Source organism: Alistipes dispar (genome assembly GCF_006542685.1).
Lineage (GTDB): Bacteria > Bacteroidota > Bacteroidia > Bacteroidales > Rikenellaceae > Alistipes > Alistipes dispar.
Window position 1 is genome coordinate 2,425,495 of the sequence record NZ_AP019736.1, and the last position, 230,686, is coordinate 2,656,180.

The following is a 230,686-nucleotide window of genomic DNA, read 5'->3' on the forward strand; positions in this document are numbered from 1 at the left end:
CCGGCCCGCATCGCGTTCCGCGTGATGCAGATGATCGACTCGCGCACGATTCTGGACCGTCCGGGTGCCGACCAGTTGATCGGCCGCGGCGACATGCTCATCTCGAAGGACGGCGAGCTGACCCGTATCCAGTGCGCGCTGGTCGAGACCAAGGAGGTGGAGCGCATCGTGGACTACATTTCGAAGCAGCAGGGCTATACGTCGGCCTACACGCTGCCCGATTACACGCCCGAGAGCGGCGAAGGGGGCGGTCTGGGCAGCGAGGAGTCCTCGGCGCCGGTGAAGTACGACTCGCTTTTCGCCGAGATCGCCCGCGACGCCGTGTCGGGCGGACAGATTTCGACCTCGATGATCCAGCGCAACTACGAGGTGGGTTTCAACCGCGCGGGACGCATCATGATGCAGCTCGAGCGGGCGGGCATCGTGGGCCGTCAGCAGGGCGCCAAGCCGCGCGACATCCTCTATCACGACCTGCCGTCGCTCGAGGCCAGACTGCAGGAGCTCGGGCTGTTCTGACGGGGCGGGATACCTCGGCGGGCCGGCAGGTCGGCGCGGCGCGGAAATAAGGGAACTGAAAAAACGGAGACAAACGATGATACGACGGATATTGTATGTGGCGGCCCTCCTCGCGGGGGTGTGCGAGGCTTCGGCCGCAGGACGCGCGGAGGAGATTCTGGGCCGTGTGGCCGAGGGGTTTCGCGCGATGAAGGACTACACGGTGCGCTTCGAGGTCGCGGCGGACGAATACCGGACCCCGGGAAGCTATGCCGTGCGCGGCGGAAGCTATTACCTCCGTCTGGGCGACGATGCCGAGGTCTATTCCGACGGACGGCTCCGCTACGAGGTGGACAACCGTCGCCGCGAGGTGACCGTGACGGAGGTGAACCGCGCGAGCCGCAATATCCTCGACAACCCCGTGCGGGCGTTCGACTTCCTCGGCAGCGAGTACGATTTCTCGCTCGAAGGGGAGAGCGGCGGCCGCGCCACGGTGCGGCTTGTGCCGACGGCGGAGAACGACACTTCGGCGGGCGTGGTGACGCTCGTGGTCGATACCTCCTCGATGCGGCCCGTGTCGCTGGCCTACGATTACGACGGGGAGCGGGTCGGGATCCGAGTGACGGGAATCGAGCCGCAGGCCGGACATTTCAGGACCTTCGACCGGCAGGCCTACGGCGGCTACGAGTTCATCGACTTCCGGTAAGGGTCCGGATGCGGATCGCCGGGACATTCCGCCCTGGTGCGGTCCCGGGAGTCCGCTTATGAGCTGAGTGCGGAAAAGAGTGGAAGCCTTCAAGATTCGTGATTATGGATGGATTGGATTTTTCGCTGCGGGGATTCGTCGTCTGCTACCTGCTGACCTATGCGGCAGGGATTCTGTTTGCCGTGCTCGAGGGCCGGAGGTGGAACGCTGCCGCGCGGACGGTTCCGCCGGCGGTCGTGCTGATCGTCTTCGCGCCTTTGATCTTTCCGGTCGTGGCGCATCTGGTGCGGCCCCGCCTGCGGGCGCGCGGGGTCGATGCCCGGATCGTCCGGCTGAAGCTGGCGATCGCATGGTTCGTGCCGGTGCTGGCCGCCGCGGGACTGTGGCTTTGCGGCTTTTTCTGCAATGCGGTCGTGGATGCGGCGTTCTCCGAAGAGCTGGCGGCCTGCTGCGGGCTTTCGTGCGTGTTCCTCAGCATGATTTCCACGATCTGGGTCAGCGCGCGCCTCGATGCGCTCGCGGACGCGGCGCAGCGCGGCAGATGACCGGTGTATGAGACGGAATTTCCGTCGGCACGGGGCGCAGGACCTTCGGACCCGTGCCCCGGATGCGGCGTTTCTCCCGACAGGAAGGCGGGAGAATTTTTTTGTGCCGTCAGATCGGCGGAAAAGGGCCGAAAACGGCCTCTCCGGGGGAAATATCGTGCGGGCGCGCGCTATTTTCGTGCGCAAAGTTGCTCAGATCGCAAGAAATTACTATTTTTGTTCGTTAAAAAGTACGTCCGGACGCTCCCTTCGTCCGGACGAAGGCGCGGCGTCGGAGACGGCCGGAAATAAGGAATTTGGTTTTAAGAGATTATAGATGCTAACAGAAGAAGAAAAGAATGCCGGTCTGATGGGGCGGATCATCCCCATCAATATCGAAGAGCAGATGAAGTCGGCCTATATCGACTACTCGATGTCGGTCATCGTCTCGCGTGCGCTGCCCGACGTGCGCGACGGCCTGAAACCCGTGCACCGACGCATCCTCTACGATATGAGCGCGGAGCTCAACCTCTATTCGGACAAGCCCACCCGTAAGTCGGCGCGTATCGTCGGCGACGTGCTGGGTAAGTTCCATCCCCACGGCGACTCGTCGGTTTACGACGCGATGGTGCGTCTGGCGCAGGAGTGGTCGATGCGCTACCCGCTCGTGGACGGGCAGGGTAACTTCGGCTCGATGGACGGCGACTCGCCGGCCGCGATGCGTTACACCGAGGCGCGCATGAAGAAGATCACCGACGAGGTGATGGCCGACATCGACAAGGAGACGGTGGACTGGACGCTCAACTTCGACGATACGATCCCCGAACCCACGGTGCTGCCGACGAAGATTCCGCTGCTGATCGTGAACGGCGCGAGCGGCATCGCCGTCGGCATGGCGACGAACATGGCCCCGCACAACCTCTCGGAGGTGGTGGACGCCTGCTGCGCCTATGTCGATAACCCGGAGATCACGGGCGAGGAGCTGCTGCACTACGTCAAGGGCCCCGACTTCCCCACGGGCGGTATCATCTACGGCTACGAGGGCGTCAGGGAGGCGATGCTCACCGGCCGCGGCCGCGTGGTCATGCGCGCCAAGACCGAAATCGAGCACACCCCGTCGGGCCGCGAGTGCATCGTGATAACGGAGATTCCCTACATGATCAACAAGGCCGAAATGATTCGGAAAATCGCCGACATGATCAACGACAAGAAGATCGACGGCATCTCCTACATCAACGACGAGTCGGACCGCAACGGCCTGCGGATCATCATCATCCTCAAGCACGATGCCGTGGCGAGCGTGGTGCTCAACACGCTGTTCAAGAATACGCCCCTGCAGACGTCGTTCGCCGTGAACAACATCGCGCTGGTGAACGGGCGGCCGCAGTTGCTGTCGATGCGCGACCTGATCCGGTATTTCATCGAACACCGCCACGACGTGGTGGTGCGCCGCACGCGTTTCGACAAGCGCAAGGCCGAGGAGCGGCTGCACATCGTGCTGGGCCTGCTCATCGCGCAGGACAACATCGACGAGATCGTGCGGATCATCCGCTCGTCGAAGACGCCCGACGAGGCGAAGCAGACGATGATGGCGCGTTTCGAACTGGACGACATCCAGGCTTCGGCCATTATCGAGATGCGTCTGCGCGCCCTCACGGGGCTGGAGCACGGCAAGCTCGTGGCCGAGCGGGACGAGCTGATGAAGCTCATCGCCCACCTCACGGAGGTGCTCGAGAACGTTCCGATGCAGATGCAGATCATCAAGGACGAACTGCTCGAGATGAAGGAGAAGTACGGCGACGAACGCCGCTCGGAGATCGTCTATGCTTCGGAGGAGTTCAATCCCGAGGATTTCTACGCCGACGACGACATGGTGATAACCATTTCGCACATGGGCTACATCAAGCGCACGCCGCTGGCCGAATACCGCACGCAGAACCGCGGCGGCGTGGGGGCCAAGGGCAGCGCCACGCGCGACGAGGACTTTATCGAGCATATCTACGTGGCGTCGATGCACAACACGATGCTCTTCTTCACCGAGAAGGGCCGCTGCTACTGGCTCAAGGTCTATGAAATTCCGGAGGGCGCCCGCTCGTCGAAGGGCCGTGCCATCCAGAACGTCATCCAGATCGAGCCGGACGACAAGGTGCGCGCCTATATCAACGTGAAGAACCTGAACGATGCCGAGTACGTGAACAGCAACTACATCATCATGTGCACAAAGGACGGCACGATCAAGAAGACGAAGCTCGAAGCCTACTCGCGGCCGCGTCAGAACGGCGTGAACGCCATCGTGATCCGCGAGGGCGACCAGCTCATCGAGGCCAAGCTCACCAGCGGCGAGGCCGAGGTGATGATCGCCGCGCGCGAAGGCAAGGCCATCCGCTTCAACGAGAACACGGTGCGTCCGATCGGGCGCGTCGGCGCCGGCGTGCGCGGCATCTCGATCGAGGAGGCGGACGAGGTGATCGGCATGATCTGTGTGGAACCATCGTCGAAGCAGGACGTGCTCGTGCTGAGCGAGAACGGCTACGGCAAGCGCACCGACCTGGACGAGTACCGCATCACCAACCGCGGCGGAAAGGGCGTGAAGACCATCAACATTACGGAAAAGACAGGCAAACTCATTTCGATACAGGCCGTGACGGACGAGAACGACCTGATGATCATCAACCGTTCGGGACTCACCATACGCACGGCCGTGTCGCAGATCCGTCTGGCGGGCCGCGCCACGCAGGGCGTGCGTATCATCAACCTCCGCGAAGGCGATGCCATTGCTTCGGTGATGGCCGTGCCGGCCGCCGGGGTCGAGGAAGATGCGGAGAGCGCGGAGGGGACGACCGCCGGGGGTGAAAACCCGGAGGCGGGGACCGCTCCGGCGGAACAGTAGCGCCGCGGCCGGCGAAGAGGCGGCGTCCCGGGATGCGGGGCGCGGTTTCCGGAGGTGCGGAGGAAATGTGAAACGAATTCGGACAAACTGAAAAACTAAATTTCAAACACGTATGAAAAGAACGATTTTGACGGCTGCCGCCGCGCTGCTTCTGGCGATTCCGGCGGTGCAGGCCCAGAAAGTGAACAAGGACGCGCTCCTGTCGAAGATCGAGAAGAGCGACGAGGCCGTGGCCGACGCCAAGAAGGGCGCCAAGGCCGCCACGTGGATCAGCCGCGGCAAGGCCTACTACGACGCTGCCGTGGCTCCGACGAAGAGCCTCTTCGTCGGCCTGGAGTCGATGATGCTCAAGCTGGCGGACGGCGATCCTACCTCCGTGGGCAAGGAGACGGTGAACGGCGTGGAGTACGACGCCTGGGTGTATCCCTACTACACGGCCTATCTGCAGGACGACAAGGTGAAGACCTGGAAGCAGACGCAGACGGTTTACGACGGCGCGATCGAGAAGGCGCTGGAGTCCTATGACAAAGCCTGCGAGATCGACCCCAAGAGCGCCTCGAAGGTGAAGGACGGGTTGCAGCAGATCAGCGACTTCTGCTCGCAGGTGGGTAATGCGGGCCTCGACACGGGCGACTTCATCGGCGCCGCCGATGCCTATGTACTGGCTTTCGCCGCACAGTCCAAGCCCGCCTACGAGGGCAAGCCCGATCCCGCGCTGCTCTACTATGCCGGTTATCTGCGCACGGTGGACGGTTCGAACAATCCCGCATCGTTCGTGCAGGGCGGCGAGTACCTCTCGAAGGCGCTCGACATGGGCTATGCCGACGAGGAGGGCAATATCTACTACTACCTCTTCCACTGCTACTACGGACAGAAGGCGCAGGACAAGGCTTTCCTCGAGAAGGCCAAGCAGGCCCTGCTGACGGGTATCGAGAAGTTCCCGAAGAACGACCGCATCATCGACGGTCTGGTGCAGCTCTATACTTCGCCCGAGGATAACGTGGGCGACCCGGCCGACCTGATCGGTCTGATCGACAAGGCTATCGAAAACAATCCTTCGAGCGTGGACCTGTGGTTCGGCCGCGGCCGTATCTTCTATGCGCTGAAGGATTACGACCAGAGCATCGACTCGTTCAAGAAGGTCGTGGAGCTCAAGCCCGACCTCTACGAGGGCAACTACTATCTCGGCGTATTCTACACGATCAAGGGCGACGAGGTGAACAAGGAGATCAATGCGAAACAGTACAGCAGCCAGGCTGCCTACGACGCCGATCTGGAGAAGGTGAACGTGATCTATATGGAGGCCATTCCCTATCTGGAGAAGGCGCTCGAGCTGAAGGAGAACGATCCCAGCTCGCTGGAGCTGCTCAAGTCGATCTGCTTCCGTCTGCGCGACGAGGAGGGCATGATGGACAAGTACAACAAGTACAACGAACTTTACAAGCAGGTGCAGGGCGGGGAGTGATCCCCTGCTCCCGCATCGGGCGACCGACCCCCGGAGGCTCCCGGCCTTCGGGGGTCGTCGTTTCCGGAGCGGCGGGAACGGATGAGGCGGGGAACCCGGCGGGAGGGCCGGGCATTTCTCAGGCGCGGTCCGTCGCTTTGGCGAGGATGGCGCTCAGACGGCGGGTCATGAAGTATTGCAGCACACCGCGCAGGAACATGTAGAGCGTGAAGGCGAGCCAGAGGGCGTTGTTGCCGATCAGCGGATGGAGTGCGTAGTAGATGCCGAAATAGGCGGCCGTGGCGAAGAACATGGAGTTGCGCATGACACGCGTCTCGGTGGCGCCGACCATGATGCCGTCCATGATGAAGGGCATGGCGCTGGCGATCGGGATGATGATGATCCAGACGATGTACTCCCCGGCCGTTGCGACGAGCGCCTCGGCATTGGCGGCCGTGGAGCTGACGAACAGCCCCACCAGATCGCGCCACCAGATGATGTAGATGACGACGAACAGCGCCGAGATGAGTGTCCCCCACGCGAGACAGCCTTTCAGGCAGCGGCGCAGCGCCCCTCCGTCGCGGGCGCCGATGAAGCGGCCCGTGAGCGCTTCGGCGGCGTAGGCGAAGCCGTCGTTCATGTAGGAGAACAGCGTGAAGAGTTCGAGCAGCAGGGCGTTCACGGCCAGCAGTTCCTGGTTGCCCAGCCGTGCCGACGAGCCGGTGAAGAAGGTATAGACCGCCACGATGCAGAACGTGCGCAGGATGATGTCGCGGTTGATCGAGAAATAGGTCTTCAGCGGCCGCAGATCGAGCACCTGCGACCAGTCGATCAGCCGGAGAACGGGGCGGTATTTCGCCACGAGCAATACCGAGGCGAGCGCCACGCCCGTCCATTGGGCGACGACCGAGGCGTAGGCGATGCCCACGATGCCCAGATCCATGCCGAAGGCGAACCAGAGGCTGCAAAGGGTGTGGACGACGTTCACGGTGATGGCCGTGCACATGGGGAACACGGCGTTCTGCATTCCCGTGTACCAGCCGTTGAAGCCGAAGAGCAGGATGCCCGCCGGCACGGCCCAGATACGCGCATAGAAGTAGTCGCGGGTCATTTCGCCGCCGTGCATGGCCCAGAGCGCCAGCTCGCCCACGGGGTACTGGAGGGCGACCATCAGCAGTCCCATCGCGCCCGCCGCGGCCAGCGCGCGGGCCAGCATGTTGGCGCACTCGCCGAAACGGCCCGCACCGAACGCCTGCGCCGTGAGGCCGCTCGTGCCCATCCGCACGAACGAACAGTTCCAGTAGATGAAGTTGAAGATCGAAACCCCGATGGCCAGCGCGCCGATGGCCGCCGCCGAGTCGTCGCCCCAGTGTCCCGCGATGGCTGTCGAGACGATGCCCATGAGCGGCACGGTGATGTTCGAGACGATGTTCGGCAGCGCGATGCGCAGTATTTCGCGGTTCATGTTCATATCCGGATGCAAAGATAAGGCAAAAGAGCGGATATTGCGGCCTTGCGGGGTTTTTATCTTAAATGAGGCACGCGATGTGCCGCAATCCGGAAAAATTGGATTACCTTTGCCTCCTGACAGACCGAAGGTCGCGGCGGAGGCCGCTCCGGTCGTCCGGGCTGGGCCCGGGACGGCCGGGGTGCGGTTTCGCAGGCCGGAGGTTCCAACTAATCGAATGGAAAGATGAAAGATCAGAAAAACGACTCGACCCCGGTGCTCGCGCGATTCGGACGCGACAAGCGCGTGCGCACGGTGAAGGCTACGGCGGAACGCGTCGAGCGTCGCCCGCGTTCGCAGCGTGACGCTGCCGATTCGGAGCAGCCGTACCGGGAGCAGCCCGCCGGACGGGCCTCCTACAACCCCCACTTCACGGCGGACAACCGTCCGGCGTTCGACAGGCCGCGCGGCGAGCGTCCGCAGCGCGATTCCGGCGAACGGCCCCGCCGGGTATTCGACGACGACCGGGCCCGTTCGGGAGAGGAGCGTCCGCGCTGTGCGTTCGGCGCGAAGCCGCATGCCTTCGGCGAGCGTTCCCGGCAGGACGGGGAGCACCCGCACCGTTCGTTCGGCGACAAGCCGCGCACGCCGGGCGGGAAACCCGCATTCGGTGCGAAGCGTTTCGGCGGGAAACCCGGCGATCGCACCTTCGGCGACAGACCGCACGGGGAGCATCCGTCCGGTGACCGGTTCCGCGGGAAATCCGGCGACCGGAAGTCCGGCGGCAGACCCGCCGGCGATCGCAGGCCGGGTTTCGGCAAACCGGCCGCCCGCCGGGAAGGGGCGCCTGCCTCCTATCCGAAATACGACCCTGCGAAACAGACGGGCGAGATGCGCCTGAACCGTTTCCTCGCCCAGTCGGGCATCTGCTCGCGCCGCGAGGCCGACGACTTCATCACGGCGGGGCTCGTCTCGGTGAACGGCAAAATCGTCACGGAGCTGGGTACGAAGGTGATGCCCACGGACGAGGTGCGTTTCAACGACAGCCGCGTGCAGGGCGAGAAGAAGGTCTATCTGGTGCTGAACAAGCCCAAGGGCTATGTCACCTCGCTCGACGACCCCCATGCCGCGAAGACGGTGATGGACCTGGTCCGCGGAGCCTGCACGGAGCGTATCTACCCTGTGGGGCGTCTGGACAAGAACAGCCTCGGGCTGCTGCTCTTCACCAACGACGGCGACATGACCAAGCAGCTCACGCACCCGTCGTACCGCAAGAAGAAGATCTATCAGGTGTCGCTCGACAAGCCCCTGACGCGCGCCGACATGGACCGGATCGCCGAGGGCGTGACGCTCGAGGACGGCGAGATCCACGCCGACGAAATCTCCTATGTGAAGGAGAACAAGCAGGAGGTGGGAATCGAGATTCACTCGGGCCGCAACCGCATCGTGCGCCGTATCTTCGAGTCGCTGGGCTATACGGTCACCAAACTCGACCGCGTCTATTATGCGGGTCTGACGAAGAAAAACCTCAAGCGCGGCGCATGGCGTTTCCTGACGCGCGAGGAGGTCGAGCGCCTCAAGTCCGGACAGTACGAATAGCGCGCACGTGCGTGCATGTTACGATAACGAGCGGCCTTTCCGTCGGGAAGGGCCGCTCGTCGTGTATCCGGGTGCCGCCGCCTCAGTGCGTGGCGCGCCACCAGGCGGTCTGCTGCCGGTCGATCGCCGCTTCGGGATCTGCACTCGGATCGGAGGTCGTGATGCCCGAGAAGGTCCGGATCGGATTGACGCCGTTGGCCATCGAGTAGTACTCCTCCGTATGGCGGTGCCAGGGGACGGTCGCGTCCAGTTGCTTCTCGAACTCCGCGAGCAGGGCGTCGTCGTCGGAGCAGAGGCGGCGCACGTAGTCCCCCAGATCGAAGAAGAGCGTCGGGGTGTAGCCGTCGAGCCGCTGGAGGTCGCCGAGCCTGCCGGGATCGAATGCGTGCGCGGCGTTGATGCGCCGCATGATGTCGGCGAGCTTCTCCAGCCCGGCGCAGCGCGTGACGCCGATCGTGCCGTAGGGATAGGTATAGGTGCTGTAAAAGGCGTGGAAGGCGTCGCAGATGCCCTCGTAGTCCACCTCGCCGAGCATGTGGCGGCCCGCCGAGGCGTAGGGGAATCCGTAGGCCATGATCTCCGACGTGGAACCGATGAGGTAGTCCGTGACCCCGAGCAGCTCGTAGGCCACCTCGACCGACGACATGTAGCAGTCGTCGAAGAGGATGTACTCCATGTGCAGCCCCGTCCGGGCGAGGGCTTCGGCCAGCGTGGCGATTTCGGTCCGGTGATCGGGGGAGGTTCCGCCGAACCAGCGGGTCAGCGGGCGGTCCGGAGCGGCGTGCTCCCAGTATTCCCGGCGGGCCGGGGCGGCGGCGCGCGCCGGGACGGAGGAGACGGCCGGAAGCCATGCCATGCCGTGCGATCCGATGCTCATGGAGTAGCGGAGGGCGGGGGCCTCGCGTTTCACGTCGCCGAGGACCGAGGCGATGCCCTCGGCCGCGGTGAAGTCGGGCGCGGGGTCGTAGGTGCGGAGCGTGAGGCGTTCGCACCGGCCGCCCCTGCGGTAGAGTTCGAACAGCGACGCTTCGTCGGGAGACTCCATGAAGTAAACCAGCACACGCACGTCGGCGGGAATGCCTTCGGCCACGACACGTGCCATGTCCTCGATGTTGGTGCGGAAGTAGGAGGTGAGGTTGCCCGACCAAGGCATATACATCAGGTGGGTCTGCGCGGCCGTCTCGGGCGGCGTGTAGCCCGGTTCCTCCTTGTCGGAGCAGGCGGGCGTCAGGGCCGCGACGGCAAGCAGGACGCAGAACCGGCGGAGCGTGCGGGTCATTTGTAGGTGCGGGGTTTGAGGTTGTTGAACTGCCACGTGCGGTCGCGCTTGTAGGTGTAGCCCTCGGGTTTGTTACGGTAGATGCGGCTGAAGTCGAAGTAGAAGCCGCGGCGCTTTTTGCCCTCCACGACGTAGGGCGACGTGAGGGGCACGAACTCCACCGTGCGGCTGATGACGCGCGACTTGTCGTAGGAGAACCCTTCGACGGTCAGCACGTCGAGCGCGTGGTCGAACATGAGGATGTGGCGCGGGGTCTTCTGCGTGAAACCGTCGCCCGACGAGAGGATCGTGCGGACGATGCCGTTCATACGGTTCGAGTAGGCCCGTTCGCGCTCCTTGTCTCCCAGCGCGCCGTAGGCGTAGGACATCAGGTTGAGCAGCTTGGGGCTGAACGGGTCGCGCGCGAGGGCGTCGGTCCCGGCCGAGATGATCGCCTCGAGCGTCCCGACGTCGGGCGTGTCGGGGTCCAGCCCCGAGGCCAGGAGCAGCACCCGGTCCAGATCGGGATTGGTGTTGAGCGGCTTGTAGGCGTCCTGATAGGCGTAGCCGTAGTAGAGGTAATGGTAGTCCTCGTCGGTGAGGGTCTCGTCGCCCGCGTTGTAGCGCATCATCAGCCCCGTGTAGTAGTACGGGGACGAGGTGTCCGTGATCCGGTCGAGGATGTCCTCCTCGACGGGGACTTTGGCCACGGCCAGTGCCGGCAGCAGCAGGGCGAATGACAGGAGTCGTTTCATCGTATGCGTCGTATTGGTTCCCGGTACGAACGTATTTTTCAGCACAAATCGTACCTGCGGATCAGATTCCGGAATTTTTCGCGCAGCGCGGGGGAGCCTTCGACCAGCGGCAGGCGCATCGTGGGACCGATTTTCCCCATTTCGGCCAGGGCGCATTTCACCCCCACGGGGTTGCCCTCCTCGAAGAGTGCCTTCACCGCCTCGTCCAGCGCGGCGTATTCGCTGCGGGCCGCGTCGAAATCGCCCGTCTTGGCCAGGTTCACGCACCGCATGAACCGGTGCGGGAAGGCGTTGGCCGCCACCGAAATCACGCCGTCGCCGCCGCGCTGCATCACGTCGAGGGTCATGCCGTCGTCGCCCGAGAGCACGAGGAACCCCTCGGGGCGTTCGCGGAGGATCTGCTCGATCTGGTCGATCCGCCCCGACGCCTCCTTGATGCCGATGACGTTCGGAAAGTCGCGGGCGATGCGCAGCGTCGTTCCGGCGGTCATGTTCACCCCCGAGCGGCCCGGGATGTTGTAGAGGATCACGGGCAGCGGCGAGTGCTCCGAGACGGTGCGGAAGTGCTGGTACAGCCCCTCCTGCGAGGGCTTGTTGTAGTAGGGCGTGACGCTGAGGATGGCGTCGGCTCCCCGCAGGTCGAACTCGCGCAACTGGTCGAGCACTTCGGAGGTGGAGTTGCCGCCGCAGCCCATCACCAGCGGCACGCGGCCGGCGATCTGGTTGGTGATGAACATGGCGATCACGGCCCGTTCGGGCATGTATAGGGTGGGGGTTTCGGCCGTCGTGCCCAGCGCCACGATGTAGTCCACGCCGCCGTCGATCACGTAGTCGATCATGCGGGCCAGCGCTTCGTAGTCCACGCGGCCGTCGGGGGTGAAGGGGGTGATCATCGCGGCCCCCACGCCGGAGAGTTTGGATTCTTGCATGGTATTCTCGTTTTTTCGGTTTCTAAAACAGTTCGCCCTGCCGGGTCGCGGCCGGGGTCTTTCCGGCATTGTCCTTCGTGGCGGCGGTTTCGCCGCTATCCGCCGGGACGGTTCCGGGGCGGGTCGCGTCCTTCCCGTCCTCCGGTGCGGGGCCGGCTGCCGGAGAACTTCCGGGTGCGGATTCGCCGCTCGTGTCCGGGGCCGTTCCTCCGCCGTCTTCCGGCGCGGAGCCGGCTGCATTGCCGTCCGCCGGGCGGGGCATGTCGTCGTCCGCGGCCGAGGGGCCTTCGGCGACGAGGCGCAGGAACTCCTCCTCGGAGAGGATGCGGATGCCCAGCTTCTCGGCCTTCTTGAGCTTCGCGGGGCCCGTCTTCTCCCCGGCGACGAGGTAATCGACGCTGCCCGACACGGCCGCGAGATTGCGCCCGCCGTGCCGTTCGATCAGCTCCTTCATCTCGTCGCGGCTGCGCGAGAAGCGTCCCGAGATCACGAGGCTCTTTCCGGCGAGCGACTCCGAGGCCAGCTCGCGCGCCGCGGCCTCGAACTGCACGCCGGCGCGGCGCAGGCGGTCGATGATCCGCAGGTTCCCGGCGTCGGCGAAGTATTCGAGAATGGCGTCGGCGATCTTCCCGCCCACCTCGTCCGCCTCGACCAGCTCCTCGCGCGAGGCGTGCATCACGGCCTCCAGCGAGCGGAAGTGCTCGGCGAGGTATTTGGCCGTGGTTTCGCCCACGAAGCGGATGCCCAGTCCGAACAGCACGCGCCGGAACGGGACTTCGGCCGAGCGGCGGATCGACCGGATGATGTTGTCGGCCGACTTCTCGCCCAGCCGCGGCAGCGGCGCGAGCTGCTCGGCACGCAGGTCGTACAGGTCGGCGATGTCGTGCAGCAGGGCGTTGTCGTACAGCAGTTCGACGGTCTCCTCGCCCAAGCCCTCGATGTCCATGGCCTTGCGGCGGATGAAGTGGAGGATGCGTCCGATGATCTGGGGGCGGCAGCCGCTCTGGTTGGGGCAGTAGTGTTTCGCCTCGCCTTCGTAGCGCACCAGCGGCGTGCCGCACTCGGGGCAGCGGTCGATGTAGCTGAACGGCCGGCTGCCGGCCGGACGCTCCGAAAGCTCCACGCCCGTGATCTTGGGGATGATCTCGCCGCCCTTCTCCACGTAGACCATGTCGCCCGGGCGGATGTCCAGCAGGGCCATCTGTTCGGCGTTGTGCAGCGTCGCGCGGCGCACGGTGGTTCCGGCCAGCAGCACCGGATCGAGGTTCGCCACGGGGGTGACGGCGCCCGTGCGGCCCACCTGGAAGGAGACGCTTTCGAGGCGTGTCAGGGCCTGCTCGGCCTTGAACTTGTAGGCCACGGCCCATTTCGGAGCCTTGGCCGTGAAGCCCAGTTGCCGCCGCACGGCGAAGTCGTTCACCTTGACGACCACGCCGTCGGTGGGGAAGGGCAGTTGCCGCCGCGCCTCGTCCCAATGGGCGATGAAGGCGTCGATCTCGGCGACGCTGCGGCAGATGCGCGCCTCGCCGGAGACCTTGAAGCCCCATTCGCGGGCCTTTTCGAGGCTCTCCCAATGGGTCGCGAAGGGCAGGTCGTCGCCCGTGAGCTGGTAGAGCGTGCAGTCCAGCCCGCGGCGCGCCACGACGGCCGACTGCTGCTGCTTGAGCGTTCCGGCGGCGGCGTTGCGCGGGTTGGCGAAGAGCTGTTCGCCGTTGGCCTCGCGCTCGGCGTTGAGGCGGTCGAACGAGGCGTAGGGCATCAGCACCTCGCCGCGGATCTCGAACAGTTCGGGCCACCCTTCGCCGCGCAGCCGCAGCGGCACGGAGCGCACCGTGCGGACGTTGGCCGTCACGTCGTCGCCCTCGACGCCGTCGCCGCGCGTGAGGGCCTGCACGAGCCGCCCGTGTTCGTAGGTGAGCGAAATGGCCGTGCCGTCGAACTTCAGCTCGCATACGTAGTCCGTCGCGCCTGCCTCGCGTTCGATGCGTCCGAGGAACTCGTGCAGCTCGTCGAGCGAGTAGGTGTTGCCCAGCGAGAGCATGGGGTAGCGGTGACGCACGGTGCGGAACTCGGCTCCGAGGTCGCTGCCCACGCGCAGCGTGGGCGACGCGGGGTCGGCGTATTCGGGATGTTCGCGTTCGAGCTCCTGGAGTTCGCGCATCATCGCGTCGAAGTCGAAATCGGAGATTTCGGGCGCGTTTTCGACATAGTATTTATGGTTGTGGTAGTCGAGCTGCCGGCGCAGCTCCTCGATCCGTTGGCGTATCATCGAAATCATTGTATAGGGACGGTCGCATTCCCGGACGTACCCTCTGCTCCCTTTCCCGGAGGTCCGGGCCTGCCGAAACGGCCGCCGGTACGGGCGCGGCGTTGCGATCGTGCGAATATAACCTGCGTAAAGGTACGCAATTTGTCCGTAAGATGGGGCGAAAACAAAAAAAATGCAATAAAAAAATTGCGGATGCGGTGCGATATGCAAATTTTGCTTATAATTGCAGAAAATTTCGAAGCACTATCAGTATGGCTAAACAGAATACGGCGAAGAAACATATCGTAACGAGTTTTCACAATTTGAGTGCTGAACTGCAGGATGCGGTCAAGGAGAAGTATCCCCTGGGATTCACCGACGCGATGATGCGGGTGGACAAACCCAACGGAGACTTTTTTTATGCCGTTCCGTTCGAAACGGACGAGGTGTCCTATCTGGTGAAGATCGACGTGAAGATCGACGACCACTCGCAGGACGACGACGACAAGGACTTCTACGACGACGACATCAAGGGGGCGGACGACCTCCAGGGCGAGGACGACGGGGCCGAAAGCGCCGACCGCTCCGACGACGACGTGGACATCTGACGACGGCCATGAAACGCCTGCTCCCCGCACTCGTCCTGGTGTCGGTCACGGCCTGCGGCCTGGCCGACGACGAGCGCGACGAGGAGAACAAATACATCTATCCGACTTTTTCCGACAAGACCTTCGAGGCCTACTGCCTCGGGGAGTTCGATCTCGACGGCAACGGGCGCATCTCGCGTTACGAGGCGCAGCGCGTCGTGCGGATCGACTGCTCCGGGCGGGGCATCGCGTCGCTGGCGGACGTGGCCGAATTCGCCAATCTGCGGGAGCTGGACTGCCGCGGCAACGACCTCGTGCGGCTGGACGTGAGCGCCCTCGCGCGGCTCGAACGGCTCGACTGTTCGGAGAACCGCCTCGCGTCGCTCGACGTCGAGGGGCTGCGCGCGCTCGTATCGCTCGACTGCGGAGGCAACCCGCTGCGGCAGCTGAACCTCTCGACCAACGCCTCGCTCACGCGTTTCGGCGGTCGCGGCTGCGGCTTCGGAACGCTCGACCTCTCGCAGTGCGCCCGCTGGATGGAGCTGGCCGACGTGCGCGGCTGTCCGTCGCTCGCGCTCCTGTACGTGGCGTCCGGGCAGCGGTTCGGCGCGCTGCGGTTCGACGGGCCGACGAAGGTGGTCGAACGGTAGGGCCGTGCGGCGGTATGCGCACGGCGGCTTTCCCGCAGGACGCTGCTTTAACATTTTGTTGAAAAGTCCCCGTGTCCGATGCGGCTTTTCGGAGAATATTTCGTACCTTTGGATGCAAAAAATGTCTTTTGCACTAAACTTTTACCGGTTACAATGAAAAAAGTAGACGTAATCCTCGGCCTGCAATGGGGGGACGAGGGCAAGGGAAAGGTCGTGGATGTGCTGACGCCCCGTTACGAGGTGGTGGCCCGGTTCCAGGGCGGTCCCAATGCCGGTCACACGTTGGAGTTCGGCGGTGAGAAATATGTTCTGCGTTCGATCCCTTCCGGCATTTTTCAGGGCGGAAAGACCAATGTCATCGGCAACGGCGTGGTGATCGACGCCATCCTGTTCCGCGAGGAGGCCGAGGCGCTCGCAGCCAGCGGGCACGACCTGACGCGGCAGCTGGCCATCTCGAAGAAGGCCCATCTGATCCTGCCCACGCACCGGATGCTCGATGCGGCCTACGAAGCCGCGAAGGGCAGCGCGCGGATCGGTACGACGGGCAAGGGCATCGGCCCGACCTATACGGACAAGGTGAGCCGCAACGGCATGCGCGTCGGCGACCTGCTGAGCCCCGATTTCCGGGAGATCTACGCGAAGGCCAAGGCCCGCCACGAGCGGATTCTCCGCGATCTGGATTACCGGTACGACATCGCGGAGCTGGAGGCCCGGTGGTTCGAGGCCGTGGAATACCTCAGGCGGTTCCGCATCATCGACAGCGAATATTTCATCAACGGCTGCCTCGCGCAGGAGAAGTCGGTGCTGGCCGAAGGGGCGCAGGGCACGCTGCTCGACGTGGACTTCGGGTCGTATCCCTTCGTCACGTCGTCGAACACCGTGACGGCGGGCGTCTGCACCGGTCTGGGCGTGGCCCCGAACCGCATCGGCGAGGTGTACGGCATCTTCAAGGCCTACTGCACGCGCGTCGGCAGCGGTCCGTTCCCCACGGAGCTCTTCGACGAGACGGGCGAGCGGCTGTGCCGGCTCGGCCACGAGTTCGGCGCCGTCACGGGACGCAAGCGCCGCTGCGGGTGGCTGGACCTGGTGGCGCTCAGGTACGCCATCATGGTCGATGGCGTGACGCAGCTCATCATGATGAAGTCGGACGTGATGAATGACTTCGAGACGATCCGCGTGGCCACGGCCTACGAAATCGACGGACGGTGTACGACGGAGTTCCCCTATACGATTTCGGAGGGCGTGAAGCCCATCTACACCGACTTCGAGGGGTGGCGGTGCGATCTGCGGGCCTGCCGCCGTTACGAGGATTTCCCCGAGGCGTTCCGCCGCTACGTGGAGTTCATCGAACGCGAGACGGGCGTGCCCGTGAAAATCATCTCCGTGGGTCCCGACCGCGGCGAGACGATCGAAAGATAGTTCAATACCTAAATAACTGCTATGAAAAAACCGTTGAAAATTGTCGTATTGGCCAAGCAGGTGCCCGACACCCGCAATGTGGGCAAGGATGCGATGACGCCCGAAGGGACGGTCAATCGCGCGGCGCTGCCGGCCATCTTCAATCCCGAGGACCTCAATGCGCTGGAGGCCGCTCTGCGGCTCAAGGACGCCGTCGAGGGGGCCACGGTACATATTCTGACGATGGGGCCGCAGCGCGCCGCCGACATCATCCGCGACGCGATGTTCCGCGGCGCCGACGGAGGCTATCTGCTCTCGGACCGCAAGTTCGCCGGTTCGGACACGCTGGCCACCTCCTACGCCCTCTCGTGCGCGCTGCGCCGGATCGCCCCCGACCTGATCGTTGCGGGCCGTCAGGCCATCGACGGCGACACGGCGCAGGTGGGTCCGCAGGTGGCCGAGAAGCTCGGCCTTCCGCAGGTGACCTATGCCGAGGAGGTGCTCGAGATCCGCGAAGGGTCGCTGGTCGTGAAACGCCGGCTGGAGCACGGCGTCGAGACGGTCGAGTGTCCGCTGCCCGCCGTGGTGACGGTCAATGCCTCGGCCGCCGAGTGCCGTCCGCGCAACGCCAAACGTGTGATGAAGTACAAGTATGCGCTGGCCGGATCGGAGATCGCCGCGGCCGCCGGATCGCCCGCTGCGGAGCGCGCCGCCGCGACGCCCTACCTGCAGATCGTGGAGTGGGCGGCCGCCGACGTCGATCCCGACGAGACGCAGCTCGGCCTGCAGGGTTCGCCCACGAAGGTCAAGAAGATCGAAAACGTGGTGTTCGCCGCCAAGGAGGCCAAGCGCCTCACGGCCGCCGACGCCGAGATCGAATCACTGATGGTTGAACTTATCGCGAGCCACACGCTCGGTTAAAGCGCTTTAGAGATGAACAACGTATTCGTATATATCGAGATGGAGGGCGGCCGGATCGCCGACGTGAGTCTCGAACTGCTGACCAAAGGCCGCGAGCTGGCCGCCGCGCTCGGCGTGAAGACCGAAGCCGTGGCGCTGGGCGAGTCGCTCGACGGTATCGAAAAGGAGCTGGCCCGCTACGGCGCCGACACGGTGTGGGTGGCCGACGACAAGATTTTCAATCCCTTCCGCACGCTGCCCCACACGGCCGTGATGTGCGGGCTGATCGAGCAGGAAAAGCCCCAGATCGCGCTGTTCGGTGCGACACCCGTGGGCCGCGACTTCGCGCCGCGCGTTTCGTCGGCGCTGCACAGCGGCCTCACGGCCGACTGCACGCAGCTCGAGATCGGCGACCACAAGGACGCCAAGACGGGCCGGGAGTACAAGGACCTGCTGTATCAGATCCGTCCGGCGTTCGGCGGCAACATCATCGCCACGATCGTCAATCCCGACCACCGGCCGCAGATGGCCACCGTCCGCGAGGGCGTGATGCGCAAGGAGTACGCCGCCGTGCCTGCCGCCGGGGAGGTGAAGCGGATCGACTGGCAGCGCTTCGTGAAGGATACGGACCTGGCGGTGCGGATCATCGACCGCCAGATCGAGGAGCGCCGGATCGACATCAAGGGCGCCCCGATCATCGTGGCCGGAGGCTACGGCATGGGATCGAAGGAGAACTTCCGCCTCGTGCACGAACTGGCTGACGTGCTGGGCGCCGAGGTGGGCGCCAGCCGTGCGGCGGTCGATGCGGGTTTCACGGAGCACGCGCGCCAGGTCGGCCAGACGGGCGTCACGGTGCGTCCGAAACTCTACATCGCCTGCGGCATTTCGGGCCAGATTCAGCACACGGCCGGCATGGACCAGTCGTCGATGATCATTTCGATCAACACCGATCCCGACGCGCCGATCGCCAGGATCGCCGACTACGCCATCACGGGCGACGTGAACGAGGTGATTCCCAAGATGATCAAGTACTACAAGCAAAACTCGAAGTAATGGCTAATTTCTTTTCAGATAACAAGGATTTGCAGTTCCACCTGGGGCATCCGATGATGCGCAGGATCGTGGAGCTGAAGGAGCGCGGCTTCGTGGAGAAGGACCTCTACGACTACGCGCCGCAGGATTTCGACGACGCGATGGACAGCTACCGCCGCGTGCTGGAGATCGCCGGAGAGGTGTGCGGCGACGTGATCGCCCCGAATGCCGAGGAGGTGGATCACGAAGGCCCGCGCGTGGTGAACGACCACGTGGAGTACGCCTCGGGCACGGTGCGCAACATGAAGGCGATCGTCGATGCCGGACTGAGCGGTCTGACGCTTCCGCGCAAGTACGACGGTCTGAATTTCCCGCTCGTCTGCTTCGTCATGGCCAACGAGATGGTGGCCCGGGCCGATGCCGGCTTCGAGAATATCTGGGGCTTGCAGGACTGTGCCGAGACGCTCAACGAGTTCGCCTCGGAGGAGATCAAGCAGAAGTTCCTGCCGTGGGTGTCGGCCGGCGCGACGTGCGCCATGGACCTCACGGAGCCGGACGCCGGTTCGGACCTGGGGGCCGTGATGCTCAAGGCCACGTGGTCCGAGGAGCGGCAGACGTGGCTGCTCAACGGCGTGAAGCGTTTCATCACCAACGGCGACGGCGACGTGTCGCTCGTGCTGGCGCGCACCGAGGAGGGTACGACCGACGCGCGCGGCCTGTCGATGCTCGTTTACGACAAGCGCGACGGCGGGGTGAAGGTGCGCCGTATCGAGAACAAGCTGGGCATCAAGGGATCGCCGACGTGCGAGCTGGTCTTCACGAACGCCCCCGCGCAACTCGTGGGCGACCGCAAGATGGGGCTTATCAAATACGTGATGTCGCTGATGAACGCCGCCCGTCTGGGCATCGGCGCGCAGTCGGTGGGCTTGTGCGAGGCCGCCTACCGCGAGGCGCTCAAGTATGCGCAGGAGCGCGAGCAGTTCGGCAAGCCGATCATCCGCTTCGCCGCCGTTTCGGAGATGCTCTCGAACATGAAGGCCAAGTTGCAGGGCGCCCGTGCGCTGCTGTACGAGACGACGCGCTTCGTGGAGATCTACAAGCAGTACACGCACATTTCGCACGAGCGTTCGCTGGAGCCGGAGGAGCGTCAGGAGATGAAGTTCTACAACCGGCTGGCGGACGGTTTCACGCCCCTCGTGAAACTCTTTTCGTCGGAATACGCCAACCAGCTGGCCTACGACGCCGTTCAGATTCACGGCGGTTCGGGCTTCATGAAGGATTACCCCTGCGAGCGGCTCTACCGCGACGCCCGCATCATGAATATCTACGAGGGAACCTCGCAGTTGCAGGTCGTGGCGGCCATCAACGCCGTGACGAAGGGGACGTTCATGGAGCAGATCGAGCGCTACGCCGCCGGGGAGTATGCGGAGACGATGCGGCCGGTCGTGGCCAAGCTCAGGGAGCTGACGGTGAAATTTTCGGAGATGGTGGCCCGCGTCGAGGCCGGCGACAAGGAGTGCGCCGGGTTCAAGGACTTCCATGCCCGCCGTCTGGTGGAGACCGCCGGACATATCATCATCTCTTATCTGCTGGCACGTCAGGCCGGGGAGTCGGAGGAGTACGCCCCGTCGGCACGCATCTTCTCGAAGCTGGCCGAGGGCAAGATCGCCGAAGCCTATACCTATGTGATGAACTCCCCGACGGAGGACGTCGGGCTGTTCCGCGACGTGGAGCGGCAGGAGTAGCGCGCAGCGCTCGTGTCCCGCATCGAAAGGAGCGTTCGGGGGTTGTTTCCCGGACGCTCCTTTTTTTCGCGCGGCGGGGCCCGGCCGGAACGGAGGATTTGACGCCGTATGGATTTTTGCTATATTTGTCTCCGGATAACCCCCTGCCGGGCCGGCGGCGGGCGTGCGGACCGGGCGAATCCGGCGCGGCGTCGGGCCTGCACGGCCTTTGCAGGGGAACGTATTGACAATAAATGGATTGGTATGAAGAGAATTTTGCTTCTGGCAGCCGTCGCGCTGCTTTCCGCACCGCTTTGCGTGCAGGCGCAACGCAGTGAAATCACCGTATCGTACGGCTATGCGCCCACGTCGAACTGGAGCGATTCGTTCAGTGCGATCAAGGATCTGGTATCGGACGCGAAGACCGACATCTCGGGCTGGGGAGCCGTGACCGTGGGGTACAACCTCCGCCTGCTGGGGCCGCTGAGCATCGGCGCGCAGGTGGTCTGCTCGACCAACGAGCAGAAGATCAAGGGCACGAACACCGAGATCAGGAACCGCTACTGGGCCGTCATGCCCAATGTGAAGTGGACGTGGCTCAACCTGAAGATCGTGTCGCTCTACTCCCGGGCGGCCGTCGGAGCCGTCTTCTCCGAGGCGGAATCCGGCGGCGAGAGCGAGCATGCGACCCGCTTCGCCTATCAGGTGTCGCCCGTGGGCGTCACTGTCGGCGGGCGCCTCGCGGCCTATGCCGAAGCGGGCGTCGGTGCCTCGGGTTCGCTCCTCGTCGGTCTGCGTTACAGTTTCTGACGACGGCCGCGGCCGGGGGTATCGGCGGACGGATTCCGCCTACGGAGAGGACGGGCGGATCGTTCCGGAGCATGCCGGCGGCTTTTCCCGGGAAGCGCGTCCGGAGGCCGGTGCGCGGAGTTATCGCCCCGGCGGATGCCGGGAGATTCCGGCGAACCTCCGGAGATAAGATCACCCCTGTCGGAACTTGTTCCGGCAGGGGTGAAGTCGTAAGAAAGCGGGGTTGCCGGGCGGCTTTTCGGGGACATGCCGACCGTTCCGCCGTCTTTTGGACGGCTGCTCGGTGTCCAGTCCGCACGAAAGAGTCGCGTCTTTTGGGCGGCCGTTCCGGTGTCCCGTCTGTCCGGAGGAGCTACGCCTGCGGGGCGGGTTCCGGTTCGGCCATGACGCAGCGCGTCGTACCGAAGACGCCGAGGTTGAGGCGTCCGGCGATGTAGGCCAGCGCCCGCTGCGCCTTGACCGAATTGCCGGCTTCGTCGAGCGGCGGGGCGAAGGCCGCGAGGCCCATCACGCCGGGCACGACTCCCATGATGCCGCCGCCGACCCCCGTTTTGGCCGGAAGGCCCGTCGTGAAGAGCCAGTCGCCCGTGTGTTCGTAAAATCCGACCGTGGCCATCATCGACGTGATCTTCGGCGCCAGCCCGGGTTTGAAGACCTCCTTGCGGGTCAGGGGATTCACGCCCCCGGAGGCGATCGTGGCGGCCATGACGGCCAGTTGGCGGGCCGTCACGCCGAGCGAGCATTGCCGCGTGTAGAGGTCGAGCGACAGCTCCGGATCGTCGTAGATGCGGGCATAGTTTTTCAGCAGCCAGGCGATCGACTTGTTGTTGAAGTTGGTCGCCGTCTCCGACCGGTAGAGTTCGTCTATCACTTCGACCTCCGAGCCCGTCAGATCGGCGATGAACGAGACGATGGCCCGCCACTTGCCGTCGGCGTCGCCCGTGGGGCGGATCATCGAGCAGGCCGAGATGGCTCCGGCGTTCACGAGCGGGGTTGAGGGATGCTCCTTTTCGAGCAGCAGCGCCATGATCGAGTTGAAGGGCAGCCCCGTGGCGTCGGCGCCGATCCGGTCGAGGATCTCCTTCGCTCCGTACTGGTCCATGGCGAGAATCGCCGTGGGGACCTTCGACACCGATTCGATGCCGAAGACGTAGTCCGTGTCGCCGACCGCCACGACGTCGCCGTCGGGCAGACAGGCCGCGATGCCGAAGAGCGTCGAAGGCACGCCGGCCAGGTAGGGGATGTAGTCGGCGTTCTTGCCGCCCTGCTCCTCCTTGCAGCGGTCGTAGGCGGCTTCGACGGCCGCCCGGACCGTTTGTTTGTCGATTTTCTGAATCATGATGGTAAGGTTTTGCGGATGTCTGATGTTATTCGCCTTCGTTCGATTTTCGCGCGGATTTTGCCGCTGCCGCGGGTTTCGCCGCTGCCGCGGGTTTCGCCGCTGCATCTGCTGCGGTTTCGGTCCGTTCCCAATGGAAGGGGGCGAAGTCGGCGGCGGCCTGCGGGTCGCGCCACGAAGGCTTGCGCAGGGCGTAGATCACGAAGGGGGCGCCCACGACCGCCAGACAGCCGATGACGAGCACCGAATACCAGACCGTGTTGCTGCCTGTGGCGATCTGTCCGGGAGGCACGAAGCTCAGAACGAAGGCCAGCAGCGCCCCGCAGAAGCCCAGGCAGCCGAGCAGCCACATGAGGCCGTTGCCTTTGCCGAGCCGGAAGGGGCGGGGCGCGGACTTCATCTTGTAGCGCAGCACGATCGCTGCCGAGAACATGAGCATATACATGATAAGGTAGAGCAGTACGGTGAGCTGCGAGAGAATCTGATAGAACGACTGCACGGAGGGCATCACCACGAAGAGCAGTGCGAGCAGCGTCACGACACCTCCCTGCACGAGGAGAATGTTGCGCTGCACGCCGTTGCGGTTGGTCTTCTGGAAGAACGGAGGCAGGTAGCCCGCCTTGCCGACGGTGAAGATGCCCTTCGAGGGGCCCGAGACCCAGGTCAGCACACCGGCCAGCACGCCGAACATGAGCGCCACGGCGATCACGGGCGAAGCCCACGAAAGATGCAGGTAGCTGAAGTAGTTGTCGAAGCCGATGAGCAGCGATTGCGTGAGGCTGATGTCCCCCGCCGGGATGATGAACCCCAGCGCGAAGGTTCCCAGAACGAAGATGCAGACCGTGACGAGCGAGCCGATGATGATGGCCCGGGGGTAGTTGCGGCCCGGGTTTTTGACGTCCATGACGTGTATGCCCATCATCTCCATGCCGGCGTAGAAGAGGAAGATGCTGCTGGCGAGCACCAGGTTGTCGAATTTCGAGAGATCGGGGAAGAAACCCTGCGAAAGGTCCATGTGGTTGTGGCCTCCGGTGGCCAGGTAGATCGCGCCCAGTACGATGAGCAGTCCGGCGGGGATGATCGTGCCGATCATGCCGCCCCATTTGCTGATCTTGCCGACCCAGTCCAGTCCCTTGAGCGCAATGAAGGTGGCGACCCAGTAGATGACCAGCACCACGACGAGCGTGAAGGCCTTGTTCGAGGCCAGCGTCATGTCATGCGCCTCGTTCATGCCGATGAAGGCGATCGACACGGCTCCGAAGGTCAGGACGGTGGGATACCAGATCGTCGATTCGATCCATTGCAGCCAGATGGCCAGAAAACCCGTGCGCGCTCCGTAGGCCTCGCCGACCCAGCGGAACACGCCGCCCTGCTTGTCGGAGAACATGGCGGCCAGCTCGGCGGCGACCATGGCCGTCGGAATGAGGAACACGATGGCTGCGAACAGGTAATAGAAGGCCGAGGATAGGCCATAGACCGCCTCGGCGGGCAGACCGCGCAGACTGACGACGGCCGTGACGTTCATGATCGCCAGGGTCATGACGCTCAGTTTGAACCCCGTGCTTGTGGTAGTTTTTTTTGCATCCATAATCTGTTGATTGGTTTTGAACGATGCGACGGCTGCAAGGACCGTGCAAAACGGTTCTGCCGTCTTTCCGCGCCGGGACGGAGGATTTGTCGCCGGATTTTCGTATCTTTGTTTCCGACACCCGAATACCGATTCGCTATGCGACGCATTGTGTTGATTCTCGCCGCGGCGTGCTGTCTGGCCGCATGCGGCTCCCGTCCGGTGCGGACGGCCGATGCCGGGACGGAGGCCGCGGACCTGCCGCGCGTTTACCTGCCGCCCGAGCCTCCGGTGCAGCTCACGCCCGAAGGACGGCGCGACTACCTCCGTCTGCACTATTGGGACGGCTTCGACTTCGCCGACACGCTCTTCCTCGCCCGGGCCGATACGTCCGGCATGTTCGAGACCTTCGCGCGGTACGTCATGGTGCTGTCGGACCGTCCGGCGGACCCTGCGCCGATGGACTCGCTCATGCGCCGCGCCGCCGTGTCGCGCCCGATGCTCGACTACTTCTCGATGCTGGCCGACGGGGTGCTGCACGATCCCAATTCGCCGCTGCGCAACGACGAGTTCTACATTCCCGTCCTTCGGGCGCAACTGGCCGCGCCCTGGTACGACGAGTACGAGCGCATCGCGCCGGAGTACGACCTGAGGATGGCGATGCAGAACCGTGTCGGGCAGCGTGCCAACGATTTCCGCTATACGCTCGCTTCGGGAGCCGGAGGAACGCTGTACGGGCTGGAGGCCGAGTACGTGCTGCTCTTCGTCAATAATCCCGGCTGCCCGATGTGCCGCCGGCTGCGCGAGGAGATCGCCTCGTCGCCGATGCTCTCGGAGATGATCGAGCGCGGCCGGCTCCGCGTGCTGGCGCTCTATCCGGACGAGGACCTCGCGGCGTGGCGCGAGTACCGCGAGCGGATGCCGGCCGCGTGGATCAATGCCTACGACCGCGGGTGCGTGATCCGCGAGCAGGGGCTTTACGATTTCCACGCCATCCCGGCGCTCTACCTCTTCGATCGGGACAAGCGCGTGCTGGTGAAGGATTCGACGGACGTGCCCGCGATCGAGGAGGCGATCGACCGCAGGGGATAGCGTCTGCGGCGGATTCAGGGTGCGGAGCGTCTGGGCCGGGGCGGGAAATACGTGCCGCTGCGACGGGGCGGACGGTCCGGGCAGCGGCGGGTATAGGTTCGCCTTATCGGGCCATAAAAAAAGCCGATCGGTTTTGTGCCTCCACTTCGCGGCGAATCGTTACCTTTGCAGTGCGAACACACGCTACACACAAATAGTAACACACAAACATTCTGAAATTATGGCAAAGAAATGGCGTTGTACCGTATGCGGGTACATTCATGAAGGTCCGGAGGCTCCCGAGCAGTGCCCGATGTGCAAGGTCGGCAAGGAGAAATTCGTCGAAGTGGTGGAGCAGGAGGGCGACCTCGACTTCGTGACCGTCCACAAGCTCGGCGACGGCAAGGGCGCGAGCAAGGAGCTGTGGGAAGGATTGCAGAATCACTTCATGGGCGAGTGCACCGAGGTGGGCATGTACCTGGCGATGAGCCGTCAGGCCGACCGCGAGGGCTATCCCGAGATCGCCGAGGCCTACAAGCGTTACGCATGGGAGGAGGCCGAGCACGCTTCGAAGTTCGCCGAGCTGATTGGCGAAGTGGTATGGGACACGAAGACCAACCTCTTCAAGCGCATGAACGCCGAGTGCGGCGCCTGCGAGGACAAGATGCGTCTGGCACGTCTGGCCAAGGAGGAGAACCTCGACGCCGTACACGACACGGTGCACGAGATGGCCAAGGACGAGGCCCGTCACGGCAAGGGTTTCGAGGGGTTGTACAAGCGCTACTTCGGCAAATAATCCGAACCGTAACCGGTTCAGGCAGGAGCGGCTCCCGCAAGGGCGCCGCTCTTTTTTCGTGCCGGAACGGTATGGGTGCGCGATTTTTTCCTATCTTTGGCTCCGGTTACACGAATCCGTAAAAAACGAACGATATGAAACGCTTTCTTTTGCCGCTCGTCTGTGCGGCGCTGGCCTTCGGGATCGCCTCCTGTTCCGACGACGATACGCCGGGCGATCCCGCCGGAACCGTCATGCTCAACATGCTCGACGAGCACAACGGCAGGACGCTGCTGGACGATTCGGACATCTATATCAACGATGCCGGAAACTTCGTCAGCGGGGGCGATTGCTCGCTCTTCATGCTGGGCGAGGCATCGGGGCTGGGGGCAGTCCGGATCGCGTCGCTGAGGAATCCGGTTCCGGAAGCCGCCGTATCGCCGGGACAGGGTTATGCGGCAGTCTGTTCCGCCGCCGCGATGCAGTTCCCGTCGCAGTGCGTGGCGTTGCCGTTGGACGGCAGCGGTGCGAACCTGCTCAAGTTCTACGTTGTTTCGTCCCTGCCCGACGGGGAGAACGGCTCCAAGGGGGTCGTCGTCAAGTTCGTCACGGCGCAGCCGCAGCGGCACGGGCTTCCCGAGTGGGGCGATACGGTGCTGACGATCGAAAATTACGACCACCTCGGGCAGGAGGTGGTCTATACGTTGCCGACCGAGGATTTCGAGTTCGTTCTCGACGGGGAGGGACAGATCGGATGCGAGAAGCGGGGCCGGAAACTGGTCTTCGCGCTGACCGACTGGCCCTATCCGGGGCAGAGATTCGGACTGACGCTGCGCATCGGCGAGAGCTATACGAACGTGTTCGTGGAGTTTCTGAGCTGATGCGGGCCGTCCTTTCGGGACCGGGACGCATGGAAAATCCGGATGCCTGCTGGCATCCGGATTTTTCCGTATCACTCCTTGCGCAGCTCCTCGCGCACGGCGAGAAAGAGTTGCAGCTTTCCGGAGAGCCATTCGTAACCCGTTTTGGCGGCGTGGGCCACGTCGTAGATCGTCTCGACCTGATCCTGTATGCGGTCGATCGGCGCACGCAGCGCCAGCGCATAGATCGCGGCGGCGAGGAGGAAGCAGAGGCCGCTGACGATCAGCGTCGCCGTGACGAGCGACCCGGTGAGCGCCGAGAGCCAGACAACCAGCGTCGTGAGCAGCAGCACGATCCCCGTGGCTGCCGTCAGCGCGAAGGCGAGCAGCGCCACGAGGAACCGTCCTCCGGAGGGTTTGTTTTCCATGAGCGTATGTGCGGCTATTTGCCTTCGGCCTTGCCGCGCACCTCCTCGATCTTTTCTTCCGCCTTTCCCTGGGCTTTCCGGGCGGCGGCTTTCGCCTTGTCGAGTTCGTCGTTGGCGAAGTCCTTGATCTGTCGGCGCAGTTCGGGTCCCGACTGAGGCGTGAGCAGCATGGCCAGCGTGGCTCCGATGACCATGCCGCCCAGCATGGATGCGATGATAGTGGCTGTGTTTTTCATGATGATTGAGTTTTGATACGCCCTTATCGCTTGCAAAGTCCGGGCCAAAGCCCTATCTTTGGGATATGATCGCAGACTCCGGCAGATCGGTCGCCTTCACGGGGCACCGTACGTACGACGGGACTGCGGCGGAGAGCCTCTCCGCCGCAGTGGAGCGGTTGTACGGACGCGGGTTCCGCACGTTTCTTTCGGGAATGGCCGTGGGGTTCGACCTCGCGGCGGCCGAGGCCGTGCTGACGCTGCGTGCGGCGCATCCCGACGTGCGGCTGGTCGCCGTCGTCCCTTTCCGCGGGCAGGAGGAGCGCTTCTCTCCGGCCGACCGGGTGCGTTTCCTCCGTGCGGTCGCCGCGGCCGACGAGGTGGAGGTGCTCGCCGGAGGGTATCGCCGGGGATGTTACGCCGTGCGCAACGATTTCCTGGTCGATCGGGCCGCGCTCGTCGTGGCATGGTACGACGGTTCGCCGGGCGGCACGCGCTACACCCTGCGCCGGGCCCTGGCCCGCGGCCGCGAGGTGTGGAATCTCCACCCTTCGGGCGGCGGCCTTGCGATCCGCCCCGTGCAGCCGGCGCTGTTCTGAGCGTGCGGGGCGGTTCGGGTGCGGGCAAAAAAACACCCGGCAGGTCTCGGAAAGACCCGCCGGGCGTTCGGTGAAATCCGTCGCCGGATTATTTCCAGTTGAGGATCTTGTGGAAGTCGTACTCCTCGGGGTTGGCCACATACTGCTTGGCGGCCTCGTAGTCGGCCGGCGTGACGGCGTTGAGGATGTTCTCCACCACCGAGGTGAACTTGTCCGAGTTGATGTCCACCAGACGGGGCGGAATCTTGCCCGTCGCGGGGTCTTGCAGGTCCTTGAGGTAGAGCGGCGAGACGTTGCCCTCCGAATCCACGTAAACCATGCAGCCCGTCTTGCCCTCGGCGAAGAGCTTGTGCACGCCGATACCCAGCTCCGAGCAGTACGTGAGGTCGTAGGCGATCGGGGTCTGGCAGCGGATTTCGTAGCCCAGCTCCACGGGGCGGCTCTTGACCTTGATGCCCAGCTCCTTGAGCTTCTTCTCGATCATCTCGTTGAAGATGTGCGCCTTCGACACCTTGCCCAGCTCGGGATGTCCGTGCTCGTCGTAGGTGAAGTGCACGCCGCTCTTGCGGATCTCCTCGTCCGACAGCGCGTGGAACACGCCCTCCGAAATGACGGCGGCGCCGTAGTCCATGCCCATGATCTTACGCTTGATGATCGACGAGATGACCAGGTTCACGATCTTCTCGACGGTGATCTCCGTCTTGTCGAACATTTCGGGAATGACGATCATCGGATAGTGGCACGCCTCGCCGATGCCGAATGCCAGGTGGCCGGCCGAACGTCCCATGGCTGCCAGCACGAACCAGTTGCCGCTCGTGCGTGCATCTACATAGACGGCGCGGGCGATGACCGCACCCTTGTCCTTGGCCGACTCGTAGCCGAACGTCGGCGTGCCTTTCGGCAGCGGCAGGTCGTTGTCGATGGTCTTCGGCACGTGGATGTTGGCGATGGGGTATTTCTTCGCCTCGAGGAACTTGGCGATGCGGTTGGCCGTCGAGGCCGTGTCGTCGCCGCCGACCGTCACGAGCAGTTTCACGTTGTTGTCGGTGAAGAACTTGAGGTTGAAGTTGTTCTCGAAATCGGCGTCCGTCGGTTTGAAACGGCTCATCTGCAGGAACGAACCGCCCTGGTTGAAGATGCCGTCGGCCATCGGGTAGTCGATGTCCACGGTGCGGGGCGAGGGGTTGAACAGGCCCGTATAGCCCTCGTGCAGGCCGATTACGCGGTAACCTTTGCGCAGGAACGTCTTGGCGACGCTGCCCACCACGGTATTCATGCCGGGGGCCGGTCCGCCGCCGGTCAGGATTGCGATTGCTTCTTTCATGATTCTGTTCGGTTTATGGTATTTTGTTGAACCTTCCGTTTCGGATTTTGGCCGCCCAAAAATACGACATATTTTTCAAACGGGCAAGAAAAAAGGGGGCTTCCGTCGCCGAAAGCCCCCTCTGAAAATCGGTAATTATAGTTTACTCAACTACAGTTACGTTGATGGCCTGCTCGCCTTTGGCTCCCGAGCCTACCTCGAACTGGACCGACTGACCTTCGTTGAGCGACTTGAAACCATCCGTTGCAATTCCCGAGAAGTGCACGAAAATCTCCTTGCCGTTCTCCGCCGTAATGAATCCGTAGCCTTTCTTGCTATCGAACCATTTTACTTTACCTGTCATAAAAAAAGTGTTAAAAGTGTTAATGTCTGACAAAGTAACGCAAAAAACATTGGCTTTCAAAACTTTTTACCGTTTTTTTTCGGGTCTGCGGGAAAAAAGTTATCTTTGTGGGGGCGGTTCTGTCCGCCGTGTCCGTCCGGTCCGCGTGATGCGTCTCGGGGCGGGATCCGGGCACGGTTCGGCAGATGGCCCGGGAGAGGCGGCCGGAAGCGGCCGGAGCGGAGAGGCCCCCTGTTTCTGGAATCTTAATAAGAACCGAAAATTCGGACAACGATATGAACAGACGAGTGAAATTGGCGATTCTGGCCCTGCTGGGCTTTTCGACGGCCTGCTCGACGGTGAAGGATTCGCCGCGCCGGGACGGGAGGGCGTGCGGGAGCGACGAGGCTCCGGCTCCGGATTCCGTGGAACGGAAGATTCCGCCGCGGATCGTCCTCATGTACGGCGTGCGGCCGCCGCATCCCGTGCAGTCCGTTCCGCGGCAGGACGGCGGGAGCGCCGCTCCGGCGGACAGCGCGGCCGTGCGCAGCGGAGCGCCCGTATCGGCTGTTCCGGCGGAATCCGCCGAATCCGTTGAATCCGCGACGGGAGGACGGTGACGATGCCCGGACGCCGTATCGGGCCGCGTAAACGGCTGGCCCTCGAACTCTTCTCCGGTCTCTATGCGGACAAGGTGCGCGAACACCGCCTCGATACGCTCTTCTGGGAGTGTACGCTGCGGTGCAACCTCGCATGCAGGCATTGCGGGAGCGACTGCCGCACGGATCCCGGCGTGAAGGACATGCCGGCGGAGGATTTCCTGCGGGTGCTGGACGAGGAGGTGACGCCGCACGTCGATCCCGCCGGGGTGCTCGTCATCCTCTCGGGCGGCGAGGTGCTCGTGCGCGACGATCTGGAACGGATCGGTTCGGAGATCGCCCGCCGCGGCTACCCGTGGGGGATGGTGACCAACGGCCTGGCGCTGACGCCGGAACGGCTGCACGGCCTGATTCGTGCCGGGCTGCGGACGATTTCGGTGAGCCTCGACGGATTCGAGCGGGAACACAACCGCATCCGGCGCAATCCGGCGAGTTTCGCCCGGGCGATGGACGCCGTGCGGCATATCGTGCGCGAGCCGGAGTTGGCTTTCGATGTCGTGACCTGCGTCACGGAACCGCTCGTCCCGCAGCTCGAAGCCTTCCGCGACCGGCTCGTCGCCGAGGGGGTGCGCCATTGGCGGCTCTTCTCGATCTTCCCTGCGGGACGCGCCAAAGGCGACGGAACGCTCCGCCTGACCGATGCCGGTTTCCGCACGCTGCTCGACTTCATCCGCCGTACGCGCCGCGAAGGGCGCATCGACGCCAGCTATGCCTGCGAGGGCTTTCTGGGAGGGTACGAGGCGGAGGTGCGCGACCATTTCTACCAATGCGCCGCCGGGGTCTCCGTGGCTTCGGTGCGGGTGGACGGCTCGATTTCGGGCTGCACGTCGATCCGTGCGAATTTCCATCAGGGCAATATCTACCGCGACCGCTTCTGGGAGGTGTGGCAGTCGCGTTTCGAACGCTTCCGCGACCGGGAGTGGATGCGCCGCGGCGTGTGTGCCGGCTGCGGGGTTTTCCGCTTCTGCCGGGGCGGCGGAATGCATTTGCGCGACGACGACGGCGAATTGCTCTGCTGCCATTACAACCGGTTGTGAATGCCCGCTGTGGCGTCGTCCGATCCGCCTCCGGCCTTTCCGATCCGGGCGCGCCGCGCCGCGGCGGTTTTGCCGGACCGCTTGCCGGCGGAGAGAGACGAAAAGCTATTTTTTTGCGAATTTATTTTGTCTTTTCGGATTTTAGGCTTATCTTTGTGCGCTCTTAAAACGATAAGGGCGTTTGTTCGGGGTGTAGCGCAGTCCGGTTAGCGCGCCAGCTTCGGGAGTTGGAGGTCGCTGGTTCGAATCCAGTCTCCCCGACAAATCGGCAGACCGCCCGCAGGGGGTCTGCTTTTTTTATTTGCCGGGCATCGGGCCCGGGGCGGATATTCCGGTATGCCGCCGCGGATGCCGCCCGGACGATTCGGGGTGTAGCGCAGTCCGGTTAGCGCACCTGCTTTGGGAGCAGGGGGTCACAGGTTCGAATCCTGTTACCCCGACTTTACGGAAAAAGCCTTTCAGATTTCTGAAAGGCTTTTTCCGTGTTTCATGCGGTGCGGCGGGCGGCGGGACGTGCCGGTTCAGCTTCGTCCCACCGATTCGAGCAGGTGGCCGAAGTCCTCCTGCGGGGCGGGCATGTAGATCGAGAAGCCGAGCGCCTGTGCCGTATCGACGTTCTTGCTGCCGTCGTCGATGAAGAGCGTTTCGGCGGGTTCCAGACCGCTCGCGGCGATCATTTTCCGGAAAATCGCCTCGGAGGGCTTCAGCTCGTGCATCCGGTAGGAGAGGTAAACGGCGTCGAAATAGTACTCCATGTCGTGCCCGTCGGCCGTGAACATGCGCCGGACGAACTCCATCGAGGCCGGGTTGTTGTTCGAGAGCACGTAGGTCCGGATACCCCGGCGGCGGAGCGCCTCGATCTGGCGGAGTTTCGTGACGGGGATCGTCACCAGAAACTCCCCGTAGGCCCACGCGATCCGTTCGTCCGGGACGTCGGGCGTACCCGAGAGGCGGCGCATCTCCTCGCACGCCTCGTGGAAGGTGATGTCGCCGTGTTCGAGGCGGCCGATCATCTCGGCGGGGTAGTAGGGGTTGATGAGTTCCGCCACGGCGTCCATGCCGAGCGTGCGGAACGCCGCGATGCAGCGATTCAGGTCGAGGTCCACGAGGACGCCCCCGAGGTCGAATACTACGTTTTTGATCTTTTCCATGGTTTCCGGAGCCGGAGCGGTCGGGTCCGGCGGCACAAAGATACGAAATTTTACGTTCCGGCGCTCCGGTCTTTCAGTGCGGACGGTATTCTGCCTGCACAGGACGCATTTTTCCGGCGGGGGCGCATGCGGAAGGCGATGCCCGGAAGGGAGCGGGTGTCTGTCGTGATGCGGGTGGATGGGAACACCTGCCGCATATACGGGGAGGCGAGGAGTCGATCGGACATTGCGGGGCGTCGGCCGGACGGGCGGAGAACAGAGGACAGGGGACAGAGGTATGCCCTTCGGACGGGGCCTCGTGCCGGTCCGAGCTACCTTTGGAACCGCATCGTGAAACGCCGCAGCGGACGGATCGCCTGCATGGGCAGGAGTTTGCAGAGGGGAATCCAGATGCGGTTCCACCAGTCGGGGACGATCGTGCGGCGGCCCCGCCACAGGGCGCGCAGTCCCCGCCGGGCACAGGAGTCGGCCGAGATCAGCACTCCGAGCCGGAGCCCGATGCGCTGCCAGCGGGGTGTCAGTCCGTAGAGGTCGGTGGCCACGCCTGCGGGGCAGACCGCCGTGACGCGGATGCCTTCGTCGCGGACCTCCTTGGCGAAGGCCACGGAGAAGGCGCGCAGGTAGGCTTTCGAGGCGCTGTAGAGCGACAGCCCGGGGAAGGGCATCCACAGCGAATAGGAGGACATGTTGAGGATGTGCCCGCCCCGCCCGCGGCGTGCCATGTCGGCGGCGTAGAGGCGGCAGAGCTGCGTGTTCGTCAGGTCGTGCAGGAGGATGATCCGCTCGATGCGCTCGGCGGGCGTGCGGAGGATGTCGAGGAACGAGAAGATTCCGGCGTTGTTGATGAGCACGTCAACGGCGATTCCCTCCCGCTCGGTGAATGCGTGCAGCTCTTCGGCGGCTCCGGTCCGGGCCAGGTCGATCTCCGCGATGCAGACCTCGGCGGCGGCACGGACGGTGGTTCCGATCTCCTGCCGGACGGCCTCCAGCGGTTCGCGGCGGTCGCCCGCCAGCACGAGGTCGTAGCCCGCCGCCGCCAGCCGCAGGGCATAGCAGCGGCCGATGCCCGATCCGGCGCCCGTCACGAGGGCCCAGGCGCTGCCGGGCGCGACCTCTCCGCGCCGCCGGCGCGTGTCGTTGCGTCGGGCGTTCATGGCAGGCGTTCGAGTTCTTCGACGATCTTCCGCGGCAGGTCGGGGCAGTGCTTGCAGCACTTCATGTCCACGGAATACATGCGGGCGATGCAGTAGTTGCGGTGGTCGCAGGCGCTGCGCGTCGAGGCGTCGCCCGTGCGGAGCTTCTCCACGAAGGCCGGGTCGTTCACCAGCGCGCGGGCCATCTGCACCAGCTCGAACCCGGCGTCGAGCGCGCGGTCGATCCCTTCGCGGCTCACGAGCCCTCCGACGTAGATGAGCGGGCATTTGAGCGCCGCGCGGAACTTTTTGGCGTCCTCCAGGAAGTAGCACTCCTCGAACGGGTATTGCCGGATCATCCACGGGCCGCACCAGCGGATGAAGTAGCGGAGCCACCACGGCGAGTAATAGCTCATCGTGTAAATCGGGATCAGCCCCCGCATGACGGCCATCGGGGCCTTCGAAACGAATCCGCCCGTGAGCACGATGCCGTCCACGCCGAAGCGTTCGATCTCGCGGGCGATTTCGAGGCTCTCGGGAATTTCGATTCCGCCCCGGAATCCGTCGTACATGTTGTGTTTGACGGTGACGGCCATGCCACAGGACCGGGCCGCCCCGACGGCTTCCTCCAGACACATGCGCATGAAGCGCATCCGGTTTTCGAGCGATCCGCCGTATTCGTCGCGGCGGCGGTTGGTGTAGGGCGAGAGGAACTGCGAAATGAGGTAGCCGTGCCCGGCGTGCACCTCCACCGAGTCGAACCCGGCGTCGCGGGCCGTGCGGACGGCGCGGCCGAAGTCGCGCGCCACCTCTGCGATCTCGCTCCGCCGCATGCCCCGCACCGGGGTGTAGGCGTACAGGTTGAAACCCGACGAGGCGCCGATCGGAATCTGTCCGGCGGTGGAGTAGTGGGTCATGTTGCCGCAGTGGCCGATCTGGATGGCCGCGGCGGCTCCTTCGCGGTGGACGGCGTCGGTGATGTCGCGCAGCCCCGGCACGATGGCCGGGCGCAGCCAGAGCTGTTTGTCGAACGAGAGGCCGCTGCGCGAGACGGCGGCATAGGCCAGCGTCGTCATGCCGATGCCGCCGCGGGCCACCGCGACGTGGTACTCCTTGAGCTGTTCGGTGGGACCGAACGCCCGGCCCATCGACTCGAAGGCCGCCGAACGGATCGTGCGGTTGCGCAGCGTCACGGGGCCCAGTTGGTAAGGGGTGAAAAGTGCGGACATGGATCAATAGATAAAGGGTATGATGCGCTTCCTGCGAAGCGAGGTGAACTCCTCGCCGAACTCCTGTTCGTAGCGGCGGCGCAGCGAGGCGGCGCGGGGCGCGAGGTTGGCGAAGGTCCACCAGGCGAAGACCGCCCCGGCCCACGACCACGAGGCGACGGCGAAGCCGGTCCATTCGAGCAGCTCGCCGAAGTAGTTGGCCGACGAGACGTAGCGGAACATGCCGCCGCGGGGAATGTAGTGCCTCGTGTCGCCGGGGCGGCGGAGGCGGCGGATGATGCTGTCCGAATGGATGTTCACGGCCATCCCGGCGAGGAACAGCGCGCCGCCGGCGTAGATGAAGGGCTGCGAGAACCACCCGGCGTAGTAGTCCGCCGGGGAGACGTAGAAGATCCAGCCGCCCTGCATCAGGGCGTTGAGCGTGTTGAAGACCATACCCATGAGGACGATGCCGAGCGGCATTTTCGACTTCCCGCGGATGAGCAGCGGGAAGATGAAGGCCCGCTGGAGGTAGTGCGTCTGGAAGAGGGCGAACAGCGCGAGCGGCCCGGCCTGCCACATGCGGTCGGAGCAGGCCCAGAGCACGCACATGAGGATGAATACCGGGGATTCCATCACCACCCATCCGATGCGGTTCGGGACGGGTGGTCCGTAGCGGCGGTCGAACAGGTAGCCGTAGCCGGCTTCGAAGAAGTGCAGCGCCACGAACACCCCGAGCGCCGCGACGGCCATGACGATAAGGAAAATGTCGAAACTCTCTTTCATAGGCGGCCCGGGTATTCCCGGCGGATAAACACGGTAAAGGTAGTGTTTTTTTCCGGTCCGGGCAAGTCCTCCGGTCCTGGCCGCTTGTCTGTTTCGTCCGGAAACGGGGCCGATTCGTCCGGAACGGAAAACGGAGACGGCCTCCGTTTCCGAAAGGAAGCGAAGACCGTCCGGGGCGCTGCCGCCCGGGAGAGGCGCGTGCCGCGTGGCGTTCCGGCGATGCCGGCCGCGGGAAGACGCCCGTCGGGGCGGCGCGGAGGCTGCACCCGCGCACCGGGGCGTGCGGGCTGTGTGGGCCGCGTCAGTGCGTGTAAACCTTGCCCTTCTGTTTCTCGTTTTTCTCGAACAGGAGGCGCGACTGCGTGGGGTACCGGAGCTTCTCGAACTCCTCCACGGCGTTGCGGATGTCGCCCATGAGCATGTCGGCCATGTCGCGCGACATGCCCTGCCGCACCACGATGCGCATGACGATCAGTTGTTCGATGTTCGCGGGCATCGTGTAGGCGGGGACCATCCAGCCGCTCTGCTGCAGTTTGGCCTGCAAGTCGAAGAGCGTCCATTTGGCCGTTTTCTCGTAGGCCGGGTCCATCGACCAGATGAAGAGCGGATTGACCACCTCTTTGGCGAAATTCCGGAAGCAGGTCATCTCGCCGATGGCACGGTGGCAGTAGGCGGCTATGTCCATCGAGTTCTGCTGGATCTCCTTGTAGCCCTCGAATCCCAGCCGGATGAAGTTGTAGTACTGGCCGAGAATCTGAGCCGCCGGACGCGAGAAGTTCAGGCCGACCTGCGTGATGTTGGCGCCGAGGTAATTGACCGAGAACGACATTTCGTCGGGCAGGTACTTCTTGTCCTTCCAGACGACCCAGCCCAGACCCGGATAGACCAGCCCGTACTTGTGGCCCGACGTGGAGATCGACAGCACCCACCGCAGCCGGAAGTCCCATCGCTTCTCGGGCTTGAGGAACGGCAGGATGAATCCGCCCGAAGCCGCGTCCACGTGGATCGGAATTTCGTAGCCGGTCCGGGCGTTGTAGGCGTCGAGGGCCTTGTCGAGCGCCTCGATGTCGTCGTCGAGTCCGGTCCACGTCACGCCGGCGATCGGCACGATGCAGATGGTGTTCTCGTCGCACGCCTTCAGCGCGGCGTCGATGTCGAGCGTGGGGTGCTGTTCGTCGAGGGGCACGGTGCGCAGTTCGATCTGCCAGAGCTGGCAGAACTTCTCCCAGACGACCTGGAACGCCGAGCTCATCACCAGGTTCGGCTTGTCGAAGGGTTTTCCGGCGGCCTTGCGGCGGGCTCTCCAGCGCAGCCATGCGGCCACGCCGCCCAGCATGCACGCCTCCGAGGAGCCGATTCCCAGCGCGCCGGTCTTCCATTCGGCCTTCTCGGGCGAATTCCACAGGTTGGCGATGATGTTCAGGCAGCGGCCGCACATGACGGCCACGCGCGGATACTCCGTCTCGTCGATGTAATTGACGTTGATCGCTTCGTTCATCAGACGCGTGGCGTAGTCGTCCATGTAGGTCGTCACGAAAGTGGCCAGGTTCAGGCGCGGCTGCGTCTGCGGGTAGGTCTCGTCCTTGACCAGTTGGTAGGCCACTTCGGGGGCCGTCTTGCCTTTGGGAATAAATTCCGTGGGTGCGGGACAGCGCATTTCCTGCGTGCCGAAGATGTCGGTCAGGGTGTCCTCGCGGGGATGTCTTTGTTGATTCATACCGTAAAAGATTTTTTTGGTTCGTATTGCCGTTCCCGTCGTTGCACGAACTATGCCATGCGCGTCCGGCGGGGAAAAGTTTTGCCCCGGAGGCTTGCGATTCTCCCGCAAAGAGGGTAGTTTTGTCAGGCCGCCCGGCCGCGGCGCGGAGGAATGCGGCGCGGCCGGACGGCGGAAAGTGCTGGATATGAAGAAAATCGTCGTTTTTACCGGCGCCGGAGTGAGCGCCGACAGCGGCCTTGCGACCTTCCGCGATGCGGACGGGCTCTGGGCCGATTACCGGATCGAGGAGGTCTGCACGCCCGAGGCGCTGGCCCGCAACCGCGCGCTGGTGGTCGGGTTTTATAACGAGCGCCGCCGCGAGATGCTCGCCGCCCGGCCGAACGCCGCGCACGAGGCCATCGCGCGGCTGGAGCGGGCCTGCGAGGTCGAGGTGGTGACGCAGAACGTCGATGACCTGCACGAGCGGGCCGGATCGACGCGCGTGACGCACCTGCACGGCGAGCTGCGCAAGCTCCGTTCGTCGCGCGATCCCGAACTCGTCGTGCCCCTCGACGGCTGGGAGCAGCCGCTCGACGCCACGGCGCCGGACGGGGCGCTGCTGCGGCCGCATATCGTCTTCTTCGGCGAGGCGGTCCCGATGTTCGAACGTGCGGCCCGGATCGCCGCGTCGGCCGACGCGATGATCGTCGTCGGCACGTCGCTGGCGGTCTATCCTGCGGCCTCGCTGGTGCGTTGCCTGCCGCCTGCGGCGCCGATCTGGCTCGTCGATCCCGGCCGTCCCGACACGGCGGGCATCCGAAATCCGCTCACTGTCATCCGCAAGCGGGCGGCCGAGGGCGTTCCTGAGCTGGTCGGGGAGCTGCTGCGCGGCATGCGCGGGTAGTCTGTGCGGTCCGGGCCGCGCGGAGGCCTCCGCTAACCTTGCGGATGGCAATTCCGCGGACGGGGCGGATCGGCGGATGCTCCCGCGGGTGCGATTCGCGGCCGTGGGATGGATATTGTCGAATTTTGCGCTATCTTTGCAGCCCTCCGGGCGGGCGGAATTTCCGCTTCGGAGGAACCGACGATGACACTCTTCACATTTATCGAAATCCTGGGTACGCTGGCCTTCGCCATCAGCGGTATCCGGCTGGCTTCGGCCAAGCGCTTCGACTGGTTCGGGGCCTATGTCGTGGGGTTCACCACGGCCATCGGGGGCGGTACGCTGCGCGATCTGATGCTTTCGCTGACCCCGTTCTGGATGCTCGACAGCTCCTACCTCGTGGTCACGGCTTTCGCGCTGGGCATCGTGGTCGTGTACGGCCGTTACCTGATCCGACTCAACAACACCTTCTTCATTTTCGACGCCATCGGTTTGGGGCTGTTCACGGTCGTCGGCGTCGAGAAGACGCTCGGCGCCGGATTCCCGCTCTGGGTGGCGGTCATCATGGGCACGATTACGGGCGCCGCGGGCGGCGTGCTGCGCGACATTCTCATCAACGAGGAGCCGCTGATTTTCCGCAAGGAGATCTATGCGCTGGCCTGCGTGTTCGGCGGACTGGTTTACGGCGGCGGTCTGGCGGCGGGACTTTCGGGGGCCACGCTCCAGATCGTCACGGCGCTGAGCGTGATCGCCGTGCGGATCGTCGCCGTGCGCTTCGGGCTGCGCCTGCCGACACTCAGGCAGAACTGGGATGCGTAGCGGGCCGCCGTGCGTGCGGACATGCACGGAAAACCCCGTCTGCCGCTTCTTCCGGCGGACGGGGTTTTCCTCGTCGGGCGAATGCCTTTATTTCAGCTCCTTGAAGTAGAGTTCCAGCAGCTCCTTGGCGGCGACGAACGACGAAATGCGGTCCTCGAGCACCCGTTTCTCGTACTCCCCGATACGGGCCTCGACGGCCGGATCGCGGTAGAAACTGCCGCGCAGCGCTTCGTTGATCGTCTCGTACATCCAGTACTTGTTCTGCCGGTTGCGGTTGTGCTGGAAATAACCGTTGGCGTGAATGTGGTCGAGAAACTCCTCCACGCCTTTCCAGACCTCCTCGAGACCCGTTCCGGCCACGGCCGAACAGGTATAGACCTTGGGCCGCCAGCCCGATTCGGGCAGCGGGAAAAGCCGCAGCGCTCCCTGGAACTGCGTGCGGGCCAGCTCGGCCTTGCGGACGTTCTCGCCGTCGGCCTTCGTGATGACCATCGTGTCGGCCATCTCCATGATGCCGCGCTTGATGCCCTGCAATTCGTCTCCGGCGCCGGAGATCTGCAACAGCATGAACATGTCCACCATCGAATGCACGGCCGTCTCGGACTGTCCGACGCCCACCGTCTCGATGAAGATGACGTCGAAGCCGGCGGCTTCGCACAGCACGATCGTCTCGCGCGTCTTGCGCGCCACGCCGCCGAGCGATCCGGCCGAGGGCGAGGGGCGGATGAAGACGTCGGGGTTGTGGCAGATGCTCTCCATGCGGGTCTTGTCGCCGAGGATCGAGCCTCCGCTGCGCTCCGACGAGGGGTCGATGGCCAGCACCGCGAGCTTGTGGCGCAGCGAGGTGACCATGTTGCCCACGGCCTCGATGAAGGTCGATTTGCCGGCTCCCGGGACGCCCGTGATGCCGATGCGCACCGAACGCCCGGCGTGGGGCAGGCAGCGCTCGATGATCTCCTGCGCCTGGGCGTAGTGGGCCGGATTGGCCGACTCGACGAGCGTGATGGCCTGCGAGAGGGTGGTGATGTTGCCCGCGAGGATGCCCTCGACGTACTCGTCGGTCGAGAGCGCGCGCTTGCGGCGCCGCGTGAAGTAGGGGCTTACGATCGGCTGGTCCCCGACGCCTTCCGAGACGTTGAGCGCCGTGTCGTGGTGCGTGTCCGCATACTCCTTTTCGTAGTGGTTTATCTTCGTGAATGACATAGGCTTTTCATATCGTTTTCCGTGTGTTTCCCTTGTCGGCCGGCTGCGTGTTCCCTTTCCGTTTCCCGTCCGCTTCCGGGGGAAGCTCCCCGTCCCGCGGGGCGTCCGACGCCGAAAGATAGCGATTTTTTTCGGGATCGTCCGCAAATTTCCGCTCCGATTTGCTCCGTGCGTTCCCGACCCGCCGCCGGAAGGGGCATCCGCGTGCCGCCGCTTCCGCCCCCGGTGTCGCCTTTCCGGACATTTTCCGCGAATTTCGGGGCGAAGGAATCGCCAAAAAAAGTCGGTCGAATTTTGGCGAATCCCGAAGAATTCTTCTATCTTTGTGTGCGCAAAAAAATTACGACGCATTGATCCGGAAATAACAGTCTTTTAACTTAAATCATTTTTGTTATGAAAGTTTCTCATATCGAGCATCTCGGCATCGCTGTAAAGAGCCTGGATGAAGCCATTCCCTACTGGGAGAACGTATTGGGCCTGAAGTGCTATGCGATCGAGGAGGTCGCCGACCAGAAGGTGCGCACGGCCTTCTTCATGCTGGGCCAGACGAAGATCGAGCTGCTGGAGCCCACGTCGGAGGATTCGACGATCGCCAAGTATATCGAGAACCGCGGCATCGGCATCCACCACATGGCCCTCGCCTGCGAGAATATCGAGGAGCAGCTCGCCGACGCCGAGGCCAAGGGCATCCGTCTGATCGACAAGACGCCGCGCAAGGGCGCCGAGGGCATGACCATCGCCTTCCTGCACCCGAAATCGACCCAGGGCATTCTGACCGAACTTTGCGAGAACAAGAATAAATAATCCATCACACATTATGAGCGATATTCAGGACAAGATCAGCAAGTTGATCGAGAACCGCGAGACGGCGCGCATGGGCGGCGGTCAGAAAGCGATCGACAAGCAACACGAAAAGGGCAAGTACACGGCGCGCGAGCGTATCCAGATGCTGCTGGACGAAGGCTCGTTCGAGGAGTTCGACATGTTCGTGACGCACCGCTGCTACGATTTCGGCATGGAGAAGAAGCACACCTTCGGCGACGGCGTGGTGACCGGCTACGGCACGATCGGCGGACGTCTGGTATATGTCTTCGCACAGGATTTCACCGTGACGGCCGGTTCGCTGTCGCTGTCGATGTCCGACAAGATCTGCAAGGTCATGGACATGGCCCTGCGCAACGGCGCTCCCTGCATCGGCATGAACGACTCGGGCGGCGCGCGTATCCAGGAGGGTGTCAATGCGCTGGCCGGCTATGCCAACATTTTCCAGCGCAACGTGATGTCGTCGGGCGTCATTCCGCAGATCTCGGCCATCTTCGGCCCCTGCGCCGGCGGTGCGGTCTATTCGCCCGCGCTGACCGACTTCATCATCATGAAGAAGGAGACCTCGAACATGTTCCTCACGGGTCCGAAGGTCGTCAAGACCGTCACGGGCGAGGACGTGACGCAGGAGCAGCTGGGCGGCGCCGTGATGCACACCACCAAGTCGGGCGTGGCGCAGTTCGCCGTCGATACCGAGGAGGAGGGCATCGAACTGATCAAGAAGCTCATCTCCTACATGCCGCAGAACAACATGGAGGACGCTCCGCTGGCCATCTGCACGGACCGCATCGACCGGCTGGAGGATTCGCTCAACGAGATCATCCCCGACAGCGCCAACAAACCCTACGACATGGCGGAGGTGATCCGTGCGATCGTCGATAACGGCGAGTACCTGGAGTCGGCCGCGGGCTATGCGAAGAACATCATCACCTGCTTCGCCCGCTTCAACGGCCAGTCGGTGGGCATCATCGCCAACCAGCCCAAGTTCATGGCCGGTGTGCTGGACATCAACGCCAGCCGCAAGGCGGCGCGTTTCGTGCGCTTCTGCGATGCGTTCAACATTCCGATCGTGACGCTGGTGGACGTTCCGGGCTTCCTGCCGGGCACGACCCAGGAGTACGGCGGCGTCATCACGCACGGCGCGAAGCTGCTGTTCGCCTACTGCGAGGCCACGGTTCCGAAGATCACCGTCACGCTGCGCAAGGCTTACGGAGGCGCCTACATCGTCATGTCGTCGAAGCATATCCGCGGCGACATCAACTACGCATGGCCGACGGCCGAGATCGCCGTGATGGGTGCCAGCGGCGCCGTCGAGGTGCTCTACGGCAAGGAGCTCAAGGAGCTGGCCGACAAGCCCGAGGAGCGCGCCAAGTTCGTGGCCGAGAAGGAGAAGGAGTACAACGACAAGTTCTCGAACCCCTACAATGCCGCCCGCTACGGCTATATCGACGACGTGATCGAACCGCGCAACACGCGTTTCCGCATCATCCGCGCGTTGCAGTCGCTGGCTACCAAGCGCCTGCAGAACCCGCCCAAGAAGCATTCCAACATTCCCCTGTAATAAATCCGCACGACTATGAGAATATTAACGGTTATGGATTGGGGCTGGTCGGAGATGCTGTGGGTGGCGCTCATCAGCATCTGCCTGGTCTTCTTCGTCCTGCTGTTGCTGGTGTGGGTGATGAAGGGCTTCGGAGCCGCTTTCTCGCGCCGCAACGCCAAGAATCCGGAGGCCGCTCAGGCCCAGCTGCACGACGAGGAGATCGCCGCGATCGCCACGGCGCTCAAAATGTTCCGCAGCGAGCTGCACGACCGGGAGTCGGAGGTGCTGACCATCCTGAGCATCAAGCGCGCCTATTCGCCCTGGAATTCCAAAATTCACGGTTTAACCCAGATGCCTGACAGAAAATAGCTAAAACAATGAAAGATTACTCTTTGAAAATCAACGGACATAATTACGACGTGCAGATCGACGACGTCAATGAGGCCTCGACGCTGGCCCATGTCGTCGTCAACGGCGTCTCCTACGAGGTCGAGATCGGAGGGGCCCAGACCGCCGCTTCGAAGAAGCCTCAGGTCGCTCCCGCGGCCAAAGGCGCGAACAGCGCGATGATCACGCCCGCGACGGCGGCTCCTTCGCCCCGTCTGGCAGCCGTGGCTCCCAGCGCGGGGTATGCGGTGAAGTGCCCGCTGCCCGGCACGGTGCTGTCGGTCAAGGTCGCCGTGGGCGACACCGTTTCGCGCGGACAGACGCTCGTGGTGCTCGAGGCGATGAAGATGGAGAACAACATCGACGCGGACCGTGCCGGTGTCGTCAAGCAGGTGCTCGTGCAGCAGGGCGCCACGGTCATGGAGGGTGATAACTTAATCGTCATCGAATAACCATGTGTACGCTGCTGACCTCGGGCTCCGATTTCGTGTGGAACAGCCTCCGCGACTTCGCGGGTTCCACCGGCATCGCGGGCTTCTTCGCCGAAATGGGCTGGGGCAACGTGGCGATGATCCTCGTCGCGTTCTTCCTGCTCTATCTGGCCATCCGGCATAAGTTCGAGCCGCTGCTGCTTTTCACCATCGCTTTCGGCATGCTGCTCACGAATCTTCCGGATGCGAACCTCTACCACACCGAACTCTTCGAGGGCGGACACGTGCATTGGGACATCTTCGTCGCCAATGCGGGCCTGCTCGACTACCTCTATCTGGGCGTGAAGCTCGGCATCTATCCCTGTCTGATCTTCGTGGGAGTGGGGGCCATGACCGACTTCGGTCCGCTGATCGCCAATCCCAAGAGCTTCCTGCTCGGCGCTGCCGCGCAGATCGGCATTTTCGCCACGTTCCTGGGCGCCTATGCCCTCGGTTTCACACCCGCGCAGGCCGGTTCGATCGGTATCATCGGCGGCGCCGACGGCCCGACGGCCATCTACCTGACGTCGATGCTTTCGCCCGAGCTGCTCGGCCCGATCGCCGTGGCCGCCTACTCCTACATGGCTCTCGTGCCGGTGATCCAGCCGCCCATCATGCGTGCGCTGACCACCAGGAAAGAGCGTGCCATCCGGATGCGGACGCTGCGTCCCGTGTCGAAGTTGGAACGCATCCTCTTCCCGATCGTCATCGCCGTCATCATCGCGCTGCTGCTGCCGAGCGCCGCACCGCTGATCGGCTGCCTCATGCTGGGCAACCTGATGAAGGAGTGCGGCGTGGTGGACCGTCTGTCGAAGACCGTGCAGAACGAGCTGATGAACATCGTGGTGATCTTCCTCGGTCTGACGGTGGGCGCTACGGCCACCGCCGAGGCGTTCCTGAACTTCCGCACGCTGGGTATCCTCGTGCTGGGCGTCGTGGCCTTCGGACTGGGTACGGCCGGCGGCGTGTTGCTCGCCAAGCTGATGAATCTTTTCTCGAAGGAGGGCAACAAGATCAACCCGCTGATCGGTTCGGCCGGCGTGTCGGCCGTGCCTATGGCCGCCCGCGTTTCGCAGGTGGAGGGTCAGAAGGAAGATCCGGGCAACTACCTGCTCATGCATGCCATGGGACCCAACGTGGCCGGCGTGGTCGGCTCGGCCGTGGCTGCGGGTATCCTGCTTTCGTTCCTCGGATAGGATTGCGGCATTCGCAAGACCCTGTTTTTCATACGGCGTCGTAACCTGCGGGTTGCGGCGCCGTATTTTTTTGCGGAGGAACCGGCGGCCGGGAAAGGACCGACTGCCGGAAAGAGGTGGGGACTCCGGCTCGGGAAGCCCCTGCGTATCGGTTCCGGCTGTTTTCGCGCAGCGGCCGAAGAAGGGGAGGAGGGAAGGATTTGCGCGGTTTCCGCGGGAAAAGAGCCGGCGTGTCGGTCCGGAAAGAGGCCGGCGTGATCTGACGGACCTTGCGGCGGAATATCTATTCCGCGCCCGGCCTTCCGGGAGCGGGTTCTACCGGCAGGAAGGGCGGCAGGTCGAGCCGTGGAAGAGAACCGGCAGGCAGAGATTCGAGCAGAGGGAGCCGGCGAAGAACAGGACGGCCGTGGAGGTCAGCAGGTCGCCGATTCCGACCATCGGCGAGGCTAGTCCGCCGAAGACGTAGGCCGAGGCTCCCAGCAGGGCGGAGGCGACCCCCGCGTTCTGCCGTTCGCTGTCCATGGCCAGCGTGTTCGAGGCGGTGAACACGATTCCGATGGCTCCGCAGATGCCGAAGATCAGCGCCTCGTAGGCCCAGAACGGCGCGTGCATGCCGAATGCGACGCAGAGCAGGGCGGAGAACAGCAGCATTCCCGCATTGCCGGCCCGCACGGCCTGCTCCATCGTCGGGAACCTGACGACTGCGGCCGAGGCGGCGGCCATGGCGACCGCATTGAGCCCGAAGAAGAGGCTGAACTGCGACGGGGTGAGTCCGTAGTGTTCCTGCATGATGAACGGCGCCGAAGCCAGATTGACGAACAGCACGCTCATGGCGAAGCCGTATTGCAGGGTATGGCAGAGGAAGGCGCGGTTGTGCAGCACCTCCCGGAAGTTGCGGCCCACGTCGCGCCACCCGGTCGCTTTCCGACGCGGTTTCGGGAGCGATTCGCGGAATCGGAACGTTCCGAGCAGCAGGATGCCTCCGAAGAGCAGCAGGAACCAGAAGATGCCGTGCCACCCGTCCCCGTATTCCGACAGGATACCGCCGCCGACGGGCGACAGAACCGTGGCCACGCCGTTCACGGCGCCTATGAGGGCCAGCATCCGCGCGAGTTTGCCGATGGCGTAGCGGTCGGTGGCGATCGACCGCGAGAGGACGATGCCTCCGGCCGCGGCCAGCCCCTGAATGAACCGGAAGGCGATGAAGTCGAGGATGGTTCCGGCCAGCAGACAGCCCGCCGTGGCCAGCATGAACAGCCCGAGCGCCGTCAGCAGCGCCGGCCGCCGGCCGTATTTGTCGCTGACCGTGCCGAAGAACAGTTGTCCCGCGGCCAGGCCGATCGTGCTCGCGGTCAGGCTCAACTGCACCATCGACGAGGAGGCTCCGAAAAACTCCGTGAGCACGGGAAACGCCGGCAGGTACATGTCCATGACGAAAGGCCCGAAAGCGCTCAGTATGCCCAGGTAGAGCAGCAGGAATAGTTCCGAATTGTGTTTCCGTTTCATCGTTCGCAGTCGTTTTCCGGGGTGCAAAAGTACCGCATCGGCGGGAAATCCGCCGTGCATTAATTTGCGGAAAACATTTCATTTTAGGAACTGATGCGCCCGCATCGGCGGATTATGGCTATTTTTGCGGGGTAAAAACAGCATAAACGATGGAAGAACCCTTCGTCCGGCCGCCGGATGCCATACGATACGAAGAGGGCGATCTGTCCGCCTTGAGGAGGGCCCCGGTGCATTTCCGCTGCGGTGTCTATCTGGTCTGCGTCCGCGGGAGCGCCGTCGTCTCGACGGGCATCCAGCACTACCGGATCGGGGAGCAGTCGGAGCTGATCTTCCTGCAGGGTTCGCTGATGCAGGTGGTGGAGGCGAGCGGCGACTTCCGGGTGCGGATGGTGACCTTCTCGCGCGAGCTCTTCCTGGAGGCCGTGCTGCCGATCGACTCCCCCTATCTGGACTATACGCACGAACATCCCGGCTACCGCCATACGCAGGACGAGCGCAGCCAGAAGACCTGGCGGGAGATTCTCCTCTGGATGGACGTGGCACGGATGCTCTTCGTGGAGGGCGGCACGCAGTTCCGGCGGCAGCAGGAGCTCAACTTCCTGCAGAGCCTCCTGATGTGGGTGTTCAACACCATTCAGGAGAAGATCGGGGGCACGCAGCAGTACACCCGCAAACAGGCGTTGAGCCACCAGTTCGTCGGCCTGCTCCGCGAATATGCCACGCGCGAGCACGCCGTGTCGTTCTATGCCGACCGGATGTGCATCTCCCCGCGCTACCTCTACGAGGTGACCGTCGAGTGTCAGGGCGGCAGGACACCCAAGCAGCTCATCGACGAGCAGCGGCTGGCCGAGGTCAAGGTGCTGCTGAGCGATCCCCACCTCTCGGTGACGGAGATCGCCGAGCAGTTGGGATTCGCCGACCAGTCCTATCTGACCCGGTTCTTCCGGCGTCATACGGGGATGTCGCCCAAGGCGTTCCGGGCCGGAATCCGGTGACCCCGGCCTCCGGTCCCGCGGCGTCGGACGGAGGGCGTGCCCGATGGCGCGTGCCGGCGGTTCCGTTTTTCGGCCTTGCGTCGTAATTTTCTGCGACTTGGCTTGTAGTGTGAAATATTTTTCGTACCTTTGCGCACCCGCAATGTGCGGGATAGGATTACAACAAGTTAAATTTAAACGTAAAACACAGTGGATTCATTAAGCTACAAGACTATCTCGGCCAATGCATCGACGGTGACCAAGGAGTGGGTCGTCATCGACGCTACGAACGAGGTATTGGGACGTCTTGCATCGCAGATCGCGAAGATCCTCCGAGGCAAGAACAAGCCCAGCTACACGCCCCACGTGGACTGCGGCGACTACGTCATCGTCATCAACGCGGAGAAGGTGAAGCTCACGGGCAACAAAATGACCGACAAGGTTTACACGCGTCACACCGGATATCCGGGCGGCCAGCGTTTCGCCACCCCCGCCGACTATCTGGCCAAGAAACCGACTTTCCTCATCGAGAAAGCCGTAAAGGGTATGCTCCCCAAGACCCGTCTGGGCGACAAGCTGCTCACGAACCTGAAGGTTTACGCCGGCGCCGAGCATCCGCACGCCGCCCAGAACCCGAAGCCCATTAAGTTAAACGAGATTAAGTAAGAGTTATGGAAGTTGTAAACACCGTAGGTCGTCGTAAGGCCGCTGTGGCTCGCGTATTCGTGAAGCCGGGTAAGGGTCAGATTACAATCAACCGCAAGGAGCTTGCAGCCTATTTCCCGCTCGAGATTCTCCAGTTCCAGGTGAAGCAGCCGCTGCTGGCCACCAACACCGCCGAGAATTTCGACATCACGATCAACCTCGACGGAGGCGGTATCAAGGGACAGGCCGAAGCCGCTCGTCTGGGTATCGCACGCGCACTGTGCGAGATCGACGCCGAGATGCGTCCGGTGCTCAAGAAGGCCGGATTCCTCACGCGCGATCCCCGCGAGGTTGAGCGTAAGAAGCCCGGTCAGCCCGGAGCACGTCGCAAGTTCCAGTTCAGCAAGCGTTAATCCGCTCGCACGACCGGAAATTTCGGCAAGCACGGCGTCGGTTCCAAATCGGAAGGACTACCTATTTATATTATATGTATTACCGCCCGGTTGCCGCGCCGCGGAAAACTCATCGGGACCAGCGAGGCTGCTACCCGGAGGGTTGAGGAAAAGAGAATTAAAATTAACCAACGAAACGAATTGAAATGTCACGTACAGATTTTAATACATTACTGGAAGCCGGTGCGCACTTCGGTCATCTGAAGCGCAAATGGAACCCCAAAATGGCTCCGTATATCTTCATGGAGAAGAACGGCATCCACATCATCGACCTGCACAAGACCGTGCTGAAGATCGACGAGGCCGCCGCCGCCATCAAGCAGATCGCCAAGAGCGGCCGCCGCGTGCTGTTCGTCGCCACGAAGAAGCAGGCCAAGGAGATCGTTGCCGAAAAGGTGGCAGCCGTCGGAATGCCCTACGTCACCGAGCGCTGGGCCGGCGGCATGCTGACAAACTTCCCCACCATACGTAAAGCCGTCAAGAAGATGGCCACCATCGACAAGATGACCAACGACGGCACTTTCGATAATTTCTCCAAGCGCGAGAAGCTCCAGATCGCCCGTCAGCGCGCGAAGCTCGAGAAGAACCTCGGTTCGATCGCCGATCTGACGCGTCTTCCCGCCGCACTGTTCGTCGTGGACGTGCAGAAGGAGGCCAACGCCGTGAAGGAGGCCAAGCGGCTGAGCATCCCCGTATTTGCCATGGTAGACACTTGTTGTGATCCGACCGACATTGATTACGTTATACCTGCAAATGACGATGCCGCCAAGTCGATCGCCGTGGTCGTAGAGGCCATGTGCGCCGCTATCGCCGAAGGTTCGGAGGAGCGCAAGCTCGAGAAGGAGAAGGAGGCGCAGGAGGCCGAGGCCGAAGGCGCCGTGAAGAAGGAGGGCAAGCCCCGCATCAAGAAGGCCGTGAAGGCTACGGTGGACGCCGAGGAGGCTGCCGTTGCCGAGGTCGTGGCCGCCGTGGAGACCCCCTTCGAGGAGCCGGTTGCCGTCGAGGCTGCTCCCGCCGCCGCTGAAACCGCTCCCGCTGCCGAGGCGGAGCAGAAGGCCGAGTAATCCGAACAATAACGAAAAAAACAGATACGACTATGGAAATCAAAGCTGCTGATGTGATGAAGCTCCGCAAGATGACCGGCGCCGGTATGATGGACTGCAAGAAGGCCCTCATGGAGGCGGAAGGCGATTTTGCGCGTGCCCAGGACATTATCCGCGAGAAGGGCAAGCTCGTCGTGGCCAAGCGTGCCGACCGTACCGCTACCGAGGGTGTGGTCGTGACGAAGATCGTGGGCCAGAAGGCCTATATCCTCTGCCTGGCCTGCGAGACGGACTTCGTGGCTCAGAACGCCGAGTATTCGGCTTCGGCCAACGCGATGCTGGAGGTGGCCGTGAAGAACGACGCCGCCGACCGCGATGCGCTGATGGCTACGAAGAACGACGAGGGCCGCACCGTCGAGGAGATGGTCACCGAGAAGTCGGGACAGACGGGCGAGAAGATCGAACTGGCATACTATGCCCGTATCGAGGCTCCCTACTGCGCCGCTTACGTGCACTTCAACAAGAAACTCGGCACGGTGCTGGGTTTCAACAAGGAGGTTCCCGCCGAGGTGGCCCACACCGTCGCCATGCAGGCTACGGCCATGGCTCCTGTTTCGATCTCGGAGGCCGACTGCCCCGCAGAGGTCATCGAGCACGAGCGTAAGATCGCCGTGGAGGCCATGAAGCAGGACCCGAAGAACGCCAACAAGCCCGAGGCCATTCTGGAGAAGATCGCCGAGGGCAAGATGCGCAAGTTCTTCGAGGAGAACACGCTGCTCAACCAGCTCGTCGTAGGCGAGAAGGAGACCATCGCCGAGTATATCCGCAAGGCCGACAAGGAGGCCACGGTGATCGCCTACAAGCGCTTCGCGCTGGGCGAGTAACCTCCGTCGGCCGACGGGGTAGGGAGCGTATCCGGAGAGCCTTTGGGCCTGCCGGAAGACGATCCTGCCGGAATTTCGGCCGTATGATACGAATGAAACACCCGGTTACCGCAGTGGTAGCCGGGTGTTTCGTTATTTTCGGGGTAGCAGGCACAAGGGGCGTTCTCCGGAGGAGAAGTCAATGTCTTCGGCGGACACGGTTATACCACCCGCTCCACCTCGCCCCGCCGGACATACCACAGGTAGCCTTCGACGCGGGCGTAGCCCATTCCGCGCAGCAGGGTGCAGTAGCCGCCGATCTGGCGGCGGTAGCGTTCGGCGTCGCGGTCGCCGAATTTGTAGTCCACGACCACGGCCCTGTCGCCGGCGATCATCACGCGGTCGGGCCTCCGTGTCGTGCCGTTCGGGGCGCCGGAGCGGTCGTCGGTGTCGTTCGGGACGCCGGGGAGACAACCGGCGCCGTCCGCCGGGCGGGGAAGGATGATCTCCTGCTCGTTGCGCACCTCCTGCCATCCGCCGCCGAACCATTCGCGGACCTCGGGCAGCTCCAGCGCCCGGTCGATGGCTTTTCCGAGCCGGGCGGCCTGGTCGTCCGTCAGCGTGCCGTCGGCACGCATGGCGTCCACGGCCTCGCGGATCTGCCGCTCGTCCTCGGCCTGCTCGAAGGCCCTGTGCATCAGAATTCCGAAGTTGCGGGGCGCCAGCTCGGTCTCGCCGCCCTCCTCGAAATAGCGCTGCGAGGGGAGCCGCAGCCGGAGTGCGGCCTGTGCCGTGGGGTACTCTTCGAGCAGAACGTGTTCCGCTTCGGCGTCTTTCGCGCCGCCCGCCACGGGGCCTGCGAACTCCCCGAAGACGTAGTGCTCGCCCCGCTCGTCGGCCGTGTAGCGCCCTTCGAGCGTGCCGACCGTCGCCCGGTCGCCCTCGACGCGGATGCTTTGCAGCAGCAGCCCGCCGACGTTCGGTGCGCCGCCCTTCTGCGGCACGAAGACGTGCAGCGATTCGGCCGCGCGCGTCAGGGCCACGTACAGCAGGTTCACGTTGTCGACGTGGGCGTATACCAGTTCGCGGTAGTATTCGGCCGAGAAACCCGATTCGGCCATCGCCCGTTTGTAACGCACCGGGAAGCGGCCTATCGCAGCCGCTTCGCCGTCGCGGGCCTCCGCCCAGACGATGTTCTGCACGTTGCCGCCCGACTTGGGGTCGAGCTGCCAGGAGCAGTAGGGGATGATGACGGCCCGTTTTTCGAGCCCTTTGGCCTTGTGGACGGTGGTTATTTCGACGGTCGTGGCGCTCTGTTCGACGCTCAGCGAGCGGTTCCGTCCCTGCTCGTCCCACCAGCGGAGGAACAGTGCGATGTCGGCGATCTTCGCCGCCGAGAAGGCGATGATCTGCTCGTGGATGGCTTGTAAGTAGGCGATCTGCCGCCGGTCGCCCTGCAGGTCGTGGCGCATGACGATCCGTTCGAACGCCTCTTCGGGCGACAGCAGGCGGATCGAGCGGAAGAAGCTCCGCTCCCCGTCCGGGAGCTCCCGGTCGAAATCGCGGCCGAGGTAGTGGTTGTAGACGGCGCGGTTGAGCGTGTCGTCGGGGTCGAGCGCCAGCCGCAACGCGGCGGCGATGAACGAGCTCACGGGGGCGTTGCCCACGATGAGCGCCTCCTGCGTCATCACGTCGAACCGGTAACGCGGCTCCTCGTTGCGGCGCTTGAACTCCAGCAGCTCGGCGGCGACCTTCGCGCCGTCCGTGGCACTGCGCACCAGCACCATGATGTCCGCCGGGCGGAATCCCCGGTCGATCAGCTCGCAGATGCGCTCCACCACGGGCGGCCGCTCGGCGAAGGTCTCGATCGAGACATACCCCGGGTGCTCGCCCCGGCGCCGGGGCGTCTGCGCCTGTTCGCGGTAGGCGTCGGCGAGCGTGTCTCGCAGTGCGGCGGCCTCCTCCGCGCCGATGTCGCCGCGTCCGGCGGCTTCGTCGAGCCGGGTGTTGAGCGCGAGGTTGTCCGCCGAGACGATGCGGTCGATCGCCGCGTTGTTGAATTCCACGACGCACGGCAGGCTGCGCCAGTTCTCCCGGAGCACCTCGACCCGTGTGTTCTCCGTGCCGAGCGCCCGCTGCGCCTCGTCGTGCAGCAGCCGCCAGTCGCCGCCCCGCCAGCGGTAGATCGACTGTTTGATGTCGCCCACGATGAACACCGAGGTCTCCTCCGACTGCGCCATGGCGTTCTGCAACAGCGGCAGGAAGTTCTCCCATTCGCGCGAGGAGGTGTCCTGGAACTCGTCGATCATGAAGCGTTCGTAGCGGTTGCCCACCTTTTCGTAGATGAACGGAGCGTCGTTGCGGCCGATGAACTCCGAGAGGAGGTATTTGGTTTCGGAGAGCAGCATCGTGCTCTGCTCGGCGCAGAGCTGCTGCACGCGGGCGTAGAGGTCCGACAGCAGCGCGAAGCTGCGGTAATTCTCGCGCAGCAGGTCGCAGGTGTTCCACAGCCGGATATTCTCGTCGTAGAGCGTGCAGAGCTTTTGCAGCAGGGGTCGCAACTGCGGTACGAGGCGCTCTGCGGGCGAGCCCTTCGCCGCCCATCCCTCCGGTGCCGCCGCCCGCTTGCGGACGGTTTCCGTGGGGGCTTTGAGCTCGCCTCCGGCCACGGCGTAGAAATAGCCTGCGAAGCTGCGGCTCTTGCCCGCGAAGTCGGCCGCCGCGAGCCCTGCGGCCGCGATCGCCTGGACGGCTTCGGAAGCCGTCCGGCGCATCTCCTCGCGCGAGGCCGCCGCCTGCGCCGTGGCGCGTGCCACGATTTCGCCCAGCTCCTCCTTCGGACGCGCCTGGGCGAGCGTCGCCTTGTTCCTTTCCTTGAAAAGCTCCCCGGCCAGCAAAAGGATGCCGTCGCGGACGTCCCATTTGCGTCCCTCGTCGATGCGCTCCTGCACGAATGCCGTGAGCCACCGTCCGAGGGCGGGGTCGTCGGTGATCCGGTCGATGAGCGAGTCGGCGCTCTTCGAGAGCACCGAGGCCGTCTCGATCTCGACGTTGTAGTTGAGGTCCAGTCCCAGCTCCTTGATGAAGGCTCTGAGGATGCGCTGGAAGAAGGTGTCGATGGTCAGCACCGTGAAGCGCGAGTAGTCGTGCAGGATTCTCGAACGCGCCTCGGCGGCCCGTTTGCGGACGGTCTGCTCGTCGAGCCGCAACTCGCGGCAGAGGCTGTCGAGGTAGGCGCTTCCGGCTCCCGAGGCCAGTGCATGAATCTCCTTGAGGATGCGCGACTTCATCTCTTCGGTGGCCTTGTTCGTAAAGGTCACGGCGAGGATATGGCGGTAGAGGTCGGGCCGTCCGACGACGTCGCGGACGAATTTGTAGGCCAGTTGGTAGGTCTTTCCCGATCCGGCGCTCGCATTCAGAATCTTCGCTCTCACTCTTCGAAAAGTCGGTTTTCGAAAGTAAAAGTACGGAATAAATCCCGGATTTCGCAATATTTTTAGTACTTTAGCGGGAACAATTACGACTTCGGACCATGAAAAAACAGATGAAGCGACTGATTCTGACGGCCCTTCTGGCAGGGGTTTCCGTCGGTGTCCCGGCCCGCACACCGGGGCTTCCCGCCGCCGATACGGTGAGCGGGGCGATGCCTGCTGCTCCCGTTTCCGCGCCGGTCGCGGCGGCTTCCGACACGTCCGGAGGGGAGCGCAGCGAGTGGCTGCCGTCGTTCACGGCCGTCGAGGTCGCCGCGCCGGTCGATATCCGCTTCGTGCAGGTTCCCGATACGGAGGCTCCGCGGATCATCTACGATACGAAGGGCTCCTATACGACCCGGTTCCGCGCCGAGGTGCGCGACCGCGTGTTGCGGATCACCGAGCGGCGCGACGCCCGCCGGCCCGAGCGCACGACCGTCACGGTGTGCTACAATACGCTGGAGCGGATTTCGGTCTCGGATGCCGCAGCGACGTTCGAAGGCCGCTTTTCGGCCACGCTGCTCGATCTCACGGTGGGCGGTGCGGCGAAGCTGACGGCCGATCTGGACGTGAAGGACCTCCGCATGGAGCTCTCGGGCCATAGCTCGGCCGCGCTTTCGGGGGCGGTGCGCTACCTGACGCTCTTCGTCTCCACGGGTGCTGTCGAGGCTGCGGAACTGGAGACGATGTCGGCGCAGGTGAACGTCACCTCTTCGGGCAGCGCGACGCTGTGGGTCACCGACCGTTTCGAGGCCAAGACCTCCACGGGCGGCAGGATCGCCTACAAGGGCGAGCCTTCGGTGCTGCGTGTCAGCGAGAAGTTCATGGGCGGCAGCATCGCCCGCATCGGGGCGGCGGAGTAAACGGCCGCCGAGAGACGATGGAGAGTTTCCTGGGCGAGGTCGCGGCGGATCTTTATGCGCGTTACGGCGAGGAGTTGTCGCGGCGCGCCGTGCTCTTTCCGTCGCGCCGCGCACGGCTGTTCTTCACCGACGCCCTCGCACGGATCGCCCGGCGGCCGATGTGGCAGCCGTCGTGGACCACGATCGACGAGCTGATGTCCGAAATATCGGGCCTCCGGACGGGCGACCGCCTGCGGCTCATCACGGAGCTGTACGGAATCTATTCGGAGTACCACGCCGAACCGTTCGACAAATTCTATTTCTGGGGCGACATGCTCCTCTCCGACTTCGACACGATCGACAAATACCGGATCGACGCCGCGATGCTTTTCCGCAATATCGAGGAGATCCGGGAGATCGAGGCCGACATTTCCTACCTCACCCCCGCGCAGCTGCGGATCGTCGCCTTCTGGTCGTCGCTCGGCGCCGAGGCCGACCTTTCGGAGGAGAAACGGCGCTTTCTGGCGATCTGGCGGACGCTGGGACCGGTTTACCGCCGCTTCCGCGAGCGGCTTTCGGAGTTGGGTATCGCTTACGGCGGCATGGTGCAGCGCGCCGCCGCCGACCGCCTGCGCAGCGGCGAGTTCGCCTTCGCGACGCCCCGGCGCTTCGTCGTGGCGGGATTCAACGCCCTCTCCGAATGCGAGAAGGAGTTGTTCCGCTTTCTCTCCTCCGCCGCGGAGACCGATTTCTACTGGGATTACGACTCCTATTATAAGGACGATCCGGAGCAGGAGGCCGGGATGTTCGTGCGCGAAAACGTCGTGCGCTTCCCGCCCCGTGCCGAACTCTCGCACGACGGCATGTCGCGGCCCAAGGAGCTGACCTCGGTGGCCGCCGTGTCGAACGCCGTGCAGTGCAAGTACGTGGCGACGATCCTCCGCGGGCTGGCGGCCGGCGGCCGGCTGGGCAAGGAGACCGCCGTGGTGCTGACGGACGAGAACCTGCTGCTGCCGTTGCTCTGCGCCATGCCGCCCGAGGTCGGGCCGGTCAACGTCACGATGGGCTATCCGCTGCGTGCCAGTCTGGCCTACACCTTCGTCGAGCGCCTCGTGGAGTTGCAGGCCCGCCGCCGGACGAAGGGCGCGGATTGCACTTTCTACCACGCCGACGTCACGGGGCTGCTCGCGCACCCCTATGTCGCCGGGTGCGACGCGGAGCTGACGCGCCGCCTGCAGGAGGAGATCATGCGCGAGCGGCGCATTTCGGTCGAAGCCTCGTGGCTGGGGCGTAACGACCTGCTGCGGCTCGTCTTCTCCCCGGCCGCCGGCTGGCGGGCGCTCTCGGCCTGGCTGTCGGAGGTCGTGGCGGCGGTCGTGCGGATACCCTGCCCGGACGACGACGCCCGCCGGCGGACGGAATTCTTGGCCGTCATCGCCGGGGAGATCGCCCGGCTCGGCAACTCGCTGGACGAATGCGGTATAGAGCCTGCGCCGGAGGTCTATGCCTCGCTGTTGCGCCGTCACTTGCAGACGTTGCGCATCCCCTACGAGGGCGAGCCGCTCGAAGGGGTGCAGGTCATGGGCATCCTCGAAACGCGCAATCTCGACTTCGAGAACGTCGTGATCCTCTCGATGAACGACGACAACTTCCCGGGCAACCGCATGGCGCAGGCGTCGTTCATCCCCTACAACCTCCGCGCGGCCTATTCGCTGCCCACGCCCGAGCACCACGAGGGCGTCTATGCTTACTATTTCTACCGCCTCGTGCAGCGCGCCCGCCGCGTGTGGATGCTCTACTGCGCCCATGCCGACGACAAGTCCACGGGCGAGCCGAGCCGCTATATCTACCAGTTGGGTTACGAGAGCGGCTTCCCGCTGCGGCGGATCGAGGTGGGCGTGGACGTCAATCTGGCGGAGACCGCGCCGATCGAGGTCCGGAAGGACGACGGCGTGATGCGGCGGCTGGAGCGCTTCACCGATCCCGGATCGAAGGCCACGCTTTCGCCCACGGCCTTCTTCCGCTACGTGGCCTGCCCCCTGCGGTTCTACTTTCACTCCGTGGCGCGGCTCGACGCCGGCGACGAGATTTCCGAGGAGGTGGACGCCCCGATGTTCGGCACGATCCTCCACGCCGCCGTACAGCGGCTCTATGCCCCGATCGAAGGCGAGGCGCACCCCGGCGGAACGCTGCGGGCGCTGATCCGCACGGGCGAGGTCGCCGCGGCGGTCGAGGCGGCGATCGGCGAACACTACCTGAAGGACCCGAAGGCCACGGCGGCCGACTATACGGGCAATCTGGTGCTGGTGAAGGATATCGTGGTGCGTTACCTGCGCGGCGGAGTGATGCCCTACGATGCGGCGCACGACGGCTTCCGGGTCGAAGGGCTCGAGCGGAGGGTGGACTACGGCTTCGACTTCGCGACGGCCGGGGGGCCGCGGCGGATGAAGTTCTCGGGAATCGCCGACCGCATCGACCGCCTGGACGACGGGTCGCTGCGCGTGGTGGACTACAAGACCGGTTCGCCGCATCTGGAGTTCGCCGGTATCGGAAGCCTTTTCCGCGGCGAGGGCAGACAGCGCCTGTCGAATATCGTCCAGACGCTGCTCTACGCCATGATGCTCTACCGTTCGGAGGGGAGCGACGCCACGCCGGCGCTCTACTACGTGCGGGCGATGAACCGCCCGGACTATTCGCCGCTGCTCGACGACAGGGAGCTGTCGCTGCGCGGGGCGCGCTATTCGCTCTACGCCGAACGCTTCGAGGAGCTGGTGCGCGAGACCCTCGCCGAAATGTACGATCCCGCCGTGCCGTTCCGTCAGTGCGTGGATGCGGACACCTGCCGCTACTGCGATTTCAACGTGATTTGCAAACGAGGATAAGAGCCCGTATGAGAACCGAAAAGGAGAAAATGCTGGCCGGAGAGAACTACGATGCCACCTCTCCGGAATTGTGGGAACGCTGGCAACTGGCGAAGCGGTTGCAGTCCGAGTACAATAACACGCCGATGACCGATACCGGGCGTTTGTCGGCCTTGCTGGATCTTCTTCTGGGTTCATACGGAGAGCATGTCTGGATCTCGGCTCCGTTCTTTGTGGATTACGGGGAAAATATCCATATCGGTCATCACGTGGAGATCAATATGAATTGTGTCTTCCTCGACTGCAATCGGATAACGATCGGGAACTATTCGGGCATCGGTCCCGGCGTGCATATTTACACGGTTTTCCATCCGACGAATCCGGCGGAGCGGCGGAACGAAAACGCCGCTTTCTGGAATTCATCCACGGCTCCCGTAGTCATCGGCGACGACGTGTGGATCGGCGGACGGAGTGTGATCCTTCCGGGCGTGACCGTCGGGAATGGCACGACGATCGGTGCAGGCAGCGTCGTTACGCATTCGATTCCTTCCGGTGTCGTGGCTGTCGGCAATCCCTGCCGGGTCATCCGGCATTTGTGAAGAGTTCAGAGTCTGACGACGACATAGCCCGCTCCGCTGCGGCGGGCGGCCTCGATGCCGATGGCCGAATCCTCGAAGATAAGCGTTTCGCGCGGCGAGCATCCTTCGCGGCGCATGGCCTCCAGGAAACAGTCGGGGTGGGGCTTGCTGCGTGCGACGTCCGCGCCGGAAAGCACTCCGTCCACCCGGCCCAGGGGCGCTTCGTCCGGTCCTGCGGCGGGACCTCCGATACCCAGATGACGCATGACGTTCCCGATGTTGGCGCGGCTGCCCGTCGAGACGATCCACACGCGGCCCCCTTGCGCGCGGAACTGCCGGCAGAATTCCCATAGCGGCCGGTTGAGCCGCACGGTGTCGAAATAGCGGGGATAGAGCGCGATCTTGCGCAGCCGCAGCCGCTCGCGTTCCGCGGGATCGGCGACGCCGATCCGCGTGAGGAACTCCTCACAGCGCATCCCGAAATAGCGGGCCGCATACTCCTCCTCGGTCAGGGCGTAGCCCGCTTCGCGCAGCGTTTCGACATAGGCGAGCGTGTTGGCGCGCCGCGTGTCTGCCAGCGTGCCGTCGAAGTCGAGCAGCAGAAGTCTGATCCGGGAATCGGTCATGGCGCGGAGGTCAGTCGAAAGCCTGCATCCCCGACTGGGCGATGCGGATGAGCCGTTGGTATTCCGAGGGGGACAGCTCCATGAAGAAGTAATGGACCGGGTCCACGCGCATGCCGTTGTAGCGCACTTCGTAGTGGAGGTGCGGCGAGAGCGAGAGGCCCGTGTCGCCCGAAAGGGCGATGATGTCGCCGCGGCGGACCTGCTGCCCGCGGCGGACGTTGATGCGCGAAAGGTGGCTGTACGAGGTTTCGTAGCCGTTGCCGTGGTCGATCACTACGGTCCGCCCCTGTGTCGAGTTGCGCGTGGCCACGTCGCGCACCACGCCGTCGGCCGTGGCGAAGACGCGGGACCCTTCGGGAATGGTGTAATCGACGCCCTGATGCGATTGCAGCGTCTTGTAGAAGGGGTGGATGCGCATTCCGTAGGAGGCCGTGAGCAGCGTGAGCTGCTTGTTGATGACGGGCTGTATCGAGGGAATCCGGTCGCAGTCGCGTCCGGCCGAGTCGATGCGCTCCTGCAGGGCGAGATAGGTGTCGTTGAGCTGTCCGAGCCGTCGCTCCATGTCGGCCACGCGGTCGCGCAGTTCGCGTTTGAGGCGGCGTGTCGAGCGGTCCACGATCTTCTCGTAGGTCAGGCTCTGCTGCCGTTCGTACTCCGAGTCGAAGTCGTAGGGGTCCGACTCGAAAAGAATGCGGAACACGCTGCGGTCGCGCGCCGCGAGGTTCTCCATGACCGTTTGCAGCGAGTCGTAACGCTGCGTGAGCGCCGCGTATTCGCTGCGCAGTCGGTCCGTCGAGTGCTTCATCTCGTATTCGAGCGGCGTGTCGAAGAAGAGCGAGAAGCCGATGTAGTAGAGTACGGCGGCTCCCAGCCACACGAACAGGTGGACCGTCGTGCGGATGATGCGCTGTTTGCGGCGGCGGCGCTTGCGCAGGCGTGCCAGATCCTTCTTCCCGGTCATCTCAGAGCGTTTCGAAATTGGTTTCGCGCAGACTTTCCATGAGGCGTTCGTACTCCTCGGCGGTCATGTTGCGGTTGAAATAGTTGATCGGATTGACGGGTACGCCCTTGTGGATCACCTCGTAGTGGAGGTGCGGACCGGTCGAACGGCCCGTGTTGCCCGTGCGGGCGATGAGCTGCCCGCGCCGGACGCGGTCGCCCGGCCGGACGAGCACCTCGCTCAGGTGGGCGTAGCGGGTCTTGTATCCGAACTGGTGGTCGAGCAGCACTTGCTTGCCGTAGCCTCCGTTGTAGCCGGCCGCCGCGGCCAGCTCCACCACGGCATCGCCCGTGGCGTAAACCGGCGTGCCGCGGTCGCATCCCAGGTCGATGCCCGTGTGGGCCACCACGCGGTGCAGCACGGGGTGGAAACGGCGCGGCGAGAAAGCGCCGATGTGGTTGCCGTGGAGCGCCGCGCGGTCGATGGGCCAGATGGCCGGCACGGCCGCCGACAGTTGCTCCTTGTTCTTCGAGAGCCGCTGCAATTCGTCGAAGGAGACCGATTCGAGGTAGATCGTGCGGGCCAGTGCGTCCAGCTCCTTCCACGCGGGAATCATCAGGGGGGCGTAGTCGTCGCCGGCCAGCGGGGCGTATTTCGAATCGGGGTAGGGCTGCCACACCCCGGGAATCGAGAGCGTGTCGGTCGAGAAGAGCGCACGGTAAACGTGGTTGTCGCGGTGGCGGATTTCGTCCACTTTCCGCTGCGCCGTGCGGATGCGGTCCTGCAGGATGCGGTAGCGGATGACGATTTCGCGGTTGTCGCTCAGGATGCGGTACATCTTGGGCGTGTAGAAGAAGTAGGAGAAGAGGACGTTGGCGATCGAGACGAGGATGAATCCGATGAGGATTTTGCGGATCAGCCGGTAGGTCCTCAGACGGAACGGCGCCGTGACGACTTCGCGCGTGAGCGCCGTCGCCTCGTGCGTGAGCGCCTGCGCTTCGCGGGCGAAGCGCTGCGTGCCGAATCCCTCCTCTTTTTGCTTCATCGCGGAAAAAACTGCCCTTTGCAAGGTGCAAATTTAACTTTAATTGTGTAATTTTGCAACCCGAAATCAAACGGGCAAATTCGGAAAAAAGTATATCTTGCAAATGGAATCGAATGAAATTCGCCGCGCCTTTCTCGACTTCTTCGCTTCGAAGGGTCACGTGATCGTGCCGTCGGCTCCGATGGTCGTCAAGGGCGACCCCACGCTCATGTTCACCAATGCGGGCATGAACCAGTTCAAGGATATTTTCCTGGGCAACGCGCCCCGCAAGTATCCGCGGGCGGCCGATACGCAGAAATGCCTGCGCGTCTCGGGCAAGCACAACGACCTGGAGGAGGTGGGACACGACACCTACCACCACACGATGTTCGAGATGCTGGGCAACTGGTCCTACGGCGACTACTTCAAGCGCGAGGCGATCGAGTGGGCGTGGGAGCTGCTGCACGACGTTTACAAGCTGCCCGCCGAGCGGATGTACGCCACGGTCTTCGAGGGTTCGGAGGAGGACGGCGTGCCGTTCGACGAGGAGGCCTACGGCTTCTGGAAGCGGTTCCTTCCCGAGGACCATATCATCCGCGGGAACAAGCACGACAATTTCTGGGAGATGGGCGAGACGGGGCCCTGCGGTCCCTGCTCCGAGATTCATTTCGACCTGCGGGACGAGGCGGAGATCGCCGCCCGTCCGGGCCGCGAGATGGTCAATGCGGGCCATCCGCAGGTGATCGAGATATGGAACCTGGTCTTCATGCAGTTCAACCGCAAGGCCAACGGTTCGCTCGAGGAACTGCCGGCGCGCAACGTCGATACGGGCATGGGCTTCGAGCGCCTCTGCATGATTCTGCAGGGCAAGAAGTCCAACTACGATACGGACGTTTTCCAGCCTACCATCGGCCGCATCGCGGCCCTTTCGGGCAAGCGTTACGGCCAGGACGAGAAGTGCGACGTGGCCATGCGCGTCATGGCCGACCACCTGCGCGCCATCGCCTTCTCGATCGCCGACGGGCAGTTGCCCTCGAACGTCAAGGCGGGCTACGTCATCCGCCGCATCCTGCGCCGCGCCGTGCGCTACGGCTACACCTACCTCGGCTTCACGGAGCCCACGCTGTGCCGGCTCGTCGCGGGGCTGGTGGAGCAGATGGGCGGGCAGTTCCCCGAGCTGAAGGCCCAGCAGACGCTCATCGAGAAGGTCATCGAGGAGGAGGAGTCCTCCTTCCTGCGCACGCTGGCCACGGGTATCAACCTGCTCGACGGCGTCATCGAGCGCACGAAGCGCGAGGGCCGCGGGCTGATTTCGGGCCGGGATGCCTTCGAGCTCTACGACACGTTCGGTTTCCCGATCGACCTCACGGAGCTGATCGCCCGCGAGCAGGGGGTCGGCGTGGACCTGGCGGCCTTCGAGGAGGAGTTGCAGGCCCAGAAGGCGCGTTCGCGCAACGCCGCGGCCGTCTCGACCGACGACTGGGTGGAGCTGCTGCCCATCCGCGAGAGTGTCTTTACGGGCTACGATACGCTGACCGACGAGGTCCGCATCGCGCGTTACCGCCGCATCGTGTCGAAGGGCCGCACGACCTACCAGCTGGTATTCGACCGCACGCCGTTCTACGGCAATTCGGGCGGCCAGATCGGCGACGTGGGGTATATCGAGAGCGCCGACGAGCGCATCGGGATCGTTTCGACCGAAAAGGAGAACGGGCTCATCATCCATATCGCCGCCGAGCTCCCCGAGAATCCCGGGGCCTCTTTCCGTGCCGTCGTGGACGCCGGGAAGCGGCAGTCGGCGGCCAACAACCATACGGCGACGCACCTGATGCACGCCGCCCTGCGGCAGGTGCTCGGCACGCATGTCGAGCAGAAGGGGTCGCTCGTGACGCCCGAGGTGCTGCGTTTCGACTTCTCGCATTTCCAGAAGGTGACGCCCGCCGAGCTGCGCGAGGTGGAGCAGTTGGTGAACCGCGCCGTGCGTGCCGATTATCCGCTCGAGGAGAACCGCAGCGCCACGAAGGAGGAGGCCGCTGCCGCCGGTGCGATGATGCTCTTCGGCGAGAAGTACGGCGACCGCGTCCGCATGGTCCGCTTCGGCGATTCGGTCGAGTTGTGCGGCGGAACGCACACCCGTTCGACGGGTACGATCGGATTTTTCAAGATTCTCTCGGAAAGCGCCATTTCGGCCGGCGTGCGGCGTATCGAGGCCGTCACGGGCGAGCAAGCCGAGAAGGTGATCTACGCTGCGGAGGACACGCTGCGCAATGTGGGCGAGTACCTGAACAACCCGCAGGTCCTGCAGGCCGTGAAGAAGATGCTCGAAAGCAACGAGACCCTCTCGAAAGAGGTCGAGGCCATGCGCCGCGAGCAGGTGGCGCAGTGGGCCGAGAAGATCGCCGCCTCGACGCCCGAGCGCGACGGAATGCATCTCTTCGCCACGCAGACCGACCGCCGGCCCGACTTCGTGAAGGATCTGGCGTACAGCCTGCGGGCCCGTTCGCCGCGGCTGGTCTTCGTCGTCGGCTCGCTCTGCGACGGCAAGCCGACGCTGACGGTGATGCTCGGCGACGAGATCGCCTCCCGCGGCGTGAATGCCGGGGCGGTGGTCCGCGAGGCCGCGAAGCTCATGCAGGGCGGCGGCGGCGGTCAGGCCTTCTTCGCCACGGCGGGCGGCAAGAACCCTGACGGGTTGCAGGCCGCCATCGACAAGGCCGTGGAGCTGATCGCCGCGCAGGTGAAATAGTTTTAGTGCCTTTCGCTGCCGGAAGGTACGGCCCAAAGCTCCGCATGTCGTTTTTTACGGGAGCGACATCCGGCTTCACGGAAACGGACCGCTTCGCGGATTTGCGGGCGCCGTCCCGTTTCCCGGCGTTCGGCCTCGCGTCGTTTTGCCCGCTTCAAGCGGGAGTGCGGAATGGAATATTGTGGAACAATATTAAAGACATACGATTATGAACAACAAGGTTCTTCTTATGATTCTCGACGGCTGGGGCAACGGCCGTCACGACAAGGCGGACGTCATTTCTACTGTCCATCCCGCCTACATTTCGGCCATGACCGAAAAATATCCCCATGCCGAGCTGCGCACCGACGGCGAGAACGTCGGCCTGCCCGACGGTCAGATGGGCAATTCGGAGGTCGGTCACCTCAATATCGGCGCCGGCCGCGTGGTCTATCAGGACCTCGTGAAGATCAACCGCGCCTGCCGCGACAACTCGATCCTGCGGAATCCCGAGATCGTCAAGGCGTTCGAATACGCCAGGGCACAGGGCGCGAACGTGCATTTCATGGGTCTCGCTTCGGACGGCGGCGTGCACTCCTCGTTCGAGCATCTTTTCAAACTCTGCGACATCGCCCGGGAGTACGGCGTTTCGGAGCGGACCTTCGTGCACTGCTTCATGGACGGCCGCGACACCGACCCGCGCAGCGGCAAGGGCTTCATCGAGCAGCTCGAACGGCATCTCGCCTCGACGGGCGGCCGGATCGCCACGATCGTCGGCCGCTACTACGCCATGGACCGCGACAAGCGCTGGGAACGCGTGAAGATCGCCTACGATGCGCTGGTCAAGGGCGTCGGCGAGGCGGCGACGGACATGGCCGGAGCCGTTCAGAAATCCTACGATGCGGAGGTCACCGACGAGTTCATCAAGCCCGTTGTGCGCGTCGATGCGCAGGGACAGCCTGTCGGTCTGATTCGTCCGAACGATCTGGTCGTTTTCTTCAACTACCGCAACGACCGCGCCAAGGAGCTGACGATCGTCCTCACGCAGGAGGACATGCCCGCCGAGGGGATGCACACGTTGCCGCTCTACTACTGCTGCATGACCCCCTACGACGCCAAGTTCACGGGGCTGCACATCCTCTTCGACAAGGAGAATGTGCCCGACACCATCGGCGAGTGGGTCTCGAAGCAGGGGCTCCGCCAGCTGCGCATCGCCGAGACCGAGAAGTACGCCCACGTGACGTTCTTCCTCAACGGCGGCCGCGAGGAGAAGTTCGAGGGCGAGGAGCGTATCCTCGTGGCGTCGCCCAAGGTGGCCACGTACGACCTCCAGCCCGAGATGTCGGCTCCCGAGGTGGCCGACAAGCTGGTCGCCGCCCTCGGCGAGCGGAAATTCGACTTCATCTGCCTGAACTTCGCCAACGGCGACATGGTGGGCCATACGGGCGTTTACGACGCCATCGTGAAGGCCGTGAAGGCCGTGGACGGCTGCGTGGAGAAGGTCGTGGAGGCCGCCAAGGCCAACGGTTACGAGGTGGTGATGATCGCCGACCACGGCAATGCCGACAATGCGCTCAATGCCGACGGCACGCCCAATACGGCCCATTCGCTCAACCCCGTGCCCATCGTGGTGGTGTCGGACCGCGTGAAGTCGGTGCGCAACGGCATTTTGGCCGACGTGGCCCCCACGGTGCTGAAACTCATGGGGCTCGAACAACCCGCCGAAATGACGGGCGAGGCACTCGTCGAGTTTTGATGCCGCCGTGCGGCGATAGGGTTGGACGGACCGATACGTAGCCGTACCCGATATACCGATGCGCATGTCCGGTGCGGGCGTGCTCCGGTTCCGTTCTATTCGACACCCCGGCCTGTACAAGGCCGGGGTGTCGTTCGGAAGGGAGACCAGCCGCCCCGGGCCGAGGGGGTTGCGACCGGTTCCGTACGCTGTCGGCGTGACGGCAGTCGGAGGTGTTCTCGGTATTCCGGCCGGCCGATGGGCGGGGTGGGCCGGAAAATATTGCCGCAGGGTGAATGCGGAGCCCGTCCGTGCGTTTTTTGGCTGTCCGCTGTTGCCGGGGAATGGAAAACTTGCCTATATTTGTACGGCCAACCATAGCACCGATGGCCCCGAATATGAAACTGCTGCTTCAAATAACCTACAATACCCGTTGGGGAGAACGTCTCGTTGTCGTCTCTCCCGGAAACAGACGCCTGCCGATGGAGTACTGCGGAGAGGGGAGATGGAGAGGGTGTATCGCCCGGTACCTTCCCGGCCGGGAATATTCCTACGAGGTGGTTCGGGACGGGAAGTGCGTCCGTCGGGAGTGGAAGGGACACCGGGTCGTGCTTCCCGAAAATTGCACGGCCGCTTCCGCGGACGTTTCCGACCGGTGGAACGACACGCCTTCGGATGCGCCTTTGTACTCTTCGGCATTCTCTCAGGGCATTTTCGCCCGGGGCCGGCACACGGCGGCCTCGCGGCCCGTCGGCGATGAAAATCTTTTCGTTTGCACGGCCTTCGCCGACGTCCGTCCCGATGAGACACTCGCCATCGCGGGCGATATTCCCGAACTCGGGGCGTGGACGAAGCCCGTTCCTCTGGACGACGCGGCGTTTCCATACTGGAGACTCGCGCTGCGCATCGACGGTCCGTTCCTCTATAAATACCTGATCGTCGATCGGAAAACGCTCGCTCCGCTGCGCTGGGAGGAGGGGGAGAACCGGGTCTTCGCATGTGCCGCGACGCCAGCGAGGGCGAGGGTTCTCGCATCCGACGTTCCGAATTTCCAGGGACGGCGCTGGCGCGGTGCGGGCACCGCCGTTCCGGTCTTTTCCCTGCGGAGCGAAGACGACTTCGGTACGGGAGAGTTCGCGGACCTGAAGAAGATGGTCGATTGGGCGGTGGCGACGGGGCAGCATGTCATCCAACTGCTTCCGATAAACGATACGACGATGACGGGGACCTGGACGGATTCTTATCCCTACAACGCCAACTCCTCCTTCGCTCTCCATCCCCAGTTTATGAACCTTCCGGCCGCGGGGGTTCCGGCCGACGGGGAGTATCTGAGGCTTCGGCAGGAGCTGAATGCCCTTCCGCAGGTCGATTATGAGCGGGTCAATAGGGAGAAACTGCGTCTTTTGCGGAAGACTTTCGAGAACGGAGGCGCGGAAATCCTCTCGAAGAAACCGTTCAGGGAGTTTCTGAGCCTTAACGAGCGCTGGCTGCTGCCGTATGCGCTCTTTTGCACCCTGCGCGACGAATACGCCACGGCGGATTTCACCCGTTGGGGAAAATATGCGAAGTACGACAGGAAAGCCCTGGAGGAGTACCGTGGAAAACACCGCCGGGAGGTGGATTTCCATTGCTTTGTCCAATATCACCTCCATCTTCAGCTCTCCGACGCCTGTGCCTATGCCCATTCCAGGGGCGTGATCCTCAAGGGGGACCTGCCGATCGGCGTGAGTCCCACGAGTGCCGACGCGTGGTTCGCCCCGCGGCTGTTCAACATGGATTCGCAGGCCGGCGCTCCGCCCGATGCCTTTTCGGCTTTCGGCCAGAACTGGGGATTCCCGACCTACGACTGGAAACGGATGGCCGGGGACTCTTTCGGATGGTGGAAATCCCGCCTGGCGAAGATGTCGGAGTATTTCGATGCCTTCAGAATCGACCACATTCTGGGGTTTTTCAGAATCTGGGAGATCCCCGTGGATTCCGTGCGCGGTCTTTTGGGGCATTTCAGCCCTGCGTTGCCGTACTCGTCCGAAGAACTGAAAAGCCGGGGTTTCGATCTCTCCGGGGGCCGGTTCGTGACGCCCTGCGTTTCGGAGCGCATGCTGGACGAGATCTTCGGGGCGTATGCGCAGGAGGTGAAGTCGAAATATGTCAGGGAGGGCCGTCTGGCGGCCTCCTGCTCGACCCAGAGAAAGATTGCGGCGCGGTTCCGTGCGGACGACGAGCACGACCGAATCCTCTCGGAGGGTCTCATGCGGCTTACCGAAGAGGTGCTGTTCGTGGAGGACCCCCGCAAGAGAGGGTTTTATCATCCGCGGATCGCGGCCCATGCCACTTATGCGTATCGTTCGCTCGACGATGCCTCGCGCAGGAGTTTCGATGCGTTGTACGACGAATTCTTTTACCGCCGCCACAACGCATGCTGGAGGGATTCGGCGATGAGCAAGCTGCCTCCGCTGCTCGCCTCCACCGAAATGATGGCCTGCGGAGAGGATCTGGGCATGATTCCGGATTGTGTTCCGGAGGTGATGCGCCGCCTCGGAATCCTTTCGCTCGAAATACAGCGGATGCCCAAGTCGGCCGGGGAGCTTTTTGCCGATCCGTCGCGTTATCCCTATCTCTCGGTATGCACCACCTCGACGCACGACATGAACCCCCTGCGGGCCTGGTGGGAGGAGGACCGGGCGCTTACGGAGCGGTTTTACCGCGATGTGCTCGGGATGGAAGGCGACGCCCCGGATGTCTGCACGCCGCAGATCTGCCGGCGCATCCTCGAACAGCATCTTTCGTCGCCTGCGATGCTGGCCGTTTTCCCCTTGCAGGACTGGCTTGCGACGGATCCGGCGTTGCGTGCTCCGGATCCGCACGGCGAACGGATTAACGTGCCGTCGAATCCCCGCCATTATTGGCGGTACAGGATGCCGCTGTCGCTCGAGGAACTTCTGGCGCAGACCGATTTCAACTCCCGTATCCGGTCGATGGTCGAACGTTCCGGAAGAGCCTGAGATTCATTTTCTTCGATCCATTTCAGAAAATATCCGCCTCCGGAGACGCCCCGGTGTGCGTCAATACAGTTCCAAAAACTCGTATCCGTTGCCCGCGGCGGCGAGGTAGCGCATGAACTCGTCGTGCTCGAGCAGCACCGTGGCGCGGTTGTCGTTCGGGTGGAAGGCGTAGCGGGGCCACTCGCGCATCCGGGAGTCGAGGAACAGGTGCACGTGGTTCGCCGTGTCGTTTATCAGCCCGAATGCCGAGACCGATCCGGGGCGCAGTCCGAGCCACCGTTCCATGCGTTGTTCCGAGGCGAACGAGAGCTTGCCCTGGTGCAGCCGCTGTTCGAGGTCGCGGATCGCCAGCCGTTGTTCGGCGTCGAAGCATACCAGGTAGTGCCGGTCGCCCTTGTGGTTGCGGAAAAAGAGGTTCTTGCAGTGCTTCGCGCCGTCGCCGCGGCAGTAGCGCAGGGCGATTTCGCAGGTCGGGGCCTCCGGATGTTCGTACCACGTGTAGCGGATGCCGTGGGCGTCGAGGAAGTCGAACACCCGTTGCCGCCGCCGGTCGGGCGTGAGCGGGGCGGTTGCTGCCGTCGGCTCCATGACTATCCGATGCCGTAAAATCCGCGGATGTTCCGGGCGATGCACTCCACGAGCACGCCGACCGCCTCGACGGGCGACCAGGCATTGTGGGGCGAGAGCAGCAGCCGGTCCGGTTCGCGGACCGAGAGCAGGGGATTGCCCTCTTCGATCGGTTCGTGCGCGAAGACGTCCAGCCCCGCGCCGGCCAGCTCTCCGCGGTCGAGCGCCGCGGCCAGCGCCGCCTCGTCCACGATGCCGCCGCGGGCGACGTTGATGAGTATGGCCGAGGGTTTCATCCGCGCCAGCTCGCGGGCGCCGATCAGCCCGCGCGTGCGTTCGTTGAGCGGCGCATGGATCGACACCACGTCGGCCCAGCCGAGCAGCTCGTCGAGCGGCAGGGCGGGGTACTCCTCCTCGCGCACGACGCCCGAGGTGGAGGTGTAGGCCACTTCGCAGCCCAGCGCGCGGGCCACCCGCGCCACGTTGTGGCCGATGTTTCCCAGCCCGACGATACCCCAGCGCGATCCGTACAGTTGCCGGGTCGTGCGTCCGAAATGGTATTGCAGCGGCGATCCGGCGTATTCGCTCTTCACGTAGCGATCGTAATAGACCGTCTGCCGCAGCAGGGCGATCGCCGCGCCGATCGTGGTTTCGGTCACCGAGTGGGTCGAGTACCCCACGGCGTTGCGCACGGCGATGCCCCGTTCGGCGGCGGCCTCGAGGTCGATGTGGTTCATGCCCGTCGCCGCCACGCAGATCAGCCGCAGGCGGGGCAGCCGTTCGAGCGTATCGCGGCGCATGGGCACTTTGTTCGTGATCGCCACCTCCGCGTCGCGGCAGCGTTCGGCTGCCTCCTCGCGGCGCGTGGTCGCGTAACCCGTGTAGTCGCCCAGCGCGCGGATCGCCGAGAGGTCGGCGCCGCCGAGGCTGTATTCGTCGAGAAATACGATTTTCGGTTTCATCTTCCTTGTTTTTATGAATCGGAACGCCGGCTTTCGGCGCGTCCCCTTCGTGCAAAGATAGCGGCTTTTTCGGTTCCGTGCGCTTCCGTGCCGCCGTTTTTCGCTGTTTTCGCCGCCGGAGGCGGAATCCCGGGCATGGCCGGACCCTCTTCGCTCCTCGTTCCGACCCGTTCCGGAGGCGGCCCGGAGCATGGTCCAACGGCCGCTTTGCCGCAAATTCGCCGTCCGGAGTTGCTATTCTCTGCCGGAAACGCTACCTTTGCGGCGTGATGAACGGAATCGGTTTCTGGATGAAGAACGCGCGGCAGGTCTCCCTGCCGCAGAGCATGCTGCCCGTGCTGCTGGCCGTCGGCATGTCGCTGCGTCACGACGGTTTTTCCCTCTGGCTGGCCCTCGTCGCCGCTTTCGGCGTGGGGTGCGCCCACCTGGGCATGAACCTCGCCGACGACTATTTCGATTACCGCGAGGGGAGCGCCGAGAAGCGCACGCGGCTGGCCTCGGACGGTATCCGCGCCCGTGTGGCGAAGTACCCTTACCTCAGTTCGGGCGCCGCCTCCGTGCGGGAGCTCGTCGTGGCGGTCTGCGTGTTTCTGGGACTGGCCGCCGGAGCCGGGGCCGTCGTCGTCGCCTGCCGGGGCGTCGTGCCGCTGGCCCTCGCCGGCATCGGGGCGGTGCTCGGCATCTCCTATTCGGGCGGGCCGCTCCGCCTGGGCTATCGCGGGCTGGGCGAACCGGTCGTCGGGCTGTTGTTCGGTCCGCTGCTGATGGCCGGCGTGCAGTATGCGGCGTGCGGCGTGCTGGACGGTCCGGTCCTGCTGGTCGGCGTGGCCGTCGGACTGCTCGTCACGAACATCCTCTACACCCATTCCGTGCTCGACCGCCATGCCGACTCCCGAATGGGCAAACGCACGCTGGCCCACCTGCTCGGCACGCCGCGGGCGATGATCGCCGCATCGGGCCTCTTCTGCTTCGCGCCGTTCGTGCTGGTCGCCGCGGGCGCCGGCTGCGGGATGCTCCCCGCGGCGGCTCTTGCGACGTTCGTGCTCCTGCCCATGGCCGCGTTCCTGTGGCGTTCGCTGCGCAGCTATGTTCTCGATCGTCCCGTCGCCCTGCGCACGGCCCCGTGGATGGGCCCCATGGGCGATTTCAAGAGATACTGCGACATGGGGATCGGCTGGTTCATGCTGCGGTGGCTGCTGGCGCGGAACCTCGTCTCGTTCTTCGCGCTCATCCTGCTCGTCGTTTATACCGTACTCGAAATAATGGAGTGATTATGAAGAAAATCAAACGGTTGCTCTATCTCGGCTGGTGGTTCTTCGGAGCCCGGGTTCTCGGCCGCAAACGGCCGTTGCAGACCGTGCTGTTCATCTCGAACCGATGCAACCTCCGTTGCAGGCACTGCTCGGTCTATTCGCGGGCTACGCCCGACGAGATGACCTTCGAGGAGATCCGCCGCGAGCTGGAATACTCCTACCGCCTCGGTTCGCGCTTCGTCGATCTGGAGGGGGGCGAGGTGATGATCTGGCGCGACGGCGACAAGCGGATCGACGACGTGATCGACCTGGCCCGCGAGGTGGGTTTCTTCTCCGTGACGATCACCACCAACGCCCAGCTGCCCTTCGCCGGGAGCCATGCCGACAGCATCTGGGTCAGCCTCGACGGCTGCGGGAAGTACCACGAAATGATCCGCGGCGAAGGCACGTTCGCGCGTCTGGAGCGCAACATCGCCGCCTGCGGCCATCCGCATCTGAGCGTCAATATGGTGGTGAACAAGTACAACTGGGAGCATGTGGCCGAGACGATCGAATACGTGAAGCGGAATCCCGCCATCGAGAGCATTTCGATCAACTTCTACACACCTTTCCCCGATGCCGACGACCTGATGATTACGCGCGAACAGCGCGAACGGGTGATCGACACCGTGATCCGGATGAAGCGCGCGGGCTATCCGGTGATGAACTCCGTCTCGGGGCTGGAGCTGATGCGGCACAACCGCTTCAAGCGCCGCTGCTGGGTCACGAACTTCATCTATGCCGACCATACGCGCGCCAACTGCTCGGGCGAGCGGCTGGGCATCTGCGACGACTGCGGGCTCTGCATGGCGGGCGAGATGAACGCCGTGTTCAACTTCCGGCCCGACACCATCCGCGCGGGGCTGAAACTGCGGCTCTGACGGCGGCCGGACGATTCCCGCCATCCTTCCTGCCGCATGTCGCGGCCCGGCCCGGAGGCATTCCGCCCCGGGCCGCGCCGCGCTTCGTGCCGAAAGGCTCCTCAGTCCAGCTCGCCGATCAGGCCGCGGATCACCACCGAGGCGCAGCCGATGCCGAACAGCGGCGGGATGTAGGAGATCGTCCCGACGTTCGATTTCTTGTTCCGCTCCTCGCAGAGGATCATCGCCCCTTCGCGCATCGGCTCGGGGGAGAAGACGGCGCGGAATCCGCTGCGGATGCCGATCTTGTGCAGCCGTTTGCGCAGCATGTGGGCCAGCGGGCAGTGGTGGGTTTTGGCGATGTCGGCGATCTCCATGCGCGTGGGGTCGGTCTTGGCCCCCGCGCCCATCGAACTGACCAGCGGCAGGCGGCGTTCGAGCGCCGCGGCGATGAGCGCCAGCTTGGGCGACAGGGTGTCTATGGCATCCACCACGTAGTCGTACCGCGCCGCGTCGAGCAGCGCGTAGGTCTCCTCGTCGCGGATGTAGCGGTTCACCACGCTCAGGTCTATTTCCGGGTTGATGTCGCGCAGCCGTTCGGCCAGCACCTCGGCCTTCGGCCTCCCGACGGTCGAGTGCAGCGCCACGAGCTGGCGGTTGATGTTCGTCCCGTTCACCGTGTCGGCGTCGGCCACGGTCATGCGGCCCACGCCCGCCCGGGCGATCATCTCCGCGGCGTAGGCCCCCACGCCTCCCAGCCCCACCACGAGCACGTGCGCCCGTCTGAGGCGGCCGAGTTTCTCTTCGCCGAGCAGCAGCTCGGTCCTCTCCAGCCAGTTGTCCATGCAGTTCGTTTTCGTTCGTTTCCGTCGTGTCCCTCCTGTGCGCCGTCCGCCGTCCTTCACTTCTCCCCGAACAGCCGGCGGTAGTTCTCCGCCGTCGCCCGCCGCAGCTCTTCCACGGTCGTTCGCCGCACCTCCGCGGCCCGGGCGTAGATCGTTTCGATGGCTGCGGGGCTGTCGTCCGTCTCGAAGAAGAGACGGTCGGACGGAACCTCGCGCAGGGCTTCGAGCGTCTTGCGCGAGGCGAAGGTGCGCTCGCCGAACGAGAGGTAATATCCCTTCGCCACGGCCTGCCGCGCCTGTTCGGGCGATCCGATGAATCCGTGGAAAATCGCGGCCGGAGGCGGGCAGGCCGCCAGTTCGCGCATCAGCGGTTCGAAGGCCCGCACGCAGTGCAGCACGACCGGAAGCCCCCGTTCGCAGGCCAGCCGCAACTGGGCTCTGAGCGCCGCCGTCTGCGCCTCGCGCGCGACGCCGCAGGCGAAGTCCAGCCCCGTCTCGCCGACGGCCTGCGCGTCGCCGAGCCGCTGCCCGAGCGTCGCCGTGTCCTCCCGCTCCGCGTCCCACGGATGCACGCCCTTCGCGCGCAGCTCGATGCCGCGGCCCGCAGGGCGGTGGGTGTGGATATTGACGTATTCGGCCATGACGGGACAAATGTAGGAATTTTTCGGGAAACGGATTCCTCTCCCGATGCGGCTTCGTCCGATTTTTCCGCCCGGCATCCCGCTTCCGCCCGTCCGTCCGGAGCGGGAAAACGGGCCGTTCCCCTTTTTTTCGCTTCCGGCGGGAAATAATGCTCCGTAAAATAGTTTTTTTCGGGAAAAAATTAGTACTTTCGCACGCGATTCAGGCTGTTAGCCGGCTAACACATGGCGAACGGGACCTGAAACGAATCCGGAAAAGACCCAAGAAAACCAAACATAACAATCAAAATCTTTAACCATGTCGAAAATCATTACACTACGCAAGGGTTTAGACATCAATCTGGCGGGTAAACCCCGGGAGTCGCTCTCCGATGCGCCTCAGGCTTCGGAGTACGCCCTCTCGCCCCTCGATTTCGAGGGCGTGACACCCAAGCTGCTGGTTAAGGTGGGCGATAAGGTGAAGGCCGGTACGCCGTTGTTCTTCAACAAGTACAACGAGCGGGTCCTCTTCACGTCGCCCGTCAGCGGCACGGTGGCGGCGGTCAATCGCGGCGAGAAGCGCAAGGTGCTCTCGGTGACGGTGACCCCCGACGGCGGGCAGAGCTACGAGGAGTTCGGCAAGATCGACCTCCGCACCGCTTCGCGCGAACAGATCGTCGAACTGCTGCTGCGTTCGGGCCTCTGGCCGATGATCGTGCAGCGACCCTACGGCGTCATCGCCGACCCGAACGACACGCCGAAGGCGGTCTTCATCTCCGCCTTCGACTCCGCGCCGCTGGCTCCGGACTACAACTTCGTCCTGCGGGACGAGCAGCGGAACCTGCAGGCGGGCATCGAGCTGATGCGCCGCCTCACGCTGGGCAAGGTGCACCTGTCGGTGCGCGCCAAGGCCGAGGGACGGATGCCGTCGCTCCAGGGCGTCGAGTTGCACGCCTTCGCGGGCAAACATCCCGTGGGCAACGTCGGCGTGCAGATCCACCATGTCGATCCGATCAACAAGGGCGACATCGTCTGGACGGTGAACATCCAGGACCTGGCCATCATCGGCCGCCTGGTCAATGAGGGCCGCGTGGACATGCGCCGCATCGTCGCCGTCACCGGCTCGGAGATCGAAAACCCGCACTACGTCCGCATCGTCTCGGGTGCGCGCGTCGATTCGCTCGTCTCGGGCAACGTCCGTCCGCAGAAGGAGGGCGACCGCGTCCGCTTCATCTCGGGCAACGTGCTCACCGGCACGAAGACCTCGCCCGAGGGCTTCATGGGCTTCTACGCCAACCAGCTCACGGCCATTCCCGAAGGCGACAAGTACGAGCTGCTGGGCTGGGCGATGCCGCGTCTGAACAAGTTCTCCGTCTCGCGCGCCTACTTCTCGTGGCTCTGCCCGAAGAAGGAGTACAACCTCGACACGAACCTCAACGGCGGCGAGCGTCCGTTCGTCGTGACGGGGCTCTACGAGCAGTACCTGCCGATGGACATTTACCCCATGTATCTGCTCAAGGCCTGCCTTGCGGGCGACATCGACAAGATGGAGAACCTCGGCATCTACGAGGTCACCGAGGAGGACTTCGCGCTCTGCGAGTTCGTCGATCCCTCGAAGATCGAGATCCAGCAGATCATTCGCGACGGTATTAACTTAATGATTAAGGAGGCATAACCGATGGGATTGCGTAAATTCATGGACAATATCAAGCCCACCTTCTCCAAGGGCGGAAAGCTGGGCTTCCTGGAATCGACGTTCGATGCGTTCGAGACCTTCCTCTTCGTTCCCAACACGACGACCTCGAAGGGTGCGCACATCCGCGACTGCAACGACATGAAGCGTACGATGATCGTCGTCGTGCTGGCGCTGATGCCGGCCTTCCTGTTCGGCTGTTTCAACACGGGTATGCAGGTGGGCCTCACGGGCTTCCAGGCCTTCTTCTACGGTCTGGTGCGCGTGCTGCCGATGGTCTGCGTCTCCTATGTCGTGGGTCTGGGCATCGAGTTCGGCTTCGCGCAGGCGCGCGGCCACGAGGTGAACGAAGGTTTCCTCGTGACGGGTCTGCTGATCCCGATGATCTTCCCCGTCTCGACGCCGCTCTGGATGGTGGCACTCTCCACGGCCTTCGCCGTCGTCTTCGGCAAGGAGGTCTTCGGCGGTACGGGCATGAACGTCTTCAACCCGGCGCTGCTGGCCCGCGCCTTCGCCTTCTTCGCCTACACGCCTTCCATGTCGGGCGAGACCGTATGGTTCTCCGACTGGACGATGATGGGCGCCAAGGTGGACGGCATCACGGGCGCCACGGCGCTCGAACAGCTTTCGACGACGGGTACGATGGCTTTCTCGCCGGCGGACGCTTTCCTGGGCTTCATCCCCGGATCGTTCGGCGAGACCTCGACGCTGGCCATCCTTATCGGTGCGGCGATTCTCCTCTTCACGGGCATCGCTTCGTGGCGCACGATGGTGTCGGTGTTCGTCGGCGGCCTTGCGATGGGCTACCTGTTCCAGGCGCTCGGCGTGACGGAGTATCCGGCCTGGTGGCATCTGATCGTCGGCGGCTTCGCCTTCGGCGCCGTCTTCATGGCGACCGATCCCGTCACCTCGGCGCAGACCAACAGGGGCAAGTACATCGTGGGTCTGATGACCGGCGCGCTGGCCGTGATGATCCGCGTCGTGAACCCCGCATATCCCGAGGGCATGATGCTTTCGATCCTCTTCATGAACGCATTGGCGCCGCTGGTGGACTACTTCGTGGTCGAGTCCAGCATTTCGCGCCGCAAGAAACGTGTTAAAACTGCAAAATAGGGTGTGAGATATGGCTAAGAAACAATTCAAATGCAACGTCTGCGGCTACGTCCACGAAGGAGCGGCCGCGCCCGACACCTGCCCCGTCTGCGGCGCTCCCGCCTCGGAATTCACGGAGCTGAAGGGTAAGAAGGGGCTGTTCGGCGATACGAACAGCAATGCCTATATCGTGCTCTATTCGACGGTGATGGTCGTCGTCGTGGCCACGCTGCTGGCGCTGGCCGCGCTGGGTCTTCAGAAACGTCAGGCGGAGAACGAGCTCAACGAGAAGAAGCAGGCCATCCTCGGCTCGCTGGCCGCGCAGGGCGAGTCCTACGACGAGTTCATCGACGCGTATGTGGTCGATGCCGAGGGGCGGAAGGTGGAGGATGCGGGCGATATTTTCGCCCTGCTCAACGACCTGCCGGGCGCTTTTGCCGCGGGCAAGTTCCCGATCTTCGAGGCCCGCGACGGCCGCGTGGTCATTCCCGTTACGGGCATGGGCCTCTGGGGACCGGTGTGGGGATACCTCGCCCTGGAGAAGGATATGAACACGGTGGCCGGTATCATCATGGCCCACAAGGGCGAGACGCCGGGTCTGGGAGCCGAGATCTCGACGCCCAAATACCAGGCGCTGTTCGTCGGCAAACAGATTTTCGACGGCGACAAATTCGTCTCGGTGAAACTCCGCAAGGGCGGTGCCAAGGACCCGCTGCATGAGGTGGATGCCATTTCGGGCGGTACGAAGACTTCCGACGGCGTGTCGCTGATGCTCGAAAACAGTCTCAGAAACTATCTGCCCCTGCTGGAGGCCAAGCGCACCGCGTCGGAGCCGGCGGCCCCCGCAGCGGAAGTGTCTAACGAAGAAAACGTAGGAAACAATGAGTAAGAACGAAAAAGAGCCTTTGTTTTCGGCCAAGAATATGAAATATCTGACGGGGCCGTTCTCCGCGAACAACCCGGTCATCGTGCAGATCCTCGGTATCTGCTCGGCGCTGGCCGTCACCGTGCAGTTGAAGCCGGCCATCGTCATGGCGCTCAGCGTGACGGTCGTCACCGGATTCTCGAATCTGGTGATGTCGCTGATCCGTACCGGTGTGCCGGCCCGGATCCGCATCATCGTCCAGCTCGTCGTGATCGCCGCGCTGGTGATTCTCGTCGATCAGGTGCTCAAGGCCTTCGTTTACGAAGTCTCCAAGCAGTTGTCGGTCTATGTGGGTCTTATCATCACGAACTGTATCGTCATGGGCCGCGTCGAGGCCTTCGCTTTGGGCAACAAGCCGTGGGCTTCGTTCCTCGACGGCATCGGCAACGGCCTGGGCTACGGCATGATTCTCGTCACGGTGGCCTTCTTCCGCGAACTGCTCGGTTCGGGCAGCCTGCTGGGCTTCCGCATCATTCCCGAGAGCTGGTACATGGCCGAGGGCGGATTCTATTCGAACTGCGGCATGATGCTCTTCCCGCCGATGGCGCTCATCATCGTGGGCTGCATCATCTGGGTGCATCGCTCGCGCAACAAGGACTTACAGGAAAAATAGGAGGGTAACGTATGGAATCATTGAATATCTTTATCCGGTCGATCTTTATCGACAACATGGTCTTCGCCTTCTTCTTCGGCATGTGCTCCTACATCGCCGTATCGAAGAGCGTGAAGACGGCCCTCGGGCTGGGTGCCGCCGTGACGTTCGTGATGGTGATGACCGTGCCTCTGAATTACCTCTTGTATGAATACGTGCTGAAAGCCGATGTGCTGGTTGCCGGCGTCGATCTGAGCTTCCTCACCTTCATCGTCTTCATCGCCACGATCGCCGCGTTCGTGCAGCTCGTGGAGATGATCGTCGAGAAGTTCTCGCCGTCGCTTTACAGCCAGTTGGGTATCTTCCTGCCGCTGATCGCCGTGAACTGCGCCATCCTGGGCGGTTCGCTCTTCATGCAGCAGAAGGTGGACGGCGGCGAGCTGACGTCGCTCTGGCAGACGATCGTTTACGGTCTGGGTTCGGGCCTGGGCTGGTGGCTGGCGATCGTCATGATGGCGGCCATCCGCGAGAAGACGACCTATTCGCATATCCCGGCGGCGCTCAAGGGACCCGGTATCGCCTTCATCATCACCGGTCTGATGGGTATCGCCTTCATGATCTTCTCGGGCATTCAGTTCTAACCTTTAAAAAGAGATTCGGAAAATGACTACAACGATTTTAATTGCGATCGCAGCCTTTCTGGTGATCACGCTGGTACTGGTCGCACTGCTTCTCTATGCGAAGGCGAAACTGGTCGCGTCGGGCGAGGTGACGATCGACATCAACAACGGCGAGCGGGTTATCACCACCGAGAGCGGTTCGACGCTGCTCTCGACGCTGGCCGACAACAAGGTCTTCCTGCCGTCGGCCTGCGGCGGCGGCGGCTCGTGCGGCATGTGCAAATGCCAGGTGCTGGAGGGCGGCGGCGACATCCTGCCCACCGAGACGGGCTTCATCTCGCGCAAGCTGGCCAAGGACCACTGGCGTCTGGGCTGCCAGGTGAAAGTGAAGGAGAACCTCAAGATCCGGGTTCCCGAGGCCGTGCTGGGCGTCAAGAAATGGGAGTGCACCGTGGTTTCGAACCGCAACATCTCGACCTTCCTCAAGGAGTTCGTCGTGAAGCTGCCCGAAGGCGAGCACCTCAAGTTCCGCAGCGGCGGCTACATCCAGATCGACATCCCGAAGTACGATGCCATCAAGTTCTCGGACATGGACATCGACGAGCGCTACCGCGAGGACTGGGACAAGATGAAAATGTGGGACCTGGTGACGACCAATCCCGAGCCGACGTTCCGCGCCTACTCGATGGCCAACCACCCGGCCGAGGGCAACATCATCATGCTCAACATCCGTATCGCCACGCCGCCGTTCGACCGTGCCGCGGGGACCTTCATGAAGGTGAATCCGGGCATCTGCTCGTCGTACATCTTCTCGCGCAAGCCGGGCGACAAGGTGACCATCTCGGGTCCCTACGGCGAATTCTTCCTGCCCGACGACCTGCCCGATACGCAGGAGCTGATCTTCATCGGCGGCGGCGCGGGCATGGCTCCGATGCGCAGCCACATCATGCACCTGTTCAAGACCGAGAAGACGAAGCGTCCCGTGTCGTTCTGGTACGGTGCGCGCGCCCTGAAGGAGGCTCCCTATCTGGACGATTTCCACCAGATCGAGAAGGATTTCCCCAACTTCAAGTTCCATCTGGGTCTCGACCGTCCCGATCCGGAGGCCGATGCCGCAGGCGTGGACTACAAGGTGGGCTTCGTGCACAACGTGCTCTATGAGAACTACCTCAAGAACCACCAGGCTCCCGAGGACTGCATCTACCTCATGTGCGGACCTCCGATGATGATCGCGTCGGTGGTGAAGATGCTCGACTCGCTCGGCGTGCCGCCCGAAAACATCCTCTACGACAACTTCGGTTCGTAAGATCCGAAGATCAGTCTGACGATAGGCAAGTAGTTATCAATAGCTGCTTGCCTATTTTTTGTTTGGACGTATTCCGGGGGGGATTCGTCGCCGGTCTTCGGTCGTCGTCGCTTATTTGTTGCTCTTTTGTTACTCGGAATTGCGAAAATTTCCTATATTTGTTCGAAAGACCGTTTTTTCAACCATCTAAAATCCTTTTGCCGAATGAACACTCCTTCCATTTTCTGGCTCGTGCCCGCCGCTTCCCTCGTTGCGCTGGCGGTGGCGTGGATCTTCTACTCGCGGATGAAGCGCGAGGACGAGGGCACGGAGCGTATGCGCGAAATCGCCGCGCATGTCCGCAAGGGCGCCATGGCCTACCTGCGCCAGCAGTACAAGGTCGTCCTCGTCGTCTTCCTCGTCCTGGCGCTCTTCTTCGCCTACCTGGCCTACGGCGCGGGCGTGCAGAACCCGTGGGTTCCCTTCGCCTTCCTCACGGGCGGCTTCTTCTCGGGCCTGGCTGGCTTCTTCGGCATGAAGACCGCGACCTATGCCTCGGCCCGTACGGCCAACGCCGCGCGGCAGTCGCTCGACCGCGGCCTGAAGGTCGCCTTCCGCAGCGGCGCTGTCATGGGCCTCGTGGTCGTGGGCCTCGGACTGCTCGACATTTCGTTCTGGTATCTGATTCTGGACCGTTTCACCGACGTGGCCGGGCCGCAGAAGCTCGTCGTCATCACGACGACGATGCTGACCTTCGGCATGGGCGCTTCGACGCAGGCCCTCTTCGCGCGTGTCGGCGGCGGCATCTACACCAAGGCGGCCGACGTGGGCGCCGACCTCGTGGGCAAGGTCGAGGCGGGGATTCCCGAGGACGACCCGCGCAATCCCGCGACGATCGCCGACAACGTGGGCGACAACGTGGGCGACGTGGCCGGCATGGGCGCCGACCTCTACGAGAGCTACTGCGGCTCGGTGCTGGCCACCGCCGCGCTCGGAGCCGCGGCCTTCGCTTCGGCCGGCAGCGAGACGTTGCAGCTCAAGGCCGTGCTGGCGCCGATGCTGATCGCCGCCGTGGGCATCCTGCTCTCGATCGTCGGCATCTTCCTCGTCCGCACGAAGGAGGGGGCCTCGATGCGCGAACTGCTCCGCTCGCTCGGCGTGGGCGTCAATTTCAGCTCGGCGCTGATCGCGCTGGCCACCTTCGGCATCCTCTACCTGCTGGGCATCGAGAACTGGCTCGGCCTTTCGTTCTCGGTCATCACGGGCCTTGCGGCGGGCATCGTCATCGGACAGACCACCGAGTACTACACCTCGCACTCCTACAAACCCACGCAGAAGATCGCGGGCAGCGCCAAGACCGGTCCTGCGACGGTCATCATCGCCGGCGTCGGCTCGGGTATGATCTCCACGGCGATTCCCGTGGTGACGATCGGCGTGGCGATCGTTCTGGCGTATCTTTGCGCCATCGGGTTCGACATCGAACACATGATGCAGCCGCACAACCTCTCGCAGGGCCTTTACGGCATCGGCATCGCCGCCGTCGGAATGCTTTCGACGCTGGGCATCACGCTCGCCACGGACGCCTACGGACCGATCGCCGACAATGCGGGCGGCAATGCCGAGATGAGCGGCCTCGGCCCCGAGGTCCGCAAACGCACCGATGCGCTCGACGCGCTGGGCAACACGACGGCCGCCACGGGCAAGGGCTTCGCCATCGGTTCCGCGGCGCTGACGGCGCTGGCGCTGCTGGCCTCCTATGTCGAGGAGATACGGATCGGCCTCTTGCACAACGGGGTGACGGAATTGACGCTCTCCGACGGCACGACGCGGCTCGTCGAACAGGCTTCGATGCTCGATTTCATGGCCTACTACAACGTCTCGCTGATGAATCCCACGGTGCTCGTCGGCGTCTTCATCGGCGCGATGATGTCGTTCCTGTTCTGCGGCCTGACGATGAACGCCGTGGGACGCGCCGCCGAGAGCATGGTGCAGGAGGTGCGGCGGCAGTTCCGCGAGATACGGGGCATCCTCACGGGCGAAGGCACGCCCGACTACGCCCGCTGCGTCGAGATTTCGACCCGCGGCGCGCAGCGCGAGATGCTCTTTCCGAGTCTGCTGGCGATCGTCGTCCCCGTGGCCGTGGGCCTCGTTTTCGGCGTGGCGGGCGTGATGGGACTGCTCGTCGGCGGCCTCGGTTCGGGCTTCGTGCTGGCGGTCTTCATGGCCAATGCCGGCGGTGCGTGGGACAACGCCAAGAAGATGATCGAGGAGGGCCACTTCGGCGGCAAGGGCTCCGACTGCCACAAGGCGACGGTCGTGGGCGATACGGTGGGCGATCCCTTCAAGGATACGTCGGGTCCGTCGCTCAATATCCTCATCAAGCTGATGTCGATGGTGGCGATCGTCATGGCGGGCCTTACGGTGGCGTGCCACCTCTTCTGACGCCTGCGTCTTTCAGAATATTCGTCCGGTCCGGCGGGATTGTCCTGCCGGACCGGACGTTTCTCGGCCCGGTTCGTTGCCGGATTTGCGGTTGCCCGGGTTTTGTGCTATCTTTGTCTCCATGGAAAATATCGTTTTCGACCTGGGCGGAGTGCTTTTCGCCCGCGACAAGAGCAAGTGCAGTCCCGAGATCGTGGAGTTCTTCGGGTTCCTCCGCGCGCCGCAGATGCCGCGTTTCTGGGAGGAGTACGACCGGGGCGCCTCGTCGATCGGGGAGGTGACCGATACCCTCTGCACCCTGACGGGCCATCCGCGCGCGGTCTGCGAGCGGGTGCTGCGGGAGGCGATCGACCTGCAGGAGCCCGTTGCGCCGACCGAGCGCCTCGTCGGCGAGCTCAAACGGGCGGGATACCGCCTCTATGTGCTTTCGAACATGTCGCGCGAGTTCATCGACTGCCTGCGCCGCTTCCCGGTCTATGCCCTTTTCGACGGCGAGGTGGTCTCCTGCGAGGAAGGGACGGTGAAGCCCGAGCCGCGCATCTACGAAATCCTGCTCGGACGCTACGGGCTGGACCCTGCCGAGACGCTTTTCATCGACGACCGTCCGGCCAATGTCGCCGCCGCCGAAGCGCTCGGCATCCGCGGATTCGGTTTCGACCACCGCGATCCCGCCGCGGCGTGCGACGCCCTGCGCCGGATGTTGTTGTAGCGGCATTTCCGCCGTCGGGGCGATCGGCCCCGAATCCCGATCCTTTTTCGGGGCGGGAGATTCCGGGCGGAACGGGAGATTCTTCCGGATGCGTTGCGGAATTCTGGATGGTCCTTATCCGAAAAAGACCGGAGCCGGCTCGATGCCGGCTCCGGTCTTTCGTAACGTCGGGCCCCGCGCGGGGCTGCCGACGGGGGATTCACACCGTCAGTTGAAGGTGTAGCGCACGCTGAATAGCGCCGACCACGTCGAGGCCGTTCCTGCCACGTTCGTCCATTTCGGCTTGGAGAACTGGTATGCGCCGTCCTTGAAGGTCAGCAGGTTGCTCGTGCTGATCTGCCGGGCGTTGCCCCAGTTGCGGTTGAGCAGGTTGGCGACGTTGTTGATGTCGATACCCACGGTGATCGTGTTGCGTTTGCCGCCGATGTTCACGTAGAAGTCCTGTGCGAACTTGAAGTTGAGCATGTGCATCCACGGCATCACCGCGCCGCCGCGCCTGGTGTATTCGCCCTTGTGCTCGGAGAGGTAGTCGTCCCCGTTGATGAACTCCCAGAAATCGTTTTTCTGGTCTTCCGCGCTGTAGGTGACCTTTCCCGTATCCTTGTTCACGATGTCGGCGAAGGGCATCGTTTCCCACTGTTCGCGCGTCGGCACGTAGAGCAGGTTCTGCGCGCCGCCGTCGTTCGTTACGTTGGTCATCGTGTACGAGTAGCGCGAATAGGAGTAGCTGCTGCCCACGTAACCCAGCCGCAGCGCCTCGTAGTAGAGGCCCACGCTCGAAGCGAAGTGCTTGCCGTACTCTTTGCGGTAGCCGATGTTGATGAGGATGCGGTGGGGCGATACGAACGACGAGTAGCCCAGTTCGGGGGTGTTCGAGCCGTCCGTGCAGAAGGTGTTGGTGTTGTAGGCCGAGGTCACCTGGTCGCCGATGCCGTCGATCACGCTCTTCGATTCCGAATAGGTGTACGATGCCGACGCCATGAGGCCGAACCGCCAGCGTTTCGAAAGCTGTGCCGAGATCGAATAGTAGTAGCCTGCGATGTCCGTGTTGTGGATCAGGTAGGGCGTCACGTCCTTGCCGTCCGAGTTCTTGATGCCCTGCGATTCCCAGAGCTTGCGCGGACGGGGCTCGCCCGGGAGTTGGATGCCGCCGGCCACTTCGCGCTGGCCGAGCTTGCTGACAGCCACGGCGTCGATGTCCTTGTTGTAGATTCCCTCGATGTTGAGGTTGAAGTCGCGCGGCAGCTTCAGGTCGAACGCCAGCGAGGTCTTCCACGTCGAGGGCATCTTCAGGTTCTTGTCCATGATCGTCGCGGAGGTCGGGGCGGGCAGGGCCTGCTGCTGGAACGTGCCGCCGTAGAGGTCCTCGAGGATGTCGCCCACGTTGTCGTGGAAGCCCGGCATCTTGTCGCCGTTGGATTTGTAGAGGATGCTCTGGGCTTGCAGGCAGTTGCTGTTGCCCACGGCCGAGACGATCCACACGAACGGCAGGCGGCCCGTGAAGATGCCCGATCCGCCGCGGAGGATGTACTTGCGCTCGCCGGTCATGTCCCAGTTGAAGCCGAAGCGGGGAGCGACGTTCAGCCGCGCCTTGGGCATGTCGGAGGTCTTGTAGCCGCCGTTGCCTGCGAAAAGGGAGGTGAACTCCTTGTTCTCGTTGCCTGCGATCGTGGGGTAAACCGGGATTTCGAGACGCAGGCCCAGCGTGGCCTTGAAGCGCTCGCTGAAGGTGATTTCGTCCTGCGCGTAGATCGAGTACTGCATGTAGTTGAACGACGGATAGCTCTGTTTGAGGTCCGTGCGGTTGGCGTGGGTGATGACGAAGGCGCCGGGAGCCGCGTTGCTCGTGAAGTCCGACCACGAGTCGTAGATGTAGTAGCCGGCGCCGCCCTGCATGTAGCCGTTCTTCGTGTTGTCGTGCTCGAACTGCAGGCCGCCCGTCAGGCGGTGGATGCCCGTGCTGTAACCCACCTCGTCCGTGACGACGTAGGTGCCCACTTCGCGCAGGTTGCCTTCGGTGAAGGGATCCAGACCGAATGTCGTCAGCACGGCGTCGGTGCCTTCCGGCGTCTTCTCGAGAATATCTACCGTCGGGAAGAGTCGTCCCTCGTAGCTGCGCGGCTCGTACTGGTGCGAGTAAGTGAATCGCAGCGTGTTGGTCAGACTGCCGTCAAGGAAGCGCGAGTTGAGCTCGGCGGCCACCGACGTGAAGTTCTGCTCCTGATAGTAGCGCGAGCTCTCGAAATAGAGGGCGTCGTACGAGGTGCGGCCGTGGTCGTTGCGGTCGTAGATGAGTTTCGAGTTGAAGGGGTTCGTCGAGCTCGAGGGCGACGACGAATACTTGTTGCGCGTGGTGCTGAAGCGCACGTTGAGCGCATGGTTGCGGTTGATGTTCCAGTCCACGCGGGCCATGAGTTTCCAGTTGGGAATCTTCACCGAGTAGTTCTGGTAGCGGCCGGGGTCGTAGCCGAAGTTCTGCTGCAGGAACGACTTGATCGCCTCCATCTGAGCGACGGTGGGGCGGTTGTACTGCGTGCCGGCGCCGTACTCCTGGTCCTCCGACTCGCGGGCCAGCCGCGACGTGCCGGGGGTCTCGGTCCATTCGTACTCGAAATTGGTGAAGATGAAGAGCTTGTCCTTGACGATCGGCGCTCCGATCGAGAATCCGAGCGTGTTGCTCATCTCCTCTTGCAGCTTCAGCTCGCCGCCGTCGTATTTGGCGCCCTGCAAGGCGTCGCTCTTATAGTAGTTGTAGGCCGAGACTTTGAAGTCGTTCGTACCGCTCTTGGTCACGGCGTTGATCGCGCCGCCCGTGAAACCGCTCTGACGCACGTCGTAGGGGGTCACCGAGACCGAAATCTGCTCGAGGGCGTCGAGCGAGATGGGCGAACCGCCCGAGGGAAGGTTGCCGCCGATGCCGAAGGCGTTGTTGAATGCCGCGCCGTCCACGGTCACGTACGACTGGCGGTAGTTGCCGCCGCCGATGGCCAGCCCCGACGTGGTGCTCGACGCCTGCGGGGTGAGGCGCATGATGTCGTTCATGCTGCGGCTCACGGTGGGCATCAGCTCGATCTGCTCCGACGAAACGCTCGTTACGGCGCCCGCACGGTTGATGTTCATCGACGAGTTGCGGCCGTCGGCCGTCACCACGACGGCTTCGAGCGTCTGGCTGTCCTTGAGGTAGGCGTTGCGTGCCACCGTTTCGCCCAGCGGCAGGTCCAGACCGGGAAATTCGACGCTCTGGTAACCCACGTAGGAGAAGGTCACCGTGTAGGGACCGCCGGCGCGGAGTCCCTGCAGATTGTAGCGGCCGTCCTTGTTGGTGACGGCGCCGTACTGCGTGCCCGACGGAGTGTGTACGGCGATGACCGTGGCGCCGACGAGCGGCAGCTCCTGTTCGTCCGTCACCGTACCGTTCATTCCCGACGTCGTCACCTGCGCGCTTGCCGCCGCCGTGACGAAGACCGAGAGCATGAGAAGGAAAAGTTTCTTCATACGCAATTTGGGATTTTAGTGAATGAATAGGGTGTTTGGTATTTGTTCGTATTGGGTGATTGGCTTCCCCGCAGAAGGCTTCAGCGCGAGCCCCCTTTGCGTGTGTGCCGGACGGCGCTTTCAGCCGTCCGGGTCTCTCCGCGCGATGCGGATCTCGGCGGCCGCAGCCGGCGGGGAGGGGAACCGAAATGAGCCTGTCATCGTCCGATAGGTTGTCTGTCCGTTTTTCCGCTGCAAATATAAATTCTTCCGGAATAGCCCGTACGGCTTTCCGTGCGATTTCATCGTATTGTAAAAACGGCGAGGGATATTCCTTCTCCGGAATACCCCTCGCGTTCAGAGCCTGTTTTCCCCGTGCTGCACTCCTCGGTGCAGGTCATACCCCCCCCCGCTGCATCGCTCGCGGCGGTTGCGGACCGATATGTGGACGTTTCCGACCCGGGTTTTCATGCCGCAAAGATACGTCGAATATTCCTATGTCGCAAAGGAACGGGCGATTTTGTGCTCCGGATTCTCCGTTTTTCCGGTCCCTTCCCGCCGGAACGCCGTTGCGGCACGCTCCTTGCGCGGTCGGACGTATATGCTGTCGGTCCGAGAACAATACCGGCGTTATTCGCTCTTCGTACTGATCGCCTCGCTGGGCGTAACGGTCTTCCTTTGCCTGACGCCCTTCCTGAGCGGACTGCTCGGGGCGGCGACCATCTATGTCCTGCTGCGCGGGCAGATGCGCGTGCTGGCCGGACGGTACCGGTGGCGGCGCAGTGCGGCGGCCGCATTGCTGACCGTCGAGGCCGTGTGCTGTTTCCTCGTTCCCATTGCCCTGCTGGTCTGGATGGTAGTGAACAAGGTCCAGGGCGTCGCGCTCGATCCGCAGGCGCTCGTGGACTCCGTGCGCCACGTGGCCGAACTCGTCCGCGACCGTACGGGCTACGACCTCTGGCAGGAGAGCAACCTGCAATCGCTTTTGGCCGGAATCCCGAAACTCGCGCAGCGGCTCGTCGGCGGCCTGGCCTCGTTCGCCGTCAATCTGATCGTGCTGCTCTTCGTACTCTATTTCATGCTCGTCGGCGGCCTCCGCATGGAGGCCTATTGCCGGGAGCTGCTGCCCTTCAGCCGCAGCGTCGGCCGCGACGCCCTGCACGAAATCCGCATGATCGTCCGCTCGAACGCCATCGGCATTCCGCTGCTGGCGGCCGTGCAGGGCGTGGTCGCCTATCTGGGCTACCTGCTCTTCGGAGCGCCGAGCCCGCTCTTCTGGGGTGTCCTCACTTGCCTGGCGACGATCATTCCGATCGTCGGCACGGCACTCGTGTGGCTGCCGTTGGCGCTCTACATGGGACTGGAAGGGAGTTGGGGACCGGCCGTCGGGCTGGCGCTCTACGGCACGCTCGTCGTCACCCATGTCGATAACGTCGTGCGGTTCGTCATGCAGAAACGCATGGCCGACACCCATCCGCTCGTCACCGTCTTCGGCGTTTTCGTCGGCCTTTCGCTCTTCGGGTTCATGGGTGTCATCTTCGGACCGCTGCTGTTGGCCATGTTCGTTTTCTGCGTCGATCTGTTCAAACGTAAATACCTCGACCGCAAACCCGACAGCGAGCTTTTCCTGCCTGGCGGCGGCGACCGGGCGTAGGGGACGCCGCAGCACCGGTTTTTGGCGAAAAGTGGTTCGAATGACGTTTTTTTTGGAAATATTCGGAAGAAAAGTTGTATCTTCGTACCGGTTTATTACTTTTGTTATTCGAATAACACTAAATTTCGGAATAAGAACCTAAATTCTTATCACAATGGCAAGAAATCTCAAAATCAGAGACCTTACGTTGCGTGACGGCCAGCAGTCGTCGTTCGCTACGCGTATGAATCAGGCGCAGATCGACCGCTGCCTGCCTTTCTACAAGGATGCGAATTTCTATGCGATGGAGGTGTGGGGTGGCGCCGTGCCCGATTCGGTCATGCGCTACCTGAACGAAAACCCGTGGACCCGCCTCGAGACGATCCACCGGGCCGTCGGCGACGTGTCGAAGCTCACGGCCCTCTCGCGCGGCCGCAATCTGTTCGGCTATTCGCCCTATACGGACGAGATCATCGACGGTTTCTGCCGCAATGCCATCCGGAGCGGTCTGGGCATCATGCGTATCTTCGACGCCCTGAACGACGTGGACAACGTGAAATCGACGGTCAAGTACGTCAAGCAGTACGGCGGCATCGCCGACTGCGCCGTTTGCTATACGGTGGACCCGAAATATCCCGAGCCGGGCTTCTGGGCCCGTCTTACGGGCAAGAAGAATCCCGCGCCGGTCTTCACGGACGCCTATTTCCTCGACAAGGCCAGACAGATGGCGGCTCTCGGCGCCGACATGATCACCATCAAGGACATGTCGGGACTCATTCCGCCGCGCCGCGTGGCTACGCTCGTGCGGCTGTTCAAGAAAAACCTCTCGGTTCCGGTCGATTTCCACACCCACTGCACCCCGGGCTACGGCCTGGCGTCGGTGCTTTCGGCCATCGTGGCCGGCGTGGATGTCGTGGACACCAACTGCTGGTACTTCGCCGGCGGAACGGGCGCCCCGGCCATCGAGCTGGTCCATGTCTTCTGCAAGAAGCTGGGCATCGACACGGGCGTGAACATGGAGGCCGTGGCGAAGATCAACGCTCAGTTGCGTGAGATCCGCAAGGAGCTGAACCAGTCCGTGTTCGGTACGGAGAAGCCCGAGCCGAAGCCCTTCAATCCGCTTACGGACGAGCTCCCCGCCGAGATCGAGGCCCTGTTCGACAAGGCCATCGAGGCCGCGCAGCGCGACGACGAGGCCGCTACGATCGACCTCTGCCGCAAGATCGAGGCCTACTTCGGATTCCCCGCTCCCAACGAGCTGGTGCAGAAGGCCGAGATTCCTGGCGGCATGTATTCGAACATGGTGGCTCAGCTCAAGCAGCTCAAGGCCGAGGAGATTCTGCCGCGTGCCATGGAACTGATTCCGTCGGTGCGTCTGGCCGCCGGTCTGCCCCCTCTGGTGACCCCGACGTCGCAGATCGTCGGCGCGCAGGCCGTGAACTGCGCCCTCGACGAGAAGGCCGGACGGCCGATGTACACTAACAAGTCGTCGCAGTTCGTGGGGCTGGTGAAGGGCGAGTACGGCCATACGCCCGTGAAGATCGACCCCGAGTTCCGGTTCAAGATCTGCGGCGTGCGCGAGGAGACGCCCTACGATACCTCCAAGTACAAGATGCAGCCCAATCCCGAACTGCCGGAGGCCGGGGGTGTGAAGCTCGCCGCCGACGAGAAGGAGGTGCTGCTGCTCGAACTCTTCCCGATGGTGGCCAAGACTTTCCTTACCGAACAGAAGAAGAAAGCCTACGAGGCGTCGAAACCCGCCGAGCCGAAGGCCGCGGCGCCGCAGCCCGCCGCCGCGAAGCCGCAGGCCGCCATCACGGGCCATGTCGTGACGGCTCCGCTGCCCGGCCGCATCCTGTCGATCGACGTGAAGGCGGGCGACACGGTGAAGGCGGGGCAGGAGGTGCTGGTGCTCGAAGCCATGAAGATGGAGAACTCCATTGCGACCGACTACGCCGGCAAGGTGAAGCAGATTCTTGTCGAAGTGGGCGAGAATGTCGCCACGGACGCCGTGCTGATGGAGATCGAATAGCGCGGACCGCATCCCTTTGATTATTCGGTTCCGTCCGCAGTCGCCGTACTGCGGGCGGAATTTTTTTCAGGGGTCTTCTCTATTCGTCTTTCGTCTTCGACGGGGCGTATTCCTGCAGGACGTAGGTCGTGAAGATCGGGAAGAACATCATTCCCAGCGACGGCAGCAGCACGCAGAAGACCTTGCCGACGGCCGTGACGGGGAAGATCTCCGCGCCGACGGTCGTGACGTTCATCCAGGCCCACCAGAGGGCGTTTCCGAAACCGTGCAGTTTGGGATTGACCGGCAGCTCGTAGTCGTAGAAGACCAGCGCGGAGATATAGGTGAAGACGACCACCGTGAAGACATAGGCCGTCAGCAGCCGGCGGACCTTGTTGCCTACGAGCCATCCCGTGACGATCACCATGGCCAGGAAGGCCCTCAGAAGCGGCATCAGTCCGATGAGCATCCCGACGCTGCGGGACGGCTCCGCACCGCTCCAGAGCATGAGGTTCAGGTAGGGGACCGAGAGCAGCAGGAAGGGCAGGTTGCGGAAGAAGAAGCGCCCTTTGCGCTCCGCGGCTGCCCAGCGCACGAAAAAGTCGCAGAGGAAGATCAGGCAGACGATGAACTGCACGCCGAGGAACAGGGGCGAGAAGCGGAGCCGGTCGCCGCCGATCACCTCCCACGACACGGCGGCGAGAAGCACCAGTCCGGCGAGCGCCTTGACCGCTCCGAGCGTCCGGGAGAGCCGGTCCTGCGAAAAAAGGGTTTGCGGCATGACGTTTCGTTTTTCGCGCATCCGGTTCAAAATCAGTGCCACGCTCCGGACCGAAAAAAATCCGGCGGTATTTTTGCGTTTTTTGGGTCAAAGATTTTGCACGAACGAAAATTTCTATTACCTTTGCACTCGCTTTCAGCAATGGCGGGATAGCTCAGCTGGTTAGAGCGCATGATTCATAATCATGAGGTCGAGAGTTCAAGTCTCTCTCCCGCTACGGACAAGGGGTTGCGATCGAATCGCAACCCCTTGTCCGTTTTCGGCCCGCCGTTGCGCCGTCGGCGTGCGGCTACTCTTTCCGCTGCTCCCTGAGCAGGTCGCGGATTTCGGCGAGCAGTTGCTCCTCCTTCGAAGGCGCGGGTGCCGGCGCCGGGGCGGGCGCCTCCTCCTTTTTCCTCATCAGCCGGTTCATCAGCTTGACCATCAGAAAGACGCAGAGTGCCAGGATCGTGAAGTCCACGCACTGCTGGATGAATGCGCCGTAGTTCCACCAGATCGGTTCGGCGGCCTGGACGGCCTCCGGCGTGACGTCTCCGACGATGTTGCCCACTGAATGCACGGCGCTCGACGTCACGTCGCGCATTTTCGAAATGTCGAGCCGCAGTTGCGAGAAGTCGGTGTTGCCGAGCAGCGCGCCGATCGGCGGCATGAGGATGTCGTTCACCAGCGACGAGACGATCTTGCCGAACGCTCCGCCGATGATTACGCCCACGGCCATGTCCATCACGTTGCCTTTGAGCGCGAACTCCTTGAATTCTTTGAAAAATGCCATGATACGTTGTGTTTTTAAGGGTTTGTACGATACAAATTTAATCCGTTTTCGGTTACGAACGCCTCCCGGGACGGACTTTCGTATAAAATGCGTGCCGCGAAGGGTTCGTATCGCGTTTTTTTATACCTTTGTATGTTTGAAATTTTTTAACCCGAACCGACAAAAACTCTCTCGATGACTCCTGCTGCCGTACTCGCCACCGTTTTGGGCTATATCGCCGTTCTTTTCGCCGTCGCCTGGATTTCGGGCCGCCGTGCCGACAATGCCGGATTCTTCACCGGCAACCGCCGCACGCCGTGGTACATGGCCGCCTTCGCCATGATCGGCGCCGCCATTTCGGGCGTGACCTTCATCTCGGTGCCCGGATCGGTGACCGTCGATTCCTTTTCCTACATGCAGATGGTCGCGGGCTTCACCGTCGGGCAGTTCGTCGTGGCCTTCGTGCTCATTCCGCTCTTCTACCGCCTGCGCGTGGTCTCGCTCTACGAGTATCTGGACGACCGCTTCGGCGTCGCCTCGCACCGCACCGGCGCATGGTTCTTCTTCATCTCGAAAATTCTCGGCGCCGCGCTGCGGGTCTATGTCGTCTGTGCCGTGCTGCAGTTGCTCGTTTTCGACCGTTACGGGCTGCCTTTCTGGTTCAATGCGCTGATTACGATGGCTTTCGTCTGGCTCTATACGCAGCAGGGGGGTGTCAAGTCGCTGATCTGGACCGATTCGCTCAAGACCTTCTGTCTCGTGGCGAGCCTCGTCCTGTCGATCGTCTTCATCATGCGGGGGCTGGATTTCTCCTTTTCGGATACGGTGCGCGAAGTCTCCTCGTCGCCCATGTCGCGGATCTTCTTCTTCGACGATCCCGCCTCGGACCGTTATTTCTGGAAGATGTTCGCCGCGGGCATCGTCCTGCTGGTCTGCATGACCGGACTGGACCAGGACCTCATGCAGCGCAACATGAGCTGCGCCACCCCGCGCGATTCGCAGAAGAACATCGTGCTGACGGCCGTGAGCCAGATCGTCGTCATCTTCCTCTTTCTGGTGCTGGGCGTGCTGCTCTACCTTTACATGGAGCACCGCGGACTGGCGATGCCCGAAAAGACGGACCAGGTCTTTTCGCTCGTGGCCGTCGGGGGCGGATTGCCGCTCGTCGTCGGCGTGCTGTTCGTCATAGGGCTTATTTCGAGCACCTATTCGGCCGCCGGGTCGGCCCTCACGGCCCTCACGACCTCCTTCACGGTCGATATTCTGGAGGGCACGAAACGCTACGGCGAAGCTCGCCTGACGCGCATCCGCCGGGGGGTGCACGTCGCCATGGCGCTGGGTATGGCGCTCGTGATCCTCGCCTTCGGCTATCTGGCCGACGACAGTGTGATCAACCTGGTCTATAAGGTCGCCAGTTACACGTATGGCCCGATTTTGGGTATGTTCGTCTTCGGCATGTTCACACGGCTCCGGGTCCGCGACCGCTGGATGCCGCTGGTGGCCGTCGCGGCTCCCGTGCTGAGCGGCTTCCTGCAATGGTGGGCGCTCGAGGCATGGGGCTACCGCATCGGGTTCGAACTGTTGATCTACAATGCGCTGTTTACCGTGATCGGTATGCTGTTGCTGGTTAAACGTCATGAAAAATAGAATCTTATACCTGCTTATTTCGGTTTTCGCTTTAAGCTGTGTCCCGACCGCTGCCGCCGAGCGGATCGGCATGCCCGTGCGGCGGGCCATCGGCCGCACGCTTTCGCGCATCGTCGCCCGCGAAGTGTCGGGCGGCTACGTGAAGGTGCAGGGCGTGGATGCCTCCCGCGGCAGGGTGCGTGTCTATGCCTCGGTCGGACTTTCCTATTACCCCTTTCGCGAAGGGAACGCCGGGGCCATGCGCGATTCGGTCCGGGCGCTGCTGCCCCGCGAATACCGCAGGGCGCGGATCGAACTCTACACCGACGGCCGCGAGATCGCCGAACTGATTCCGATGGCTTACCGCGACCCCGATCAGGTGCGCAGGCTCGTCGCCCGGCGGCGGCTCGTTCCCTTCACCAACCGTTCCGCGCGGCCGCTGGTCGAGCGGCTTTCGGCCCCCGTGCGGGCCGGGAAGGGGCTTGCGGGCAGGCATATCGCCTTGTGGCAGAGCCACGGACGCTATTTCGACCAGCCGAAGAACCGCTGGAAATGGCAGCGTTCGCAGTTGTGGCAGACCTGCGAGGACCTTTATACGCAGGGATACGTTCTGCCGTACCTCGTGCCGATGCTCGAAAACGCCGGGGCGTGCGTCGTGCTGCCGCGCGAGCGCGACGTGCAGTTGCACGAGGTGCTCGCCGACAACGATGCCCCCGGACAGTACGCCGAATCGGGCGTCTGGGAACCGGGCGGTGCGGGCTTCGCCCACCTGCGGCAGGTCTATCGGGCGGGCGAGAACCCCTTCCGCGACGGCACGACGCGCCGGACGCGGAGCGTGCGGGGCGAGGCGACGGGCAGCGCCGTGTGGCGCGCCGATATTCCCGAGCGGGGCGAATACGCCGTGTATGTGAGTTATGAGTCGCTTCCGGAAAGCGCCGATGATGCGGAATATACGGTGCATCACCTCGGGGGCGACACGAAGTTCGCCGTGAATCAGACGATGGGCGGCGGCACGTGGATCTATCTCGGAGGGTTTCTCTTCGACGCCGGCGAACAGGCCGTCGTCACTCTTTCGAACCGTTCGCGCGAGGCGGGGCGCATCGTGTCGGCCGATGCCGTGAAGATCGGCGGCGGCTACGGCAACGTGGCCCGCACGGTGTGCGACTCGCTGCGTATCGGAGGCGGGACCTATGCCGAGGAGACGAGCGGCTATCCCCGTTTCTGCGAGGGGGCGCGCTACTGGCTCCAGTGGGCCGGGTTCGGCGAGGAAGTCTATACTCCGAAAGGCGGGACGGACGACTACAAGGACGACTACATGTCGCGTGCGCATTGGGTCAATGCCCTTGCGGGCGGTTCGGAGCAGATGCCCGACTCCGCGGGGCTGCGCATTCCGGTCGATATGGCGCTGGCGTTCCATTCCGACGCGGGCGTTCGCGACGGCGACGAGACGATCGGCACGCTGGGCATCTTCTTCACGCGCGAGAACAAGGGCCGCTTCGGGGGCGGCGCCGACCGCTACCGTTCGCGCGACCTGACCGATCTGGTGATGACCCAGATCGTCTCGGACATCCGCCGCGCATGGGAGCCGGAGTGGAACCGCCGCGGACTCTGGAACCGGGCCTACTACGAAGCCCGCGTCCCCGGCGTGCCGACGATGCTGCTCGAACTGCTCTCGCACCAGAATTTCACCGACATGCGCTACGGCAGCGACCCGCGCTTCCGGTTCTCCGTGGCGCGTGCCGTCTATAAGGGCATCCTGCGCTACCTCGCCTCGCAGTACGGCGTGCCGTACGTCGTGCAGCCGCTGCCCGTCGGGGAGGTCGCGGCGGAGTTCGCCGGCGGCGACGAGGTGCGCGTGTCGTGGACGCCCGTCGCGGATTCGCTCGAAGCGACGGCCGCGCCCGACGGCTATGTCGTCTATACGCGCATCGACGACGGCGGGTTCGACAACGGCCGCTATACCGCGGAGCCCTTTTTCGTCGAACGGCAGGAGCCGGGGCGGATTTACAGCTACCGCATCGCGGCGGTCAATGCCGGAGGCGAGAGCTTTCCGAGCGAGATCGTCGCGGCGTGCCGCGTGCCCGATGAACGGGGACGCGTGCTGATCGTCAATGGATTCGACCGTGTAAGCGGTCCCGTCAGCCAGCGCTGCGACTCGCTGGCGGGTTTCCGCACGGACCTCGACGGCGGGGTTCCCGACCGGCGGGACATCACCTTCATCGGGCCGCAGGAGGTCTTCGACCCGGCGCAGGCGCGCTGCGAGGTGGACAGCCTGGCACTCGGGGCCTGCGGCTGCGATTATGCCGCGGACGTCATCGGCGGCAATACGTTCGACTATGCCGCCCTGCACGGGCGTTCGGTCGCCGCAGCAGGGTATTCGTTCTGCTCGATGACGGCGCGGCGTGCGGCGGACGGATGGGATGCGGCGGAGTATCCCGTCGTGGACCTCATCCTCGGCAAGCAGCGCCGGACGGTGGTAGGCCGCGGGGTGCGCGGGGAGGAGTTCGAGGCGTTTCCGGCTGATTTGCAGCATGCGATAAGCGATTACCTCATGCAGGGCGGCAACCTGTTCGTTTCGGGCAGCTATGTCGCTTCGGACTTGGAGGCGGAGACGGCTTCGGAGGCCGACCGGCGTTTCGCCCGCGAGGTGCTGCACTGTGTCGCGGCGGGGATGGAGGTCTCCGCCGACCAGCCCGAGGCCCGGCGCGGCCGGGTGCGCGTGATGACACCGGAGGCGGCCTTCTCGCGCGGCGAGTACCGGTTCAACGACGCTTACGGCCCGGATTGCTACCGGGTCGAGACGGCCGACCGGCTGCGGCCTGCGGGCGACGGAGCGTTCCCGGTGATGCGCTATGCCGGAGGCGGCGTTGCGGGGGTGGCTTTCGGGATGCCGTGTCCGGCCGCGGAAGCCGCCGGGAGCGCCGGACCTGCCGACGGTGCGGGGAATGCCGGAGACGCTGCGGACGGCGGTCGGCTCGCCGCCGGAGGGCGGGGATTCGTCGTGGGATTCCCCTTCGAGACGATCGTCTCGGAGGTGCAGCGCGACCGGCTGATGCGCGATGCGCTGCGGTTTCTGACTGGCGGATCCCGTTCGGGACCGGACGCCGGGGCCGGGCGGTGACGGATCGGCATTCCGGCGTACCGGAGTTTCGATAGGATTATATATGTGATTATTGAATAGTATTTTATAAAATTTATCTGCCATGTCGCTCGAACAACGGATTTCCAAAGGAATCATGGAGGCCATGAAGGCCAAGGACACGGTGCGCCTGAGTGCACTGCGTAATGCGAAGAAGTATATCATCGAGGCCAAGACCTCGGGACCGGAGATCGCCGAACTCCCCGACGCCGACGTGCTGAAGATCGTTTCGAAGCTCGCCAAGCAGGGTACGGATTCGGCGGCTATCTTCACGGAGCAGAACCGCCCCGATCTGGCGCAGGAGGAACTGGCTCAGGTGGCCGTCTATCAGGAGTTTCTGCCCCGGCAGCTCACGCCCGAGGAGCTGACGGCCGAGGTACGGGCGCTTATCGCCGAGACGGGAGCCTCGTCGCTCGGGGAGATGGGCAAGGTGATGGGGCTGGCTTCGAAACGCCTCGCGGGCCGTGCCGACGGCAAGGACATTTCGGCCAAGGTCCGCGAGCTGCTGGCCTGATCCGCGGTTGCCCGCAGGGATTCGCTGCGACAGCGGATGTGCCGGGGCGGAGGATTGCCGGTCCGGTTTTCCGTCGGAGGGCGGTCGTTCGTCATCCGTCCGGGAAGCGGCCGTGTCGTATCCGGAATGCCGCTAACGAAATTGATATATGCACGTACTCGAATCGTTGCACCGCAATGTGAAAACCGTGGCCATGCCGTCGGCGATGCTCGTGGGGGCGGTGTTGTGCCGCCCGGTCACGGCGCTGGAGACCTGGTCGGGGCGGATGGTCACGCCCGTTCTGATCTTCCTCATGCTGTTCGTCACCTTCTGCCGCGTGCGGCCCTCCGAAATGCGGCTCTCGATGCTGCACGGCTGGCTTCTGCTCTTTCAGACCATAGCCTGCGTCGGCGTCTATTTCCTGCTGCTGCCCCTCGACCGGACGGTGGCGCAGGGGGCGATGATCTGCGTGCTGGCGCCCGTGGCGATGGCCGCCGTGGTGATCGGGGGCATGCTCGGCGCCAATGTCGCCACGATGGCCACGTACAGCCTCCTGTGCAATATGGCCGTGGCGCTGCTGGCGCCCGCTGTGCTCTCCTTTGCCGGAACGGGGGCGTGTTCGTTCGCCGGGATGCTGGCCCGTATCGTGCCGCTGCTCGTACTGCCCTTCGCGGCTGCGCAGTGCTGCCGAGCCGTGCTGCCCGGCGTCGCGGGATGGGTCGCCGCCCATAGCCAGATTTCGTTCTACCTCTGGCTCGTGTCGCTGGCGGTCGTCATCGGCCGCACGACGGCCTTCCTCATCGACCTGCACGATGCGTCGGCAGCCACGGAGCTGTGGCTGGCCGCTGCGGCGCTCGCGATCTGTCTCGTGCAGTTCAAGACCGGCCGCGCCATCGGCCGGCGCTACGGCGATCCTGCGGCCGGAGGACAGTCCCTGGGGCAGAAGAACACGGTGCTGGCCGTGTGGATGGCACAGTCGTTTCTCGACCCGATCTCCTCGGTGGCCCCGACGGCGTATATTGTCTTTCAGAACTTCGTGAACTCGTACCAGATTTGGCGAAAGGACCGGGAGCGGGCGGAAAACCGGGTGTGAACCGCCCGTTCCGTGCGGATGCGGAGAGCGGAACAGGTCCGTTCAGAGGGCCTGCGGTGTGTTCCGGGAGGCGCTGCGGCGGGGCAGGTCGTGCGCAAGGGAAAGGTCCGGGGCCGGAAAAGCGGGAGACGGACGGAGAGACGGATCTCGACGGAGGAGCGAGCGGCGGAAACAGCGGAGGGAGAACGGAGACGCTGCGGGCGAAGGACGGAAAATCGGCGGGGCTTCCGGCCGGAAAATTTGAGAAAACAGCCGGAATTTCGTATATTTGTAATGGAATACCGTCTGTATGATGCGTTTGGATTCACGTATGCAACATTCGGACGCGCCCGGCCTGAAGGAAGTATGACAATCGAGAAACTGGACGGCACTTCGCCCCGCCTTTATGCGCTCGTCGCCCCGCTGGTCATGCGGCGCAGCGTGTTGCGCCAGAACAACAACTATCCGTTCTGGACCTCGCGTTCGCACACGTGGTTCGTGGCGTGGGAGGGCGATGTCGTGTTCGGATTCGTGCCGGTGGAGATCACCGACGGCGGGGCCGCCAAGATCAACAACTACTACGTTTCGGGGGACGATCCGCAACTGCTCGCGCGGTTCCTGCGGGAGATCGTCCGCTATTACGGCCGCGATTACGCGATCCGTTCCGTGACGCTGATCCGCCACGCGGAGGTATTCCGCGCCGAGGGCTTCGCGCCCGTCCGGGAGTGGAAGGAGTACGTGGCGATGGAATACGGGAAAAGCCGGCGGCCATGAATGTCTATGAACGGACCCAGCAGCGGTTGAAGATACTCTTCGAGTGCTTCGACAACATTTACGTCTCCTTCTCCGGCGGCAAGGACAGCGGCGTGCTGCTGAACCTCTGCATTGATTATGTCCGGCGGCACGGGCTGAACCGCCGGATCGGGGTCTTCCACATGGATTACGAGATACAGTACCGCGATACGGTCGATTACGTGAATCGGACCCTTGCAGCGAATGCCGACATACTCGACGTCTATCGGGTCTGCGTGCCGTTCAAGGTGCAGACCTGTACCTCGATGTTCCAGCGTTACTGGCGCCCGTGGGAGGAATCCAAACGAAGCCTTTGGGTGCGTGAAATGCCCGCGGGAAGCCTTGTCCGGAGCGATTTTCCGTTCTTTACCGACGAGATGTGGGACTACGAGTTCCAGACCCGTTTCGCGGAGTGGCTCCATGCCCGGTGCGGCGCCGCACGCACCTGCTGCCTGATCGGCATCCGTACGCAGGAGAGTTTCAACCGCTGGCGCACGATTTACAGCGACCGCAACCTGCACCGTTTCGCCGGCATGCGGTGGATCCGCCAGTGGGCCGAGGGCGGGATCTGCAATGCCTATCCGCTCTACGACTGGCTGACCACCGACGTATGGACGGCGAACGGGAGGTTCGGCTGGCCCTACAACCGCCTTTACGATCTCTTCTACCGGGCCGGCGTGCCGCTGGACAGTCAGCGCGTGGCCAGCCCGTTCATTTCGCCCGCCATTTCGAGCCTGCACCTCTACAAGGCCATCGACCCCGACACGTGGGGCCGTATGATCGGCCGGGTGAACGGTGCCGATTTCGCCGCGCTGTACGGTCGGACGGCCGCCGTGGGGTGGCAGTCGGTCCGCCTGCCGAAGGGAATGACCTGGGAACGGTACATGCGCTTCCTGCTCGCGACCCTTCCGGAGCGGACCCGCCGGAACTACCTCGAGAAGCTCTCCGTGAGTATCCGTTTCTGGCGCGACAAGGGCGGCTGCCTCTCCGACGAGACCATCGGAAAGCTGCGGCAGGCGGGGATCAGGATCGAAGTGGGCGACCGCAGCTCCTACCGCACGGACAAGCGTCCGGTTCGCATGGATTACCTGGACGATATCGACCTGCCGGAGTTCAGCCGCCTGCCGACCTTCAAGCGCATCTGCATCTGCATCCTCAAAAACGACCACGCCTGCAAGTACATGGGCTTCTCGCCGAACAAGAGCGAGCGGCAGCGGCGCAAGAAAATCATGGAGAAATATGAATCGCTCTTACGAATACCCGACTGAGGCGACCTTCCGGAGTCCCGTTTACAACGTCCGGGCCGTGCCGGTGGAGAAGGTCGTGGCGAACAGCTACAATCCCAACGTCGTCGCGCCGCCCGAGATGAAACTGCTGGAGCTGTCGATCTGGGAGGACGGCTACACGATGCCGTGCGTCTGCTACTACGATGCGGTGCGCGACGTCTATGAGCTGGTGGACGGATACCACCGTTACATGGTGCTCAAGACCTCGAAACGAATCTACGAGCGCGAGCGGGGGCTGCTGCCCGTCGCCGTGATCGAGAAGGACCTCTCGCACCGCATGGCCTCGACCATCCGTCACAACCGGGCGCGCGGCACGCACAACGTCGAACTGATGAGCGAGATCGTCGCCGAGCTGACGCGGGCGAACATGTCCGACCGCTGGATCATGCGGCATATCGGCATGGGGCGCGACGAGCTGCTGCGACTCAAGCAGATCACGGGACTCGCCGAGCTCTTCGCCGACCGGGAGTTCAGTTTCGGCGACCCCGGGGAGGAGGGCGAAGGGGAGCGGTCCGCGGAAGAGACCGCCGGAAAGACCGCCGAACCGGTCGGATGCCGCTGACCCTTCGGCCGGCGAGGATTACACCATGTCGTCGCCGGCCTTGGCGTATCTTACGCGGATGGTTTTGTGGAACGGGATGAACCGCGAAACGACGGCGAGGAGCAGCGAAACGGCGAACAGCCACCCCAGAATATCCTTGAGGGCCAGCAGCAGACTTTGCTGTTGGAGGGTCGAATAGAGCTCTCCGGTCGCCAGTTGCGCCGCTTCGGCGTATCCGTGTCCCCGTGCCAGCGAGGAGTCCAGCGCTGCGGCGTATTTCGCTGCGGCGGCCGGGTCCGTCAGCGTGAAGTGCTCCGAGAGCGAGCAGAGATATTTCTGCTGCAAGCGGTAGAGTGCGTTGCCGTAGAACGAGGCGGCCATGACAGGAGCCAGCACCGAGCGGCAGGCGATTAGGAAAAAGGCGTTGCAGATCAGGTATTTGGGGTTCAACTCCTCGACGGCGAACAGTGCGAAGGCGATGATGAGCGTCAGCATCCCCGCTCCGCGGACGAAGACCGGGAAAAAGAGGCTCTGGTAGGTGCTCCCGGGCGAGATGCCGAAATAGAGCAGGCCGAAGAAGAGTGCGAAGCAGGCCATGCCTCCGGCTATGAGAAAACGGAACCGCCACCGCTGCCAGCGGAACCACCAGAAGCAGACGAACGCTCCGAGGGCGTAGCCGGGCAGCAGCCAGACGTAGAGCGTGTAGGAGTGCGTGGCGTCCACCTGCAGGATGGAGGTCATGTAGTTGGTCAGCAACGTCGTGGAGGTGCTGAAGAACATGACGATCATCATATAGAGATAACCCACGAGCGCCTTGGGCTGGCGTAGCGGCGCCAGATCGACGTAGGGGTTCCGGGAGCGGTGCTGCGTGCGGAGGAAAAAGACGAGCAGCGCGGGGCCGAGCACGACGTAGAGGCAGATGCGGGGCGATGACAGCCAGTCGAGCACCTTGCCGTAGCAGAGTACGTACATGAGCATCAGCAGTCCGGCCGAGGCGACGAACATTTCGCGGACATGCAGCTCGCGCAGCGGTATCCGGCGCAGCGGACGGTCGTGACGGAAGCAGATCGCCACCATGAGCAGGGCCGCGAGCAGGAGGATCATCATGAAGTAGTACATGTACTTCCAGTCGTAGTGGTAGGCCAGCTCGGCCGTGATGATCATGGAGAGCTGGCCGCAGCCGAAGACCAGCGGGTAGAAGTAGGCGTAAAATTCGCTGCGGACATCCTTCGGGCTGAAGATGGTCTTGATCCGCCGGATGCACCACAGCATGAGGAATCCCTTGAGAAAACCGATGAAGAAGCTGCACACGATGAGCGTGTCGGCGCTTTGGGAACGGGCGCAGAACCAACTGAGGAGGAATTGCAGCGTCAGGTCCGCCAGCAGCAGCACTTTGGAGGAGACCGCGCCGAGGACCTTCGGCACGATGGGGTAGGCGATGGCCATGCCGGCCGAAGCGGCATAGTAGCCCATCGTGATGTCTTCCGCATTGGAACCCAGCGTGTTCGATACTTCGAGCATGCTCCCCGTGTAGGAGCCGTTGAGCATGGTGACGGGCAGCAGGACGGAGAACAGCCCCGCCACGGCCAGCCGGTCGGGAACCCATCGGCGGACGGGCAGTTCCAGTGCGGCGGCCGTAATCATCGGCGGCGGGCTTCGGTTTCGACCATCATGCCGGCCCGCAGCAGGTCCATCTCCTCGTCCGAAATGCCTTCGAGGTCGATGCGGACAGGGATGCGCTGCTGCACCTTCACGAAGTTTCCGGCCGAATTGTCGGTCGGGACCAGTGCGTATTTCGAGCCGGTCGCCTCCGAAATGGCCGTCACGCGGCCCCGGAACCGGCGGCCGGGGAAGGCGTCCACCTTGACGACGACCTCTTGACCGATGTGGATGTGCGCGATCTGCGTCTCCTTGTAGTTGGCCGTGATGTACTTGTCCCGGTTGCGCACCAGGTAGGAGACGGTCTGTCCGGCCTGCACGAACTGTCCCGGTTCCAGCGTACGGCGGCCGATGTAGCCGTCGTAGGGGGCTGTCAGCACCGTGTAGGAGAGGTTCAGGCGCGCCATGTCCAGATCGGCCTCGCGGCGGAGTATGTTGGCTTCGGCGCCTACCGTCCGTCTGCTGGCTTCGGCGTACTGCGACCGGGCTGCCTCCTTCTGCGCCACGAGCGCCCGGTAGCGGGCCTCCGCGGCTTCGTAGGCGGCTTTGGCCTGCTCGTACTGCTGTCCCGGAACCGATTCGTCGCGCAGCAGCCGTTCGAAACGACGGAAATCCTGCTCCGTCTGCCAGAGTTTCGCCCGGGCTTCGGCGATGTTGGCCTCCTGCACCGCGACGTTCGTGCGCGAGGTCTCGATGCCCGAATGGATCACTCCCTGCGTGCCGCGGGCGTCGAGCAGCGCGGCTTCGGCCTCCTTCACCCGGATCCGGTATTCGCGGTCGTCGAGGATCAGCAGCGTGTCTCCTTCGCGGACGAACCGGTGTTCGGTGAACCGCACTTCGCGGACGTATCCCGCGACGCGGATGTTCAGCGGGGCGACGTACTGATCGACGAAGGCGTCGTTGGTCACCACGTAATTGACGTGCCGCCAGAAGTAGTCGGCCGTCGCCCAGAGCCCCGATCCCGCCAGCAGGACGCATACCGCGTTCAGAAGGATGTTACGCAGGCGGTGTTTGCGCAACTCCTGTCGTTTTCTGTTCCAGTTTCCCATATCGGACGATTCGTCAGAGACGCCCGCAGGCTCTCAGCAGTTGGTAATAGGTGTAGACGACGCGCGTGCGTGCCGCCGTCAGTTGCAGTTCGACGTCGAGCCGCACGCTGTTCGCGTCCAGCAGATCGGTCAGGATGGCCAGTTGGTTCATGTAGCGGTTCTGCATGATGCGGTAGTTCTCCTGCGCCTGCCGGGCCGAGAGCCGCAGGGCCTTGACCTCCTGCACGGCCTCCCGGTGGCGCAGGTAGGCCGTGTGCACGCGCAGGCGGAGACGCTGCATCTCCTGCTCTTCGGCGTTCCGGTTCAGGGCGACCGCCAGCCGGCTTTCGCGCACCTTGTAGCGGCTCTTGTAGAGCGCGAAAAGGGGCACGGAGACCGACAGTCCGACGTTCCAGTTGTTGTTGTAGAGGTCCTCCATCGTCCGGGCGACGGGGCGGGCCAGCGTGTTCGAGGCGTAGAGCGAGACGTCGGGCCGGATGGCGGAGCGCGCCAGTGCGACGTCGTTCCGTGCCAGTTCGGTCTGCATCCGCAGGCGTTTCAGGTCCGGGTCGCCGGCATAGGCCTCTCCGACATACGTCTCGTAGGACTCCAGTTCGATCGGGCGGTGCAGGATGGCCGTGTCGGGGCGGATGAGCAGCGTTTCCCGCAGTCCCAGCAGGATGTCCAGGTGCTGGGACGCCAGCACGAGGTCGTTCTGCGTCCGTTGCAGCGAGAGCCGGTCGTCGGTCAGTTGCATTTCGCTGCGCAGCACGTCGTTGTTCGTGATGAGCCCTTCCTCCTTCATCCGGCGGATGTCGTGCAGGCGGCGTTCCGACTCCTCGATGTTGCGGGAGAAGACCTCCTGCCGGCGGTAGAGTTCGAAAAGCTGCATGTATTGCTCCAGAAGGGCCAGACGGATGTCCGCGGCATCCGCTTCGGTGCGCAGCGCGGCGAGCGAACGCTCCATGCCCGCCTTGCGGACGGCGTAGCGCAGTTTCCCTCCCCGGTAGATCGGCTGCGAGAGGTCCACGGCGTAATTCTGCGACCAGTCGGGTGCGTCGGGATGATAGGCGCCGGCGAGCCCCTGCCGGAAGACGGTCGGCCGGCCGGCGTAGCCTCCCCGCAGGCCGACCTGCAGGTCGGGCAGCCGTTCGGCCCGGGCGCCCCGCTCCCGTTCGAGGGCGCTCCGCTCCTCCAGCGCATCGGCCTGCAATGCCAGGTTGTGTCGGACGCCCAGTTCGAAAAGCCGCTCCACGGGAAGGAAGAGCGTGTCGCTCTGGGCCGCGGCGGGCAGTGCGGCGGGCAGGCAGATCAGAAAAAGACCGAACCGTTTGCAGTTGTTCCAGCTCATCGTGAATTGTTTGGGTAAAGTCCGGGCGTGGGGACGTCCGGGCCCGAAGGGCCTTGTCCGGGAGCGGGAGGAGTCCCCGTCCGATTGCGGGGGCAAAGATACGAATTTTGTTCAAATCGGTCAAATGTCTGTCCGATATCGGTGTCCGGATTGCATCGGCAGCCGGCTTTCAGCGCCGCCCGTCCTGTTCCCTCCGGGCCGCCTCCCAGCCGATGAGGGCGTTTTTGCGCGTCGGTCCGTAGCGGTAGTTGCCGATGATGCCCGAGGCCTGGATGACCCGGTGGCAGGGAATGAGAAGCACGACGGGATTGTTTCCGAGCGCCGTGCCGACCGCACGCTGCGCCCCTTCGTATCCCGCCTTCTGCGCCAGGTCGGAGTAGGTGGTCAGTCCGCCGCTCGGAATCTGGAGCAGTGCGTTCCATATCTTGAGCTGAAATGCGGTTCCCTTCAGATGCAGGCGGACCGCCTCGGTGTCGCTCCAGTCCCGGCCGAAGATCGAGAGGGCCCGTTGCTGGTTCGGATCGGTTCCCCGGTGGTACGAGGCGTTCGGAAAGAGGCTTCTCAGCCGTTCGAAGGCTTCGTCCCGGCCTTCGTCGGCGAAGGTCAGGTGGCAGATGCCCTTGGGGGTCGAGGCGACGATGACTTCACCGAAAGGTGTCGGAGCGAACGAGTAGCCGATTTCGAGGCTGGCTCCGCCGCGTTTGTATTCGCCGGGCGTCATGCCCTCGATCGTGACGAAAAGGTCGTGCAGGCGGCTCGTGGTCGAGAGGCCCGCTTCGCTCGCCGCATCGAACAGCGAGGCGCGGGTCTCCGTCAGGATTTTTTTCGCGTATTCGACACTCAGGAAGCGGGCGAACTGTTTGGGGGAGACGCCCACCCGTCGTTGGAACATGCGCTGGAAGTGGCAGGGGCTCAGGTGCACGTGGTCCGCCACGTCGCCGAGTCCGGTGTGCGAGGTGCGGTGCAGAATCAGAAATTCGATGGCCGCCGCGATCCGTTCGCTGTCGAGTTCCTGCTGGGTTTTCATGGGGCGTATCGTTGCGTTTTTCGTTCGGATTCATTTCACGAAAGTGTCCCGGAACGGCAGGAGCGGTTCCGATTCCAGTTCGAGAAGCCATCGTTTCGCTGCCAGTCCGCCGCCGTAGCCCGTCAGCGAACGGTCGCTGCCGATGACGCGGTGGCAGGGGACGAAGATCGAGAGCGGGTTCGCGCCGTTCGCATTGGCCACGGCCCGCACGGCTTTCGGCTGGCCGATGCGGCGGGCCAGCTCCCCGTATGAGACGGTCGCACCGAACGGGATCGCCAGCAGCGCGCGCCAGACGGTCTTTTGGAACTCCGTACCGGCGAACGACAGGGGAATGTCGAATGTCCGGCGGTATCCGGCGAAGTACTCGTCCAACTGACGGGCTGCCTCGTCGAGCAGAGGCGACGGGGCTTCGATGAAGCGGGCCCGCAGGAGACGTCGTACGCGCCGGTCCACGAATCCCCGGTGTCGTTCGTTCCGCCAGTCGCAAAGGCAGAGGCTTTCCCCGAACGATCCGAGCAGCAGTTCGCCGCAGGGCGAGCCGTAAGTCTGCACCCGAATCGTCGTTTCGGTCTTTTCGGGTAGGGCGGGACGCCGCGCGTCAGCTTTTCTTCGGGTTTCCATGCGGTTGTCTTTTGAGTCCGTGATCTTTCAGTTCCGCGATCGCTCCGGAGGATACGGCCCACAGATAGATACATGCCACGCTTCCGCAGGGCGAGTAGCGGCGCCGGTATTTTTCGAACAGTGCGCGGTCTATCTCCCGATGGCCGTGCAGCATCCGCAATCCCCGCCGGACCGCCAGATCGCCGTAGCTCAGAATGTCGGGCCGTTGCAGGGAGTGAAGCATCAGCATTTCGGCGCTCCATACGCCGATGCCTTCCAGTGCCGAAAGCCGGGCGCAAACCTCTTCGTCGGGCAGGTCGCGCAGCGCGTCGATATCGAATTCACCGTCGATGATCTTCCGGGCGGCCGAGCGGATGTAACCGACTTTGCGGAGCGACAGTCCGAGGTTTCGCAGCGTTTCGGGCGGCAGCGCGTCGATGACGGCCGGGGTGACCGGACCGATGGCAGCCTGTATCCGCTGCCAGATCGTTTCGTGTGCCCGGGTCGAAATCTGCTGTCCGACGATGGTATGGACGAGTGCGGCGAAAAGGTCGGGAATGACCCGCCGTTTCACCATACCCACACGGTCGATCACTTCGGCCAGCCGTTCATCCTGTCTTCTGAGGTGGGAGAGCTCCGTCTCCCCGTAGCGGAAATACTCCTCCATCGCATCTTATTTTCGGCGCAAGGCCTTTTCGGAATCCTGCGGAGCCTGCGCACGTTCGTCGCGGGTATATCCCCGCACGACGGAGGCCACCGTGATCGAATAACGTTCGAAAAGCGTTTCGCCGCCCTTTTTCTGGCAGTTCCGGTGGGCGGGGCGGTTGCGCCATGCGGCGGCGGCTTTCTCGTTCTCCCAGAACGAGACACTCAGCAGTTTGCCCTCTTCGCTCAGGCTGGAGAACCGCTCCGCGCGGATGAATCCGGGTGTTTTCCTCAGCTCGGATTGCAGGGCGGCCCCCAGCTCGAGATACTCATTCAATCCCTCTCTGCGGGGGGTGACTTCGAAAATGACGACGGTGCCCGCGGACTTCGCCGCCGTGTTGTCCGGTGATGTGTCTTTCATGGTCGTAATGTCGGATTCGATACGGCAAAGATAAGCGCCGTGCGCCGTCGGAACAATCCGAAACTTGCGCTTTTTCGGGCGGATCGCGGCTACTTGCGGAAGATGAAATAGACGGCCAGTACGAGGCAGAGGAATCCGGCGAAATGGTTCCAGCGCAGCGTGTCGGATTTCATGAACACCAGCGCGAAGAGCGTGAAGACCGAGAGCGAGACGACTTCCTGGATCACTTTCAGTTCCCAGATCGAGAACGGGCCTCCGAACTCGGCCGATCCGATGCGGTTGGCCGGGACCTGGAAGCAGTATTCGAACAGGGCGATGCACCAGCTGAAGAGCACGATGACCATCAGTCCGAAGCGTTCGAGTTTGGATTTGAAGGCGATATGCCCGTACCAGGCCAGCGTCATGAAGGCGTTGGAGACGACGAGCAGCAATACGGTGGCGAGACCACGGAGCATGGCGTAAACGGATTTGTCAGTTCAGATCGGCGTCGGTGACTTCGGCGAAGGAGCCGACGACCGCGTCGGCGCCCCCTTCGGCCAGCAGTTGTTCGCGTGTCAGGGTGGTGGCCAGTGCGACGATGCGTCCCGCCCCGGCGCGCCGGGCGGATTCGATACCCGCCAAGGCGTCTTCGAAAACCACGCAGTCGGCCGGGTCCGCGCCCAGCGCGGCGGCCGCGCGGAGGTAGATCTCCGGATCGGGTTTGCAGCGTGTCACCGTGTCGCCCGAAATGCGGGCGTCGAAGAAGTCGCCGATGCCGCATCTCTCCAGCACGAAATCGACGTTGGCCCGGCAGCCCGACGAGCCGACGGCGCAGCGGACGCCCGCGGTGCGGAGCCGTCCGAGCAGTTCGCGAAGCCCCTCGACGGGACGGATTTCCGGGGCGTAGATTTCGCGGTAGATCGCCTCCTTCTCGGCGGCGAGCGCGGCGAGTCCCTTTTCGCGGATCACCTCTTCGGGCAGGATGCGGCCCATGATGTCGTCGTTGCCCATGCCGTAAACCCCGCTGAGCTTTTCGGCCCAGTCCGTGACGCCGTAGCGGTCGCAGAAGATCGAGAAGGCTCTGATGTGCGCCGGGGTGTTGTCCACCAGCGTTCCGTCCATGTCGAACAGTGCTGCTTTCTTCATCGTCGGTTCGTTTTCCCGGGACCGGCTCGCGGCGGAGTCTGTCCCGGTGTTTTCGTGCGGCAAAGATAGCGCAAGGCGTGCGCAATGCCAAATTTCCGGACGCCGAAAATCGCCGCGGACGTCCGCCGGATCAGAATTTGAGCTGCACGCCCAGATTGACCGCGAAACGCTGCACCTCCTCTCCGGCGACGGGTTCCCGGTGGGTCAGCCGCCAGATGCAGTCGATGCGCAGCAGGCGGAAGATGTTCTCCACGCCGAAGCCCGCCTCGAGGTAGGGCGTCGAGACCGAGGACATGCCTGCGGGGAAGAGGAGCGGTGCGCCGCTTCCGGGCCGCGACCCGTCGTTGCGGTGCGAGAGCGTGCCCCAGACGCCCTTGAAGACGAGCACTTCGCGCCAGCGGAGTTTTTTGATGAGCGGCAGGCGGCCCAGCAGCAGACCGTTGAAATGGTGTTCGTAGAACCACGCCACCCAACTGTCGGAGGCGAATTCGTAGTAGTCCATGCACGAGAAGGCGTAGGGGTCGTAGAAATAGGTTCCGTTGCCTTCGTGGAGCTTGAGCAGCGGGTAGGGGACCGTGCCGACGATGTGGCCGCCCCGCACGGTGATCGTCGAGTAGCCGATCGGCGGCAGTTCGGGCCGGTAGCGGATGCCGCCCTCGAAGCGGTAGTACTCGCTGGCGCCGGGAAGCAGTCCGGGAATCCCGATCGCGGCGGAAAGCGTTACGACGGGGTATTTCGAACCGAGCGACTGTTTGTCGAAAGGCATCCGGTAAACGGTCTCGTCCTTGGCGAAGCGCAGTTCGGCGCGCAGCGCCGCATCGGAGATGGAGTTGGCGGGCGTGCCGTCCGGGCGGATCATCGGGACGTAGCGGTTGGAATAGACCCGTTGCAGGCGGGCGCCGAGGCGGGCCGTGACGCCGTGTCGCCATTCGTGCTCGTAGTCCGCCTCGCCCCGGTTCACCATCGAGAGACGCTGGTCGCCGCGCGAGAGGATCGACGAGAGGATGTTGCTTTCTGTCAGGGCGTTGTCCCCTGCGCCGAGCTGGAGGACGTCGTGACGCCCCGAGAGGGTGAGTTTGCGGGTCAGCGTGCGGCCGAAAACCGCCTCGATGCTGCCGCCGCCCTTGAAGCGTCCGTCGCGCGTGCCGTAGGCGGCGTATCCCGAAAGGCGCACGCGGCGGCTCACTTCGGTGGTCGTGCGGCCGCCCAGTTGCATGCGGAATCCCTCGAGTTTGTTGAAGCTGGCGATCTTGTAGTAGGGCCCGATGCCGATGTACTTCGTGTTCCAGTGGCCGACGAGGATCGTATTGACGAGCGTGTAGATATTGCGGTAGAGGGGGACCCGCTGCACGGAATCTACCATTGCGTAGATGCCCCGTTCGCGTTCGCTGAGCGTGTAGGGGCGCACGGCTTCCCAATAGGCTTCGTCTCGGCGGTTGGGATTTCCGCCGGCGATCTGCACGCGGTTGTCCATGCGCAGCACCTCGTCGGGGATCGGTTCGTCGATCCGCACGTCGGAATAGGCGATCTCGCGCGTGCCGATGAACGACACGAGTTTCGACGAGTCGGCCGTCGTCAGGGAGAATTCGGCCGATACGCGGTCGCGGAGGCGGAACCAGCGTCCGTTTTCTGTCAGGCGGTTCTCGTTGTCGATGCGCAGGTGGCGGATCCAGTTCACATTGACGCCCCGCGGCATGCGCACCGACGCCGACTGCAGGGCGTAGGTGGCCGAGTCGATGTGTATCTCGCCGTCGAGTACGGGTGTGGTGAGCCGTTTGGGGTGGAAGCGTATCTTGTAGGTTTTGCGTCCCTTCACGTCGAGGCTGTCCACCAGGAAATAGTCGTAGTAGGTCCTGCCGCCCGAGGCGAGCGGGCTGGCGAAGCGCACGTCGAACAGGTCGATGAAGTTGTCGTAGAAGTTCACGTCGCCGTGCATGCCGCCCGTGAACTGCGCCACGGCTTCGCTGTTCTCCACGCCCGAGATGCGGCTGGCGCGGATCACCTCGCGCGTGAACTGCGGCGAGCGGCTGTGGTAAAGCTCCGCGGACGATTCGGAGATCATGGCCGGAAGGTAGGCGGCGCCGGTGAGCGCCGAGGTGTCCATGTAGCTGAATATGAATCCGAAGTTGCGCTGCAACCGCTTGCTGCGGAACGAGGGGCGGAGGTTCGTCAGGTCGAGCTCCATCTTGGTGTAGGTCGAGCAACTGTAGGTGTCGTAGTGCTCGGGATCGTTCTGCGGCCTGCGGCGGACGACCTCTTCGAGAATCGGGTGGGCCGGGTTGTCGCCCGGGGTGATGACGACCTGTCCGATGTCGAAGCGTACGGGGTCGAGGGCGAAGTCTACCTGGCTGAATGTCCCGCGCTCCACGCGCCGCGACTGGGGAGCGTAGCCCACGATCGAGACTTCGATGCGGGCGGTCGTGTCGCGGGTCTCGAGGGCGTAGATGCCTTGTTCGTCGGTGGTGATGCCGACGGTCGTGCCCGAGAAGACGACGCTGGCGAATTGCAGGGGCAGGCCCGTGGAGGCGTCGGTGACGCGTCCGCGCACGCGGGTGCTCTGCGCGACGGCTCCGGCCGTCCAGAGAGCGGCCGCTGCAAGAAGGATGATTCGCCTGCATGTCATACGAACAAAAGTAGCGAATCCGCCGGCATTCGGCGAAAATAAATTACTTTTGCGGCAGATACGACGACAAACAGGACAATATGAGCCATTCCAAAATTGAAAAGACGAACGCCGCGCGGCTGCTCGACCGGGCGAAGATCGCCTACGAGCTGGTTCCCTACCGTGTCGATGGGGAGCACCTCGCGGCGACGCATGTGGCCGAACAACTGGGCGAGGACATTGCGACCGTGTTCAAGACCCTCGTCCTGCGGGGCGACCGCACGGGGTATTTCGTCTGCGTCGTGCCGGGGGACCATGAGGTGGATCTCAAGGCGGCGGCCCGGGTGTCGGGCAACAAGAAAGCGGACCTCATTCCGATGAAGGAGCTGCTGCCCGTGACGGGATATGTCCGAGGCGGGTGTTCGCCCATAGGGATGAAGAAGGTTTTTCCGACCTATGTCCACGCTTCGGCCGAGGGGTTGCCCTTCATCTATGTCAGCGCCGGGGTGCGCGGATTGCAGCTCAGGCTCGCGCCCGGGGCGCTGATCGGCTACGTGGGGGCCACGGTGGCCGAAATCAGCCGCCGGGCGGAGGAGTGAGCCGCCGGGCGGTTCATTCCCCTGCGGCGGCACTCAGCGGCGGCGCCTCTTGCAGGTGCAGGGCGAGGAAGCCGCGCGAGTCGGCGCGGCGCTCTTCCAGCGTGCGTTCCACCGCCTCCCAGTCGATCGGGGCGTCGAGCGTCTGCGCGAGCGGTTTCCCGGGAGACGCGATCCGTCCTTCGAGTCCGAACTGTTCGAGAAGCGAGCGGATGCGCGCCGAGCCGCGGCGGCGGTTGATATAGACGGCGAAGGGCTTGTGGAAGAGAATGCAGAAGGCGCAGGCGTGGAACGAATCGGTGACCACGTAGCGGGCGTCGTGCAGCGCGGAGAGCCATTGCCCGATTCCCGGCATCTTGCCTTCCGATTCGTTCGTCCGGTCGGTCATGCGGACGATCTCCAGTCCGCGCGCCGCGGCCGTGCGGCCGATCTCCCGCCGGACGGCGGAACCGGCCCGGAACAGGTAGCAATGGATCGTCTCCGCCGGGGCGATGCCCGGAATGAACAGCGGGCGATAGTCTTCCGCCGTGAGCAGCAGGGTGGGGTCCAGCACCTGCCGTGCATCGTCGCGGCCGAAGTAGTCGCGGCATTGTCCGATGCCCGTGCGTTCCCGCACGGAGACGCCCTCGAACTCGGCCAGCAGCCGTGCGCAGCGCTCCCGCTCCTCGCGGGTGTATTCGCACTCGGCAGCCCCGAACGAGGCGGCGTAGGCGATCCGCCGGGCCGCTGTTCCCTCCAGAAACGAGAAGAAATAGGGGCCCAGCTCCTTGGCGTAACGCGGCCGCCACACCTGGTCGCTGCCCACGATGTAGAGGTCGTACCCCCCCCCGTCGGCGGCGATCGAGGCGTAGTCGTCGGCATCGTAAACGGGCGCCGTGCGCGGCGAGAGGCGGCGGTAGATGAATTTCTCGATCTCCGATTTCTTGTAATCCTGCGTGAGGGCCGTGTTCAGTTCGGCGAAAATCTCCTTGCGGTGGAAAAGCGACTCGACCGCGCGGCGCAGTACGGTCTTCAGGAAGAGGTTGCTGACGGGTTTTTCGCGGCGGCGGTTGTCCACGAGCCAAACCTCGTGGCCGAGCCGTTCGAGGACGGTCTTCAGGGCGAATGCCTGGAGCACGCCGCCGTAGTTGGCGTGCAGGGGGAGGGTCAGCAGGGCGATTTTCATGGGGCGGTTCGGGTTAGCGGGCGATCAGCCGGCGGAATTTCCGCACGAGACGTTGCCCGGGTGTGGGTTTTACGGTTCGTTTCAGCAATTCCGTGACGCTCGCCGCACGGGGCAGCTCGCGGAAGAACTCTTCGCGGCGCGGGTGGGGTTCGACGCGTTCGAGGAATCCGCCGTTGCGGCCGCGCACCCGGTCGTCCCAGGGAAGCGGGCGGCACTCGGCGTCGGCCTCTTCGAAATGCCGGACGCCCTGCGGCGTGTTGAGCAACACGAGGCTCGCGCCGCGGTCGTCGTCGAATGCGGGCAGCACGTTGCGGATGTTCCAGAAGTCGGCCAGCGTGATGTCGCTCCCGCTGCGGCCCGACTTGAACGGGCAGGCGTAACAGCTCGGGCGCAGCGTCAGCTCCGCGAGGAATGCGCGCATGTAAAGGTCCTCCCGGGCCGGGACGCGACGTTCGCCGCCGTCGGTGCGGACGGTGAAGTCGTAACGCCGCCAGCCCGAACGGCTCTTGTCGCGGAAATCGACGCCGAGAATCCGCCTTCCGCCCGCCGTTTCTTCCGTGTAACGGCGCCAGACGGCCGGGGAGGGAACCCCGTGGCAGAGGCATTCGACCGTGAGCAGTCGTTCCGGACGCTCTCCCCGGAGGAAGGCGTGAAGGCCCGCGATCTGGCAGGGCGTGCCCGAAAAGAGCACCCGCCGCCCTTCGCGCAGCAGCGCGGCGGCTTCGGCGTAACAGCCGTCCGTATCGCTCTGCACATATTTGGATTTGAGCAGCGGCTGCAACTCCTCCTCTTTTTCTGCCCTGCGGTGAGATACCCCTCCCCACGTCGGGACGAAGGCCGCGCCGAATACGACGCCTCCTTCGCGCAGCGTCCGCCGGGCGAGCAGCGAAAAGACGCCGCCCGAGGAGCCGGCCGCCCGTGCCGCCTCGTCCCGGTTGCGTGCCGCGAAGAGCCGCAGCGGGTCGTGCGGTGCGGAGGGATGCAGTCCGGGGCAGATGCGTTCGCACAGGCCGCATCCGGTGCAGGCGTCCGCATCCGCCACGGGGTAGCGGAACCCTTCGGCGTCTTCCGTCATGCGGATGCACTTCGCGGGACACCGTTGCGCACAGGCTCCGCAGCCGCAGCAGTCGCGTTTGTCGCGCAGGGAGAGCATATTATCGTAGAAAGGGCTGAATTTCTGTTCGAAGGTACGCTTTTTCCGGGATATTTCCGTCTTCCGGGCCTAATTTTTTTTGCGTGACGCGGCGGGGCGGACTGCCGGCGTTGCGGACTGGCGGCGGCGATGCGGGCGTTTCCGTCATGGCGGGGGCCTTTTCGGAACGGCCGGACTGCGAGGGAAAAAACGGGCGGTTTCCGTCGTTCCGGGGCATCCGGCGGGAAGAAAAAAACGATAAATGCCTCGAATCGGGCCGAATGTGCCGGAAAGCCTTTGGGCAGGAACCGGAATTTTCGTAACTTGCAGTCGTTTTAGACGGGCGGTCTCGGAACGTCGAGGCTTCCGGACGCCGCCGCGAAAAATGCACAGGAGAAAAATCGTCAAATATACGCTCCGCACGCTGCTGGGCCTCGTCGCGGCGCTGGTCCTGATTCCCGCATCGCTCTATATCCCTGCGGTGCAGGACTTCGTGCGCATCCGGGCGGAACGGTCCGTCGCCCGGTCGCTCGGCATGGAACTTTCGATCGGCCGCATCCGGCTCGCTTTTCCGCTCCGCCTGTCGGCGGACGACGTGCTGCTGAGACAGCGCGGGGACACGCTTGTCCGCTGCGGACGGCTGTCGCTCGACGTCGCCCTGCTGCCGCTGCTTCGCAGCCGGGCGGTGATCCGCAATTTCGAACTCGGGGATTTCGCGGCCCGTTACCGCGATTCCGTCGCGGGAACGGACATGCGTCTTGCGGCCGGAAGGCTCGGGGTGTATCTCGCCCGGGTCGATCTGAAGGCCGGGACGGCCGATGTCTTCCGGGTCGCGCTGGCGGACGGGGACGCGGCGATCGGCCTGGAGGTCCGGGAGACCGCGGAGGAGCGGCCCGACAGCGCGGCGGCCCTGCCGTGGAAGATCGCCGTAGGGCGGATTTCGGTGGCCAATACGGCCTTTCGGATGCGGACCTCGCCCGACCCCTCGGAGCTTTCCGTGCGGCTGGCCGAGGGCGAGGTGAACGACTGCCGCGTCGGACTGGACAGTGCGCGGGTCGAGGTGGCCGGCGTGCGACTGACGCGCGGCGTGTACTCCTACGTTGCAGCGCCGTCCCGGGAGGTTGCACCGGAAGAGGGGAGCGCTTCGGAGCGCTCCGCGGAATTTGCGGCGAAATCCGGCCCGGGACATGCTGCGGAAGATGCCGCAGAGGGTGCTGCCGGCGCGCCGCGACCCTGGACCGTCCGCGTGGGGCGCGTCGAACTGGCGGACAACCGTGCGGCCTACGGCACGATGGGGCATGCGCCTGCGGCGGGATTCGATCCGGAGGCGGTCTCTCTCTCGGCGCTCAATCTCACGCTCGATTCGGTGTATAACCGGGGAGGCGACATCGCCCTGCGGATCGAACGGCTGGACTTCGCCGAGCGCAGCGGGCTGGCCGTGCGTTCGGCCTCGGGACGGTTCGTGAAGGACGGCGGGGCCGTGTCGCTGGAGGGCTTCCGTCTCGCCACGGCTTCGTCGCGGATCGACGCCGACGTGCAGGCGGGCCCCGGGGCGCTCGGACTGGCTCCCGCAGCGGAGATCGGGGCTGCGCTCCGCGCCGATCTCTCGACACGGGACATGCGGCTGCTGTTCCCTGTTCCGGAGGCGCTGGGCGACCGCGAGGTGAGCCTGTCGCTGACGGCCGCCGGGACATTGGCCGACCTGCGCCGGATCGGGCTGGAGCTCTCCGTGCCCGGGCATGGCGGCCTGCGGGCGGAAGGCAGGGCGAAGAACCTGCCGGAAGGGCGGGCGGCGGCCGTTTCGGTCCGTTTCGAGGGGGATTTCCGCGAACTGGAGTTTCTCGAAGCGTTGCTGCCCGACACGGCGTTGCGCCGCCGCGTGGCGATTCCCGCGCGGATGACCCTGCGCGGCGCGGCGGAGCTGGACCGCGGTGCGGTGGCGGCGGATGCGGCGCTTGAGGTCGGCGGAGGCAGCCTCTCGGCCACGGGACGGCTCGATCCGGCGGCTGAGACCTACGAAGCGCGGGTGCGGTGCGACGGCTTCCCGCTCGGGGCGTTCCTGCCGGCCGATTCGCTCGGGACGGTCGATTTCGCGGCGGAGGCCCGCGGCGCGGGTTTCGATCCCTTCGCGCCGCAGACGACGGTCTCGGTGAGCGCCGGCGCGGAGCGTTTGGAGTATGCCGGACGCGATTTCGGCGGCATCGGGATCGACGCCGTGCTGGAGGACGGCCGCCTTTCGGGCCGGATCGCCGATCGCGACGAGGCGCTGCGTCTGGCGCTGGACCTCTCGGGAGAGGTGACCCGCGAGCGGCAGTCGGTACGGCTGGCGGGGCGTGTCGCGGAGTTCGATCTGACGGCGCTGGGCGTGACGCCGGACCGGATCGGCGGGACCTTCGGCCTCGACTTCCGCGCCTCGGCCTCGCAGGAGGGAACCTATGCCGCCTCGCTGGCGCTGGACAGTATCGGGATACGCAACGGATACCGTACCGACCGCATCCGTCCCACGAGCGTGGCCGTCGGGGCCGACACGGCGTCGGTCCGGGCCGAGGTCCGGTCCGGGGATTTCGTACTGACGCTCTCGGCCCCCGCGTCGCCCGATTCGCTCCTCGCGGCCGCAGCGCGCGCCTCGGAGACGTTGCGGCGGCAGTTGCGGGAACAGGCGTTCGACATGGAGGAGCTGCAGGACGTGCTTCCGCGCTTCCGGTTGCAGGCCGAGGCCGGACGGAACAACATACTCAACAATTTTTTGCGGACGAAGGGCGCTTCGTTCCGGGGACTGCATGTCGCCGGAGCGAACGACGGCGCGGAGCCTTTGTCGCTTCGGATGCGTGTGGACGGACTGGACGCCGGGGGCGTCGTGCTGGACACCGTGGCGCTGGGGATCGCGCGGGAGGAGCGGCGGCTCGCGTACCGGCTCGGGGTGTCGAACGCCCCGGGGCACCTGGACCATGTGGCGCAGGCGGCGCTCTACGGGCATGTCGTGCGGAATACGGGGCAGGTGAATTTCCGGCAGCGGGACCGCGCGGGGCGCGAGGGTTTCCGCTTCGGGTTCGACGTGGAGTGGACCGATTCGCTGGTGCGTGCGGGCATGACGCCGCTGCATCCGCTCTTCGGCTCCGAACCCTGGGAGGTCAATGCGGGGAATTACGTCGAATACGGGTGGTACGACCGCCGCATAGCCGCCGATCTCGACATGCGGTGCGGCGAGGGGCGCTTCGCTCTCCGTTCGGTTCCGGCCGACGACGGTGAGGCGGAGTCCCTGCGGCTCGATGTCGCGGGCATCGGGATCGGAGCGGCGCTCGGGATGCTCCCGGCGCCTCCGCCCGTGGACGGCGTGCTGGGTGCGGGCGTCGTGCTGGAGATGCGCTCCGACAGCCTTGCCGTCCGGGGCGACGTCTCGGTGACGGAGCTGTCGTACGGGAAGCAGCGGTTCGGCGACGTCGCCCTCGGCGTGCGCTACGGGCAGGGCCGGGGCCGGCGGGCCGATGCGCGGGTGACGCTCGACGGCAGCGAGGTGTTCGCCGCGCACGGCGACCTGCGCCCCGACCGCGACGAACCGCTGGACCTCACGCTGACGGTCCCCGGATTCCCGTTGCAGCGCCTCGACGTCTTCCTGCCCGCGGATCTGTTGCGGCTGTCGGGCGAGGTGCAGGCCGCAATCCATGTGGGAGGCGCTCCGGAACGGCCGAAACTCGACGGCGGGGTGCGTTTCGCCGCGACCGACATGCGCGTGCCGATGATCGGGACTTCGTTCCGCCTCGCCTCCGACACGATCCGGCTGCGCGACGGCCGCATGCTGTTCGACGACTATGCGCTGACCGGCCCGAACCGGAAGCCGCTTACGGTCGCCGGAACGGTCGATCTGTCGGATTTCGGCCGTGTCGCGGCCGACCTCGCGCTCCGGGCTTCCGACTTCCAGTTCGTCGATGTCGCGCGGCGGGAGCGCACGGCGGTCTATGGCAAGGCCTTTCTCGATCTGGACGTGACGGCCAGGGGACCGGTCGATGCGCTCGTCGTCCGCGGCCGCGCCGCCCTGCTGGGAGGCACGGACATTTCGTATGTCATGCAGGACTCGCCGATGGAGGTCAGGGAGCGGCCGCAGAACGTCGTTACGTTCGTCTCGTTCCGCGAACTGGACGAGGAGCCGGCGGAGCCGGCGCCGCCGCGGGAAATGTCGGTCGGCGGGATGGACGTGCATCTGGACGTGGACATCAACGACGACGTGCGGGCCGGCGTGGACCTTTCGGCGGACGGCAGCAACCGGATCGACCTGCAGGGCGGCGGGAGTCTGACCTATACGATGAACCCGCTGGGCGATACGCGTCTTGCGGGCCGTTACGTCCTTTCGGGCGGCATGGTGCGCTACAATCCGCCCGTCATTTCGCAGAAAACCTTCAAAATACGTCCCGGCGGCTATGTGGAGTGGATGGGGGACATCGCCGATCCGACGTTCAGCCTGACGGCCGTGGAGACCGTCCGGGCCAGCGTCTCGTCGGACGGGCAGAACAACCGACCGGTGAATTTCGACATCTCGATCCGCATACGCAACACGCTCGCGGACCTTTCGGTGAGCTTCGACCTGGCGGCTCCCGAGGACCTCGCCATGCAGAACGAGCTCAACTCGCTGACGGCCGAACAGCGGGCCAGCCAGGCGATGAACCTGTTGATATACAACACTTATTCGGGTCCGGGGTCGTCGGCGACGGTCTCTTCCGAGAATCCGCTCAACTCGTTCATACAGAAGGAACTGAATCAGTGGGCGCAGAACAGCCTGAAAGGCGTGGACCTTTCGTTCGGCATCGACTCCTACGGCGAGGACGATCCCAACGGACAGCGCACGGACTACTCCTACCGTCTGTCGAAGAGTCTGTTCAGCGACCGCGTGCGGGCGGTCATCGGCGGGCGGTTCAGCACCGGCAACGACCCGTCGGAGAACCTCCGGGAAAATCTGATCGACGACATTTCGCTCGAATACATGCTCACCAGGCGTGACAACATGTTCATCCGCCTGTTCCGCCATACGGGCTACGAGAGCATTCTCGAAGGGGAGATCACCGAGACCGGCGTGGGCTTCGTCATCCGCAAGAAGCTGCTCCGGCTGACCGATCTGTTCCGTCCGGCGAACCGGAAGGAGAAAAAGAAGGAGGAGGAGAAACGAGATGAGACCGCAGTGCATGAATGACCGCCCGATACTCCGCACGGCCGCCGTGGCGCTGGCCCTCGCGTTTGCGGCCGCCTGCTCCACGACGCGGCGGCTGGCGTCGGACGAGGTGCTCTACACGGGCGTCGGAAAAATCCGCATCGAACCCGACTCGGGCGTTACGGTCTCTCCGGCGGCCGCTTCGGCGGCCCGGGAACCGCTTTCGGTAGCTCCGAACAATCCGCTTTACAGCCCTTATGTGCGGACGCCGCTGCCGATCGGACTGTGGGCTTACAATTACCTCTACACGCCTCGGGAGAAGGGTTTCAAATACTGGTTCTACAAGCGGTTGGCCAAGGAGCCGGTGCTGATTTCGAAGGTGCAGCCTTCGCTGCGGGCGAAGGTCGCGGAGCAGGCGCTCGAAAACCACGGCTATTTCGGCTCCCGGGCCGCGGATACGCTGCTCTACCGCAAGCGGGGGCGGAAGGCCCGGGTGAGCTACCGTCTCCGCGTGGCGCCGCCGTGGCATTACGAGGGGATCGCCTATCCGACGGCGGGCGGTGCGCTGCAACCGCTCCTCGACAGCCTTCGCTCCACTTCGCTGTTGCGCGAAGGGGCGCAGTACAATCTGGATACGCTGACGCTCGAACGCCGGCGGATGGCGCAGTCGCTCCGCGAACGGGGGTATTACTATTTCCGGCCCGAGTACCTCGAATACCAGGCTGACACGACCCTTTCGCCGCGCGGGGTCGCGCTGCGCCTGAACCTCAAATCCGATGCGCCGGTCGTGGCGCTCAAACCCTACCGTGTGGGCAAGGTGACGGTCCGGCTGACCGACCCGAAACCCGGCAGACCCGATACGCTTCGTCTGCGGGGAGCGGAGGTCATCGCGCAGCGGCCGATGCGGATCCGGCCCCGGCTGCTCTCCCGGGCGCTGACGCTCGAACGCGGGGAGCTGTTCACCGTCGGGGCTCAGGACCGCACGCTGACCAATCTGAACAAGCTGGGCGTTTTCCGGTCGGTCTCGCTGAATGTCGCGCCGGTCGATTCGCTGCGGGGCTCCGACACGCTCGATGTCGGAATCGACGCCCGCTTCGACTATCCGCTCGAAGCGGCCCTTGAAACGGACGTCACCTCCAAGTCGAACAGCTTCCTCGGCCCCGGCATCGCCTTCAAGGTCAGCAACAACAATCTGTTCCGGGGCGGCGAGGTGCTGTCGGTGGCGCTCAACGGTTCGTACGAATGGCAGACGGGCAACAAACGTTCGGGCGGCCGTTCTTCGCAGCTCAACTCCTACGAGTTGGGGCTCAATGCGACGCTCAACGTCCCGCGGCTGCTCGTGCCGCAGTCGATGCTGCGCCGGCAGCGCTATCCCGGGAGCACCTCCTTCCAGCTCGGGGCGGACCTGATGAACCGGCCCGACTTTTTCCGGCTCGTGGCGTTCAGCGGGTCGATGGGCTACAACTTCCGGACCTCGCCGTACAGCCGCCATGCGCTGACGCTCTTCAAGCTGACCTACAACAAGCTGCTGCACACGACCGAGGAGTTCGACCGCACGATGGACGAGAATCCGGCCATCGCCATGAGTTTCCGCAACCAGTTCGTGCCTTCGATCGGCTATACCTACACTTTCGACCGGACCTACGGCGCCGCGGGCAATCGCCGCCTCGTCTGGCAGAACAGCTTCACGTCGGCGGGCAACCTGCTCGCGGGCGTGCTGCGGGCTTTCGGCGAGAAGCAGCCGCAGGAGTTGTTCGGCAACCGCTTCTCGCAGTTCGTCAAGGAGGTCAGCGAGCTGAAATTCTACCACCGCATCGGACGGCGGAACAACTGGCTGGCCGCACGGCTGTTGATCGGGGTGGGGTATGCCTACGGCAATTCCGAGGTGATGCCTTACAGCGAGCAGTTCTACATCGGAGGCGCCAACAGCATCCGGGCCTTCACGATCCGTTCGATCGGCCCGGGAAGCTACCGTCCGCCCGCCGGCGACCGCAACGGCTATCTGGACCAGACGGGCGATTTCAAGCTGGAGGCCAACGTAGAATACCGTTTCGCCATTCTGGGCAAGCTGGGCGGGGCCGTGTTCCTCGACGCCGGAAACGTCTGGCTGCTGAAAAAGGACCCCAAGCGTCCGGGAGCCGAACTGAAATGGAAGGGGCTGCTCGACGAGATCGCCCTGGGAACCGGCTTCGGTCTGCGGTACGACATCAGCTATCTGGTCATCCGCGCCGATCTGGGGATCGGGCTGCATACGCCCTGTCCGGATCCCGACAAGCGGGGGTATTACAACCTGTCCAGCTTCCGCGACGGGCTGGGTTTCCATCTGGCCATCGGCTATCCCTTCTGATTCCGCAATACGACACGTCATGAAAAACAACCTGCTGACCGAACAGCTCGTCTATAACGGCGAGAGCCGCACGAAGACGCACATCCACCTGATCCGCTATTCGCCTTCGGGGTTCGAGGAGAGCCTCTGCGACGACTTCGCGGCCGCCGTGACGGCTGCGGCCCCTTCCGACAAACTCTGGGTCCGGGTTCACGGGCTGGAAGACGCCGCCTGCATCCAGGAGGTCTGCACCCGTTTCGGGGTCGATTTTCTGGTCGTGCAGGACATTCTCAACGTGGAGCATCCGAGCAAGGTCGAGGTTTACGACGATTTCAATTTCGTGGTTTCGAGCGTCTTCGTCGGCGAACGGGTCGTGCGCGTCCGGCTCGTGCAGGGGCCGAATGTCGTGCTGAGTTTCACCGAGGGGGAGTCGTCGTTCTACGACGACGTGGCGGAGGCTCTGCGGCGGAACGTGCTGAAGATACGTTCCCGTTCGTCGGACTATCTCTTTTCGGTGATGATAAACGAGCTGACGGCGAACTATATTTCGGTGGCCATGTCGATCGGCGACGATCTGGAGGATCTGGAGTCCGAGCTGATCGCGGCGGCCGACGGCCGCGGTATCGGAGGCCGGCTGCAGATACACCGCCGCCGGTATATGGACCTCAAGCGCGTCGTGCTGCCGCTCCGGGACCAGTACACCAAACTGCTGCGTTCGGACGCCGGACTGATCCATGCGGCCAACCGTCCCTTTTTCAATGACGTGAACGACCACTTGCAGAACGCCTCGCAGCTCATCGACGGCTGCCGGGAAACCCTTTCGTCGCTCATGGACCTCTACACGGCCAACAACGACATGCGGATGAACGACATCATGAAGCGGCTGACGATCGTTTCGACGATCTTCATTCCGCTGACCTTTCTGGTCGGCGTCTGGGGGATGAATTTCCGCCACATGCCCGAATTGGAGTGGCGGCACGGTTATGCCGTGGCGTGGGGCGTGATGCTGGCGGTGGGGGCTGCGGCCTACTTCGTTTTCCGGACCAAGCGGTGGCGGTAGGCGGAGGCTTTTTCCGGGACCGGGCTGGCGCGCCGTCACTCCGAATGACAAGGGAGGTCCGGGCTGGTATAGCTGCCGTTGGTCGAGGGGCCCGGTTTGGCCATGCGAACGGCCGGGAAAGGGATGGTCAGACCCTTTCCCGGCCGTTCATCGGTGTTTAGATATGGTGCGGATCAGCGGCTGAGGCGCACGAACACGTTTTCATAGGGTTTGAGCGTGAGCGATGAGGTCCGTATGCCCAGCGGTTCGTCGAGGACATTCACCACCTCGAACGTCAGCGGATTCCCTGCGGCGTCGAGCAGCGTGAGCTCGGCCTGGCGGCCGTCGGTCTCGCGGAGGTTCACCAGCACGGCGCCCTGCCCGGTCCGCGACGGCGAGCACGAGGTCATCAGCACGTGGTCGCACCCCGTGCGGAAGAACGACTTCGACCGGGCTTTGCCGTTGTCGGCTCCCGCCGCCGGCATCACGCGGGCATAGAGCGGAATGCGGTTGCTCCAGCCGAAGGCCGAAGCCGCGGCGTTCGACGTATCGGCACACGAGGTGAGCGTGTAGCTCCAGTTGAGTTCGCCCTCCTGCGAGGCGCGGAAGTTCGTCGTCCAGTAGTTGTTCGTCACCCACGAGAAGAGGTGCGGCTTTTCATAGGTCCGCGGCTGGCGGTAGGGATCGTTCAGCAGTTCGCCCATCATGAAGAGCGGCATGGCGTCGCAGCTCACGAGGATTTGTGCCCGGTCGTTGCGCACCGAGACGAAGTTCTGAACCGTATTCCACGATGCCGTGGTTCCGGGAATCTGGTTCTCGCCGGCATAGACCACGCCGCCCGGCACGTCGAATGCCAGCCGGCCGCCATCCAGGGCGAACGGGAAGGCCACGTAGAGAGCCGACGGATCGGTCTCGGGAAGACGGCGCGCCGTATAGTGGAGGTCGATGCGCTTGACGTCGTTGTAGAGGCGCATCTCGACGCGCACGCCGAAATCGGGGTCGCATCCTTCGGCCGTACCGCGGAACGAAACCGTCGTATAGATGTCTCCGGCGGCCGCGCCCGTGAACCGCACGTCGCGCAACCCCGAACGGCGGTAGCGTTCGAAGATCTTGCGCTCCATCTGGTGGCGGTCACCCTCGAGCGACTCGTAGATGAAGTCGCCCAGTTTCCATTCGGCATCGCCATCGACCAGCTCCAACTCCAGTTCCTTGTCCACGAGCGAGCGGATGCCGCCCGTCAGGGGATCGAATTCCAGCCGGTAGAAGTCGTTCTCGACCACACGATCCGCCGGCTCGAAGGCCTCGGGTTCGGCGGCTCGGCCCTCGTCGAGCACCACCTCGTAGGTCTTGTAACCCATCGCCGGGATCCGGTCGGCCCAGACGGCGTAGTAACGCCCCTCGCTGCGCGAACGGATCGGTTCGACGGAGAGTGCGCGGCCCTGTTCGTCGAGCAGACGGAAGGCTCGGTCGCGCGGGATCACCTCGAAGTCGATATAGACGGTCGTCAGCGCCGAGCGCTCCCAGCCCAGCGGATTGAAGAAGGTCAGCGTAGGACGCTCCGAACGGTGCAGGTCGCCCTGAAGCCGGCCGATCGAGGTTTCGTAGAGCATCTGCGCGCTTTTGAGCGCCTCCCAGACGTAGGAGCCCTTCTCGGCCCACTGCACCTGCGAGTTCTCGCACTGCGGATCGCTGATGCTCTCCGCAGCTCCGAACGTGTGCTCGTCGTAGAAGAGCAGGTTCTCGTGGATGCGGCGCAGCTCGTCGTGCGTCCCTTCGACGCCCCGGTCGCCCGCCATGCCGGCCATCGAGAGCATGCCGCCGATGGCGATCATGTCGGACTGCGTTTTGCGCGAAGCCGCCGTTTCACGGGCGGCCGAGCCGAAACCGTCGGTCCACCAGTCGGGATAGGCCGCACGGTAAACGGGAAGGCGGTCGCCGTATTTCGTATTGATTCGCTCGAGGAATTCATGCACGGTCGCACTGCGCAGTCTGGGCCATGCATAGTGCTCGTTCCAGTCGCGGATCAGCGCGCACTCCTGCATCGACGGAGGCGAATTGTCGGTGGAGTATCCCGAGTACTGCGCCGCGACGAGCGGGAAGTCGTAGCCGCTGCGGCGCAGTGAGCGGATGTAGGAAAAGACGCCGTTGCGGACTCCCTCCATGTCGCCGCGGTCGATGCCCCAGAAGTTGGCCGTCATGTAGTGGTCGGCGCGGAACGAGAGCAGACTCTTGCCTGAGGGCGACTCCCAGCGGTAGAGCGTCGGACGGTCGAAGGGGATCAGGGCGCGGTGGCCGTTCGACCCCATCGACAGGTACTTGACCCCGACATCGGGCAGGTAGTCGGCCAGGCACCACGCCACGCCGTTCACGTCGTCCTGCATGGCCGTCTCGACCGGAATGCCCAGTTCGTGAAAGCGGGCGATCGGTGCCAGGAAAGTCTTGTAGGCGTTCTCGCCCGAGAGTTCCGACATGTTGAAGAACATGGCCGTCACTTCGATCTGACCGTTCTTCACGAAGCGCAGGAACCGCTCGACCTGCTCGGCGGGGCGGATGCGCAGCCATTCGCGCACGGCCCACGAGGCCTCGCACGTCCAGCGGAATTTCGCATCGTCGGGATAGTCGGCCGTCGCCTCGCAGTACTCGATGGCGTAGTCGATGTATCGCAGGTGTTCGGTGAGGATCTCGGTCTGCGGCTTCGTATAGCCGATGTCGGTATGGGTGTGCTGCACGAGGTAAACCGTCCAGCGCTCGGCCGGAAGGATCTCCGTCTCGACCGAACGGTCGCCGTCCGGCGTCCTGAGCGCGAAGCGCACCCGGCGGCCGTCATACCCCTCGGGGATACCGACCTGCATGCGGTTCAGGCCCGGGGCGAGCTTCAATTCGCCGCCCGCTTTTCCGTCGTAGCTCCACGCCGTCTTGCGGGGCTTCGCGTCCCAGTTGGCGATGTCGAGCGTTACGGGATGGAGCAGTTCGTCCCGGGTCCGGCCGTAGATCAGCGCCGGTTCGGACTCGGCCGCGAAGAGCGAAATGCCGGTACTCGCCGGGGCACTCTTCACCGGAGTCGAAGCCTCGAGTGTCACGGCGTCAAGCACCATCCAACTGCCCGAAACCGAGCGGACCGAGAGGATGTTGTCGCCCGGGCGGAGCGTCCCGGCCGGAATTTCGACCTCGGCGCAAAGGCCCTTCGACGAGGTTTTGCGCGTGTCGAGGTAGTTCTGGTCGGCGCCTGCGGGGGTCTGGACCTCCGTGCGGAAGTCGTTGAGGGCGATCTCGAGCCGCGGGGCCGAACCGCTGTGTACCTCGACGAAGTCGAACCTCAGCCTCAATGCGGCTCCGGGATCGGCCTCACGGACGCCGAAGCGGACCAGCAGTCCGCCCTGCGGATTGCCTGCCCAGGCATCGGAGGGCCCCGGGATGACGAACGGAACGTCCGAAGCCGAACTGCGCCCGACCGTGTAGAGCGCCGTGCACCCGGGGAAACGTTTCGAAATGTCGGAATAGCTGTCGCCGTCGAGCGCGAACTCGGACGACGAACCGTCGGCCTTGCCGATCTGCCACAGCCGCACCGGATACGGGCGGGCCCAGAGACCCGACCATATCAGTGTCAGCAGTACGGAAAGCAACATAAATCTGCGGTTTGTCATGCGTTGTGTGTTTTTATGCGTGAATGTTCTCCTGTTCTATTCGGCGTCGAGCCATGCGACGTCGGTCATTGCGGCCACGTACGACCCTGTCTCGTCGGTGATTTCCGTACCGACGTTGAGCGTCAGCGGCCAATAGGCCGTCAGCCCCTCTTCCGTGCCGGTGAACGAGCACTCCACGTCGGAAGCCACCTCGTCGGCCGTGCGGGCATCTTCCCAGATCGAGACATGCTGGATATCGCCGCGCATGTAGCGGTCGCTGTAATAGGGCGAGGTTCCCAGTTGCAGGTCGGAGGCCGACGCGGCCAGCGTGCCGCAACTTACGGAGCTCACCTGTTTGCCGTCGAGGTAGAAGACCATCTTGTCTCCCGCCGCATAGGTCGCCGCGATGTGGTACCACGTGCCGAGTTCGATCGTGCAGCATCCGCCGCCGTTCCAGTTGTTGATGTCGGCATCGTAGATGTAGAATTGCAGTTGATCGGCGTTGTTGCGGACCATGAAGCCGCCGGCGCCCGATTCGTTGGAGACGATGCACTGGTCGCCCGGAGCGAACTCCGAGAAGCGGACCCGCATCTCCACGGTGAAGGCATCCTCCAGTCCCCAGCCGGACGAAGCTCCCAGGTTCATCTTCGATCCCAGAGCGAAATGCGGGATACCCGGTTTGACGATATTCGCGTTGAAGGCCGCGATGGCCTCTTCGAGCCGTTTCGCCGCATTGGCGTAACCCTCCTCGCGCGAGGTGTTGTTCATGATGAAGTAGGCCTGGTCGATCCATGCCTGCAGGATCTTCTTCGACCCCGGGGCGATATCGCCCTCGGAGGTTCCCTCCTCGACTTCGGCGACGAGCGTCTCCGCCTCGCGGATCACCTCCATGAGCGTCCGCTGCGCGTCCGACGCCTCATCGTCGCTGCACGACGCGAGGAACAGGCCGGCACAGCAGAGCATCAGCGCCAATCTTTTGACTATCGTTTTCATAATTGTCTCGTTTTATCTTCGGTCGGAATGTATTCGGTTAATTGTAGCCTTCGTTCTGTCCCAGCGTCGTCCAGTCGGGCATGCCGTCGAACTGCGACTGCGGAATCGGGCGGACCGCATGATAATCCCGTATGTTGTCCGCGGCGTCGGGGTTGTAGAGTGTCACACGTTCGACGAGTTTGCCCAGACGCTTCAGGTCCAGTCGGCGCTGCCACTCGCCGGCCAGCTCGCGGGCCCGCTCCTCGAGGATGAAGTCCACGTTCATGTCGTTCTCGGTGACGGTCATCGCATCGCGCCACGCCTCATTCTGTGCGGGGTCCTCCGAATCCTTGCGGATGGCCCGCTCGCGCAGCGTCATGATGTCCCGGGCGGCGGCTTGCAGATCGGGGTCGGTGCGGCGGATGTTGGCCTCGGCGCGGATCAGGTAGAGTTCGCCCAGACGGATCACCGGGTACGAACGGTCCGAGAGCGTGGACATGTTGCCCGGACGGGTGTGGTCGTAGAATTTGGTCATGCCGATGAAGGTCCAGCGGTCCTGCGGAATACCCTTGGCATCGTACATGTCGTTGCGGTCGAAGAACGTGTAGCAGGTCTTCATGCGTTGACGCTCGAATTCGGGCAGCACGTCGGGACAGCAGTAGAGCGCCGTGTCGATGTACTCGCGCCACCGATTGTCGGGGAACTCCGAACGGTCGTCGGCCGGGTCGTTGTAGTACCATACCCACTGGTGCAGATCAATCCAGCGCAGGTCGGCATCGCGGTTGAAGTTGTCGATGTAGTAGAGCGACGGGATGGCCTGGCAACCGCCGTAGCCGGTCCACCCGAGCATCGTCTGCACACCGGGGAAGCGGTCGATGTACATGGCGTACCATTGCCAGTAGCCGTTGCTCTGCGCATAGGACTCGTCGTTGGTGAAATTCGTCGTCCAGATGAACTCGTCGTTGGTCTTGTCGTCGGCCCAGAGGTCCTTGAGCGATGGCGTCAGCTCGAAGCCGTAAGGCCCGTCGATCACCTCGGAGGCCAGCCGTTCGGCGTCCTCGAACTGCTCGTGGTAGAGGTACATGCGCGCCAGGAATGCCTTGGCCGTCGGCATGTCGATGCGGCCCGCCTCGGAGGTGCGCTCGTCGGGCAGCATCCCCTCGTTGACGACCTGCTCCAGTCCGCCGATGATCTCCTCGTAGAAATCCTCGCGCGTGGAACGGCGGGCCTCCATGCCCTCGGTCTTGTCCGTCGTGCGGGGCAGGTACGAGTCGCCCCATGTCTCGGTGATGATCCACAGGAACATCGACCGCATCACAAGCATTTCGGCCTTGCATTGCAGTTTCTCGGACTCGTCGGCAAAAGGCGTCGTGTCGATGGTCTCCATGAACATGTTGATGTTGGCCAGCGCCTTGTAGCAGTGGTTCCACAGCCACGAGACATTGCCGTTGTTGGCATCCAGACCGTAGTAGTCCGTAAGACCCGTATCGCCCTGATTCTTGCCGCGCAGGAAGAGGTCCGTGCCCAATTCGGTCATCAGCGGCCACTGTCCGTCGCCGCCGTAGAGGTTGTTGATCTTCGTATAGGAGAGGTTCACGAATGCCTTGAGTCCGTTCTCCTCGTTGAAAATGTCGGTGGTCGATCCGTAGGACTCCTCCTCCAGAAAACTTTCGCAGCCGGTGACGCCCGCAAGCAGCGCGGCGGAGGCGAGGATCGTTGCTGTCTTTTTCATGGTCGTTGTGTTTTAGGTTTAGAACTGGACGCTGGCTCCGAAAATGTAATAGGATTCCCACCACGAAATACCGCCCTGGTCGCGGAACCGGCTGTATCCCCACGGATCGTTCATCGTGAAGTAGAAGCGCGTCTTCTTGACGATACGGCCCATCCACCGCTGCGGCAGCGTGTAGCCCACCGTGATGTTGCGGATGTTCACGTAGTCGTTGTCGTAGTAGCCCGCAGCGTCGAGGTACTTGATCGACTGTCCCTCGACCGGACGGGGATAGCGGTCGGTCGGATGCTCGGGCGTCCAGTAGTCGATCTTGTAGGTGTTCCAGCGGCCCAGTTGGTTGGCCCAGCCGCCCGTACTGCGGCTGTCGTAGGCCAGGGCGCCGAACTCACCGTAAACATCGACCGAGAAGTCGAGGTTCTTCCACTGGCCGCTGATCGACAGTCCGCCGACCCAGTCGGGGCGCGTCGTGCCGAGAATGGTGCGGTCGTTGCCGTCGATCACGCCGTTGCCGTCGAGGTCGGCCACCTTTACTTCGCCGGGCTTCTGCCCGTAGAGGGCGGCCAGATCGGCCTCGTCGAGTCGCCAGATGCCCACCTGCTTGTAGTTGTAGTGTACGCCGTTCACCGGATAGCCCACGAAAAGGTTGTTGTTCAGGTCCTGCTTCATGCCGGGATCCTGCAGACGCACCAGCTCCTCCTTGTTGCGGTAGTAGGAGAGATTGACGTTGAGGGTGAAGTCCTTCTTCTGGATGGGAACCGTCGAGAGCGAAATCTCCCAACCGCGGTTGCGCGTGTCGCCGATGTTCGTCCAGGCCTGGTTGAAGCCCGTGGTGTAGGGCAGCACCTTCAGGTAGAGCAGGTCGTAGCTCTTCGAGTCGTAGTATTCGACCGTACCGAAGATGCGGCCGTTCAGGAACCCGAAGTCCAGACCGATGTCGAGCATTTTGTTGCGTTCCCAGCCCAGATCGGGCGCCGGGCGCGTCGAGGGCTCCAGACCCGGAAGGTGGGTCTCGCCGCCGAATCCGAAATTGGCGTAGCAGCCGTAGAGCGAACCGAGCGTGGCGTAGGCCGCGATCGAGTAGTTGCCCGTCATACCGTAGCTGGCGCGCAGTTTGAGGTTGGTGATCCAGTCCGCGTTGTCCTTGACGAAACGCTCCTCCGAAATGCGCCATGCCACGGCGGCCGAGGGGAAGAAGGCCCACTTGCTGCCCGGCGAGAGCTGCGAGGCGCCGTCCTCGCGGAACGAAGCCGTCACGATGTAGCGGTCGTCGAAGGTGTATTGCAGGCGGCCGATGACCGAAACCATCTGGTTGCGGATGAATCCTGAACCGATCGTCTTCGAATCGGTCAGACGGTTCATGTTATACCACAGATAGGCGGGCGATTCCTGGTCCTTTCCCGACATCGAGGAGTTCACCGTCTGACGGTTCTGCATCTCGAAGACGGCCGACACGTCGATGGCGTGCCTGCCGAAGGCCTTCTTGTAGTTGAGGATGTTGTTCCATACCCAGTCGGCCTTGCGGTTGTTGTGCATGCCGGCGACGTTGCGCTCGTCGGTGTAGCCCACGCTGCGGTTGTCGTAGTAGTAGCCGCGCGACGAGAAGGCCGGCGTGTAGGCGAAGTTGGTGTTGAAGGTGAGTCCCTTGCAGAGGTCCACCTGTGCGAAGAAACGCATGTAGATCTTCCACTCCTCGGTCTTGTCCTCGTAGGCTCCGTCCGTTTCGTTCATGTAGGGGTTCTTCACGAACGGGTCGCCGAACGGATACTCGTTGTAGGAGCCGTCCTCGTTGTAGATCGGCGTCAGCGGCGACATGTGGAGGAACGTGTCGAACATGTCGGGCTTGTCGTGGCTCACGTTGTAGAAAGCGCGGTTCGAGATACCCACCTTCAGGAACGGCAGCACCTGATGCGTTAGGTCGGTGGTCAGATAGAAGTAGTCGCGGCGGTCGCCCTCGTAGCGGCCCTCGTTGTTCTTGTAATTGAACGAAACCTTGTACTGGGTCTTCTCGTTGCCCGAGGCGATGGTCAGCGAGTGGCTGTGCCACAGGCGTTTCTGGTTGAAATAACGGCCCATCCAGTCGGTGTCCATCTTGCCCATGTTGGCGATCTCGGCCCCGAAGAAGGCCTTGCTGTCGTCCTCGGGCGAGTTCCACGCGCCGGCGGCGCGGCTGGCTTCACGCTGGAAGGCGATGTACTCGTCGGCATCCATCACGTCGAGCGTGCCCCGGTTATTGACGCCCACGCCCACGAAACCGTCGTAGATAACCTTCGTCTCGCCTTTCCTGGCCTGTTTCGTAGTGATGAGGATCACGCCGTTGGCGCCCTTCGCTCCGTAGATGGCCGTCGAGGAGGCATCCTTCAGAATGTCGATCGACTCGATGTCGCCCGGGTTGATCGAGGTGAGCGTCTCGTCGTAGGGAATACCGTCGAGCACGATCAGCGGGTCGTTGCCCGCGTTGGTCGAACGCGTGCCGCGGATGCGGATCGAACCTCCGTCGATGCGGATGCCGGCCACACCGACCAGGCTGGTGGTCAGGTCGTATGCCGGAATGCGGGCGATCTGTTCGGCCGATACCGAAGCCACCGATCCGGTGATGTCCTTACGCTTCATGGCCGTATAGCCCGTCACCACGACATCTTCCAGACCGATCATGTCCTCGCGCAGCGTCACGTCGATCCGTGTGCGCGTCCCGACCTTTTCCTTCTGCGACATCATTCCGAGGAAGCTGAATTCCAGTTCGTCGTCGCTTCCGACCCCTTCGATGCGGTAGGCGCCCGAGGCATCGGTCGATACGCCGAGCGAACCGCCCACGACGGTCACGGCCGCTCCGGGAATCGGATCGCCCTTGCCGTCGCGGACCGTTCCGCCGACGGTGCGTTCCCGTGCGGGGGGGGGAACTTCGGTCTGGACCGGTTCCGATCCGGCTGCCGACGTTCCGGGCAGCAGCGAGACCGCCAACAAAAGGACCGCGCACTTTCTGAAGATTCCGCCCGATCCGTCCCAACGGGTCCGTGCGTAATTCTGGTACAGATTCTTCATAACAAGTTCATTTAGGTTAGGTTTTTATGTTTGAATCATATATATTTGTTCATACATATATGAACAACGCAAATATAGAGATAGATTTTCAAAAATGCAATACTTCGGATATTTTTTCATCGTTTTCCGGTTCCGGACGACTTGGTATGAGTGAAAACCGACGCAGGAAACTCTGCCGATCCGTTTAAAAAGAGAGCGGGCTCCGACGGGTACGACCCGCCCGACGCCCGCGTCCGGAGCATTCCGCCGTTCGGCGCAAGGTCCGTAGCCCCGCTTCCGGCATAATTTCCGCCCTGCGGAGAAGCGGTGGAGAGAAGCGGATGCAAATATCATCTGTTTCATCTGTTGTACGTACATAGACGGGCAGGACCTGCGATAAGCCCGATGCCGGTTGTCCGGGTGGTCGCTCATGTCGGCATTGTCCGAATCCCCGAGGCCGAGCTGTCCGGCCGGCCCGTCGAGCGGGCGGATGATCTCGCTGTCGCCCGGCTTTGCCGGGATGCCCGCCCATCGGCCACCTCGACGGTCAGGGTGGGCCGTGGCGCGCTCCTTCGACAGCGCGGTCCGGTCGGCCGTGACCCGGAGGGCATAGGAACGGTCCGAAGAGCGGATCGCACAGGACGGGAGCCGCGCCCCGAGGCGTCGCATTCCTCGGCACGCGGGACGCCAGCCGGTCGGCATGGGGCGCTTCGGGACGGTAACCGCCGAACATCGGCCGGTTGATCTATGTGCACGCCCTGTCCAAGGTCTGTCGGATGCCCGGCGGGCCTTGTCTCCGACCGCCGAAGTTCCGAAAAGAGCGCCCGAAGGCCGGAAAAATCGCGCGAACAATTGCATAATTAAAAAAGATTCATTATGTTTGCACATATAAAAAATAAACATACATATATTCATGAATACATCGCTGCACACACGTTCGAACTACGACAAGTTTCCGGCGACGGAAACGGAAGGCCGCATCTGGCGCGGCTGGGAGGAGATCGGCGTTGAGCTCGTACGATGCACCGACATCGAGCGTCCGCTGGTGGTGTTCGACACCTACCACGGCGTATGCGACGAGGAGCTGACAGGGGCGCTTGCCCGTATATGGCCCGAGGCCGAGCTGATCCGCACCGAGGAACTTTTCCGCGACGAACGGGAGATCCGCTCCATGACCGACCCCTATGTGACCGACGACGAGTTGTTCGGCTATCTCACGCCGCTCGGCCTGGCCGACTTCTTCGACCCCGAACGCCTGAACGAGGCCCGGGAACGGATCCGGCATCGTGAACGCCGGACGATCGTCTATGGCAGCGGTGCGGGCTACGTCGCACCGAATGCCGACCTGACGCTCTACGCCGACATGGCCCGCTGGGAGATTCAGCGGCGTTTCCGCGCCCGTGCCATTCACGGACTGGGTGTGGACAACTCGGCAGAAAGCCCCGCCCGGCAGTACAAGCGCGGCTACTTCAACGACTGGCCTGTGCTGGACAACCACAAGAAGAGCCTCTACAACCGTGTCGATTACTGGATCGACACGCACCGTCCGGGGCGTCCGCTGATGATCGCGGCCGAGACCTTCATGCAGGGTATCGGGCGTACGGTGCGTCGTCCGTTCCGGGTCGTGCCGTTCTTCGACCCTGCGCCGTGGGGAGGCCAGTGGATGAAGGAGGTCTGCGACCTCGACCGCAGGCAGGCCAATTTCGGCTGGTGCTTCGACTGCGTTCCGGAGGAGAACAGTCTGCTGCTGCGCGTCGATGGCGAATTGTTCGAGATGCCGGCTCAGAACCTCATTTACCTTCGTGCGCAGGAGCTGCTGGGCGCCGCCGACCGCCGGCGTTTCGGCGAGAGCTTCCCGATCCGTTTCGACTTCCTGGACACCATCGGCGGAGGCAACCTCAGCCTCCAGGTCCATCCCACCGACGAATACATCCGCCGTACGTTCGGCATGCGCTACACGCAGGATGAGAGCTACTACCTGCTCGATGCCGAGCCCGGCGCCTGCGTCTATCTCGGCGTGAAACGGGGCGTCGATCCCGAAGAGATGCTCGCGGCGCTCCGCACGGCCCGGCGGGGAGGCGCGGCGTTCGATGCCGAGCGTTTCGTGAACCGCTTCCCGGCCCGCAGGCACGACCACTACCTGATTCCGGGCGGTACGGTCCACTGCTCGGGAGCCGGCGCCATGGTCCTTGAGATCAGTGCTACGCCCAATATCTTCACTTTCAAAATGTGGGACTGGTGCCGCATGGGGCTCGACGGCAAACCCCGCCCGATCAATATCGGCCACGCAGCCCGCGTCATCGACTGGACGCGCGACACGGACGAGATACTCCGCCGCCACTGCAACCGCTTCGAACCGATCGCCGAGGGCGAGGGCTGGCGCGAGGAGCGCACCGGACTGCACGAAGCCGAATTCATCGAAACCCGCCGTCACTGGTTCACCGGTATCACGCCCCACACGATGCAGGGCGGCGTCGAGGTGCTCAACCTGGTCGAAGGCGACGCCGCCGTCATCGAGAGCCCTGCGGGAACGTTCGAACCCTTCACGGTGCACTACGCCGAGACCTTCATCATTCCCGCTTCGATCGGCAGCTACACGATCCGGCCGCTCGTTCCGGGTACGTTCTGCGGTACGGTCAAGGCTTATGTACGACACTGACAACAACTAATATACGATCGACCATGTACGAAACCGACCCACGTATCGTCCTCACGCTCGACGCCGGAGGCACGAACCTCGTCTTCTCGGCGATCGCCGGTAACCGCGAGATCGTCGGCCCGATCCATTTCCACTCGGAGCCGGAAGATCTCGACCGCATGCTCTCGACCCTCGTCGAGGGATTCGAAGCCGTGCGGCGGCAGCTTCCCGGAGCACCCGTCGCCATCAGTTTCGCCTTTCCCGGACCGGCCGACTACGCCCACGGGATCATCGGCGACCTGCCCAACTTCCCGTCGTTCCGCGGCGGCGTGGCGCTGGGACCCTTCCTCGAACAGAAGTTCGGCATCCCGGTGTTCATCAACAACGACGGCAACCTGTTTGCCTACGGCGAGGCCATTTCGGGCGCCCTGCCCGAGGTGAACGCCCTGCTCGAACGTTCCGGATCGACCAAACGCTACCGCAATCTGCTCGGCGTGACGTTCGGTACGGGATTCGGCGCCGGCGCCGTGATCGACGGCCGGCTGCTGACCGGCGACAACGGATGCGGCGGCGACGTCTGGGTATTCCGCAACAAGCACCACGAAGGCATGATCTGCGAGGAGAGCGTCAGCATCCGCGCCATCCGCCGTGTTTACGGCGAGCTGACCGGCGCGGACACCGTTCCGCTCACCCCGCGCGACATCTTCGACATCGCCGAAGGAACGCGCGAGGGCGACCGCGATGCCGCACGAGAGAGCTTTCGCCGGTTCGGCGAGGTGGCCGGCGACGTCATCTCGCAGGCCCTCACGATCATCGACGGCATCGTCGTGTTGGGGGGCGGCCTGACCGGAGCGGCCGAATACTTCATGCCCGCTCTGCTCGCGGAGATGCGCGGCGAGATCGGCTCCTTTGCCGGCGACCGCTTCCCGCGGCTGCAGATGCGGACCTTCGACCTCGACACACCGGAGGAGGCCGCGGAGTTCTTGCGCGAGAAATCGGTGCCGGTAGCCGTTCCCCGCTCCGAAAAGCGCGTCCGCTACCACCACGTTCGCCAAATCCCCGTCGTCCGTTCGAAACTCGGCGCCAGTCGGGCCATCGCACTGGGGGCCTACGCCTTCGCCATCGCGGAGCTCGACCGGAGGCAATAGGACCCGGCTGCAATTATGCCCGGCATCGGCCGACCGCTGCGTGGACCTCGTCACTCACCGCGGCACGCTGCGTACCGCCTCGCCCGACGCCCTGCCCGCAGTCGTGGGAGAATGCAACGCCCTGAACCGTTCGACCGAACGGCCCGATCTGCGCCAGGACGTACATTTTTGCCCCGACGACGACCTCTGGGGCACGAACTTTTCCATGCGGCGGGGCGGCGATATGCGCTGCCGGTTCCGGGCGGAGTGGATCGGAGAGACGGAATGTTCAGAGAAACCGTGAAAATTAGTGCAAAACGATTATCTTTGTACTGGCGAATCCAACTACCGACAGAAGATGAACGCACAGATTGATTTTTCGAGCAAGACGCCCTATCACGTGCAGGCGGAACATATCCTGCGCCAGATGATCAATACCGAGAAATACCGTTCGGGAGCCATCCTGCCCAACGAGGTGGAACTCGCACAGGAGCTCAAGATATCGCGCAACACCCTCAGACAGGCCATCAACCGGTTGGTGAACGAAGGCCTGCTGATCCGCAAAAAGGGTGTGGGCACCACGGTCAATACGCTGGGCAGGGCCAGCAGCAACGCCCGCAACTGGATGAGTTTCTCGCAGGAGATGAAGGCGCTGGGCATCACGATCAAAAATTACGAACTGCATATATGTTGGGAACAGGCCGCTCCCGAGGTGACCCGGTTCTTCCGGGTGGCTTCCGACATGCGCATGCTGCGCATGTCGCGCGTGCGCGGCAGCGAGCAGGCGCCGATCGTCTATTTCTATTCCTATTTCAACCCCGCCATCGGGATGACCGGCGAGGAGGACTTCACACAGCCTCTCTACACGATGCTCGAACAGCGCTACGGCGTCATCGTCCACAAGTCGGTCGAGGAGGTGAGCGCCATGCTGGCCGACGAGGAGCTGGCCGCCAAACTCGGCATCAGGGTCGGCGATCCGATTCTCAGGCGCAAGCGGCTGGTGCTCGATGCCACGGGATTCCCCGTCGAGTTCAACGTCGGCTATTACCGTGCCGATTCGTTCACCTACCGTATCGAAGCCGAGAAATAACCCGAACGATCCGATGAATAAAAACGACAACCGCTCCGTAAGCAAACTGCTGCCCGTCCTCTTCGGTTTCTTCGTGATGGGATTCTGCGACGTGGTGGGTATCTCGACCAGCTACGTGCAGAAAGATTTCGCACTCAACGAGACCCTCGCCGGATTCATCCCCTCGATGGTCTTCATCTGGTTCCTGCTGCTCTCGATTCCCGCGGCACTGGTCATGAACCGCATCGGGCGCAAGAAGATGGTGCAGGCGAGCAACCTCGTCACCGTCGCCGGCATGCTCATCCCCTTCATCGATTACAATCTGGTCACCTGCATGGCGGCCTTCGCCCTGCTGGGCATCGGCAACACGCTGCTGCAGGTGTCGCTCAACCCGCTGCTGACGAATGTCGTGCGCCCCGAGACGCTGACCAGCTCGCTCACGGCCGGACAGGTGGTCAAAGCCGTGTCGTCGTTCTGCGGACCGTTCATCGCCGCATTCGCCGCCGGAGAGCTGGGCGACTGGCAGTACCTCTTCCCGATCTATGCCGCCATCACGCTGCTGTCGGCCCTCTGGCTTCTCTGCACCCCGATCCGCGAGTCGCGCGAAACGCAGCCTGCTTCGTCGGTCGGAGCGGCCTTCTCGCTGCTGAAGGACCGCACGGTGCTGATCCTTTTCCTCGGCATCGTCTTCGTCGTGGGCGTCGATGTGGGCATGAACACGGTCGCACCCAAGCTGCTCATCGAGCGCAGCGGATACGCCGTCGAGCAGGCCGGAATCGGATCGAGCGTCTACTTTGTCTGCCGTACGGTCGGCGCACTGCTCGGTTCGCTCCTGCTCGTGCGCATGAGCGATGTCCGCTACTTCCGGATTCACATTTTCGCCGCCATCGCCGCCATGATCGCACTCTGGTTCACCCATGCAACGGCCGGCATGCTGGTGCTGGTCGGCCTGATCGGCTTCGCCTGTTCGAGTATCTTCTCGGTGATCTATTCGGCGGCGCTCAAGAGCCATCCGGACAAGGCCAACGAGATCTCGGGGCTGATGATTACGGGTGTCTGCGGCGGTGCAGTGATCCCGCCGCTGATGGGCGCCTCGGCCGATTTCGCCGGCAGTCAGATCGGATCGCTCGTCGTCATCGGTTGCTGTATGGCCTACCTGGCCGTCTGCGCCCTCCTGCTGCGCCGTTTCGAGACGGGAAAATAAACGGACGCAACGTTCCCGGGCCGGGCAAGGGAGCGGCGGCGAACCTCGCAGGGTTTCGCCGCCGCTCTTTCGTGTCCGGACCGGGGAAGAATCACTCCACGCCCCATGCCCGGTTGGGTTCGGGGCCCATTTCCAGCTCCAGTTCTCCGCCGTCGAGCAGAGCGGCGGCCGGGAAGCGGAAACTCCGGAGCGGCTTGCCGTCGAGCGACGCACGCTGCACATAGATGTTGCGGCGCGAAGCGTTTTTCGCCCGGATGGTGAAGGTCTCGCCGCGGCCGTAGCGTCCGCCGAGGTCGATCGTCACCTCTTCGAAAATCGGACTGGCGATCTCGAAGACCGGATCCACGCGGCAGCCTCCGTCGGTCTGGAAGAGTCCGAGCGAGGCCAAAACGGCCCAGGCGCTCATCTGTCCCTGATCCTCGTCGCCGAGGTAGGCGTTGGCGATGCCGCGACCGTAATAGCGGTCCAGGATCGAGCGGCTCCAGCGCTGCGTCAGCCACGGGGCGCCGGCGTAGTTGAACAGAAAGGCGAAGTGCATCGACTGTTGGTTGCCCTGCACGACGGGGTGGTCCCAATACTGATCGTTGGGAGCGTTGTAGCGCCACGCCTCGTCCTGCGCGAAGCCCCATTCCAGACGCTCGAGGAAGCGCTCGCGTCCGATTTTCCGCACCAAAGCCGGAATATCCTGCGGCACGAAAAAGGTAAGCTGCCAGGCGTTGCCCTCGACATAGTGGTGGTTGGCCCCGCTGCGGAAGGGGTCGAAGGGGGCAGCCCAGCGGCCCTCGCTGTCGCGCAGATGGCAGTAGCCGGCATCGCTGATGACGTTCCGCCACCAATAGCCGCGGTCGTTGAAGGTCCGCCACGTCTCGTCGTCGCCGAGGGCGCGGGCCAGTTGGCCGACCGTCCAGTCGTCGTAGGAGTACTCCATCGTGTTCGAGAAGCGGCCCTTGTCGCTCGGCACGTAGTGGTATTGCATGTAGGCCGCCAGATCGCGGTTGCCGGCAAAGCCGTTGAAAACCTTCCGTGCGGGCGTCGTCTGCATCTTCACGGCCGCCTCGAGGGCTTTCTGTCCGTCGAAGTCGCGGATGCCCATCTGCCAGGCCGAGACGATCAGCGGGATCTCGTGTTCGGCGACCATCACCGGGACGTAGTTCAGGCCCGCAGGGCCCTTGGCCAGCCATCCGTTGGCATCGTACATCGCCAGTTGCGAGCGCACCCAGCGGCCCGACCACTCGGGCGTCACGAGATTCCAGAAGGGATTGAGGTTCCAGAAGGTGTTCCAGAAGGCATCGCATCCGAGCATCGCATCGTTTGCCGGATCGGCCACGCAGCGTACCCGGCCGTCGGTCGAGACCCACTCGCCATTGACGTCGCTCCACGTATTGCGACTGCAAAGCGCACGGTACATGTTGTTGTAGAAACGCTGCTTTTCGAGGTAGTCGTCCGAGCGGACCCGAACGCGGGAGAAAAGATCGTTCCACGTCGCCCGCTGGTTGGCGCACACGGCCTCGAAGTTCCAGCCGAAGGGGACCGAAATCTCCGTGGATAGGTTCTCGGAGGCGTTCCCGACGCTCACGAGCGAGATGCCCGAGCGCACCTGAACGACGGAATCCTCCGCAGGATCGAAGACGGCGAAGAGTCCGGCCTCGCGGCACGGTCCGCACGACAGGCCGTCTGTCTGCTGTTGGAGTTCATCGTCGCACCAGCTACCCAGCCGCTTGATCGGCCGGTCGAATTCGATGACGAAATGCAGCGTATAGTCCTGGTCGGCGTCGTTGCTCCAGACTCCCCGCGAATATTGGCGGCACGAGCCCTCGATCCGCCGGTCGCCCGCCTGCCGGACCGAAACGTCGCGCAGCTCGAAGTCGTATTCGGCCTGCGGGTGCAGTTCGATGAGGATACGGCCCTCGCCCCGGTCCGTCGGGAAGGTGAAACGGCTGAATCCGCAACGCGTCGTGGCGGTCACCTCTGCATGGATCCCGTAATCGGTCAGGTCGGCCGCATAGCAGCCGATTCCGGCTTGCTCCGTCCGTTTGTCGATGCGCGAGCGGTAGCCCTCGTCGGGGTTGCGCTCGTCTCCGACCCGGACCTTCAGCTCGCCGTTGGTCGCCATGAGACCCAGTCCGCCGAGCGTCCACTCGTGAATGTGGCTGAAACAGCCGATCGTCTCGAGCGAAGGCTGGTAGCCGGCCTGCCAGCCTGCATTCTGGTTGTCGGGCGAGAGCTTGACCATGCCGAAAGGCATCCACGGTCCGGGAGCGATCATCCATCGCGAGTGGGCCGTACCGATGCGCGTATCGACGTAGTCGGCCAGGGTTTGCTCGGGTCGGGGAGCCCGTTCGATACATCCGGAGGCCACTTCGCGTCCGTCGCACAGCACCCGGTAGCAGCTCGTCCGGGCGCGGCGCACGGCAGGCATCGGCACCTCGAAGCGCGAACGGCCCGCCTCGACGCGTCGGTTGAAGAGTTCGCGGCCGTCTATCTCGACGCTCAGCGTCGGTGTCGCTCCGAGCCACTCGACATCGACCAGCAACGGCTGTACACGCTTGCCGTCATGGTCCGATTCATACGGAGCCGCCGCCACGTCGCGCACGAACAACCCTTCGGACTGCGTCGGACGCACGGACGATGGGCCCTCGAGCGCCACCCGGTCGAAGAGTATCCACGACCCCTCGAGCACGGTCACATGCACCGTGTTGCCGCCCTTGCGCAGCGTGCCGCGCCGGAGCGGCATCTCGAGCCGGCGCGGCGTCGCACGCTCGAAGCGTCCGGTCAGCGAAAGCGTATCGACAGTCGGCTCCTGCTGGCCGTAACGGCGGCCGGCAGCGGTCGGATCGTCGGGGTCGTTGAGTCGGAACCAGGCATCCTGTCCGTTTACGCTCACCTTGACCAGCGGCGGGAACCGCTTGGCGTAATCCGCCAGATCGACCGCCAGCAGGCAGTCGTCATCGGGCTGTTCGTCGAGGCCGAAAAGGATATTGACCTCGTGGGTGCGCCATCCCGACGTGGGCCAGGTTCCGCCCCACGTGTCGGCCGGCCCCGGCAGCACATAGGGAAAATCGGTCGAAGGATCGGAGTGCCCGACCAGATAGAATTTGTCCTCGTAGCCGAAGTCCCGGGCCAGGAAGTCCCGGAATCCGTCGGGCGCAAGGGCGAACCCGTCGGGACGGCCGTCCGGTTCGCCCACCGTCCAGATCGTCGCATCGGACGCCGCCGCAGTCCGCACGGCCAGGGCGCAGCTCAGGACGAACGCCGGCCGCATAAGGCTTTTCATCTTCATCGTATTGCAGTTTTCGGTTCGTGAGAGAATATAAATGTATAAACATTTATTATTAGTCGGGATAAATATAACCGATATCTTCGAAATATCAAAATGCAAGGCACGGATTCCGTTCAGAAGATCCGGAATTTGTGCTGGATTCTTCATTCTATTGAGTGCCGAAGAGAAATGAATGACCGACGGCCGAACGGGTGGGAGAATCCGATACCGATCTGATAAAGCGGATGGGTCAAATTCAAATACTTGAAATACGATCCGGTTCGAAGCCTGTTGCCGCAGTGTGTCGCTGGACGGTTCCGATTCGGTTACGCTGGCGGCTGTCGCAGACCGGCTCTCGGTGACCAGTTGTGCCGTAGTCGGAGGATACGGATAGCGGGGGAATGGCGGAATGCCTGTTCGGGAAGCAAATGTCGCCGCAGGCCGATATGCAGAGGGATATATACGAAAGAAGCGATCTTGCGATCGCTTTTGATTAGGCTGTCAGCCTTGTTTCGTGAACCCGCTGGGGCTCGAACCCAGGACCCCAACATTAAAAGTGTTGTGCTCTACCTGCTGAGCTACGGATTCTCCGTCGGCCAAAGGAAAATGCTTTCCGTTTTGGTGGTGCAAATGTATGGATTATTTTTGTTTTACCAAAATAAAACGATATTTTTGTATTCGCTAAAATGAATTTTTAACTCTGTAAAAACGAATATTCCTATGTGTAAAGCGCTAATTATCGGAGCCGGAGGCGTCGGTACGGTGGTGACGCAGAAAATCGCCGCCGATCCCGTCTTCACGGACGTCATGCTGGCCAGCCGTACCAAATCCAAATGCGACGCCGTGGCGGCCGCCATCGGCGGTGACCGGGTGAAGACCGCCGAGGTCGATGCCGACAACGTCGCCCAGTTGTGCGAGCTGTTCCGGGCGTTCAAACCCGACATCGTGGTCAATGTGGCCCTGCCGTATCAGGACCTCACGATCATGGACGCCTGCCTCGAATGCGGCTGCAATTACCTCGATACGGCCAACTACGAGCCGCGCGACGAGGCGCATTTCGAATATTCGTGGCAATGGGCCTATCAGGACCGCTTCAAGGCCGCGGGTCTCACGGCGATCCTCGGCTGCGGCTTCGATCCGGGCGTGACGGCCGTCTTCACGGCCTATGCCGCCAAGCACCATTTCGACGAGATCCATTACCTCGACATCGTGGACTGCAACGCCGGCAATCACGGCATGGCGTTCGCCACGAACTTCAACCCCGAAATCAATATCCGCGAGGTGACGCAGAAGGGCCGCTACTACGAGAACGGGCAGTGGGTGGTGACCGAGCCGCACGAAATCCACCGGCCGCTGCACTATCCCGGCATCGGCGAACGCGAGTCGTACGTCATCTACCACGAGGAGCTGGAGTCGCTCGTGAAGAATTATCCGACGATCCGGCGCGCCCGGTTCTGGATGACCTTCGGGCAGGAGTACCTCACGCACTTGCGCGTGATCCAGAATATCGGCATGGCGCGTATCGACCCGATCATCTACAACGGCGTGGAGATCGTTCCGATCCAGTTCCTCAAGGCCGTGCTTCCGGACCCCAAGTCGCTGGGCGCCAACTACCACGGCCAAACCTCGATCGGCTGCCGCATCCGGGGTGTGAAGGACGGTAAGGAGCGTACCTATTACATTTACAACAACTGCGACCACGAGCAGGCTTTCCGCGAGACCGGCACGCAGGCCGTGAGCTTCACGACGGGCGTTCCGGCGGCGCTCGGCGCTTCGATGTGGGCCAAGGGCCTGTGGCGAGGAGCCGGCGTGTTCAACGTCGAGGAGTTCGATCCCGATCCGTTCCTGGCCGAACTCGGTCCGCAGGGACTGCCGTGGCACGAACTGTTCGACGTGGATATCGAAGTCTGACGGCGGGGCTTTCCGGCCTTCGCCGCGGTACGGAGCGGACGGTTGCGGAAGCAGCCGCCCGCTCCGCGCGTTTTGAGGGGCGGCTGAGCGGCAGGGCGGGGTGCTCCGCACCGTATTTCCGGTTTTCGGACCTCCCGGGCCTTCTTCGGGTAGGGCAGGGGCTCCTGCGTGCGGGGGGCCGAAGCCGTTTCTTCGGGCAGGCCTCCCGCTGTGGGGACCTTTTCCGGGCGAAAGAGCGATAATTCGCCCGTATTATTATCATATATGATACATTTTTCGTATCTTTGAATCGTGTAACCGCTCCCGGACAGGCGGGGGTAATTAAACGACAAGACGATGAAACGTATCCTATGTGCGGTCGGTGCGCTGATGATGTGTGCGACGCCGCTCTTCGCCGTCGGGGCGAAGGACAAAGAAAAGACCGAATTCAACAGGCATTGGTTTATGCAGGTGCAGGCGGGTGCTGCCTACACGCTCGGCGAGACGGGATTCGGCGATCTGCTGTCGCCCGCGGCGGTCCTTTCGGCCGGCTATCGGTTCTCGCCCGTGTGGGGGCTGCGTTTCGGCCTCGGCGGATGGCAGGCCAAAGGGGCCTGGGTTTCGCCCGAAATGCACTACAAGTTCAATTACTTGCAGGGGAATGTCGAGGCCATGCTCGATCTGGCGAATCTGTTCGGGCGTTTCAACCCCGTCCGGACGGTCAATCCCTACCTGTTCGCGGGTGTCGGGGTCAGCGGGGCGTTCGACAACGACGAGGCCAACGCGATCTGCGACAAGGGATACGCGATGGAGAACGTCTGGTCCGGCGGCAAGGTTTTCGTGGCGGGACGCCTGGGTGCGGGATTGAATTTCCGGCTTTCGGACTGCGTGCTGCTGGGCGTGGAGGTGAATGCCGACATGCTCTCCGATAAGTTCAACTCGAAGAAAGCGGGAAATGTGGATTGGCAGTTCAACGCGCTGGCGGGACTGACCTTCCGCTTCGGAAAGACCTATCGGAAAAAGGCCGCCGCGGTTCCGCCCGCACCCGTGGCTCCCGCCGCTCCGGCGGAGCCCGCCCCCGAGCAGCCCGCTCCGGAGCCCCGGCCCGAACCAGCTCCCGCTCCGGCTCCGGTTCCCGTCGCGGAGAAACCCGTTCCGCTGCGCGAGGATATCTTCTTCCGGATCGGATCGTCCGAGATTCGGGCGTCGGAGCGGCCGAAGGTGGAGGCGCTGGCCGATTACCTTAGGGCGCATCCGGAGACGACGGTCTCCGTGACGGGCTATGCGGATGCGGCCACGGGCGGCAAGGCCCGCAACCTGCAACTGTCGATGCTGCGCGCCGCGGGCGTGTCGGAGGCTCTGCAACAGGCCGGAATCGCGGCGGACCGTATCCGGGTCGATTACAAGGGCGATTCGGAGCAGCCGTTCGCCACGGCGGCCGAAAACCGCGTGAGCGTCTGCGTGGCGCAGTGATCCGTTCCGGCACGCCGGGCACGGCCGGGCGGGTAAGTATAAATACCTATTTATCGGAAATTCCCGGGGGACGGCATGGACTGTTCCCCGGGAATTTGCTAATTTTGTCTGTTTTTTAGAGAAACGCCTTTCGATGATCGACTTTCTGACAATGCCTTCGCCGTGCTATGTTCTCGACGAGCGGCTGCTGGACGCGAACCTGGCCGTGATCGACCGCGTGCGCCGCGAGTCGGGCGCCGAGGTGATCGTCGCGCTGAAGGCCTGCGCCATGTGGAGCATTTTTCCCGAGTTGGCCCGGCACTCCGACGGCGCCACGGCCTCTTCGGCCGCCGAAGCGCGTCTGGTTTTCGAAGAATTCGGCCGTCCGGCCCATACCTACGCACCCGTCTATACGGATCGCAACATCGACGAGATACTGTGTTGCAGCGACCACATCACGTTCAATTCCGTGGCGCAGTTCGAGCGTTTCGGACAGCGGGCGCTCATCCGCGGCATTTCGTGCGGACTGAGGATCAACCCGGAGTATTCGCCCGTCGGGACGGATCTCTACAACCCCTGCGTTCCCGGTTCGCGGCTGGGCGTCACGGCCGGCGAGCTGCGCGAGCTGCCCGCAGGCATCGAAGGGCTGCATTTCCATGTCCTGTGCGAATCGCGTCCCGCGCACCTGCGGCTGGCGCTCGAGGCAGTCGAACGGCGTTTCGGCCGTCTGCTCGACCGCGTCGCGTGGCTCAACATGGGCGGCGGCCACCTGATGACCCATGCCGAATACGACTGCGACGAGCTGATCGCCCTGCTCCGCGAATTCCGTTCGCGTCATCCGCACCTGCGGCTGATTCTCGAACCGGGCAGCGCCTTCACCTGGCGCACGGGCTATCTGGTCTCCACGGTGGAGGACATCGTGACGAACGGCGGCGTGCATACGGCGATGCTCGACGTGTCGTTCGCCTGCCACATGCCCGACTGCCTCGAAATGCCCTACAAGCCGGCCATCGTCGGGGCGCACGATCCCGCCGAGGGGGAGACGCGCTGGCGCATGGGCGGCACGAGCTGCCTGGCGGGGGACTACTGCGGCGACTGGGCCTTCGACCGTGCGCCGCAGGTCGGCGACCGCATCGTTTTCGAGGACATGATCCATTATACGATGGTCAAGACGACGATGTTCAACGGCGTGCAGCACCCCGCGATCCTCATCGCGCGGCGCGACGGCAGCGTGGAGACCGTCCGGGAGTTCGGCTACGAGGATTTCAAGAGCCGCATGTCGTGAGCTCCGCCCGGGAGCGCGCCGGAAAACAAGCCAATGCAAACAAGCCATAATAACCCATACATGGAAAATTTCACACCTACTTCCTACACCCTCGAATGTGTCGCCACGGGACGCGAGTTCGAAGACACGGGCTGGGTCCTGTCCGATCCGCAGTGCAAGACGCCGTCGCTCGTGCGGGCGCGCTATGCCAAGCGGCAGATCGACGTGAAACCCGCCGAGTGGGGGCTCTACCGCTTCGCCGACTGGATGCCCGTGCGGCGGATGCTCAAGGGCTCCTCGGCTCCCGTGACCTACAAGAGCCGGGGTTTGGCCGAGCGGCTCGGGCTGGAGAACCTCTGGATCACGTTCAACGGCTACTATCCGGCCATCGGCGCCACGATGACCACCTGCTCGTTCAAGGAGACCGAAGCCTATTCGGTCTGCGGCCGCGCCGCGGCGGACGAACAGCGCGTGCTGGTGGTGGCGTCGGCCGGAAATACGGCCCGTGCCTTCGCCAAGGTCTGCTCGGACAACGGCATCCGCCTGCTGCTGTCGGTTCCCTACGACAATATCGGCGCGCTCTGGTTCGAGGAGCCGCTGAACCCCTGTGTCAAGCTGATCTGCTGCGCCGCGGGCGGCGACTATTTCGATGCCATTTACCTGAGCGATCTCGCGCTCAAAGGTCCCGGGTTCTATGCCGAGGGCGGCGCGAAAAACATCGCCCGGCGCGACGGCATGGCCTGCACGGTGCTGTCGGCCGTGACGGCGATCGGCCGCATCCCCGACTACTATTTTCAGGCCGTGGGCAGCGGTACGGGCGCCATCGCGGCGTGGGAGGCCAATCAGCGCCTCGTCGCAGACGGCCGTTTCGGGCAGAACACCATGAAGCTGATGGTGTCGCAGAACGCGCCGTTCGTTCCCATGTACGACGCCTGGCAGGCCGATTCGCGCGCGATGCTGCCCTATGACGAGGACAAGGCGCGCCGCGATGCGGAGATCATCGACGCCAAGGTGCTGTCGAACCGCCATCCGCCTTACGGGCTGGCCGGCGGTCTGTACGACGCGCTGAAAGCCACGGGCGGCGATATTTTCGTGGCGACGAACGCCATGGCCCGCAAGGCCCGCAAGCTCTTCAGGGAGACCGAAGGGGTCGATATCTATTCGGCGGCGGGCGTCGCCACGGCGTCGCTCATCAACGCCGTGGCCGCCGGCAGGGTCGAGCGGGACGCCACGATCATGCTCAACATCACGGGCGGCGGCGAGGAACACTTCAAGGAGGGCAAGGAGCTGTGGTATCTCAAGCCGAGCCTGGTCTTTCCGCTCGATCCCGATGCCGACGACGTGGTGTCGAAGGTCGAGGCGCTGTTCTGATCCGAAAAATTGCTTACCTTTGCGGCGGTTCGAACCGGGGGCGTGCAGCCGGCCCGGTCCGGACCGCCGGATTTTTATTTTATCAACCCAAACAAAACGACAACATGGAACACATTCTGCAGAAGCGGATTCCCTGCTTCAAGCGTTGGAGCCGCAAGGGCTGGTCGGTCTTTGCGAGCCTGCACCGCTACGTGAAGATCGGAGTCCTCGCCGCCGGAATGTCGATCCTGCTGCTCGCGACACGGGGCGCATCCGCGCACAACGCCGACACGACCGCCGTCCTCAGGACGTTGCGGATCCGTGAGGTCGGCATCACGGGAACCCAGACGGCTCCCGTGCGGAACGCCCGGTCGCACACCCCGCTTTTCGACCGGAAAGCTTTCGCCGCGGAGCCCGTCCAGACGCTGGAGGCCGCTCTGCGCCTCGCGCCTTCGGTCGATATCCGCGAACGCGGAGGCAAGGGAGCGCAGGCCGACATCTCCGTCCGCGGAGGCTCTTTCGACCAGACGATGGTCCTTCTCAACGGTATTGATTTCACGGATGCCCGCACGGGACACCAGTCTCACGCGCTGCCGGTCGATCTCGACTGCATCTCGTCGGTGGAGCTGCTCGACGGCCTGCCGGGCGTCGGGGCCTTCGCCGGGGCGGTGAACGTCCGCACGGCGCCGCTGCGGCCGACCTACCTGCGCTTCGAGGGTGCGGGCGGACAGTACGGCTATGCCTATGCCAACCTTTCGGGAGCCGTCACCGAGGGACGCCTCTCGGTGCTCGGCGCGGCTTCCTTCCGCCGCAGCGACGGTTACCGGCACAATACGGACTTTTCCAATTGCAATGCCTACGTGCGGGCCGTCTGCGAGGCTCCCCGTGCCGGACTGTTCGATTTCCAGGCCGGATACCAGGACCGGGATTTCGGGTCCAACGGATTCTATGCGGCCTACAATCCCGACCAGTGGGAACACACCGCGACGGCGCTCGCGTCGCTCCGGTGGCTCAGGAGCGCGGGCCGCTTCTCGTTCGGCGCCTCGGCGAGCTACCGGAAGAATTTCGACCGCTACGACTGGACACGCGGGACGGCGATGAACCGGCACAATACGGACAATGTCGGAGCGCGAGTCTGGAGCGATTACGATTGGGCGGCGGGCACGACGTCGCTGGGCGGTGACTACGCCTACAACCATATCTTCAGCACGAACCTCGGCGAGAAGCTCGACACGCCGCACGGCCGTTACACCCATGCCGACGCGCGCCATACGGGCAACCTTTGGCTGCGGCACGAGAAACACTGGCGGCGTTTCGACGCCGCGGCGTCGGCCGGGGCGAGTTTCACGCCCTACGGCAGGGCGGCTCTCTGGAGCCTCTCGGGCGGCTGGCGTCCCTCCGAGGCGTGGCGCGTGGAGGTCGGTGCGGCGCAGTCGATGCGCCTGCCGACCTTCACGGATCTCTACTATACCTCCCCGGCACAGGTCAATAACCTCGGCCTGCGGCCCGAACGGGCCGTCACCGTCCGCCTCGGGGCGGGGTATTCCCGGGGCTGCTGGAGCGCTTCGGCCGATGCCTACTACCGGGCCGGCCGCGACATCATCGACTGGGTGTGGTACGACGATGTGCCCGAAAATCCCGAGACATGGCGCGGCAAGTGGCATTCGGAGCAGACGAGCCGTCTGAACACCTTCGGGATCGAGTTCTCGGGAAGCTACACGGTGCAGGAAGGATTTCTGCGCCGCGTGAGGGTCTCCTACGGATACGTCACCACCGACCGTAACGCCGACATCGTGGCCAGGAGCGCCATGGACTTCATGCGCCACAAGGCGGCGCTCGGGGTCGAATTCCGCTTCCTGCGGCGCATGTCGTTCGCGCTCACGGGTTCGCTCTTCGACCGCAACGGCGACTATACGGCCTATCCCGTCGCAGGTGACTCCTCCCGGACGGAGACGCGCGGTTACGAACCCTATTTCCTGCTCGACGGACGTCTGCAATGGGAGAAGGGGTTCTGCCGCCTCTATGTCGATGCGACGAACCTCACCGACACGCGCTACTGCGATCTGGGAGGTATCCCGCTGCCGGGCTTCTGGTGTACGGCGGGCGTGGTGCTGACCTTCGGACGGTAGGCGTCTCCGTCCGCTCCGGAAGGCGGCCTCTCCGGCGCCGCTGATCCGGAGCTTCCGGCTGCGTTTCCCGGTCCGGACCTTCGGGTCCGGACTTTCTGTTTTTTGCCCCGGACGCTTTTTTCGTTACGATTTTATCGGAATTGTTCCGGAAATTCGTTATATTTGAAGCAGAGAATCCGAAAACTGCATACGATATGGAAAAGCGAATCGTGGAGTGCGTCCCCAATTTCAGCGAGGGACGCGACAAGGAGGTGATCCGCCGGATCGTCGAAGCGATCGAGGGGGCGGGCGGCGTGAAGGTCCTGGACGTCGATCCGGGCGAAGCGACGAACCGCACGGTCGTCACCTTCGTCGGCGCGCCCGAGGAGGTCGTCGAGGCGGCTTTCGCCGGGGTGAAACGGGCGTCCGAACTGATCGACATGCGCTGCCACAAAGGGGCGCACCCCCGCATGGGGGCCACCGACGTCCTGCCGCTCATTCCCGTTTCGGGCATCACGCTCGAGGAGTGCGCCGCGCTGGCGCGCCGGCTGGCCGAACGCATCGCCTGCGAACTGCGGATTCCGACCTATTGCTACGAGGCTTCGGCTCTGCGGCCCGAGCGGCGGAACCTGGCCGTCTGCCGCACCGGAGAGTACGAGGCGCTGCCCGAGAAGCTGGCGCACGCGGAGACGGCCCCCGATTTCGGGGCGCGTCCCTTCGACGAAGGGGTGGCCCGTACGGGAGCCACGACGGTCGGGGCCCGCGATTTCCTGATTGCCGTTAATTTCAATCTCAACACCACCTCCACGCGGCGCGCCAACGCCATCGCTTTCGACGTGCGCGAGAAGGGGCGGCCGGTGCGCGAGGGAAATCCCGTCACGGGTAAAATCGTGAAGGATGCCGACGGCAACCCCGTCATGCGGCCCGGCACGCTCCGCGCCACGAAGGCCATCGGGTGGTATATCGAGGAGTACGGCATCGCGCAGGTCTCGATGAATCTGACCGATATCGCCGTGACGCCCCTGCATGTCGCCTTCGACGAGGTGTGCCGCAAGGCCGACGCCCGCGGGGTGCGCGTCACCGGCACGGAGATCGTGGGTCTCGTGCCCAAGCGGGCGCTTGTCGAGGCGGGACGCCACTTCCTGCGCAAACAGCGCCGTTCGACGGGTATCGCCGAGGAGGAGATCGTCCGCATCGCCGTCAAGTCGATGGGACTGGACGATCTGAAGCCCTTCCGCCCCGAAGAGAAGGTGATCGAATACCTGCTTGAAGCGGAAGATAAGCAGAAGCGTCTTATCGACATGACCTGCAAGGAATTCGCCGATGAAACGGCGAGCGAATCCCCGGCTCCCGGCGGCGGCTCGATCGCGGCCTATATGGGAGCGCTGGGCACTGCGCTCGGCACGATGGTCGCCAACCTCTCGTCGCACAAGGCGGGGTGGGACGACCGCTGGGAAGAGTTCTCCGACTGGGCCGACCGGGGACAGGCGTTGCTGCGGGAGCTGCTGCATCTGGTGGACGAGGACACGGCGGCTTTCAACCGCATCATGGCCGTCTTCTCGATGCCCAAATCGACCGACGAGGAGCGGGCGGCGCGCAGTGCGGCCCTGCAGGAGGCGACGCTCTATGCCACGGAGGTCCCGCTGCGGACGATGAAAGCTGCCGCGAAGGTCTTCCCCGTCGTCCGTGCGATGGCCTCGGAGGGCAATCCCAATTCGGTCTCGGATGCCGGCGTGGGCGCACTTGCGGCGCGCAGCGCGGTGCTCGGGGCCTGTCTCAACGTGAAAATCAACGCCGCCGGTCTGAAGGACCGTGCGAAGGCCGACGCCCTCGTGGCCGAAGCCGAGGCGCTGGCCGCCGAAGCCGTGGAGGCCGAGGCCGAAGTGCTGCGAATCGTGGAAGAGAAGATAAAATAGTGGAACGATGACTTTAGCCGAATTTCAAGCCGATATCCGCGCGGGCATTCCCGACCGGCTGCCCGCCGCGAAGCCTTACGACAGACAGATCAACCATGCGCCCAAGCGCAAGGACATTCTCACGCCGGCCGAGAAGGAGCTGGCCCTGCGCAACGCCCTGCGCTACTTCCCCGCCAGGCACCACGCCGTGCTGGCCCGGGAGTTCGCCGCCGAGCTGCGCAAGTACGGCCGGATCTACATGTACCGCCTGCGTCCCGACTACGAGATGCACGCGCGGCCGATCGACGAATACCCCGCGAAGTGCCGGCAGGCCGCGGCCATCATGCTGATGATCCAGAACAACCTGGACAAGGCCGTGGCGCAGCATCCCCACGAGCTGATTACCTACGGCGGCAACGGCGCGGTGTTCCAGAACTGGGCGCAGTACCGCCTGACGATGAAGTACCTCTCGGAGATGACCGACCGTCAGACGCTGGTGATGTATTCGGGCCATCCGCTCGGGCTTTTCCCGTCGCATCCCGACGCGCCGCGCGTCGTGGTGACCAACGGCATGGTGATCCCCAACTACTCGAAACCCGACGACTGGGAGCGGATGAACGCCCTCGGCGTCTCGCAGTACGGACAGATGACCGCCGGATCGTACATGTACATCGGGCCGCAGGGCATCGTCCACGGTACGACGATCACGGTGATGAACGCCGCGCGCAAGCGCTTCACCGGGGACCGCACCTCGGCGCGCGGCATGCTGTTCGTCTCGTCGGGGCTGGGCGGCATGTCCGGCGCGCAGCCCAAGGCGGGCAACATATCGGGCGTGGTGTCGGTCGTCGCCGAGATCAACCCCAAAGCCGCGCGGAAACGCTTCGAGCAGGGATGGGTGGACGAACTGCATGAATCGCTGGATGAACTGATCCCGCGTATCCGTCAGGCTGTCAAATCGAAAGAGGTCGTATCGCTGGCCTATGTGGGCAACGTGGTGGATCTTTGGGAGCGGCTGGCCGACGAAGGGATCGACGTGGATCTCGGTTCCGACCAGACCTCGCTGCACAACCCCTGGGCAGGCGGTTATTACCCCGTGGGGCTGAGCTACGAGGCGTCGAACAAGATGATGGCCGAGGAGCCGGCGCGTTTCCGCGAGTGCGTGCAGGAGTCGCTGCGGCGGCAGGTCGATGCCATCAACCGCCTGACGGCGCGCGGCATGTACTTCTTCGACTACGGCAACGCCTTCCTGCTGGAGGCGTCGCGTGCCGGAGCCGCCGTCATGGGCGAGGGCGGGCGTTTCCGCTATCCCTCCTACGTGCAGGACATCATGGGGCCCATGTTCTTCGACTACGGCTTCGGACCCTTCCGCTGGGTCTGCACTTCGGGCCGCGCGGAGGACCTCGACACGACGGACCGTCTCGCGGCCGAAGTGCTGGAGGAGATGCTGCGCACGGCGCCGGACGACATCCGCGGACAGCTCGAAGACAACCTCCACTGGATCCGCGAGGCCGGACGCAACCGGCTGGTCGTCGGTTCGCAGGCCCGGATCCTCTATGCCGACTGCGAGGGCCGCACGCGGATCGCGCAGGCTTTCAACCGCGCCATCGCCGACGGCCGCATTTCGGCCCCCGTGGTGCTGGGGCGCGACCACCACGACGTCTCGGGAACCGATTCGCCTTACCGCGAGACGTCGAACATCTACGACGGGTCGTGCTTCACGGCCGACATGGCCGTGCAGAACGTCATCGGCGACGCTTTCCGCGGCGCGACGTGGGTTTCGATCCACAACGGCGGCGGAGTGGGCTGGGGCGAGGTCGTGAACGGCGGCTTCGGCATGGTGATCGACGGCTCGGAGGAGTCCGGCCGCCGCATCCGCGAAATGCTCTTCTGGGACGTCAATAACGGCATCGCGCGCCGCAGTTGGGCGCGCAACGACGGAGCCGTGGAGGCCATCCGCCGCGAGATGGCCCGCACGCCGGGCTTGCAGGTGACACTGCCCAATTCAGCGGACGACAATGTGATACGCAATGCACTGAACGAAACCGAATCATAAAGATTATCTGTCATGGAACATCATCATATTTCGGCGGAGCGGCTGACCGTCGCCCGCCTCGGCGAAATTCTCGAACGGCGGCTGCCGGTGGCCCTGAGCGACGACGCCCGGGCGCGTATCGTGCGTTGCCGCGAATACCTCGACCGCAAGATGGAGCATCCCGAGCGGCCGATCTACGGCATCACCACGGGCTTCGGGTCGTTGTGCGACATTTCGGTGGGACGCGACGAGCTGGCGCAGTTGCAGAGGAACCTCGTCATGTCGCACGCCTGCGGTACGGGCGAGCGCGTACCGTCGGAGATCGTGCGGCTGATCCTGCTGCTGAAGATCCAGTCGCTTTCGTACGGCCATTCGGGCGTGCAGTTGGCCACCGTGGAGCGGCTCGCGGAGTTCTACAACCGGGGGATTCTCCCCGTCGTTTACCAGCAGGGGTCGCTCGGCGCTTCGGGCGACCTGGCGCCGCTGGCCCACATGAGCCTGCCGCTGCTGGGACTGGGCGAAGTGGAGTGCGAGGGGCGGGTGCGCCCGGCCTCGGAGGTACTCGGCGAGCTGGGGTGGAACCCCCTCGAGTTACAGTCGAAGGAGGGGCTGGCGCTGCTCAACGGCACGCAGTTCATGGCGGCCTACGGCGTCTGGGCGCTTCTGGCCGCGCGCCGTCTGAGCGGCTGGGCCGACCGTATCGGGGCGTTGTCGCTCGACGCCTTCGACGGCCGCATCGAGCCGTTCTGCGACGAGGTGCACCGCATCCGCGCCCATCGGGGGCAGCTCGCCACGGCACGCGCCTTCCGCCGCCTGCTGGAGGGCAGCGAACTGATCGCGCGTCCGAAACAGCACGTGCAGGACCCCTATTCGTTCCGCTGCATCCCGCAGGTGCACGGGGCGACGAAAGACACGATCGACTATGTGGAGAGCGTGCTGGAGACGGAGATCAACTCGCCGACGGACAATCCGACGATCTTCCCCGAGGAGGATATGGTCGTCTCGGCGGGCAATTTCCACGGGCAGCCGATCGCCCTGGCGATGGATTTCCTGGCCATCGCGCTGGCCGAGCTGGGCAATATCTCCGAGCGGCGCATCTACAAGCTCATTTCGGGTGCGCGGGGACTGCCGAAGTTCCTCGTGGCCAATCCCGGGCTGAACAGCGGCTTCATGATCCCGCAGTACACCGCCGCGTCGATCGTCAGCCAATCGAAGGGGTTGTGCATGCCTGCGTCGGTCGATTCGATACCCTCGTCGCAGGGACAGGAGGACCACGTGAGCATGGGCTCGAACGCCGCCACGAAACTCTACCGCGTGGTGCTGAACACCGAGCGCGTGCTGGCCATCGAACTGATGAACGCCGCGCAGGCCCTCGAATTCCGGCGTCCGGCGCGCACGTCTCCCGAGCTGGAGCGGATGGTGGCCGACTACCGCCGCCGCGTGCCGTTCGTCGATAACGATTGCGTCATGTACCCCCACATCGGAGCTTCGGTGGAATTTCTGCGCGCACGATGAGACTGTTAGTGAGGAATATCGGTCGCATCGTCGGCATCGAGCGCGAAGGGCGGCTGCGGCTGTGCGGTGCGGAGATGGACCGCATGGAGACGCTCGACGACGCGTGGCTGCTCGCCGACGGAGGCCGCATCGCCGCCTTCGGCCGCAGCGGCGGGGAGGAGGGGATCGCCGCCGACCGTGTCGTGGACGCCGGGGGCGGCATGCTCTTTCCCTCGTTCTGCGATTCGCATACGCACCTGGTCTATGCCGGAAGCCGCGAGCAGGAGTTTCTGGACAAGATCAACGGCCTCTCGTACGAGGAGATCGCCCGCCGGGGCGGGGGGATTCTCAACTCGGCCGACCGGCTGCACGAAACCTCCGAGGAGGAGTTGTTCCGGCAGGCGATGGAGCGCGTGAGGGAGATCGCGGCGATGGGAACGGGCGCCGTGGAGATCAAGAGCGGCTACGGACTCTCGACCGAGGACGAGCTGAAGATGCTGCGCGTCGTGCGCCGCATCCGGCAGGAGACGCCGCTGGAGGTGCGCGCCACCTTCCTCGGGGCGCACGCCGTGGCGCGCGCCTACCGCGGGCGGCAGGGCGAGTACGTCGATCTGGTGTGCCGCGAGATGCTGCCGGCCGTGGCGCGCGAGGGGCTGGCCGACTTCGTGGACGTCTTCTGCGACGAGGGCTTCTTCACGGTGGCGGAAACCGAGCGGATCATCGCGGAGGGCGCCCGCTACGGACTGCGGGCGAAGATCCATGCCAACGAGCTGGCCGTCTCGGGCGGCGTGCAGGCGGGCGTGCGTTGCGGTGCGCTGTCGGTGGACCACCTCGAACGCATCGGCGCCGAGGAGATCGGAGCGTTGCGCGGGGCGGAGACCATGCCCACGTTGCTGCCCGGGGCCGCGTTCTTCCTGGGCATGGACTATCCCCCGGCGCGCGAGATGATCCGCGCGGGGCTGGGCGTGGCGCTCGCTTCGGACTACAACCCCGGGTCGTCGCCTTCGGGCGACATGCGCATGGTGGCTTCGCTGGCTTCGATCCGGATGCGGATGACCCCTGCGGAGGCGCTCTGCGCCGCGACGCTCAACGGCGCCTATGCCATGGGGGTGAGCCGCGACTTCGGTTCGGTGTCGGTGGGCAAGGTCGCCAGCTTCTTCCTCACGCGGCCGATGCCCTCCGTGGAGTTCTTTACCTATGCCTACCGCACGCCGCTCATCGAACGCGTCTTTCTGCGCGGCGAGGAGTTCGGCGGCGCGGCATGATTTTTGCCCGGGTCCGGGTATGGGATTTTGTTTTTTCTCGGATCCGGCGCGCTCCGGTTCCGGCGGGAAGTGCGGCCGGGAGCCTCTCTCCGGAGGGGATTCCCGAAAGCTCCCGATCGGCGGTCTGCGGACGGCCGGATCGGCCGGTCCGAAATGCGTAAGCCGGAGCGTTGCGGGATACGATCGTTGGTTTTGGCTCCTGCTGGGCCTTGCGTTCGGCGGAACCGTAAATGCGCAGCAGATGGAACCATTGACACCCCGTGAGAGGCGGGTTATCGAAGAGAAGGGTACGGAAGCGCCCTACACGGGACGTTATTACCTTCACCGCGAGGCGGGGACCTATGTCTGCCGCCGCTGCGGGGCGCCGCTCTACCGTTCGGAGGACAAGTTCGATGCGGGATGCGGCTGGCCGAGTTTCGATGACGAGATTCCCGGAGCCGTGCGCCGCACACCGGATGCGGACGGCCTCCGGACCGAGATCGTCTGCGCCCGCTGCGACGCCCATTTGGGCCACGTTTTCACGGGCGAGAGGTTCACGCCCAAAAATACGCGCCACTGCGTCAATTCGCTTTCGCTCGGGTTCGTCCCGGCTGCGGGGGCGGAGCCGGAGGTTGCGGCGGGGGAGTGCGGCGCGGCGGCCGGAACGGGGATTGCTTCGGAACGGAATGCTGCGGCCGGCGGACCGGCGATTCTTTCAGACCGCTCCGACAGTTCCGTGCCGTCCGACGGCTCTGCGGTCTCCGGTGAACCGGACCGGACGGGGGATGTTTCGGACCGCTCTGCGGATTCGGTCCGTGCTGGCGAGCCGGATGCCGCGGTGAAAACCGAAACGGCGATCTTTGCCGGAGGGTGTTTCTGGGGCGTGGAGTACATGCTCGCGTCGCAGCCGGGGGTGCTGGATGCGGAGGCGGGCTATACGGGCGGCCGTACCGAACACCCGACTTACGAAGAGGTGTGCGGCCACCGCACGGGACATGCCGAGGCGGTGCGTGTGACGTTCGATCCCGCTCAGGTCTCCTACGAGGAACTGGCGCGCCTTTTCTTCGAGATTCACGACCCGACGCAGGCGGGACGGCAGGGGCCTGACGTCGGTCCCCAGTACCGTTCCGAGATTTTCTATACCTCGCCCGAGCAGCGCAAGACGGCTGTCCGGCTGATCGCCGAACTGCGTGCGAGGGGGTATCGCGTGGTGACGCGCGTGACTCCTGCCGGATCGTTCTGGCCTGCCGAGGCGTACCACCAGGACTACTACGAGCGCCGGGGCACGCAGCCTTACTGCCACGTTTACACCAAGCGGTTCTGACCGCCGGGTCTGCGCCTGTTTTTTCCGGCGGATCCGTTTTTCGTACCTGCGCGTGTCCGGTCGTCCGGGGATTGCATATATGACCTCCCTTCGTCCGGCGATTTTTTAGGGGCGTACGCTACGGTGCGTGTCGTTTTTCCCGGCGAAGCCGGTCTCCGTACCTGCGGCTGCGCCTGTTTTTCTCCGCCCGGAAGGTGGCCGATACGGAATTTATTCGCTACCTTTGCACGCAAAACCGCAAGCCGATGGAACGTGCGAAAGGCATTTTCTGGGCGGCTCTCTCCTCCTCGACTTTCGGGCTGGCGCCGCTGTTCACCCTCTTGCTGCTGGGAGCGGGGTACTCCTCGTTCGAGGTGCTGACCTACCGCTGGGGCGTGGCGTCACTGTGTCTGGGAGTCTGCGGTGTCGCGGCCGGATGCGATTTCCGCCTCGGGCGGAAGGAACTGCGGACGGTCTTCCTGTTGAGCCTTTTCCGCGCCGCCACGTCGTTTTCGCTCGTCATAGCCTACCGCAATATCGCCAGCGGCGTGGCTTCGACCATCCATTTCATGTATCCGCTGGCCGTGGCGCTGGCGATGATCTGCTTTTTCCGCGAGCGGGGGTCGGTGCGTACTTTCGCCGCGATCGGCCTGTCGATCGCGGGGGCGGTGCTCCTCTCCTCGGGCAATGTGGATTTCACGCAGGGCGACACCCTCGCGGGCATGATCGCCGCCGCGGTGTCGGTCTTCTCCTATGCCGGTTATATCGTCGGCGTGCGCCGGAGCCGCGCCGCACGGATCGACTCCACGGCGCTCACATGCTATGTGATGGCTTTCGGAGCGCTGTTTTTCCTCGTCGGCGGGTCGCTGACGGGCGGCGTCCGGATCGAGACGGACCTCCGTGCATGGCTCTGCATTCTCGGGCTGGCGCTCCCGGCCACGGCCGTCTCGAACATGGCGCTCGTGCAGGCGATTCGCAGGATCGGTCCGACGCTGACCTCCGTGTTCGGCGCGATGGAGCCGTTGACGGCCGTGGTGATCGGCGTCGCGGTCTTCGCGGAGCCTTTCACGGCGAAAGGGGCCGCGGGTATTCTGCTCATCGTGGCGGCCGTGCTGCTCGTCGTGCTGCGCCGGGACCGCGACGGGGCGTGATGCCGCGATCCCGGCGTGCGTCACAGACTGAATGTCATCGAGATCGGGTAGTGGTCCGAAATGTAGGGCGCGCCGTAGTCGCCCGTGAGGGTGGCGAAGCGCAGGCATTTGAGCTTTCCCCGGAAGTAGAGGTGGTCGATCACGATGGTGTCGGGCGCCGAACCGAACCCGTTGAAGGTCCCTTCGCGGTCCGTTTCGGGCGCCTTGTCGCGCGCAGACTTCATGGTTTTCGTGAGCGGCCGGAAGATCGGACTGTCGGTCGGGGTGTTGAAGTCTCCGCCGAGGATGGCCGGAGCCTTGCCCGCGATGGCGGCGATCTGCGCGACGACGAGTTTCACCCCTTCCGCGCGCGCCGTTTTGCCCTTGTGGTCGAGGTGGGTGTTGAAGTAGAAGAAGGTCTTGCCCGACGTCCTGTCGCGCAGTTCCGCCCAGGTCATCGTGCGGTTGCAGGCTCCGTCCCATCCGCGCGAGGGGCGGTCGGGCGTCTCGCTGAGCCACAGCGTGCCGCTGTCGAGCAGGTCGAAACGGTCGCGGAGGTAGTAGATCGCCATGGTCTCGCCGGCCTTGTCGCCGTCGTCGCGCCCCACGCCCACGCGGGCGTACTGCGGGCACTCCTCGTCGAGGTATTGCAACTGGTCGGCGAGCGCCTCCTGCACGCCGAACACGTCCGGCGCTTCCTGGCGGATCATCTGCCGCGTGGCGTGGCGGCGGTGTTCCCAGTCGTTCGGGCCGTCCCCTCCGCCGCTGTTGCGCATATTGTAGGAGATGAGTTTCAGGGGGCGGGCCTCCTCTGCGGCCGGAGCCGGGAGCGAGAGACACGCTGCAAGGAGCAGAAGCAGGTACTTTTTCATGGTTGTTTCCGGTTGAAAGTGACTTTTGACAAAGGTAGCGAATTTTCCGGATTTTTCCCGGTGCGGGCCGCTTTTCGGGCGGATTCCGCTCGCCGGATGCCTCTGTCCGGTCCGGTGGCCGGGCGGGAAACCTCCGCCGTGCGGCTGTCCTGACCCGGTTCGATCTCCGGAAATACGGGCGCGCTTTTTGCACATTGTCTTTCGTACCCCGTTCGCAGGCATCCCATTGTTTTTTACGGAACGAGCATTTTGCAGGGCGGCTGTTCATCCCGTCCGGGGATGGCTCATACGAATATCCTCTCCCGGCGTCTGAACCGCGAGGCGATCAATCTGGGTTTCAGCGGCAACGGGCAGTTGGACTACGAGATCGCGCACCTGATGGCCGAAGTGGATGCGGGAGTCTTCGTTCTCGATTTCGTTCCCAACGTGACGGTCGAACAGATCGAGACGAAGCTGCTTCCGTTCTATCGCATTCTCCGAGACCGCCGTCCGGACACGCCGATCGTCTTCGTCGAGGACCCAGTCTTTCCCCATACGTTCTTCGACGTGAAGGCCGCCGCGTCCGTCCGCCGGCTCAACGCGGCCCTTGCCGAACACTACCGGCGGCTCAGGGAAAGCGGCGAGCGCAATATCTACTACTCCCTGCGATGTGCGTTCTGCGGCGCTGTCGGAGATCACGGGTCCCGACGGTAAGGGGTTCCGGGGTAAAATTCGCCGACGGCTACACCTACGACGGTCGGCCGAGCGGAGCGGCCGACCGGGAACCGGCAGGGTACGATGCCTCCGTCGTGCGGGGACAAGGGCATTCCGGTCTGCGCCCGACAGCGGATTTCCGGCTTTTTCCGGCAATGTCCGCTGCATCGGCCGTTTCCGCGGGAAGGAACGACACGGAAAGCCCGTCCGCGGCTTGTTTTTACCGGCACGCAACCAACACGATTATAGTTTATGACATCAGTGAAAATCACATTCCGCCCGTCTGCCTTCAAGGAAGAAGAGGGTACGTTATGCTTCCGCCTCGTTCTCGGCCGCCGTATCCGCCGGATCGGAACCGGATACCGGCTTTTCCTTTCGGAGTGGGACGAATGCCAGCAAAGCGTCGTCATCCGTCCGCAGTCGGATGACGAACGGAAAAACTACCTGACGGTCCTGCAGAGCCGGATCGGTGCGGATGCGAGGCGGCTGAACCGGATCATCGCCTCTTTCGAGCGGGAGCGCCGCAGCTATACGTATGAGGACATCCTGGCCGCCTGGCGGGCTTCGAAGGGAGATTACCTGTTCGATTTCATGGAGGAGATGATCGACCGTTTCAAGCGGCAGGGGCGGATGCGCACCAGCGAAACCTATGCGGCCGCGCTGCGCAGTTTCGCCCGGTTCCGGAACCGGCGGGACATCCGGCTGGAGGAGATCGACTCCGACACCATGACCGCCTACGAAGCCTATCTCAGGCGGACGGGCGCGAGCAGGAATACGTCGTCGTTCTACATGCGTATCCTGCGGGCGGCTTACAACCGGGCCGTGGAGCGAGGAATCGTCTCCCAGAAGCAGCCTTTCAGGCACGTGTACACCGGCGTCGATAAAACCGTCAAGCGGGCCATGCCTCTGGATGCGCTTCGGCGGCTGAAAAATGCGGACCTGCGATCGTTTCCCCGGCTGGACTACGCCAGAGATATGTTTCTGTTGAGTTTCTATACCCGTGGCATGTCGTTCGTGGACATGGCATACCTGAAAAAGGACGACCTGTCGTCCGGAACGCTTACCTACTGCCGGAAAAAGACCGGCCAGCGGCTTTCGATCCGCTGGGAGGAATGCATGCAGGAGATCGTCGCCAAATACCCCGATCGCCATCCGGCCTATCTGCTGCCCATCATCCGGAAGGATGGCGGCGACGAACGGCGCCAGTATAAGAACCGCGGGCAGTTGATTAACCGGTATTTGAAAAAAATCGGCCGGGAGATGGGATTTTCCGTTCCGCTCACCATGTATGTCGCCCGGCATACGTGGGCGAATATCGCCCGCAGCAAGAATGTTCCTCTGGCGGTCATCAGCGAGAGCATGGGCCACGATTCGGAGACGACGACCCGGATTTATCTCGCGTCGCTGGATTCCGCTGCGGTGGATCGGGCGAACCGGGTGGTTATAAATTCATTATTCGAAGACCCGGAAGTGTGAAAACGACTCTCTTGCAAAGAGATTTACTTGTCCAAAAGTAATGGTTTCTTTCCGGAAAAACAATATTTTCTTGTGAAAAAATGCGTGCCGATTTTTCCCGCCGATCGACCGGTCGATCGGCGAGGGGGGGGGGGATTTCGCTGATTGTCAGCATGTTGTTTATTGTGAATATCTCTTTGCAAGAGATATTAAAAACGAGGCCCATGAATAAACGATTATTATTGCTGTTGTTGTTCGCCGGAATCTGCACGGCCGCGAGTGCCCAGAAAGTCGCAGTCAAAACCAACCTGCTGTACGATGCCACGACGACCCTGAACCTCGGCGCGGAGTTTTCGCTGGCTCCGAAGTGGACGCTCGACATTTCGGGAAACTGGAATCCCTGGACTTTCTCGGACAACCGCAAATGGAAACAGTTGGCGATCCAGCCGGAGGTGCGTTACTGGCTGTGCGAGCGGTTCAACGGACACTTTTTCGGCGCGCATCTGATCGGCGGGCTGTACAACTTCAGCAATCTGAATCTGGATTTCAAGCTGTTCGGTACGGATTTCAGCCGGTTGAAGGACCACCGTTACGAGGGTTGGATGGCGGGTGTCGGAATCGCCTACGGATATCATTGGATGCTTTCGCGGCATTGGAGTCTGGAAGGTTCGCTCGGAATCGGCTACGTATATACGCGGGCGGACAAGTACAACTGTCCCCGTTGCAGCCGACGGCTGGAGAACGACAGACCGCACGATTACTTCGGCCCGACGAAAGCGGCCGTCAACCTGATCTATGTATTCTAAATAGCTGAGAGATGAAACGTACTATGCTGACATACGGCTGCCTGCTGGGCGCTCTTCTGGTCTCGTCGCCGCTTGCGGCCCGGCATACGCTGCGGAGCGGAGCCGCCGTCGGGGATTCCCGCGTGTTCAGGCTGCGCGACAGCGTCGTGGTGGAGATGCGGATCGACCTTGCTGGAATGGAGGTGCGGTCCGACCGTTCCGTCGTACTGATTCCGTCGCTTTGCGACGGCGAGCGGACGATCGCTCTGCCCGCCGTGGAGGTGATGGGGCGCCGGCGTGCCCTCTACTACGAGCGGAACGGATCGCGGACTTACGCCCGACAGCCCTATCGGGTCGTGCGGAAGGACCGGAAGGCGGCGCAGACGGTGGATTACCGCGTGGCGCTGCCCCGTGCGGAATGGATGGATCGTCTTCGGCTGGGAGTGACGGAAGACCTCTGCGGATGCGGCAGGACCGATCCCGGGCGTTGGGTTTCCCTGTGCGAGGCGGACGTTGAGTTCTCACCCTGCCTGGCCTATGTCACGCCGCGGGTGGAGATGCCGAAAAGCCGGGAGCTTCGGGGCAGGGCCTATCTGGACTTCGTGGTGGACCGGACCGAGATCGACCCGACATACCGCCGCAATCCGGAGGAGCTGGCCCGGATACACGCCACCGTCGATACGGTGTACAACGACCGGGATTTCGGCATCACCCGGATCTTCATCGAAGGCTATGCCTCGCCGGAGGACACCTACGAGCACAACACCGGTCTAGCGAAAGGACGCACCCGCGCCCTGAAGGAGTATCTCAAGGCGAGGTACGGATTCGCCGACTCGCTGTTCGTCACCTCCTTCGTGCCGGAGGACTGGGGTAACCTGCGCAGGTATGTGGCCGAAAGTTCGCTGCCCGACAAGAAGTCCCTTCTCGAGCTTATAGACGGCGGCATGGAGCCGGACCGCAAGGAACGCACACTGCGTATGCGTCATCCCGAGTCGTACCGCATCCTGCTGAAGGAGTGTTATCCGGGGCTGCGCCGCACGGATTACAGAATAGACTACCGCATCCGGGGATTCGATGCGGACGAAGCGCGGGAACTCCTGCGCACCCGGCCGGAGAAGCTGAGCCTGCACGAGATGTTCGCCGTCGCGCAGACTTGTCCGGCGGGCGGCGCCGAATTCGCCGAAGTGTTCGAGACGGCCGCGAGGCTCTATCCGGACGATCCGGTGGTGAACCTGAATCTGGCGAATGTCCTGCTGGCCGGGAAAAAGCCGGAGGCGGCTCTGCCGTATCTGGAGAAAGCGGGGGACGGCGCGGAAGCGGAGAACGCCCGGGGCGTGGCCGCCGCGTTGCTCGAACGCTACGACGAGGCGGAACGGCACTTGCGCCGTGCGGCGGAGGCGGGCCTGCGGGAGGCTGCGGAGAACCTGCGTGCGATCGCGGGAGACGGGAATTCCGGACGGAAATAAGACAGAACATTCATTTCAATATTTGCATTTATGAAAACAAACGGTACGAAAATCGGAGGGACGATGCTGGCGATGGCATTGTTCTTCGCCGCCTGCGCCGGCGACGACGGAAATCCCGGCGACCCGGCGGAAAAACCGGGGCAGCAGGTCGTGGACGGATACGTGAAAGTGGCGATCAACATGCCGACCTCCTCGGGACTCACCCGGGCGGATGATCATCGTTACGACGACGGAGAGTCCAACGAATACAAGGTAAACGAGGCGCTGATCGCCTTTTTCGGAGGAACCGAAGAGGCGAATGCCACATTCCTGAAGGCTTATCAGTTGGATGTGTCGGGCTGGACGGTCGATGATGGCGACGAGCAGATCACGCGGACCGCGAGCTATGTCATGGAGGCTCCTGCCGTCCCGAACGGCGTCAGTCTGTATGCGTTGGCTGTCGTCAATGCGAACGGTATTCTCACGGTCGGTGACGATGGCATGCTGATGCGGGACGGCAGTCCGGTTTTCGGCGAAGGGGCCGGTACGATTGAGGCTTTGCGGGCCCGGGTGGAGAAAACCGCGGACGCTTTCATTTCGGCTTCCGGGAACGATAACAGCAGTTTCTTCATGACGAACGCCCCGCTGTCGGACAAGTCCGGTTCGGACAGCCAACGCTCCTCCGCTGCGGCTTCCACGCTGGTGAAGGTCAAGGTATACGACACCAAAGAGGCTGCCGGCGCCGAGGAAGCCGATCCGATTTTCGTGGAGCGCCTCGTGGGCAAGGTCTCCGTGTCGATAGCCAAAGGCATAACGGCGGGGGATTCCGGGAATACCGTGGAGGTGGAGAATCCCGGCAGCATCTACAACGGCGATCGGGTCGTCCTGGAAGGCTGGGTGCTGAATGTCACCAATAAGAGTACCAGACTGGTGCGCGATGTCGGCGGCCTGAACGAGTGGGTGCAGTACGACAGCGGCGATTCGCGTTTCCTCGCGGGCAGCGCGGTGAAGCGGGACGTCGGTCGCTATCGCATCTTCTGGGCGGTGGACTGCAACTACTCCGATTCCGACGGGCATGGGGAGAGCGATTTCGACATATACGACAATGCGACGGACCCGTCGGACATCGACTGGAACACCTCCTGGGAAGAGAAGACGAACGTAGCGTACTGTCTGGAAAATACGTTCGACACGAAACACCAGAACAAGAACGAAACCACGTCCGTGCTGATAAAGGGACGGTACAACCGTTCGAAAGATGCCGTGGTAAAAAGCTTCTTTATCGTGAAGAACAACGGTGTGCTGCTCTCCGAGGAGGAGTTCGTCGAAACGGTGAAAGCGGCGGTCGCCGGGCTGGAGGATGCGGAAATCCGAGTGAATTCCGAAGCGGCGGGAGGATATTACAACACGGACGGCAGGAAGTTGAGCGACCTGCTGACGGTTACGGGAGCGAATGCCGGTGCGCTGACGAAGGTCGTGCCGGAGCTGGGTACGGTGAAGTACTACAAGGACGGCGAGACCTATTACTGCACCGCGCTTGTCCGCCATTTCGACAACGGCGAGACGCCCTGGGATAACAGCGAATCATATACTGATGAGAAGCATCTGGGCCGTTACGGCGTAGTGCGCAACACATGGTATCAATTGACCGTCAACAGCGTTTCGGGTCCGGGCGAACCGGAGATCCCCGATGTCCCCGACGAGCCGGACGATACGACGGAAGGCTATATAAAGGTCTCCGTGGATGTCCTTTCGTGGGCGCTGCGCACGCAGGAGGTGGATTTGTGAACCGCTCGGTCCGAATATGAAAAACAGACGAAACCATGAAGACAGGTCAAGCCATCCGACGCGGAATGCGGTCATACGGCAGGTCGCTGCTGAGCGGCAGTCTGCTCGTGTGCTGCATGTCGTGCACCGACTGGATTTACGAGGATCGTAGCGGATGCGACCGCGGCGTGTATCTGAATTTCCGTTACGACTACAATCTTCAGCGTGCCGATATGTTCTCCGATCACGTGGGCGGCGTTACGGTCTATGTCTTCGACGCCGACGGCGACTTCGTGACCTCCCGGAGCGAGGCGAACACCGCCGGTTCCGCACCGCTCCGGGCGAAGGACTACCGTATGCATCTCGATCTCCCTGCGGGCGAGTACCGCTTCGTGGCGCTGGCCATGCAGAAGGAGGTGGCGGAGACGCAGCGGGGGCCCGGGGCGAAGTTCCGGATTGCCGGACCCGACGGAGGGAAGATGGAGGGGCTGAGCGTCACGCTCGACCATGCTCCCGACGGCCGCGTGGAACACGGAGGGCTGCCGCTCGATACGCTCTGGCACGCCATGAGTCCGCGCAGCGTCGTGACGTCCGATCTGTACGCCGTCAGCGAAACGCTGTCGCTCGTGCGCGACACGAAGCATATCGACGTCGTACTGCGGGAGATAGACGACCCGGCGGGCGTGGACGTGGCGGACTACGACTTCCGCATCACGGACCGCAACCTGCGTCTGCGCTACGACAACAGCGTGGACGAGAGCGGGCCGGCAGTCTATACGCCCTACGTCGCGTGGAACACCGAGGACCGTACCGGGCGCGAAGCTGCGGAGGGCGTCGGCCGCATGGCGCATGTCGGTTTCATGACCTCGCGCATCCTCTACCACGACCGCGCCGAAGAGGATGCCGTGCTGACGGTGACGCATCGGGAAACCGGCCGGGAGGTGATCCGTGTCAATCTCGCGGACATGCTCGCCCGACTGCGCAGCGCCGACGAACTGCATGCCTGCTCCGAACAGGAGTTCCTCGACCGGGGCTATGACTATCGCATGACGTTTTTCCTGAAAGGCGATACGTGGGAAGCGGTGGATCTGGAGATCAGCGTGCTGAACTGGAGCAGGCGGATACAGAACGTGATACTTTGACGGTCGAAAGGAAATTAGCGTATGAAAGAGGTAAAATCGCGGATATGCTGCTGGCTGTTGTGTTGTCTGGCGGCCGGATGTGCGGACCGGTCCGCATCGCCGGCCGACGACGCTCCGCGGAACCCGGCTGCGTGCGGGGTCTCCCTGAGCCTTGCGTTCTCCGTGGACGGCAGCGGTCCGGATGCGTCCGGAACCGGCGAGGCGCCCGGATTCGACTCCGAAAACGCCATCCGCAATCTTTATGTGTTCACCGAGGTCTCCGGTCGGAGAACCGCCTATCCTTTCCGGCACGTGCTTCTGGACGAGGACGGGACGACCGGCCGGAAAACGGCGGTGCTGGAGTTGCCCGTCGATGTGCGGGAGGTCGGGGAGATGTTCCTGTACTTGGGCGCCAATCTCGACGACCGGCAGGCCGAGGCTTTCTGCGACGGCAATAAAGCCTATACGCTCGACGGAACCGAAACGCCTTACAACTACAATGTCGTGGAGTCGTTCGCTCCGGGAGTGGCGACGGACGGGGGCGCATCGTCTCTCCGCACGGATATCGCCATGTTCTGCACGCAGGGGCAGAAGGCCCGGCCCGTCGTGGGCGAAGACGGGGAGCGGGTCGTCGTCGAAGCTGAGTTCGAGCTCAGGCGGCTGGTGGCCAAGGTGCTGGTCACGTGCAGGGAGGATGACGGGCATTCGGGCTATGCGCCGTTGAAGGAGGGCGGAAGCCTTGCGACGAACGGAGGGTGGATAAGGCTGGAGGATGTCTATTTTCTGGTCAATTCGCTCAACAAGTCTTCTTTCATCATGGAAAAGGAGGACGAAGATCCGAACAACGACCTGACGTTCTACCTGGACGAGAAGGGCGGATACGACGGCAGCAAGACGTCGAAGGATTTCGTTTATGCCGCACCCGGCCTGCAGTATGAGGTGATCGGCTTTTTCAAACGGGCGCCCAAGTACGAGGAAAACCGGCTCCCGGACGAAAACCGGTGCGGCGGCTATCGTCCGGAGGAGGCGCTCTACTGTCCCGAGAACCTTTTCGGGGCGGTCGCCGACGAAGGGAAGAAAAAGGTGCTTGAGGAATACGAATACGTGTGGCCGATGATTACCCATGTCTCCGTGGCGGCCAAATACACTCCGGGCAGGCTGTGGATCGAGAAGGAGCTGGTCGCACATGTCCTCCGGCGGATCGACGCAGGAGCGGTGGCCGACGAGCACGGTCTGAAAGCGGCGCTGGAGAAGTGGAGCGAACAAGCGGAGGCGGCCGGGGATCCCGTGATGGAGGTGGAGTGCTCCGACGAATATGTTTCGCAGACCCTCCTGACAGAGTCGCTGAAAAAGGAAAACTATTACAGCGAAGGTACTTATGACCCCGATGGCGGCGGTTTCCCCCGGCATACTTACTTTTATTACGACAACCGGAAGGACGATACGCGGGAAGACCGGTACTATACCTACGGCGCCGTCATCCGGATGCTGGGCGATTCGTTCGACGCAGAGGAACCCGAAAAGCTGGGCAACTACCTTCCCTATACGCAAGGTTGGGGATACTATTACACCTATATCGACGGGGCCGGCGGCGATCCGGCCGGCGGCGCGACCCCCTACTCCCGCGGGGTGGTCCGGCGGAATACCTACTATATTTTGATCGTCAATTCGTTCAGCCATCCGGGCTCTTCGATCCACGACGGCGGGTATATCGACGTGCATACGCTCGTCGAGGAGTGGAAAGAGGGAGGATCCGGGGAGATCGAGTTGCAATGACGGAGCGAAATCCTATGAAACGGAAATTATACCATCTTGTCCTGGCTGTCGTCGCGCTGTCGTCCTGCGGGGACGATAGCGCGGAGCCGCCGCACGGGGAGACCGCCCGGACGATAGAGCTCAACGCGCGTACGGAGGGGCGGAACGGTTCGGCGGGAAGCGGCGTGGAAGCGGCCGGGAACGTCGCGCGTTTGCTGTTTTGGACCGAAGCGACGTTTCACAACCTTTGGATGAAAGAGAGTACGGCGGACGCCCGACCGGACGCCGAAGCCGTATTGCCCGAAGCCATCGACAACTACAATTACGACGGCGGGCGCGTCTTCTCCACAGGTGTCCGGTATCTGGGGGCCAACGCCCCTTACCATGTCACGGGCTACGCTCCCGGCTACGCCCTGGCCCCGGTCGCGGAGGGTAATTATGCCAAGCTGAAGGTGGAGGAGAGCCGGCGGGACGGAAAAACCGATTTCCTCTCGTGCGACGGCAATGCGGAGCATATGGGATGGACCGGCAATCCGTTCACGCGGAAGGAGCACGAGCTGAAATTCCGCCATCTCACCGCCTGCATCTCGTTCGAGGCCCGGCGCAGCGCGCGGATGCTGAACAAGGTGGCCGTGAACAATGTGGTGGTTACGGTGGCCGAATCGAACGAATTGGAAATCCCGACCGCTTTCGAACGGTACGTGCAGCGGGGGACGGAGGAGAAGGATGATCGGAGCACCTACCGCATATCGGAGGCCGGGCCGCAGTCGGGCGGCATAGAATTGTCCTCGCCGGACGAAAACTACATCCGGCAGGACGAGCGGAAGGAGATCGGCGCGTGTTACGTGGTGCACGGGCTGGAAAAGGTGGAAAACCGGTTTGTCTATGATCCGTTCGAGGAATTGGCGGAAACGTCCGCAGAGAAGTCGCTGACGATCAACGTCGCGGCCGATTACTCGCTGATCGTCGTGAACGAAGCGGGCGAGCTGGAATATCAGTTTCTGCGGCGGGCCGAGTGGACGGACCGGACGGTTTCAATAGCGACGAAAACCGGCGGGATGTTCTATCCCGGCTACCGTTACGAGGTACTCATCACGTTCGACAGCGATGAACTGCTGCTGGAAGGCAGGAATATCGACTGGGAAGACGGAGGCGAACACTATCTGCCGGTATATCCCCCCGGGACCGGCGACGAACAACGATAACGGACCGAATAAAAGCGACATTATGGAAAAGAGATACCGATCGGCCGTTCCATGCGCATTGGCCCTGTGCCTGGCGGCGGCCGCATGCCGGGAGGACCCGGCGGCGGACTTCGGACCCGGCGGCGGTGCGCTCCGGCTGGATGCGCGGAAAGAGGAGACCGTCACACGGGCTGCGGGCGAAGGCCGTATGTTCGATGCGGGCGTCCGGTTCCGCATCTGGGCCTGCCGGAGTGGCACGACGGACTCCGCGGAAGGTTTCCCCGCGGGGGGCGTTCCCGGAAAGGAGTCCCTGCTGAGAGGCGGCTTGCACTATATCTCTCTGGGCGAAGAGTACAACGGGAAGCTGCACGGACCGAAGGATTTCTACGGCCTGACCGATAACGTGCGGGCGGAGGACGGCGACGGTTTCCTGCCGCCCGACGAGGGTGACGCTTCCTATCGTATCGAGTTGGACGAGCAGTCCGTCTGCGGGTATCCAGACTATCTGCGGGCCGAGTTGCCGTATAACGGAGAAGCGCTTCCGGGCAACATGCTGACGTTGAATTTCCGTCATATCATGTCGAAAGTGATTTTCAAGGCGGTGCAGCAGAGCGATGAGGAGATCGCCGGGGAGAATCGGCTGAAGGTGATTTCCGTCTCCCTTCGGAAAAAAGACGATGAAGCGGGTATTCCCCTGAACGGAACATACGATGTGCTGACCGGTGAGTTTTCCGTATCGGAGCGGGGACCGCGGCTCGTCGGGCCGGAGAAGCCCGTAACGGTTCCGGTCCGCACTCCGGGGCAGTCCGACGCGGAGGCCGTCCAGGTGGGCGGACCCGTTCTGATCTTCCCCTCCGGCGCGGAGCGTGCCGACGGCATCCCGCAATACGTGACTGACATAACTTTCGATGACCCTGACGGAATATTCGGAACGGTCGGCGAGACGACCCTTTCGATTCCGGTCTGCGACAGTTGGAACGCCGGGAACCCCGAAGCTCCGTTGGAATTTCTGCCGAACTATCGGTATATGCTGGTCTTCAATTTTCTGCGCGACCGCGACAAGCGCGTGGTAACCCTCGTGCCGCAGGTATTCGACTGGCTGGAAGGCGAAGGGACGGTCGATACGCCCGGTTATCAGGAGCAGGATCTGGGGCAGCCCGTGACGTTCAACGGCGTCATGTGGGCCGACCGCAATCTGGGAGCGACCAGCGCCCATCCGACACGCAGTTACGAAGACTGGCTCAAAAGCGTGGGGTATTTCTACCAGTACGGGCGGAACATTCCCTATTTCCCGATGCCTCCCGCCAAGAAGAACGATCAGAAGGGGAGGTGGATTTATGAAGATCTGTCGGATATCGGGATTTTGAAGGAATCGCTGGTCAGCGGAGGGGAACTCACGGGAAAAAATCCGCTCTTCCCGGTGGTCGATCCCGCTTCGTGGAATCTCGGAAGCGGAACGTACTATTACCAACCGGCTCAGACGACGGCCAATGACGAATGTATCTGGAATCTGGGCGATGCGGGTGGAGGCCATACGTTTAGTTTCAGCTACGATGGGGCGTATTCTCTCGGAAAACTGGAGAGGAAAAGCAACGGGGGAGAGACGCCCCGCACATGGGCCGACCAGAGCGAAACTCCGTGTCCTCCCGGATGGCGGCTGCCCGCGGAGGAAGACTTCAGAGGCATTCTTCCGGGATCGGCCTATTCGGGGAACATCACGTTCAGAGTATATACGAACCTGAATAATGCCGGATCGTGGGAAGCGACGATCGACAATAAATCGCTTGAGGAACCGGATTTCGAGAAGGCTTTCAGCGAAGAGAATCTAAAAGAGATAAAGGTGCTGGAAAAGTCCGGATTGTACGATAAAAACGAGCCGGCATACAGCGGACGATTCCCTTATATTTACCGGAAAGAGATGGAGGATTTCGGCGGAACGAATACCGAAACGTGCGAATATATCCTGAGTATGGGAGACGATGATCGGGTCCGCGTCAAGGACCGGTCCGGAGAGTTGCGAAACAACGATAAGGAACATATATACAACTGGGGCGTGGTGTACGGCATCAAACGACAGGGCACGACCAGGGCCTATCGCATGAAATGGGAAATCGAACTGGTTACGGCCGATCCGAATCCCGAAAAGAAAGACGGCGTAGTCGTCTATAATGAGCCGTTTCGGGGCGTACTGGTCATTTCGCGCTATCGGACGAGTCCGAAGGACAAATTCACACCCGACGCCGACGGGGATTACGGCGAAAGTTTGAGGTCGTTCGACTGGGACCATCCCGCCGAAGTGCTTTACCTGCCCGTCGGCGGTATCGTCAATAATTGGACGGGCGGGAATATTGCCAATGTGGGTACGGAAACCTGGTATGCGACCAATGAAACGGCGGAAGACAATAGGAAGAAAATCATGTGGTTCAAATTCGCAGGGTCGCAAACCGCCAGCCAGAGCATCATCCTTTCGGACAAATCCCCGCTGGGCGATGCCGTGCAGGTCCGTTGCGTGCGCGATCTGAATGCAGATAAACGATGACGACGATGAGGAACGAACAGCGTATGAAAACCGCGCTTTATGCTCTTCTGCTGGCTGCGGCCCCGCTCCCGGGGTGCTCGTCCGGGGAGGAGAGCGCCGCTCCGGTTCCCGTGGGAAAGGTCGAGGTGCGTCCCGTGTTGCCGGGGCTTCTCGGTTCGGTGTCCGAAAACGGCCCGTCGGTGCGGACGGCTGCCGCCCGCACCGACGGACAGGAGGATATCTTCTTCGGAAAGGATGCGGAGCCCCTGCCCAACGGCAGCACCCTTTGGCTCCATGTGAAAGAACAGGGAGCCGGAGGGGCGGAGGAGGAGTACACGAAGTCGTATGTCGTGCGCGATCTGGACGGAACGCGGCAGGCGCTCTATCCCTGCCGGGTGGAATACGACGAGGAGGGCAACGTCTCGCAGGTGACGGAGACGGGCGTTCCGCTCTACCTGACGATCGGCAAGACCTACGAATTCCGGGCCATGTCGCCTGCCAAACGTCTGGTGGAAACGGACGACGGGCATCAGGCCGTCAGCGTGAACCACAAGGAGTATCTGATGGCGACCGACGACCGTTATCCGAGTTCGGCGAAAACGGTCGTCCGCCTCGACGGGGACGACGGCGCGGTTCACTATGTGAAACTGAAGCCGTTGGCGCACCAGATCTCCCGGCTTGAATTCACCATTCGCAAGGAGAAGAACGACCCTGCCGTCTTTTCGCTGGATGTCATGCCGCAGGGGGTGGAGGTGTCGGGCGTACAGAAGTATTACCGGATCGAGAACGAGAAACTCGGTTGGAACTGGTGCTGGACGAAGTCCCCGCAGGTGTATCTGGAAGCCAAAACGGGCGATGCCGACGAACGTTTCACCATTCGCCGCAGCGCGGCCTATGCCGACAGCTTCATCACGAACAAGAATGCTACGGAGCTGTATATCAAGTGCCCCATTCTGCCGACCGATGCGTATTCCGGGGCGGTCGTCGTGCTGTTCAACCTGTCGGTGAACGGCATTCCCACCCAATATGAAATGATGCTGAATCAGAAAGTATTCGAAGCGGCCTACACCTACCATTACGTAGGAACGGTGAAGATGGAGAACGGCGTCTCCACCATCACCTGGCAGTATGTGAGCTGGAACGAAGAGTTACCCATCCTGTAAAAACGACCCGTCATGAAACGGATATGCCTTTTCGCGTTCTTTGCGCTCGTCGCCTTGTGCGGAGCGTGTACGCAAAACGATCCCGTACCGGCCGATCCCGGAGCCGTCAGCCCGGTTTGCGCCGCTTACAGAATCAGTGCCCGGGTTCTGCCGATGGCGGGCGGGGAAGCCGCTCCCGGTTCGAGGGCCCTGCTGCCGATGACGCCCGAGGAGGAGAACATGATACGCACGATCGCCGTACTCCAATTCGATTCCGAGGACAACCTCGTGCTTGTCGCCGACGGGGAGCGTCCCGGAAGCGAATCCTATTACTATTTCAGAAACCTGACCGAGGACGAGGACACGCCCAACGGGACCCCGTCGCCCGAACTGGACAACGTGCGGTTGCAGTCCGGCGACGGGCAGAGGACGACGATCTGCCTGATAGCCAACATGACCGAAGTCCAGATCGCGGAACTGATCCTGAAGGACGACGGGCGGACCCGGGTGCAGTTGTCCGATTTCCGCCGGAAAACGGTGGATATCGGGAATATTCTGACCGAGGAGGACGGAGCGGGCGACAGGAACGAGAATATCGGGCATGTAAAACAGATCTACATGTTCGGGTATTACGAAGGGGTGTTGCCCGGCACCGAAAGCGGATTGTCCATCTACCTGGGACGTATCATCGCACGTATCGAGGTGAATTTCACGATCGACGATCCCGAAGACCTGAAAAAGAAATTCTACATCGGACTGGCCAACATGGAAACGAAGGCCTATGTCTTCCCGGGAGCGCAGTCGCCCAATGCCGAGGATGCCTGGTTGGATATGAAGCCGACCGAGCGGAGCGAGGAGATCAGGACCGGGGCCTGCCAATTCTACTTTTATGCCGCTCCGCATTCGACCGATGTTTCCGACAAGGCCACCCGGTTGCAGATATGGTACGTGGATGAAGGAACCGTCCCTTCGGACGACAATGTTTCCGCCACCGTCCTGTTATGCAATAATCCGGATACGAAGCCGGAAGATGCCATGGAAGGGGACTATTATCTGAACCGGAACAGCATCTATCATGTCAATATCCATTTGAGCGAAAAGCGGGACGGTACGCCTGTCGTGCGCTCCGGTTGCCGGCGACGGTAAGATCATGCGCCGGGACAAGGTCGGCAGGGCGTGGCCCGGCCGGGCCGGATCGGCCGGACCGTTTCATCGGTGGCCTGTTTCACGGCCGGGCATCTCATGCACGAACGAACTGCCCGGCCTCGATCGAAAAAGAGCCGTTCAGATATTCTGAACGGCTCTTTCGAACGACGGAAACCTATTCGGCCCGAACGGCTGCGGCTTTGTTTCCGGTAGAGAGTCTTTGAACGGCAGCCGGTGCGGATTGTGAGGTCTGGGTTCCCAGTACGCCGTATTCCGTCGATGTGCGGACCATCGTATAGGGACCTGCGAAGAAATCCTTGTATACGTACGGGCTCATCGCCTGGATGTAATAGTTGCTGCCGTTGCGGACATCCCAATAGTCGAGCGACGTGATCGTGCAGGATCCGCCTCCGGACAGACCGTAATTGTATCCGTAGATGGCGCCTTTCCCGTCCTCGGACGAAGATGCCTGAAGAGCCTCTCCGTATCCGAGCGATATGAGACCGCCGTACCCGGAGCCACCTTGGGTATAGACAAATCTCGGGAAGAGCGTGAGCTGGCCGCCGGTACTCAACGTCCCGCATATCTGATGGTGGATGTCGAACGTGCCGTCGGCCTTGAACTTCGCTTCGCATTCGTAGTCGTTCTTCAGGTAGGTGTATCCCCATCCGCGGATCAGGTACGTACTGTTGATCTCGCGCGGACGGATTTCGATGATGAAATCGTAGGACGTACCCGATACTTCGGACGACGCCGAGGTCACGGTCCATGTCCCGATCCATTGCCTGTAGGCATCCTGCATGTCTGCCGGCAGTGCGGAGGTCGTTTTCTCCGCGCTGAAGACCTTCGTGGTGTAATTCAGCGTCGAGGGGTCGATTCCCAGGCCCACCACGACATACTCCGTTTCATCGTACAGGTCGGAAAGAGTCCCTGTCATGTCGCCCTTCTTCAGTTCGTTCGCGGAAGCGATCGTCTCGCAGATACTTTTCCGGAGTTGCGTGTCCGACATGCCTTCGATTTCGCTCTTCCTGAACGCCCGGACGATGTACGGGTCGTCCGGATCCGTCGCGGTAATTTCGTATTTCAGCGAATTGTAGGTCGTTTCCGTAATGTTTACGGTCAGTTGGTTGTCCGAGTATTTCGGAGTGATCCGGACGTTTTTCTCGGCATTTTCCAGGTACTCTCCGCTGAACGACAACTCTTCCACGGTCACGCCGTCGATGGTCAGAGGTTCGTAGAATTTCGCACCGGATTTCGTCCAGATGAAGGGCGCGGACAGGACCTCTGCCGATTCGGTTTCGGTGGCCTCCTTGAGCGTAATCCGGAATACGCGCGAGGTAAAATTATTCAGAGCCGATTGGAATTCCAGCGGATAGGTCGCATCCCCTACGATGCAGCTCGTATAGCCCAGCAGCATTTCCGTTTCCGCATCTACATAGGCTTGCAGTTCATCGGCCCAGTTCACGCCCTCATCGAGCGGATACATGCGGATGTAATTGCCGGATTTGCGTCCTTTGAGTTTTACGCATTCGGGAGTGGCCTCCATAACGATGAAGTCGGAATCCCCCTCCAGACCGCCGTTCGCCGTGCCGATTCCCTGATTGGCCCCGGTCCCGGCATCCGAATAGAAATGAATGATCTCGTTGTAGGTGTTGAACGTGAGCATCGGCCCGTTGTCCGGCTCTACGGAGTAGTAGGACTCGTCCGTCTGCGCGGGATCGAAATTCTCGCTGGCGGCGGTCACCTTGCCGTCGGAAGAGAATTTCAGGAACATCGTATAACCTCCGTAGATGCGCGATTTCTCCGGATAGAGCTCCACGCGCCACCCGTTGACGGCGCCCTGAAGAACGTTCTCGGCCTGTTCGATGGCTTCGTTCATGCGTTCCGTCGCGGATTTCGGGAATTTATCCTCCTCGTTCAGAAGACAGGAGCTCAGTACGAGGGGCAGCCCCAGCAATATCAATAATCGTTTCATAGGTTTCACATTTTTTTAATACGGAACAGAATCAGATATCCAGGTCGAGTGTCGGCACGTCCTGCTGACGTCGCAGGACGATCTCGCGCAGCTTCTCCAGGTCGATACCCCAGTCATTCTCATAGTATTTATAGACGATGTCGAATTTCTGCTCGATCATCGAGCGTCTCGCGCCTGCCGTCCGCAGTTTCGTTTCCCAGGCTTCGGGCGTGTTGGTGACGTAGATCGAGGCGAGCTCCACGAACTCCTCTCCGTCGGAAGTCGAGGCGTAACGGCTGATGAACCCGTCCTGCAGAGCGCTGGTCTCGGTGGGATATACCTCCCAGCAGGAATTGCCGACATAGCGGATACCTCCGTCCGACTTGCCGACGATCTGTTCGAAATCGGACGTGTAAGGCTTTTTCTGATTGAGGATATGCCCGAACTCGTGATGTATCGTTTTGAAGTAGGAGGAGTTGAGAGCATCGACATTGCGCGGATCCAGCGTATTGAGGTTGTAGAGGGTGATTTTCGTACCGCCCTCGGCCGTACCCAGTACGATGGAGCCGTTGTTGTTGTAGGCCGGGCTGCCCACGAAGAAGAGGTCTTTCGGGAAGTTGGCCCGGATGAAGTCCCGGCTGCCGGTGATTTCGTCGTAGGCTTGCAGACAAAGATAGGAAACCAACTGCGCCATTTCGATCGAGCGTTCGTAACGCGCCGGAACCAGATTGTAGGTCATATCGGATTCCATGTCCTCGTAACGGTACATGACCCGGATATTATACGGTTCGATGAAGTTCTCGAGGAGCCACTCGTCGAAAGGCGTTTCGATCTCATAGCCGATACCCGTGATTACGCTCTTGTCGTCGAGTCCGTCCTCCGAACACGCCGTGTTCGAAAGTGCGAATACCAGTGCGGACAGTGCAAATATCGTTCTTTTCATAATATGCATTTTTTAATCTCAAATGGCGGATTACCTCGGATTGGCGGGCAGACCGCTCGTGATTACGTCGTTCGGTAGCTGGATGGCCCGACGGTTGTCCCGCACTGCGAGCTTGTCGGTCACGGCGCTGACATGTCCGTCGGTGGAATCGAGCGTGCGACGATAAATTTCGATGCCGAAACGCTTGATGTCGAACCAGCGCAGACCGCAATGCAGCGTTTCGTAGCGACGCAGCATCAGCAGCGTATGGACCATGGCCTCCTGGGTTTCGTCGAGATCGAACGCAGGGTGCAGCTCCTTTTTCGGCGTAGGACCTTTCTTGTTCATATCCGACTGGTTCTGATCGGTTTCCGGCCGGTAATATTCGGTGCCGGCGGCCCACGCCGTCACGGTCTCTTCCGTCAGCGGCGTGTACGACTTGCAGGCGTTCGACAGGAAGAGGTTCATGTCCTTCAGCGCGTTCGGATAATCTTTCTGCATGATGTAGGCTTCGGCCCGTGTCAGCAGCGTCTCGTCGCCCGTGAAGAGCGTGTAGACGGTGTGGATATAACCGGTTCCTGCGACGGGATCGGTATATTCGAACAGATACGGCGTATGGGGCAGCAGGGTCTTGTCCAGACCGCTGTTATATACCAGCGGCCGCACCTTCCATTCGTAGGGCGCGAAGGGCGTATTCGTGCAGGAGATGCTCTCGGTCTGGCCGATCAGCCATCCGTGGTTGTAACGGCGTCCCGAGGAGTATCCGCCGAAATAGGTCCCCGAAGAGGAGTAAGCCGTCGCCAGCAGGTAGTTGCACGGCAGGTCCGTACTGATATAGTAGGTGGCAGCCGTATTCTGGGTGGACCCGTTGTTCATCGGATATTCCAACAGCGCCTCGTAATCGCGGAGCTGGGATTCGGGGGCGTTGGTCAGCGCTTCCGAGGCATATTCCGCGGCTTTGTCCCATTTCTGATAATACAGGAAGAACCGTGCGGCGAAGGAATAAGCCGCTTTCCGGTTGAAGTGGTACTTGGGAACCGAATAGATCGCGTCGTCGATAAGCGGCAGTCCTTCCTCGATATCCTTTTCGATTTTGGCGTACACTTCGGCTACCGTACCGCGTTCGTATTTCGGGTCGAGTTCGGTTTCGGCCTTCTCCATGTAAGGGATTCCCATGTCGTCCGGATAGTTGGGATCGTACTGCTGGCAGAAAATGTTCACCAGCACGAAGTGGGCGTATGCCCGGCAGATCAACGCTTCGCCCTTGGCCGCGCGCAACTTGTCGGTCATTTCCATTTTCCCGAGAGCGTCCAGCACCTGATTGGCATTCGCAATGGCCAGATACTGCGAACTCCACGTCCTGATAAGCGATTCGTTGTTGGATTCCACGGGCGGATTCCAGGAAAAACTCTCTTCGTAGAAACGACTCCAATCGCCGTAGGTTCCGCCGTGGTCATCGACATTGTCCGAAGCCAGTTCCAATACGAACCACGGCTGGTTGCTGGCATAGGCCGAGACCAGCATGTCGATGGCCTTTTCCTCCGAATCGACCGTCGTGCGGTTGTCCGGGTTCTCGTCGAGGAAGTCATTGCAGGAAGAAAAGCCTGCGGCAAGAGCTCCGGCGAACAGAATATATGCAATGTAGTTTTTCATATCGTTTTCGTTTTTTTGATTACAGGCCGATACGCAGTGTCAGCGTGAACTGCTTGGGAACGGGAACCGCGACGCCTCCGGTGTTGAAGAACTCGGGATCCTGGCCGTTGAGCTTTTTGTCCGCGTAGATCAGGAAGAGGTTCGTGGCCTGGAACTTGAGCGAGAGGCTCGACATTTTGAGTTTCTGTATCCAGCGTTTCGGGAAGTCGTAGGTCAGCGAGATCTCCTTCATGCGGATGAAATCGCCTTTGGCGATGCGTGCCGTCGAATAGTTGTAGGCGTTGTAAGCGTACGACAGCGAGTTGTCGTTCTTCTTCTGCCGGGTCGAAATAATGGTCGGCACGTCCGTGAAGCGCTCGTCGCCGGGAACCATCCAGCGGTTCTTGAATTCGCGCGGCATGGCGTCGAGATCCGTATAGGAATCGGAGAAGACCGGATCGAGACGTACCACGTTGCCGAAAGAGTAGGTGATGAAGATGTTCAGTCGGAGTCCCTTGTAGCGGAAAATGTTGCCGAAACTACCGACGTCGGTAGGTTCCGACGGTCCCGAATAAACCAGATGGTCGAAACGCTCCTGTTCCTGGAAATTGATATTCGTCGTCGTCAGCTCGCCGTCCTCGTTGATGAAGGTCGGAATACCCTCTTCGTTCAGCCCGCGGAAGTCGTAGGAGAAGATCGAATTCACGGGATAGCCCTCGCGTGAGAATCCGATGCCCGAAACCAGATCGAAGGCGCGGGTCGATGTCTCGAACTTCGTGACTTCGTTCTTCATGTGCGAGTAGATGATGTCGGTCGTCCAACTGAAGTCCTGCGTCTGGATATTCTTCGTGGAGAGCGAAAGCTCGATGCCGCGCGACCGCATCGTGGCGACATTGCCCAGCTTTTCGATCTGACCTCCGATGCCCTGCGTATTGATCGGTCCGATCAGGTCGTAGTTGTCGCGTTTGTACCAATCGACAGCCAGATTGATCCGGTTGTTCAGAAAACCCAGGTCGGCGCCGATGTTCAGTTCGTGCTTCTTTTCGTAGGTCAGTTCGCTGTTTTCCAGTTCCGAGAGAGCCAGTCCCGACTCCGAAGCGCCGGCCGTCGGACGCCACGGCGTCGTACTCTTGATTACCGCCAATGCGTTCGTCACCGACGGACGGTCGGCCGTCAGCGAATACGAAGCCTTCAGCGAAAGGTGCGACAGCGCAGGCTGTGCGCGCTGGAACCATGTTTCCTCGTGCATGTTCCATGCGCCCGAGATGTTCCATGTCGGCAGCCAGCGCGAACGCGTCGTCAGTCCCACGGCGTTGTTGCCCTCGTAGCGGAATGTGCCGTTGATCGTGTAACGCCCTTTGTAGGAATAGGTCCCGTTGAAGAAGAATGCGGCATTGCGGTAATAGGTCTTCTCCATCGTATAGTAATCGGTGTTGTCCTCCTTGCCTTTTTTGAAGATGAGGTAATCGTAGAACGGAATCTCTCCTGCGTCGTATTGCAGACCCCAGCCGCGGAACCACGTCGTTTCGCGGTCGATCTGGTTGGTCTCCATACCCGCGTATGCATTGATGATATGCGTGTTGTCGATGGTCTTGCTGTAAGTGGCCGAAAGGCGGAAGTCGTAGGAGAGCATCCGGTTGTCGGTCCGCTGATAGATACCGCCGGCGGGCAGTACGCTCACGGGTTCGGCATAGATGTCGTCCGGGTCCTTGTAGAGAAACGAGTTGTTGTCCCGGATCGTCGTCGTGCCCATGGCCCGGTATGCCTCGGCCTGATTCGCATTGTCGCGGACGTTGTGTTCCTGCGAGGTCCCCGAATAACGCACCGAAGCCAGAGCCGCGGCTTCGAAACCCTTGAAAGCCTTCCATTTCAACTCGCCCTGGAACTTCACGTCAGCCACGTTCAGGTCGATGTAGTTGTTTTCCAGCTCGTGCAGGATGTTGAACGGAGCATAATTGCGCACATAGAATTCATTGGGATCGAGCACGCGCGAAGTGTTCAGCGCATACGAATAGGGATTGATGTCGAAGTCGCGTTTCACCTCGCCGGTCACGTAGTCGGTCGTGGAGCCGAGAGTCCCGGGAGCTTTCTGCTTGCGGTACGACCCGTTGGTGATCATATTGAATGAAAGGGCGTCCGAGATTTTGTACGAAGCGTTGAGATTGGCAGTGTAGCGTGCGACTTCGCTCTGCTTTGTCCAGCCCGGATCGAACAGGGCGCTGACAGAGGCGTAGTAGGACGATTTTTCGGTTCCCGACGTGATGCTCACCGAATGGGAGTGCATCACCGTCGGCTGGAACAACTCTTTGAACCAGTCCGTATTCCGCCGCTCTGCCGCCTGCAGGAACGCGACCTGTTCGGCGCTGCCCTGTTGCATCGCTCCCGAATTGATCAGCGCATACATTTTGCCGTAGATACCGCTCGCCGAGGCGTTCGTGACCCGCGAATTGCCCAGCCAGCCTTTGTAGGCCATTTCCTGATAGACCGACATCTGGTCCTGGGAGTTCATCAGGTTGAAGTTGCTGTAGGAAGGGATCATACGGTACGTGAATTCGCCCGTATAGTTGACCCGGCTGACACCCGGACGGCCCTTTTTGGTCGTTACGACGATCACTCCGGCCATGGCGCGGGCACCGTAGATCGACGTGGCCGATCCGTCTTTCAGAATATTGAAACTTTCGATGTCTTCGGGATTCAGACCTGCGATGGCCGAACCGATCAGGGTCGTGGCGTCTCCCGAGGAGAGATCCTCGGCAGAGATGTCCTGAACGTCTTCCATGATTACTCCGTCCACGACCCACAACGGCTTCGAGTCGCCGTAAATGGAGGTCGCACCGCGAACGCGGATTTTCGGAGCCGTACCGAACGTACCCGACACGTTCTGTACCGAAACGCCTGCCGAACGGCCCTCGAGGCCGCGGCTGATATCGCCCATACCGGAAAGTTTCACGTCATCGGCCACCAATTGATCGGCCGCACCGGTAAAGAGGCGCTTGTCCGTTTTGGTCATACCTGTCACCACGACTGCTTCCACTGCCTGAGCGTCGGGTTCGAGGCGCACGCGGACGTTGGGGGAGATGGCTGTTTCCTGGGTTTTATAACCTACATAGGAAATTTGTAACTTCCCCCCCCCTTCCGGGCCGGGATCTGAAGGAGGAATTCGCCCTTCAGGTCGGTTGAAGTGCCGATGGTCGGATCATCCTTGACGATGACCGTAGCGCCGATAATCGGAGCGCCGTTTTCATCGACGACCGACCCGCGTACCTGGTCGGATTGAGCAAAAGCACAACCCACTACCGCGAGTATGCAAACCAACGATAGCGTAATTTTTTTACTCATAAGCATTAGTTTTTGATAGTTTGTAAAAGTAAAGCGCTTCGGTATCAAAAATACAAAATATAATTTAATGCGCAAACTTTTTGTGGCATAATATGGCTGATGGAAATACATTATATCAAAAACGAATGAAAGGGATTGCGATTTTTTCTTCAAATGTGCCGGCCGATTACGATATGGAATCACCGGATTTTCCTTTCCGGCGTCCCGGTCGTCAGTGAAAACGGTGCGGCTTGTCTGCAACGAGGTCGGAATCGGCGGTTTCGGAGAAAGAAATGGGCCGTTGCGGAGGCCGCGGCCCGGTCGTATGACCGAACGGCCGTATCGCCGTGTTTTCTTAAGATCGACTGCATATCCCGCATGACGGAGGGTCCGGTGTACTTTTTCGGCGCCGTAAAAAGTACACCGAATAGGCCGCATGCGACATGCTCCGAACCGCATTTTCTTGCACTTCCAGGAAAAGAAAAAAGCCTTGCAAATGTTTTATTTACAAGGCTTTTCGCTTTTTTGCTTTGATGTCGGGCGGTGCGTAGGGGACTCGAACCCCTGACCCCGTGCGTGACAGGCACGTATTCTAACCGGCTGAACTAACGCACCGTTTTTCGGTATTGCGAGTGCAAAGATACCACATTTCCCGAAAACTGCAAATATTTCCGTCGGTTTTTTTATCCCTTCGCCCGGCGCCCGCACTCCGGCGCCGGATGCGCATTGTATAACGGTCCGAAAATTCGGACGGCCTCCGGCTTTCGTCTCGTTCCCTGCCGGAGTTGCGGGAAGGCGGTTCCCGTGCAGGTCGGAATCTGCGGCAGGGTAGTGCGGCCTGAAACGCTTCCGGCGTCCCGACGCAGGGCAATCCGCCGCACTCCGGCGTTCCGGGTCTCCGGAGTGAATCCGGAGCGCTGCGGGAAGTCCGGGATGCCGGGGAGTTGGATCGTTCGGAATATCTTGCTAATTTTGAGCGGCCGATTCCCGTCCGGAAGAACGCCGGTGCGGCCGGAGACCTCTGGCCGCACCGGCCCGGAGGGCGGCCGGATTTTCCGGCCGGAATGATAAAAAACAGAGATACGATGCGAAAAATCCGTTTCGGAGTCGTCGGGACCAATTTCGTGACCGACTGGGTGATTGCCGGGGCCCGTCAGGACCCCCGTTTCGAGTTGGCGGCGGTCTGTTCCCGCACCCGGGAGCGCGCTGCGGAGTTCGCGGTCCGGCACGGGATCGCCCGCACGTTCGTTTCATTGGAGGAGATGGCTGCGAGCGATGCGATCGACGCGGTCTATATCGCCACGCCGAACTGCATGCACGCCGCGCAGGCCGTTTGCTGCATGGAGCGCGGCAAACACGTGCTGTGCGAAAAGCCGATGGCCTCCAATGCCCGGGAGGTGCGGGCGATGATCGAGGCGTCGCGCCGGAACGGCGTGGCGCTGATGGAGGCCGTGAAGACGACGCTGACGCCCAATTTCATGGCCTTGCGCGAGGCGCTGCCGAAGGCCGGGACGATCCGGCGTTATTTTTCCGCCTTCTGCCAATACTCTTCGCGTTACGACAAGTTCAAGGAGGGAATCGTGCTGAATGCTTTCCGTCCGGAGCTTTCCAACGGCGCCATGATGGATATAGGTATCTATACGATCTATCCGATGGTGGTGCTGTTCGGCCGCCCGCGGCGGATTTCGGCGTCGGGCATCCTGCTGAGCAGCGGTGTCGATGCGCAGGGTACGGTCGATTTCGATTACGGGGAGATGAACGCCACGGTGCTCTACTCCAAGATCGCCAACTCCTCGCTGCCGACCGAGATTCAGGGCGAGGCGGGCAATCTGACGCTGGACCGCATCAACCGCATCGGCCGTGTCGTGTGGCAGCCGCGGCCGGCTGCGGCCTCCGGACTGGAGCGTCCTGCGGAACCGCAGGACCTGTCCCGTCCGACGGAGCGGGACGAGTATTACTACGAAGTGGCCGAGTTCCTGGACCTCGTCGAACAGGGCCGCCGGGAGTCGTCCGTCAATAGTCACGAAAATTCGCTGGCCACCATCGGGATCATCGACGAGGTACGCCGGCAGCTGGGGGTGGTCTATCCGGCCGACCTGATCTGACCTTCCGTTTCCGGCGCCGGGCATACCGGTTTTTCTTTCGGGCATAAGACTGTTCACGAGACGGATGCGCCGTTTCTTTCCGAATCCGACTTCGGGAAGGAACGGCGTTTTTTCGTGTTTTATCCGTTTGGTGCAATGGCGGTTACATATCCGGCCAGGTGCGACCGGGCGGATTCCGCCTTCCGGGAGGAGAGCGACATGAGCCGTGCGGAACCGTTTCGGAAGCGGAAAAACGGGGAAAAGGGGGCCGTTTTGAATAATTCGCCCGGCGGCTCCGGAATTTTGCTAAAAAATCGTTGGTTAAATCGTTGGTTTTCTGCGGTAAAGATACAAAAAAAGAAAATACGCCCGTCTTCCGGAATATAAAATTTTTAGTGTCAATTACATATATTTTCGTCGGATACCGGTTTTGAGGCTTTATATCTGGATTTTAAACCGATACGGATTTTAACCAACGATAAATACCGATATCCGGTCTCTTTTTTATGTCGGTCGGATGTGTTATGTGTTGTGGCTTAATTGTTTATTGCTTGATAATGAGGGTTATATTATCTGGTTCGTCCCTGAGGAAACTGCTGCTGGCTGGTTTGTTCGGAGCATTTGCGGCCGGGGAACTGCATGGACAGACGGCCGCCGACTCGGCGAGAATCTATTACCGGCGGGGACACCGTGAAGTGGATATCCGTTTCCGGGAGAACGGAAGCGAACTGGAACGCTTCATCGGTTGCGTCCGCGAAGTGTACGAAACCGGCCGGCTCGAGGGCGTCGAAATCCGTTCCTACGCCTCGCCGGACGGGACGGACCGTCTGAACGAAACGCTCTCCCGGCGGCGTGCCGATTCGCTCGCGTCCTACATCGCGCGCCGTGCCGGGATTCCTGGCGAACTGATACGGGCGCGCGGCGAGGGTGTCGCCTGGGAGTTGCTCCGCGGGATGGTGGCGTCGTCGGACATGCGCTGCCGCGACGAGGTGCTCGACATTCTCGACAATACCCCGTTGTGGATTTTCGACGGGGCGGGCCGCATCGTGGACGGCCGCAAGAAGCGTCTGATGGATCTGCGGGGCGGCGTACCTTATAATTATATGGCCGAACATTTCTTTCCCGGGCTGCGCACCGGTTTTTCCGCCGTGATCCGGCTGGAGTCCGGGCCGGACGTTCCGGCGGAGTCCCTTTCCGCCGCCGTTTCGACGGCTGCCGCGTGTGCGGACGGACGGGAGGCCGATCCGGCGGTCGGGACCGGGTGCACGTCGCGGTCCGAAGCGGCGGCCGTGCCGTCGCGGGAGATACCGGATATCTCCTCGCCCGGGGGACCGTCGGATGCGTCGCGGTCCGGTGCGGCGGAAAGCCCTTCGTCCGAGATGGAGACCTCCCGGACCGATCCGGCAGTCCGGAAGGAGACGACGGTTGCGGAGCGCGAACCGCTGCACCGCCTCGCCGTCAAGACCAATCTGCTATACGATGCGGTGCTGATGCCCTCGCTGGAGGTGGAATACCGTATCGACGACCGCTGGTCGGTCAATCTGGAGGGCGACGTCGCCTGGTGGAAGAACGACGGCCGACACCGGTATTACCAGCTCGCGACCGTCAGTTCCGAAGGCCGCTACTGGTTCGGGACCCGGAAACCCTGGCACGGGCATTACGTCGGAGTGTTCGGCGGATTCTCGTGGTACGATCTGGAGAACGGAGCCCGGGGCTATCGGGGCGAAGCGGAGACGGTGGGGCTCAGCTACGGCTACATGTTTCCCGTCGGCCGGAGCCTCTCCTTCGAGGCCGGCATCGGCATCGGTTACATGCACAGCGAATACGAGGAGTATCTCCCCATCGACGGGCATTACGTTTACCAGCAGACGAGCCGCATGAACTACTTCGGCCCGCTGAAGCTGAAATTCGCCCTCGTGTGGCGTTTGTGGAATACCGACGGAAAGAAAGGAGGCGTGCGATGAAAGCGAAATTCCGCTATGCGGGCGTGGGGCTCGCTCTGTTGGGTCTTGCGGTTTCCGCCGCGGGCTGCCGCAAGGATTTGTGCTACGACCACGACGCCCATTCGCCGGGATGCCGTGCGCTGGTGACCGCCGTGTGGGAGCGGGAGTGGGAGCGCGACTACGGCCTGGGATGGCTCGCGGGGTGGGATGCCGCAGCCTATGGCCGCGCCTACGACGATCTGCGACCCGATGCGGCGGAGGGCATTGCCATGGTGGTGTACGGCGATCCGGAGAGTCGAACCGCCGTGAGCGACGAGTTCCACCTGTCCGCCGGGGGCGGCAAGGTCAGTCTGAAAGAGGGCAGCTACTCGCTGCTGTTCTACAACGACGACACGGAGTTCATCGTCTTCAACGACATGGCGTCGCTGCCGTCGGCCAGCGCCACGACCCGCACGCGGACCCGCGGCTCGTACAGCGAACACCACGCGGAGGAGCGGACGGTGAACACTCCCGACATGCTCTACGGGCATTTCGTGGAGCGTTACGGGGCCGAGATGCATCTGGGCTGGGAGGAGCTTCCGGTGAAGATGCAGCCGTTGGTGTACACCTACCTCGTGCGTTACAGGGTGGAATACGGCCGGCAGCATATCGCTCTGGCACGCGGCGCTTTGGCGGGCATGGCCGAGAGCGTCTATCTGCAGGACGGCCGCACGGGCGACGAGGCGGCGACGCTGCTTTACGACTGTACGCTGACGGCCGACGGTGCGGAAGCCTGCGTGCTGTCGTTCGGCGTACCCTCCTTCCCCGACAGCCATTACGAGCCGACCAAGGCGGAGGAGAGCGGCCGTCGCTACGGGCTGAATCTCGAGGTCATGCTGAACAACGGCAAGCTGGTGACCTTCGATTTCGATATCACTTCGCAGATGGAGCGGCAGCCCCGCGGCGGTGTGATCGAGGTGGACGGCATCCGGATCTCCGACGAGGACGCCGCGGAGGGCGGCTCGGCATTCGATCCCGACGTGGACGGCTGGGGCGACTACGAGGACGTCGAGATCCCTTTGTGACGCTCGTCCCCGGTACGAACGAAAAAGACAAATTCACTCAATGTTTCACTATTAACTGTTAATCACAATGAAAACCAGAATGTTTTTACTTGCAGCGGCGGCCGCGGCTCTGGCCGGCTGTGCGCAGAACGAGGTAATCGACATCCCGCAGACGCGGGCCATCGGCTTCGACCCGTATGTGGGCAACACCACCCGGGCCGCAGCCAAAGACACCGATTTGTCTGCTCTGAAGGCCGAAGGCGCAGGGTTCATCGTATTGGGCGGATATGAGGATGGTCAGACTTATGTCCCCGTGTTCGACGGAACGAATGAGACCGGGTCCCACATAACATGGAACGAGACTTCGTGGGAATATAGCCCCATCAACTATTGGTTGGAGGGCAAGACGTACAAGTTTGTCGCCTATGCCCCCGCCGAATTGCAGGAGGATGATCTGTTCGATATTGATTATGCAGGCAATAAACTGAAGATGAAAGACGGCGGGACTTTCACCGCCGACGGCGAGACCGACCTCGTCGTAGCGGAGGGCAAACCGCAGGGATATCCTGTTGCGGCAGAGCTGGTGCAAATGGAGACTGTTGGTTTCAAATTCTATCATGCCCTGTCGAAAGTGAAGTTCACTTTCATCAACGGATGGCGCAATGCCGTGACCTTGAAAATCACGAATATCAAATTGTCGAATGTCAAGAATACGGGTTCGCTGACGACGTCCGGAACCATGGCGCAGGGGAGTGATAAAATACAGCCGTCTGCATGGAGCGGTCAAACGGGTACGGCCGATTATGAGGACAAAGCGGGCGGAATGAATACGAATGAATATGAAGCATCTTATGAGTTCGAGAATTTCTTACTCCCCACAGCGCTGAATGACTCTCAGATGAAACTGACATTCACCGTTCAGGTGACCAACAGCCAGGGTACGGGTCCCGATCTCGGAACCGGTGCGGGCAATCCGGTCGTAAAGGAGGTTGTTATTCCGAAGGATGTGGTAACTGAGTGGAAGCCGGGCTATGCCTACAACTACAAGCTGACGATCTCCGGTTCCACGTTCGGTTTGAAACCCATCCAGTTCGATGGGATCGACGTAGATTCCGAGTGGGGTAATGGCGGCGAAGATGACATGGACGAAGAAATCGAAGTAGTTCCCGGTGCATAACCCTCTCTCCGCTCCGTCTGCCCCGGCTTTGCGCGGCGGCTGAGACGCGACGACCACCCGGGCGGGGTTGAATGTCCCCCTCCCGGGTCCAAACGCGGAAGACGGCTTTTCCGCACTTCTCCGCCGGACACATTCCCCCGGGCGGAATTTATAAACACGAGGTACTATGATACGAAGAACGAACATCCTCAAGACGTTGTGCGTGCCGGTCGCGGCCGTGTCGCTCGCCGCATGTTCCGACACGCTTCCGGGAGGTCCCGGCGGCGGGGACCGCGACGCCATCGGCTTCCGCGGCGCTCCCGAAACCCGTGCCGCCGTGAACGGATTCGCTGCCGGCGACGCCTTTTCCGTATGGGCCTGGTGCCGTTCGGCGCAGGACGCGCAGGACACACCGGTTCCGGTATTCGACGCCGAGAGAGTGTACACCGGCGACGGCTCGGCGTGGACCTATGAGCATACGGAGTATTGGGCCGACGGCCGGACCTATGCCTTCCATGCGCTTTTCCCCGATCGTGAGGCATTGGAGGCGGCGGCCGGGGCCGTTTCGTGCGTGCCCGGTGAGAACGGTGTGCGGCTGACGGTTTCCGGATTCGATGCGCGGCAGACGGGCGAAGGGGCCGTGGACCTGATGACGGCCCGGCGGACGGTGACGTATGATGCGGCTGAAGGGCCCTCTCCGGTCTCGCTGAAGTTCGCTCACGAGCTGGCGCGCCTCGCCTTCAGGGTCCGGACGCAGGGCCGGGAGGTCGAAATCGTCTCCTTCAAGGTGAACGGCGCAGGCTATGCGGGCGACTTTGTGCGGACGGAGGAGACGGCGACGTGGACCCTTTGCGAAAGGACCGTGGCGGACGACGGCATTTTCGCCGTATCCGACCTGTCCGTCGGGGCCTCCGACGTGGCCGATCTGCTGGGCGACGTGCTCGTTCCTCCCCAGACGCTGGAGGAGACCGGTGCGCCGGAACTGACGCTGGTTTACAGGTTGGCAGGCGAGCCGGAAGCGACCTCGCACACCGTTTCCGCCTCGCTGCGCACTTCCTCCGTCACGCAGTGGCAGGCCGGACAGAGCTATGCCTACACCCTCGATCTGCGCACCGGTACGCTCGTGCTGACCGTGACGATACGGCCGTGGATCGAGGAGGATGCCGAAGTGGACTGGAAACCGAGCACCCCGGCCGGCACCGCTGACCGTAATCAATTCATGGCGATATGAACCGATTCCCGAATATGAATTTCTTGCGCCGCATGTTCCGTCCGTGGGCGGCCGGTGCGCTCGCCGTGGCGGCGGCCGCATGCACCGGCGATGCGGCGGGCACGTCGCCCGCCGGGACGGGCGGAGCTTCGCTCGCCCTGCATGTGGCGGTTCCCGCGACGCGTGCCGACGTCTCCGAGGAGGATTATGCCGCATTGGAGAACCGCATCGAACAACTGCGTATCGTGCTGCTCTCGCCGGAGAACGAGGAGTTGTACAACCGGCTTTTTTCCGGCGACGATCTGACCGGGGCCGCCGTGGCCGACGGCTATGCCTTCACGGTGGAGGGCCTGCCCGCGGGCAGTGCGCAGCTTTATGTCATAGCCAACGAAGACTATCTCGGCGAACCCAGTCTGGTGGATGTTCCGGACGATGAAGGCATTGCTTTCAAAAAGCTCCTCGTGAAGGACCCGGGACGCGAAATTTTCCCCAAACGCTATTCCGAGATGACCGCTGAGCCAGGCGCCGCCCTGCCCATGAGCGCGTACGACCGCGACCTGACCGTCGGGACCGGAACGAATGCGGTGGAGATCGCGCTGGTCCGCGCCGTCGCCAAACTGAAGATCGAGATGGTGAACGAGCTTACGCGGCCGATCACCGTGAACGAGATGTCTTTCGGCGCGTTCATGGCCGACCGGTTCTATCTTTTCCAGGACGGAAACCTCGACGTGCCCGGCGATGCCGAGTATAGCGGTCGGTCGTACGGCAGTCAGGAAAACGAGGCCGAGCGGCTGAATATCGTCATCGGCGGAGGGGAGTCGCGCACGCTCGTGCTCTATATCTATCCCTCCTATGCGTGGAAGGATGAGTCGGAAGATTCGCCCTACACCATCGGATTCCGCACGCCCAACGCTTTGTATCCGCTGAAGGCGTTCATCGGCGGAGGAGCCTCCCGCAATTCCATCGCCCGCAACACGCAGGTCCGTATCCGTGCCGTGCTGCACACCGACGCCAACCTTGTGCTGGATTTCCGGGTGGAGGATTGGGCGGAGCCTGGAGATATTACCGTTCCTCCGTTCAGTTGATCGTGTTTTGTTCCGAAAATATGCCGTATAGTATGCCAACGCTATTGAAACGATTCGCCCCGGCGCTGCTGTCCGCCGCCGTGGCGGCCGCCGCGGTCTCGTGCACCGACGACGACCTTTTCGCGGACGGCAGCCGCGACACCGTGCGCGAAGGCGTGCCGGTGACCGTCAATCTGAATTTCCGCACCGAAGACAACCGCGTGGAGACCCGCGCCGCACAGAATGCGGCGAACGAGGGTTGCGTGTACAACCTCTATGTCCTGATCTTCGACAAAGACGGAAACCGTCATGACGAAGGCGGTCTTTTCTTCGATCAATCGACGGAACCCTGGAATCAATCGGGAACCGTTACGATAACGACCACTTCGCTCAATGACGCCCGGGTGGTCTGCATCGCCAACCTCACCACTTCCGCCGTGCACACCGATTACGATGTGACACCGGCGCAGATGGATGAAATCCGGACGTTCGGTCAGTTGGAAGCTTTCCGGGCGCCGCTGAGCAACCGTACCGTGGAACGTTCTACCCAGTTCTTCATGACGGGGTACGGTTACCGGAAGGACAGCGACGGCAATCCCGACAAGACGCAGACCTCCATAACGATTCCCGACAACCTCACCGAAGAGGTGGAGGTCGATTGTATTCTCAGCCCCAGACGGATGGATGCCAAGGTGACGTTCAATGTGAAGACCGAGCCGCTTCGGGATACGTGGACGGATTTCGATTTCCGTCCGCGCAGTTGGCGGGTGGTGAACGTCCCCGTCCGGTCGCCCCTGCTGCCCGACGACGACGGAGGCGACGAGGAGTCTCCCGATGTCGGAGAGTCGTATTATTTCGATACCCGGCCGACCGCCTTCGAGTGGGACAAGCGCGACGGAAACTATCTTTTCGAGGAAGGAGGCTTCACTTTCTACATGCCCGAAAGCCGTCATGCGCCCAAGAAGTCCATTGATGCGGCGGCCCTCGGTCCGGAGGATGCCTACGCCCTGCGCGAGAAGTGCGAGAAAATAGAGGGAACATTTCCCGACAAGCCCGGACAGTCCGAGGAGAACGGCGCATTCGAATACGCCGCCGACTATGCCGCCTACGTGGAGATGACGGGCACGCTCTCCTACAGAATCCCGTCGTCGGAGGCGTATCCCTCCGGCCATACGGTCAATGCCGACGTGACGTTCACCGTCCATCTGGGCTATGCCGACGGCGACCCCAACGATTACCGCACGCTGCGCAACACCCACTACACATACAACGTCACGCTGAAGGGTGTCGATAAGATCGTGGTGGAGGTGACCGACCAAAAGGAGGAGCGTCCCGGTTACGAGGGCGACGTGATCTTCAGTTCGGCCGACGTCTATGAGCTGGACGCCCATTACGACCGTCAGCTCATCCTTATCGACCGCAGCCTCGTGCCGAAGCTGACGTGGGGCGTGCAGACCCCTTTCAGCCAGGGCATATACGGTGTCGGTCTGTTCGGTGACGACGACGATTTCCTGGCGTCCGCCGTTCCCGCCCCGGAAGAAAGCGGCATCTACGACTACAAATGGGTGAAGTTCGCCATAAACGGGGACTACGGGGTGACGGAGCCGGACCGTTACGTGAAGTATCCCGGCGACCAGAATTACGAGTTTTACGACGGGAACGGCGGCCGGCCGTCGCCTTACTATACCAGCGGCGAGGGCGGCTTTTATCCCGATGCCCGTATGTACGACATTCACGGACTGCTGAAGAGGCTCAGAGAGGAGTATTACACGGAGAATAAGACTGAGGGCACTGTGGCGGTCACGGCCTTCGTGGACGAATACGTGTATGTCACGCATCCGGTGACCGGAGAGAATATGCTGGACCAGTGGCGGACTTACGTCGAGGCGGAGGACCGGCAGATGTATTTCGTCAACGGCGATAATTCGCGGTACAGCCCGGACGGCAACTCTAGCGTGATGGAGGCCGTGCAGACCTTCCGCCAGCACTCCATCCGCACGGTGTACAACACCGACCTCGGAGAGAAGAGCGCCGAGGAGCTGCCTACCGCATGGGGCGTGGAGACGATGATGAACGGCGGTTACCGTTGGGCGCCGGGCGATGTCAAGCGCGGTACGTCCGCGAGCAACGGCCGCAAGAACACCATCGACTGTCTGCTGGGCGGCAATGAGACGCTCTATTGGACGGCGGTGCTGGATGTGAATATCAACGATCCCGACGAACGTTACAACCTGAAGGATCCTTACCGCGATGCGCTGCACGCCGTGCTGATCCGCAATCGGGATCTGGACGGGGATAACGAAGTGGATGCGAATGAAATCCGGTGGTATCTGGCCGCCAAGGACCAGTTGGTCGATCTCTATATCGGCGAATCTGCGCTGGACGAAGATTCGCGTCTTTATCCGGAGAACCCCGCCGACCGCGGCAACATGACGCGCTGGCACTACACCTCCAGCTCGTACAACGCGAACGACGGGGGACCGTGGATACTTTGGTCCGAGGAGTGTGCGGCTCTGGGCAGTTACAGCTCCTCTTCCGGTTATATGGACGGACAGTTCGCCTACCGTTGCGTGCGTAATCTCGGCATCGACCTGGAGAATCCCGAAAAGGAGCCGAGCCCCCTGATTCCCAAAGTGACGGCTGCGGAGGACGACGGCACGTATCTGGTCGATTGTTCCAATCTGAGCCAGAAGGCGCGTCGCAACAGTTACGAAGCGGGACCCTCTTTGGGAACCCATGACGACCTGTCGCCGCAGAACCGTCCTTACAAATACTTTCGGGTGACGGCTGCGAATAATGACGGTATCTCTCCGAAGCCGACGCATACCGGAACTATTTTTGGAGGTTGGAACTCTCAAAACTGGACTTATTATCAGACGGCACAGATTGTCGTACAGAGAGGTTACAGGATACCCAATTTTCGCGAATTGCTTATCATGGCCACCCGTCTGCCGGAGGATGCATGGGTGAAGCGGGCGGAAGATAGGGATGTAGGTTTGATGTTCTATCTGGATTTGTATTATATGACCATCACCGATTTCAGCCGGAAAGGAATAAGCGAATTGGGCAAGGGCGGAGGTTTCCGCATGAATCCGCGGGACCTGACCCTGGGTGCGATTCCTTCCCGGGGAGGGGATTTGGATGACGGATATATCCGTCCCGTCAAGGACGAGGAGACGCTGCCGTAACAGCCCCTCCCGGTCCGTCCGGACCTCTTTTCTAACCTTTTCCCTGCCGCCTTTCCCGGCGGGGAAAAGGGTTTCCGGATTCCGGCGATAGTCCGGTCCCTCCGCCCGCCCGGCCCGGTTGTCCGTACCGAACTTCTTTCGTGATTGTCTTTCGGCTACGGTTCGTCAGTCTCTTCCGCCGCTCGTCCTGCTTACGGTCGGCATGCCGTTTCTGCGCTTCCGTTCCGGTCATCCGTCCGCCTTTCCCGGTTGTCTTTCCGCCGGACTTCACGTCGTACTTTCCGGTTCTTCTGCCGCTGTTCGGCCTGTTTTTCGGCCGCCTTTCCCGGCATCGTGTTTTCCGGCCGGACTCCGATGCGATGAAATCCGTCAGGACCGCTTATTCACGCCGAAAACAAGCCGCTCGTTGCGAGTGGCTTGTTCCGTCGGTGTCATCGAGACAGTTCGTTGAGTTTCCGTTTGGCCCGGGATAGTCTGTCGGGCCATCCCTTTTCCGGAGTGATGGTGGCGAATCCGGAGAGCAGCGTTTCGAGCTGTTCGAGCCGTGACGCGGCCTCCGGTGTTCCTTTGGCCGCGAACTCCTTTTTCAGAATCGAGATCTTCTCGGCATCCTGTATTCCTTCGACCAGCCGTTCGAACCGGACCGAAGAGCGTGCCCCGGGGTAAATGATGTATGTATCGCCGGCGGGGAAGGTCCTGAAACGCGAGTCGGTCAGCGGCTCCCCGACCCACGAATTGTAGGCCCAGCGCAGAAATCCGTCGTAACCGCAGGCGGCCATATACCATCCGGCATAGACCGCTTCGGCGGGGGCGGAGAAGGTGAACATGTTGGGGAAGCGGTCCGAACAGCAGACATAGTAGGTCGTTATGAAGCCTTGGGCGCGTCGCTCGGCGATATGCTGCGGCGGAACCCGGTCGCGGACTTTGACGCACATGCTGTTTATGAAAGGATAGTTCAGGTAGCTGTTCTTGTTGTCGGCCATGGCGATCCCCAGTTCGGGCGCCGTCTTCCGCAGGAGGCCGAGCGCATCGGTCATCTCCTCCGGCGAACGTTCGTCCATGGCGATATTCGTCCGTCCGAGCCACCCCTTTTCGCGGAGGTGTCCGGAGAAGTCGGTGAGGAACGGCACCCACAGCGCTTCGAAGGCCGGAGTGCCCGGATCGGCCGTCACATCGACGAAACGGCCCGTGGAACCGTCCCGGTAGTGGAGTTCGTTGTTCCACGGCAGCATCGAGTAGCAGTTGATGGTACGGTCGATTCCCAGCCCCGTCATCAGTTCGACCCACCGGTCGAAGACCGTGTAGTCGTAGCTCCACGATCCGTCTGCATTCTTTGTCCAGACGATCATGTCGGCATAGGCGTCGAAGCACTGGTTGTTCCACGGGTCCTTGTTCAGCGTCGTGGTGACGACCTTTTGGCCGGCGTCGGCCAGCAGCCGCATGTACGGGACAAGGGCCTCGAAGTGGGCGTCGCTCCACAGGTCGAGCCCTTCGACGCGGGCGACGGCCGCAGGGTGCTGCCAGAGGTCGAGGTAGTAGTTCCATTCGGCAGGGGGCGGGAGTTCCCGGCCGATGACCGTGAGTCCGATGTCGAATGTTCGGAGCTGCCGCCCTTTTGCATACACTTTTACCGTCGAAGCGTACTCTCCGGCGGGGGCGTCGGCCGGGATGGAGACCGTTATCCACACCGGACGGACGCTTCGGGCCTTTATGTCGAAAACCTCGATGTCGTCGAGCATGTCCGGAACCAGGTGCGGCGGGTAGATCGCCGGATCGTGATAGCCGCATTTGTTGCCGAACTCGTCGCTCAGGACATAGCGGACGAATCGGGCGCGGGCGGCGTCTTCGGGAAGCGTGTGCCCGTCCGATCGGAACGGCTCCACCTCGACCTCTACGCCTTCCGCACCGGAGGCGGTCCAGAGCAGCAGTTGGGCGGACACCCGTTCGCCGCGCCATCCCTCCAGCCGGGCGGATGTCGCGGGCGCTGCGTCCGGGGCGACCGAACGTCTGAAAACGGCGTCCGTGCTCACGAACGAGGCGTGGAGCCCTCGGGGAACGTCCGACCAGTCGGAGAGCGTGTCGGCCGTGGGGTCGGGCAGTTCGTCGAACGATGAGATTTTCCGGGCGGTCCCGCTGTCGCACGAGACGAGCGACAGGGAGAGCCCTGCGGACAATAACAACGAAGAAAGGTACGGTTTCATAGCCTGTCTTACTGGTTTTGGGTCAGTTCATGATCGGTTCCAACTCGATGTCGAGGCTGCCGCCCTCCGTGACGTCTATCTCCCGGCGTTCGTAGCCTTCCAGTTCGAAGACGGCCCGGTCGTTGGTCCGGATGCGGAGGGCGTATCTTCCGTGTCTGTCGGTCACGACGGCACGTGCGGGGGCCGATGCGGCGCAGACCCTGACGTTCGGCATGACCGCCGCCTGCACGTTGCGCACCGTTCCAGAAATCTCGACCTCCGCTCCCGGCTTCCGGACGGCGCCTGCTTCCGCACCGGTCGCCTTGGGGGCCGGGATGTCTGCGCGACCGGCCACGGTTACCGTGTCGCGGAGCCGGATGTCCCGGGAGGAGGCCCCGACCTGCAACTCGAAATCGCCCGGTTCGACGACCCTCCGCATGCCGGCATCGTACAGGGCGAGCTGTTGGACGGGTATCGAGAAACGAACCTGCCGCTCTTCGCCCGGGGCCAGCTCCACCTTGTCGAATGCCTGGAGTTGTCTGACGGGGGTCACAACGGAACTTATCGGATCCCGGACATACAGTTGCACGACTTCTCGGCCCGTCCGGCTGCCCGTGTTTTTCACGCGGACGTTCACCTTCAGGGTGTCGGTCGCGGTGAGCTCCCGGGAAACAGTCTCCATTCCGGAATATTCGAACCGCGTGTAGCTCAATCCGTATCCGAACGGATAGAGCGGTTCGGGGTCCGAGAAGACGTAATCGCGCCCCGGACTGTCGGGGGAGCCTTTCTTGTTGTAGTAGCCTTTGTCCGTGGGCAGGTGATTGTAGTAGCACGGCAGGTGTCCGGCGCTCTGCGGAAACGAGACGGGGAGCCTGCCCGAAGGGTTCGTTTTCCCGAAAAGTATTCCTGCGACGGAGGCTCCGGCCTCCTCGCCGGCATACCACTGCACGAGCACGGCATCCGCCAGTTCCCGGATGCGGGCCAGTTCGAACGGTTTGCCCGTCACGAGCACGACTATCATCGGTTTGCCCGTCCGGGCGAGTTCTTCGACGAGTTCCTCCTGCACGCCCGGCAGACGCAGACTGGTAAGATCGTAGCCCTCCCCGCTGGTCGCCGGTTCGGATGCCCGGGCGAGTACGGCGCTCTGCGACCCGACGAATGCTACGACGACGTCGCTCCGGCGGGCGGCTTTCAGGGCTTCGCCGAACCCGCTTTCGTCCTGCGAATAGGGATCGCATCCCTCCGCATAGTTCACCCGCACGCCGGAGCCGGCCAGGTATTCCCGGATTCCGCGCAGCGGGGTGACGCCCTCGTCCTTCTCCGCGCTCCAACTGTAATCGCCGAACTGTACGCGGTCGGCGTTCGGGCCGATGACGGCCACCGACCGCAGTTTGCCGGGCGACAGCGGCAGCACGCCGTTGCGGTTTTCGAGCAGTACGGCGCTTTCGTCGGCGATCTGCCGGGCGAGGCGCACGGCTTCTGGAGCGTGTATCTTCCGCCGCCAGCCGAGCGTGTCCGCCGGTTCCCCGTCGAAGAGGCCGGAAGCGAATTTGGCGAATAAAATGTTGCCGACGGCCCGGTCGATGTGTTTTTCGTCGAGAAATCCTTCCCGGACCATTCGTTCCGCATGTCGGTATTCTTCGCTCCCGGCTTCGAGGTCGATGCCGGCTTCGATGGCCATGCGGGCTGCGGCGCCTCCGGGAGCGGCCACGCGGTGGAAATGCGAGAGCATCCTGACCGAACCCCAGTCGGAGTAGACGTATCCCCTGAATCCGAGGCTGTCGCGCAGCAGTCCGGTCATCAGGGATTTCGAACCCGTGACCGCCTCGTCGTCGTAGGAACTGTAACAATTCATGGCAGACAGCGGCTTCGTCGCGGCGATCAGTTCCCGGAAGGGTTTCACGTAAAGGCTCATCAGCTCCCGTTTGCCGCCTTTCACCGAGGCCAGGTTGAGCCCTGCCGTGGGGGTGCCGTGTGCGACGAAGTGCTTGGGTGTCGTGATCATGCCTTTGGCGTGCATGGCTTGCATGTAGGCGGCGCCCATGCATGAGATCAGGTGCGGGTCTTCGCCGAAAGTCTCTTCGACGCGCCCCCAGCGCAGCTCCCGGGCGATGTCGAGTACGGGAGCGAGCACCTGTTTTGCACCGATGGCCTCCATTTCGTCGGCGATATGGCCGGCCATTCCGCCGACGAGTTGCGGGTTGAAGGTCGCGCCCTGCGCAATGGCCTGCGGAAAGATCGTGCTGCCGTCCTGCACGACACCGTGAAGCCCCTCCATGACGGGAATGACCGGAATGCCGAGGCGGGTGTCGCTGCGCATGTACGCCTGTATCTGCCGCATGGCCTTCATGTACTGTTCGGAGGAGTAGGGGAACGCCTCGACGCATCCCCAGCCGACCCCGCCGGTGGAGGAGGCCAGTTTTTCGAGATCGACCTCTCCTCCGTCGTCGAAGTGTTTGAAATGGATGTGGCGCATCTGCGCGATCTTTTCACGCAGGGTCATCCGTCCCAGCAGGTCGTTCGCACGTTCCCGGGGCGTGAGGTTCCGGTCCTTGTAGGGCGGACGCACGGCAAGCAGCACCGAATCCACCTTGGCGAGCAGCTCTCCGCGCGGTTCGGTCGGGTACTCCTTTCCGGAATCGGCCCATGCCTTTTCCATGCCGAAATAGTCCGGTTCGGGGATTTTCCGGCCCTCCATATCGGCGCTCAGATACTCGAAGAAAGCCTTCCAGCGCGGCAGGTAGTAATCAGCGAGCAGGCCGCTCCATTCCTTGTTGGCATAGTCGTGCACGCGGGTATTCGGATCGGCGGGTCCCCAGTAGGTGATCTGCGTCTTGGCGTTTTTCAACGACTGACGGCGTTCCTGTTCGTTGTCGCCGTAATGCAGGGCCTTGTCGAGCCATCGTCCCAGCAGAAAATCCGGTTGCGTGCCCGTGAGACGGTCCTGAAGTCCGAGCAGCGCGAGGAAATCGGCCGCAAGCAGACCGAACCCTTCACGATCGCCGCGACGGTATGCCTTGACGGTCCTTTGGTAGATATCCCGGGCGTGGTTGGCGAGCACTTGGCGTGCCAGATCGGCCAGGTCGTAACGGTATGTCGGCGAGTTCCCGTACTGCTCCGCCGCCTTGCGGAACAGGACCAGCGCATCGACGAGCTTTGCCGGGTCGTACTGGAACCGTTTGGGGCCCCATGTCGAAACGCTGGTGACGTCCAGTCCGGGGCGGGCGCAGAAGATGGATTCGAAGGTCCCTTCCCCCTTGATGGCGAACTCGCCGTAAACGGACCCCAGCAACAGCCGCCAGGCTTCGTGGACATGGTCGTTCCATGTGCCGTAGCGATAGGCGATGTATCGGCGCAGGTAGTCGTCGGGATCGGGCGCTCCGGGCTCCCAGGCCGTTTTCAGGGCCCAGTCATAGACGATCGGATTGGCGGCGATACCTTCGGGCAGGATACCCACGCCGCAGAGGAGATTCTTGGATTCGGAACGGGCCTCGTGGGGTCCCGCGAGAATCACCGGAAGCTGGCCGCCCATATCGGTCTTGCCGCCGAAATGGTTTACGGTGGCCCAGATCCACGGGGTGCCGTAGAACTCCCCGGTGTTTCGCCACGTCGAACCGCTCTCCCCGAAGAGGTCGATGACCACGGTCAATGCCGGGTCGAGCCCTGCGAGCAGTTCCTTCTTCGGATTGCCGCTCCATCCCTGGAGCATCCATTTCGATCCGGGGAAATGCCGCTGCATGGAGGCCTGGATCAACGACGCTGTGCGGGTCACGTGCATCCCGGTCGTATCGCCTCCCTCGTGGAAGAGGTCGCCGCCGAGGTAGTTCACCGAGTCGCCGTAGAGTTCCCGCAGGACGGAGTAGTAGCGGTCGGCCATCCGGTCGAAGAGCGGGTCTTCGGGGAGCAGGATCGCGGGGCGGGGGAAGATGCGTCCCCACAATCCCTGATCGACGATCCGGGCGTCGGGGTATTTCTCCCGGAGCTTGTTGGGAACCATGCCCCAGAAGCCCTGCAATACGGGTTCGATGCCCAGTTCGGCCATCCGCGCCAGGATACGCCGCTGCATCCGGGCCCGGCTTTCCATCATGCCGCGGCTCATCGGGCCGCCCCATCCTTCGAGATTGCCCATGAGCCACCATGCCGTGAAAGCCGGCCCCGGGATGAAGTCACCGATCTCCTCTTCGGTAAATCCGGCGTCTTCCAGCGTTCGGGCCCAGACGAGTTCGGTCCCCAGGGGGGCGAGCATGAGATTGACGCCGTTCAGGGCCATCCAGTCGAGTTCGCGCTCCCAGTCGTTCCAGTCGTAAAACGAATAGGTATAGTTGTATGTGCAGTAGTTGAGGGCGTAGCGGTAGCGGAACGGAGAGCGGACCGTCACCGAAGGTACGACTTCCGGAAGCGACGGCAGATCGTGCAGGTTGTCGCCGTTGTGCGACAGGCTCATCCCGCAGTAATGGTTCAGGTAGTAATTGACGGCCGTGGCTGCCGCGGAGGACGAGGACGCTTCGATCGTCAGCCGTCCTTGCCGTGCGGAGAGTGTGAATGCGTCGCAGCTTCCTGCGGCATCGGACGCAGGACGGAAATCGACCTTGCCGGCCAGAAAGGGGATGCGGCGCTCCACGAGCCGGGCGACGCCGCTGAAATCCGGCTGCTCCGGAGCCGCTCCGGCCAGGATCGGAATCGACAGGGACAGGACGAGGAGCCCCGTCCGGCAAAATGAAGTCAGGCGTAGCATTTTATTTCAGTTCGATGTCCAGATAGACCGGGAAATGATCCGATACGGTGTCGAGGTCCTCGACCTTGCCGTTGAAATTCAGTTTTTTCACGACTCCGGTTTCGAGAAAGTTTACCGCGGACGGTTGGTCGTTGCCGTCGAACAGGATGTAGTCGATGGTTTCGTTGGGCTGGCCGGGAAGCGTCCCTTCGGTAGAGCTCTTGATCGCAAATTCGCTCGTGAGGATGGGGAAGGCCGCGCCGCCGCCCGACCATCTGTGGGAGTCGTTGAGGTCGCCGGCGAGGAACACCGGTTTCCGGTAACCGTTCGACACTTCGTTGATGATGGAGGCGCTCCGCCGTCTCGCGTCGTCGTTCAGGTCGAGATGGGTTCCCATGAAGACGAAATCGGGCGTTTCGACGACGATCAGCATGCGGCCCTCGTCGCCCGGCAGTTCGACCATTTCCACATTTTGGACCCCCAGGTCTTTCTTGACGAGGACTCCGGGGCCGATCTTGCCGCCCATGTAGTCCGCCGCCGGGGCGAAAATGACCTGGTAGTCGATGCCGGTCGCGTCGGCGATTTCCTGCAACAGGTCGCGTTTGTTGCGGTTCAGCGCCCCTTTGTCGAGTTCCTGGATCGCTACGATGTCGGCGTCGAGCGTCTTGATCACCCGGGCGAAGTTTTCCGTGTTCGTCTGCGAGACGGCCGGTGTCCCTGTGTTGCTGCGGCAATAGTAGGAATTGTAGGTCATCAGCCGGATTGCCGACTGCGAGGTTTTGGGGTATTTGTACTCTTCGGAAGTGCCGCTTTCGTTGCCGCCGATGCCTCCGGTGCTGAGCTTCGGTGTCTCCGATTTTCCGCACGAGGTGAGGGGAAGCATGCCCGCGAGGAGCATGACGGCGAGGATGATTTTGCCTGAATTTTTCATAACAAGATTCTTGTTTGCGCTGTTTTTCTTTGAACGGTGGCATGCGGCGGTGCGGCTTTGCGTACCGCCGCATGCCACGCGGTTTACCAGTTCGGATTCTGTTTGATCTTGTCGGGAGCGAACTGAATCTGCGACAGCGGCAGCGGATAGAGATAATCCCTGTCTTCGCGCCACTCGCGCGGTTCGGTCTCGGTGTTGTGGACGATGATGTTGCCTCCGGCGGCTCCGGTCAGTTCGAAGGCGCTGCCGATCTTGAGGAACGTCTTGATGACGGCGAGTTCCGGATGGTCCGCGGCCTTCGGCGCCGAAGAGGTCGTGTAGAGGCAGACATCCAGTGCGCTGACGTCGCCGCTGCCGTCGAGGTCATAGATGCGGTATCCGTCGGAGTTCATGCCGGGCGTGAAGTACATGCCCTTGAACTCCTGTTCGAACATTTTACCCTCTTTCCAGCGTACCATGTCGTAGTAGCGGTGTCCTTCGGCGATCAGTTCGATGGTCCGTTCGCGGCGGATTTCGAGGATGACGCCCTTGTTCTCGCCGCTGACATGCGGATATCCCGTCACGTCGCTGGTAAGATACGGATCCGGATTGTCGTTGGCCTCTTCCATGTCGAGATTCGGCATGCCCACCCGGTCGCGGATCGGTTTGATGGATTTGTCGATATCCGTCTGGGTCAGCGTTCCGCGTTCGGCCTTGGCCTCGGCGAAGTTCAGGTAGACTTCGGCGGCACGGAAGAGGATGATGTCGTTGTACGACTTATTGTAACCGTCCTGACTGGGATCGGTCACCCATTTGGTCAGCTGGTATCCGGTCGTCGAGCACGAGAAGTCGGGCGAGAGTCGGTCCGTCTGGCCTATGCGGGTGTAGCCCGGTCCGCGGACGGTCTGCGTGAGCCGCGGGTCGCGGTCCTGCATCTCCTGATAGAACTCCATTGTGGCGTATCCCGGAACGTCCGTGAAACGGCTGCCGTCCGTCTTGAGGTAGCTGTCCACGATCTTCTTGTTCAGTCCCGGCATACCGTAGGTGTTGGAGAGCGTGTAGTTGTTGGCGTTATGAATGATGTTCAGCCCGATTTCGTAGTCGCGGGCCAGGATCACTTCCGTGGAGATGGCGTTGTTCGACGAGAAGAGGTCCCGGTAGGGGGTCTGCGAACCCTTGTATATCTGATACGGACTCTCGTCGATGAACTGTTCTGCCGCCTCGATGCATTCGTCCAGGTACTCTTCGTAACCGGCTATGCCGTGGTATTTGCGGAATGTGCCTTCGAAAAGACAGATCCGCGACTTGAGGGCGAGGGCGGTCCACTGCGTGACGCTGTAGACGTTCTGTTCCTGCGGCAGTTTGTCGATGGCGTAGTCGATGTCCTCGAGAATCTTGGACATGACCAGTTCGCGGGAGTCGCGGGCCTTGTATAGATCGGGGTCGTCCGATTTCAGGGGCCGGTCGTACCAGGGCACGTCGCCGAAGCGTTTCACTTTCTCGAAATAGAAGTAGGCGCGGAAGAACCGGGCCACGCCGTCATAGCGCTCGCGGGCCTTCGTGTCGCTGCAGCGGTGCGAATAGTGGAGGTAGTTGTTGATGTAGGTGAGCGGCTGCCAGCTCCCGGTGTCCCATCCGCCGCCTTCATTGACGACCGTGCGCGTACCCGACACTTCGGGCTGGAGCGTCGTCACGATGATGACGTCGGCACTTTCGGAGTAGATGCTGCTTGCCTCGGGAAAGTTCTGCTGGTAAAAGGTATTGGTGAAGGTTTCCAGTTCCGCCTCGTTGTTGAAATAGTTCTCGGGAGCCAGCTTGTCCAGCGGGAATTCATCGAGATTGCACGAAACGAACACCGCGGCGATACATAGGGTATAGAATGTCTTTTTCATGACTTTGGTTTGTTTAGAAACTGATATCGACTCCGAATGAGTAGGTCTTCGAGAACGGGTAAACGCGTCCGTTCGCATCGGAGGTCATCTGTTCGGGATCGAGGTAATCGCTCTTCAGTTTGGTCCATGTGAAGAGGTTGTCCCCGCTGAAATAGACCCTGATTCGCTCGATCCCGACCTTGGAGGTCAGCGACGAGGGAAGCGTATAGCCGAAGGTCAGGTTCTTCAGACGGCAGTAGGCAAGGTTCTGCAGGTACCGGTCGTTGATCTGGGCGAGCGAACGCGAACCCTGCGCGGCATAACCCCGGGCCTTGGGATAGTAGGCGTCGGGAGTGTCCTCGGTCCACACGTCTGTCAGGAACGTGGTCGGGATGAACGAGGAGTACGGTCGGGCGTAGGGACCCCAGAAAAGCATGTTGTTGGCGCCCGGATAGATATGCTGGCGGCCGATACCCTGGAAGAACACGGAGAAGTCGAATCCGTACCAGGAGAATCCGGCGTTGATGCTGTAATGGTAGCGCGGCCGCGAGTTGCCGATCACGCGCAGGTCGCCGGGGTCGTCGGAAGTGTAGTCGCCGTAATCGACTTCGCCGCTGTCGTCCAGATCGGCATAGATGAGGTCGCCGGCCTGCAGGCCGCGGTAGGCGCCCACCGCTTCGTTGTAGATGTTCGGGTTCACGAAACTCTGGTCCACCTTGCGGCCGGCAGCCTCGGCGTCGGTCCGGAACAGGCCCTCGATGTGGTAACCCCAGATTTCACCCACGTCACGGCCGACGATGTAGGTCCGCAGCGAGTTGGTCGGGTTGTCGAACTTCGTGATTTTGGCTTTGCTGTCGGCGAGCGTGAAGCTTACGTTGTAGGAGAAGGGCTTTCGGCAGAGGCTGAAGCTGTCCTGCCAGCCGAGCGTGATTTCGTATCCCCGGGTGCGCAGGTCGCCGGCGTTCATGTTCGGCGATGCCATGCCGTAGACGCCCGGCAGTTCCTTGCCCGGGATGAGCATGTCCTTCGTGTCGCGGATGTAGAAATCGGCGGTGGCCGTCAGACGGTTCCCGAAGAATCCCAGATCGAGGCCGAGGTTCTTCGTTATGATCGTCTCCCAGGTCAGGTCGCCCGACTGCGGGGCGCCGAGGCTCGTGATGTAGATCTTGTTGCCGTTCATCAGGTAGGAGGTCGAGAGCGAGGGGCTCAGCGACTGTATGTAGGGGTAGCTGTCGGCGATGGCCTGGTTTCCGAGCGATCCGACCGAGGCGCGCAGCTTGACGTTGTCGATCACCTTGCGTAGAGGCTCCATGAAGTTTTCCTCGCTGATCCTCCATCCGAGGGCCACGGAGGGGAAGAATCCCCACCGGTCGTGTTTCGGGAAGCGGGACGAACCGTCCCAGCGGAAGTTCACCTCGGCGAGGTATTTTCCGGCGAAGTCGTAGGTTCCGCGGCCGAAGAAGCCGAGCAGCGCCCAGCGGCTCTGCCCGCCCGACGCCTCGGCCACGCCCGTTCCCAGGTTGAGGTCGTTGAGGTAGTCGGACTGGAGCGAGGACTTGGCTCCGTAGATGAGCTTGTAGCGGTATGCCTCGTGGTTCATACCGGCGAGCACCTTGAAATTGTGTCGGTTGATGCTGTGCTCGTAGGTCGTGTAGAGATCATAGGTGTAGTGCTCCTCGACGGCCGAGTTTTCGCGCAGCTTGTCGCTGAAAAAACCGGTCGTGGCCGTTTTCATTTCGCCATAGGCGTCCGAGTAGGAGATGTTGGCCGAACGGAACGTCTTTTCCCTTTGATAGCGCTTGTAGCTGAATGTCCCGACGATGCTCCATCCCTCGATGGGCGTTATCACGCCTCCGATCGTCGTGGTGTATTGGGTCTGTTTCAGCTGAGAGAAGGCCTTGCCCTGCGCTACCGCGGCCGCCATGCCGTCGGCCGGAGCCGATCCCGTGACCTCGGTGGTGTATACGCTTGAGCCGTCCGGGTTGTACGGCGTGATGAAAGGCATTGCGTGGAAGGTGTAGTTGGGAATGTTGCCGCCGTCCTCGAAGTCGTAACCCGGCGAACGGTAGTTCGAATGGAACAGACGGGCGGCTCCGTTTATCGAGAGCCACGGTTTGACTTTCCCGCCGAACTTCATGTTCAGGTTGTTGGTCGTGTATTTGTCGGTGTTTTGGGCGTAGAGGCCCTCTTTGGTGTAGTGGTTGCCGCTGACCAGGTAGTTGAACTTCTCGTTGCCGCCGCTGATGCTCAGGTCGTGATCCCACGTGGGCTGGGTGTAGTCGAAGAGGTAGTCGTACCAGTTGAAGTTGGCGTAGTACATGTATTTGCCGTTTTTCTGTACTACCCAGGGCCTGTCGGGGTTCTCGGTCCGGTCGTTGCGGCGCTGGTACAGCTGGCGGAAATCCTCTCCGTCATAGCGCGTGTAGGGGCTGCCGTTGTAGGATTTGTTGAATTCGTCGGCAAGGACGGCCGCATCGTATCCGGTCGTGATGAAATCCGTGCAGGCCGTCGGGGCCGAGACGCTGAAACGGCCGCTGTAATTGATCCGCATTTTGCCGTCCGCGTTGTTCTTCGTGGTGATCAGGATCACGCCGAAGCCGGCGCGGGCTCCGTAGATCGCCGCAGAGGCGGCGTCCTTGAGCACCGACACCGATTCCACGTCGTTGGGGTTCACCCGGTCGATGTTGCCCTCGATGCCGTCGATGAGCACGAGCGGGGCCCCGCTGCCGTTGATCGACGCCACGCCGCGGATGTTGAGGTTGGTCTCGGCGCCCGGAAGACCGGATCCGTAGGTGATGTTGAGGTTGGGGATCGCGCCCTGCAGCGCCTTGCCCAGCGACGATACCGGCCGGTCCTTGATCTCCTCGGACGTCACTTGCGAGACGGCGCCCAGCAGGTTGGCCTTCTTCTGCGTGCCGTAACCTACGACGACTACCGCCTCCATGCTCTTGCTGTCCTCTTTGAGTGTGACCGACATGTCCGGTACGGCTTTGAGTGCCTGGTTCTCATAGCCCAGGTAGGAGACGATGAGGTATGCGCCCTGGGGTACGCGGATGAAGAAGCGTCCGTCGTTTCCCGTCGTGGTGCCGCGGTTGCCGGTCTCCGTGACGACGGTGACGCCGACCAGCGGATTGCCTTCGTGATCGGTTACCTTGCCCGTTACGTCGATCTCTTTCGACTGCGGAGCCGCGGGTTTCTTCTCTTTCAGGAAAAGCACGACCTGCATGTTGGCGATTTCGAATCCCAGATTGGTCGTCTTCAGCATGCGGCCGATCGCTTCCGCGACGGGCATATTCCGCGCCAAGAGCGAGACTTTTTGGGTCAGATCCGTTTTTTTGACGTCGTAGAAGAACGTGTATCCGCTCGTTTTTTCGATGGTGCCGATGGCTTCGGAAAGGGGGATTCCGGAGAAACTGGCCGTGATCCTCTTCTCCGTCCCCCGGCCCTGGCCGAATGTTACCCCCCCCCACAAGACGAGCAGAAAGGTAACGAGGAAAAGTCTTGACTTCATATTTTTAAGGTTAAAGTTAGCGTTGCAGGAGGCTGGCTGCCGGCTTTTCCGACAGCTGCCTGATTGCAGATTCGATATGTCGCATCGCGGAGTTACAAACCCCGTTTTTTCGATATGCGAAGACAGTTGTCTTCCGTAAAGCGGTATTCTATGGGATTCAGACGGGCCATGATCCGCAGGACCTCTTCGATCGGTTCGTTGCCGAGGGTGAACGTGTAAACGTATTCGGTCGCTATCGCGGGATCGACGCTTATCCGGATGTCGTACCACCGCGAAAGGTAATGGCTGATGTATTGCAGGTCCTTTTCCCGGAAGACCAGCTTTTCCTTCGACCAGCACCGTTCGAGCTCGACATTTCCCTGCGAGATGGTGATGCGTCCTGCGGAGTCGCAGTCGGCGATCTCGCCGGGGACCATGAAAAACTCTTTCCCGGCCCGATTCAGCGATACCGATCCTTCGATGAGACCGACCACCGTTTTGCCCGGCACTTCGGTCGTGCGGACGTTGAACTCCGTGCCGTGTACGGCAACCGTCAGGTTTTCGGTCTCCACGACGAAACGTCGTTTTTCGTCCTTCGCCACGTCGAAGAATGCCTCGCCCGACAACCGTACCACCCGTTCGCCGTTCCCGATACCGGTGTTCAGCGTGAGCGTCGTGTTGTTGCGCATGAAGATTCTGGTTCCGTCGGACAGCAGAATTTCGGACTTCCCGCGGATCGTGGAGTACTGCTGTATGCGGAGTTCCTCTTCCGCTGCGGACCGGCCGGCGAGTTGCGACAGCACGTGTCCGCCTGCGATCAGACAGACTGCGGCGGCCGCCGCAATGGTCCGACGGAGCAGTTTTCCGGAGCGTCTGGCCGACAGTCGGGGTTCCGATGCTTTTTTCGCTGTCGTACCGATCGTACGGGCCGAGAGTTCGCGCCAACCCTTTTCGACATCCGGTTCATAAGCCGCCTGCCGTGAAATGCCCTCCCACAGCCCGGTCAGCTCGCGGTAGATGCGTGCGTTGGAGCCGCTCGCAAGCCAGGCTTCGAGGCGGGCCTCCTGTTCGGGGGTGGAGGTTCGTTTCAGGCGGGCGATTATTTCATCCCAAGGTATGTCTTTGCCGATACTCATCTTATCCATAATATACAGGTAGGACACGAAAAACAGATGCAACCCTTACGCGAAAAGCCGCATATTTCAAAAAAACATACATAAAAGGACCATCTTGTCCGTTATGTAGCTGCGAATCGCTTTGAGCGCTTTGGTGATCTGTGCTTCGACCGTCTTGACCGAAATGTTCAGTTGTTCGGCGATCTCGCGGTTGGACATCTCCTCGTTACGGCTCTTCAGGAATACGTCCCGGCATTTGTCGGGCAGGGACAGGATGGCCTCTTCGATGAAATGGTTCAGCTCTTCGACCTCCATGTCGCGGTTCTCCTCGCAGCATAGTTCGACCATCACGTCGCTCAGGTATACCGAGGGACCGTTGTCGCGAAGGTAATTGATGCACCGGTTTCTAACCGACCGGAACAGATAAGCGCACAACGAACTTTTGATCCCGATCCGGGTCCGGTTCTCCCAAATGTGGATGAAGACGTTCATCACCACCTCCTCTGCCGGCTGTTCGGATTTCAGGATCAGTCTCGCATACCGGCACAAGGGAACATAATAGCTTTCGAAAAGGAGGCTGAATGCTTTTTCGTCATCCTTTTTAAGCAGTTCAAGCAACAGGCGATCGTTGAACTTTTTCAAAACGTTCGGGTATTCGGATTCGTGAATATCATCGTTTCGCTTTCCGTTCAGGCGAAGGGCAACGATACAAATATATCAAAATTTTCGTTCTTCGGGATACGAACGGGGCGAAACGGTCCACGGGCACAAGCGTAGTGCGCCCGTGGACGTTTGCTTACCGGACGCAGGCGCCCATTTGTCTGCCCGAACGGTCCGCTCCCGTCTGGTCTTTGGTGACGAGGCCGGCGTCGGCCGCGGGTACGAGCGTGTCCTTCGCCAGTGCGCTCAGTTCGCTGGCGCTCATGCCGCCCGTGACTGCCGGGTTGTCCGAACCGGTCAGGGCGATCGTGCTGGTGTGGCCGCCGTTGTCCCCGAAGGAGCCGAACATCGTCGCCGCATCGAACTGTGCTCCCTCGGCGATGCTTCCGCCGGCGTCGTAAACCGCCGCGCCGACCACCGAGTTGCGGATCACGGCCCTGGCGGCCGATTCGTTGTCGTAGCCGATATCCTCCATTCCGGCCGTCGTGGCGATGTTTCCCGCGATGACCGAGTTGTAGATCCGCACCTTCGCGTCGGCGGTGCGTATTTGGACACCTCCGCCCGTGCTCTTTCCGTCGTTCTTGTGGATGGTGCAACTGATGACGTCGAGATCGCCCGAGTTCACGTTCAGGGCGCCGCCCCGCTGGCCGCCGATGACCTTGTTCTCGTAGAAGGTGCAGTTCACAAAGGCTGCTTTGGCGGTCCACAGGCTGTAATATCCGGCGGCATCCCGGTTGTCCCCGAGGACTCCCGAACTGTTCTTGTTGAACGTGCAGTTGAAAGCGTAGGTTTCAGCCGTGATGCCTCCGCCTCCTGCCGCCTGAATGGCTGCGCTGTTACCGCCCGCCTGGTTGTTCTCGAACGTACAGTCGTACAGGTAAACTACCGAACAGTCGTTGCAGATGCCGGCTGCGGGAGCTCCGGCGCCGTTCGTCTTGTTGTCACGGATCCGGCAGCGGGTGAATCGCACCTCTGTCGCCTTTTTGAGGTATACGCCGCCGCCGTCGTGGGTCTCTGCCGTGTTGTTGGCGATGACGCAGTCCTCCAGTTCGGCTCTGGTGGCTCCCTGCACGACGAGTCCGCCGCCGTTGCGGGTCTGGCAGGCTTCTCCGTTGACCGTGGGGCCGAGTTTTGCCACCGCGACGCCATCCTGAATGTATAGTCCTTTGACTTTTACCGATTCGCCCTCTGCGAGCGGCGCGCTGATCACCATGACGTGGTAGGCATTCGCCGTTTCCGATAGTTTGCCGCTGAGAATGGTCTTGTTGATCGCCGGATCGGCGGTGGCGCCCTCCTCCGGAGCGACAGGATAGCCGCCTATGAGCGTGATGTTCTTGTCGATTTCAAACGTTTTGTTGTTGTCGTCGCCGGAGGTTTCGGTGCCCGTCAGGAATTTGGTCGGGGTATAGGTTCCGGCCGCAATGTGGATCTCTTCTCCGGCAACAGCCTCCCCGAGCGCCCATTCGAGGGTCGTGGGTTCGTCCCAATGGAGACCCGAATTGTCGGTGGAACCGTTTTCCGTCACGTAGAATTTGCGTTCGCCGGCCGGGGCTTCGGTCCCGGCGGCCTGGGTGATCGTGATCTCCCGGGCGTTCTCTTCGTCGATCCATACCACGACGACGGCGCTGCGTTCCTCCTGCGTGCGGTTCTTTTCGACGGTGATGACCATCGTGGCGTTGCCGATGCCCCACGAAGGGCTCACTTTGATGAAATCCTTGTTCGCCTGTGCCTCCCAGGGGGCTTTGGTCTTGATTTCGATGTCGTATGTTTCGGCCGTTGCCACCGCCTCGATGGTCAGGGGGCTGACCGTGAGTCCGTCGCCGGCTGCGGGACCATCGCCCGTGTCGCTGTCGGAGCAGGAGAGCATGAGTGCGGCCGAAAGTCCCGGAAGGATTGTTCCCAGTTTTCTGAAATTCATAAAAGTTTCGTGTTAAAGGTTTGACTTGCGCCGGGACGAGCGATCGTTCGGTCGCTCCGTTCCGGCTGTCGTGATGGTCGTTTTGCGGGGCCGCGGATGCGCTGGCTCCGGTGTACGGAAGTTTCGGAATCGTATCGCGGTTCTACATAGGCTCGAAGTTTTCAGATTCGTTTCATTCGGTTCGGGATGGTTTCTGCACGGCCGTCGCAGTTGCGCAAATGCCGGCAGTACCGTGGTTCGGGCGGCGATGCGGGACATTTGTTTCATGATAATGACACGAAAAATATCTGTCACCCTTACGTCCGGAAAACAAATTTGTCAATTCTCCGGTTTCCTTTTGCCGTCTCTGAGGCTGTTCGGCCGGCTGCGACCGTACGCAGGGACGCCCGGCGGGACAGTCCGACGTCATAGCCTTCGCCTGCGATCCGATACCTGCCGTCCGGGTCGGGTTCATCGGGCCGGGTATGCGCGGCATCGGCGCCGTCGGACGGTTCATGTACCTCGACAGCGTGGAGGCCGCGGCCTTTTGCGATCCGGAAGAGGCGAATCTCGCACGCAGCCGGGCCGTGCTCCGGGAGAAGTCGAGGCCGGAGGCTGCGGAGTGTACGGGTCCGGACGGCTGAAAGCAGTTGTGCGAGCCGTCGGTGCTTGCGGGGAGCCGTCCCGTCGAGATTCCCGGCTTCACGCGCGGAGCCTGGAAAAAACCGGACCGTCTGGAGTTCGCCGGTGTCCGCTGATCCGGATACGGGAACAATCCGGTTTCAAATTGCAATCGTTCGATTTTTGCGGAATTCTACGCGTCGTACGGGGGAAAGGAGAAATTATTTTTTCGTTGAGAGGCGAAATTTGCGATTTTTTCCGGTGTAATTCCAGAAAATATGTTAAAAACAGTAACTAAATTCTGCGATAATGCTTACAAATTGTACGAACGTGTTTTCCGATGCGTATTTTCGGCCGTCAGCGGTTTGAATGGACAGCGATTAACATTTTATTCAAAACGACGGGTCGATTTCGGGATATTCTTGTGATAGGGAAAGCAAAATTCCGGTTTTGACGGGCTTTTTCATCATCTTACGAATTGTTGGATAAAATCGCGGCAAAGTATTTATTAAAATTTGTTAAAATATTCGGGGGGGGGGTAGATCAATATTTTATAACGCATCTCCGGAAAAGTCGTTCCGAAATTCGGAATCCGCCGAAAACTGAAACCCGGATTTTTCTTTCTGTTTATTAGAAAGATGCGGAAACGCAACGGACGATAAACGCCGCGATATGCCGCTGTGTGCATGATTTTCTGTTAAGAATTGAAATAGGCCCCTGCTTTTTTATGTGAATCAAAATCTCTACATTTGCCGCGTAAGCAATTTAATTACATGCAAAGAATTCTACTCAAACTAAGCTTGCTTGCATTTACGGTATTCGCGATTTCCCGAAGCTCCGCGGCCGTCCGGACCGAGGGGGGGGGGGAAATCCGTCACCGTTAGCGGAGTAGTCACCTCCGCGGAGGACAAGCAACCCCTTATCGGGGTAAGTGTGATTTCCGGCCCGTCGAGCGGCGTCACGACCCTTGCGGACGGAAAGTATTCGATTCAGGTCGCCCCCGGCACCAAACTCACGTTCCAGTACATCGGTTACAAGCCCGTGGAATATCTCGTTCCGCAGGGGAAGACGAGTGTGACCTATAATCTGGAGATGCAGAGCGACGCCCAGACGCTCGACGACGTGGTCGTCATCGCCTACGGCGTGCGCAAGAAAGGCTCGATCACGGGCTCCGTGTCCACGGTCAAGGCCGAGAAGTTCGCGGATACCCCCACGGCGGCCTTCGATCAGGCGTTGCAGGGACAGGCTCCCGGTCTGTCGGTCATCTCCAATTCGGGCGAACCGAGCAAGGCGGCCGTGTTCCAGATCCGCGGAACGAACTCGATCAACTCGGGGACCTCGCCGCTCTTCATTCTGGACGGCGTGCCCATCGAGAGTTCGGATTTCAATGCGATCAACCCGGGCGATATCGAGTCCATCACGGTGCTGAAGGACGCCTCATCGACCTCGATCTACGGCGCCCGTGCCGCCAACGGCGTTGTGGTCATTACGACCAAGCGGGGGCATTCCATGGATCAGGCCCAGGTGGCGTTCCGTGCGCAGTACGGTTTCTCGCAGCTGGCGCGTGCGAAATGGAACATGATGAATACCGCCGAGCGCATCCGGTTCGAGAAAGAAGTCGGGCTGGACGCGGGCCAGGACTACGACGTGCTTTCGCGTACGGATGTAAACTGGTTGGATGCCGTTTTCAACGACAGCGCCCCGCTGCAAAGTTACGAGGTGTCGGTCAATCGCGCCACGGAAAACCTGAACTATTACGTCTCGGGCGGCTTCTACGATGCCGAGGGCATCGCCCAGAGCTCCTCGTTCCGGCGCTACACGCTGCGGGCCAATACCGATGCGAAGGTGGCCAAGTGGCTCAAGATGGGGACCAACACCATGCTGACCTACGAGGAGGCCGAACAGGCCGACGAGGGGGAACCCGCCTTGTCGAGCCCCATTTTCGCCTGCCGCCTGATGCTTCCTTACTGGAATCCCTACCGCGAGGACGGTTCGATCGCTTCGCAGGGCGACGGCAGTTGGACGGGAACGGGCGTGAATCCCCTGGAGTACATGGCGAACAATCCCGTGAAAAATAAGAAGTACAAACTGATCTCGACGATTTACGGCGAGGTGACCCCCGTCGAAAACCTCACGATTCGTGCCCAACTGGGTGTGGACTTCTCCCATTCGACGGGATTCGGGCAATCCTATCCCAGCTATATCATCAACAACGGAGACGGCAGCGCCGGACGGAGCTCCACCGACATTCTGAACCTCACGGAAACCACGACGATCAACTACCGCCTGAATATCAACGGAGATCACGATTTCAATTTCATGGTGGGGCAGGAAGGCGTGGACTATACCTCCGAAGGGTTCCAGGTTTGGACCGCCGGTCAGACGAACGACCACCTCACGAACGTATCGTCGGGCACGCGCGCTTCGAGCTGGAACGACGTCACCACGTCGTATGCCTATCTTTCGTTCTTCGGCCGTGCCGAATACAACTATCGGAACCGCTACTACGCCGACTTCTCGGTGCGCGCCGACGCTTCGTCGCGTTTCGGCAGGAACAACCGCTGGGCGGGCTTCTGGTCGTTGGGTCTGATGTGGAACGCCCGTCAGGAGCGCTTCCTGCAGAATGTCGATTGGCTGACCAACGCGCAGGTGGCTTTCAGCACCGGTACGTCGGGTAATTCCTCGATTCCGAATTTCGACCACCTGGCGCTGGTGAGCGGCGGTCCGAACTACGACGGCAGCGCCGGTACGTATCCGTCGCAGAGCGGTAATGAGAGCCTCACGTGGGAGAAGACCTGGTCCACGAACCTGGCTCTGCGTCTGGGCTTCTTCGACCGTGCGAATCTCGAAGTGGAGTTCTATAACAAGAAGACGACCGACATGCTGATGCTGGTGCCGGAGTCCTACGGAGTTACGGGCGAGGGCCAATATTGGGATAATATCGGCGCGATGGTCAACCGCGGCGTGGAGATCAACGTGAACGGCGATGTATTCCGTACGAAAAACTTCGTCTGGAATCTGAACGCCAACGTCTCTTACAACCGCAACAAGCTGACGGAGCTCTACGGCGGCGTGACGGAATACGTCAATTCGACGACGGGGCTGAAGTATCAGGTGGGCCACGAGGTCGGCGAGTACTTCTTCAACCGCTTCGCCGGCGTGAACCCCGCCAACGGCGATGCCCTCTGGTACACGAAGGACGGCGAAATCACCACCGAATACCGCGAGGAGGACAAGGTGATGACCGGCAAGTCGTACAATACCCCGTGGATGGGCGGCTTCGGCACGACGCTTTCGTGGAAAGGGATCTCGCTCTCGGCTCAATTCTCGTGGATGGCCGACCGCTGGGTCTTCAACAACGACCGCTATTTCGAGGAGAACAACGGCAACTATTCGGGCTACAACCAGTCGAAGCGGCTGTTGTACGACCGCTGGAAGCAGCCGGGCGACGTGACCGACATTCCGCGTTACGGCGTGGTGGCGCAGCAGGACGACCGTTTCCTCGAGAACTCGTCGTTCATACGTCTGAAGAACCTCACGATCTCATACTCTTTCCCGAAGGAGCTGCTGCGCAAGACCCGCTTCCTCTCGGCCGTGCGCATCTACCTGCAGGGACAGAACCTGCTGACCTTTACCGATTTCACCGGACTGGACCCCGAGTATGCGGGCAACGTCTACATCGGACAGTATCCGGCCACGCGCCAATACACGATGGGAATCGACATCACATTCTAAACTGCGACATACGATGATGATTCAGAAAATAAAAACCTATGCGGTGCTGACGGCCGCGGCGTTCACCCTTTCCTCCTGTTTGGACAAGTATCCGGAGGATTCGATTCCGTCGGACGGTGCGCTTACGACGGTCAGCGAGGTGAACGAGGCGATCATCGGCATTTACGCCTCCTTCATGAGCAGCTCCCTCTATTCCGGGAACCTGACGCTGCTTCCCGATATCCAGACCGACCTGGTCTATGGCGTGAACGGCAATACGGGCGTTTACGGCGACGTTTGGCGCTGGAACGACATTCTCTCCACCAATCCGGAGATCGAGTCGGTTTACGGAGCTCTGTACACCGTTATCAACCGCTGTAACTTCGTTCTCGACCGTGTCGATGCCGTCCGTGCGGCGACTACGGACGACGAGGAGCTGGACCTGCTGGACCAATGTTGCGGCGAAGCCTATTTCGCCCGCGCGCTGGCATACTCGGAACTGATCAAATGCTTCTGCGAAGCCTACGAGAACGACGGCAAAGACGGCGAACGTCCGGGAGTCGTGCTTACGAAGCACTACAAGGGCGACGAGCCGATGCGGCGCGCCTCGCTGGAGGACTCCTACAAGTTCGTGCTCGATGATCTCGACAAGGCTGCGGAGTTGTTGAAGCTGGAGGACGACTTCACTCCCTCGAACACCCAGCTTTACAGCACGGGGTATTTCAACGAATACACCATTTATGCCCTGCGGGCGCGCGTGTCCCTTTACATGAAAAACTGGGAGGATGCCGTGAAATACGCCACCGAGGTAATCGACAGCGGTTATTACACGCTCACCAGTTGCAATCAGTATACGACGGTCAGCGGTTCGCAGGTGAATCTGTACCAGTATATGTGGGCGATGGACGTATCGACCGAAACCATCTGGCAGATAACCTTTACGATCAACTCCTACGGCGGTGCCCTGGGAACGGTTTTCGCCAACTACGACAATACGAGCTACCGTCCCGACTACGTGCCGGCCTACTGGGTCCTTTACGATCTGTACGACAGCAACGACCTGCGTACCACGTCGATTTTCGGCGAGGTGACCACCGGTTACAGCCACGGGCTGACATGGCCGCTGCTGACCAAGTATTTCGGCAATCTGTCGTTTACGAGCAACAATATCTACGGCGTTACGATGCCCAAGGTGTTCCGCCTTTCGGAGCAATACCTGATCCGTGCCGAGGCCTATGTGCAGCAGGGCGATTACAACAGCGCCGGCAAGGACATCACCAAACTGCGGACGGCCCGTTACTCCAGCTACGGCAGCTCGACGTCCATGACTGCGGACAACGCCATGGACATCATCGAGCAGGAGCGCGTGAAGGAGCTTTACATGGAGGGTTTCCGCCTGCACGATCTCAAACGCTGGCACAAGGGCTTCGAGCGCGAGCCGCAGGAACAGTCGCTCTCCAACGGCAGCAGCCTGAAGGTCGAGGCCGACGATCCGCTGTTCGTGTGGCCGATCCCGCAGCACGAACTCGACGCTCCGGGCTCGGAGATCGAACCCAACGAAAGTAACAAATAAACATTGGGAATATGAATACGATGAATATACGATTCATGAAATATGCGGTCGTGGCTGCGGTGACAGCGTTGTCCGTCGGCTGCAAGACCGGAGATTTCACCTATACGGGTCCCGATTACCTCATGTTCGCCGACACCATGTACCGGTACGGGGTGCAGCAGAGCAACGAGATCTTCAACGTCCGGGTATCCGCTACCCGGGCGGCGGATTACGACCGCAAGGTCGGCGTGGAGATCGTCGACCGCGAGAGCAACGCCGTGGAGGGGCGTCATTTCCGGCTGCTCGCCAGCACGGTGACCATTCCTGCGGGGCGGCTCGCCGTCGATGTGCCGGTGCAGGGCATCTATGAAAATATCGGTGCGACGGATTCGCTGGGCTTCGCGCTGAACCTGATCGTGCCGGAGGATAAACAGTGGGATCACTACGGAACACGTACCAAGGTGGTGATGCAGAAAGTCTGCCCGTTCGACATCAACAATTTCACGGGTTACTGTACGGTCACCTCGACGTTCTTCATGTCGGACTTCGTGCAAAGTACCAACACCATGCGGCTGATCACTTCGGATGCGGTCGAAGGCAAGGAGAATACGGTCGTGCTGCACGACCTCCTTTACGACGGCTACGACGTGGAGATTTCGTTCGACAGCAGCGACGTGCTGGAGCCTGCTGTGAATATGGAGGAGCAGGCGTGCGGTTCGACCGGCGAGGTGATCGGATCGCTCTTCGGCGACGGCAGGGTGGTGATGTACCAGCCGACGACCTATACCTCCTATTACAGCACGTGCGAGAATTTCGTATTGCAGTATTTCACGATGATCGTGCGTAACAAGGACGGCTCGATCTACGGTTCGCTCGGAACCTATGTGAATATCATCGAGTGGATCAGCGACGCCGAGGCCGAAAAACTGAAGGAACAGGGATATTAATCATAAAAATCATACGACTATGAAAACGTTGAATGGAATGATAGGCCGGGCGATGGCCTGGACGGCGATGCTGGCGATGGCGCTGAGCGTCGGCGGTTGCTCGGACAGCGATAGCGACAACGACGGCCCGGGCGATGTGACGTTTCCCGAGAAGGATGCGATAACGGTCGATGCCGGGCAGGACCGGACTTTGACGTTCTCCGCCGATGCGGAGTGGAAACTGACCAGCAACGCCAGTTGGTGCCGTTTCGTGGACGGGGATTTCGTGCAGACCACGATCAGCGGCGAAGCGGGCGACCAGTCGGTTACGATCCGCGTTTCGGATGACAACCAAAATTCCGAGAAGGACGATGTCGCTGAGATTACAATGGCTATGGGCGGTAAGTCGCAGGTGATTTACGAGATCACGCGGCCGCGCAAGGGAGCGTCGTCCCTGATCGTGAAGGATGAGAGCGGCAAGGTGATCGATACGGAGAATCCGCTGCTCGTCAAGGGCGGGAATATCACTTCGCCGGTCCAGACGACGGTCACGCTGGAGATCGACGACGCAAGTGCCCAGCTTGGTGTTTTGACGGACAAAACCGCTTCGTGGGTGACGGTTACGGCGCTAACGGGCACGAACGACTATGTGGTCAGTTTCAAGGACGACAATGCCGACGGAAAGAACCCGAAATACGCGATCCCGGCAGAGGAGAATGCCGTAATCACTTTCGCGGCCCAGAAGAACGGCAGTACCGTCGCCGAGGTCGCCATTCCTATTTACTATGAGGGCTATGCCGAGGGCGCTTTGATCTTAGACCCCAGTTACATGAGCGTAACGGTGAGCGAAGACGGGCGGACGATGACCGGTGAAGGCGGTGTGAGCGGCAGTGAGAGCGTCGATTACGGCGGTGAACTGATTTCCACCGTTACGACCCGCAACGATGCGTTTGAGATCGTGGAGATCGCCTACACGGCGACATACGACCAGTGGGGGACTCCGACGGAGGAGAACTATGATTTCTCGGCGAACGGCGATCTGGATTGGGTCACGACTTCGAAGATCGCCGGCGAGACCGATGCCAACGTCAAGAATCGCGTCCGGCTGACGGTCAGCGAGCTTCCCGAAGGGGAGGAGCCGCGCAATGCGACGGTGATGATCTTCCCGAAGGCCGTTTACGATGAGATCAAGGACGATCTCCAGGGTAATATCATCGACAGTGAGGGGGACCAGGCGACCCACGACATCAAGTCCGCCTACAACACGTATATCATGGCCAACCTCACGCAGGGATCGGAGAGTGCGGAGCCCGAAGGAAGCGTTTCGTTCGCCGGTTACTATTACACCAGTTTCGACGGGGAGGCCATGGCGATGACTTTCGAAGAGGTCGCCGGTATGGGTGCGGGACTCGAGCCTAAGATGGAGAACATCAGCGACACTCCCGAAGGCGACGCGATCTTTTCGGACTACGGGCTTTCCGTGATGCCGAATAAGAACGTCTGGAAGGCGACCGTTCCGGCCGGAATGATGGGCGACGCGAGCAACCGCCTGGGTATCGCGGCCGTCGGCATGCCGGAAGGTGCGATGCTGGGAGAGGCTTTCCCCGTGAGCGGCATCACCGGCGAAGCGGTCTCTGCCCCGACGACGGGCGGGCAGACGGTTTCGCTCTGGAGCGTCTATATCGCTGACGGCGGGAAACCCTCCGGATATCAGGTCGTCATCATGAATCAGAACAGCGGGATTATAGAGGCTGTATGCGTGGTGGAGGTCACCGACTGATCCGCACGAATGGAAAACCGAATTGAATGAACGATATGAATCGAATGAGAAATATAGTGAGCCGCCTGTTCCTCTTCCCGCTTTGCGCACTTCTGTGGGGTGTCGTGGCATCGGGTTGTTCCGATGAGGGAGACGGGTTACAGCCGGGCAAGTACGGATACGTGCAGTTCAAGCTCTACAAACTGGCATCCTACGATAAGGATACCGGCGGGGAGACGACGCAGCGGCAGACTTCGCAGGCGTTTACCCGTGCCGGGGCGGACAAGCTGGGCGATATCCGGAAAATGGAGATCGAGCTCCGTTACGGGGAGACCAGCATCACGCAGACGCTGATCCTGAACTCTTACAATGAGGAAAACGCCGAGTTCGGCTTGCGGACCGACAAATTGCAGTTGCTCGCCGGCGAGTATCGGATCGTAGGCTACCGGCTTCTGGACAAACTGGATGAGGAGATACCGAACGCGGCGGCTCCCATCGACGAAGCGTTCACGGTCGTGGCGAACGGACTGACGGTGAAGGACCTGACGGCCGACGTGCAGGCCCGCGGCATGGTGCAGTTCCGCCTGACGAAGGAGGGGCTGCCGGAGATCGGGCGTGCTGCTGCGACGCTCGCTGCCGACGACGGGGACAAATCGTTCCTGTTCAGCAATATCGCTTTGGTGAGCGTTACTGTGAAAAACACGTTCACGCAGGACGAGATTGATTTCGAGGAGTTGAAAGTGACCTATGAGGAGCAATACGAAGAGTCGCCCTCGGCGGATGATCCCGATGACAAATACAAGGATGTCGGCACGGCCAGGTGCGATTCCGTCGTATGGCTGCCGACGGGAACGTACCGGGTAACGGCGTATACGGTTTATTCCAAATCGGGGAGCACGAAAACGGCGTTGGATACCCGTATGGGGCTTCAGGGCAAGGAGTTCACGGTCGCAGACAACGAGCTGACCGAGGATGCCGAGATTCCGGTGCAGCTTTCGGAGGAGGCCGAGAACATCAAGGACTACAAGGCGCTGCGCGAAATATGGGAGGCGCTCGACGGCAAGAACTGGAGCTACCGGGGCGAGGGCTCTCCGGCCGGCGCCAACTGGAACTTCAACAAGGAGATCGACATGTGGGGCGACCAGCCCGGCGTGGGGCTGAACAGCGAGGGGCGTGTTACGTCGCTGTCGCTGGCCGGATTCGGAGCCAAGGGCGTCGTCCCCGATGCCATCGGCCAATTGACCGAATTGCGGATCCTGTCGTTCGGTTCCCATGACGAAGAGATCGGCGGCGCGCAAGGCGGCGGTCAGCTTTTCGGTCCGAACGGTATTCATCCGGACATGACCGATGCGCAGAAACAGAAGATGCGGATGCACTACTACGATATGTTCGTGCGCCGCGATTCGCGCGAGGATCTCTCCGAAATGTTGCAGTGGGTGATCAACCGCGATCCGAAACAGAAGAAGATCGTCAAGAGCAGCCGTATCGAGCCGAAAGACGTGCCGGCAGGCAATACGACCAACGGCATTACGGCCATCTCGAAAGCCGTGATGCGGCTCAAGAATTTGCAGCAGCTCTTCATCGCCAACGCGCCGATCGAGGCCGGGGATGTCTTCACCGACTGGCAGGGCGAGAATACGGCCTACCGTGAGCAGTGGGCCGAGGAGTCGAAGAACTGGAAATGGGGCGACCTGACCGATTTGACGGATATCGAACTCTACAACAACCCGAATTTCACCGAGCTGCCGGAGTTCCTCCGGGAGCTGCCCGAACTGCAGGTGCTCAACGTGGCGTGCAACAAGGGAATCGCCGACATGGGCAGGGAGTGGCGCCGTCTCGTCATGGGCGACAACGAGACCCAGACGGCCGTGGCCGCCAAGCTTCAGATGATGTACCTGAGCTACAACAACCTGCCGGAGTTTCCCGAATCGGACGTGCTGCGGAGGATGAAGAAGCTGGGCATGATCGACTGCATCCACAGCGGTGTGAAGAAACTGCATGCTTTCGGTACGGAAATCAAGCTGGCGCAGGTGAGCCTCGACTACAACGAAATCGAGGAGATTCCCTCCGAGTTCTGCGGGTTCACGAACGAAACCGAGACGTTGAGTTTCACGCACAACAAGCTGAAGAAGATTCCCAACATCTTCGACGCCAAATCCAAATACGTGATGGGCAGCGTGGATTTCTCGAACAACCAGCTCGGCGCGACGGACGGCAAGGCGTTCGATGACGACTTCAACGGTATCAATACCAGCGAGCTCAATCTTTCGAACAACCGGATCAGCGTTTTTCCCAAGCAGCTCTTCTCGACGGGATCTCCGATCACGACGTTGAACCTGATGGCCAATATGCTGGCCGAGATCGAAGAGGGCGATCTGCAGGGCGAGAACACGCATCTGATCACCTCGATCGACCTGCGGTTCAACCGGCTCTCGGAGCTGCCCGACGATTTCCGGGCCACGACGATTCCCTACCTACAGGGTTTCGACATCAGCTACAACCGGTGCGCGAAGTTCCCGACCAACGTGCTCAACTGCTACGAGCTCCAGGCCATCGGCGTCCGCCACCAGCGCGACGAGCAGGGCAACCGCATCCTGCGCGAGTGGCCCGAGGGTATTACGAATTGTCCGAGTTTGTTGCAGTTGCAGATCGGAGGGAACGACATCCGCAAGGTCAACGAGGCGATGACCTCGAAACTGTGGATCGTCGAGGTGAAGGACAACCCGAACATCTCGCTCGACGTGTCGGCGGTCTGCTCGCTCATCCAGCAGGGAATGTGGCTGCTCATCTACGACAAGACGCAGGATATCAAAGGCTGCGATGCATTGGATATCGAGCGGTAAGGACGTATAACATAAAAACTGAATCGGATGAAATTCAAGAATAAGATAGTGTATGGTCTGGTCCTCGGTGCATTTGCGCTGGCTTCGTGCCAGAAAGACGAGGACGGGCCGACGATCTCCGGCGATTCGCTGACAGTGGACCGCGAGGAGATCCTCGTGGGTCCCGACCGCATTCACGAGACGGTTCTGGTCACGGCATCGGACGATCTCGAATGGGTTACCAGTTCTTCCAGGTTCTTCGTGTCCACGACGCCTGCCAATGGCACGGGGTCGGCCGAGGTGACGTTCGTCATCGACTCCACGCTGGAGGCGGGCTCCCGCACGGCGCAGGTCCGCATCATGAACCGCAACGACGAAAGCGAGCGGAAAATCATCAATATTACGCAGTTCGGCTATGGGAAACAGATTCTGCCCAGAAAGCCGGAGGTGCAGATCGAGAGTTCGGCGTCCTATGACGATCGTTACATCGACGCCACGATTACGACCAATGTGGCTTTCGAGGTCGATCCGGCGGTCGAGTATGAACTGGGCGAGGAACTGACGCCCGAGGACCAGGCGTCGTTGTCGGAGAGCGACCTGAAGAACTGGATCCGCATGGACGGCATAAAGATTCCCAGCGCGGAGGAACAGAATGCCGAACTGGACAGCAAGGATCGCCCGCGGTCGTTCGACATCCGGATTCCGTGGGAGATGAACACGATTCCCTATACGCGTATCGCGAAGATCAAACTGGTCCCGACCGATCCGGATGTCGAACTGGTGGATAAGGACGGCAATCCGACCGGAGAGGTATATATTACCGTGACTCAGGAATCCGCACAGCGCATTACGGACGACCGTGCGGGCGACTCGCTGGCCGTGGTGATGATCAACGAGAAGATCCAGAGCATGATTTCGTGGGATACGAGCGAGAACATGACCAACTGGGACGTGGTGACGCTTTGGGAGGAGACCGACGAGGACAAACCTTCCGAAGAGGCCGTGGGCCGCGTCCGTTCCGTGACGTTCTCGATGTTCAACCTTCAGGAAGGCGAGACTTTCCCGCGTGAGATCCGTTATCTGAAATACCTCGAATCGGTTACGCTTCAAAGCAACACCAACCGTCAGATCCGGGAGATGGACCTCGGCGAGGAGATCGGGGAACTGGAACACCTGAAGAACCTGACGGTGAATTCCTACGGTCTGAAGGGTCTGCCGGCGAACTTCGTCCGGTTGGGACAGACGTTGGAGAAACTCGATCTGGGCGCCAATAACTTCGCGAAGCTGACCGACATCACGACGGTCGTGAACAAGACCAACTTCCCGAAACTCAAGGTGCTGAAACTTTCCGGCAACCGCCGCAACGATACGACCGGCGAACTGAATACGGAAAACCGGGAAGAGCTTACCGGCGGAGAACTCGGAATGTATCAGAATCTGACTACGGACAGACAGGCGTTTATCGACCTGCTGAAGTGGGATGCGCTGGAAGAGCTCAGCTTGTCGTACGAACTCTTCGAAGGCTCCCTGCCGACCGACGAAGAGATGGCCGCCGCCGGATTCGTGACCTACAAGGAGACGCCGCAGGCGGAAGAGAAGTATCCGCTGTTGCAGGACACCTGCCGCTGGCTGCTCACCGACCGCGAGGTGGTACTTCCCGGCATGAACCGTAAGGTGAAGGGCAGCGAGGTGCTGTGCGTGCTGCCTTACGCCAAAGTATTCGCCATCAACCTGAACTTCCTGACGGGCGACGTACCCGACTGGATTCTGTTCCATCCTTATCTTCAGGAGTGGAATCCCGACTCGATGATCTTCAACCAATGGGAAGACGGCAAGGATACGCAGGGCAACTCCGTAGGTTTCGACAATGTGAAGAACAACCCGGATTTCGGATACGGATATTATTACGGAAACGGCAAGGAGGCGAACCGCAGCGAAGCGGCCTATCCGATGTACTACAACAAGTACGTGGGAGGCGGCGACGAAGGCGGCACGTGGCCCGACCAGCAGTAAAGAACGATAAAAAGCCAATGGATCTGATGAAGAGATATTATGTATATGCGGCGCTCTTCGCCTTTGCGTTGACGTCGTGCGTCAAGGAGGATCTGGAGCAGGGAACCCCTGCTCCGGCCCCCGGGACGGAAGTGAAGCTCCCGGCCGACGCCGAAGCGGGGGAGCTGCTGATCAAATTCAAACCCGAGATGTCGGATATTCTGGACCGGACGTTCACTCGGGCTACCCGTAACGGCGGCAGCGGTGTGATGACCCGTTCGGGCATTCCTTCGACCGATGAGATTCTGGATATTCTCGGCGGTTATCATTTCGAGCGTATCTTCCCGCGCGACGAGCGGAACGAGGCGCGGACCCGCGAAGCGGGGCTCCATCTGTGGTACAAGGTGAAATTCGACGAGAATGCCGATTTGCATGAAGCTGCCCGCAGGCTGAGCCTGCTGGGAGAAATCTCCGCCGTGCAGGGCAACCACCGGATCAAGCGCGCCTACGACGCCAAGCGGCTGAAAACCTACATGAGCAACGCCGCCGCACAGCGCCTCTCCGCGACGCGCGCTGCCGAGGACGACATCGACTTTTCGGGGCTGGGACTGCCGTTCGAAGCCGATCCCGCGCTGAAGTACCAGTGGCATTACAACAATACGGGCGACTATTCGTTCAAGGAGAACAATCCGGACGCGAAGGTCGTCGCCGGTTGCGACGTCAATTGCGTGGAGGCGTGGAAGATGTGCACGGGCGATCCTTCGATCGTCGTCGCCGTGCTCGACGAGGGTGTGATGTACACCCACCCCGACCTGGAGGCCAATATGTGGAAGAACGACGGCGAGGTGCTCAATGCCGGCAAAGACGCCGACGGCAACGGCTATGAGGACGACGTTTACGGCTACAATTTCGTGGAGGACACGGGCCTGATTTCCTGGACGGGCGAGGGCAACACGGGCCACGGCACGCATGTCGCCGGAACCATCGCCGCCGTCAACGGCAACGGCCGGGGCGTCTGCGGCATCGCCGGCGGACACGACGGCAGCGGCAGCGGTGTGAAGATCATGTCGTGTCAGGTCTTTGCGGGCGACATGAGCTCCACGCTGGACCAGGAGGCCAAAGCGATCAAGTATGCGGCCGACAACGGCGCGGTCATCCTGCAATGCAGTTGGGGATATATCTCGGCCGATGCCAACCAGGCGATCTTCGGCACCGTGCTGGGCCCCGCCACCGAGGAGGAGTGGGAAGCGACCTATCCGCTGGAGAAAGAGGCGCTGGACTACTTCATCCAAAATGCCGGATCGCCCAACGGTGTTATCGAGGGCGGCATTGCGGTCTTCGCCGCAGGCAACGAGTACGCCGCCACCCCCTCCTTCCCGGGAGCCTATTCCAAGTGCGTGACCGTCGGAGCGCTGGATGCAGGGTTCACTCCCTCGAGCTTTACGAACTACGGTGTCGGGGTGGACGTGAGCGCTCCGGGCGGCGACATGGAGTACTACGGCAAGGTTGGCGAGGAGGATCCCGAAGGGTGGCTCGACGAAGGCGGTACGCCCGTCATGGGCTACGGCTCGGTCCTTTCCACGTGGTTCATCGACGGCCAGCCGGCTTATGGCTATATGGATGGCACCTCGATGGCCTGCCCGCATGTGTCGGGTGTGGCGGCGCTGGGATTGTCGTATGCCGTGCAGAAGCGGCGCCATTTCAAGGCCGACGAATTCGTTTCCCTGCTGAAGCAGTCGGTTAAGGAGATCGACGACACCTACCTGAAAGGCAACAAACTCTACTACTACACTCACAACTATGCGAGCGCTCCGGCTACCAAGATGGCTTTGGCCGATTACCGCGGTAAGATGGGTACGGGTATGGTCGATGCGGGGAAGCTGCTGAAAGCGGTCGAGGGGGCCGGTTTGGAGATGAAGCTCCCGAACATGTACGTCTCGACGGACGGATCGGCGACGCTCGATCTGGCGTTCTACTTCGAGAACGGCCGCAACCTGACCTATACGGTCTCGGTGGCCGATGCGCAGATCGCCGAAGCGTCGGTTTCCGGAACGATGCTGACGGTCGGAGGCGTGGCTGCCGGATCGACGAAAATCACCGTCAAACCCTCCGCCGGACAGGAGCAGACGATGATCGTCACCGTGCGGAAAAATGCCGGCGACAGCGGTTGGATGTAGAATTGAATGGCCTGTGAAGCGGATTCGAAAGATATGGCTTGTCGCGGCCCTTTGCTCGGCGGCCGCGATGTCCTCTGCGGGTTTTGCACAGGGACTTCCCGACCGCTCCGAGGCAACCGTCGATTCGCTGCTTGATCCTCCGCTCGCCGCGGTCCGGCCGTTGCGCTTCGAACGCGCGACGGCCGATCTGGGGACACTCCGCGAGGAGGATGCCCCCGTACGCCGGCGTTTCGTTTTCAAGAACCGGAGCGACGAAACGATTGCCATCGTCCGGGTCAGCGTCGGGTGCAGGTGTCTCGCGGCCGAGTGGCCGAAGGGCGGCATCGCCCCCGGAGCCGAAGGTGCGGTCGAGCTGACGTACGACCCCGAGAACCATCCGGGACGGATCGACGTAAGTGCTTTCGTCTATGTATCGGGACCGGACCGCAAGCCCGCTGCGCGGCTGACGTTCACGGGCGAAGTACTGCCTGCGGCGAATCCCTGGGCGCGCTTCCCGCATGCGATGGGGGCGTTGCGGCTCAAACAGAAGGGCGCGGAGTTCCGCGGACTGGAATCCGGAGCGAAGGCTACGGAACGTATCCTCTGCGGCAATGCCGGCGAGCGGCCGTTGCGGTTGTCGGCGGAGCTGATTCCCGATTTCGCGGCGTTCCGCACGGAGCCGGAAACGATTCCGCCGGGCGGCGAGGCCGACATCGTGATTACGGTTGACGCCTCGGAAATTCCTCCCGCGCGGGAAACGGATTTCTCGTTTCCCGTCATCGTCGCAGGCGTGGACGGAAGGCCGTCGGAGAGAACCCTGACCGTCAAGATAAATCGAAAAAACAAGAACATAACAGACTGAATGATATGAAACATCTTTTTAAGATCGCCCTGCTGGCCTCCTGCCTGCTCTGTTTCGCCGCGTGCGACGATGACGAATCCCGGACTCCGGAGATCGAGGTCACCCCGGCCTATCTGAACGGGACCTGGACGCTCGCCGAGTGGAACGGGGCGCCCCTGGCCGACGGACTTTACCTCTACATTACGTTCAACCGCCGGGAGAGGACCTATGAAATGTACCACAATTTCGACAGCATGTACGCCCGGCTCGTCACCGGTTCGTTCAATGTCGAAGAGGACAAGGAACTGGGCTATGTCATCAGCGGCGACTACGATTACGAGAACGGCGACTGGACCCGCGAATACGTCGTCTCCGATCGGCTCGAGGACGCGATGACATGGACGGCGAAGGACGATGCCGGAGACGTGCACCGTTTCGTCCGCTGCGAGAAGGTTCCCGACGAGATCGTGGACGAAGCGAAATCCGATACGGAGGCAGACGCTGTAAAGTTATCCGTCATTTTCTGACGATGCTCCCGACTCCGTGGGGGGGGGAATCCCCGGTGTCGGGAGTTTTTGAATCCGAAGTTCCCCCCTAAAAAAAATGTTCCTATGAAAAAGTTTTTACTTTCGATGGCATCGTTGATGCTCCTGTTGGGAGGAGCCTGCAACGATGACAACGGCGAGGGGGGGGTAAAAATCCTCCTTCCATCGAGGTAGGTGAGGTTTCGTTCTCCGAACAGGACGGCACGGCCAAAGTCGAGGTCCGTCCCTCCGAAAACACCGAGACCTGGTATTGGAAATGCGTTCCGGCCGGGGAGGAGGCCGATTACGAATCGGTGACCGGAAACGAGGCGACGACGCTCGACCTGACCGTGACGGTGGATGTGGACTACGTCGTTTCGGTCTATGCCGAGAATGCGGACGGGAAAAGCGATGTCGTCACGAAAGATTTTAAGATCAGCTCGGCAGAGCTGAAGGGCGAACTGGTGGAACTCACGGTGAAGAACCTGACGGCTTTTTCGCTGGACGTGGATGTGAAGAAGAGCATCAAGTGCTCCAAATACGTGATCACAGCCATGCAGAAGAATTCTTATAACGAAGAGTACTTCATCCAGTCGGCCGAAACGTCGCTGAGTCCGAATCCGGATTATCCGATGCAGCCGTTCAACTGGAGCGACAAGAGTGCGACGTTCACCGAACATACGTTGGTCAAGAATAGGATGGCGGATGATCCCGAGAGCGAAGGCGTTAAGCTCACTTCGAGCGAAGACGACGATATGAACAAGATGGTGGTTTGCGTTTATGCGTTGCCTGCAGGCGACGGGCAGGCTGAAGTCTTTACTCAGGATTTCACCGTTCCGGAACCCTCCGATTACGACGGTTCGATCGAGGTGCAGATCGACATCGCCGACGAGGACATCACGCTGACGTCGGTGGCTGCGACCATCACGGCGGGCGCGGGCTGCAAAAAGATTTTCACTTCCCTGATCGGGGCGTCGGATTACGATCCTTTCGACGAGATCACCGACGAGGCGAAGCGGAAGGAACTGCTCACGGTACTCGGCAACAATCGGCAGGTGCTTCCCTATACGGAGCCTTACAAGGTGGATTTCACGCATAACATGACGCCTAATACGACGTGGCGACTTTATGCCGTACCTATCGCCGAGGACGGTACGATCGGCAAGGTGACCTACGAGGACTTCACGACGAAGAAGCCGGTCTTCGATGGTACGGGCGAGATCGTTTCCGCCGAACTCTCCCAGACGACTCCCGAGGCCATCGAGTTGAAACTGACGACGAGCGGCGACGTCGAGAAGGTGCGCATCTTCTGCTGGTCGTATAACGAGTGCTACAATATCGTCGGCGACCCGGCCGAACTGGAGTGGGCGATATACGACCGAGAGAACAATGCGTCGTGGACGGACGAGTATGCGAAGGATGAGTTTTCCGGAACGCTGTCTCTGAGCATTCTGCATCCCGGAGACGATTACTGCATCTACGGGGCCACGGTCGATGCGAAGGGCAACGTGAGCTATCCGGTGAACCTGGTGCAGCTCGCCGGGGGAAGCGAGGACAAAGATGCGATGTTCAAGACGATGCCCGAAGAGCAGGAGGAGATCGTAGTGAAGTTCGACGGCACGGGCGAAGCGACGCTCAAAGTTACGGAGACCGAGAAAGACGAATATTCGACGAATATCGAATACACCGTGACCAAAGGCGCCAATACGGTCAAGGCCTACCGTATCCGCACGGCCAGCACGGCCTACGAGGAGACGCTCGAGGAGGATTTGAAAACGGCTTTTGCCGACTATCCCAACTCGATTTCGGGTTCCTACAAAGAGCTGACGTTCGCCGACGGCGATACGGAGTCGGAGACGCTGGAATATCTGACGAACTACGATTCCGAATGGGGTGGCAATATCGTCGCGATCGTGACGGTGGACAAGGATGGCAAGCTGAAGATCGCGGATTACTACCTGGCCGGAACAGGCGACAAGGAATAAGGTCGTTTGGCTGTTTTGCAATTCTATCGTTTCCGTTCGGACATGGTTCCGAACGGGAATTTTAGAAAAGTTTGAAATCAATACCAGTGGACATTTCTTGCCATAGAGTTATAAAACGAATCTACTGCGAACCGACCGTGTCCGGAAAATAAAAAGTTCATGATAATCGGAAAGAGCGATTGTTCCGGTCGCTCTTTCCGATTTTATTCTTCGTCGTCGTTTCTGAGTTGCAAGACTTGTCTTGCATTCGATGGCGATACAACTAACGCCCGTTTTCCGCTCGAATCGTTCGCGGGCCACGTTGTCCTTTTCATACCATGCCCCGAACTGCATTTTCCTGCACTTCCGGGAAAAGAAAAAAGCCTTGCAAATGTTTTATTTACAAGGCTTTTCGCTTTTTTTGTCATGATGTCTTGCGGTGCGTAGGGGACTCGAACCCCTGACCCCGTGCGTGACAGGCACGTATTCTAACCGGCTGAACTAACGCACCGTTTTTCGGTATTGCGAGTGCAAAGATAGTCGAATTTTTTGAATCGGCAATGTTTTTTACGGTTTTTTGAAGAAAGAAAATTGTACGCTTCCGTAACTTCTTAATTGCCAGAAACAGGCATTGTCCGAAAAGTCCGCTTTCTTCGAGTGTTCGAAGATCAGCAGCCCTCCGCTGCGCAGGCGGTCGCCTTCGAGCGTCAACCGTACGATCTCTTCGCTGCCCTCCAGATCGTAGGGGGCGTCGGAAAACACGATATCGAACTGCTTGTTGCAGTTTTTCAGGTAGAGGAACGCGTTCGCCTTGACGGCGTGGAGGCTGCCGATGCCCAGTTGCGCGGCCGTCTGCCGGATGAAGTTGTAGTGCACCGGGTTGATCTCCACGGCCGTGACGCTGCGGGCTCCCCGCGAGGCGAACTCGTAGCTGATCGAGCCGGTCCCGGCGAAGAGGTCCAATACGTCGCACTCCTCGAAATCCACGAGGTTTCCCAGCACGTTGAAGAGGTTCTCCTTGGCGAAGTCCGTCGTCGGACGCGCTCTGAGGTTGCGGGGCGGATTGATCGCCCGGCCCTTGTATTTGCCGCTGATTATTCGCATACGACCTTCCTGAACCGTTTTCCGAGCAATTTGCGCAGTGCCTTCGGATCGTCGCCCGCTGCGAGGAGCGTGTAGCCGCGCAACGGGAATACGGCGTCGAGCCGTTCGGCGAGGTAGCGGATCTCGGCTTCGTCTGCCGCCGCGATGACTTCGGCCGCCCGGAGTCGTCCGTCGTCGTACACCTTTATATAAAGCAGTCCCGCCCGCCGGCAGAGCCATACGGTGTTTCCATCCGCCGCGGGACGGTGCAGCAGCGGGGTGGTGAAACGCAATGGCCGTCCGCCAGCCGCCTCGGCTGCCTGCCGCAGCGCTTCGCCCGGCAGGGCCATGACGGCCACGATCTCCTCCTCCGCATCGCTGCATACGGTCTCCTCGCCGCTGAGAGCTGGCATTCCGTTCGCGGCGAGCAGTGCCGCCGCGCGCTCCCCGGCGAAGTATTCTACGGGTACGAGCATCGTGCGCGGCGTCAGCACCTCCGCTTCGATCCGCTCCGCCTCTGCGGGGAATGCCGGAGGTGCGGCCACCGAAAAAGAGTGTCC

At 62.3% G+C, this 230,686-nt stretch carries 164 protein-coding genes, 6 tRNA genes and 2 pseudogenes (2 of these 172 running past the window's edge); 108 read left to right on the forward strand and 64 right to left on the reverse strand.

Annotated features, from left to right (window positions below; genetic code table 11):
• The 5 genes from FME97_RS10210 to FME97_RS10230 form a co-directional block, all read left to right on the forward strand.
• Positions 1-516, forward strand: the 3' portion of a protein-coding gene (locus tag FME97_RS10210; RefSeq protein ID WP_141429536.1) for a DNA translocase FtsK. Its footprint begins 2,754 nt before the window's first position; 516 of the gene's 3,270 nt are visible here — the last part of the coding sequence; its start codon lies beyond the left edge, outside the window; its stop codon occupies positions 514-516.
• Positions 517-592: 76 nt separating this feature from the next.
• Positions 593-1,201, forward strand: a complete 609-nt coding sequence (locus tag FME97_RS10215; RefSeq protein WP_232522870.1) for a LolA family protein — start codon at positions 593-595, stop codon at positions 1,199-1,201.
• Between the two features lie 104 nt (positions 1,202-1,305).
• Entirely contained in the window at positions 1,306-1,746 is a 441-nt protein-coding gene (locus tag FME97_RS10220) for a hypothetical protein (protein ID WP_141429537.1), read from the forward strand.
• 316 nt (positions 1,747-2,062) lie between these two features.
• Positions 2,063-4,615 carry a DNA gyrase subunit A gene (gene gyrA / locus FME97_RS10225; protein ID WP_141429538.1) on the forward strand — a complete coding sequence of 851 codons (2,553 nt, stop codon included), beginning with the start codon at positions 2,063-2,065 and terminating at the stop codon, positions 4,613-4,615.
• 112 nt (positions 4,616-4,727) lie between these two features.
• Positions 4,728-6,080 (forward strand): tetratricopeptide repeat protein, encoded by a 1,353-nt coding sequence (locus FME97_RS10230; RefSeq protein ID WP_141429539.1) that lies wholly within the window; start codon positions 4,728-4,730, stop codon positions 6,078-6,080.
• A 118-nt stretch (positions 6,081-6,198) separates the two neighbouring features.
• On the opposite strand, the gene FME97_RS10235 is transcribed toward FME97_RS10230, so the two are convergent.
• Positions 6,199-7,530: an MATE family efflux transporter gene (locus tag FME97_RS10235; protein ID WP_141429540.1), complete on the reverse strand. Its 1,332-nt coding sequence runs from the start codon at positions 7,528-7,530 to the stop codon at positions 6,199-6,201.
• A 222-nt stretch (positions 7,531-7,752) separates the two neighbouring features.
• On the opposite strand from FME97_RS10235, the gene FME97_RS10240 reads away from it, so the two are divergent.
• A complete protein-coding gene (locus FME97_RS10240) occupies positions 7,753-9,105 on the forward strand; it encodes a pseudouridine synthase (protein WP_141429541.1) in 1,353 nt (450 codons plus the stop codon).
• An 82-nt stretch (positions 9,106-9,187) separates the two neighbouring features.
• Here the strand turns inward: FME97_RS10240 and FME97_RS10245 are convergent, their stop codons facing one another.
• The 4 genes from FME97_RS10245 to ligA are packed head-to-tail and all read right to left on the reverse strand — an operon-like array spanning position 9,188 to position 14,316.
• A complete protein-coding gene (locus tag FME97_RS10245) occupies positions 9,188-10,384 on the reverse strand; it encodes a clostripain-related cysteine peptidase (protein ID WP_141429542.1) in 1,197 nt (398 codons plus the stop codon).
• Entirely contained in the window at positions 10,381-11,118 is a 738-nt protein-coding gene (locus FME97_RS10250; RefSeq protein WP_141429543.1) for a DUF4919 domain-containing protein, read from the reverse strand. Before FME97_RS10250 ends, FME97_RS10245 begins: the two co-directional genes overlap by 4 nt.
• Positions 11,119-11,156: 38 nt before the next feature.
• Positions 11,157-12,047 (reverse strand): 4-hydroxy-tetrahydrodipicolinate synthase, encoded by an 891-nt coding sequence (gene dapA / locus FME97_RS10255; protein ID WP_141429544.1) that lies wholly within the window; start codon positions 12,045-12,047, stop codon positions 11,157-11,159.
• Positions 12,048-12,069: 22 nt separating this feature from the next.
• Complete coding sequence (gene ligA / locus FME97_RS10260) at positions 12,070-14,316, reverse strand: NAD-dependent DNA ligase LigA (protein ID WP_232522871.1); 2,247 nt, start codon at positions 14,314-14,316, stop codon at positions 12,070-12,072.
• A gap of 251 nt (positions 14,317-14,567) precedes the next feature.
• Here ligA and FME97_RS10265 point away from each other — a divergent pair, with 251 nt between their 5' ends.
• The 7 genes from FME97_RS10265 (at position 14,568) to FME97_RS10295 (ending at position 21,396) form a co-directional block, all read left to right on the forward strand.
• Positions 14,568-14,903, forward strand: a complete 336-nt coding sequence (locus FME97_RS10265) for a hypothetical protein (protein ID WP_141429545.1) — start codon at positions 14,568-14,570, stop codon at positions 14,901-14,903.
• 8 nt (positions 14,904-14,911) lie between these two features.
• Positions 14,912-15,532, forward strand: coding sequence for a leucine-rich repeat domain-containing protein (locus FME97_RS10270; RefSeq protein WP_141429546.1), 621 nt, complete (start codon positions 14,912-14,914; stop codon positions 15,530-15,532).
• Positions 15,533-15,685: 153 nt separating this feature from the next.
• Positions 15,686-16,951 carry an adenylosuccinate synthase gene (locus tag FME97_RS10275; RefSeq protein WP_141429547.1) on the forward strand — a complete coding sequence of 422 codons (1,266 nt, stop codon included), beginning with the start codon at positions 15,686-15,688 and terminating at the stop codon, positions 16,949-16,951.
• A gap of 21 nt (positions 16,952-16,972) precedes the next feature.
• Positions 16,973-17,851, forward strand: a complete 879-nt coding sequence (locus FME97_RS10280) for an electron transfer flavoprotein subunit beta/FixA family protein (RefSeq protein WP_141429548.1) — start codon at positions 16,973-16,975, stop codon at positions 17,849-17,851.
• 12 nt (positions 17,852-17,863) lie between these two features.
• Positions 17,864-18,883 carry an electron transfer flavoprotein subunit alpha/FixB family protein gene (locus FME97_RS10285; RefSeq protein WP_141429549.1) on the forward strand — a complete coding sequence of 340 codons (1,020 nt, stop codon included), beginning with the start codon at positions 17,864-17,866 and terminating at the stop codon, positions 18,881-18,883.
• Positions 18,883-20,607: an acyl-CoA dehydrogenase family protein gene (locus FME97_RS10290; RefSeq protein WP_141429550.1), complete on the forward strand. Its 1,725-nt coding sequence runs from the start codon at positions 18,883-18,885 to the stop codon at positions 20,605-20,607. The genes FME97_RS10285 and FME97_RS10290 overlap by 1 nt, the downstream gene beginning before the upstream one ends.
• 243 nt (positions 20,608-20,850) lie before the next feature.
• Entirely contained in the window at positions 20,851-21,396 is a 546-nt protein-coding gene (locus FME97_RS10295) for an outer membrane beta-barrel protein (RefSeq protein WP_141429551.1), read from the forward strand.
• A 352-nt stretch (positions 21,397-21,748) separates the two neighbouring features.
• Here FME97_RS10295 and glsA read toward each other — a convergent pair whose 3' ends face one another.
• Positions 21,749-22,735, reverse strand: a complete 987-nt coding sequence (gene glsA / locus FME97_RS10300) for a glutaminase A (protein ID WP_141429552.1) — start codon at positions 22,733-22,735, stop codon at positions 21,749-21,751.
• 28 nt (positions 22,736-22,763) lie between these two features.
• The gene (gadC, locus tag FME97_RS10305; protein WP_232522872.1) at positions 22,764-24,323 is read right to left on the reverse strand and encodes a putative glutamine/gamma-aminobutyrate antiporter GadC; all 1,560 of its coding nucleotides are present in this window, start codon (positions 24,321-24,323) and stop codon (positions 22,764-22,766) included.
• Between the two features lie 138 nt (positions 24,324-24,461).
• Between gadC and FME97_RS10310 the strand changes: the two genes are divergently transcribed.
• From FME97_RS10310 to FME97_RS10320, 3 genes are all read left to right on the forward strand, one after another.
• Positions 24,462-25,394, forward strand: a complete 933-nt coding sequence (locus tag FME97_RS10310; RefSeq protein ID WP_141429553.1) for a DUF5106 domain-containing protein — start codon at positions 24,462-24,464, stop codon at positions 25,392-25,394.
• A 220-nt stretch (positions 25,395-25,614) separates the two neighbouring features.
• Positions 25,615-26,169 (forward strand): NADH peroxidase, encoded by a 555-nt coding sequence (locus tag FME97_RS10315; RefSeq protein ID WP_141429554.1) that lies wholly within the window; start codon positions 25,615-25,617, stop codon positions 26,167-26,169.
• Between the two features lie 134 nt (positions 26,170-26,303).
• On the forward strand, positions 26,304-27,029 hold the full coding sequence (locus FME97_RS10320) for a DUF5036 family protein (RefSeq protein WP_141429555.1): 726 nt from the start codon (positions 26,304-26,306) through the stop codon (positions 27,027-27,029).
• A gap of 71 nt (positions 27,030-27,100) precedes the next feature.
• Here the strand turns inward: FME97_RS10320 and FME97_RS10325 are convergent, their stop codons facing one another.
• Together FME97_RS10325 and FME97_RS10330 are read right to left on the reverse strand one after the other, a co-directional pair.
• Positions 27,101-27,436, reverse strand: coding sequence for a hypothetical protein (locus FME97_RS10325; RefSeq protein WP_141429556.1), 336 nt, complete (start codon positions 27,434-27,436; stop codon positions 27,101-27,103).
• 14 nt (positions 27,437-27,450) lie between these two features.
• Entirely contained in the window at positions 27,451-27,672 is a 222-nt protein-coding gene (locus FME97_RS10330) for a YtxH domain-containing protein (RefSeq protein WP_141429557.1), read from the reverse strand.
• Between the two features lie 65 nt (positions 27,673-27,737).
• Between FME97_RS10330 and FME97_RS10335 the strand changes: the two genes are divergently transcribed.
• Positions 27,738-28,250 (forward strand): SLOG family protein, encoded by a 513-nt coding sequence (locus tag FME97_RS10335; RefSeq protein ID WP_141429558.1) that lies wholly within the window; start codon positions 27,738-27,740, stop codon positions 28,248-28,250.
• An 88-nt stretch (positions 28,251-28,338) separates the two neighbouring features.
• Here the strand turns inward: FME97_RS10335 and FME97_RS10340 are convergent, their stop codons facing one another.
• Both FME97_RS10340 and FME97_RS10345 read right to left on the reverse strand, forming a co-directional pair.
• Positions 28,339-29,574: a 6-phosphofructokinase gene (locus FME97_RS10340; protein ID WP_141429559.1), complete on the reverse strand. Its 1,236-nt coding sequence runs from the start codon at positions 29,572-29,574 to the stop codon at positions 28,339-28,341.
• A gap of 142 nt (positions 29,575-29,716) precedes the next feature.
• The gene (locus tag FME97_RS10345; protein ID WP_141429560.1) at positions 29,717-29,917 is read right to left on the reverse strand and encodes a cold-shock protein; all 201 of its coding nucleotides are present in this window, start codon (positions 29,915-29,917) and stop codon (positions 29,717-29,719) included.
• A gap of 275 nt (positions 29,918-30,192) precedes the next feature.
• On the opposite strand from FME97_RS10345, the gene FME97_RS10350 reads away from it, so the two are divergent.
• The 4 genes from FME97_RS10350 to FME97_RS10365 all read left to right on the forward strand — a co-directional run bounded on the left by FME97_RS10350 (position 30,193) and on the right by FME97_RS10365 (position 32,032).
• Positions 30,193-30,516, forward strand: a complete 324-nt coding sequence (locus FME97_RS10350) for a hypothetical protein (protein ID WP_141429561.1) — start codon at positions 30,193-30,195, stop codon at positions 30,514-30,516.
• 2 nt (positions 30,517-30,518) lie between these two features.
• The gene (locus FME97_RS10355; RefSeq protein ID WP_141430018.1) at positions 30,519-31,592 is read left to right on the forward strand and encodes a TIGR04133 family radical SAM/SPASM protein; all 1,074 of its coding nucleotides are present in this window, start codon (positions 30,519-30,521) and stop codon (positions 31,590-31,592) included.
• Positions 31,593-31,778: 186 nt separating this feature from the next.
• A tRNA-Pro gene (locus FME97_RS10360) sits at positions 31,779-31,853 on the forward strand.
• A gap of 104 nt (positions 31,854-31,957) precedes the next feature.
• Positions 31,958-32,032: transfer RNA gene (locus FME97_RS10365), tRNA-Pro, on the forward strand.
• 81 nt (positions 32,033-32,113) lie between these two features.
• Here the strand turns inward: FME97_RS10365 and FME97_RS10370 are convergent.
• From FME97_RS10370 to FME97_RS10390, 5 genes are all read right to left on the reverse strand, one after another.
• The gene (locus FME97_RS10370) at positions 32,114-32,743 is read right to left on the reverse strand and encodes an HAD family hydrolase (protein WP_141429562.1); all 630 of its coding nucleotides are present in this window, start codon (positions 32,741-32,743) and stop codon (positions 32,114-32,116) included.
• A 311-nt stretch (positions 32,744-33,054) separates the two neighbouring features.
• Entirely contained in the window at positions 33,055-33,897 is an 843-nt protein-coding gene (locus FME97_RS10375) for an SDR family NAD(P)-dependent oxidoreductase (RefSeq protein WP_141429563.1), read from the reverse strand.
• Positions 33,894-35,105, reverse strand: a complete 1,212-nt coding sequence (locus FME97_RS10380; protein WP_141429564.1) for an NADH:flavin oxidoreductase — start codon at positions 35,103-35,105, stop codon at positions 33,894-33,896. The genes FME97_RS10375 and FME97_RS10380 overlap by 4 nt, the downstream gene beginning before the upstream one ends.
• 3 nt (positions 35,106-35,108) lie before the next feature.
• Complete coding sequence (locus FME97_RS10385; protein WP_141429565.1) at positions 35,109-35,870, reverse strand: DUF1295 domain-containing protein; 762 nt, start codon at positions 35,868-35,870, stop codon at positions 35,109-35,111.
• Positions 35,871-36,171: 301 nt separating this feature from the next.
• Positions 36,172-37,587, reverse strand: a complete 1,416-nt coding sequence (locus FME97_RS10390; RefSeq protein WP_141429566.1) for a glutamate decarboxylase — start codon at positions 37,585-37,587, stop codon at positions 36,172-36,174.
• A gap of 187 nt (positions 37,588-37,774) precedes the next feature.
• Between FME97_RS10390 and FME97_RS10395 the strand changes: the two genes are divergently transcribed.
• Both FME97_RS10395 and FME97_RS10400 read left to right on the forward strand, forming a co-directional pair.
• Positions 37,775-38,473: an SIR2 family NAD-dependent protein deacylase gene (locus FME97_RS10395; protein WP_141429567.1), complete on the forward strand. Its 699-nt coding sequence runs from the start codon at positions 37,775-37,777 to the stop codon at positions 38,471-38,473.
• 183 nt (positions 38,474-38,656) lie between these two features.
• Complete coding sequence (locus FME97_RS10400; protein ID WP_141429568.1) at positions 38,657-39,271, forward strand: trimeric intracellular cation channel family protein; 615 nt, start codon at positions 38,657-38,659, stop codon at positions 39,269-39,271.
• 87 nt (positions 39,272-39,358) lie between these two features.
• Here FME97_RS10400 and meaB read toward each other — a convergent pair whose 3' ends face one another.
• Positions 39,359-40,474 carry a methylmalonyl Co-A mutase-associated GTPase MeaB gene (gene meaB / locus FME97_RS10405; protein WP_141429569.1) on the reverse strand — a complete coding sequence of 372 codons (1,116 nt, stop codon included), beginning with the start codon at positions 40,472-40,474 and terminating at the stop codon, positions 39,359-39,361.
• 393 nt (positions 40,475-40,867) lie between these two features.
• On the opposite strand from meaB, the gene mce reads away from it, so the two are divergent.
• The 5 genes from mce to FME97_RS10430 are packed head-to-tail and all read left to right on the forward strand — an operon-like array spanning position 40,868 to position 44,892.
• Positions 40,868-41,278, forward strand: coding sequence for a methylmalonyl-CoA epimerase (mce, locus tag FME97_RS10410; protein WP_022309181.1), 411 nt, complete (start codon positions 40,868-40,870; stop codon positions 41,276-41,278).
• Positions 41,279-41,291: 13 nt separating this feature from the next.
• The gene (locus FME97_RS10415; protein ID WP_141429570.1) at positions 41,292-42,857 is read left to right on the forward strand and encodes an acyl-CoA carboxylase subunit beta; all 1,566 of its coding nucleotides are present in this window, start codon (positions 41,292-41,294) and stop codon (positions 42,855-42,857) included.
• 15 nt (positions 42,858-42,872) lie between these two features.
• Complete coding sequence (locus FME97_RS10420) at positions 42,873-43,208, forward strand: hypothetical protein (protein WP_232522873.1); 336 nt, start codon at positions 42,873-42,875, stop codon at positions 43,206-43,208.
• 8 nt (positions 43,209-43,216) lie between these two features.
• Entirely contained in the window at positions 43,217-43,678 is a 462-nt protein-coding gene (locus FME97_RS10425) for a biotin/lipoyl-containing protein (protein ID WP_141429571.1), read from the forward strand.
• Between the two features lie 2 nt (positions 43,679-43,680).
• Complete coding sequence (locus FME97_RS10430; RefSeq protein WP_141429572.1) at positions 43,681-44,892, forward strand: sodium ion-translocating decarboxylase subunit beta; 1,212 nt, start codon at positions 43,681-43,683, stop codon at positions 44,890-44,892.
• Between the two features lie 315 nt (positions 44,893-45,207).
• On the opposite strand, the gene FME97_RS10435 is transcribed toward FME97_RS10430, so the two are convergent.
• Positions 45,208-46,398 carry a multidrug effflux MFS transporter gene (locus FME97_RS10435; RefSeq protein WP_141429573.1) on the reverse strand — a complete coding sequence of 397 codons (1,191 nt, stop codon included), beginning with the start codon at positions 46,396-46,398 and terminating at the stop codon, positions 45,208-45,210.
• A 149-nt stretch (positions 46,399-46,547) separates the two neighbouring features.
• On the opposite strand from FME97_RS10435, the gene FME97_RS10440 reads away from it, so the two are divergent.
• The 5 genes from FME97_RS10440 to tsf all read left to right on the forward strand — a co-directional run bounded on the left by FME97_RS10440 (position 46,548) and on the right by tsf (position 50,396).
• A complete protein-coding gene (locus FME97_RS10440) occupies positions 46,548-47,393 on the forward strand; it encodes a helix-turn-helix transcriptional regulator (RefSeq protein ID WP_141429574.1) in 846 nt (281 codons plus the stop codon).
• Between the two features lie 189 nt (positions 47,394-47,582).
• Positions 47,583-48,038 carry a 50S ribosomal protein L13 gene (gene rplM / locus FME97_RS10445; protein ID WP_141429575.1) on the forward strand — a complete coding sequence of 152 codons (456 nt, stop codon included), beginning with the start codon at positions 47,583-47,585 and terminating at the stop codon, positions 48,036-48,038.
• Positions 48,039-48,043: 5 nt separating this feature from the next.
• Positions 48,044-48,430, forward strand: a complete 387-nt coding sequence (gene rpsI / locus FME97_RS10450; RefSeq protein WP_141429576.1) for a 30S ribosomal protein S9 — start codon at positions 48,044-48,046, stop codon at positions 48,428-48,430.
• A 185-nt stretch (positions 48,431-48,615) separates the two neighbouring features.
• Entirely contained in the window at positions 48,616-49,533 is a 918-nt protein-coding gene (gene rpsB, locus FME97_RS10455; protein ID WP_141429577.1) for a 30S ribosomal protein S2, read from the forward strand.
• Between the two features lie 32 nt (positions 49,534-49,565).
• Positions 49,566-50,396 (forward strand): translation elongation factor Ts, encoded by an 831-nt coding sequence (gene tsf, locus FME97_RS10460; RefSeq protein ID WP_141429578.1) that lies wholly within the window; start codon positions 49,566-49,568, stop codon positions 50,394-50,396.
• Between the two features lie 200 nt (positions 50,397-50,596).
• On the opposite strand, the gene FME97_RS10465 is transcribed toward tsf, so the two are convergent.
• Positions 50,597-53,809 carry a UvrD-helicase domain-containing protein gene (locus tag FME97_RS10465; RefSeq protein WP_141429579.1) on the reverse strand — a complete coding sequence of 1,071 codons (3,213 nt, stop codon included), beginning with the start codon at positions 53,807-53,809 and terminating at the stop codon, positions 50,597-50,599.
• Positions 53,810-53,919: 110 nt separating this feature from the next.
• Here FME97_RS10465 and FME97_RS10470 point away from each other — a divergent pair, with 110 nt between their 5' ends.
• The 3 genes from FME97_RS10470 to FME97_RS10480 are packed head-to-tail and all read left to right on the forward strand — an operon-like array spanning position 53,920 to position 58,147.
• Positions 53,920-54,708 (forward strand): GIN domain-containing protein, encoded by a 789-nt coding sequence (locus FME97_RS10470; protein ID WP_232522874.1) that lies wholly within the window; start codon positions 53,920-53,922, stop codon positions 54,706-54,708.
• Between the two features lie 17 nt (positions 54,709-54,725).
• A complete protein-coding gene (locus FME97_RS10475; RefSeq protein WP_141429580.1) occupies positions 54,726-57,569 on the forward strand; it encodes a PD-(D/E)XK nuclease family protein in 2,844 nt (947 codons plus the stop codon).
• Positions 57,570-57,577: 8 nt separating this feature from the next.
• Positions 57,578-58,147 carry a sugar O-acetyltransferase gene (locus tag FME97_RS10480; protein ID WP_141429581.1) on the forward strand — a complete coding sequence of 190 codons (570 nt, stop codon included), beginning with the start codon at positions 57,578-57,580 and terminating at the stop codon, positions 58,145-58,147.
• Positions 58,148-58,152: 5 nt separating this feature from the next.
• On the opposite strand, the gene FME97_RS10485 is transcribed toward FME97_RS10480, so the two are convergent.
• The 3 genes from FME97_RS10485 to FME97_RS10495 are packed head-to-tail and all read right to left on the reverse strand — an operon-like array spanning position 58,153 to position 60,737.
• Positions 58,153-58,752: an HAD family hydrolase gene (locus FME97_RS10485; protein ID WP_141429582.1), complete on the reverse strand. Its 600-nt coding sequence runs from the start codon at positions 58,750-58,752 to the stop codon at positions 58,153-58,155.
• Between the two features lie 10 nt (positions 58,753-58,762).
• On the reverse strand, positions 58,763-59,713 hold the full coding sequence (locus FME97_RS10490; RefSeq protein WP_141429583.1) for a M23 family metallopeptidase: 951 nt from the start codon (positions 59,711-59,713) through the stop codon (positions 58,763-58,765).
• Between the two features lies 1 nt (position 59,714).
• Complete coding sequence (locus FME97_RS10495; RefSeq protein WP_141429584.1) at positions 59,715-60,737, reverse strand: M23 family metallopeptidase; 1,023 nt, start codon at positions 60,735-60,737, stop codon at positions 59,715-59,717.
• 103 nt (positions 60,738-60,840) lie between these two features.
• Between FME97_RS10495 and alaS the strand changes: the two genes are divergently transcribed.
• From alaS to FME97_RS10510, 3 genes are all read left to right on the forward strand, one after another.
• A complete protein-coding gene (gene alaS / locus FME97_RS10500) occupies positions 60,841-63,462 on the forward strand; it encodes an alanine--tRNA ligase (protein WP_141429585.1) in 2,622 nt (873 codons plus the stop codon).
• 208 nt (positions 63,463-63,670) lie between these two features.
• On the forward strand, positions 63,671-65,197 hold the full coding sequence (gene gpmI / locus FME97_RS10505; protein ID WP_141429586.1) for a 2,3-bisphosphoglycerate-independent phosphoglycerate mutase: 1,527 nt from the start codon (positions 63,671-63,673) through the stop codon (positions 65,195-65,197).
• 377 nt (positions 65,198-65,574) lie between these two features.
• Positions 65,575-68,178: a 4-alpha-glucanotransferase gene (locus FME97_RS10510; protein ID WP_141429587.1), complete on the forward strand. Its 2,604-nt coding sequence runs from the start codon at positions 65,575-65,577 to the stop codon at positions 68,176-68,178.
• 60 nt (positions 68,179-68,238) lie between these two features.
• On the opposite strand, the gene FME97_RS10515 is transcribed toward FME97_RS10510, so the two are convergent.
• On the reverse strand, positions 68,239-68,766 hold the full coding sequence (locus FME97_RS10515; RefSeq protein ID WP_141429588.1) for a prolyl-tRNA synthetase associated domain-containing protein: 528 nt from the start codon (positions 68,764-68,766) through the stop codon (positions 68,239-68,241).
• A gap of 2 nt (positions 68,767-68,768) precedes the next feature.
• Complete coding sequence (locus tag FME97_RS10520) at positions 68,769-69,707, reverse strand: NAD(P)-dependent oxidoreductase (RefSeq protein WP_141429589.1); 939 nt, start codon at positions 69,705-69,707, stop codon at positions 68,769-68,771.
• 290 nt (positions 69,708-69,997) lie between these two features.
• On the opposite strand from FME97_RS10520, the gene FME97_RS10525 reads away from it, so the two are divergent.
• A complete protein-coding gene (locus FME97_RS10525) occupies positions 69,998-70,978 on the forward strand; it encodes a prenyltransferase (RefSeq protein WP_162502076.1) in 981 nt (326 codons plus the stop codon).
• A 2-nt stretch (positions 70,979-70,980) separates the two neighbouring features.
• Complete coding sequence (locus FME97_RS10530; protein ID WP_162852164.1) at positions 70,981-71,880, forward strand: radical SAM protein; 900 nt, start codon at positions 70,981-70,983, stop codon at positions 71,878-71,880.
• A gap of 101 nt (positions 71,881-71,981) precedes the next feature.
• On the opposite strand, the gene FME97_RS10535 is transcribed toward FME97_RS10530, so the two are convergent.
• On the reverse strand, positions 71,982-72,704 hold the full coding sequence (locus tag FME97_RS10535; protein WP_141429591.1) for a tRNA threonylcarbamoyladenosine dehydratase: 723 nt from the start codon (positions 72,702-72,704) through the stop codon (positions 71,982-71,984).
• Positions 72,705-72,760: 56 nt separating this feature from the next.
• Positions 72,761-73,345 carry a TatD family hydrolase gene (locus FME97_RS10540; protein ID WP_141429592.1) on the reverse strand — a complete coding sequence of 195 codons (585 nt, stop codon included), beginning with the start codon at positions 73,343-73,345 and terminating at the stop codon, positions 72,761-72,763.
• 298 nt (positions 73,346-73,643) lie between these two features.
• Here FME97_RS10540 and FME97_RS10545 point away from each other — a divergent pair, with 298 nt between their 5' ends.
• The 8 genes from FME97_RS10545 to FME97_RS10580 all read left to right on the forward strand — a co-directional run bounded on the left by FME97_RS10545 (position 73,644) and on the right by FME97_RS10580 (position 82,682).
• Positions 73,644-74,999, forward strand: a complete 1,356-nt coding sequence (locus FME97_RS10545) for a Na(+)-translocating NADH-quinone reductase subunit A (protein WP_141429593.1) — start codon at positions 73,644-73,646, stop codon at positions 74,997-74,999.
• 21 nt (positions 75,000-75,020) lie between these two features.
• Positions 75,021-76,130 carry an NADH:ubiquinone reductase (Na(+)-transporting) subunit B gene (gene nqrB / locus FME97_RS10550; protein WP_141430022.1) on the forward strand — a complete coding sequence of 370 codons (1,110 nt, stop codon included), beginning with the start codon at positions 75,021-75,023 and terminating at the stop codon, positions 76,128-76,130.
• Positions 76,131-76,140: 10 nt separating this feature from the next.
• A complete protein-coding gene (locus FME97_RS10555; RefSeq protein WP_141429594.1) occupies positions 76,141-76,998 on the forward strand; it encodes a Na(+)-translocating NADH:ubiquinone reductase subunit C in 858 nt (285 codons plus the stop codon).
• Complete coding sequence (locus FME97_RS10560; RefSeq protein WP_141429595.1) at positions 76,991-77,647, forward strand: NADH:ubiquinone reductase (Na(+)-transporting) subunit D; 657 nt, start codon at positions 76,991-76,993, stop codon at positions 77,645-77,647. The genes FME97_RS10555 and FME97_RS10560 overlap by 8 nt, the downstream gene beginning before the upstream one ends.
• An 11-nt stretch (positions 77,648-77,658) precedes the next feature.
• Positions 77,659-78,267: an NADH:ubiquinone reductase (Na(+)-transporting) subunit E gene (nqrE, locus tag FME97_RS10565; RefSeq protein WP_141429596.1), complete on the forward strand. Its 609-nt coding sequence runs from the start codon at positions 77,659-77,661 to the stop codon at positions 78,265-78,267.
• A gap of 22 nt (positions 78,268-78,289) precedes the next feature.
• The gene (nqrF, locus tag FME97_RS10570) at positions 78,290-79,552 is read left to right on the forward strand and encodes an NADH:ubiquinone reductase (Na(+)-transporting) subunit F (RefSeq protein ID WP_141429597.1); all 1,263 of its coding nucleotides are present in this window, start codon (positions 78,290-78,292) and stop codon (positions 79,550-79,552) included.
• Positions 79,553-79,756: 204 nt separating this feature from the next.
• Entirely contained in the window at positions 79,757-81,973 is a 2,217-nt protein-coding gene (locus tag FME97_RS10575) for a sodium-translocating pyrophosphatase (RefSeq protein WP_141429598.1), read from the forward strand.
• Between the two features lie 121 nt (positions 81,974-82,094).
• Positions 82,095-82,682, forward strand: a complete 588-nt coding sequence (locus FME97_RS10580) for an HAD family hydrolase (protein ID WP_141429599.1) — start codon at positions 82,095-82,097, stop codon at positions 82,680-82,682.
• Between the two features lie 207 nt (positions 82,683-82,889).
• On the opposite strand, the gene FME97_RS10585 is transcribed toward FME97_RS10580, so the two are convergent.
• On the reverse strand, positions 82,890-86,177 hold the full coding sequence (locus FME97_RS10585) for a TonB-dependent receptor (RefSeq protein WP_141429600.1): 3,288 nt from the start codon (positions 86,175-86,177) through the stop codon (positions 82,890-82,892).
• A 580-nt stretch (positions 86,178-86,757) separates the two neighbouring features.
• On the opposite strand from FME97_RS10585, the gene FME97_RS10590 reads away from it, so the two are divergent.
• Positions 86,758-87,810, forward strand: a complete 1,053-nt coding sequence (locus FME97_RS10590) for an AI-2E family transporter (RefSeq protein ID WP_141429601.1) — start codon at positions 86,758-86,760, stop codon at positions 87,808-87,810.
• A gap of 154 nt (positions 87,811-87,964) precedes the next feature.
• The gene (locus FME97_RS10595) at positions 87,965-89,821 is read left to right on the forward strand and encodes a biotin/lipoyl-containing protein (protein ID WP_141429602.1); all 1,857 of its coding nucleotides are present in this window, start codon (positions 87,965-87,967) and stop codon (positions 89,819-89,821) included.
• 79 nt (positions 89,822-89,900) lie between these two features.
• Here the strand turns inward: FME97_RS10595 and FME97_RS10600 are convergent, their stop codons facing one another.
• Positions 89,901-90,581 (reverse strand): potassium channel family protein, encoded by a 681-nt coding sequence (locus tag FME97_RS10600; RefSeq protein WP_141429603.1) that lies wholly within the window; start codon positions 90,579-90,581, stop codon positions 89,901-89,903.
• A gap of 143 nt (positions 90,582-90,724) precedes the next feature.
• Between FME97_RS10600 and FME97_RS10605 the strand changes: the two genes are divergently transcribed.
• A tRNA-Met gene (locus FME97_RS10605) sits at positions 90,725-90,798 on the forward strand.
• Between the two features lie 72 nt (positions 90,799-90,870).
• On the opposite strand, the gene mscL is transcribed toward FME97_RS10605, so the two are convergent.
• The gene (gene mscL / locus FME97_RS10610) at positions 90,871-91,353 is read right to left on the reverse strand and encodes a large-conductance mechanosensitive channel protein MscL (RefSeq protein ID WP_141429604.1); all 483 of its coding nucleotides are present in this window, start codon (positions 91,351-91,353) and stop codon (positions 90,871-90,873) included.
• A 174-nt stretch (positions 91,354-91,527) separates the two neighbouring features.
• Between mscL and FME97_RS10615 the strand changes: the two genes are divergently transcribed.
• The 7 genes from FME97_RS10615 (at position 91,528) to FME97_RS10645 (ending at position 100,302) form a co-directional block, all read left to right on the forward strand.
• Positions 91,528-92,979 carry a sodium:solute symporter gene (locus FME97_RS10615; protein WP_141429605.1) on the forward strand — a complete coding sequence of 484 codons (1,452 nt, stop codon included), beginning with the start codon at positions 91,528-91,530 and terminating at the stop codon, positions 92,977-92,979.
• Positions 92,969-96,079: a golvesin C-terminal-like domain-containing protein gene (locus tag FME97_RS10620; RefSeq protein WP_141429606.1), complete on the forward strand. Its 3,111-nt coding sequence runs from the start codon at positions 92,969-92,971 to the stop codon at positions 96,077-96,079. The genes FME97_RS10615 and FME97_RS10620 overlap by 11 nt, the downstream gene beginning before the upstream one ends.
• Positions 96,080-96,161: 82 nt before the next feature.
• A complete protein-coding gene (locus FME97_RS10625) occupies positions 96,162-96,611 on the forward strand; it encodes a GatB/YqeY domain-containing protein (protein WP_141429607.1) in 450 nt (149 codons plus the stop codon).
• A gap of 148 nt (positions 96,612-96,759) precedes the next feature.
• Entirely contained in the window at positions 96,760-97,683 is a 924-nt protein-coding gene (locus FME97_RS10630; RefSeq protein WP_141429608.1) for a transporter, read from the forward strand.
• Positions 97,684-98,028: 345 nt separating this feature from the next.
• Entirely contained in the window at positions 98,029-98,436 is a 408-nt protein-coding gene (locus FME97_RS10635) for a hypothetical protein (RefSeq protein WP_141429609.1), read from the forward strand.
• Entirely contained in the window at positions 98,433-99,722 is a 1,290-nt protein-coding gene (locus tag FME97_RS10640) for a DUF3440 domain-containing protein (RefSeq protein WP_141429610.1), read from the forward strand. Before FME97_RS10635 ends, FME97_RS10640 begins: the two co-directional genes overlap by 4 nt.
• Positions 99,694-100,302, forward strand: coding sequence for an IbrB-like domain-containing protein (locus FME97_RS10645; protein WP_232522875.1), 609 nt, complete (start codon positions 99,694-99,696; stop codon positions 100,300-100,302). The genes FME97_RS10640 and FME97_RS10645 overlap by 29 nt, the downstream gene beginning before the upstream one ends.
• A gap of 18 nt (positions 100,303-100,320) precedes the next feature.
• On the opposite strand, the gene FME97_RS10650 is transcribed toward FME97_RS10645, so the two are convergent.
• The 10 genes from FME97_RS10650 to FME97_RS10695 all read right to left on the reverse strand — a co-directional run bounded on the left by FME97_RS10650 (position 100,321) and on the right by FME97_RS10695 (position 110,760).
• Positions 100,321-101,925: an MFS transporter gene (locus FME97_RS10650; RefSeq protein ID WP_141429611.1), complete on the reverse strand. Its 1,605-nt coding sequence runs from the start codon at positions 101,923-101,925 to the stop codon at positions 100,321-100,323.
• Positions 101,922-102,989: an HlyD family secretion protein gene (locus FME97_RS10655; protein ID WP_141429612.1), complete on the reverse strand. Its 1,068-nt coding sequence runs from the start codon at positions 102,987-102,989 to the stop codon at positions 101,922-101,924. The genes FME97_RS10650 and FME97_RS10655 overlap by 4 nt, the downstream gene beginning before the upstream one ends.
• Positions 102,990-103,002: 13 nt before the next feature.
• The gene (locus FME97_RS10660; RefSeq protein ID WP_141429613.1) at positions 103,003-104,319 is read right to left on the reverse strand and encodes a TolC family protein; all 1,317 of its coding nucleotides are present in this window, start codon (positions 104,317-104,319) and stop codon (positions 103,003-103,005) included.
• A gap of 169 nt (positions 104,320-104,488) precedes the next feature.
• Entirely contained in the window at positions 104,489-105,346 is an 858-nt protein-coding gene (locus FME97_RS10665) for a bifunctional helix-turn-helix domain-containing protein/methylated-DNA--[protein]-cysteine S-methyltransferase (protein WP_141429614.1), read from the reverse strand.
• A gap of 30 nt (positions 105,347-105,376) precedes the next feature.
• Positions 105,377-105,967, reverse strand: a complete 591-nt coding sequence (locus FME97_RS10670; RefSeq protein ID WP_141429615.1) for a methylated-DNA--[protein]-cysteine S-methyltransferase — start codon at positions 105,965-105,967, stop codon at positions 105,377-105,379.
• On the reverse strand, positions 105,945-106,613 hold the full coding sequence (locus FME97_RS10675) for a DNA-3-methyladenine glycosylase family protein (RefSeq protein WP_141429616.1): 669 nt from the start codon (positions 106,611-106,613) through the stop codon (positions 105,945-105,947). The genes FME97_RS10670 and FME97_RS10675 overlap by 23 nt, the downstream gene beginning before the upstream one ends.
• A gap of 6 nt (positions 106,614-106,619) precedes the next feature.
• A complete protein-coding gene (locus tag FME97_RS10680) occupies positions 106,620-107,012 on the reverse strand; it encodes an antibiotic biosynthesis monooxygenase family protein (protein ID WP_141429617.1) in 393 nt (130 codons plus the stop codon).
• Positions 107,013-107,101: 89 nt separating this feature from the next.
• On the reverse strand, positions 107,102-107,467 hold the full coding sequence (locus FME97_RS10685; protein WP_141429618.1) for a DMT family protein: 366 nt from the start codon (positions 107,465-107,467) through the stop codon (positions 107,102-107,104).
• Between the two features lie 16 nt (positions 107,468-107,483).
• The gene (locus FME97_RS10690) at positions 107,484-108,137 is read right to left on the reverse strand and encodes an HAD family hydrolase (RefSeq protein WP_141429619.1); all 654 of its coding nucleotides are present in this window, start codon (positions 108,135-108,137) and stop codon (positions 107,484-107,486) included.
• A gap of 130 nt (positions 108,138-108,267) precedes the next feature.
• On the reverse strand, positions 108,268-110,760 hold the full coding sequence (locus FME97_RS10695; protein WP_141429620.1) for a DUF5686 and carboxypeptidase-like regulatory domain-containing protein: 2,493 nt from the start codon (positions 110,758-110,760) through the stop codon (positions 108,268-108,270).
• A gap of 80 nt (positions 110,761-110,840) precedes the next feature.
• Here FME97_RS10695 and ybaK point away from each other — a divergent pair, with 80 nt between their 5' ends.
• Positions 110,841-111,338 (forward strand): Cys-tRNA(Pro) deacylase, encoded by a 498-nt coding sequence (ybaK, locus tag FME97_RS10700; protein WP_141429621.1) that lies wholly within the window; start codon positions 110,841-110,843, stop codon positions 111,336-111,338.
• A gap of 13 nt (positions 111,339-111,351) precedes the next feature.
• On the opposite strand, the gene FME97_RS10705 is transcribed toward ybaK, so the two are convergent.
• Together FME97_RS10705 and FME97_RS10710 are read right to left on the reverse strand one after the other, a co-directional pair.
• The gene (locus FME97_RS10705) at positions 111,352-112,500 is read right to left on the reverse strand and encodes a polysaccharide pyruvyl transferase family protein (protein ID WP_141429622.1); all 1,149 of its coding nucleotides are present in this window, start codon (positions 112,498-112,500) and stop codon (positions 111,352-111,354) included.
• 13 nt (positions 112,501-112,513) lie between these two features.
• Entirely contained in the window at positions 112,514-113,653 is a 1,140-nt protein-coding gene (locus FME97_RS10710) for a Coenzyme F420 hydrogenase/dehydrogenase, beta subunit C-terminal domain (RefSeq protein WP_141429623.1), read from the reverse strand.
• 364 nt (positions 113,654-114,017) lie between these two features.
• On the opposite strand from FME97_RS10710, the gene FME97_RS10715 reads away from it, so the two are divergent.
• Genes FME97_RS10715 through corA form a run of 3 tightly spaced genes read left to right on the forward strand, consistent with a single transcriptional unit; the run spans position 114,018 to position 122,158 of the window.
• Positions 114,018-118,814: a translocation/assembly module TamB domain-containing protein gene (locus tag FME97_RS10715; protein WP_141429624.1), complete on the forward strand. Its 4,797-nt coding sequence runs from the start codon at positions 114,018-114,020 to the stop codon at positions 118,812-118,814.
• On the forward strand, positions 118,807-121,119 hold the full coding sequence (gene tamL / locus FME97_RS10720) for a translocation and assembly module lipoprotein TamL (RefSeq protein ID WP_141430023.1): 2,313 nt from the start codon (positions 118,807-118,809) through the stop codon (positions 121,117-121,119). The genes FME97_RS10715 and tamL overlap by 8 nt, the downstream gene beginning before the upstream one ends.
• Positions 121,120-121,138: 19 nt before the next feature.
• Positions 121,139-122,158, forward strand: a complete 1,020-nt coding sequence (gene corA / locus FME97_RS10725; RefSeq protein WP_141429625.1) for a magnesium/cobalt transporter CorA — start codon at positions 121,139-121,141, stop codon at positions 122,156-122,158.
• 173 nt (positions 122,159-122,331) lie between these two features.
• Here the strand turns inward: corA and FME97_RS10730 are convergent, their stop codons facing one another.
• From FME97_RS10730 to FME97_RS10745, 4 genes are read right to left on the reverse strand one after another with little or no spacing between them, the layout of a single operon-like run.
• Positions 122,332-125,763 (reverse strand): glycoside hydrolase family 38 N-terminal domain-containing protein, encoded by a 3,432-nt coding sequence (locus tag FME97_RS10730; RefSeq protein ID WP_162502077.1) that lies wholly within the window; start codon positions 125,761-125,763, stop codon positions 122,332-122,334.
• Between the two features lie 54 nt (positions 125,764-125,817).
• Entirely contained in the window at positions 125,818-126,753 is a 936-nt protein-coding gene (locus FME97_RS10735) for a LamG domain-containing protein (protein WP_141429627.1), read from the reverse strand.
• A gap of 37 nt (positions 126,754-126,790) precedes the next feature.
• Positions 126,791-128,464, reverse strand: a complete 1,674-nt coding sequence (locus FME97_RS10740) for a RagB/SusD family nutrient uptake outer membrane protein (protein WP_141429628.1) — start codon at positions 128,462-128,464, stop codon at positions 126,791-126,793.
• Between the two features lie 18 nt (positions 128,465-128,482).
• Positions 128,483-131,500, reverse strand: a complete 3,018-nt coding sequence (locus tag FME97_RS10745) for a SusC/RagA family TonB-linked outer membrane protein (RefSeq protein ID WP_141429629.1) — start codon at positions 131,498-131,500, stop codon at positions 128,483-128,485.
• An 892-nt stretch (positions 131,501-132,392) separates the two neighbouring features.
• Between FME97_RS10745 and FME97_RS10750 the strand changes: the two genes are divergently transcribed.
• The 5 genes from FME97_RS10750 to FME97_RS10770 are packed head-to-tail and all read left to right on the forward strand — an operon-like array spanning position 132,393 to position 137,517.
• Entirely contained in the window at positions 132,393-134,138 is a 1,746-nt protein-coding gene (locus FME97_RS10750) for a class I mannose-6-phosphate isomerase (RefSeq protein ID WP_141429630.1), read from the forward strand.
• Positions 134,139-134,161: 23 nt separating this feature from the next.
• Positions 134,162-135,265, forward strand: coding sequence for an ROK family protein (locus FME97_RS10755; protein WP_141429631.1), 1,104 nt, complete (start codon positions 134,162-134,164; stop codon positions 135,263-135,265).
• 40 nt (positions 135,266-135,305) lie between these two features.
• On the forward strand, positions 135,306-135,548 hold the full coding sequence (locus FME97_RS10760) for a hypothetical protein (protein WP_141429632.1): 243 nt from the start codon (positions 135,306-135,308) through the stop codon (positions 135,546-135,548).
• Positions 135,549-135,602: 54 nt separating this feature from the next.
• Positions 135,603-136,334, forward strand: a complete 732-nt coding sequence (locus tag FME97_RS10765; protein WP_141429633.1) for a GntR family transcriptional regulator — start codon at positions 135,603-135,605, stop codon at positions 136,332-136,334.
• 13 nt (positions 136,335-136,347) lie between these two features.
• A complete protein-coding gene (locus FME97_RS10770; RefSeq protein WP_141429634.1) occupies positions 136,348-137,517 on the forward strand; it encodes an MFS transporter in 1,170 nt (389 codons plus the stop codon).
• Between the two features lie 91 nt (positions 137,518-137,608).
• On the opposite strand, the gene FME97_RS10775 is transcribed toward FME97_RS10770, so the two are convergent.
• Positions 137,609-140,797, reverse strand: coding sequence for a GH92 family glycosyl hydrolase (locus FME97_RS10775; protein ID WP_232522876.1), 3,189 nt, complete (start codon positions 140,795-140,797; stop codon positions 137,609-137,611).
• A gap of 494 nt (positions 140,798-141,291) precedes the next feature.
• Positions 141,292-141,364 (reverse strand) — tRNA-Lys (locus tag FME97_RS10780).
• 132 nt (positions 141,365-141,496) lie between these two features.
• Here FME97_RS10780 and FME97_RS10785 point away from each other — a divergent pair.
• The 11 genes from FME97_RS10785 to FME97_RS10835 all read left to right on the forward strand — a co-directional run bounded on the left by FME97_RS10785 (position 141,497) and on the right by FME97_RS10835 (position 157,959).
• Positions 141,497-142,687 (forward strand): saccharopine dehydrogenase family protein, encoded by a 1,191-nt coding sequence (locus FME97_RS10785; protein WP_141429635.1) that lies wholly within the window; start codon positions 141,497-141,499, stop codon positions 142,685-142,687.
• Positions 142,688-143,023: 336 nt separating this feature from the next.
• On the forward strand, positions 143,024-144,139 hold the full coding sequence (locus FME97_RS10790; RefSeq protein ID WP_232522877.1) for an OmpA family protein: 1,116 nt from the start codon (positions 143,024-143,026) through the stop codon (positions 144,137-144,139).
• Positions 144,140-144,272: 133 nt separating this feature from the next.
• Positions 144,273-145,403 (forward strand): carboxynorspermidine decarboxylase, encoded by a 1,131-nt coding sequence (gene nspC, locus FME97_RS10795; protein ID WP_141429636.1) that lies wholly within the window; start codon positions 144,273-144,275, stop codon positions 145,401-145,403.
• Positions 145,404-145,463: 60 nt separating this feature from the next.
• Entirely contained in the window at positions 145,464-146,753 is a 1,290-nt protein-coding gene (locus FME97_RS10800; protein ID WP_141429637.1) for a cysteate synthase, read from the forward strand.
• Between the two features lie 104 nt (positions 146,754-146,857).
• On the forward strand, positions 146,858-148,861 hold the full coding sequence (locus tag FME97_RS10805) for a TonB-dependent receptor (protein ID WP_141429638.1): 2,004 nt from the start codon (positions 146,858-146,860) through the stop codon (positions 148,859-148,861).
• Between the two features lie 194 nt (positions 148,862-149,055).
• Positions 149,056-150,756: a glutamate formimidoyltransferase gene (gene ftcD, locus FME97_RS10810; RefSeq protein WP_141429639.1), complete on the forward strand. Its 1,701-nt coding sequence runs from the start codon at positions 149,056-149,058 to the stop codon at positions 150,754-150,756.
• Between the two features lie 7 nt (positions 150,757-150,763).
• Positions 150,764-152,788 (forward strand): urocanate hydratase, encoded by a 2,025-nt coding sequence (locus FME97_RS10815; protein WP_141429640.1) that lies wholly within the window; start codon positions 150,764-150,766, stop codon positions 152,786-152,788.
• A gap of 12 nt (positions 152,789-152,800) precedes the next feature.
• Positions 152,801-154,282, forward strand: a complete 1,482-nt coding sequence (gene hutH / locus FME97_RS10820; protein WP_141429641.1) for a histidine ammonia-lyase — start codon at positions 152,801-152,803, stop codon at positions 154,280-154,282.
• Positions 154,279-155,526, forward strand: coding sequence for an imidazolonepropionase (gene hutI / locus FME97_RS10825; RefSeq protein ID WP_141429642.1), 1,248 nt, complete (start codon positions 154,279-154,281; stop codon positions 155,524-155,526). The genes hutH and hutI overlap by 4 nt, the downstream gene beginning before the upstream one ends.
• A gap of 241 nt (positions 155,527-155,767) precedes the next feature.
• On the forward strand, positions 155,768-156,829 hold the full coding sequence (locus tag FME97_RS10830) for a bifunctional methionine sulfoxide reductase B/A protein (RefSeq protein ID WP_141429643.1): 1,062 nt from the start codon (positions 155,768-155,770) through the stop codon (positions 156,827-156,829).
• 245 nt (positions 156,830-157,074) lie between these two features.
• Complete coding sequence (locus FME97_RS10835; RefSeq protein ID WP_141429644.1) at positions 157,075-157,959, forward strand: DMT family transporter; 885 nt, start codon at positions 157,075-157,077, stop codon at positions 157,957-157,959.
• 20 nt (positions 157,960-157,979) lie between these two features.
• Here the strand turns inward: FME97_RS10835 and FME97_RS10840 are convergent, their stop codons facing one another.
• Positions 157,980-158,810 (reverse strand): endonuclease/exonuclease/phosphatase family protein, encoded by an 831-nt coding sequence (locus FME97_RS10840; RefSeq protein WP_141429645.1) that lies wholly within the window; start codon positions 158,808-158,810, stop codon positions 157,980-157,982.
• A 198-nt stretch (positions 158,811-159,008) separates the two neighbouring features.
• On the opposite strand from FME97_RS10840, the pseudogene FME97_RS10845 reads away from it, so the two are divergent.
• The 11 genes and pseudogenes from FME97_RS10845 to FME97_RS10895 all read left to right on the forward strand — a co-directional run.
• Positions 159,009-159,503, forward strand: a pseudogene (locus FME97_RS10845) (SGNH/GDSL hydrolase family protein); the annotation flags it as partial.
• A 252-nt stretch (positions 159,504-159,755) separates the two neighbouring features.
• On the forward strand, positions 159,756-160,979 hold the full coding sequence (locus FME97_RS10850; RefSeq protein WP_141429647.1) for a tyrosine-type recombinase/integrase: 1,224 nt from the start codon (positions 159,756-159,758) through the stop codon (positions 160,977-160,979).
• Positions 160,980-161,182: 203 nt separating this feature from the next.
• Complete coding sequence (locus FME97_RS10855) at positions 161,183-161,764, forward strand: DUF3575 domain-containing protein (protein ID WP_141429648.1); 582 nt, start codon at positions 161,183-161,185, stop codon at positions 161,762-161,764.
• An 11-nt stretch (positions 161,765-161,775) separates the two neighbouring features.
• Positions 161,776-163,209 carry a DUF3868 domain-containing protein gene (locus FME97_RS10860; protein ID WP_141429649.1) on the forward strand — a complete coding sequence of 478 codons (1,434 nt, stop codon included), beginning with the start codon at positions 161,776-161,778 and terminating at the stop codon, positions 163,207-163,209.
• Between the two features lie 30 nt (positions 163,210-163,239).
• Entirely contained in the window at positions 163,240-164,976 is a 1,737-nt protein-coding gene (locus FME97_RS10865; protein WP_141429650.1) for an Mfa1 family fimbria major subunit, read from the forward strand.
• Positions 164,977-165,011: 35 nt separating this feature from the next.
• The gene (locus FME97_RS10870) at positions 165,012-166,097 is read left to right on the forward strand and encodes a FimB/Mfa2 family fimbrial subunit (RefSeq protein ID WP_232522878.1); all 1,086 of its coding nucleotides are present in this window, start codon (positions 165,012-165,014) and stop codon (positions 166,095-166,097) included.
• Between the two features lie 21 nt (positions 166,098-166,118).
• A complete protein-coding gene (locus FME97_RS10875) occupies positions 166,119-167,852 on the forward strand; it encodes a hypothetical protein (protein ID WP_141429651.1) in 1,734 nt (577 codons plus the stop codon).
• A gap of 14 nt (positions 167,853-167,866) precedes the next feature.
• A complete protein-coding gene (locus tag FME97_RS10880) occupies positions 167,867-169,036 on the forward strand; it encodes a hypothetical protein (RefSeq protein WP_141429652.1) in 1,170 nt (389 codons plus the stop codon).
• Positions 169,037-169,058: 22 nt separating this feature from the next.
• The gene (locus tag FME97_RS10885) at positions 169,059-171,554 is read left to right on the forward strand and encodes a fimbrillin family protein (protein ID WP_162502078.1); all 2,496 of its coding nucleotides are present in this window, start codon (positions 169,059-169,061) and stop codon (positions 171,552-171,554) included.
• A 23-nt stretch (positions 171,555-171,577) separates the two neighbouring features.
• On the forward strand, positions 171,578-172,696 hold the full coding sequence (locus FME97_RS10890; protein WP_162502079.1) for a BF2992 family fimbrillin-A clan protein: 1,119 nt from the start codon (positions 171,578-171,580) through the stop codon (positions 172,694-172,696).
• Positions 172,697-172,708: 12 nt separating this feature from the next.
• Entirely contained in the window at positions 172,709-173,821 is a 1,113-nt protein-coding gene (locus tag FME97_RS10895; protein ID WP_141429655.1) for a hypothetical protein, read from the forward strand.
• 175 nt (positions 173,822-173,996) lie between these two features.
• Here FME97_RS10895 and FME97_RS10900 read toward each other — a convergent pair whose 3' ends face one another.
• The 5 genes and pseudogenes from FME97_RS10900 to FME97_RS10920 form a co-directional block, all read right to left on the reverse strand.
• Complete coding sequence (locus FME97_RS10900) at positions 173,997-175,796, reverse strand: DUF4302 domain-containing protein (protein ID WP_141429656.1); 1,800 nt, start codon at positions 175,794-175,796, stop codon at positions 173,997-173,999.
• A 31-nt stretch (positions 175,797-175,827) separates the two neighbouring features.
• Entirely contained in the window at positions 175,828-176,718 is an 891-nt protein-coding gene (locus tag FME97_RS10905) for a zinc-binding metallopeptidase (protein WP_141429657.1), read from the reverse strand.
• 30 nt (positions 176,719-176,748) lie between these two features.
• The gene (locus tag FME97_RS10910) at positions 176,749-178,350 is read right to left on the reverse strand and encodes a RagB/SusD family nutrient uptake outer membrane protein (RefSeq protein WP_141429658.1); all 1,602 of its coding nucleotides are present in this window, start codon (positions 178,348-178,350) and stop codon (positions 176,749-176,751) included.
• A gap of 19 nt (positions 178,351-178,369) precedes the next feature.
• Positions 178,370-181,668 (reverse strand): annotated as a pseudogene (locus tag FME97_RS10915) (SusC/RagA family TonB-linked outer membrane protein).
• A gap of 520 nt (positions 181,669-182,188) precedes the next feature.
• Positions 182,189-182,262, reverse strand: a tRNA-Asp gene (locus tag FME97_RS10920).
• A gap of 470 nt (positions 182,263-182,732) precedes the next feature.
• Here FME97_RS10920 and FME97_RS10925 point away from each other — a divergent pair.
• The 7 genes from FME97_RS10925 to FME97_RS10960 all read left to right on the forward strand — a co-directional run bounded on the left by FME97_RS10925 (position 182,733) and on the right by FME97_RS10960 (position 193,335).
• The gene (locus FME97_RS10925; RefSeq protein WP_141429659.1) at positions 182,733-183,752 is read left to right on the forward strand and encodes a Gfo/Idh/MocA family protein; all 1,020 of its coding nucleotides are present in this window, start codon (positions 182,733-182,735) and stop codon (positions 183,750-183,752) included.
• Between the two features lie 536 nt (positions 183,753-184,288).
• Positions 184,289-185,695: a DUF3575 domain-containing protein gene (locus FME97_RS12600; protein ID WP_232522879.1), complete on the forward strand. Its 1,407-nt coding sequence runs from the start codon at positions 184,289-184,291 to the stop codon at positions 185,693-185,695.
• Entirely contained in the window at positions 185,692-186,738 is a 1,047-nt protein-coding gene (locus FME97_RS10940; protein WP_141429660.1) for a DUF5119 domain-containing protein, read from the forward strand. The genes FME97_RS12600 and FME97_RS10940 overlap by 4 nt, the downstream gene beginning before the upstream one ends.
• Before the next feature lie 67 nt (positions 186,739-186,805).
• Complete coding sequence (locus FME97_RS10945) at positions 186,806-187,894, forward strand: fimbrillin family protein (RefSeq protein WP_141429661.1); 1,089 nt, start codon at positions 186,806-186,808, stop codon at positions 187,892-187,894.
• A gap of 166 nt (positions 187,895-188,060) precedes the next feature.
• Positions 188,061-189,104: a fimbrillin family protein gene (locus FME97_RS10950; RefSeq protein WP_141429662.1), complete on the forward strand. Its 1,044-nt coding sequence runs from the start codon at positions 188,061-188,063 to the stop codon at positions 189,102-189,104.
• Positions 189,105-189,118: 14 nt separating this feature from the next.
• Entirely contained in the window at positions 189,119-190,168 is a 1,050-nt protein-coding gene (locus FME97_RS10955; protein ID WP_162502080.1) for a FimB/Mfa2 family fimbrial subunit, read from the forward strand.
• 32 nt (positions 190,169-190,200) lie between these two features.
• Positions 190,201-193,335 carry a DUF4906 domain-containing protein gene (locus tag FME97_RS10960; protein ID WP_141429664.1) on the forward strand — a complete coding sequence of 1,045 codons (3,135 nt, stop codon included), beginning with the start codon at positions 190,201-190,203 and terminating at the stop codon, positions 193,333-193,335.
• Between the two features lie 431 nt (positions 193,336-193,766).
• Here FME97_RS10960 and FME97_RS10965 read toward each other — a convergent pair whose 3' ends face one another.
• The 8 genes from FME97_RS10965 to FME97_RS11000 form a co-directional block, all read right to left on the reverse strand.
• The gene (locus tag FME97_RS10965; RefSeq protein WP_232522880.1) at positions 193,767-195,536 is read right to left on the reverse strand and encodes a DUF4091 domain-containing protein; all 1,770 of its coding nucleotides are present in this window, start codon (positions 195,534-195,536) and stop codon (positions 193,767-193,769) included.
• 22 nt (positions 195,537-195,558) lie between these two features.
• A complete protein-coding gene (locus FME97_RS10970; RefSeq protein ID WP_141429665.1) occupies positions 195,559-200,250 on the reverse strand; it encodes an alpha-N-acetylglucosaminidase TIM-barrel domain-containing protein in 4,692 nt (1,563 codons plus the stop codon).
• 1 nt (position 200,251) lies between these two features.
• Positions 200,252-201,160: an endonuclease/exonuclease/phosphatase family protein gene (locus FME97_RS10975; RefSeq protein ID WP_141429666.1), complete on the reverse strand. Its 909-nt coding sequence runs from the start codon at positions 201,158-201,160 to the stop codon at positions 200,252-200,254.
• Positions 201,161-201,243: 83 nt separating this feature from the next.
• A complete protein-coding gene (locus FME97_RS10980) occupies positions 201,244-203,031 on the reverse strand; it encodes a RagB/SusD family nutrient uptake outer membrane protein (RefSeq protein ID WP_141429667.1) in 1,788 nt (595 codons plus the stop codon).
• 13 nt (positions 203,032-203,044) lie between these two features.
• Entirely contained in the window at positions 203,045-206,521 is a 3,477-nt protein-coding gene (locus tag FME97_RS10985) for a TonB-dependent receptor (protein ID WP_232522881.1), read from the reverse strand.
• A 92-nt stretch (positions 206,522-206,613) separates the two neighbouring features.
• Positions 206,614-207,636: a FecR family protein gene (locus tag FME97_RS10990; protein ID WP_162502081.1), complete on the reverse strand. Its 1,023-nt coding sequence runs from the start codon at positions 207,634-207,636 to the stop codon at positions 206,614-206,616.
• 66 nt (positions 207,637-207,702) lie between these two features.
• Positions 207,703-208,257: an RNA polymerase sigma-70 factor gene (locus FME97_RS10995; RefSeq protein WP_162852165.1), complete on the reverse strand. Its 555-nt coding sequence runs from the start codon at positions 208,255-208,257 to the stop codon at positions 207,703-207,705.
• Between the two features lie 154 nt (positions 208,258-208,411).
• On the reverse strand, positions 208,412-210,193 hold the full coding sequence (locus FME97_RS11000) for a right-handed parallel beta-helix repeat-containing protein (RefSeq protein ID WP_141429669.1): 1,782 nt from the start codon (positions 210,191-210,193) through the stop codon (positions 208,412-208,414).
• A gap of 464 nt (positions 210,194-210,657) precedes the next feature.
• Between FME97_RS11000 and FME97_RS12420 the strand changes: the two genes are divergently transcribed.
• From FME97_RS12420 to FME97_RS11050, 11 genes are all read left to right on the forward strand, one after another.
• Positions 210,658-210,816 carry a hypothetical protein gene (locus FME97_RS12420; protein ID WP_162502082.1) on the forward strand — a complete coding sequence of 53 codons (159 nt, stop codon included), beginning with the start codon at positions 210,658-210,660 and terminating at the stop codon, positions 210,814-210,816.
• A gap of 898 nt (positions 210,817-211,714) precedes the next feature.
• Entirely contained in the window at positions 211,715-214,528 is a 2,814-nt protein-coding gene (locus tag FME97_RS11005) for a SusC/RagA family TonB-linked outer membrane protein (RefSeq protein ID WP_232522966.1), read from the forward strand.
• Positions 214,529-214,544: 16 nt separating this feature from the next.
• Complete coding sequence (locus tag FME97_RS11010; RefSeq protein WP_141430030.1) at positions 214,545-216,080, forward strand: RagB/SusD family nutrient uptake outer membrane protein; 1,536 nt, start codon at positions 214,545-214,547, stop codon at positions 216,078-216,080.
• Positions 216,081-216,091: 11 nt separating this feature from the next.
• The gene (locus FME97_RS11015; protein ID WP_232522882.1) at positions 216,092-217,006 is read left to right on the forward strand and encodes a DUF4984 domain-containing protein; all 915 of its coding nucleotides are present in this window, start codon (positions 216,092-216,094) and stop codon (positions 217,004-217,006) included.
• 19 nt (positions 217,007-217,025) lie between these two features.
• A complete protein-coding gene (locus FME97_RS11020; protein WP_141429671.1) occupies positions 217,026-218,765 on the forward strand; it encodes a DUF5003 domain-containing protein in 1,740 nt (579 codons plus the stop codon).
• A 35-nt stretch (positions 218,766-218,800) separates the two neighbouring features.
• Positions 218,801-221,587 (forward strand): DUF4458 domain-containing protein, encoded by a 2,787-nt coding sequence (locus FME97_RS11025; RefSeq protein WP_141429672.1) that lies wholly within the window; start codon positions 218,801-218,803, stop codon positions 221,585-221,587.
• A 27-nt stretch (positions 221,588-221,614) separates the two neighbouring features.
• Positions 221,615-223,579, forward strand: a complete 1,965-nt coding sequence (locus tag FME97_RS11030) for a BACON domain-containing protein (protein WP_141429673.1) — start codon at positions 221,615-221,617, stop codon at positions 223,577-223,579.
• Positions 223,580-223,605: 26 nt separating this feature from the next.
• Positions 223,606-225,735, forward strand: a complete 2,130-nt coding sequence (locus FME97_RS12610; RefSeq protein ID WP_141429674.1) for a S8 family peptidase — start codon at positions 223,606-223,608, stop codon at positions 225,733-225,735.
• Between the two features lie 13 nt (positions 225,736-225,748).
• Positions 225,749-226,576, forward strand: a complete 828-nt coding sequence (locus FME97_RS11040; RefSeq protein WP_232522883.1) for a DUF1573 domain-containing protein — start codon at positions 225,749-225,751, stop codon at positions 226,574-226,576.
• A 5-nt stretch (positions 226,577-226,581) separates the two neighbouring features.
• The gene (locus FME97_RS11045; RefSeq protein WP_141429675.1) at positions 226,582-227,082 is read left to right on the forward strand and encodes a lipocalin family protein; all 501 of its coding nucleotides are present in this window, start codon (positions 226,582-226,584) and stop codon (positions 227,080-227,082) included.
• 311 nt (positions 227,083-227,393) lie between these two features.
• Complete coding sequence (locus FME97_RS11050; RefSeq protein WP_141429676.1) at positions 227,394-229,064, forward strand: hypothetical protein; 1,671 nt, start codon at positions 227,394-227,396, stop codon at positions 229,062-229,064.
• A 416-nt stretch (positions 229,065-229,480) separates the two neighbouring features.
• On the opposite strand, the gene FME97_RS11055 is transcribed toward FME97_RS11050, so the two are convergent.
• The 3 genes from FME97_RS11055 to FME97_RS11065 form a co-directional block, all read right to left on the reverse strand.
• Positions 229,481-229,554 (reverse strand) — tRNA-Asp (locus FME97_RS11055).
• Positions 229,555-229,610: 56 nt separating this feature from the next.
• A complete protein-coding gene (locus FME97_RS11060) occupies positions 229,611-230,147 on the reverse strand; it encodes an RsmD family RNA methyltransferase (RefSeq protein ID WP_141429677.1) in 537 nt (178 codons plus the stop codon).
• Positions 230,138-230,686: the 3' portion of a hypothetical protein gene (locus FME97_RS11065; protein ID WP_141429678.1), read on the reverse strand. Its footprint extends 6 nt past the window's final position; only the last 549 of its 555 coding nucleotides appear in the window; its start codon lies beyond the right edge, outside the window — the gene reads right to left on this strand; it ends in the stop codon at positions 230,138-230,140. Before FME97_RS11065 ends, FME97_RS11060 begins: the two co-directional genes overlap by 10 nt.

Coding starts and splice junctions, on each gene's coding strand:
- FME97_RS10215 (WP_232522870.1), top strand. CDS start 593: ATGATACGACGGATATTGTATGTGGCGGCCCTCCTCGCGGGGGTGTGC.
- FME97_RS10220 (WP_141429537.1), top strand. CDS start 1,306: ATGGATGGATTGGATTTTTCGCTGCGGGGATTCGTCGTCTGCTACCTG.
- gyrA (WP_141429538.1), top strand. CDS start 2,063: ATGCTAACAGAAGAAGAAAAGAATGCCGGTCTGATGGGGCGGATCATC.
- FME97_RS10230 (WP_141429539.1), top strand. CDS start 4,728: ATGAAAAGAACGATTTTGACGGCTGCCGCCGCGCTGCTTCTGGCGATT.
- FME97_RS10235 (WP_141429540.1), bottom strand. CDS start 7,530: ATGAACATGAACCGCGAAATACTGCGCATCGCGCTGCCGAACATCGTC.
- FME97_RS10240 (WP_141429541.1), top strand. CDS start 7,753: ATGAAAGATCAGAAAAACGACTCGACCCCGGTGCTCGCGCGATTCGGA.
- FME97_RS10245 (WP_141429542.1), bottom strand. CDS start 10,384: ATGACCCGCACGCTCCGCCGGTTCTGCGTCCTGCTTGCCGTCGCGGCC.
- FME97_RS10250 (WP_141429543.1), bottom strand. CDS start 11,118: ATGAAACGACTCCTGTCATTCGCCCTGCTGCTGCCGGCACTGGCCGTG.
- dapA (WP_141429544.1), bottom strand. CDS start 12,047: ATGCAAGAATCCAAACTCTCCGGCGTGGGGGCCGCGATGATCACCCCC.
- ligA (WP_232522871.1), bottom strand. CDS start 14,316: ATGATACGCCAACGGATCGAGGAGCTGCGCCGGCAGCTCGACTACCAC.
- FME97_RS10265 (WP_141429545.1), top strand. CDS start 14,568: ATGGCTAAACAGAATACGGCGAAGAAACATATCGTAACGAGTTTTCAC.
- FME97_RS10270 (WP_141429546.1), top strand. CDS start 14,912: ATGAAACGCCTGCTCCCCGCACTCGTCCTGGTGTCGGTCACGGCCTGC.
- FME97_RS10275 (WP_141429547.1), top strand. CDS start 15,686: ATGAAAAAAGTAGACGTAATCCTCGGCCTGCAATGGGGGGACGAGGGC.
- FME97_RS10280 (WP_141429548.1), top strand. CDS start 16,973: ATGAAAAAACCGTTGAAAATTGTCGTATTGGCCAAGCAGGTGCCCGAC.
- FME97_RS10285 (WP_141429549.1), top strand. CDS start 17,864: ATGAACAACGTATTCGTATATATCGAGATGGAGGGCGGCCGGATCGCC.
- FME97_RS10290 (WP_141429550.1), top strand. CDS start 18,883: ATGGCTAATTTCTTTTCAGATAACAAGGATTTGCAGTTCCACCTGGGG.
- FME97_RS10295 (WP_141429551.1), top strand. CDS start 20,851: ATGAAGAGAATTTTGCTTCTGGCAGCCGTCGCGCTGCTTTCCGCACCG.
- glsA (WP_141429552.1), bottom strand. CDS start 22,735: ATGATTCAGAAAATCGACAAACAAACGGTCCGGGCGGCCGTCGAAGCC.
- gadC (WP_232522872.1), bottom strand. CDS start 24,323: ATGGATGCAAAAAAAACTACCACAAGCACGGGGTTCAAACTGAGCGTC.
- FME97_RS10310 (WP_141429553.1), top strand. CDS start 24,462: ATGCGACGCATTGTGTTGATTCTCGCCGCGGCGTGCTGTCTGGCCGCA.
- FME97_RS10315 (WP_141429554.1), top strand. CDS start 25,615: ATGGCAAAGAAATGGCGTTGTACCGTATGCGGGTACATTCATGAAGGT.
- FME97_RS10320 (WP_141429555.1), top strand. CDS start 26,304: ATGAAACGCTTTCTTTTGCCGCTCGTCTGTGCGGCGCTGGCCTTCGGG.
- FME97_RS10325 (WP_141429556.1), bottom strand. CDS start 27,436: ATGGAAAACAAACCCTCCGGAGGACGGTTCCTCGTGGCGCTGCTCGCC.
- FME97_RS10330 (WP_141429557.1), bottom strand. CDS start 27,672: ATGAAAAACACAGCCACTATCATCGCATCCATGCTGGGCGGCATGGTC.
- FME97_RS10335 (WP_141429558.1), top strand. CDS start 27,738: ATGATCGCAGACTCCGGCAGATCGGTCGCCTTCACGGGGCACCGTACG.
- FME97_RS10340 (WP_141429559.1), bottom strand. CDS start 29,574: ATGAAAGAAGCAATCGCAATCCTGACCGGCGGCGGACCGGCCCCCGGC.
- FME97_RS10345 (WP_141429560.1), bottom strand. CDS start 29,917: ATGACAGGTAAAGTAAAATGGTTCGATAGCAAGAAAGGCTACGGATTC.
- FME97_RS10350 (WP_141429561.1), top strand. CDS start 30,193: ATGAACAGACGAGTGAAATTGGCGATTCTGGCCCTGCTGGGCTTTTCG.
- FME97_RS10355 (WP_141430018.1), top strand. CDS start 30,519: ATGCCCGGACGCCGTATCGGGCCGCGTAAACGGCTGGCCCTCGAACTC.
- FME97_RS10370 (WP_141429562.1), bottom strand. CDS start 32,743: ATGGAAAAGATCAAAAACGTAGTATTCGACCTCGGGGGCGTCCTCGTG.
- FME97_RS10375 (WP_141429563.1), bottom strand. CDS start 33,897: ATGAACGCCCGACGCAACGACACGCGCCGGCGGCGCGGAGAGGTCGCG.
- FME97_RS10380 (WP_141429564.1), bottom strand. CDS start 35,105: ATGTCCGCACTTTTCACCCCTTACCAACTGGGCCCCGTGACGCTGCGC.
- FME97_RS10385 (WP_141429565.1), bottom strand. CDS start 35,870: ATGAAAGAGAGTTTCGACATTTTCCTTATCGTCATGGCCGTCGCGGCG.
- FME97_RS10390 (WP_141429566.1), bottom strand. CDS start 37,587: ATGAATCAACAAAGACATCCCCGCGAGGACACCCTGACCGACATCTTC.
- FME97_RS10395 (WP_141429567.1), top strand. CDS start 37,775: ATGAAGAAAATCGTCGTTTTTACCGGCGCCGGAGTGAGCGCCGACAGC.
- FME97_RS10400 (WP_141429568.1), top strand. CDS start 38,657: ATGACACTCTTCACATTTATCGAAATCCTGGGTACGCTGGCCTTCGCC.
- meaB (WP_141429569.1), bottom strand. CDS start 40,474: ATGTCATTCACGAAGATAAACCACTACGAAAAGGAGTATGCGGACACG.
- mce (WP_022309181.1), top strand. CDS start 40,868: ATGAAAGTTTCTCATATCGAGCATCTCGGCATCGCTGTAAAGAGCCTG.
- FME97_RS10415 (WP_141429570.1), top strand. CDS start 41,292: ATGAGCGATATTCAGGACAAGATCAGCAAGTTGATCGAGAACCGCGAG.
- FME97_RS10420 (WP_232522873.1), top strand. CDS start 42,873: ATGAGAATATTAACGGTTATGGATTGGGGCTGGTCGGAGATGCTGTGG.
- FME97_RS10425 (WP_141429571.1), top strand. CDS start 43,217: ATGAAAGATTACTCTTTGAAAATCAACGGACATAATTACGACGTGCAG.
- FME97_RS10430 (WP_141429572.1), top strand. CDS start 43,681: ATGTGTACGCTGCTGACCTCGGGCTCCGATTTCGTGTGGAACAGCCTC.
- FME97_RS10435 (WP_141429573.1), bottom strand. CDS start 46,398: ATGAAACGGAAACACAATTCGGAACTATTCCTGCTGCTCTACCTGGGC.
- FME97_RS10440 (WP_141429574.1), top strand. CDS start 46,548: ATGGAAGAACCCTTCGTCCGGCCGCCGGATGCCATACGATACGAAGAG.
- rpsI (WP_141429576.1), top strand. CDS start 48,044: ATGGAAGTTGTAAACACCGTAGGTCGTCGTAAGGCCGCTGTGGCTCGC.
- rpsB (WP_141429577.1), top strand. CDS start 48,616: ATGTCACGTACAGATTTTAATACATTACTGGAAGCCGGTGCGCACTTC.
- tsf (WP_141429578.1), top strand. CDS start 49,566: ATGGAAATCAAAGCTGCTGATGTGATGAAGCTCCGCAAGATGACCGGC.
- FME97_RS10470 (WP_232522874.1), top strand. CDS start 53,920: ATGAAGCGACTGATTCTGACGGCCCTTCTGGCAGGGGTTTCCGTCGGT.
- FME97_RS10475 (WP_141429580.1), top strand. CDS start 54,726: ATGGAGAGTTTCCTGGGCGAGGTCGCGGCGGATCTTTATGCGCGTTAC.
- FME97_RS10480 (WP_141429581.1), top strand. CDS start 57,578: ATGAGAACCGAAAAGGAGAAAATGCTGGCCGGAGAGAACTACGATGCC.
- FME97_RS10485 (WP_141429582.1), bottom strand. CDS start 58,752: ATGACCGATTCCCGGATCAGACTTCTGCTGCTCGACTTCGACGGCACG.
- FME97_RS10490 (WP_141429583.1), bottom strand. CDS start 59,713: ATGACCGGGAAGAAGGATCTGGCACGCCTGCGCAAGCGCCGCCGCCGC.
- FME97_RS10495 (WP_141429584.1), bottom strand. CDS start 60,737: ATGAAGCAAAAAGAGGAGGGATTCGGCACGCAGCGCTTCGCCCGCGAA.
- alaS (WP_141429585.1), top strand. CDS start 60,841: ATGGAATCGAATGAAATTCGCCGCGCCTTTCTCGACTTCTTCGCTTCG.
- gpmI (WP_141429586.1), top strand. CDS start 63,671: ATGAACAACAAGGTTCTTCTTATGATTCTCGACGGCTGGGGCAACGGC.
- FME97_RS10510 (WP_141429587.1), top strand. CDS start 65,575: ATGAAACTGCTGCTTCAAATAACCTACAATACCCGTTGGGGAGAACGT.
- FME97_RS10515 (WP_141429588.1), bottom strand. CDS start 68,766: ATGGAGCCGACGGCAGCAACCGCCCCGCTCACGCCCGACCGGCGGCGG.
- FME97_RS10520 (WP_141429589.1), bottom strand. CDS start 69,707: ATGAAACCGAAAATCGTATTTCTCGACGAATACAGCCTCGGCGGCGCC.
- FME97_RS10525 (WP_162502076.1), top strand. CDS start 69,998: ATGAAGAACGCGCGGCAGGTCTCCCTGCCGCAGAGCATGCTGCCCGTG.
- FME97_RS10530 (WP_162852164.1), top strand. CDS start 70,981: ATGAAGAAAATCAAACGGTTGCTCTATCTCGGCTGGTGGTTCTTCGGA.
- FME97_RS10535 (WP_141429591.1), bottom strand. CDS start 72,704: ATGGACAACTGGCTGGAGAGGACCGAGCTGCTGCTCGGCGAAGAGAAA.
- FME97_RS10540 (WP_141429592.1), bottom strand. CDS start 73,345: ATGGCCGAATACGTCAATATCCACACCCACCGCCCTGCGGGCCGCGGC.
- FME97_RS10545 (WP_141429593.1), top strand. CDS start 73,644: ATGTCGAAAATCATTACACTACGCAAGGGTTTAGACATCAATCTGGCG.
- nqrB (WP_141430022.1), top strand. CDS start 75,021: ATGGACAATATCAAGCCCACCTTCTCCAAGGGCGGAAAGCTGGGCTTC.
- FME97_RS10555 (WP_141429594.1), top strand. CDS start 76,141: ATGGCTAAGAAACAATTCAAATGCAACGTCTGCGGCTACGTCCACGAA.
- FME97_RS10560 (WP_141429595.1), top strand. CDS start 76,991: ATGAGTAAGAACGAAAAAGAGCCTTTGTTTTCGGCCAAGAATATGAAA.
- nqrE (WP_141429596.1), top strand. CDS start 77,659: ATGGAATCATTGAATATCTTTATCCGGTCGATCTTTATCGACAACATG.
- nqrF (WP_141429597.1), top strand. CDS start 78,290: ATGACTACAACGATTTTAATTGCGATCGCAGCCTTTCTGGTGATCACG.
- FME97_RS10575 (WP_141429598.1), top strand. CDS start 79,757: ATGAACACTCCTTCCATTTTCTGGCTCGTGCCCGCCGCTTCCCTCGTT.
- FME97_RS10580 (WP_141429599.1), top strand. CDS start 82,095: ATGGAAAATATCGTTTTCGACCTGGGCGGAGTGCTTTTCGCCCGCGAC.
- FME97_RS10585 (WP_141429600.1), bottom strand. CDS start 86,177: ATGAAGAAACTTTTCCTTCTCATGCTCTCGGTCTTCGTCACGGCGGCG.
- FME97_RS10590 (WP_141429601.1), top strand. CDS start 86,758: ATGCTGTCGGTCCGAGAACAATACCGGCGTTATTCGCTCTTCGTACTG.
- FME97_RS10595 (WP_141429602.1), top strand. CDS start 87,965: ATGGCAAGAAATCTCAAAATCAGAGACCTTACGTTGCGTGACGGCCAG.
- FME97_RS10600 (WP_141429603.1), bottom strand. CDS start 90,581: ATGCCGCAAACCCTTTTTTCGCAGGACCGGCTCTCCCGGACGCTCGGA.
- mscL (WP_141429604.1), bottom strand. CDS start 91,353: ATGGCATTTTTCAAAGAATTCAAGGAGTTCGCGCTCAAAGGCAACGTG.
- FME97_RS10615 (WP_141429605.1), top strand. CDS start 91,528: ATGACTCCTGCTGCCGTACTCGCCACCGTTTTGGGCTATATCGCCGTT.
- FME97_RS10620 (WP_141429606.1), top strand. CDS start 92,969: ATGAAAAATAGAATCTTATACCTGCTTATTTCGGTTTTCGCTTTAAGC.
- FME97_RS10625 (WP_141429607.1), top strand. CDS start 96,162: ATGTCGCTCGAACAACGGATTTCCAAAGGAATCATGGAGGCCATGAAG.
- FME97_RS10630 (WP_141429608.1), top strand. CDS start 96,760: ATGCACGTACTCGAATCGTTGCACCGCAATGTGAAAACCGTGGCCATG.
- FME97_RS10635 (WP_141429609.1), top strand. CDS start 98,029: ATGACAATCGAGAAACTGGACGGCACTTCGCCCCGCCTTTATGCGCTC.
- FME97_RS10640 (WP_141429610.1), top strand. CDS start 98,433: ATGAATGTCTATGAACGGACCCAGCAGCGGTTGAAGATACTCTTCGAG.
- FME97_RS10645 (WP_232522875.1), top strand. CDS start 99,694: ATGAATCGCTCTTACGAATACCCGACTGAGGCGACCTTCCGGAGTCCC.
- FME97_RS10650 (WP_141429611.1), bottom strand. CDS start 101,925: ATGATTACGGCCGCCGCACTGGAACTGCCCGTCCGCCGATGGGTTCCC.
- FME97_RS10655 (WP_141429612.1), bottom strand. CDS start 102,989: ATGGGAAACTGGAACAGAAAACGACAGGAGTTGCGCAAACACCGCCTG.
- FME97_RS10660 (WP_141429613.1), bottom strand. CDS start 104,319: ATGAGCTGGAACAACTGCAAACGGTTCGGTCTTTTTCTGATCTGCCTG.
- FME97_RS10665 (WP_141429614.1), bottom strand. CDS start 105,346: ATGAAAACCCAGCAGGAACTCGACAGCGAACGGATCGCGGCGGCCATC.
- FME97_RS10670 (WP_141429615.1), bottom strand. CDS start 105,967: ATGGAAACCCGAAGAAAAGCTGACGCGCGGCGTCCCGCCCTACCCGAA.
- FME97_RS10675 (WP_141429616.1), bottom strand. CDS start 106,613: ATGGAGGAGTATTTCCGCTACGGGGAGACGGAGCTCTCCCACCTCAGA.
- FME97_RS10680 (WP_141429617.1), bottom strand. CDS start 107,012: ATGAAAGACACATCACCGGACAACACGGCGGCGAAGTCCGCGGGCACC.
- FME97_RS10685 (WP_141429618.1), bottom strand. CDS start 107,467: ATGCTCCGTGGTCTCGCCACCGTATTGCTGCTCGTCGTCTCCAACGCC.
- FME97_RS10690 (WP_141429619.1), bottom strand. CDS start 108,137: ATGAAGAAAGCAGCACTGTTCGACATGGACGGAACGCTGGTGGACAAC.
- FME97_RS10695 (WP_141429620.1), bottom strand. CDS start 110,760: ATGACATGCAGGCGAATCATCCTTCTTGCAGCGGCCGCTCTCTGGACG.
- ybaK (WP_141429621.1), top strand. CDS start 110,841: ATGAGCCATTCCAAAATTGAAAAGACGAACGCCGCGCGGCTGCTCGAC.
- FME97_RS10705 (WP_141429622.1), bottom strand. CDS start 112,500: ATGAAAATCGCCCTGCTGACCCTCCCCCTGCACGCCAACTACGGCGGC.
- FME97_RS10710 (WP_141429623.1), bottom strand. CDS start 113,653: ATGCTCTCCCTGCGCGACAAACGCGACTGCTGCGGCTGCGGAGCCTGT.
- FME97_RS10715 (WP_141429624.1), top strand. CDS start 114,018: ATGCACAGGAGAAAAATCGTCAAATATACGCTCCGCACGCTGCTGGGC.
- tamL (WP_141430023.1), top strand. CDS start 118,807: ATGAATGACCGCCCGATACTCCGCACGGCCGCCGTGGCGCTGGCCCTC.
- corA (WP_141429625.1), top strand. CDS start 121,139: ATGAAAAACAACCTGCTGACCGAACAGCTCGTCTATAACGGCGAGAGC.
- FME97_RS10730 (WP_162502077.1), bottom strand. CDS start 125,763: ATGTTGCTTTCCGTACTGCTGACACTGATATGGTCGGGTCTCTGGGCC.
- FME97_RS10735 (WP_141429627.1), bottom strand. CDS start 126,753: ATGAAAACGATAGTCAAAAGATTGGCGCTGATGCTCTGCTGTGCCGGC.
- FME97_RS10740 (WP_141429628.1), bottom strand. CDS start 128,464: ATGAAAAAGACAGCAACGATCCTCGCCTCCGCCGCGCTGCTTGCGGGC.
- FME97_RS10745 (WP_141429629.1), bottom strand. CDS start 131,500: ATGAAGAATCTGTACCAGAATTACGCACGGACCCGTTGGGACGGATCG.
- FME97_RS10750 (WP_141429630.1), top strand. CDS start 132,393: ATGAATACATCGCTGCACACACGTTCGAACTACGACAAGTTTCCGGCG.
- FME97_RS10755 (WP_141429631.1), top strand. CDS start 134,162: ATGTACGAAACCGACCCACGTATCGTCCTCACGCTCGACGCCGGAGGC.
- FME97_RS10765 (WP_141429633.1), top strand. CDS start 135,603: ATGAACGCACAGATTGATTTTTCGAGCAAGACGCCCTATCACGTGCAG.
- FME97_RS10770 (WP_141429634.1), top strand. CDS start 136,348: ATGAATAAAAACGACAACCGCTCCGTAAGCAAACTGCTGCCCGTCCTC.
- FME97_RS10775 (WP_232522876.1), bottom strand. CDS start 140,797: ATGAAGATGAAAAGCCTTATGCGGCCGGCGTTCGTCCTGAGCTGCGCC.
- FME97_RS10785 (WP_141429635.1), top strand. CDS start 141,497: ATGTGTAAAGCGCTAATTATCGGAGCCGGAGGCGTCGGTACGGTGGTG.
- FME97_RS10790 (WP_232522877.1), top strand. CDS start 143,024: ATGAAACGTATCCTATGTGCGGTCGGTGCGCTGATGATGTGTGCGACG.
- nspC (WP_141429636.1), top strand. CDS start 144,273: ATGATCGACTTTCTGACAATGCCTTCGCCGTGCTATGTTCTCGACGAG.
- FME97_RS10800 (WP_141429637.1), top strand. CDS start 145,464: ATGGAAAATTTCACACCTACTTCCTACACCCTCGAATGTGTCGCCACG.
- FME97_RS10805 (WP_141429638.1), top strand. CDS start 146,858: ATGGAACACATTCTGCAGAAGCGGATTCCCTGCTTCAAGCGTTGGAGC.
- ftcD (WP_141429639.1), top strand. CDS start 149,056: ATGGAAAAGCGAATCGTGGAGTGCGTCCCCAATTTCAGCGAGGGACGC.
- FME97_RS10815 (WP_141429640.1), top strand. CDS start 150,764: ATGACTTTAGCCGAATTTCAAGCCGATATCCGCGCGGGCATTCCCGAC.
- hutH (WP_141429641.1), top strand. CDS start 152,801: ATGGAACATCATCATATTTCGGCGGAGCGGCTGACCGTCGCCCGCCTC.
- hutI (WP_141429642.1), top strand. CDS start 154,279: ATGAGACTGTTAGTGAGGAATATCGGTCGCATCGTCGGCATCGAGCGC.
- FME97_RS10830 (WP_141429643.1), top strand. CDS start 155,768: ATGGAACCATTGACACCCCGTGAGAGGCGGGTTATCGAAGAGAAGGGT.
- FME97_RS10835 (WP_141429644.1), top strand. CDS start 157,075: ATGGAACGTGCGAAAGGCATTTTCTGGGCGGCTCTCTCCTCCTCGACT.
- FME97_RS10840 (WP_141429645.1), bottom strand. CDS start 158,810: ATGAAAAAGTACCTGCTTCTGCTCCTTGCAGCGTGTCTCTCGCTCCCG.
- FME97_RS10850 (WP_141429647.1), top strand. CDS start 159,756: ATGACATCAGTGAAAATCACATTCCGCCCGTCTGCCTTCAAGGAAGAA.
- FME97_RS10855 (WP_141429648.1), top strand. CDS start 161,183: ATGAATAAACGATTATTATTGCTGTTGTTGTTCGCCGGAATCTGCACG.
- FME97_RS10860 (WP_141429649.1), top strand. CDS start 161,776: ATGAAACGTACTATGCTGACATACGGCTGCCTGCTGGGCGCTCTTCTG.
- FME97_RS10865 (WP_141429650.1), top strand. CDS start 163,240: ATGAAAACAAACGGTACGAAAATCGGAGGGACGATGCTGGCGATGGCA.
- FME97_RS10870 (WP_232522878.1), top strand. CDS start 165,012: ATGAAGACAGGTCAAGCCATCCGACGCGGAATGCGGTCATACGGCAGG.
- FME97_RS10875 (WP_141429651.1), top strand. CDS start 166,119: ATGAAAGAGGTAAAATCGCGGATATGCTGCTGGCTGTTGTGTTGTCTG.
- FME97_RS10880 (WP_141429652.1), top strand. CDS start 167,867: ATGAAACGGAAATTATACCATCTTGTCCTGGCTGTCGTCGCGCTGTCG.
- FME97_RS10885 (WP_162502078.1), top strand. CDS start 169,059: ATGGAAAAGAGATACCGATCGGCCGTTCCATGCGCATTGGCCCTGTGC.
- FME97_RS10890 (WP_162502079.1), top strand. CDS start 171,578: ATGAAAACCGCGCTTTATGCTCTTCTGCTGGCTGCGGCCCCGCTCCCG.
- FME97_RS10895 (WP_141429655.1), top strand. CDS start 172,709: ATGAAACGGATATGCCTTTTCGCGTTCTTTGCGCTCGTCGCCTTGTGC.
- FME97_RS10900 (WP_141429656.1), bottom strand. CDS start 175,796: ATGAAACGATTATTGATATTGCTGGGGCTGCCCCTCGTACTGAGCTCC.
- FME97_RS10905 (WP_141429657.1), bottom strand. CDS start 176,718: ATGAAAAGAACGATATTTGCACTGTCCGCACTGGTATTCGCACTTTCG.
- FME97_RS10910 (WP_141429658.1), bottom strand. CDS start 178,350: ATGAAAAACTACATTGCATATATTCTGTTCGCCGGAGCTCTTGCCGCA.
- FME97_RS10925 (WP_141429659.1), top strand. CDS start 182,733: ATGCGAAAAATCCGTTTCGGAGTCGTCGGGACCAATTTCGTGACCGAC.
- FME97_RS12600 (WP_232522879.1), top strand. CDS start 184,289: ATGAGGGTTATATTATCTGGTTCGTCCCTGAGGAAACTGCTGCTGGCT.
- FME97_RS10940 (WP_141429660.1), top strand. CDS start 185,692: ATGAAAGCGAAATTCCGCTATGCGGGCGTGGGGCTCGCTCTGTTGGGT.
- FME97_RS10945 (WP_141429661.1), top strand. CDS start 186,806: ATGAAAACCAGAATGTTTTTACTTGCAGCGGCGGCCGCGGCTCTGGCC.
- FME97_RS10950 (WP_141429662.1), top strand. CDS start 188,061: ATGATACGAAGAACGAACATCCTCAAGACGTTGTGCGTGCCGGTCGCG.
- FME97_RS10955 (WP_162502080.1), top strand. CDS start 189,119: ATGAATTTCTTGCGCCGCATGTTCCGTCCGTGGGCGGCCGGTGCGCTC.
- FME97_RS10960 (WP_141429664.1), top strand. CDS start 190,201: ATGCCAACGCTATTGAAACGATTCGCCCCGGCGCTGCTGTCCGCCGCC.
- FME97_RS10965 (WP_232522880.1), bottom strand. CDS start 195,536: ATGAAACCGTACCTTTCTTCGTTGTTATTGTCCGCAGGGCTCTCCCTG.
- FME97_RS10970 (WP_141429665.1), bottom strand. CDS start 200,250: ATGCTACGCCTGACTTCATTTTGCCGGACGGGGCTCCTCGTCCTGTCC.
- FME97_RS10975 (WP_141429666.1), bottom strand. CDS start 201,160: ATGAAAAATTCAGGCAAAATCATCCTCGCCGTCATGCTCCTCGCGGGC.
- FME97_RS10980 (WP_141429667.1), bottom strand. CDS start 203,031: ATGAAAAAGACATTCTATACCCTATGTATCGCCGCGGTGTTCGTTTCG.
- FME97_RS10985 (WP_232522881.1), bottom strand. CDS start 206,521: ATGAAGTCAAGACTTTTCCTCGTTACCTTTCTGCTCGTCTTGTGGGGG.
- FME97_RS10990 (WP_162502081.1), bottom strand. CDS start 207,636: ATGAGTATCGGCAAAGACATACCTTGGGATGAAATAATCGCCCGCCTG.
- FME97_RS11000 (WP_141429669.1), bottom strand. CDS start 210,193: ATGAATTTCAGAAAACTGGGAACAATCCTTCCGGGACTTTCGGCCGCA.
- FME97_RS12420 (WP_162502082.1), top strand. CDS start 210,658: ATGCGCGGCATCGGCGCCGTCGGACGGTTCATGTACCTCGACAGCGTG.
- FME97_RS11010 (WP_141430030.1), top strand. CDS start 214,545: ATGATTCAGAAAATAAAAACCTATGCGGTGCTGACGGCCGCGGCGTTC.
- FME97_RS11015 (WP_232522882.1), top strand. CDS start 216,092: ATGAATACGATGAATATACGATTCATGAAATATGCGGTCGTGGCTGCG.
- FME97_RS11020 (WP_141429671.1), top strand. CDS start 217,026: ATGAAAACGTTGAATGGAATGATAGGCCGGGCGATGGCCTGGACGGCG.
- FME97_RS11025 (WP_141429672.1), top strand. CDS start 218,801: ATGAATCGAATGAGAAATATAGTGAGCCGCCTGTTCCTCTTCCCGCTT.
- FME97_RS11030 (WP_141429673.1), top strand. CDS start 221,615: ATGAAATTCAAGAATAAGATAGTGTATGGTCTGGTCCTCGGTGCATTT.
- FME97_RS12610 (WP_141429674.1), top strand. CDS start 223,606: ATGAAGAGATATTATGTATATGCGGCGCTCTTCGCCTTTGCGTTGACG.
- FME97_RS11045 (WP_141429675.1), top strand. CDS start 226,582: ATGAAACATCTTTTTAAGATCGCCCTGCTGGCCTCCTGCCTGCTCTGT.
- FME97_RS11060 (WP_141429677.1), bottom strand. CDS start 230,147: ATGCGAATAATCAGCGGCAAATACAAGGGCCGGGCGATCAATCCGCCC.